The 227,712-nt window shown below is 49.5% G+C and carries 224 protein-coding genes, 4 tRNA genes and 3 pseudogenes (1 of these 231 only partly in view); 103 read left to right on the top strand and 128 right to left on the bottom strand.

What is annotated here, in order from left to right; genetic code table 11:
- The 25 genes from AACT35_RS05120 to rplC form a co-directional block, all read right to left on the bottom strand.
- A protein-coding gene (locus AACT35_RS05120; RefSeq protein ID WP_012306668.1) for a DNA-directed RNA polymerase subunit alpha crosses the window boundary here: on the bottom strand, positions 1–905 show its 5' portion. It extends 37 nt beyond the left edge of the window; 905 of the gene's 942 nt are visible here — the first part of the coding sequence; it begins with the start codon at positions 903–905; the stop codon falls past the left edge of the window.
- A 113-nt stretch (positions 906–1,018) separates the two neighbouring features.
- Positions 1,019–1,408: a 30S ribosomal protein S11 gene (rpsK, locus tag AACT35_RS05115; protein WP_012306669.1), complete on the bottom strand. Its 390-nt coding sequence runs from the start codon at positions 1,406–1,408 to the stop codon at positions 1,019–1,021.
- Between the two features lie 59 nt (positions 1,409–1,467).
- On the bottom strand, positions 1,468–1,845 hold the full coding sequence (gene rpsM, locus AACT35_RS05110) for a 30S ribosomal protein S13 (protein ID WP_099241095.1): 378 nt from the start codon (positions 1,843–1,845) through the stop codon (positions 1,468–1,470).
- A 74-nt stretch (positions 1,846–1,919) separates the two neighbouring features.
- On the bottom strand, positions 1,920–2,033 hold the full coding sequence (gene rpmJ / locus AACT35_RS05105) for a 50S ribosomal protein L36 (protein WP_071819462.1): 114 nt from the start codon (positions 2,031–2,033) through the stop codon (positions 1,920–1,922).
- A gap of 138 nt (positions 2,034–2,171) precedes the next feature.
- Complete coding sequence (infA, locus tag AACT35_RS05100) at positions 2,172–2,396, bottom strand: translation initiation factor IF-1 (RefSeq protein ID WP_006276978.1); 225 nt, start codon at positions 2,394–2,396, stop codon at positions 2,172–2,174.
- 55 nt (positions 2,397–2,451) lie between these two features.
- On the bottom strand, positions 2,452–3,015 hold the full coding sequence (locus AACT35_RS05095) for an adenylate kinase (RefSeq protein WP_099241094.1): 564 nt from the start codon (positions 3,013–3,015) through the stop codon (positions 2,452–2,454).
- 85 nt (positions 3,016–3,100) lie between these two features.
- A complete protein-coding gene (gene secY / locus AACT35_RS05090) occupies positions 3,101–4,420 on the bottom strand; it encodes a preprotein translocase subunit SecY (protein WP_012306672.1) in 1,320 nt (439 codons plus the stop codon).
- Positions 4,421–4,517: 97 nt separating this feature from the next.
- Positions 4,518–4,958, bottom strand: coding sequence for a 50S ribosomal protein L15 (rplO, locus tag AACT35_RS05085; protein WP_030006184.1), 441 nt, complete (start codon positions 4,956–4,958; stop codon positions 4,518–4,520).
- 51 nt (positions 4,959–5,009) lie between these two features.
- A complete protein-coding gene (gene rpsE / locus AACT35_RS05080; protein WP_012306674.1) occupies positions 5,010–5,531 on the bottom strand; it encodes a 30S ribosomal protein S5 in 522 nt (173 codons plus the stop codon).
- 30 nt (positions 5,532–5,561) lie between these two features.
- A complete protein-coding gene (gene rplR / locus AACT35_RS05075; RefSeq protein WP_012306675.1) occupies positions 5,562–5,924 on the bottom strand; it encodes a 50S ribosomal protein L18 in 363 nt (120 codons plus the stop codon).
- Positions 5,925–5,926: 2 nt separating this feature from the next.
- Positions 5,927–6,469, bottom strand: a complete 543-nt coding sequence (gene rplF / locus AACT35_RS05070) for a 50S ribosomal protein L6 (RefSeq protein ID WP_012306676.1) — start codon at positions 6,467–6,469, stop codon at positions 5,927–5,929.
- A 33-nt stretch (positions 6,470–6,502) separates the two neighbouring features.
- Positions 6,503–6,904, bottom strand: coding sequence for a 30S ribosomal protein S8 (gene rpsH / locus AACT35_RS05065; RefSeq protein ID WP_030006186.1), 402 nt, complete (start codon positions 6,902–6,904; stop codon positions 6,503–6,505).
- A 25-nt stretch (positions 6,905–6,929) separates the two neighbouring features.
- Complete coding sequence (gene rplE / locus AACT35_RS05060) at positions 6,930–7,475, bottom strand: 50S ribosomal protein L5 (protein ID WP_099241093.1); 546 nt, start codon at positions 7,473–7,475, stop codon at positions 6,930–6,932.
- A gap of 74 nt (positions 7,476–7,549) precedes the next feature.
- Entirely contained in the window at positions 7,550–7,900 is a 351-nt protein-coding gene (gene rplX, locus AACT35_RS05055; protein WP_099241092.1) for a 50S ribosomal protein L24, read from the bottom strand.
- Positions 7,901–7,902: 2 nt separating this feature from the next.
- On the bottom strand, positions 7,903–8,271 hold the full coding sequence (gene rplN, locus AACT35_RS05050) for a 50S ribosomal protein L14 (protein WP_012306680.1): 369 nt from the start codon (positions 8,269–8,271) through the stop codon (positions 7,903–7,905).
- A 52-nt stretch (positions 8,272–8,323) separates the two neighbouring features.
- Positions 8,324–8,563, bottom strand: coding sequence for a 30S ribosomal protein S17 (gene rpsQ, locus AACT35_RS05045; RefSeq protein WP_012306681.1), 240 nt, complete (start codon positions 8,561–8,563; stop codon positions 8,324–8,326).
- 21 nt (positions 8,564–8,584) lie between these two features.
- Positions 8,585–8,791 (bottom strand): 50S ribosomal protein L29, encoded by a 207-nt coding sequence (rpmC, locus tag AACT35_RS05040; RefSeq protein ID WP_030006188.1) that lies wholly within the window; start codon positions 8,789–8,791, stop codon positions 8,585–8,587.
- A gap of 3 nt (positions 8,792–8,794) precedes the next feature.
- Positions 8,795–9,214 (bottom strand): 50S ribosomal protein L16, encoded by a 420-nt coding sequence (gene rplP / locus AACT35_RS05035; RefSeq protein ID WP_012306683.1) that lies wholly within the window; start codon positions 9,212–9,214, stop codon positions 8,795–8,797.
- Positions 9,215–9,272: 58 nt separating this feature from the next.
- Positions 9,273–9,995 carry a 30S ribosomal protein S3 gene (gene rpsC / locus AACT35_RS05030; RefSeq protein WP_099241091.1) on the bottom strand — a complete coding sequence of 241 codons (723 nt, stop codon included), beginning with the start codon at positions 9,993–9,995 and terminating at the stop codon, positions 9,273–9,275.
- Between the two features lie 45 nt (positions 9,996–10,040).
- Positions 10,041–10,400, bottom strand: coding sequence for a 50S ribosomal protein L22 (rplV, locus tag AACT35_RS05025; RefSeq protein ID WP_030006189.1), 360 nt, complete (start codon positions 10,398–10,400; stop codon positions 10,041–10,043).
- Between the two features lie 15 nt (positions 10,401–10,415).
- Positions 10,416–10,694 carry a 30S ribosomal protein S19 gene (gene rpsS, locus AACT35_RS05020; protein WP_012306686.1) on the bottom strand — a complete coding sequence of 93 codons (279 nt, stop codon included), beginning with the start codon at positions 10,692–10,694 and terminating at the stop codon, positions 10,416–10,418.
- A gap of 36 nt (positions 10,695–10,730) precedes the next feature.
- Positions 10,731–11,558, bottom strand: coding sequence for a 50S ribosomal protein L2 (gene rplB, locus AACT35_RS05015; protein ID WP_030006190.1), 828 nt, complete (start codon positions 11,556–11,558; stop codon positions 10,731–10,733).
- 22 nt (positions 11,559–11,580) lie between these two features.
- Entirely contained in the window at positions 11,581–11,892 is a 312-nt protein-coding gene (locus AACT35_RS05010) for a 50S ribosomal protein L23 (RefSeq protein ID WP_030006191.1), read from the bottom strand.
- Positions 11,893–11,896: 4 nt separating this feature from the next.
- The gene (rplD, locus tag AACT35_RS05005) at positions 11,897–12,529 is read right to left on the bottom strand and encodes a 50S ribosomal protein L4 (protein WP_012306689.1); all 633 of its coding nucleotides are present in this window, start codon (positions 12,527–12,529) and stop codon (positions 11,897–11,899) included.
- A 100-nt stretch (positions 12,530–12,629) separates the two neighbouring features.
- A complete protein-coding gene (gene rplC, locus AACT35_RS05000) occupies positions 12,630–13,271 on the bottom strand; it encodes a 50S ribosomal protein L3 (protein ID WP_012306690.1) in 642 nt (213 codons plus the stop codon).
- A 592-nt stretch (positions 13,272–13,863) separates the two neighbouring features.
- Between rplC and AACT35_RS04995 the strand changes: the two genes are divergently transcribed.
- The 6 genes from AACT35_RS04995 to pruA all read left to right on the top strand — a co-directional run bounded on the left by AACT35_RS04995 (position 13,864) and on the right by pruA (position 24,818).
- Entirely contained in the window at positions 13,864–16,008 is a 2,145-nt protein-coding gene (locus AACT35_RS04995; RefSeq protein WP_062433293.1) for a polyribonucleotide nucleotidyltransferase, read from the top strand.
- A 285-nt stretch (positions 16,009–16,293) separates the two neighbouring features.
- Positions 16,294–16,608, top strand: coding sequence for a potassium channel family protein (locus tag AACT35_RS04990; RefSeq protein WP_254048090.1), 315 nt, complete (start codon positions 16,294–16,296; stop codon positions 16,606–16,608).
- Positions 16,598–18,397 carry a hypothetical protein gene (locus AACT35_RS04985; RefSeq protein ID WP_254048089.1) on the top strand — a complete coding sequence of 600 codons (1,800 nt, stop codon included), beginning with the start codon at positions 16,598–16,600 and terminating at the stop codon, positions 18,395–18,397. The genes AACT35_RS04990 and AACT35_RS04985 overlap by 11 nt, the downstream gene beginning before the upstream one ends.
- Before the next feature lie 431 nt (positions 18,398–18,828).
- On the top strand, positions 18,829–19,893 hold the full coding sequence (locus AACT35_RS04980) for a potassium channel family protein (protein ID WP_099241090.1): 1,065 nt from the start codon (positions 18,829–18,831) through the stop codon (positions 19,891–19,893).
- Between the two features lie 68 nt (positions 19,894–19,961).
- Positions 19,962–21,692, top strand: coding sequence for an ammonium transporter (locus tag AACT35_RS04975; protein ID WP_099241089.1), 1,731 nt, complete (start codon positions 19,962–19,964; stop codon positions 21,690–21,692).
- A 105-nt stretch (positions 21,693–21,797) separates the two neighbouring features.
- On the top strand, positions 21,798–24,818 hold the full coding sequence (gene pruA, locus AACT35_RS04970; protein WP_099241148.1) for an L-glutamate gamma-semialdehyde dehydrogenase: 3,021 nt from the start codon (positions 21,798–21,800) through the stop codon (positions 24,816–24,818).
- A 62-nt stretch (positions 24,819–24,880) separates the two neighbouring features.
- Here pruA and AACT35_RS04965 read toward each other — a convergent pair whose 3' ends face one another.
- The gene (locus tag AACT35_RS04965) at positions 24,881–25,300 is read right to left on the bottom strand and encodes an HNH endonuclease (RefSeq protein WP_099241087.1); all 420 of its coding nucleotides are present in this window, start codon (positions 25,298–25,300) and stop codon (positions 24,881–24,883) included.
- Positions 25,297–25,686, bottom strand: a complete 390-nt coding sequence (locus AACT35_RS04960; RefSeq protein WP_099241085.1) for a hypothetical protein — start codon at positions 25,684–25,686, stop codon at positions 25,297–25,299. The genes AACT35_RS04965 and AACT35_RS04960 overlap by 4 nt, the downstream gene beginning before the upstream one ends.
- A gap of 272 nt (positions 25,687–25,958) precedes the next feature.
- Here AACT35_RS04960 and AACT35_RS04955 point away from each other — a divergent pair.
- Positions 25,959–26,207: pseudogene (locus tag AACT35_RS04955) on the top strand (BrnT family toxin); the annotation flags it as partial.
- A gap of 297 nt (positions 26,208–26,504) precedes the next feature.
- Positions 26,505–27,839, top strand: a complete 1,335-nt coding sequence (locus AACT35_RS04950; protein ID WP_099241083.1) for an AAA family ATPase — start codon at positions 26,505–26,507, stop codon at positions 27,837–27,839.
- A 147-nt stretch (positions 27,840–27,986) separates the two neighbouring features.
- On the opposite strand, the gene AACT35_RS04945 is transcribed toward AACT35_RS04950, so the two are convergent.
- Together AACT35_RS04945 and AACT35_RS04940 are read right to left on the bottom strand one after the other, a co-directional pair.
- Positions 27,987–28,394: a PIN domain-containing protein gene (locus tag AACT35_RS04945; protein WP_099241081.1), complete on the bottom strand. Its 408-nt coding sequence runs from the start codon at positions 28,392–28,394 to the stop codon at positions 27,987–27,989.
- Positions 28,381–28,623, bottom strand: a complete 243-nt coding sequence (locus tag AACT35_RS04940; RefSeq protein WP_099241079.1) for an antitoxin family protein — start codon at positions 28,621–28,623, stop codon at positions 28,381–28,383. The genes AACT35_RS04945 and AACT35_RS04940 overlap by 14 nt, the downstream gene beginning before the upstream one ends.
- A gap of 118 nt (positions 28,624–28,741) precedes the next feature.
- On the opposite strand from AACT35_RS04940, the gene AACT35_RS04935 reads away from it, so the two are divergent.
- From AACT35_RS04935 to AACT35_RS04920, 4 genes are all read left to right on the top strand, one after another.
- Complete coding sequence (locus tag AACT35_RS04935; RefSeq protein WP_099241077.1) at positions 28,742–28,984, top strand: hypothetical protein; 243 nt, start codon at positions 28,742–28,744, stop codon at positions 28,982–28,984.
- Between the two features lie 678 nt (positions 28,985–29,662).
- The gene (locus AACT35_RS04930) at positions 29,663–30,253 is read left to right on the top strand and encodes a DUF3038 domain-containing protein (protein WP_012306700.1); all 591 of its coding nucleotides are present in this window, start codon (positions 29,663–29,665) and stop codon (positions 30,251–30,253) included.
- An 84-nt stretch (positions 30,254–30,337) separates the two neighbouring features.
- Complete coding sequence (locus AACT35_RS04925; RefSeq protein ID WP_158227983.1) at positions 30,338–31,627, top strand: DUF4335 domain-containing protein; 1,290 nt, start codon at positions 30,338–30,340, stop codon at positions 31,625–31,627.
- Between the two features lie 147 nt (positions 31,628–31,774).
- The gene (locus AACT35_RS04920; RefSeq protein ID WP_099241071.1) at positions 31,775–32,149 is read left to right on the top strand and encodes a Crp/Fnr family transcriptional regulator; all 375 of its coding nucleotides are present in this window, start codon (positions 31,775–31,777) and stop codon (positions 32,147–32,149) included.
- Positions 32,150–32,221: 72 nt separating this feature from the next.
- Here the strand turns inward: AACT35_RS04920 and AACT35_RS04915 are convergent, their stop codons facing one another.
- Positions 32,222–33,922: a glycosyltransferase family 39 protein gene (locus tag AACT35_RS04915; protein ID WP_099241070.1), complete on the bottom strand. Its 1,701-nt coding sequence runs from the start codon at positions 33,920–33,922 to the stop codon at positions 32,222–32,224.
- Between the two features lie 253 nt (positions 33,923–34,175).
- On the opposite strand from AACT35_RS04915, the gene AACT35_RS04910 reads away from it, so the two are divergent.
- Positions 34,176–34,718, top strand: a complete 543-nt coding sequence (locus AACT35_RS04910; RefSeq protein WP_062433333.1) for an NYN domain-containing protein — start codon at positions 34,176–34,178, stop codon at positions 34,716–34,718.
- 4 nt (positions 34,719–34,722) lie between these two features.
- Here the strand turns inward: AACT35_RS04910 and AACT35_RS04905 are convergent, their stop codons facing one another.
- Genes AACT35_RS04905 through AACT35_RS04895 form a run of 3 tightly spaced genes read right to left on the bottom strand, consistent with a single transcriptional unit; the run spans position 34,723 to position 35,992 of the window.
- On the bottom strand, positions 34,723–35,394 hold the full coding sequence (locus AACT35_RS04905; protein ID WP_099241068.1) for a serine/threonine protein kinase: 672 nt from the start codon (positions 35,392–35,394) through the stop codon (positions 34,723–34,725).
- 7 nt (positions 35,395–35,401) lie between these two features.
- Positions 35,402–35,818: a GNAT family N-acetyltransferase gene (locus AACT35_RS04900; protein WP_234991421.1), complete on the bottom strand. Its 417-nt coding sequence runs from the start codon at positions 35,816–35,818 to the stop codon at positions 35,402–35,404.
- A 39-nt stretch (positions 35,819–35,857) separates the two neighbouring features.
- A complete protein-coding gene (locus AACT35_RS04895; RefSeq protein WP_255447843.1) occupies positions 35,858–35,992 on the bottom strand; it encodes a hypothetical protein in 135 nt (44 codons plus the stop codon).
- Between the two features lie 91 nt (positions 35,993–36,083).
- Here AACT35_RS04895 and ygfZ point away from each other — a divergent pair, with 91 nt between their 5' ends.
- On the top strand, positions 36,084–37,142 hold the full coding sequence (ygfZ, locus tag AACT35_RS04890) for a CAF17-like 4Fe-4S cluster assembly/insertion protein YgfZ (protein WP_099241066.1): 1,059 nt from the start codon (positions 36,084–36,086) through the stop codon (positions 37,140–37,142).
- Between the two features lie 19 nt (positions 37,143–37,161).
- Here ygfZ and AACT35_RS04885 read toward each other — a convergent pair whose 3' ends face one another.
- The 3 genes from AACT35_RS04885 to crtE are packed head-to-tail and all read right to left on the bottom strand — an operon-like array spanning position 37,162 to position 39,401.
- Positions 37,162–37,962, bottom strand: coding sequence for an LCCL domain-containing protein (locus AACT35_RS04885; RefSeq protein ID WP_099241064.1), 801 nt, complete (start codon positions 37,960–37,962; stop codon positions 37,162–37,164).
- A gap of 53 nt (positions 37,963–38,015) precedes the next feature.
- Complete coding sequence (locus AACT35_RS04880; RefSeq protein WP_030006209.1) at positions 38,016–38,471, bottom strand: divergent PAP2 family protein; 456 nt, start codon at positions 38,469–38,471, stop codon at positions 38,016–38,018.
- 21 nt (positions 38,472–38,492) lie between these two features.
- A complete protein-coding gene (gene crtE, locus AACT35_RS04875; protein ID WP_099241062.1) occupies positions 38,493–39,401 on the bottom strand; it encodes a geranylgeranyl pyrophosphate/diphosphate synthase/geranyltranstransferaseCrtE in 909 nt (302 codons plus the stop codon).
- A 231-nt stretch (positions 39,402–39,632) separates the two neighbouring features.
- Between crtE and AACT35_RS04870 the strand changes: the two genes are divergently transcribed.
- Both AACT35_RS04870 and AACT35_RS04865 read left to right on the top strand, forming a co-directional pair.
- The gene (locus AACT35_RS04870) at positions 39,633–41,366 is read left to right on the top strand and encodes a potassium channel family protein (protein ID WP_099241060.1); all 1,734 of its coding nucleotides are present in this window, start codon (positions 39,633–39,635) and stop codon (positions 41,364–41,366) included.
- 130 nt (positions 41,367–41,496) lie between these two features.
- Entirely contained in the window at positions 41,497–42,675 is a 1,179-nt protein-coding gene (locus AACT35_RS04865; RefSeq protein WP_445267901.1) for a DUF445 domain-containing protein, read from the top strand.
- Here the strand turns inward: AACT35_RS04865 and AACT35_RS04860 are convergent.
- The 7 genes from AACT35_RS04860 to AACT35_RS04830 form a co-directional block, all read right to left on the bottom strand.
- Positions 42,661–44,049: a cytochrome c biogenesis protein gene (locus tag AACT35_RS04860; RefSeq protein ID WP_099241058.1), complete on the bottom strand. Its 1,389-nt coding sequence runs from the start codon at positions 44,047–44,049 to the stop codon at positions 42,661–42,663. The genes AACT35_RS04865 and AACT35_RS04860 overlap by 15 nt on opposite strands.
- A gap of 62 nt (positions 44,050–44,111) precedes the next feature.
- The gene (locus tag AACT35_RS04855; RefSeq protein ID WP_099241056.1) at positions 44,112–44,852 is read right to left on the bottom strand and encodes a cytochrome c biogenesis protein CcdA; all 741 of its coding nucleotides are present in this window, start codon (positions 44,850–44,852) and stop codon (positions 44,112–44,114) included.
- Between the two features lie 70 nt (positions 44,853–44,922).
- Positions 44,923–45,876, bottom strand: a complete 954-nt coding sequence (locus tag AACT35_RS04850) for an asparaginase (RefSeq protein ID WP_012306715.1) — start codon at positions 45,874–45,876, stop codon at positions 44,923–44,925.
- 83 nt (positions 45,877–45,959) lie between these two features.
- Positions 45,960–46,460, bottom strand: a complete 501-nt coding sequence (locus AACT35_RS04845) for a CGLD27 family protein (RefSeq protein WP_012306716.1) — start codon at positions 46,458–46,460, stop codon at positions 45,960–45,962.
- Between the two features lie 181 nt (positions 46,461–46,641).
- On the bottom strand, positions 46,642–47,412 hold the full coding sequence (locus tag AACT35_RS04840; RefSeq protein ID WP_099241054.1) for a peptidylprolyl isomerase: 771 nt from the start codon (positions 47,410–47,412) through the stop codon (positions 46,642–46,644).
- A 106-nt stretch (positions 47,413–47,518) separates the two neighbouring features.
- Complete coding sequence (locus AACT35_RS04835; RefSeq protein WP_012306718.1) at positions 47,519–48,085, bottom strand: photosystem I assembly protein Ycf4; 567 nt, start codon at positions 48,083–48,085, stop codon at positions 47,519–47,521.
- A 39-nt stretch (positions 48,086–48,124) separates the two neighbouring features.
- The gene (locus tag AACT35_RS04830; RefSeq protein WP_254048088.1) at positions 48,125–49,144 is read right to left on the bottom strand and encodes a succinate dehydrogenase/fumarate reductase iron-sulfur subunit; all 1,020 of its coding nucleotides are present in this window, start codon (positions 49,142–49,144) and stop codon (positions 48,125–48,127) included.
- A gap of 250 nt (positions 49,145–49,394) precedes the next feature.
- On the opposite strand from AACT35_RS04830, the gene AACT35_RS04825 reads away from it, so the two are divergent.
- Both AACT35_RS04825 and AACT35_RS04820 read left to right on the top strand, forming a co-directional pair.
- Positions 49,395–49,763 (top strand): AbrB family transcriptional regulator, encoded by a 369-nt coding sequence (locus tag AACT35_RS04825; protein WP_012306720.1) that lies wholly within the window; start codon positions 49,395–49,397, stop codon positions 49,761–49,763.
- A 242-nt stretch (positions 49,764–50,005) separates the two neighbouring features.
- A complete protein-coding gene (locus AACT35_RS04820) occupies positions 50,006–50,854 on the top strand; it encodes a carbonic anhydrase (protein ID WP_158227982.1) in 849 nt (282 codons plus the stop codon).
- Here AACT35_RS04820 and AACT35_RS04815 read toward each other — a convergent pair.
- From AACT35_RS04815 to AACT35_RS04800, 4 genes are all read right to left on the bottom strand, one after another.
- Positions 50,851–51,318, bottom strand: a complete 468-nt coding sequence (locus AACT35_RS04815; RefSeq protein WP_099241050.1) for a QcrA and Rieske domain-containing protein — start codon at positions 51,316–51,318, stop codon at positions 50,851–50,853. The genes AACT35_RS04820 and AACT35_RS04815 overlap by 4 nt on opposite strands.
- A 9-nt stretch (positions 51,319–51,327) precedes the next feature.
- On the bottom strand, positions 51,328–51,462 hold the full coding sequence (locus tag AACT35_RS04810) for a hypothetical protein (RefSeq protein ID WP_339374590.1): 135 nt from the start codon (positions 51,460–51,462) through the stop codon (positions 51,328–51,330).
- Complete coding sequence (locus AACT35_RS04805; protein ID WP_099241048.1) at positions 51,456–52,814, bottom strand: anthranilate synthase component I; 1,359 nt, start codon at positions 52,812–52,814, stop codon at positions 51,456–51,458. Before AACT35_RS04805 ends, AACT35_RS04810 begins: the two co-directional genes overlap by 7 nt.
- Positions 52,815–52,915: 101 nt before the next feature.
- Entirely contained in the window at positions 52,916–53,389 is a 474-nt protein-coding gene (locus AACT35_RS04800) for a hypothetical protein (RefSeq protein ID WP_254048087.1), read from the bottom strand.
- Between the two features lie 127 nt (positions 53,390–53,516).
- On the opposite strand from AACT35_RS04800, the gene ubiE reads away from it, so the two are divergent.
- From ubiE to AACT35_RS04775, 5 genes are all read left to right on the top strand, one after another.
- Positions 53,517–54,221, top strand: a complete 705-nt coding sequence (gene ubiE, locus AACT35_RS04795) for a bifunctional demethylmenaquinone methyltransferase/2-methoxy-6-polyprenyl-1,4-benzoquinol methylase UbiE (RefSeq protein WP_030006221.1) — start codon at positions 53,517–53,519, stop codon at positions 54,219–54,221.
- Between the two features lie 16 nt (positions 54,222–54,237).
- A complete protein-coding gene (locus AACT35_RS04790; RefSeq protein ID WP_012306726.1) occupies positions 54,238–54,957 on the top strand; it encodes a metallophosphoesterase family protein in 720 nt (239 codons plus the stop codon).
- An 87-nt stretch (positions 54,958–55,044) separates the two neighbouring features.
- A tRNA-Ser gene (locus AACT35_RS04785) sits at positions 55,045–55,131 on the top strand.
- Positions 55,132–55,295: 164 nt separating this feature from the next.
- On the top strand, positions 55,296–56,486 hold the full coding sequence (locus AACT35_RS04780) for a 1-acyl-sn-glycerol-3-phosphate acyltransferase (protein WP_099241046.1): 1,191 nt from the start codon (positions 55,296–55,298) through the stop codon (positions 56,484–56,486).
- A gap of 142 nt (positions 56,487–56,628) precedes the next feature.
- On the top strand, positions 56,629–57,561 hold the full coding sequence (locus tag AACT35_RS04775; RefSeq protein WP_099241044.1) for an Hpt domain-containing protein: 933 nt from the start codon (positions 56,629–56,631) through the stop codon (positions 57,559–57,561).
- 194 nt (positions 57,562–57,755) lie between these two features.
- On the opposite strand, the gene murA is transcribed toward AACT35_RS04775, so the two are convergent.
- On the bottom strand, positions 57,756–59,087 hold the full coding sequence (gene murA, locus AACT35_RS04770) for a UDP-N-acetylglucosamine 1-carboxyvinyltransferase (protein ID WP_216820580.1): 1,332 nt from the start codon (positions 59,085–59,087) through the stop codon (positions 57,756–57,758).
- A gap of 202 nt (positions 59,088–59,289) precedes the next feature.
- On the opposite strand from murA, the gene AACT35_RS04765 reads away from it, so the two are divergent.
- Positions 59,290–59,375: transfer RNA gene (locus AACT35_RS04765), tRNA-Leu, on the top strand.
- A 71-nt stretch (positions 59,376–59,446) separates the two neighbouring features.
- Positions 59,447–60,235 (top strand): TrmH family RNA methyltransferase, encoded by a 789-nt coding sequence (locus AACT35_RS04760; RefSeq protein WP_099241042.1) that lies wholly within the window; start codon positions 59,447–59,449, stop codon positions 60,233–60,235.
- Here the strand turns inward: AACT35_RS04760 and bcp are convergent.
- The 4 genes from bcp to AACT35_RS04740 all read right to left on the bottom strand — a co-directional run bounded on the left by bcp (position 60,232) and on the right by AACT35_RS04740 (position 65,096).
- Positions 60,232–60,711, bottom strand: a complete 480-nt coding sequence (gene bcp / locus AACT35_RS04755) for a thioredoxin-dependent thiol peroxidase (RefSeq protein ID WP_099241040.1) — start codon at positions 60,709–60,711, stop codon at positions 60,232–60,234. The genes AACT35_RS04760 and bcp overlap by 4 nt on opposite strands.
- A gap of 132 nt (positions 60,712–60,843) precedes the next feature.
- The gene (gene speB / locus AACT35_RS04750; RefSeq protein WP_099241038.1) at positions 60,844–61,737 is read right to left on the bottom strand and encodes an agmatinase; all 894 of its coding nucleotides are present in this window, start codon (positions 61,735–61,737) and stop codon (positions 60,844–60,846) included.
- Positions 61,738–61,796: 59 nt separating this feature from the next.
- Positions 61,797–62,315 (bottom strand): response regulator, encoded by a 519-nt coding sequence (locus tag AACT35_RS04745; protein WP_099241036.1) that lies wholly within the window; start codon positions 62,313–62,315, stop codon positions 61,797–61,799.
- A gap of 183 nt (positions 62,316–62,498) precedes the next feature.
- Complete coding sequence (locus AACT35_RS04740) at positions 62,499–65,096, bottom strand: ATP-binding protein (RefSeq protein ID WP_099241034.1); 2,598 nt, start codon at positions 65,094–65,096, stop codon at positions 62,499–62,501.
- Positions 65,097–65,185: 89 nt separating this feature from the next.
- Here AACT35_RS04740 and AACT35_RS04735 point away from each other — a divergent pair, with 89 nt between their 5' ends.
- The gene (locus AACT35_RS04735) at positions 65,186–65,545 is read left to right on the top strand and encodes a (2Fe-2S) ferredoxin domain-containing protein (RefSeq protein ID WP_143596824.1); all 360 of its coding nucleotides are present in this window, start codon (positions 65,186–65,188) and stop codon (positions 65,543–65,545) included.
- Here the strand turns inward: AACT35_RS04735 and mnmG are convergent.
- Positions 65,542–67,461, bottom strand: a complete 1,920-nt coding sequence (gene mnmG, locus AACT35_RS04730; protein WP_062433388.1) for a tRNA uridine-5-carboxymethylaminomethyl(34) synthesis enzyme MnmG — start codon at positions 67,459–67,461, stop codon at positions 65,542–65,544. The two genes, AACT35_RS04735 and mnmG, sit on opposite strands and share 4 nt — an antisense overlap.
- Before the next feature lie 139 nt (positions 67,462–67,600).
- On the bottom strand, positions 67,601–69,106 hold the full coding sequence (locus AACT35_RS04725) for a UbiD family decarboxylase (RefSeq protein ID WP_099241032.1): 1,506 nt from the start codon (positions 69,104–69,106) through the stop codon (positions 67,601–67,603).
- Between the two features lie 169 nt (positions 69,107–69,275).
- Here AACT35_RS04725 and AACT35_RS04720 point away from each other — a divergent pair, with 169 nt between their 5' ends.
- Entirely contained in the window at positions 69,276–69,791 is a 516-nt protein-coding gene (locus AACT35_RS04720; RefSeq protein ID WP_099241030.1) for a hypothetical protein, read from the top strand.
- A 111-nt stretch (positions 69,792–69,902) separates the two neighbouring features.
- Here AACT35_RS04720 and AACT35_RS04715 read toward each other — a convergent pair whose 3' ends face one another.
- Complete coding sequence (locus AACT35_RS04715; RefSeq protein WP_099241028.1) at positions 69,903–70,628, bottom strand: WecB/TagA/CpsF family glycosyltransferase; 726 nt, start codon at positions 70,626–70,628, stop codon at positions 69,903–69,905.
- 197 nt (positions 70,629–70,825) lie between these two features.
- Between AACT35_RS04715 and smc the strand changes: the two genes are divergently transcribed.
- Positions 70,826–74,455 (top strand): chromosome segregation protein SMC, encoded by a 3,630-nt coding sequence (smc, locus tag AACT35_RS04710; RefSeq protein WP_099241026.1) that lies wholly within the window; start codon positions 70,826–70,828, stop codon positions 74,453–74,455.
- A gap of 414 nt (positions 74,456–74,869) precedes the next feature.
- On the opposite strand, the gene AACT35_RS04705 is transcribed toward smc, so the two are convergent.
- From AACT35_RS04705 to AACT35_RS04695, 3 genes are all read right to left on the bottom strand, one after another.
- Positions 74,870–75,433 (bottom strand): YqeG family HAD IIIA-type phosphatase, encoded by a 564-nt coding sequence (locus AACT35_RS04705; RefSeq protein WP_012306742.1) that lies wholly within the window; start codon positions 75,431–75,433, stop codon positions 74,870–74,872.
- Positions 75,434–75,464: 31 nt separating this feature from the next.
- A complete protein-coding gene (locus AACT35_RS04700; protein WP_099241024.1) occupies positions 75,465–76,109 on the bottom strand; it encodes a class I SAM-dependent methyltransferase in 645 nt (214 codons plus the stop codon).
- Between the two features lie 82 nt (positions 76,110–76,191).
- Positions 76,192–76,629, bottom strand: coding sequence for a BLUF domain-containing protein (locus AACT35_RS04695; RefSeq protein WP_012306744.1), 438 nt, complete (start codon positions 76,627–76,629; stop codon positions 76,192–76,194).
- A 200-nt stretch (positions 76,630–76,829) separates the two neighbouring features.
- On the opposite strand from AACT35_RS04695, the gene AACT35_RS04690 reads away from it, so the two are divergent.
- The gene (locus AACT35_RS04690) at positions 76,830–77,687 is read left to right on the top strand and encodes a Tab2/Atab2 family RNA-binding protein (RefSeq protein WP_030006234.1); all 858 of its coding nucleotides are present in this window, start codon (positions 76,830–76,832) and stop codon (positions 77,685–77,687) included.
- A 49-nt stretch (positions 77,688–77,736) separates the two neighbouring features.
- Here AACT35_RS04690 and hslO read toward each other — a convergent pair whose 3' ends face one another.
- The 4 genes from hslO to lpdA all read right to left on the bottom strand — a co-directional run bounded on the left by hslO (position 77,737) and on the right by lpdA (position 81,941).
- A complete protein-coding gene (gene hslO / locus AACT35_RS04685) occupies positions 77,737–78,633 on the bottom strand; it encodes an Hsp33 family molecular chaperone HslO (RefSeq protein WP_099241022.1) in 897 nt (298 codons plus the stop codon).
- Positions 78,634–78,734: 101 nt separating this feature from the next.
- Entirely contained in the window at positions 78,735–80,051 is a 1,317-nt protein-coding gene (locus AACT35_RS04680; protein WP_099241020.1) for a PrsW family glutamic-type intramembrane protease, read from the bottom strand.
- Between the two features lie 120 nt (positions 80,052–80,171).
- On the bottom strand, positions 80,172–80,378 hold the full coding sequence (locus AACT35_RS04675; protein ID WP_445267900.1) for a hypothetical protein: 207 nt from the start codon (positions 80,376–80,378) through the stop codon (positions 80,172–80,174).
- Between the two features lie 126 nt (positions 80,379–80,504).
- Positions 80,505–81,941, bottom strand: coding sequence for a dihydrolipoyl dehydrogenase (gene lpdA, locus AACT35_RS04670; protein ID WP_099241018.1), 1,437 nt, complete (start codon positions 81,939–81,941; stop codon positions 80,505–80,507).
- Between the two features lie 166 nt (positions 81,942–82,107).
- On the opposite strand from lpdA, the gene AACT35_RS04665 reads away from it, so the two are divergent.
- Entirely contained in the window at positions 82,108–82,578 is a 471-nt protein-coding gene (locus AACT35_RS04665; RefSeq protein WP_099241016.1) for a hypothetical protein, read from the top strand.
- Positions 82,579–82,700: 122 nt separating this feature from the next.
- On the opposite strand, the gene AACT35_RS04660 is transcribed toward AACT35_RS04665, so the two are convergent.
- Complete coding sequence (locus tag AACT35_RS04660) at positions 82,701–83,228, bottom strand: GIY-YIG nuclease family protein (RefSeq protein ID WP_062436547.1); 528 nt, start codon at positions 83,226–83,228, stop codon at positions 82,701–82,703.
- Between the two features lie 105 nt (positions 83,229–83,333).
- On the opposite strand from AACT35_RS04660, the gene AACT35_RS04655 reads away from it, so the two are divergent.
- Both AACT35_RS04655 and argJ read left to right on the top strand, forming a co-directional pair.
- Positions 83,334–84,500 carry a DUF58 domain-containing protein gene (locus AACT35_RS04655; protein ID WP_099241014.1) on the top strand — a complete coding sequence of 389 codons (1,167 nt, stop codon included), beginning with the start codon at positions 83,334–83,336 and terminating at the stop codon, positions 84,498–84,500.
- 111 nt (positions 84,501–84,611) lie between these two features.
- Complete coding sequence (argJ, locus tag AACT35_RS04650; protein WP_099241012.1) at positions 84,612–85,856, top strand: bifunctional ornithine acetyltransferase/N-acetylglutamate synthase; 1,245 nt, start codon at positions 84,612–84,614, stop codon at positions 85,854–85,856.
- Here the strand turns inward: argJ and sppA are convergent.
- Both sppA and fni read right to left on the bottom strand, forming a co-directional pair.
- Positions 85,853–87,637: a signal peptide peptidase SppA gene (sppA, locus tag AACT35_RS04645; protein WP_099241010.1), complete on the bottom strand. Its 1,785-nt coding sequence runs from the start codon at positions 87,635–87,637 to the stop codon at positions 85,853–85,855. The genes argJ and sppA overlap by 4 nt on opposite strands.
- Positions 87,638–87,674: 37 nt before the next feature.
- Entirely contained in the window at positions 87,675–88,703 is a 1,029-nt protein-coding gene (fni, locus tag AACT35_RS04640; RefSeq protein ID WP_099241008.1) for a type 2 isopentenyl-diphosphate Delta-isomerase, read from the bottom strand.
- Between the two features lie 210 nt (positions 88,704–88,913).
- On the opposite strand from fni, the gene AACT35_RS04635 reads away from it, so the two are divergent.
- The 3 genes from AACT35_RS04635 to AACT35_RS04625 all read left to right on the top strand — a co-directional run bounded on the left by AACT35_RS04635 (position 88,914) and on the right by AACT35_RS04625 (position 92,079).
- Complete coding sequence (locus AACT35_RS04635) at positions 88,914–89,813, top strand: bile acid:sodium symporter family protein (RefSeq protein ID WP_099241006.1); 900 nt, start codon at positions 88,914–88,916, stop codon at positions 89,811–89,813.
- Between the two features lie 113 nt (positions 89,814–89,926).
- Positions 89,927–91,468: a sodium:solute symporter gene (locus AACT35_RS04630; protein WP_099241004.1), complete on the top strand. Its 1,542-nt coding sequence runs from the start codon at positions 89,927–89,929 to the stop codon at positions 91,466–91,468.
- Between the two features lie 137 nt (positions 91,469–91,605).
- Entirely contained in the window at positions 91,606–92,079 is a 474-nt protein-coding gene (locus AACT35_RS04625; protein ID WP_012306766.1) for an NAD(P)H-quinone oxidoreductase subunit N, read from the top strand.
- On the opposite strand, the gene AACT35_RS04620 is transcribed toward AACT35_RS04625, so the two are convergent.
- The gene (locus AACT35_RS04620; RefSeq protein WP_099241002.1) at positions 92,080–93,264 is read right to left on the bottom strand and encodes an MFS transporter; all 1,185 of its coding nucleotides are present in this window, start codon (positions 93,262–93,264) and stop codon (positions 92,080–92,082) included.
- Between the two features lie 300 nt (positions 93,265–93,564).
- Here AACT35_RS04620 and AACT35_RS04615 point away from each other — a divergent pair, with 300 nt between their 5' ends.
- On the top strand, positions 93,565–94,134 hold the full coding sequence (locus AACT35_RS04615) for a DUF4333 domain-containing protein (RefSeq protein WP_099241000.1): 570 nt from the start codon (positions 93,565–93,567) through the stop codon (positions 94,132–94,134).
- 102 nt (positions 94,135–94,236) lie between these two features.
- Positions 94,237–95,334, top strand: a complete 1,098-nt coding sequence (aroB, locus tag AACT35_RS04610; protein ID WP_099240998.1) for a 3-dehydroquinate synthase — start codon at positions 94,237–94,239, stop codon at positions 95,332–95,334.
- A 4-nt stretch (positions 95,335–95,338) separates the two neighbouring features.
- Here aroB and gshB read toward each other — a convergent pair whose 3' ends face one another.
- Positions 95,339–96,307: a glutathione synthase gene (gene gshB / locus AACT35_RS04605; RefSeq protein ID WP_099241144.1), complete on the bottom strand. Its 969-nt coding sequence runs from the start codon at positions 96,305–96,307 to the stop codon at positions 95,339–95,341.
- A 75-nt stretch (positions 96,308–96,382) separates the two neighbouring features.
- Positions 96,383–97,405 carry a hypothetical protein gene (locus AACT35_RS04600; protein WP_099240996.1) on the bottom strand — a complete coding sequence of 341 codons (1,023 nt, stop codon included), beginning with the start codon at positions 97,403–97,405 and terminating at the stop codon, positions 96,383–96,385.
- Positions 97,406–97,542: 137 nt separating this feature from the next.
- Between AACT35_RS04600 and AACT35_RS04595 the strand changes: the two genes are divergently transcribed.
- On the top strand, positions 97,543–97,833 hold the full coding sequence (locus AACT35_RS04595) for a YiaA/YiaB family inner membrane protein (RefSeq protein ID WP_012306772.1): 291 nt from the start codon (positions 97,543–97,545) through the stop codon (positions 97,831–97,833).
- A gap of 82 nt (positions 97,834–97,915) precedes the next feature.
- Here AACT35_RS04595 and glmS read toward each other — a convergent pair whose 3' ends face one another.
- Complete coding sequence (gene glmS / locus AACT35_RS04590; protein WP_099240994.1) at positions 97,916–99,787, bottom strand: glutamine--fructose-6-phosphate transaminase (isomerizing); 1,872 nt, start codon at positions 99,785–99,787, stop codon at positions 97,916–97,918.
- Positions 99,788–99,864: 77 nt separating this feature from the next.
- Positions 99,865–100,422 carry a DUF3172 domain-containing protein gene (locus AACT35_RS04585; RefSeq protein WP_099240992.1) on the bottom strand — a complete coding sequence of 186 codons (558 nt, stop codon included), beginning with the start codon at positions 100,420–100,422 and terminating at the stop codon, positions 99,865–99,867.
- 118 nt (positions 100,423–100,540) lie between these two features.
- Between AACT35_RS04585 and AACT35_RS04580 the strand changes: the two genes are divergently transcribed.
- From AACT35_RS04580 to AACT35_RS04570, 3 genes are all read left to right on the top strand, one after another.
- The gene (locus tag AACT35_RS04580; protein WP_012306775.1) at positions 100,541–100,888 is read left to right on the top strand and encodes a HepT-like ribonuclease domain-containing protein; all 348 of its coding nucleotides are present in this window, start codon (positions 100,541–100,543) and stop codon (positions 100,886–100,888) included.
- Positions 100,889–100,890: 2 nt separating this feature from the next.
- On the top strand, positions 100,891–101,556 hold the full coding sequence (locus AACT35_RS04575; protein ID WP_099240990.1) for a histidine phosphatase family protein: 666 nt from the start codon (positions 100,891–100,893) through the stop codon (positions 101,554–101,556).
- Positions 101,557–101,636: 80 nt separating this feature from the next.
- Complete coding sequence (locus AACT35_RS04570) at positions 101,637–102,356, top strand: LOG family protein (RefSeq protein ID WP_041443431.1); 720 nt, start codon at positions 101,637–101,639, stop codon at positions 102,354–102,356.
- Here AACT35_RS04570 and AACT35_RS04565 read toward each other — a convergent pair.
- On the bottom strand, positions 102,353–102,757 hold the full coding sequence (locus AACT35_RS04565; RefSeq protein ID WP_012306778.1) for a DUF4359 domain-containing protein: 405 nt from the start codon (positions 102,755–102,757) through the stop codon (positions 102,353–102,355). The genes AACT35_RS04570 and AACT35_RS04565 overlap by 4 nt on opposite strands.
- A gap of 54 nt (positions 102,758–102,811) precedes the next feature.
- Here AACT35_RS04565 and AACT35_RS04560 point away from each other — a divergent pair.
- Positions 102,812–102,884: transfer RNA gene (locus tag AACT35_RS04560), tRNA-His, on the top strand.
- Positions 102,885–103,121: 237 nt separating this feature from the next.
- Here AACT35_RS04560 and AACT35_RS04555 read toward each other — a convergent pair.
- Complete coding sequence (locus tag AACT35_RS04555; RefSeq protein ID WP_041443433.1) at positions 103,122–103,346, bottom strand: hypothetical protein; 225 nt, start codon at positions 103,344–103,346, stop codon at positions 103,122–103,124.
- A gap of 135 nt (positions 103,347–103,481) precedes the next feature.
- Between AACT35_RS04555 and AACT35_RS04550 the strand changes: the two genes are divergently transcribed.
- Positions 103,482–104,312 (top strand): Cof-type HAD-IIB family hydrolase, encoded by an 831-nt coding sequence (locus AACT35_RS04550; RefSeq protein WP_232321509.1) that lies wholly within the window; start codon positions 103,482–103,484, stop codon positions 104,310–104,312.
- Position 104,313: 1 nt separating this feature from the next.
- Here AACT35_RS04550 and AACT35_RS04545 read toward each other — a convergent pair whose 3' ends face one another.
- From AACT35_RS04545 to AACT35_RS04535, 3 genes are read right to left on the bottom strand one after another with little or no spacing between them, the layout of a single operon-like run.
- Positions 104,314–105,759: an aminotransferase class I/II-fold pyridoxal phosphate-dependent enzyme gene (locus AACT35_RS04545; protein ID WP_099240988.1), complete on the bottom strand. Its 1,446-nt coding sequence runs from the start codon at positions 105,757–105,759 to the stop codon at positions 104,314–104,316.
- A 4-nt stretch (positions 105,760–105,763) separates the two neighbouring features.
- Positions 105,764–106,717, bottom strand: coding sequence for a heme o synthase (locus AACT35_RS04540; protein WP_030006259.1), 954 nt, complete (start codon positions 106,715–106,717; stop codon positions 105,764–105,766).
- Positions 106,718–106,771: 54 nt separating this feature from the next.
- The gene (locus AACT35_RS04535; RefSeq protein WP_099240986.1) at positions 106,772–107,686 is read right to left on the bottom strand and encodes a COX15/CtaA family protein; all 915 of its coding nucleotides are present in this window, start codon (positions 107,684–107,686) and stop codon (positions 106,772–106,774) included.
- 386 nt (positions 107,687–108,072) lie between these two features.
- Here AACT35_RS04535 and AACT35_RS04530 point away from each other — a divergent pair, with 386 nt between their 5' ends.
- From AACT35_RS04530 to AACT35_RS04520, 3 genes are all read left to right on the top strand, one after another.
- Positions 108,073–109,068, top strand: a complete 996-nt coding sequence (locus AACT35_RS04530; protein WP_099241143.1) for a cytochrome c oxidase subunit II — start codon at positions 108,073–108,075, stop codon at positions 109,066–109,068.
- A gap of 84 nt (positions 109,069–109,152) precedes the next feature.
- On the top strand, positions 109,153–110,799 hold the full coding sequence (gene ctaD / locus AACT35_RS04525) for a cytochrome c oxidase subunit I (protein WP_012306785.1): 1,647 nt from the start codon (positions 109,153–109,155) through the stop codon (positions 110,797–110,799).
- 13 nt (positions 110,800–110,812) lie between these two features.
- Entirely contained in the window at positions 110,813–111,412 is a 600-nt protein-coding gene (locus AACT35_RS04520; protein ID WP_099240984.1) for a cytochrome c oxidase subunit 3, read from the top strand.
- A gap of 77 nt (positions 111,413–111,489) precedes the next feature.
- Here the strand turns inward: AACT35_RS04520 and AACT35_RS04515 are convergent, their stop codons facing one another.
- The 3 genes from AACT35_RS04515 to ispF are packed head-to-tail and all read right to left on the bottom strand — an operon-like array spanning position 111,490 to position 112,387.
- On the bottom strand, positions 111,490–111,705 hold the full coding sequence (locus tag AACT35_RS04515) for a type II toxin-antitoxin system HicB family antitoxin (RefSeq protein ID WP_223209862.1): 216 nt from the start codon (positions 111,703–111,705) through the stop codon (positions 111,490–111,492).
- Between the two features lie 10 nt (positions 111,706–111,715).
- Positions 111,716–111,856 (bottom strand): type II toxin-antitoxin system HicA family toxin, encoded by a 141-nt coding sequence (locus AACT35_RS04510; protein ID WP_254048095.1) that lies wholly within the window; start codon positions 111,854–111,856, stop codon positions 111,716–111,718.
- 51 nt (positions 111,857–111,907) lie between these two features.
- Positions 111,908–112,387 carry a 2-C-methyl-D-erythritol 2,4-cyclodiphosphate synthase gene (gene ispF, locus AACT35_RS04505; RefSeq protein ID WP_030006263.1) on the bottom strand — a complete coding sequence of 160 codons (480 nt, stop codon included), beginning with the start codon at positions 112,385–112,387 and terminating at the stop codon, positions 111,908–111,910.
- A 191-nt stretch (positions 112,388–112,578) separates the two neighbouring features.
- Here ispF and AACT35_RS04500 point away from each other — a divergent pair, with 191 nt between their 5' ends.
- The 4 genes from AACT35_RS04500 to mnmE all read left to right on the top strand — a co-directional run bounded on the left by AACT35_RS04500 (position 112,579) and on the right by mnmE (position 116,777).
- A complete protein-coding gene (locus AACT35_RS04500; protein ID WP_099240982.1) occupies positions 112,579–114,162 on the top strand; it encodes a hypothetical protein in 1,584 nt (527 codons plus the stop codon).
- A 163-nt stretch (positions 114,163–114,325) separates the two neighbouring features.
- Positions 114,326–114,859: a hypothetical protein gene (locus AACT35_RS04495; protein WP_012306790.1), complete on the top strand. Its 534-nt coding sequence runs from the start codon at positions 114,326–114,328 to the stop codon at positions 114,857–114,859.
- Between the two features lie 67 nt (positions 114,860–114,926).
- The gene (locus AACT35_RS04490) at positions 114,927–115,391 is read left to right on the top strand and encodes a single-stranded DNA-binding protein (protein ID WP_030006266.1); all 465 of its coding nucleotides are present in this window, start codon (positions 114,927–114,929) and stop codon (positions 115,389–115,391) included.
- A 3-nt stretch (positions 115,392–115,394) separates the two neighbouring features.
- Complete coding sequence (gene mnmE, locus AACT35_RS04485; protein ID WP_099240980.1) at positions 115,395–116,777, top strand: tRNA uridine-5-carboxymethylaminomethyl(34) synthesis GTPase MnmE; 1,383 nt, start codon at positions 115,395–115,397, stop codon at positions 116,775–116,777.
- A gap of 2 nt (positions 116,778–116,779) precedes the next feature.
- Here mnmE and AACT35_RS04480 read toward each other — a convergent pair whose 3' ends face one another.
- The 6 genes from AACT35_RS04480 to ftsH form a co-directional block, all read right to left on the bottom strand.
- A complete protein-coding gene (locus AACT35_RS04480; RefSeq protein ID WP_143596823.1) occupies positions 116,780–118,111 on the bottom strand; it encodes an ABC transporter substrate-binding protein in 1,332 nt (443 codons plus the stop codon).
- 140 nt (positions 118,112–118,251) lie between these two features.
- Positions 118,252–120,168 (bottom strand): 1-deoxy-D-xylulose-5-phosphate synthase, encoded by a 1,917-nt coding sequence (gene dxs / locus AACT35_RS04475; protein WP_099240976.1) that lies wholly within the window; start codon positions 120,166–120,168, stop codon positions 118,252–118,254.
- Positions 120,169–120,355: 187 nt separating this feature from the next.
- Positions 120,356–128,521, bottom strand: a complete 8,166-nt coding sequence (gene ols / locus AACT35_RS04470; RefSeq protein ID WP_099240974.1) for a fatty-acyl-[ACP] elongase/decarboxylase Ols — start codon at positions 128,519–128,521, stop codon at positions 120,356–120,358.
- A gap of 196 nt (positions 128,522–128,717) precedes the next feature.
- On the bottom strand, positions 128,718–129,617 hold the full coding sequence (locus AACT35_RS04465) for an alpha/beta fold hydrolase (protein WP_099240972.1): 900 nt from the start codon (positions 129,615–129,617) through the stop codon (positions 128,718–128,720).
- 39 nt (positions 129,618–129,656) lie between these two features.
- Positions 129,657–129,899, bottom strand: coding sequence for a membrane protein insertion efficiency factor YidD (gene yidD / locus AACT35_RS04460; protein WP_099240970.1), 243 nt, complete (start codon positions 129,897–129,899; stop codon positions 129,657–129,659).
- Between the two features lie 5 nt (positions 129,900–129,904).
- Positions 129,905–131,752 (bottom strand): ATP-dependent zinc metalloprotease FtsH, encoded by a 1,848-nt coding sequence (gene ftsH / locus AACT35_RS04455; RefSeq protein ID WP_254048086.1) that lies wholly within the window; start codon positions 131,750–131,752, stop codon positions 129,905–129,907.
- A gap of 555 nt (positions 131,753–132,307) precedes the next feature.
- Here ftsH and AACT35_RS04450 point away from each other — a divergent pair.
- Together AACT35_RS04450 and AACT35_RS04445 are read left to right on the top strand one after the other, a co-directional pair.
- A complete protein-coding gene (locus tag AACT35_RS04450) occupies positions 132,308–133,945 on the top strand; it encodes a mechanosensitive ion channel family protein (RefSeq protein WP_099240966.1) in 1,638 nt (545 codons plus the stop codon).
- 83 nt (positions 133,946–134,028) lie between these two features.
- Positions 134,029–135,330 (top strand): DUF3747 domain-containing protein, encoded by a 1,302-nt coding sequence (locus AACT35_RS04445; protein WP_099240964.1) that lies wholly within the window; start codon positions 134,029–134,031, stop codon positions 135,328–135,330.
- A 103-nt stretch (positions 135,331–135,433) separates the two neighbouring features.
- On the opposite strand, the gene AACT35_RS04440 is transcribed toward AACT35_RS04445, so the two are convergent.
- The 4 genes from AACT35_RS04440 to AACT35_RS04425 all read right to left on the bottom strand — a co-directional run bounded on the left by AACT35_RS04440 (position 135,434) and on the right by AACT35_RS04425 (position 138,748).
- Positions 135,434–136,072, bottom strand: a complete 639-nt coding sequence (locus tag AACT35_RS04440; RefSeq protein ID WP_012306801.1) for a hypothetical protein — start codon at positions 136,070–136,072, stop codon at positions 135,434–135,436.
- 255 nt (positions 136,073–136,327) lie between these two features.
- A complete protein-coding gene (locus tag AACT35_RS04435) occupies positions 136,328–136,681 on the bottom strand; it encodes a DUF1257 domain-containing protein (RefSeq protein WP_012306802.1) in 354 nt (117 codons plus the stop codon).
- 125 nt (positions 136,682–136,806) lie between these two features.
- Complete coding sequence (gene ycf46, locus AACT35_RS04430) at positions 136,807–138,306, bottom strand: stress-responsive protein Ycf46 (protein ID WP_030006275.1); 1,500 nt, start codon at positions 138,304–138,306, stop codon at positions 136,807–136,809.
- A gap of 103 nt (positions 138,307–138,409) precedes the next feature.
- Positions 138,410–138,748, bottom strand: coding sequence for a hypothetical protein (locus AACT35_RS04425; RefSeq protein ID WP_030006276.1), 339 nt, complete (start codon positions 138,746–138,748; stop codon positions 138,410–138,412).
- A gap of 248 nt (positions 138,749–138,996) precedes the next feature.
- On the opposite strand from AACT35_RS04425, the gene AACT35_RS04420 reads away from it, so the two are divergent.
- A complete protein-coding gene (locus AACT35_RS04420) occupies positions 138,997–140,295 on the top strand; it encodes an FIST signal transduction protein (protein ID WP_099240962.1) in 1,299 nt (432 codons plus the stop codon).
- Positions 140,296–140,307: 12 nt separating this feature from the next.
- On the opposite strand, the gene AACT35_RS04415 is transcribed toward AACT35_RS04420, so the two are convergent.
- Positions 140,308–141,498, bottom strand: coding sequence for a class I SAM-dependent rRNA methyltransferase (locus AACT35_RS04415; protein WP_099240960.1), 1,191 nt, complete (start codon positions 141,496–141,498; stop codon positions 140,308–140,310).
- 140 nt (positions 141,499–141,638) lie between these two features.
- Here AACT35_RS04415 and AACT35_RS04410 point away from each other — a divergent pair, with 140 nt between their 5' ends.
- The 3 genes from AACT35_RS04410 (at position 141,639) to AACT35_RS04400 (ending at position 143,981) form a co-directional block, all read left to right on the top strand.
- Positions 141,639–141,899, top strand: coding sequence for an AbrB/MazE/SpoVT family DNA-binding domain-containing protein (locus AACT35_RS04410; RefSeq protein ID WP_030006279.1), 261 nt, complete (start codon positions 141,639–141,641; stop codon positions 141,897–141,899).
- Positions 141,887–142,216, top strand: coding sequence for a type II toxin-antitoxin system PemK/MazF family toxin (locus AACT35_RS04405; protein ID WP_030006280.1), 330 nt, complete (start codon positions 141,887–141,889; stop codon positions 142,214–142,216). Before AACT35_RS04410 ends, AACT35_RS04405 begins: the two co-directional genes overlap by 13 nt.
- Before the next feature lie 322 nt (positions 142,217–142,538).
- Positions 142,539–143,981, top strand: a complete 1,443-nt coding sequence (locus AACT35_RS04400; protein WP_099240958.1) for a sodium/glutamate symporter — start codon at positions 142,539–142,541, stop codon at positions 143,979–143,981.
- An 11-nt stretch (positions 143,982–143,992) separates the two neighbouring features.
- Here the strand turns inward: AACT35_RS04400 and AACT35_RS04395 are convergent, their stop codons facing one another.
- A complete protein-coding gene (locus AACT35_RS04395) occupies positions 143,993–144,568 on the bottom strand; it encodes a hypothetical protein (RefSeq protein ID WP_143596822.1) in 576 nt (191 codons plus the stop codon).
- A gap of 331 nt (positions 144,569–144,899) precedes the next feature.
- Here AACT35_RS04395 and AACT35_RS04390 point away from each other — a divergent pair, with 331 nt between their 5' ends.
- From AACT35_RS04390 to AACT35_RS04375, 4 genes are all read left to right on the top strand, one after another.
- Positions 144,900–145,145 carry a DUF433 domain-containing protein gene (locus AACT35_RS04390; protein WP_099240954.1) on the top strand — a complete coding sequence of 82 codons (246 nt, stop codon included), beginning with the start codon at positions 144,900–144,902 and terminating at the stop codon, positions 145,143–145,145.
- Complete coding sequence (locus AACT35_RS04385; protein ID WP_099240952.1) at positions 145,142–145,495, top strand: DUF5615 family PIN-like protein; 354 nt, start codon at positions 145,142–145,144, stop codon at positions 145,493–145,495. Before AACT35_RS04390 ends, AACT35_RS04385 begins: the two co-directional genes overlap by 4 nt.
- 115 nt (positions 145,496–145,610) lie before the next feature.
- Positions 145,611–148,112 carry a U32 family peptidase gene (locus AACT35_RS04380; protein WP_099240950.1) on the top strand — a complete coding sequence of 834 codons (2,502 nt, stop codon included), beginning with the start codon at positions 145,611–145,613 and terminating at the stop codon, positions 148,110–148,112.
- Between the two features lie 170 nt (positions 148,113–148,282).
- Positions 148,283–149,350 (top strand): hypothetical protein, encoded by a 1,068-nt coding sequence (locus AACT35_RS04375; RefSeq protein WP_030006286.1) that lies wholly within the window; start codon positions 148,283–148,285, stop codon positions 149,348–149,350.
- Between the two features lies 1 nt (position 149,351).
- On the opposite strand, the gene AACT35_RS04370 is transcribed toward AACT35_RS04375, so the two are convergent.
- Both AACT35_RS04370 and cobA read right to left on the bottom strand, forming a co-directional pair.
- Positions 149,352–150,134 (bottom strand): uroporphyrinogen-III synthase, encoded by a 783-nt coding sequence (locus AACT35_RS04370; protein WP_339374592.1) that lies wholly within the window; start codon positions 150,132–150,134, stop codon positions 149,352–149,354.
- Positions 150,135–150,146: 12 nt separating this feature from the next.
- A pseudogene (gene cobA, locus AACT35_RS04365) lies at positions 150,147–150,842 on the bottom strand (uroporphyrinogen-III C-methyltransferase); the annotation flags it as partial.
- A gap of 118 nt (positions 150,843–150,960) precedes the next feature.
- On the opposite strand from cobA, the gene AACT35_RS04360 reads away from it, so the two are divergent.
- Both AACT35_RS04360 and AACT35_RS04355 read left to right on the top strand, forming a co-directional pair.
- Positions 150,961–151,647 (top strand): ATP-dependent Clp protease proteolytic subunit, encoded by a 687-nt coding sequence (locus AACT35_RS04360; RefSeq protein WP_065710495.1) that lies wholly within the window; start codon positions 150,961–150,963, stop codon positions 151,645–151,647.
- A gap of 64 nt (positions 151,648–151,711) precedes the next feature.
- The gene (locus AACT35_RS04355; RefSeq protein ID WP_012306816.1) at positions 151,712–152,311 is read left to right on the top strand and encodes an ATP-dependent Clp protease proteolytic subunit; all 600 of its coding nucleotides are present in this window, start codon (positions 151,712–151,714) and stop codon (positions 152,309–152,311) included.
- Between the two features lie 87 nt (positions 152,312–152,398).
- On the opposite strand, the gene miaA is transcribed toward AACT35_RS04355, so the two are convergent.
- The 3 genes from miaA to AACT35_RS04340 all read right to left on the bottom strand — a co-directional run bounded on the left by miaA (position 152,399) and on the right by AACT35_RS04340 (position 154,444).
- Positions 152,399–153,295 (bottom strand): tRNA (adenosine(37)-N6)-dimethylallyltransferase MiaA, encoded by an 897-nt coding sequence (gene miaA / locus AACT35_RS04350; protein WP_099240946.1) that lies wholly within the window; start codon positions 153,293–153,295, stop codon positions 152,399–152,401.
- 7 nt (positions 153,296–153,302) lie between these two features.
- Positions 153,303–153,638, bottom strand: a complete 336-nt coding sequence (locus tag AACT35_RS04345; RefSeq protein WP_012306818.1) for a thioredoxin family protein — start codon at positions 153,636–153,638, stop codon at positions 153,303–153,305.
- 89 nt (positions 153,639–153,727) lie between these two features.
- Positions 153,728–154,444 (bottom strand): NnrU family protein, encoded by a 717-nt coding sequence (locus tag AACT35_RS04340; RefSeq protein WP_030006290.1) that lies wholly within the window; start codon positions 154,442–154,444, stop codon positions 153,728–153,730.
- Between the two features lie 142 nt (positions 154,445–154,586).
- On the opposite strand from AACT35_RS04340, the gene AACT35_RS04335 reads away from it, so the two are divergent.
- Positions 154,587–155,567, top strand: coding sequence for a LysR family transcriptional regulator (locus tag AACT35_RS04335; protein WP_012306820.1), 981 nt, complete (start codon positions 154,587–154,589; stop codon positions 155,565–155,567).
- A 14-nt stretch (positions 155,568–155,581) separates the two neighbouring features.
- Here the strand turns inward: AACT35_RS04335 and AACT35_RS04330 are convergent, their stop codons facing one another.
- On the bottom strand, positions 155,582–156,118 hold the full coding sequence (locus AACT35_RS04330) for a TIGR02652 family protein (protein WP_099240944.1): 537 nt from the start codon (positions 156,116–156,118) through the stop codon (positions 155,582–155,584).
- 98 nt (positions 156,119–156,216) lie between these two features.
- On the opposite strand from AACT35_RS04330, the gene queA reads away from it, so the two are divergent.
- Positions 156,217–157,293, top strand: a complete 1,077-nt coding sequence (gene queA / locus AACT35_RS04325) for a tRNA preQ1(34) S-adenosylmethionine ribosyltransferase-isomerase QueA (protein ID WP_099240942.1) — start codon at positions 156,217–156,219, stop codon at positions 157,291–157,293.
- Between the two features lie 76 nt (positions 157,294–157,369).
- A complete protein-coding gene (locus tag AACT35_RS04320) occupies positions 157,370–158,653 on the top strand; it encodes a TldD/PmbA family protein (protein ID WP_099240940.1) in 1,284 nt (427 codons plus the stop codon).
- A gap of 249 nt (positions 158,654–158,902) precedes the next feature.
- Here AACT35_RS04320 and AACT35_RS04315 read toward each other — a convergent pair whose 3' ends face one another.
- The gene (locus tag AACT35_RS04315; RefSeq protein WP_012306824.1) at positions 158,903–159,889 is read right to left on the bottom strand and encodes an RNA polymerase sigma factor, RpoD/SigA family; all 987 of its coding nucleotides are present in this window, start codon (positions 159,887–159,889) and stop codon (positions 158,903–158,905) included.
- A 1,038-nt stretch (positions 159,890–160,927) separates the two neighbouring features.
- On the opposite strand from AACT35_RS04315, the gene AACT35_RS04310 reads away from it, so the two are divergent.
- The gene (locus AACT35_RS04310) at positions 160,928–162,160 is read left to right on the top strand and encodes an LL-diaminopimelate aminotransferase (RefSeq protein WP_030006294.1); all 1,233 of its coding nucleotides are present in this window, start codon (positions 160,928–160,930) and stop codon (positions 162,158–162,160) included.
- 85 nt (positions 162,161–162,245) lie between these two features.
- On the opposite strand, the gene AACT35_RS04305 is transcribed toward AACT35_RS04310, so the two are convergent.
- The 3 genes from AACT35_RS04305 to pyrE form a co-directional block, all read right to left on the bottom strand.
- Positions 162,246–162,872, bottom strand: coding sequence for an esterase/lipase family protein (locus tag AACT35_RS04305; RefSeq protein WP_099240938.1), 627 nt, complete (start codon positions 162,870–162,872; stop codon positions 162,246–162,248).
- Between the two features lie 39 nt (positions 162,873–162,911).
- Positions 162,912–163,280, bottom strand: coding sequence for a hypothetical protein (locus tag AACT35_RS04300; protein WP_339374589.1), 369 nt, complete (start codon positions 163,278–163,280; stop codon positions 162,912–162,914).
- Between the two features lie 211 nt (positions 163,281–163,491).
- On the bottom strand, positions 163,492–164,088 hold the full coding sequence (gene pyrE, locus AACT35_RS04295; protein ID WP_012306828.1) for an orotate phosphoribosyltransferase: 597 nt from the start codon (positions 164,086–164,088) through the stop codon (positions 163,492–163,494).
- Positions 164,089–164,181: 93 nt separating this feature from the next.
- Here pyrE and AACT35_RS04290 point away from each other — a divergent pair, with 93 nt between their 5' ends.
- A complete protein-coding gene (locus AACT35_RS04290) occupies positions 164,182–164,598 on the top strand; it encodes a hypothetical protein (RefSeq protein ID WP_052349607.1) in 417 nt (138 codons plus the stop codon).
- A 116-nt stretch (positions 164,599–164,714) separates the two neighbouring features.
- Here the strand turns inward: AACT35_RS04290 and AACT35_RS04285 are convergent.
- Positions 164,715–164,787 (bottom strand) — tRNA-Ile (locus tag AACT35_RS04285).
- An 82-nt stretch (positions 164,788–164,869) separates the two neighbouring features.
- On the opposite strand from AACT35_RS04285, the gene AACT35_RS04280 reads away from it, so the two are divergent.
- Together AACT35_RS04280 and AACT35_RS04275 are read left to right on the top strand one after the other, a co-directional pair.
- Positions 164,870–165,562: a hypothetical protein gene (locus AACT35_RS04280; protein WP_099240934.1), complete on the top strand. Its 693-nt coding sequence runs from the start codon at positions 164,870–164,872 to the stop codon at positions 165,560–165,562.
- 39 nt (positions 165,563–165,601) lie between these two features.
- On the top strand, positions 165,602–167,041 hold the full coding sequence (locus AACT35_RS04275) for a hemolysin family protein (RefSeq protein WP_099240932.1): 1,440 nt from the start codon (positions 165,602–165,604) through the stop codon (positions 167,039–167,041).
- On the opposite strand, the gene psb35 is transcribed toward AACT35_RS04275, so the two are convergent.
- Together psb35 and AACT35_RS04265 are read right to left on the bottom strand one after the other, a co-directional pair.
- On the bottom strand, positions 167,038–167,247 hold the full coding sequence (gene psb35 / locus AACT35_RS04270) for a photosystem II assembly protein Psb35 (RefSeq protein WP_012306832.1): 210 nt from the start codon (positions 167,245–167,247) through the stop codon (positions 167,038–167,040). The two genes, AACT35_RS04275 and psb35, sit on opposite strands and share 4 nt — an antisense overlap.
- 53 nt (positions 167,248–167,300) lie before the next feature.
- Positions 167,301–168,530: a type IV pilus twitching motility protein PilT gene (locus AACT35_RS04265; protein WP_445267903.1), complete on the bottom strand. Its 1,230-nt coding sequence runs from the start codon at positions 168,528–168,530 to the stop codon at positions 167,301–167,303.
- An 802-nt stretch (positions 168,531–169,332) separates the two neighbouring features.
- Between AACT35_RS04265 and AACT35_RS04260 the strand changes: the two genes are divergently transcribed.
- Together AACT35_RS04260 and wecB are read left to right on the top strand one after the other, a co-directional pair.
- On the top strand, positions 169,333–169,704 hold the full coding sequence (locus AACT35_RS04260) for a hypothetical protein (RefSeq protein ID WP_012306834.1): 372 nt from the start codon (positions 169,333–169,335) through the stop codon (positions 169,702–169,704).
- A 153-nt stretch (positions 169,705–169,857) separates the two neighbouring features.
- Positions 169,858–170,970 carry a non-hydrolyzing UDP-N-acetylglucosamine 2-epimerase gene (wecB, locus tag AACT35_RS04255; protein WP_099240930.1) on the top strand — a complete coding sequence of 371 codons (1,113 nt, stop codon included), beginning with the start codon at positions 169,858–169,860 and terminating at the stop codon, positions 170,968–170,970.
- Here the strand turns inward: wecB and AACT35_RS04250 are convergent.
- Positions 170,957–171,565, bottom strand: a complete 609-nt coding sequence (locus AACT35_RS04250) for a hypothetical protein (protein WP_099240928.1) — start codon at positions 171,563–171,565, stop codon at positions 170,957–170,959. The genes wecB and AACT35_RS04250 overlap by 14 nt on opposite strands.
- Before the next feature lie 206 nt (positions 171,566–171,771).
- Here AACT35_RS04250 and AACT35_RS04245 point away from each other — a divergent pair, with 206 nt between their 5' ends.
- Together AACT35_RS04245 and AACT35_RS04240 are read left to right on the top strand one after the other, a co-directional pair.
- Entirely contained in the window at positions 171,772–174,510 is a 2,739-nt protein-coding gene (locus AACT35_RS04245) for a valine--tRNA ligase (protein WP_099241140.1), read from the top strand.
- Between the two features lie 19 nt (positions 174,511–174,529).
- Entirely contained in the window at positions 174,530–174,943 is a 414-nt protein-coding gene (locus AACT35_RS04240; protein WP_065710511.1) for a hypothetical protein, read from the top strand.
- Between the two features lie 23 nt (positions 174,944–174,966).
- Here AACT35_RS04240 and AACT35_RS04235 read toward each other — a convergent pair whose 3' ends face one another.
- The 6 genes from AACT35_RS04235 to AACT35_RS04210 all read right to left on the bottom strand — a co-directional run bounded on the left by AACT35_RS04235 (position 174,967) and on the right by AACT35_RS04210 (position 181,311).
- Positions 174,967–176,160, bottom strand: coding sequence for an FtsW/RodA/SpoVE family cell cycle protein (locus AACT35_RS04235; RefSeq protein WP_445267899.1), 1,194 nt, complete (start codon positions 176,158–176,160; stop codon positions 174,967–174,969).
- 166 nt (positions 176,161–176,326) lie between these two features.
- Positions 176,327–176,662 (bottom strand): hypothetical protein, encoded by a 336-nt coding sequence (locus AACT35_RS04230; RefSeq protein ID WP_223209864.1) that lies wholly within the window; start codon positions 176,660–176,662, stop codon positions 176,327–176,329.
- Between the two features lie 561 nt (positions 176,663–177,223).
- Positions 177,224–178,216 carry a pentapeptide repeat-containing protein gene (locus AACT35_RS04225; RefSeq protein ID WP_012306841.1) on the bottom strand — a complete coding sequence of 331 codons (993 nt, stop codon included), beginning with the start codon at positions 178,214–178,216 and terminating at the stop codon, positions 177,224–177,226.
- Positions 178,213–179,487: a hypothetical protein gene (locus tag AACT35_RS04220; protein WP_099240924.1), complete on the bottom strand. Its 1,275-nt coding sequence runs from the start codon at positions 179,485–179,487 to the stop codon at positions 178,213–178,215. Before AACT35_RS04220 ends, AACT35_RS04225 begins: the two co-directional genes overlap by 4 nt.
- A 148-nt stretch (positions 179,488–179,635) precedes the next feature.
- On the bottom strand, positions 179,636–180,715 hold the full coding sequence (locus AACT35_RS04215) for a CIA30 family protein (protein WP_099240922.1): 1,080 nt from the start codon (positions 180,713–180,715) through the stop codon (positions 179,636–179,638).
- Positions 180,716–180,810: 95 nt separating this feature from the next.
- Positions 180,811–181,311, bottom strand: a complete 501-nt coding sequence (locus tag AACT35_RS04210) for a cupin domain-containing protein (protein ID WP_012306844.1) — start codon at positions 181,309–181,311, stop codon at positions 180,811–180,813.
- A 532-nt stretch (positions 181,312–181,843) separates the two neighbouring features.
- Between AACT35_RS04210 and AACT35_RS04205 the strand changes: the two genes are divergently transcribed.
- Positions 181,844–182,212, top strand: coding sequence for a response regulator (locus tag AACT35_RS04205; RefSeq protein WP_012306845.1), 369 nt, complete (start codon positions 181,844–181,846; stop codon positions 182,210–182,212).
- Here the strand turns inward: AACT35_RS04205 and tatC are convergent.
- A complete protein-coding gene (gene tatC / locus AACT35_RS04200) occupies positions 182,201–182,962 on the bottom strand; it encodes a twin-arginine translocase subunit TatC (RefSeq protein WP_012306846.1) in 762 nt (253 codons plus the stop codon). The genes AACT35_RS04205 and tatC overlap by 12 nt on opposite strands.
- Before the next feature lie 63 nt (positions 182,963–183,025).
- On the bottom strand, positions 183,026–183,457 hold the full coding sequence (locus tag AACT35_RS04195; protein WP_099241139.1) for an EVE domain-containing protein: 432 nt from the start codon (positions 183,455–183,457) through the stop codon (positions 183,026–183,028).
- Positions 183,458–183,603: 146 nt separating this feature from the next.
- Here AACT35_RS04195 and AACT35_RS04190 point away from each other — a divergent pair, with 146 nt between their 5' ends.
- The 3 genes from AACT35_RS04190 to AACT35_RS04180 all read left to right on the top strand — a co-directional run bounded on the left by AACT35_RS04190 (position 183,604) and on the right by AACT35_RS04180 (position 185,909).
- Positions 183,604–184,959, top strand: a complete 1,356-nt coding sequence (locus tag AACT35_RS04190) for an ATP-binding protein (protein WP_099240920.1) — start codon at positions 183,604–183,606, stop codon at positions 184,957–184,959.
- A 140-nt stretch (positions 184,960–185,099) separates the two neighbouring features.
- Positions 185,100–185,279 (top strand): hypothetical protein, encoded by a 180-nt coding sequence (locus tag AACT35_RS04185; RefSeq protein ID WP_030006310.1) that lies wholly within the window; start codon positions 185,100–185,102, stop codon positions 185,277–185,279.
- A gap of 120 nt (positions 185,280–185,399) precedes the next feature.
- Positions 185,400–185,909: an inorganic diphosphatase gene (locus AACT35_RS04180; protein ID WP_030006311.1), complete on the top strand. Its 510-nt coding sequence runs from the start codon at positions 185,400–185,402 to the stop codon at positions 185,907–185,909.
- Between the two features lie 68 nt (positions 185,910–185,977).
- On the opposite strand, the gene AACT35_RS04175 is transcribed toward AACT35_RS04180, so the two are convergent.
- The gene (locus AACT35_RS04175) at positions 185,978–186,610 is read right to left on the bottom strand and encodes a TetR family transcriptional regulator (protein WP_030006312.1); all 633 of its coding nucleotides are present in this window, start codon (positions 186,608–186,610) and stop codon (positions 185,978–185,980) included.
- Between the two features lie 154 nt (positions 186,611–186,764).
- Between AACT35_RS04175 and AACT35_RS04170 the strand changes: the two genes are divergently transcribed.
- Together AACT35_RS04170 and AACT35_RS04165 are read left to right on the top strand one after the other, a co-directional pair.
- The gene (locus AACT35_RS04170) at positions 186,765–186,953 is read left to right on the top strand and encodes a CPXCG motif-containing cysteine-rich protein (protein WP_012306851.1); all 189 of its coding nucleotides are present in this window, start codon (positions 186,765–186,767) and stop codon (positions 186,951–186,953) included.
- Positions 186,954–187,177: 224 nt separating this feature from the next.
- Positions 187,178–188,263, top strand: coding sequence for a hypothetical protein (locus AACT35_RS04165; RefSeq protein ID WP_099240918.1), 1,086 nt, complete (start codon positions 187,178–187,180; stop codon positions 188,261–188,263).
- Positions 188,264–188,272: 9 nt separating this feature from the next.
- Here AACT35_RS04165 and AACT35_RS04160 read toward each other — a convergent pair whose 3' ends face one another.
- Positions 188,273–188,869 carry a Crp/Fnr family transcriptional regulator gene (locus AACT35_RS04160; RefSeq protein ID WP_062433592.1) on the bottom strand — a complete coding sequence of 199 codons (597 nt, stop codon included), beginning with the start codon at positions 188,867–188,869 and terminating at the stop codon, positions 188,273–188,275.
- Positions 188,870–189,709: 840 nt separating this feature from the next.
- Between AACT35_RS04160 and AACT35_RS04155 the strand changes: the two genes are divergently transcribed.
- Complete coding sequence (locus tag AACT35_RS04155; RefSeq protein WP_030006316.1) at positions 189,710–189,949, top strand: hypothetical protein; 240 nt, start codon at positions 189,710–189,712, stop codon at positions 189,947–189,949.
- Positions 189,950–190,054: 105 nt separating this feature from the next.
- On the opposite strand, the gene AACT35_RS04150 is transcribed toward AACT35_RS04155, so the two are convergent.
- Entirely contained in the window at positions 190,055–190,390 is a 336-nt protein-coding gene (locus tag AACT35_RS04150) for a YnfA family protein (RefSeq protein ID WP_030006317.1), read from the bottom strand.
- Positions 190,387–190,959 carry a 5-formyltetrahydrofolate cyclo-ligase gene (locus AACT35_RS04145; RefSeq protein WP_339374588.1) on the bottom strand — a complete coding sequence of 191 codons (573 nt, stop codon included), beginning with the start codon at positions 190,957–190,959 and terminating at the stop codon, positions 190,387–190,389. The genes AACT35_RS04150 and AACT35_RS04145 overlap by 4 nt, the downstream gene beginning before the upstream one ends.
- A 124-nt stretch (positions 190,960–191,083) precedes the next feature.
- On the opposite strand from AACT35_RS04145, the gene AACT35_RS04140 reads away from it, so the two are divergent.
- The 3 genes from AACT35_RS04140 to mnmH all read left to right on the top strand — a co-directional run bounded on the left by AACT35_RS04140 (position 191,084) and on the right by mnmH (position 194,119).
- Positions 191,084–192,604 (top strand): helicase C-terminal domain-containing protein, encoded by a 1,521-nt coding sequence (locus tag AACT35_RS04140; RefSeq protein WP_254048084.1) that lies wholly within the window; start codon positions 191,084–191,086, stop codon positions 192,602–192,604.
- Between the two features lie 103 nt (positions 192,605–192,707).
- The gene (locus AACT35_RS04135; RefSeq protein WP_012306858.1) at positions 192,708–192,956 is read left to right on the top strand and encodes a hypothetical protein; all 249 of its coding nucleotides are present in this window, start codon (positions 192,708–192,710) and stop codon (positions 192,954–192,956) included.
- A gap of 101 nt (positions 192,957–193,057) precedes the next feature.
- Complete coding sequence (gene mnmH, locus AACT35_RS04130) at positions 193,058–194,119, top strand: tRNA 2-selenouridine(34) synthase MnmH (protein ID WP_099240916.1); 1,062 nt, start codon at positions 193,058–193,060, stop codon at positions 194,117–194,119.
- Positions 194,120–194,201: 82 nt separating this feature from the next.
- Here the strand turns inward: mnmH and AACT35_RS04125 are convergent, their stop codons facing one another.
- Entirely contained in the window at positions 194,202–194,426 is a 225-nt protein-coding gene (locus tag AACT35_RS04125) for an indolepyruvate ferredoxin oxidoreductase subunit alpha (protein ID WP_012306860.1), read from the bottom strand.
- A 204-nt stretch (positions 194,427–194,630) separates the two neighbouring features.
- Here AACT35_RS04125 and AACT35_RS04120 point away from each other — a divergent pair, with 204 nt between their 5' ends.
- Positions 194,631–195,014: a phasin family protein gene (locus tag AACT35_RS04120; RefSeq protein WP_099240914.1), complete on the top strand. Its 384-nt coding sequence runs from the start codon at positions 194,631–194,633 to the stop codon at positions 195,012–195,014.
- A 22-nt stretch (positions 195,015–195,036) separates the two neighbouring features.
- Here the strand turns inward: AACT35_RS04120 and AACT35_RS04115 are convergent, their stop codons facing one another.
- A complete protein-coding gene (locus AACT35_RS04115) occupies positions 195,037–195,411 on the bottom strand; it encodes a hypothetical protein (protein WP_099240912.1) in 375 nt (124 codons plus the stop codon).
- Positions 195,412–195,664: 253 nt separating this feature from the next.
- Here AACT35_RS04115 and AACT35_RS04110 point away from each other — a divergent pair, with 253 nt between their 5' ends.
- The gene (locus tag AACT35_RS04110; protein ID WP_143596820.1) at positions 195,665–196,120 is read left to right on the top strand and encodes a hypothetical protein; all 456 of its coding nucleotides are present in this window, start codon (positions 195,665–195,667) and stop codon (positions 196,118–196,120) included.
- Between the two features lie 147 nt (positions 196,121–196,267).
- A complete protein-coding gene (locus tag AACT35_RS04105) occupies positions 196,268–196,594 on the top strand; it encodes a hypothetical protein (protein ID WP_216820578.1) in 327 nt (108 codons plus the stop codon).
- Positions 196,595–196,639: 45 nt separating this feature from the next.
- Here AACT35_RS04105 and AACT35_RS04100 read toward each other — a convergent pair.
- The 3 genes and pseudogenes from AACT35_RS04100 to AACT35_RS04090 all read right to left on the bottom strand — a co-directional run.
- Positions 196,640–198,157: pseudogene (locus tag AACT35_RS04100) on the bottom strand (serine/threonine protein kinase); the annotation flags it as partial.
- A 12-nt stretch (positions 198,158–198,169) separates the two neighbouring features.
- The gene (locus AACT35_RS04095; protein ID WP_099240908.1) at positions 198,170–198,454 is read right to left on the bottom strand and encodes a hypothetical protein; all 285 of its coding nucleotides are present in this window, start codon (positions 198,452–198,454) and stop codon (positions 198,170–198,172) included.
- Positions 198,455–198,932: 478 nt separating this feature from the next.
- Positions 198,933–200,294, bottom strand: coding sequence for a WG repeat-containing protein (locus AACT35_RS04090; protein WP_143596819.1), 1,362 nt, complete (start codon positions 200,292–200,294; stop codon positions 198,933–198,935).
- 370 nt (positions 200,295–200,664) lie between these two features.
- On the opposite strand from AACT35_RS04090, the gene AACT35_RS04085 reads away from it, so the two are divergent.
- The gene (locus tag AACT35_RS04085) at positions 200,665–201,138 is read left to right on the top strand and encodes a hypothetical protein (protein ID WP_143596818.1); all 474 of its coding nucleotides are present in this window, start codon (positions 200,665–200,667) and stop codon (positions 201,136–201,138) included.
- A 77-nt stretch (positions 201,139–201,215) separates the two neighbouring features.
- Here the strand turns inward: AACT35_RS04085 and AACT35_RS04080 are convergent, their stop codons facing one another.
- Positions 201,216–201,575 (bottom strand): hypothetical protein, encoded by a 360-nt coding sequence (locus tag AACT35_RS04080; protein WP_099240902.1) that lies wholly within the window; start codon positions 201,573–201,575, stop codon positions 201,216–201,218.
- Between the two features lie 123 nt (positions 201,576–201,698).
- Here AACT35_RS04080 and AACT35_RS04075 point away from each other — a divergent pair, with 123 nt between their 5' ends.
- Positions 201,699–202,352, top strand: coding sequence for a DUF2301 domain-containing membrane protein (locus tag AACT35_RS04075; RefSeq protein WP_099240901.1), 654 nt, complete (start codon positions 201,699–201,701; stop codon positions 202,350–202,352).
- A 3-nt stretch (positions 202,353–202,355) separates the two neighbouring features.
- Positions 202,356–202,949: an L-threonylcarbamoyladenylate synthase gene (locus AACT35_RS04070; RefSeq protein WP_099240899.1), complete on the top strand. Its 594-nt coding sequence runs from the start codon at positions 202,356–202,358 to the stop codon at positions 202,947–202,949.
- A 22-nt stretch (positions 202,950–202,971) separates the two neighbouring features.
- Here the strand turns inward: AACT35_RS04070 and AACT35_RS04065 are convergent, their stop codons facing one another.
- Together AACT35_RS04065 and AACT35_RS04060 are read right to left on the bottom strand one after the other, a co-directional pair.
- Positions 202,972–203,445, bottom strand: a complete 474-nt coding sequence (locus AACT35_RS04065) for a hypothetical protein (protein ID WP_099240897.1) — start codon at positions 203,443–203,445, stop codon at positions 202,972–202,974.
- Positions 203,446–203,596: 151 nt separating this feature from the next.
- Positions 203,597–204,154 carry a thioredoxin family protein gene (locus tag AACT35_RS04060; RefSeq protein WP_099240895.1) on the bottom strand — a complete coding sequence of 186 codons (558 nt, stop codon included), beginning with the start codon at positions 204,152–204,154 and terminating at the stop codon, positions 203,597–203,599.
- A 139-nt stretch (positions 204,155–204,293) separates the two neighbouring features.
- Between AACT35_RS04060 and rimM the strand changes: the two genes are divergently transcribed.
- From rimM to AACT35_RS04040, 4 genes are all read left to right on the top strand, one after another.
- Positions 204,294–204,821 (top strand): ribosome maturation factor RimM, encoded by a 528-nt coding sequence (gene rimM, locus AACT35_RS04055; RefSeq protein WP_012306866.1) that lies wholly within the window; start codon positions 204,294–204,296, stop codon positions 204,819–204,821.
- 219 nt (positions 204,822–205,040) lie between these two features.
- Positions 205,041–206,618, top strand: coding sequence for a phosphoglycerate dehydrogenase (serA, locus tag AACT35_RS04050; RefSeq protein WP_012306867.1), 1,578 nt, complete (start codon positions 205,041–205,043; stop codon positions 206,616–206,618).
- Between the two features lie 62 nt (positions 206,619–206,680).
- Complete coding sequence (prmA, locus tag AACT35_RS04045) at positions 206,681–207,571, top strand: 50S ribosomal protein L11 methyltransferase (RefSeq protein ID WP_062433597.1); 891 nt, start codon at positions 206,681–206,683, stop codon at positions 207,569–207,571.
- A 101-nt stretch (positions 207,572–207,672) separates the two neighbouring features.
- On the top strand, positions 207,673–209,610 hold the full coding sequence (locus AACT35_RS04040; RefSeq protein ID WP_099240893.1) for an FAD-dependent oxidoreductase: 1,938 nt from the start codon (positions 207,673–207,675) through the stop codon (positions 209,608–209,610).
- A gap of 2 nt (positions 209,611–209,612) precedes the next feature.
- Here AACT35_RS04040 and AACT35_RS04035 read toward each other — a convergent pair whose 3' ends face one another.
- A complete protein-coding gene (locus AACT35_RS04035; protein ID WP_099240891.1) occupies positions 209,613–209,912 on the bottom strand; it encodes a DUF3593 domain-containing protein in 300 nt (99 codons plus the stop codon).
- 67 nt (positions 209,913–209,979) lie between these two features.
- Here AACT35_RS04035 and AACT35_RS04030 point away from each other — a divergent pair, with 67 nt between their 5' ends.
- The 3 genes from AACT35_RS04030 (at position 209,980) to AACT35_RS04020 (ending at position 215,107) form a co-directional block, all read left to right on the top strand.
- Complete coding sequence (locus AACT35_RS04030) at positions 209,980–211,137, top strand: 2-succinylbenzoate--CoA ligase (RefSeq protein WP_099240889.1); 1,158 nt, start codon at positions 209,980–209,982, stop codon at positions 211,135–211,137.
- 64 nt (positions 211,138–211,201) lie between these two features.
- Positions 211,202–211,936, top strand: a complete 735-nt coding sequence (locus tag AACT35_RS04025; protein WP_099240887.1) for a GDSL-type esterase/lipase family protein — start codon at positions 211,202–211,204, stop codon at positions 211,934–211,936.
- 33 nt (positions 211,937–211,969) lie between these two features.
- Positions 211,970–215,107, top strand: a complete 3,138-nt coding sequence (locus tag AACT35_RS04020) for an alpha-mannosidase (RefSeq protein WP_099240885.1) — start codon at positions 211,970–211,972, stop codon at positions 215,105–215,107.
- 1 nt (position 215,108) lies between these two features.
- Here the strand turns inward: AACT35_RS04020 and AACT35_RS04015 are convergent, their stop codons facing one another.
- Positions 215,109–215,681 carry a hypothetical protein gene (locus tag AACT35_RS04015; RefSeq protein ID WP_030006477.1) on the bottom strand — a complete coding sequence of 191 codons (573 nt, stop codon included), beginning with the start codon at positions 215,679–215,681 and terminating at the stop codon, positions 215,109–215,111.
- A 110-nt stretch (positions 215,682–215,791) separates the two neighbouring features.
- Between AACT35_RS04015 and thiL the strand changes: the two genes are divergently transcribed.
- On the top strand, positions 215,792–216,775 hold the full coding sequence (gene thiL / locus AACT35_RS04010; protein WP_445267902.1) for a thiamine-phosphate kinase: 984 nt from the start codon (positions 215,792–215,794) through the stop codon (positions 216,773–216,775).
- Between the two features lie 69 nt (positions 216,776–216,844).
- Complete coding sequence (locus AACT35_RS04005) at positions 216,845–217,666, top strand: carbohydrate ABC transporter permease (RefSeq protein ID WP_099240881.1); 822 nt, start codon at positions 216,845–216,847, stop codon at positions 217,664–217,666.
- Here AACT35_RS04005 and AACT35_RS04000 read toward each other — a convergent pair.
- Positions 217,656–218,609, bottom strand: coding sequence for a DNA polymerase III subunit delta' (locus AACT35_RS04000; protein ID WP_099240879.1), 954 nt, complete (start codon positions 218,607–218,609; stop codon positions 217,656–217,658). The genes AACT35_RS04005 and AACT35_RS04000 overlap by 11 nt on opposite strands.
- A gap of 67 nt (positions 218,610–218,676) precedes the next feature.
- On the opposite strand from AACT35_RS04000, the gene AACT35_RS03995 reads away from it, so the two are divergent.
- The 4 genes from AACT35_RS03995 to AACT35_RS03980 all read left to right on the top strand — a co-directional run bounded on the left by AACT35_RS03995 (position 218,677) and on the right by AACT35_RS03980 (position 223,044).
- A complete protein-coding gene (locus AACT35_RS03995; protein WP_012306878.1) occupies positions 218,677–219,024 on the top strand; it encodes a hypothetical protein in 348 nt (115 codons plus the stop codon).
- Between the two features lie 122 nt (positions 219,025–219,146).
- Positions 219,147–219,482 (top strand): photosystem II reaction center protein Psb28, encoded by a 336-nt coding sequence (gene psb28 / locus AACT35_RS03990; protein WP_012306879.1) that lies wholly within the window; start codon positions 219,147–219,149, stop codon positions 219,480–219,482.
- 345 nt (positions 219,483–219,827) lie between these two features.
- Entirely contained in the window at positions 219,828–222,644 is a 2,817-nt protein-coding gene (gene secA / locus AACT35_RS03985; protein WP_012306880.1) for a preprotein translocase subunit SecA, read from the top strand.
- Between the two features lie 88 nt (positions 222,645–222,732).
- Positions 222,733–223,044, top strand: a complete 312-nt coding sequence (locus AACT35_RS03980) for a hypothetical protein (protein WP_030006482.1) — start codon at positions 222,733–222,735, stop codon at positions 223,042–223,044.
- Positions 223,045–223,064: 20 nt separating this feature from the next.
- Here AACT35_RS03980 and AACT35_RS03975 read toward each other — a convergent pair whose 3' ends face one another.
- The gene (locus AACT35_RS03975) at positions 223,065–226,757 is read right to left on the bottom strand and encodes a response regulator (protein ID WP_099240877.1); all 3,693 of its coding nucleotides are present in this window, start codon (positions 226,755–226,757) and stop codon (positions 223,065–223,067) included.
- 550 nt (positions 226,758–227,307) lie between these two features.
- Here AACT35_RS03975 and AACT35_RS03970 point away from each other — a divergent pair.
- Positions 227,308–227,712, top strand: a 405-nt coding sequence (locus tag AACT35_RS03970; protein ID WP_445267898.1) for a hypothetical protein, incomplete at its 3' end; no start/stop codon positions are given.

Below are 227,712 nucleotides of genomic sequence, written 5' to 3'. Positions count from 1 at the left end.
AAACGGGTTTTGAGGGCATCGATCACTTCTTCGGCTGATTTTTGACCAAAGTTTTTGATTTCTAGCAAATCTTCTTGGCTATAGTCTAAAAGATCAGCGACAGAGTTGATTTGCGCCCGCTTGAGACAGTTGTAAGCCCGTACCGATAGCTGTAATTCTTCGATGGGAATTTGGCTAGTGGGATCTTCGTCCTCTTGCAACTCATCTTGGATGGCTTCGAGGGTGAGATCCTTGAGGGGATTAAACAGTTCAACGGCGATCGCCGCTGCCTGGGATAATGCTTCCTCTGGCTTAATACTACCGTTTGTCCAAATTTCAAGAGTTAGGCGATCGCGAACCGCGTCTCCCTCACTATGGATACTATCGACGCTATAGTTCACCTTAGTGACTGGCATGAACACCGCATCAATCTGTAGAAAATCTAAAGCAGTGGCCTCGTCCCGATTCCGCTGAACGGCGCGATAGCTTTTCCCCTTCTCGATCCGAAACTCCATTTCCAGCTTTGCACCATCAGCGAGGGTCGCAATATACTGGGTCGGATCTACGACCTCCACCTCAGAAGGCAGATCAAACTGAGCCGCTGTCACTTGACCAGGGCCAGTGGCTGTTAAGCGGCCAATCTGGGGCTGATGGGTGTAGCTCTTAAGAATGATTTCCTTCATATTGAGGATAATCTCAAGGGCATCTTCCCGCACACCAGGGATCGTCGCAAACTCATGGTTCACGCCACCAATCCGCAGCGCTGTTACGGCGGTTCCTTCTAAGTTAGACAGTAGAATTCGTCTGAGGGAATTGCCGAGGGTTGTTCCTTGACCCCGCTCTAGGGGTTCAAAGACAAACTTGCTATATTGACTTTGATTTTTGTGTGTTTTGCTTTCTACACACTCGATTTGAAACTGTGTCACGCTTTTTCTGATCTCCCGTTTTTCGCGATCTGAGCCAGGCACCAAGCCTTCAGACAAGATGGATATTTACTTGGACTGATTTTCCTGTTGTCAAGAATTCAGTCGCAGAGGATTTATACCCGTCTACGCTTGGGCGGACGACAACCATTGTGGGGAATGGGGGTGACATCGCGAATTAACGTAATCTCCAAACCAGCGGCTTGCAGAGCACGAATTGCCGTTTCACGACCCGCACCGGGGCCACTCACCATCACTTCGATTTGGCGCATGCCTTGTTCCATTGCGCGGCGAGCTGCGTTATCAGCGGCAGTTTGGGCAGCAAAGGGAGTCCCTTTTTTTGCTCCTTTAAAACCACTTGCACCGGCAGAAGACCAGGACACGGCATCGCCTTTGGTATCGGAGATGGTGACGATTGTGTTGTTAAAGGTGGATTGAATGTGGGCAACACCGTTGGGGATATTCTTTTTAACCTTCTTAGGGCTGCCTTTCTTTTGTCGTGCCATAATTTTGATTTGTAGAAGATAGGATAAATGCGTAGCTTTGTGAGGTAAAACTCAAGGGATTAACGCGGTGCTTTCTTCTTACCGGCAACAGTGACGCGACGACCACGGCGGGTGCGGGCATTGGTCCGGGTTCTTTGACCACGTACGGGCAAACCTTGGCGATGACGACGGCCCCGGTAGGTGCCGATGTCCACCAGACGCTTGATGTTCATGGACTCTAGACGTCTGAGATCCCCTTCAACTTGGTAGTTGTCGGTAACGTAAGACCGGAGCTTAAGAGCATCTTCGTCAGATAGCTCCCTTACTCTGGTGTCGGGGTTTACCCCAGTGTTTGCGATGATCTCCTGGGCTCTTGATAAACCAATGCCATACACATAGGTCAGGGCAATTTCAATGCGTTTATCGCGGGGAAGATCAACACCTGCAATTCGTGCCACGATTTTTTCTCCCTAAATGAACAATTTCAATAATTTATAAGTTACGGAATAAATGCCTCAGCGACTTCTACGGTTTACCCTTGACGTTGCTTGTGCTTGGGATTGGCGCAGATCACCATGACACGACCGCGACGGCGTATCACGCGACATTTATCACACATTTTTTTGACGGATGCTCGAACTTTCATAGGTTTTCAGGTTAGATTTAGCAATTTTCTATATATTGATTCTGCTATGAACCGATTGGCGATTAGCACAAAACTCCGCAAGCTTATCATCATAGCAAGTTTTTTTGCTATTGAATATAAGAAACGGATAGGATTGGCTTATTTTTTTCGGAGTCGGTAGGTGATCCGCCCTTTGGTTAAGTCGTAGGGGGTCAGTTCTACTTTGACGCGATCGCCCGGTAAAATTTTGATGTAATTCCGGCGAATTTTGCCAGAGATGTGGGCAAGCACATTAAAGCCATTGTCCAAGTCAACCCGGAACATAGCGTTGGGAAGGGACTCGGTGACGGTACCTTCCATTTCAATTAGATCTTGTTTAGACAAAACAAATAGATCTCCTAATAAATTTCATCAATCGGCATCGAGTTCTAACCAGGAGTTATGAAGCGATCGCCTGCTCTAGGGCGGCGGTAACTTCTTCGAGGGAGCGATCGCCATCGACGGATTTCAGAGAACCCTGTTTTTGGTAGAAGTCAATAACTGGGGCTGTTTGCTCCCGGTAAACTTCTAAACGACGCCGAATGGTCTCCTGGTTGTCATCTTTTCTGCCACGACTTAGTAAGCGTTCTACCAATGTGGCATCGGGAACTTCCAAGTTAAGGGCAACGTCACATTGCTGCTTCAGCTCAGTGAGTAAGGTGTTGAGGAACTTGGCTTGGCTCACATTGCGCGGAAAACCATCCAAAATCCAGCCTTGCTGGGCATCTTGCTCCTGTAGTCTTTCGCGAATTAAATTCAGAATCAGACTATCGGGCACTAATTCACCACGATCCACAAATCCCTGGGCCTGTTGGCCAAGTTCTGTTTGATTGGCGATCGCCGCCCGGAGAATTTCGCCAGTAGAAATGTGGGGGATTCCACAAGACTCTGCCAAAACCTGAGCTTGAGTGCCCTTTCCAGCCCCTGGGGGCCCCAAAAAAATTAACCTTACTCCCTGAGCCATAACGTCTCTATTCCCATCCAAATTGCTTACTAAATCAACAAAGAGTTTAGATATTCCAGCTAATATCTAAACCCTGCTAAAAACACTATTGTTTAACCATGCCTTCATAACGCTGGGAAATAACATAGGTTTGAATTTGCTTGGCTGTGTCAATCGCAACCCCCACCAAGATGAGTAGGGAAGTGGCCCCAAAACCCCGTAGAGTTGTGACCCCCGTTGCCCCTTCCACAAAAGTAGGAACCGTTGCGACTAAGCCAAGGAAAATTGCCCCCAATAGGGTCAAACGATTGATCACTTTTTCGAGGTATTCACTCGTGGCCCGACCAGGACGAATGCCAGGAATACTAGACCCCATCTTTTTCAAGTTCTGGGCCATATCTACCGGATTCACGATCAAAGACGCGTAGAAATAGCTGAAAAAGAGAATCAAAGCGAGATAGACCAACACATAGGGAATTCTGCCCGGTTGTAGCAGTGTCGAAATTGTGGCGATCGCTTGACCAAAGAACCCTTCCCCTGAGCCAGCCAGACCCGCCAAAGAAGAAGGCAGCACCAGAACAGCCGAGGCAAAAATAATCGGCATTACTCCACCCTGATTGAGTCGTAGGGGCAAGTAGCTTGTGCGTTCCCGATAGAGCTTACGACCCACCTGACGACGGGCAGAAACAATCGGAATCCGGCGTGTCCCTTCCTGCACAAACACAATCCCGACAATCATGATCAGAAAAACGACCAGCAGCAAAATGACTTTAGCAATCACTGCTCGACCACCAGTCTGAGCAAATTCAATAGTATTGCCTAAAGTTCTTGGTAATACGGCCACAATGTTGACGAAAATCAACAGAGAAGCCCCATTGCCTAAACCTTTTTCGGTAATCAGCTCAGAAATCCACATCACAAAGACAGATCCCGCCGTCAGTGCTAATGTGGTTTCCAACACGAAAGTAAAACCAGGATCTAAAGCATAGGGGCGCAGAATTTGCAGCGTGATCCCAAAACTTTGTAAAGCCGCCCAGCCCACCGTCACATAACGGATAATCTGGGAAATTTTACGACGCCCAGCCTCGCCATCATTCTTTTGCATATCCTCAAGGGCAGGAATAGCCGCCGTCATGAGCTGCATAATAATTGAGGCATTGATGTAGGGAAGGATCCCTAGGGCAAAAATGCCGACAGCGGAAAGACCACCACCGGCAAATACATCTAGAAAGCCCAAGAGAGGAGAATTTTGGATCCCCTCACTTAGGGCCACCCGGTCAATGCCGGGAATTGGAATAAAAACGCCAAACCGAACAAGAACCAAAAGACCAAGGGTGACAAGCAGACGACCCCGAAGGCCAGCGGCTTGTGCCATTTGCATAAAGGTTTCCTGGGCGGTTGGTGTTTTTTCGCGACTGACAACCATAGTGATGTTCTCTTCGGGAGTTTACGTAATGAACAGTTCTAAGAAGTATTAAGCAACCTTGATAAATTCTAACTTAGTGCTTTGTTCCCGAATTTTTCTAGGCTTCACAACTGCCGCCAGCCGCCTCGATTTTTGCTTTAGCGCCGTTAGAAAACGCCGCCGCAGTTACTTTGAGAGCAACGGACAATTCACCATCACCAAGAACCTTGAGGGGGCCATCGTTAGTGGTGACAATGCCTGCTGCCATTAAGCTTTCAAGGGTAACTTCTGTGTTGGCTGGCAGATCAGCTAATTGGCCAACATTCACAATGGTGAAGTTTTTCGGATTCACGATGGTGAAGTGCTTTAGCTTCGGTACACGGCGGTAAAGGGGCATTTGTCCCCCTTCAAATCCAGCTTTTGTACCAGTACCAGAACGGGATTTTTGACCCCGCATGCCGAAGCCACAGCTTGCGCCTTGGCCAGCAGCAATGCCACGGCCGACACGACGACGACGCTTCTTTGACCCCGCTTTGGGGGATAGATTGGATAACTTCATGGTTTTTTTGAGTAAACGTTTTACTAATGTCCTTAGCCCGCCAAATTAGGGTTAGGCATAGATCCGTTCGATAGAAACGCCACGCTCTTGGGCAACGGAAGAGAAACTCCGGAGGTTACCCAATGCATCAACGGTCGCCCGAGCATTGTTCAGGGGGCTACTAGAACCCAATTGTTTGGCGAGAATGTTTTTCACACCAGCGAGTTCGAGCACAGTCCGCACAGCACCACCGGCAATTACACCGGTACCGGGAGCAGCGGGACGCATCATTACTTTTGCGCCACCAGCAACGCCATTGATCCGGTGGGTAATGGTGTTGGTTTTTGTTAAAGGAACATCGACAACGTGTTTTTTCGCATCGGAGACACCTTTGCGAACAGCACCAATGACATCTCCTGCTTTACCGACGCCAACGCCGACCTTTCCGGTCTCATTGCCAATGACAACAATGGCGCGAAAACTGAGTTTCTTACCACCCTTGACAACTTTGCTGACGCGACGGATTTGGATCACACGCTCTTGCCAGTTTGTTTCTTTTTCTTTGTTCTTTGATGATTTACGACGCTTTGCCATAATTATTTTCCTAATGATTTCATCAACAGCTTAAAAGTCCAGACCGGCTTCTCTAGCGGCATCTGCTAAGGCTTTGACACGACCATGATAAAGGTTACCGCCGCGATCAAAGACGACTTTGGTAATGCCTTTTTCGAGGGCGCGCTTGGCAATGAGATTACCGACTGCAGTGGAAGCTGAGATGTTACCACCGGATGCGAGTTCGCCCTTGAGATCTTTGTCTAGGGTAGAAGCAGCCACTAGGGTATGTTGCTTCTCATCGTCAATCACCTGGGCATAGATATGCTTGTGGGAGCGGAATACTGCTAAACGAGGGCGATCGCCAGTCCCTTCGACACGACGGCGAATACGGAAATGACGACGCTGCGTGAGTTGTTTGCGAGTTGCTTTCATCTCTACTTCTTACCTGCCTTACCAGCTTTACGTCTGATGTATTCACCTTGGTAACGGATCCCTTTACCTTTGTAGGGTTCAGGAGGTCTGACAGCACGAACTTTAGCAGCCGTGTTACCCACAACCTCTTTATCAATACCAGAGATGATCACTTGAGTATTTTTTTCACCCATAGCCGCAGTCACGCCTTCAGGCATTTGCATTTCTACAGGCTTACTGTAGCCCACATTAAGGGTGAGCTTATTTCCCTGTACCTGGGCCCGATAACCAACACCGATAATTTCGAGTTGTTTAGAGTAACCCTGGGAAACGCCTTCAATCATGTTAGCCACAAGGGTGCGGCACAAGCCATGACGTTCGCGGGCCGTCCGAGAGTTATCCACGGGGGAGACAACAATGGTGTTGTCTTCTTGGGTGACAGTTACTTTTTCGGGTAATGTCCGCTCAAGGGAACCTTTCGGGCCCTTAACCGCAACATTGGCACCATTGAGGGTAACGGTCACTTTGTCGGGGATGGGAATTGGTTTTTTACCAATACGAGACATTCGTTTTTCTCCTGATATCAACTTCAGCCACGATTACCAGACGTAGCAAAGAATTTCACCACCAATACCTTCTTTACGGGCTTGGCGATCTGTCATCACGCCTTTGGAAGTTGAAATAATCGCAATTCCAATCCCACCGAGCACGCGAGGCAAGTCTTTGTGGTTACTGTATACCCGAAGCCCCGGCTTACTTACCCGTTGAAGTTTTTGGATAATCGGTTGACGATTACGACCTTTGTACTTCAGGGAAATAACAAGGTGTTTTTCAATCCCTTCACCTGCTTCGGTGTAGTTGTCAATGAAACCTTCGTCCTTCAGCACTTCAGCAATGCTCCGGGTCATGCGAGTCATCGGGACTTTTGTGTTGTCATGCTGCACCATGCACGCATTACGGATGCGGGTGAGCATATCGGAAATGGTATCGTTAGCCGCCATTATTACCTTTAATCTCTCCTAAGATTTAGCTTTCACGGAAGGGCATACCCATTTCTCTCAGCAGCGCACGACCTTCTTCATCGGTTCTCGCGGTGGTGATGATGGAAATGTCCATTCCTCGGATTTGATCAATGGAATCGTAGTCAATTTCAGGGAAAATCAGTTGCTCACGAATCCCTAAGCTGTAGTTGCCACGTCCATCGAAACTTCTAGGGCTGATGCCACGGAAGTCACGGATGCGGGGCAGGGCTAAGCTGATGAGACGATCCAAAAAGGAATACATTTTTTCGGAGCGCAGCGTCACCATCACGCCGACGGGCATCCCTTCACGAATCTTGAAGCCGGCGATCGCCTTTTTCGCACGGGTGATTACGGGGCGTTGACCAGTGATGGTTGACAGTTCCTTAATAGAAGACTCCATTGCCTTGGCATTAGAAGAAGCTTCCCCGAGACCCCGGTTCACTGAAATTTTGACAAGCTTGGGCACTTCATGGACATTGCTGTACCCAAACTGCTCCGTTAATTTAGGAACAATATTGTCTTGATAAAGGGTTTTGAGTCTTTGAGACATAGATTTTACGTTTAACCTCCCTGGGCTTGGTCAGGGAAAAACTAAATGTAGATAAAAATTTCAAGAAAAGCCGATTAGTCGATCACTTCACCGGTTTTCTTTAATACACGCACTTTACGGCCATCTTCAGTCAGCTGGTAGCCAATGCGACTAGCGACTTTTTCCTTCTCGGAATAGTGCATCACATTGGAGCTGTGGATCGGTGCTTCAAAGGTTTGAATCTGACCCGACTCACCTTCCTGTTGAGGCTTGACATGCTTGGTGCGGATATTGACATCCTTGACTACGACTTTGCTGGATTTGGGCAGGGTCTTAATGACTTCGCCTACTTTGCCTTTGTCGCGACCAGAAATGACTTGAACCGTATCACCCGTTTTCACATGCATTTTGTGACGTGTGTGGGTGGAACTTTTGCGTCCTGCCATGGTTAGATGACCTCCGGTGCAAGGGAAACAATTTTGGTGAAGTTTTTATCCCGTAACTCACGGGCGACGGGACCAAAAACACGGGTGCCTTTCGGATTGCCTTCTGCATTGATAATGACAGCGGCATTGTCATCGAAACGAATACTCATACCGCTAGCACGGCGGAGTGGTTGACGCGTCCGCACGATAACGGCTCGAACGACATCAGATTTTTTGACACCCATGTTGGGAATTGCTTCTTTAACAACAGCGATGATTTGATCACCGATGCCACCATAACGACAATTCCCTGTACTCAGAACCCGTAAGCACATCAGTTTACGAGCACCGCTATTATCGGCAACATTAAGATAGGTTTGTTGTTGAATCACGGCTTTACGGTAAGGGTAAAGAAAATAGATTAGGGTCAACAGTTAGTAAAAACTATTGGTTGAGGATTTCGGCAATAGTCCAGCGCTTGGTTTTGCTGGTGGGAGGGGTTTCGCGAATACGAACGCGATCGCCAACTTTGCACTTATTTTCCTCGTCGTGGGCTTTAAAACGCTTGGTCTTAACCACGATTTTTTTGTATTTCGGGTGGGGAGAGCGGTTTTCCACAGCCACAATCACGGTTTTATCCATCTTGTCGCTGACGACCATTCCCACTCTTTCTTTCGTAGCCATACGAGATTCTGTCTCCTACTTTTACTGAGCTTGGAGTTGTCTTTGGCGCTCAACCGTCATCAACTGGGCGAGACGGTGACGAGCATGCTTGATCTCATGGGTTTTCTCCAGGCGACCAGTACCTTGTTGGAGACGGAGGTCAAACAATTGTTTCTTGACGGCAACGATTTCGTCAGCAAGCTCTTGGTCATTGAGTTTGCGAGCATCTTCAATCTTGGGTAAAGGCATGATTTAGATATACTCCTCGTTGCGGGTGATGAACTTGGTTTTAATCGGCAGCTTTTGGGCCGCAAGGCGCATGGCTTCACGGGCGATCGGCTCAGCGACACCATTCATCTCAAACATGATCCGGCCGGGCTTAACCACAGCAACCCAGAATTCAGGGTTACCTTTACCAGAACCCATACGGGTTTCCGCCGGACGCATGGTGATGGGCTTATCGGGGAAAATTCGGATCCAAATCTTACCACCCCGCTTGATGTAACGGGTCATCGCACGACGGGCGGCTTCAATTTGACGGGCGGTAATCCAACTGGGTTCCACGGCTTGGAGCGCGTAGTCACCAAATTGAATGTTGTTGCCGCGATACGCCATTCCCCGCATGCGACCGCGATGCTGCTTCCGGAATTTTGTACGTTTTGGACTTAGCATTGTTTCCTAAAGGGTAAACAGTGAGGGTAGAAAATTAAATTGCCAGTAGTTGGGCAATTTATTGTTCGCTACGGTCTTCAAACTGCTGACGTCGGGATTTACGACGGGGCAGAGGGGCAGCATTAGCGGCAGAAGTTTCTTCTTGACCCGGAATAATTTCGCCTTTGAAGATCCAAACTTTAATCCCAAGAATTCCGTAAATGGTTTGGGCAGTTTTGTAAGAGTAGTCGATATCAGCGCGGAGTGTGTGTAGGGGAACACGTCCTTCACGTACCCACTCTGTCCGGGCAATTTCTGCACCGTTTAAGCGACCACTTACTTGGATTTTGATCCCTTGAACTTCCGCTCTTTGGGCCCGTTGAACGGCTTGGCGAACAACCCGACGGAAAGACACCCGTCGCTCAAGTTGCTGAACGATATATTCAGCGATGAGGGCAGCGTCGGCGTCAACGCGGTTAACTTCGACAACGTTGATGCGGATTTGGCGCTGATCGCCAAGGACATCCTGGAGACCTGTTCTGAGGGCTTCGATGCCAGAACCACCACGGCCAACGACAACACCGGGCCGGGCAGTGTGAATCTCTAGGTCAACTTGATCGGCTTTACGCTCGATCAAAACTTTGGAGATACCAGCGTTATTGAGGCTTGCATCAATGTGCTGGCGGATTTTGTAGTCCTCCTGCACGAGGGCAGGGTATTGTTTGGGGTCGGCGTACCACCGGGAGAGGTGCTCTTTTGTAATCCCCAAACGGAAACCAACTGGATGAATTTTCTGTCCCACGGTTTGTTCCTTTTGATGTTTACGATCTACGACAGGTTAGGAGTACTATTCGGCAGCACCAGGGGCCACAGCAACGGTGATGTGACAGGTGGGCTTACGAATTTGATAAGCACGTCCTTGGGCCCGGGGGCGGAACCGCTTCAACACGGGGCCAGCATCAGCAAAGGCTGCACTAACAACGAGATCGGCGGGGTCTAACCCTTCGTTATGTTCCGCATTGGCAACGGCAGATCGTAAAACCTTCAGTACAGGTTCACAAGCGCGATAGGGCATAAATTCGAGAATGATCAAGGCTTCGCGGTAGCTACGGCCACGAATCTGATCGAGGACTCGTCTGACCTTGATCGGAGACATCCGAATATAGCGGGCGATCGCCTTGACTTCAGTTTGAGTATCGATAGTCATTGTTTTCTTTAACCCTTATCGACGTGCTTTCTTATCACTCTTGGCATGGCCCTTGAAGGTCCGTGTGGGGGCAAATTCTCCCAGCTTGTGACCTACCATTTGCTCAGACACAAAAACAGGCACATGTTGGCGACCGTTGTGAACGGCGATCGTGTGACCCACCATCTGAGGCAAAATTGTCGATGCCCGTGACCAAGTTTTAATCACTTGTTTATCACCGGAAGCATTGAGCTTCTCGATTTTTTTTAGGAGGCTGTCCGCGATGAACGGACCCTTTTTCAGTGAACGACCCATAGTTTCTTACAGCGTGTAATGAACAAAAATAGATAATTAACGGCGACGGCGCACAATCAAAGAGCTACTTTGCTTCTTCTTCTTGCGAGTCTTCTTACCGAGGGCAGGTTTACCCCAAGGCGTCACAGGACCACTGCGACCAATGGGTGCTCTACCCTCACCACCACCATGGGGGTGATCTACCGGGTTCATAACACTACCGCGGACTTGGGGCCGACGTCCCAGGTGACGGGTTCTCCCCGCTTTCCCAAGCTTCAGGTTCCGAGCTTCAGCGTTGCCCACTTTGCCAATGGTGGCGTAGCACTCTTTGCGAACCATCCGGACTTCCTTAGAGGGCAGCTTGATGGTGACATAATCACCTTCTTTAGCGACCAATTGGGCAAAAGCACCCGCAGAACGAACCATTTGGCCACCACGACCGGCATAAAGCTCGATATTGTGGATTTCAGTACCAAGGGGGATTTTGTAGAGCGGTAAAGCATTGCCGATTTCGTAGGGAGCTTCTTCCCCAGCGATAATCGTGTCACCGACGCCAAGGCCAGCTGGTTGCAGGATATAGCGTTTTTCGCCATCTTCGTACTGCACCAGGGCGATGCGAGCATTCCGGTTTGGATCGTACTCAATCGCAATCACCTGGGCGGTCATATCCCGCTTGTCGCGGCGAAAATCGATCAGACGATAAAGACGCTTATGGCCACCACCCCGGTGACGACAAGTGATCACACCACGGTTGTTACGGCCTTTTTTGCGGTGTTTGTATTTAGTAAGAGATTTTTCCGGTTTGGATTTGGTAATCTCCGAAAAGTCAGAGACCGTAGCCTGACGAGTTCCCGGAGTATATGGTCTAAATGAACGAATACCCATGATTTATTCAAGTGAATGACGACTATACTTCTGGGAACAATGTGATTGTATCCCCTTCTGCCAAGGTGATGACTGCCCGCTTGTACTGGGGTTTGAAGCCCATAAAGCGACCAACGCGCTTTTTCTTGCGGGGTGGCCGACTGGTGTTGACCTTAACAACTTTGACTTCAAACAGAGTTTCAATGGCTGCTTTGATGTCGGTTTTTGTTGCTTTGAGGGCAACATCAAACACATATTTGTTGTCTTCAAGCAGAATTGTCGCCTTTTCACTAACAATGGGCTTGAGAATTAGATCAGCGAGGTCACGGGTTGGAACCCGGCTCGCGGTAGGCATTCTACTAGTCATTGTAAACCTCCTGGATTTTAGCCAGTGCTTCGGAGGTGACTACGATTTTGCCAGCGTTGAGAATATCAAAAATATTCAAACCATCGGCAGGAACCATTTTCACAGAAGCAATGTTGCGGGCAGAGAGATATACGTTGTCAGTCATCTCAGCAAGTACAAGGAGTACTTTTTCCCCGGATGCGACGCCCCAGCGGGTCATGGCATTGACCAACTCTTTGGTTTTGGGAGCGGCAAATTGCTCGGCAAAGTTTTCAACGACGATGAGATCTTCGTTCCGGCTGTGGAAAGCGGTACGAAGTGCTAAACGACGCTCTTTGCGGTTCATTTTGAGGTTGTACTCTTTGGGTTTGGGGCCAAAGATGACACCGCCACCTTTCCATAATGGGGAACGGATTGAACCAGCTCTTGCCCGGCCAGTTCCTTTTTGACGCCAAGGTTTGCGTCCACCCCCACGGACTTCTGCACGGGTTTTCGTGGAAGAAGTTCCCTGACGTGCGTTATTTAGCTGACGTACAAGGGCGCGGTGGACAATATGTGCGGCATTTTCTTCTTTGGCGACTTTGAAGTCGAGGTTGGCCTGGCCAACTTCTTCTCCTTGCCAATTTTTTACTGCGCAGTTAACCATAGTGATGAAGTATCGGATTATCGGTTATCAGCTAATGAAATAAATAAAGCTGTGGTTTTTCGTAAAGGGGTTGCAAATGGCGATCGCCACGCAAGCCCAATTACTTTTGGCCCACAATATTGCTCGGAGCAATACTTAATAAATTGCCGGCTTTGCCAGGAATTGCACCTTTGATCAGCAATAAATTCTTTTCTTCGTCAACGCGAACGACTTCGAGTTTACGGACGGTGATCTTGGTTCCACCATAACGACCCGCCATGCGCTTACCGGGATAAACACGACCGGGAGTCGTCCCTGCACCGGTAGAACCGGGGAGACGGTGGTTCTTAGAACCGTGGGTCATGTTGCCTCGCTTAAAGTTATGGCGTTTTTGATAACCAGCGAAACCACGACCAATGGTATTTCCAGAAACATCGACAACTTGGCCGGCCTCAAAAATATTCGCGGTGATCGCTTGGCCAAGTTCATAGCCAGAAACGTCGTCGAGGCGATATTCCTTGAGGTGGCGGAGGGGGGCAGCATCTGCTTTTTTGAGATGCCCCAGTTGAGGCTTCGTTAAGTTCTTTTCCTTAACGTCTCCGTAGCCGATTTGCACGGAGGTGTAGCCATCTGTTTCGGAGGTTTTGATTTGGGTGACGGTACAGGGCCCTGCTTGGACAACGGTAACAGGAATCGCAGTTCCAGTTTCGTTATCAAAGATTTGGGTCATACCGAGTTTAGTACCGAGGATACCGAGTGACACGGAACAGAGACCTCTATCTACTAATAGACAACATTAAAAGGTGAGTAGAAATAATATGAACCGCTCCCGAAGGAGTTGTGGTTCTTGTCTTCTACTCTTGGATATTCAGAGTGTTTTATGGCTCTGAAAGGTTTTTGCCTACAGGTAGGTGTGCTACGTTTTACCCAAGACTTAAAGCGCTTGCTTCAGTATCTTGCTGTAACTGTAGGAGGGGGGCTGTCGCTTGGGGCGATCGCCTAAAAATTGTGACCGGAAAATGCAGCCTGAGGGAAGCCTGTTTCTGGGTTGAACCGATGCGACGAACAAGGGGGCAGGGGTTCTATGCTTCGTCAGGAAACTTCGTATAACTGGTTACATTTAGCCACAAGCGAGCATTATAAGCGGAGAAACTGAGCCTTGGCAAGGGGCGTATCAGAAAAACATGACAGTTCTTAATTCTTGAGACAGAGATTGACGCTTTGAAGGAGATTTTTGGGAGTTCAAGGAACCAGGGGTGATCGCCAATGCTGTCTAGGATCGGGGCCAGCATAAAGTGTTACGATTGCCACAGAACGAAGAAAAGTGATCATAAACAAAAGGACAACACGCAATAATGCAAGAACATATTCAGTCGATTTCTTTCGATGGGCGAGAAATTCGACTAAAAACAGGTTTGTTTGCGCCTCAGGCCGGCGGGTCAGTTTTAATTGAATCAGGAGATACAGCGGTTTTAGTCAGTGCAACGACAGCCCCTGGCAGACAAGGAATTGACTTTCTACCTTTGCTGGTAGATTACGAAGAACGATTATACGCAGCAGGACGAATTCCCGGTGGTTATTTAAGAAGAGAAGGCCGCCCCCCAGAACGGGCAACGCTCATTTCGCGCCTCATTGACCGACCGATGCGCCCGCTATTTCCCCAGTGGTTGCGGGACGATATTCAGATTGTCGCCACAACGCTCTCCCTCGATGAAGAGGTGCCGCCGGATGTCCTCGCTGTGACGGGGGCTTCTGTGGCTACATTGCTCGCGGGTTTACCTTTCTACGGGCCGATGGCCGCCGTCCGAGTTGGTCTGGTGGGGGATGATTTTATCCTCAATCCCACCTACCGAGAAATGATGAATGGGGATTTAGACCTCGTAGTTGCTGGCACCCCCGACGGTGTGATCATGGTTGAGGCCGGAGCCAATCAGTTGCCAGAAGCGGACATGATCGAGGCGATTGATTTCGCCTACGAGGCGATCCAAGAGTTGATCGAAGCCCAACGCGCGTTGATGAAGGAACTTGGCGTTGAGATGGTCAGCGCTGAGCCACCCGCTAAGGATGAGGAACTCGAAAAATTCATTGGCGATCGCGCCACGGACAAGATCAAAAAAGTCTTGAGTCAATTTGATCTCGATAAAAATGGTCGCGATGCCGCCCTCGATGAAATCAAAGCAACAGAAATCATTGAGGCCATCGAAGCTCTGCCGGAAGATGCACCACTGCGGCTGAAAACCACAGAAGAACCCAAGCTCATTGATAACACCTTCAAAGCGCTGACGAAAAAGCTGATGCGGAGCCAAATCGTCGAAGATGGGGTTCGGGTTGATGGTCGTAAATTGGATCAAGTGCGCCCCATTTCCTGTCGCACTGCTGTATTACCGAGAGCCGTCCATGGTAGCGGTTTATTTAACCGAGGTCTGACCCAAGTTTTATCCATTGCTACCCTTGGAACGCCCGGTGATGCCCAAGAGATGGACGATTTACATCCCTCCGACGAAAAGCGCTACTTGCACCATTACAATTTCCCCCCCTACTCCGTGGGTGAAACTCGCCCAATGCGATCGCCTGGCCGCCGGGAGATTGGCCACGGTGCCTTGGCCGAACGCGCCCTTTTACCCGTATTGCCGCCGAAGGATGAATTTCCCTATGTCATTCGGGTCGTTTCTGAAGTCTTATCTTCCAACGGATCCACCTCCATGGGTTCTGTTTGTGGCTCTACCCTCGCATTGATGGATGCTGGGGTGCCCATTGCAAAGCCCGTGAGTGGTGCCGCGATGGGGCTGATCAAAGAAGGAAAAGAAGTCCGTATCCTCACCGATATCCAAGGGATTGAAGACTTCCTCGGTGACATGGACTTTAAGGTTGCCGGGACAGCGGACGGGATTACGGCCCTCCAGATGGACATGAAGATCACTGGCCTGGCCGTTGAGGTGGTCGCAGAAGCGATTAAGCAAGCTTTGCCCGCTCGCCTCCATATCCTTGAAAAGATGACCGATGTCATTGCCGAGCCGAAGGAATTGTCCCCAGCCGCTCCCCGTCTGCTCACCATTAAGATTGATCCTGATTTAATTGGGATGGTCATTGGCCCTGGTGGCAAAACCATTAAAGGGATTACCGAGCAAACCCGTGCCAAGGTGGATATTGCCGATGACGGTACCGTAACGATCGCCTCCTCTGAATCGGAAAATGCCGAGAAAGCCAAGCGCCTAATCGTAAACATGACTCGCAAGCTCAACGAAGGGGATGTGTATTTCGGTAAAGTCACCCGCATTATTCAAATTGGTGCCTTTGTGGAAATTATGCCTGGGAAAGAGGGCATGATCCACATTTCGCAACTGGCAGAAGGTCGCGTGGGCAAAGTCGAAGATGAAGTTGCTGTCGGTGATGAAGTGGTGGTTAAAGTGCGCGAAATTGATAACAAAGGACGCATTAATCTCACCCGCCTAGGGATCCATCCTGATGAAGCAGCCGCTGCTCGGGTTGCTGCTCAATAAAAATATAAAACATCACTATTTTTCGGTGTTGTAATTTAATGTAATTTCCCTCAAGTGACTTGGGGGATTTTTTTTGTTTGGCACCAGAATTTATCGTTGTCAAATGGTCGGAAGAATAGACTAACCAATCAAATTGTTTCAAGGTAAGAAATTTTCAACAAAAGGTTAAGATTAGACTTTAAGAAAGTGTAATTTTCAGGGAAGCTAAATTAGATACAAGCTAGATTGAGGGAAACTGCCATACTCTAGGGTAACCATCGCGATCGCTTTAAAGTTATTCAGGGTGTGGATCGTCCCCACGCTGCACCTCAATTTTCCCAAACCCCTTTTCAACGGGTGACAACTGGGTCAATCTTTTTTCTAATCACTATAGTGATTGCGATTTGTGGCTATATGTTGTTTGGCTGGACTACCCTAGAATCCTTTTATATGGTGGTAATCACGGTGTTTGGGGTGGGATATGGAGAAGTCAAACCCCTGGAGACAACACCAGAGAAGCTCTTTACAATTTTTGTTATCTTAGCGGGGACATCAGCGGCCATCATTGACTTCAAAAAAAGATCTGGATATGATTTAAGGCGTTATCATTGTGTGGATTAATCAATTAGCTGTTGCCATGAATGTAAAAAAACTAAGCCTATATCTTTTCTCTATCAATTTAGTGACTAGTTTTTTTGCTGTGGCTGCAGCAGATGAAGTCAACGAATCTCTGATAGGAAATTCTACAGATGCCAATGCTTTCGACTTAGAAAATAGTGCTCAGATACTGATTTCAGATATTGTTGAGCAGGAAGATGCCGATACTCAAGAAGCAATAGTCACAGGGAATCGAGTCATTGAATATTCGACCAGTCCTTTCGAGGCTAATTTTTTAGAGCCTGCAACTATAGAATCAGCAACTACATTGCCTTCAGGCGTTCTTGATCTTAGTTCTGGATTTATTGTCTATCCTACTAATTCAGAATCCACTGGTGTGGGGTTACAAGTATATTATGGTTCTATTGAATATGGTGTTACGGACAGATTACAAATAGGTGCAGACATCTCATTTTTTGATGATGTTTTAGGTGATAGATTTAATGGAGAAAGAACTAATCTAACTTTTTCATCTGTAGCACCAAATGTTAAATACAAACTGATCGAAGAACCTTCCTATAGTCTTGGGATTGTTGGTTCACTTGAATGGATACAAGTCCGTTCCGAAAATGGTTTATTCAGTGAACAAGGTACTTCTGCCCGCCAAAAAGATAATGTTCTGGCTGGTACCATTCAATTACCAGTGACATATAATATTTCCGAAAATGCTCAGTGGCATGCAGTGGCTGGAGCGACGATTTTCCCTGAGACCGTTAATGGGGGAGATTTCTACGGTACTTTCTTTAATGTTGGTACAGGGATAACTTTTCAATTAAGCGAAAGATTTGGTTTGCTAGCGGACATTAATTTTCCGATTGGCTCTTCTGGCGGCAATAGCGTCAATACAGACGGTAGTATTAGCGAAAAAGTGGTTTGGAATGCTGGTTTTAGTTATTTGCATAGTCCGAACCTCGCCTTGGATTTTTCAGTGACCAACCGGCTAGGCACTACGCCAGCAACTAAGTTACTAACTTTTCTGCCCAATGGTGATGAAGTAGGAGCTTTATTTAAGCTTAGATATACACCTGATCTTGCTCAAACCTATCGGGGGAATTTTGGAGATAACCCTTTTCCTCCTATGACGTATCGAGAGAAGCAATTACTATTTGATGGCATTCTCCTTAGTAGTCCCACCACTGTTCGTAAAGGAATGATTCTTTTGGATGGTGGAATTACTACTGATGGAGACAGTGGTAGCGCACAGCTTAGTTTTGGTCTCAGTGATACTGCTCAAATAGAATTTCTAGCTTCGCAATTAGCAGATAATGATCAACCATTACAAAATAATTTTAAAGCTGGTGTTGCGACTAAACTTAATTTTTTGAATCAGGCCCAAGGTGATCCCTTTTCCTTAGGTTCGAGAATTGCACTTGTATTTCAAGATGGTACCGATTCCTTTTTAGGAGATTTATCTTTTGCTTATTCTCCCAATGATACGATTAGTTTTACGTTAAATCCGAAAGTAGCGTTATTTTCTGACGAGAGCATTGTTGGTGCAGGTTTAGGTGTTAATTTACAGCTGTCTCCCGGACTACAGTTAATTGGGGAAGTAACTCCTATGCTTAGTGATGATCCCTTTGTTTGGGCAGCTGGTGCGCGTTATTTATTCCCCAAATCCAATTTTGGTTTAGGAGTTTATGGTACCAACACCTCAGGCAAAGGAAATATTGGTAGCCTAATTCGTCAATCTGATGATGATGTGAGCGTTGGTTTTAATTTAATGTGGTTATTAGGTGGTGGTAGAAGTGATTAAACAGGTCTGATGAAATCGTCTCTATACTTCTAAAAAAATGACTGATGTCATTCATTTTGAGTTAAAGGAATTGTTTCTGGCAGCCTCGTCTACTCACCATCAAGATTAATGCTAATTTTCTACATTTTATCCCCTCAGTTTAGCTTCAGAATTTAGGAGTAACATCGTTATTTTTCAGGGTTTTTACTTAACATAAAATCCTCAAGCGGCCTGGGGACTTTTTTTATTTAATACCATTATCTATCCCTGTAAAATCACCAGAAGAATAAATTAATCAATTTTCTCCGGAGTAAGAAATTTCAAGCAAAAGGTTAAGGCTAAATTCCAGAAAACTACGATTTTCAGGGAAGCTAAATTAGATACAAGCTACATTGAGGGAAACTGTCATACTCTAGGGTAACCATCGCGATCGCTTTAAAGTTATTCAGAGTATGGATCGTCCCCACGCTGCACCTCAATTTTCCCAAACCCCTTTTCAACGGGTAACAACTGGGTCGATCTTTTTTTTAATCACTATTGTGATTGCGATCTGCGGCTACATGCTGTTTGGTTGGACGGCCCTAGAATCGTTTTATATGGTCGTGATCACGGTGTTTGGGGTGGGATATGGAGAAGTCAAACCCCTGGAGACGACGCCGGAAAAACTGTTTACGATTTTTGTCATCTTAGCGGGGACATCAGCAGCCATCTACGGGGTAGGAGGATTTGTGCAAATGGTGACGGAGGGAGAGATTAATCGGGCATTTGAGGCAGAAAGACAACGTAAAAGCATTTCCAATTTAGAAAATCACATTGTTATTTGTGGCTTTGGCTATATTGGCCAAATTTTAGCCCAAAAACTCGAAGATTCGGGACAAGCTTTTGTGGTGCTCAGCATTGATCCAGAACAATTGGCGATCGCTGAACAGCGAAGTTATCTAACCAAGGAGGGAGATCCGGCAGATGAGCTGATTCTGCAGGGGTTAGGCATTCGGCGGGCCAAGGCTTTAGCGACGGTGCTTGATAGCGATGCCAGCAATGTGTTTATTACTTTGACTGCCCGGGAATTGAACCCAGACTTAATGATTTTGGCGCGGGGGGAAGTGCCCAGTACCGAAAAAAAGCTCCGGTTAGCAGGGGCAAACCACGTCATTTTACCTGCCAGTGTCAGCGGGGCGCGGATGGCTAATTTGATTACGACACCTCCCGCGACGGATTTTTTTAGTCAGTCTTCTCAACAGGAACAACTGAATGATCTTTTGCAACAAATTAATGTGCAGATGATCGAGTTGGCGATCGCCCCCCAATCATCCCTCGTGGGGAAAACAGTCCGGGAGCTAGAAATTCGCGGCAAAGGGGCTTTTATTGTGGTGGCTTTACGGCGATTTCAAGGCGATTTTATCACCCATCCAAGTCCAACTTTAATGTTGACTTCTGGGGATATTTTAGTGGTTTTGGGTCACGAAGAAGACATTCCTAAATTTGCCCGGTTTTATCAATTATTCCAACCTAAATAGGCTTTTTTCTTCAGCAAAATTAATTTAATCCCGATGAATTATCCGTTCCTAAGGAAACCCATTACTTTATGATTGATCAACTGTGGTTGCTAATTTGTGCTGGTTTGGTGCTGTTGATGCAAGCTGGCTTTATGTGCCTCGAATCTGGCCTGACCCGCACAAAAAATAACATTAATGTGGCTGTTAAAAACCTCTCCGATTTTGGTTTGTCGGTGATGTTGTTCTGGGGAATTGGCTATGGTTTGATGTTTGGGCTATCCCAGTGGGGAGGCATCGGTGGGAGCAATTTCTTTTTGGGCACGACTGGGAACCCCGAAGAGGCCGCTTTTTTCCTGTTCCAGGCAATGTTTTGCGGTACGGCCACAACGATTATTTCGGGGGCGATCGCCGAACGGCTAAAGTTCGAAGCCTACATCATCATTGTGGTCCTGGTGTCGGGGTTTATTTACCCGGTTTTCGGGCATTGGGCCTGGAACGAAGCGGGTTGGCTGCTGCAACTGGGATTTCTCGACTTTGCGGGGAGTACGGTGGTTCACAGTATGGGGGCTTGGGTGAGCCTGGGCACCTTGCTTTTAGTCGGAGCCAGGGAAGGGCGATTTACCCCCACAGGAACCCAAAAAATCCAAGGATCGAACTTGCCCTTTGCCGTTTTGGGGGCGTTGCTGTTGTGGGTGGGCTGGCTGGGATTTAACGGGGGAAGTACCTTCGTTTTTAATGACCAGGTGCCCCAAATTATTACCAATACAGTGCTGGCAGGAACTGCGGGGATGGTGACGGCGATGCTCCTCAGCCAATGGTATCTCAAGCGCTCAGAGGTCGAGGAAATTATTAACGGTTCCCTGGCGGGACTGGTGGCGATTACGGCTTGTTGCGATCTGGTGTCGAGTCCCTTAGCGGTGGTGGTGGGGATAACGGCGGCGGGGGTGGCCCGATGGGTGTCGAGTCTTTTAAAGCGCTACAAAATTGATGATGCGGTGGATGCGATCGCCGTCCATGGGGGCGCGGGACTGTGGGGAACCCTCTGTGTCGGGTTATTTGGTAATGTCGAAGCCCGCCATAGTCAACTGCTAGTACAACTCTTGGGGGTGGCGATCGCCCTTGCTTGGGGGACGGGGCTGACTTGGCTAATTTTGCAACTGTTGCAGCGGTGGTATCCTTTGCGGGTTTCCCCGGAAGCCGAAGCCCTGGGTTTGAATATTTCTGAACATGGGGCCAAAACCGATGCCTACGAACTGTTTCAGGTGATGGATCACCAGGCCGCGACCCAAGACTTGACCCTGCGGGTGCCCGTGGAACCCTTTACGGAAATTGGCCACATTGCCACCCGTTATAACCAAGTGATCGACGCCCTCGAACAAAATCACCGGGAAAATGCCGAATCCCTAGAGGAACTTTATACAATCACCGCGATGGCCGTGGCCGCCATTGAGCACCAAAATTTTGATCCAGATTTGTTTGCCAGTTTTGGCGATCGCCCCGATGAATTGGGCATTTTAGGCCGCTCCCTCCAACAGTTGCTCCAGACCATTAACCAGCAAACAGCGGCCCTCGAACAACTACAACAGCAACAACAAACGACCCTGAAGGCGGTACTTGGAGAAATTTTCCAGCAGCGGTTTGGGGAACCGAGTCTCACCTATCAAGGACAATTACCCGATTTGCCCCCGGCACTGACCATGGCCGAAATCACCCACATGGCGATCGCCGCCACCAGCTTTGGGGAATTTTTAACACAAGTGCAGGCTACCAACATTGCCCCCAGTGAAAATCAGCCAGTTGCCGCAGATTGGAACGATTGAAAATATAAATTCACCAAGTCCTGAAACACTGACAAAGCCTCTACCCCTGGGCCTGCCTTTTTCCGGGAAAATTAAACCATAGGTCTTTTCGGAGAATTGTTAGCCGTGGTCATCGATGCTCAGGATCGTTACGAAGCGCGTACCCAACAAATTGCTAGGGAGTTAATCGCTGCCACCAGGGAAAAACGGTCATTTTTCTCGAAAATCCAAGACCAGATGCGCCTAGACGATAAATTGCTGGGCTGGGCCATGGAAAATCCCCATTTGCGGGTGCAACTGTTTCGCTTCATTGATGTGTTGCCAGCCCTCAAGGACAATACGGCGATCGCCCAGCATCTCCAACAGTATCTAGGGGATGAGTCGGTGGAGTTACCCGGAGCTTTAAAAAAAATCCTCAATTTCACCGAACCCCATTCTCCTCCGGCACAGATTGCGGCCGCAACCATTAGTAAATCCGTGGAAACCCTCGCGTTTAAATATATTTCGGGGGAAAACGTCAAGCAAGTGCTAAAAACCGTTGAACGTCTGCGTCGAGACAAAATGGCGTTCACCATTGATCTCTTGGGCGAGGCAGTGATCACCGAATCAGAAGCCCAAAAATATCAGCAAACTTACCTCGATTTAATGGCGGATTTGGCGACAGCGGCAAAACATTGGTCTAAGGTCGATGCCATTGATGCGGCGGACGGGGAGGATCTCGCCAAGGTGCAAGTATCTGTAAAATTGACAGCGTTTTATTCCCAGTTTGACCCCCTCGATCCGGCGGGCAGCAAGGAGAATGTGGCGGAACGGGTGCGGCTATTGTTACGCCATGCCCAGGAATTGGGGGTTGCGGTGCACTTTGACATGGAGCATTACGAATATAAAACCCTCACCCTCCAGATTTTGAAAGATGTGTTGCTAGAAGCGGAGTTTCGGCACCGCCGTGATATTGGGGTGACATTGCAGGGCTATTTGCGGGATTCTTACGCCGATTTAGAAAGTTTGATTGAGTGGGCTAAGGAACGGGGTACCCCTGTCACTGTCCGTTTAGTGAAAGGCGCTTACTGGGATCAAGAAACGATTACGGCTCTGCAAAACCACTGGGAACAGCCAGTTTTCAACGAAAAGGGCGCGACGGATATTAATTACGAACGCATGATCCGGCTGCTATTGGAAAACCATCAGTATCTCTACGGGGCGATCGCCAGCCATAATGTGCGTTCCCAGGCGGTGGCCTGTGCGATTGCAAAAGAACTCAATATTCCCCGGCGTAATTTTGAATGTCAAGTGCTGTACGGCATGGGCGACCAAATTGCGAAGGCGTTGGTAAAAGAAGGTTATCGGGTGCGGGTGTATTGTCCCTACGGCAGAATTTTGCCGGGCATGGCCTACCTAATCCGGCGTTTGTTGGAGAATACCGCCAATAGTTCTTTCCTCCGCCAGAACCTAGAAGAGCGTCCCGTTGAAGAATTAATCGCGCCCCCCACTGGTGATCTCAAGGCAACGATTCACGACCTTGATAGTAGTCATCTGCAATTTGCCGGGGCTGCCAACGTTGATTATGCCGAGCCAGAACTGCGGGATAAGTCCCAATTTGCAATCGCCGAGGTGAAAAAACAGCTTGGCAAACGTTATCTGCCCTACATCAACGGTGAATATGTACAAACCGAAAATTTTGTGGACTCGGTGAATCCCTCCCGTTCCACAGAACTCATTGGTAAAGTTGGTCAAATTTCCCTAGAGCAAGCAACGGAGGCGATCGCCGCCGCCAAAGCCGCTTTTCCCGCCTGGAAGAAAACCCCCGTCTCGGAACGGGCCAACATTCTCCGCAAAGCCGCCGACATCATGGAAGCCCGTCGCCACGAGTTGAATGCGTGGATTTGTCTAGAAACAGGCAAAATCCTTAAGGAAGCGGATCCAGAAGTCTCCGAAGCCATTGATTTTTGTCGCTACTACGCCGACGAAATGGAGCGTTTGCACCAGGGTTATACCGTTAAACCCGATGATTTATCCCAAGTGCAGGGTTTCAAAAAATACGATGTTTGCGGCGAAACCAACCGTTACCATTACCAACCGCGCGGCCTTGCGGTGGTGATTTCTCCGTGGAATTTCCCCTTTGCGATCGCCACGGGGATGACCGTTGCAGCCTTGGTGACAGGCAACTGTACCCTCCTAAAACCCGCCGAAACCTCCAGCGTGATCGGTGCAAAAATCGCGGAAATCCTCATTGAAGCGGGGATCCCCAAGGGTGTCTTTCAGTTTGTGCCAGGACGTGGATCCACCGTAGGCGCAGCGATGGTTAAACATCCCGATGTGCATCTGATTGCGTTTACGGGTTCCCGTGAAGTGGGTTGTAATATCTATGCCAATGCGGCGATCGTCCAACCGGGCCAAAAACACTTGAAGCGGGTCATTGCCGAGATGGGCGGCAAGAATGCGATTATCGTCGATGATAGTGCCGACCTCGACCAAGCGGTGGCGGGTGTACTCCATTCGGCCTTTGGCTATAGCGGTCAGAAATGTTCGGCTTGTTCGCGCGTGATTGTGATGGAAGCGATCCACGATATTTTTGTGGAACGTTTGGTGGAGGCGGTGAAATCAATCCAGGTCGGCGAAACGGATAATCCGAGCGTCAAGATGGGGCCGGTGATTGACGGGGCAGCCCAAGCGAAGATCAAGGACTACATCCTGAAGGGCAAGGAACAATCGAAAGTCGCCTTTGAAACGGCAGTTCCCAACAATGGTTATTATGTGTCCCCAACTATTTTCACTGATGTGCAAGCGGATCAGGCGATCGCCCAGGAGGAGATTTTTGGGCCAGTATTAGCGGTGATTAAAGTCAGTTCTTTCGATGAAGCCTTAGCAGTTGCCAACGGTACGGACTACGCATTGACCGGAGGCCTTTATTCCCGGACACCGCAACACATCGAGCGAGCAACGGAGGAATTTGAAGTGGGCAATCTCTATATCAACCGGGGGATTACGGGGGCGATCGTGGCCCGTCAACCGTTTGGCGGCTTTAAGATGTCTGGTGTGGGTTCTAAGGCGGGCGGCCCTGATTATCTCCTGCAATTCCTAGAGCCACGCCATGTAACTGAAAACGTTCAGCGTCAAGGGTTTGCACCCATCGAAGGGGTTGATTAATTGATGAAATAGTGGCGATCGCCTTTCTGTAGAAATACGGGAGGGCGATCAACTCAATTACTTTAATCGGGTGGGTGCCATCCTGCCAAAATCCAAGCTTGTCGTACCATGACTGCATAGGGATTATTCAGTTGAAGAGCAAGCACTGTCGCACGACCACAAGCAGTTAAACCACGAATCAAAGCACCTTCTCTTTCCCAGATGAAATGCTCTGACCACTTTTGAGTACGGGGATTAAACAAAGTAACGGTGGTATTCGTCACTGGATCGATGCCATGGGTTTTCGTGCCTTTGTAGGAATTACAGAGACGGCAAGCTAGCCACAAATTATCTTCTTCGTCTGAGCCGCCCGCTGCTTTTGGGATAATGTGATCGATTTCTAAGATGCCTAAAACATATTTCTGAAGGCTTTTGCAGTAACCACATTGATTATTGGCGGTTTCTCTCACCTGTTGGCGCAGCTCTTCTGAGATGTAGCTCATTCGCTGAGAGGTTGAATTAATCGACGTTTCACAGCTTCGTTTAATGCTGTCGCTTTACGCAGAAGTCCTTCTTGATAAACTTGCATCAGAGTCTGAAGTTCGGAGGAATCGGGATTGGACAGTTGCCCTGCTTGTTGTAAATCCAGTAGCTGGCTAAGGCGGGCATCTTGTTCTGGCTCCATCTGTAGCTCGGTTAGACCTAAAATCTCTTCATCATCTAAAGCTGTAATCGCAGGAGTTGCTGTGCTATTGGGATGGGAAGCAGGAATGAGAAGCTGAATACTCTCCGCCACAACACTGGACAAGTCACGATTGGCGAGATGGGCAAATTGCTCAACTCTCTGGTAAACGTCATCTGGTAACTCAATCGTAATGCGAGTGCTCATAAATTTTGACTACTTAATGAGTTGAACTCTGGCTAAAATTATATCGTGAGGTTTTAGTGTTCAAGCTGTCTGGTGTCGAGTCTAAGGCGGGTGGCCCTGATTATCTCCTGCAATTCCTAGAGCCGCGTCATATAACTAAGAATGTCTAGCGTCAAGGGTTTGCACCCATCGAAGGCGTTGATTAATCGATGAAGTAGTGGCGATCGCCTTGTTATGTTTGTAATGACCTCTGACGGATTTAGCCCATGTTGTTTGACTAGGATGATAATAAAGCAAGAATCAACCTAGACAAGCATGGAGTTCCGTTTGACGAAGCCAAGTCCGTCTTTGAAGATCCGCTGTTTTTGACCTTTGCGGACATCGACCACTCAATCAATGAGAGACGCTTTATCATAATGGGAGAGTCAACAAAAGACAGGTTACTGGTCGTTGCTTACACAGAACGTGGAGATTTTACCCGTCTCATCAGTGCTCGTCTCGCAACCCCTAAAGAACGTAAGGCTTATGAATCCGAACTCTGAAATGGATGATGATTTGCGTCCTGAATATGATTTCACGCAGATGACTGTGGTAGCGCGTGGACAAGGACGACGACAAAAAGCAACTGTGACAGTCGATATAGACCCCAGATGTCGCCAAACTGTTTCCGGACTCCAATGCCGTAAATGAAGGGCTACGCTTACTAATGCGTTTGATGAAACAAAATGCTTCGCAGTTAAATGAAGAAGTATTAGATACTTAGCACAATCTATGGTTCGAAAGACTTGCCATAATTTAGATTTCTATTTTTAAAAATTTTCATATAATAAAAATAACTAATGTCTAAGAAGTATCAAGTTACGGAAGTATTTGGAGTTAGTACTAAGTTAATTAAATCATATATCGAACGTCCTAAAGTCGATGATATGTTTAAGTCGGCTCTACATGAACAAAAGCAAATTGTTGTTTATGGAGCGTCCAAGCAAGGGAAGACTTCCTTAATATTAAAGCATCTCAAAAAAGAAGATTACGTCAAAGTCGAGTGCTCTCCTTCAACTCAAGCAATTGATATTTATAGATCGATTTTAAGACAATTAAATATCCGTTTTTTAGAGACATATACTAAAGAAAACAAGACTGAAGGAAGTCTTGGAGGGAAAGCAAACGTAACAATTAAGGTTCCCTTTGTATCTGAGGCAGAAGTTGAAGGAGATATTCAAGGAAATGCCTCACATTCACGTGGGACGACAGAAACTTTTATCGATTATAATCTTGCCTTAGCTCAAGATGTTTCCGAGCTACTCAATAAAAACAGTTTCAATAAAGTTATCATCTTAGAAAACTTTCACTATTTATCGCAAGAAACTCAAGAGACATTAGCGTACGATCTCCGCATTTTTCAAGATTATGAAATTGTATTTGTTATTTTAGGAATTTGGCGCGAAGCAAATCGCCTAGTTCAATACAATGGGGATTTATTAGATCGTGTGATTGAAATACCAGTTGAACCTTGGAGTAAAGACGATTTTCGTAGAGTCATTGATAAAGGCTCAAAATTACTAAATGTTGATTTTTCTCAAATCCAAGAAAATTTAATTGAACGTTCTTTTGATAGTATCGGCGTCGTTCAAGAACTGTGTAAAAAGTGTTGTTCTACTCAAGGTCTTTCTCAAACTAATGAAAATCGGATTAGTATATCTTTTGAGTCTTTAGCAACTTCAATACAGGGGAAAACCCAAGATTATGCAGCTCGCCATATAAGAAACTTTGAATCATTTTCAGATGTTTTACGGAAAACTAGCACTCAAAGTGGAAAATTATCATTGGGATTTCCTTATTATTTTATTAAGTTGTTATTGATAATAGACTTTTCCATTCTCCAAAAAGGATTGCCTAAATCTTTCATTTTAGAAGAAATCAGAAGAATACATCATAGGAGCGAGGATGTTCGATCCAGCGACTTAAGTAAATTTTTGCACAACATTACTCAACATCAAATCAACAAAAGTATTCGACCACCTTTTGTTGATTATGATCGAGGTGGGAAAATAATTAAAATAATTGATTCGTCATTATATTTCTTCTTATATAATTCTGACCGAAATGAAATACTGAATGATTTGTCTGATCCTTTAGAATGTGGAGAAGATGACTCTCAGATGAGTTTATTCTAAAAAAAGGCTACATATTTTATCTGGCAGATTACTGATCTTATTGTTCTGTTTAATACATGATGATGCGCTAGCACATTCTACTTTTGAGGAAAAAATACAGGCGATCGCCATTCAGTTGTGTGGAGAGAAAAGGGGCGATCGCCTTAGTTAGGTATTTTGAAAGGGGTTGTCAATTTTCAAGCCATCAATAGCTGAGTAACCAAAGTCTTCGGTGTACAGGATTTCAATATTTGCCTCTAAACAAGCCGCAACAATCATCGAATCCCAATGGGATAGGCTAAAGCGATTCATTAAATCTTCAGCACGATCAATCACATTCCAATTTGGCAAAGCCGTGTACCAAACTTGCTGCAAGTCACGAATATATTGATATGCTTGCGCTTTGTCATAGCCTAATGGTTCTAGCTTACGACTGGCAGCTAAATACTCACAAGCAACCTGCCAAATCAAAACACCGTCTGTTAATGAACATATTAGAGATGCAGCGATCACCTGTTTTTGCGGGTCACGAGGATCGTTAACGTAAATAAGAATGTTCGTATCAACCGCGTTCATGCAACATCTCCCGCGTAAACCGAGGAGCATCAGAAGGGATAGGAGTTTGTTGCATCCGTTCTACAAGTTGCATTAGAAAGTTTTGTCGAGCGGCAAGATCAGTAATTTTAGGAGGAATAACTTGAGAGGATTGCACCAAAAGCTCCACTTCAACGCCTTCAGGCAAGTCACAATCTGTCTGAAGGATAAACGTACCACTTCGATAAACGGCTTTTATGGCTTGGGACATGGGGAAACTCCTTCTGTAAGGCAGGCAACCTTGCGAATAACGACTCAAACTACTGACATAACATTATTTTAATCCAGATACTAATATAGATTTACTGAAACTGCTCATCATAAAATACATGCCTCAAAATTCGGAAATAAATGACGACTTGCGTCCTGAATATGACTTCACACAGATACCGATTGTGGCACGTGGACAACGGCGACAAAAACAAACTGAGACAGTCGATTTAGTACAGAAATTAGAGAATTTAGAAAAAGAAGTCAGTGCCTTCGAACTTGCTGGAGATATTGTTGGCTGCGTTGAGGCTCCAGAAGACTTAGCAACCAACAAGGATTACTTTGCAGATTTTGGTAAATAAACGGAAGTTCAGTCATGTGAAGAGAGAGAAGGGGGCGATCGTGGCCCGTCAACCGTTTGGAGGTTTCAATATGTCCGGTGTAGATTCTAAGGCGGGTGGCCCTGACTATCTCCTGCAATTCCTAGAGCCGCGTCATGTGACGGAAAATGTTCAGCGTCAAGGCTTTGCTCCCATTGAAGGCGTTGATTAATGACCGGAAGAATGGAGCTAAAACCCCGTCTTAACTTCAGTAAGTTCAGTCCCCTTTTAGGACAGCTTTCTGGTAAAGAGCATCGGGAGACCCTAAGCGGACATGGAGAGATGGCAAGGCTAATTGTGTTGCAACCCAGCTAAGTATCAAGAAATCTTCGACCGTTTACGGCGGGAAAGTATGTCAACTTTTTACTGGAATGTTCAATGGACGGTCATCCATATCGGCAACATTTGAACGTTGTTTTCCCTTGTGAATATGACCATTTTTGACCGTGTGGGAAAATGCACCGTTAAGACCGACAGGCATGGGGTTTGGCAACCAAAAAACTCCACTTTTCCACCATTACATCTTGAGCACGACCGAGTCGTGTCCTAGGGGTGGGGCATAATATTGGGGATATGTTGCCCATCACGGGGTTGCCACAAGGGAGTTGCAAAATCTGTAACCCAACGCTGGTCTCTATTTTTCTCACCTAAGCTGTAACTATGCGCCCTAGTCTCCAAGCCGTTCCTACCCCTGCGTCTTTTGCGGATTTGCCCCTGGCCCAGCCCCCCGATGGTCAGCAGCTAGAGAATATTAAAAGTCATCTGGACTTGGTCTTATTGGCGTTGGAGTCCTTAGCGGGCCTGAGTTCAGAGGCGATGTTACAGGCGGCCAAAGAGCTAAATTTAGAGGCGGTCATCGGCGATCGCGTTACCTTATGGCGACTGCGACAGTCTAACCCTCTCCGGAAAAGTAGTGGGGGCCGCAAAAAATTAGACGTCGAAGAAGCCCGCTCTTTGGTGTTGATCATCTGCCATTTAGCCCGCCAGCAGCAGGATGACATTCGCCGCGCCTGCGCTCTCCTGGAACAGATGACCGAACAAGGCCAGGAACCCCACCGAGCCGCTCTTTTAGGGGATTACCTCGATAACTTTAGCAATACCTACCAAGAACGCATGGAGGAAGGGGAGGCGATCGCCTCAGCCTCCTTAGTGGGACTCGCCCTGAAATTACTGATTGATTTGCTGTTCTATGGGGCCAAAAATGGACATCGACGCCTCTGGTTAGCATTAATCGATCAAGGCAAAACCTAGAGACTTGACCTAAACTCCACCCTTGATTTTTTCTCTTTTTTACTCAATTCCCCCGTAGTTTGTTTTCGTTCTTAGATGGTTCCTATGCTCTCTCCCACCCTCACCCGTCGCTATACTCCCCCCACCTGTAGCCTGGAAGTGGCAGCGAAAACCTCGGCCCTCTCCCAGTGGACAGGGAAGCCGCTGATTAAAGAATTGAATTTTGAGTTGAGTTTTGATGATCCGCGCCTTGGCCCCGATCAGCGCATCGTCATCAAAGGCGATCGCCCCCAATTGGATGCCCTCGCCACCGCCGTCAATGAGTATGTCCAAGGGTTTCTCCAAGACCTCAGTCCCGACTTAGAATGGCTGCCCCAAGCCACCTCTGTCTATGGCTACCACAACACCCCTGGTCAGACCGTCGCCACCCTGCCCCAACCCCAGCTTGTCACCCAGGGACTTTTGTCCCATACCCTCCACCTGGGTCGCCTAGCAACCAAGGAATCTGGCCCGGCCCTCCAACTCAACGCTACCCAACTCCATGACCTGGCGGAGGCCCTCGAAACCTACCAGACGGACATGGTGGCTTTACCCAGCCTCACTGCTAGCCAACAACGCCGGACTGTCACTCGCTGGGGGGCGATCGCCGCGTCTTTTCTCCTCGTGGTGGGGATTAGTAACGCCGTTTGGCAACAGCAACAAATCCCGGAAACCAGTAGTGCCCTAAACCTCGAAGCTACGGATGAAGCGGGCAACCAAGTGGAGCTTATCCCTCCAGATCCCCACGCCTCCTATACCTTCTCGCCAGTGCCATCCGCAGCCGATGCGCCCCTAGATGACCCACGGGTTGCTCCCCAAACCGTTGATCTGACTCAACCGACGCCAGGGGAAACCACGACTGCGAATCCGGCTCCCCCAACCGCATCCCCCCCCAGTCCCCCTAGTAATGATCCGGCCCCGATCACGGCTACTGCCCCCAGGGAGAACACCAGCCTGAGCGTCGCCCCCAGCTTTGGGGGACAAATGGCCAGAACCACCGCTGCCGATCAAGCAGAACAATTTGCTGATGCGCCCCAGCAAGAGGCGATCGCCCTGTCTCCCGCCAATGCCCCAAGGCTAAACCCCGAACAGCGAGTTGAACGTCATTTTCAAACCCAGTGGCAGAGTCCCGCCGACCTCGGTGAAGTCCTAGAATATCGCTTAAAGCTCAGTGAACAAGGGGCCATTGAAACAGTCTTTCCCATTGGTAAAGCCGCCGAACTGTATCAACCCCAACTTTCTTTTCTCTCTGTGGGTCGCAATGTTGGCGCTTCTTTTCCTGCTGAAAGTCGGACATTTCGCCTAGTGTTAAATCCCGATGGTCGTGTCCAGGCTTTTACCGAAGCACCCCGCTAAAAACAGCCTTGGTAAAGGGGAAGTTAAATTCGCGATAAGCCCAAAGAAATACGCAAAAAAGCGGCCTTAGCTCCACTATGATCGTGAATAGGCGGGCATTGGCTCGTTTTTAGAAATTTATTTCGAGAGTTCAGAAGGAACTAAATCATGATGGCGCATTTTGACTTATTTAGACATGACCACGACACCCAGGATTTCGCGGCGGGCACTGTAATTTTTAGCGCAGGCACCCCGGGCAATCTGCTCTACATTATCCAAACCGGGGAAGTGGAAATTCAGTTTCAAGGGCAACCCTTGAGTATCCTCGGTGAAGGGGAAGCTCTAGGAGAAATGGCCGTCATTGAGCCGGGTTCCCCCCGCAGTGCAACGGCGATCGCCAAAACGGATTGTCGCCTCGTGGTGATTGACCAAAAGCGATTTACCTTCCTCATCCAGCAAAATCCCTACTTTGCCATCGAAATCATGAAAACCTTAGCCGAGCGTTTAAGTCGCACGAACCAAAAGCTAGAGGCCCAGGGTTAGGGACGGTTGTTAACAAAAGTGCCTTGCGGTTGAATCCCGCTGAGAAGATTCACTGAGAAAAGCCGCTTAAATTTATCCCCTGGGAAATGGCAGATCAGGGGTACATTGGTAAACATCGCTGTAGTAGCCAGAAACCCAAACTTGTTCAGAAGCGCGGCAGTTTGACAGAGGAATCGGTTCAAAGATGTTGATCGACCATAATTCAAAGGGCGTTTGGGAAAATTGAGCGCTGATTCTGTCTAGATCGTCAGTGTAAGCTGCTGGCGCATCTTGTTTCGGTACAAAAGCAAAAAATACAGGGCGTTCTAGGGTGCGTCGTTGCTGTTCCCAGGCGATCCCCATCATTTCGCCAATTTGCACGGTGCTTTCCCGGGGGAGCACCATCAGTACAGGTTGGGTTGCTGTTGCGAGTCGGTCAACGATTTTGTCGGGGTGGTAGTACTTTTGGTAGCCCCAATCATGGACGACAGTTAAGGCACTACAAAAACTAATCAACACCATAAAGGCGATCGCCTTTGTCCCAGATTTCACCTGGGGAAACCGAGTCCCCATCGTTTCAACCCCTAGACAGCGAATCTGATCCCGCTGCCAAAAATAGCTCAGGCCAACGGCTCCCAAGAGAATTACCGCCGGAAAATACACAAAACTGTAGCGAGCCCCACGGGTAATATCGATGCCGAGGCCAAAACTGAGCACCCCAAAGAGTCCCCAGGCAGCCCCCACAAAACGACAGAGAAAAAATAACTCATCCTGAAACTGAGGCACTGTGCTTTGGGCCTTGATGCCTTGTCGCCACAGGGTCAAAAAACGAATACCCACCACGATCATCACCGCACCACAGACAATTACCGTCGGCAAAAAATCCACCTCGATGGGCAAAAGCATCACCATCGTGACAACGGTGGCCAACAACTGAAAGACCGGACTGAGCCATGCCAGCCAATCACTGCGATCAAGGCGAATCCAGCTAGTCATACTCATGCCATAGCTGTCGGGGAGTACTTGGGTTTTCCAGATCAGCCCCAAAAGCCCCACTGTCAGAATGATCGTTCCTAAACGCCACCATTGCTTCGGAATCGGATATTTGCGGTAGGTCACCATCCACCACCCCAGGGCGATCGCCTCGGCCAGAAGCGTCAGAACAAAAAAGTAATGCACTAACAGCCCCGCCCCACAGAGGACAATCCCCACAAAAACTTGCCCCCAGGACAGCGCCTGCCGGGTCTTAATTTGGCGCAGCACTAGGAAACTAAATCCCAAGGAAGCGATCACAAACAGACCAATTAATGTATAGTGACGAGCTTCCTGGGCCAGGTAAATATCAAAGGGCGAAAAAGCCATCAAAGCCGCCGTAAGTTGGGCAATTTTTTCCGACTGAAAGAGCCACTTTGCCAAACCATAAAGCGATCCAATGCCTAACAAACTAAGCAGCACCGAGAGGAGACGCACCCCATCAATGGAAATGTACCCCCCCATCTCTAGGGGAAATAGGCGCTGCCAGAGGTTAACCACCATGAAATACAACGGCGGGTGGTTATCGTAATGGATCAAAAAATGGGCCGCTTCAGTGACCCCTTGGTCTGGATAGCCGAGCAGGGGCGCTAAAAGCTCTTTCCCCGTGAGAATTTCGTCGTAGGGCAGTTGATTATAATTTTCGGCGCGACTGTAGAGGAGGGTCGCAAATTCATCGGTCCAAGAGGGTTTTGCACCAAGGTTTGTCAGGCGAATAATCCCGCCTAAAATTACCCAAAACCATAATAAAAAAACGGGCAACGTTTTGCTTGAAATAATATTTTTTGGGGAGGTATTTAAAAAGAATTGCAACTTAAAAATAAAGCCTTAACTAAAATGAACGGCAAGGGGATGCAACCCCAAGGAAGTCTTTGTCTTCTCGCAATGGTGAACGATATTAGCAGACCGCAGCGATAATTTCGACGATGGCAGAAGCGTGACAAAACTTGTTAGGATGTGGTTTTTATCCATTAAAATCCTTTTGTTTTTTCACCATGGAGGTTACGAGTGAGTCATGAAGTCCCAATCCCCCGAAGCGCTACTATTAGTGGATGGTTATAACGTCATTGGTGCTTGGCAGGAGCTTAAGGCAACCCGCGATCGCCACGGCCTTGAGATGGCACGGGACGAATTGATTGAAGTTTTAATTAACTACGCCTCCCACAACTGCTACCGGACAAAAGTCGTTTTTGACGCCCATTACCAGCAGACCCCTAGCCAAGAAGAAGAACATACGCAATTTGTTTCCGCTTACTACACCGCTTTCTCGGAAACTGCCGATACTTACATCGAAAAAGCCTGCGCCGCTTTTCGGCACGACTATAATACGCCCCGACGGGTAATTGTGGTGACCTCCGACCAGGCCCAACGGCATACGGTGGTGGGTTATGGGGCGGAATGGATGTCTTCTTTAAAGTTGCAATCGGATGTGGCCGCCGCCAATCGACGTTCCCGGGATCATCGCAAACGCCAACGCCAGCAGCGACGGGGGCAACTCTTAAATAGTCTTGATCCGAAAACCCAACAGATTTTACGTCAGTTACGCCACGGCCTCTAGGGTTTCAAGGTTTCAAAAAAAGGCGATCGCCAAGCCGACGATAAACGCGATAGACCGTGCGTACTTGGTCTAAAAAAGCATAGGGAATTTTTAATTTGAGACCAGCAATCAGGGGTCGATAAAGGCAATAATAGGCCCGTTTAAGATCTTTCCAGGCATAACAGGGCTCTGGTTTGAGGAAGTCGGAAATATCTACCACAAGTCCCCGACCATCGACCCCCAGCATCACATTTTTCCCGTGGACATCGTGGGGATTGAGGCCCTGGGCATAGACATAATCCAAGGCTTGATCAATATCTTCAATGACTTTTCTCGGAATTGGAATCCCCCGGTGGGCACAGTCGTAGAGGGTCGTGCCATGCAAACGCCGCAACACTAAAATGCCATCCTTGGCGTAATAACATTCCGAAAACGCAGCGTGGGTCCCTAGGCGACGATAAACTTCCACTTCTGCGGCAAATCCCTCCCGGTGGGGGGCATAGACCTTTACTACCCACGCCGGAAAGTCAGGGTGGGCGACAACCGCAGCATAGTTCCCGGTGCCCACACAATACCAAGGGTTGGGGCAATGGCGTACGATCACAGGATGGTGGGGATGCTCGCTAGTGAGATCGAGGTGGGGCCGGAGTTCCTGTTCGAGGCGATCACAAAAAACTTGGAGTCGAGATTGAGCCATAGATCCTTTAGGGGAGGATTTTTCGCATCAAGATTGCATGGGGCTGGTAAGTGAGGCTTTGGTAAAAGCTCTGGGCCGTCTGATTATTCGTAAAAACCTGGAGGGTAATTTGGCGATCGCCTTTGGTTTTCGCGTACCGTTCCGCTGTGGCCATAAGCGCCGAACCCAACCCCCGACGGCGATACTCCGGCATCACATACAACAGAAAAATATGACTGTGGCGATCGCCGCTAATCTGATCAACACTATTGCCCAGCCAGAGACAACCCACCACTTGCTCCGTTTCTGTCCGTACCCACCAGAGGGGCGTATCCACTGTGAAGTAATGGTTCAAGGTTGTACGGAGGTGATCGAAGCCCGTTTCCGGATAAAGTTCCTGGTAACTGCGGTGCAAAAACTTTAACAATAACGGTCGGTCGATCATCGCACCCCGTCTCAGAGAAAAGCCCGCTGGTAGCATGACCTAGCCCAAAAAACTAATGGGTGCTGGGGCGAGCATATCGGTGGGGAGAAAAATCCGGGCGCTGACAATCCCTAAAGCCAAGAGGAAGACCAGCAAAATTAAAAACGGCAGAATCTGTTGACGAAATAAGTCCATAGGTGGCGATCCCAAACAACACATAGAAAATATCTCTGTCAGTGTAACCTCTCCCCTTGGCATAATGGAATCTGTGCCAAATTGAGTATCCATGACCATTGCCATGACCCCCCTTTTGCAATACCACCAGCACCAAGGCTTTCCTTTAACAGCTTCCGGTGAGGCCGTTGTAACCTTTGGGAACGACGCCGACATTTCCCAAGATTTCAGCAATGGCTGTCTGCTCTATGACCAAAGCCATTGGGGTCTCCTCAACTTTACGGGCGCTGACCGTCAACGCTACCTCCACAACCAAAGCACCAATCAAATCCAGCAGCTTCAATCGGGCCAAAGCTGTGACACTGTCCTCGTTAATTCCACGGCCCGCACCATCGATCTCGCCACGGTGCATATTCTGGATGATGCCCTCTGGGTGCAGGTCTCGCCCCAGAAAAAAACCTTTCTCCTGGAATGGTTTGATCGGTTTCTCTTTCCAATGGACAAAGTAGAAATTAGTGATCTTTCTGGGCAGTTTAATATTCTGTCTTTGATGGGTGTTCAGGCCAAAGAAATTCTCGAAAAACTCACTGGTGTAACCTTAGCTGACTTTCCGGCTGGTGGTCATCAATTTCTAGAAATCCAGGGACAAAACATTCTCTGTGCGACGGGGAACAGTTTGAAATTACCGGGCTATACCCTGTATATTCCCGCCGAGGCTGGTGTCGAAATTTGGCAAGCTCTGATGAATTTAGGAATGATCCCCTGTGGCGAAGCAGCCTGGGAAAAATTGCGCATTCACCAAGGCAGACCCGCCCCCGACCAAGAACTCACCGAAGATTATAATCCCCTGGAAGCAGGGCTTTGGGATTGTATTTCCTTTGATAAAGGCTGCTACATTGGCCAGGAAACCATTGCCCGCCTCAATACCTACAAAGGCGTTAAACAGCGCCTCTTTGGGATTCAACTTTCTGCCCCCGTAGCAGTCCCTTGCAAAATTTTTGTGGGTGAAGAACGGGCCGGCGTCATCACCAGTATTGACCCGGATAACACCTTTGCCCTTGGTTATGTCCGTACGAAAGTGGGTGGAGAAGGGTTAGAAGTGGCAGCAGGAGAAGTGACTGGAAAAGTTGTCGCGGTTCCCTATGTGACCCATGCTTACCCCGAACCCTAGGGAACTGTCTTTGGTTGCTTTATTCGTCTAAAAAGATGAAGCTGCCGCCCCAAGAGCCATAGTCAGCAGTAACTACGCCATTGCGATCGCCGCCGGTGTAGCTGTCCTGACCGGGGGCAATTTCGATGGTGATCGGGCCGCCCGTAGCTAGGTCAATTTCTCCGGCATGCACCGCTGCCACACAGATTGCGGAATCGTTGGTGTAAATATCCGTCCCCCAGACCGAGGCCCCTAGTTCACCGTTGGGTGGGCAATTGAAACTGTAGCGATCGCCAACATTTTCGGCAATCCCGAAGGAGCCTGGGGTCGAATCCCACTGGATATTTGGCGTTGTTGCAGCGTTACCACTGGCCTCCGGAAAACGGAAGCTCCCACCCCAAGCGCCGTAGTCACGACTGGTCACTGCATTTTGTTGACTACCGGTGTAGAGGTCTTGGCCCGCGAGGATTTCTAAGGTTAAATTTCCCCCGGTCTCTGCGGCGAATAGACCTGCATGGACGGCGGCAGCACAAATGGAAGAATCGCTGGTGTAAACACCCGTACCCCAAATCCTTTGGCTGGGATCCCCCGGCGGACAGGAAAACTCGAAGGTCTGTCCCACCTGGTCTTGGATTTCAAGGCTAACGGGACTGGCTTCCCATTCCAGGGTAGTGAATTGGAGGGTTGGGGGCGACGCTGGGGTTTCCGGTGCTGCTTCTGGGGTCGCAACAGTTCCGCCTCCAGTGGCGTTAGATTCTGGGGTGGTGCTGTTTTGGGTACAGGCACCCAGGGAAAAAGCCAGGGCGATCGCCCCGAAAAAATAAGTCGTAGATTGCATCATGAAGCTTAGAAATAAGAAGAAATTCGTTTAGGGATGAAGGTCAGGATCTGGGTCTAGGCCAGTTGGCTATTGGCAAAAAAGGCGATCGCAATGCCCAAGGAAAGCCCCACAAATACCTGTACTGGTGTGTGACCGAGTAATTCCTTGAGCCGTTCTTCGCTAAATTCTTTTTCCTGGAACATATCATCAATGATCTGGTTGAGAATACGCGCTTGCTTACCCGCAGCTTGGCGTACTCCGGCGGCATCGTACATTACAATCACCGCAAACAAACAGGCGATCGCAAACTCAGAACTATCCCATCCTTTCGCCTGACCAACCCCTGTCGCTAAAGCCCCCACCAGAGCAGAGTGGGCACTGGGCATCCCCCCAGCACTGAAGAGGGAACGGAGGCTGGTTTTTTGATAACGAATCAAATCAATGGGAATTTTGAGCAACTGTGCCGTAATGCAGGCCACTAATGCCACAATCAGGATGTGATTTTGGAAAACTGCGCTGAAATTATCCATGGTGCTTGGCCGTGACGCGGGTTAGTTTTTACGGTTAACGATGTATTCCGCCAGGGCTTTAAGGGGATTGGCCTTTTCACCATAGGGTTCGAGGGAGGCGATCGCCTCTGCCACCAGCTTGCGGGCCTCAGCCTGGGATTTTTCAATACCCCATAGGCTCGGATAAGTCACTTTCTGGGCTTCGAGGTCTTTGCCCGCCGTTTTACCTAGTTCCTCCGCTGTGGCGGTGATATCGAGAATATCATCGACAATCTGAAAAGCCAGACCAATATTTTGGGCATAACGGGAGAGTAATTGCACTTCTTCCGGTTTCGCCCCGGCTAAAATTGCCCCCGCCGTAACGCACACTTCCAGCAATGCCCCTGTTTTATGGGTGTGGATAAAGTTCAAGGTTTCTACGGCAACATCGGTTTTCCCTTCCGATTCGAGATCCACCACTTGGCCACCGACGAGGCCTTCAGCCCCCACTGCTTGACCGAGGCGTACGATCACCTGCAACAGACGTTCTGCCGGAACATCCGGGGTGCGGGCCACATATTCAAAGGCGTAGGAAAGCAAGGCATCCCCCGCCAAAATGGCAATATCTTCCCCGTAAACTTTATGATTCGTGGGTTTGCCTCGACGGAGATCGTCATTGTCCATGGCGGGCAGATCATCATGGATTAAAGACATGGTGTGGATCATCTCCAGGGCGCAGGCCGTATTCATCGCCATGGCAGCGGTGCCCCCCAACATTTCACAGGCGGCAAGACAAAGAATCGGGCGTAACCGTTTCCCCCCAGCCAGGAGGGAATAGCGCATGGCTTCGTAGATGGTGACAGGCTCAGTGATAACTAAGGATTGGTCAAGGGCGGTTTCGACGATGGTCTTTTGTTCTTGGAGATATTGCGCGAGGGAAAAGCCCTGGGTGTGAGCGTCTGCAACTACCATAGCTACGTTTGGAAAACTGTTGATTTTTTCAAGAATATTCTACAGGGCTTTGGGGGCAAGTCTGGGGGAATCATCCTGGGTTGCTTACAGAGGGGTGCTAATTCTGGCCTCTAAATGTGAAGTTGTTTTGCTCTGTGTGGTTCATTACACTCGCCGGGAACGTTTGGGTTTAAAACAGGAAGGGTAATTGATCTGTTGAGATAAGTCCTGATCAACCCAGGCCCAGTTTCCATGCAACCAAAAATTATTGTCTGTGGTTTAGGACGAACGGGATATAAGATTTTTCGTCTACTGCAAAATCAAGGGGCTGAGGTGATCGGCATTAGCGATCGCCCCAGTCATCAGCGGGCAGCGGGCATTATTGTGGGAGACCCCAGGCAGGGACAACTCCTCGTGCGGGCGGGCATTCATGCGGCCCAAACCCTCGTCCTCGCCAGTAATGATGATGCTCTCAATCTTGCGGTGCTGACCCAAGCGCGGGTGCTAAATCCAAATATTCGCATTGTCAATCGTATCTATAACCAAGCCCTGGGCGATCGCCTCGATCAAACCCTGCCGGATCATGTGACCATGAGTGTTTCGGCCCTGGCCGCTCCCATTTTTGCCTTTGCCGCCCTGGGCAATAAAGCCATCGGCCAACTGCGTCTCTACGAAAAAACCTGGCCGATCTATGAAGAAGTGATCACTACGGATCATCCCTGGTTAGGCCAACCCCTCAGTGAGCTTTGGGAAAATCCGGAGCGGATGTTTATCCACTACCTACCAGCCCAGGGGGAAATGGATTTGGTGTCGGCGGTGGTGGCCGACCAAACCCTCCAGGTGGGGGATCACTTAATCTTAGGGACGCCGCCCCAGGTTAAAAGTCAACGTTATTCCCTCTGGCAAAAATTTCGGAAGGCGATCGCCAATCTACGGCAGTACCAACATCACGTGCGGCCAATGACCCTAGTGACGGTGGCGTTGTTGGTGACCATCTGCATTGCCACTTTTACCTATGTTTGTGTGAATTTTAATTTGTCCCTGGTGGATGCCCTTTATTTTTCAGTGGGGATGATCACTGGGGCCGGGGGAAAAGAAGAAGTCGCGGAACTCGCCCCCGATTGGGTCAAGGTTTTCACGGCGGTGATGATGGTGGTCGGCGCTGGAGTCGTGGGGATCTGTTATGCGTTGATCAATGATTTCATTTTGGGAAGTCGAATTCGTCAGTTTTGGGATGCGACAAAAATTCCCCACCAAAACCATTACGTGATCTGTGGCTTGGGAGGGATGGGCATGGCGATCGCCCGCCAACTGCACCACCAGGGCTATGACGTTGTTGTTCTCGAAACTGACCACAACAACCGCTTTTTACGCACCGCCAGAACCTTGGGGATTCCGGTCATTCTTGCCGATGCCAGTGTGACCAGCAGTTTACGGGATGCACGGATTGCCAAAGCAACGGCCCTCATTGCCGCCACCAGCCAGGACATGACCAACGTCGAAATTGCCCTGAGTGCCAAGGCGATCGCCCCCAAGGTCAATGTGATTGTCCGTATTCAAGATACGAATTTTGCCCAGTCGGCCCAGGAAGTCTTTTCCTTTGATCTGGTGCTTTCCCCGACGGAACTCGCAACCCATTCTTTTGCTGCCGCCGCCCTAGGGGGACGTATCCTTGGCAACGGCATGACCGACGATCTGCTGTGGATTGCCCTGGCAACCTTGATTACCCCAAACCATCCTTTCTGTGGACAGCGGGTTCAAGATGCGGCGATCGCCCAAAATTTTGTCCCCCTCTACCTCGAATCCCAGGGGGAAGCGGTGCACGGTTGGCCCCTCCTGCAACGGCAACTGCAACCCCAGGATGTCCTGTATATCACCATCGCCGCCAATGGTCTCCAAAAGCTGTGGCGTAAGGAACCCAGCAATTCAGAAGTGACCTTTAACCCCTTTCCGTCAGTCCAAGGAAGCGAAGCCTTTGTGCCCTAGCAATCAATAAAGTTACATCTCAATCCAGGCGATCGCCCAACTAAAAGCCCTAAAATCAGAGATGTTGAGTACAAAATGACCCACAGCTTTGAATTTTTGGACGTTACTGTTACCCCCTGTTGCTGGCACTGTGATTGGGTATTTCACCAATGACATTGCGATCAATATGCTGTTTCGTCCCTACAAGGCCATCTACCTTGGCGATCGCCGTTTACCCTTCACCCCAGGCCTGATCCCCGCCAACCAAGACCGCCTCGCCCGCAACATTTCCCGGATTATTATGGGGTCGCTGCTCACCCCCGAAGAAATCCAAAAGCTCGCCCAAAAACTGCTCCAAACCGAACGCATCGAAGCCGCGATCCGGTGGCTGCTGCAATTGGCCTTTGCACAAATCCAGGGCGAACAAGAACAAAAAACCGCTGGGATTCTGGCGGCCATTCTACGAGACTTAGCCAGCGAATCTTTGCCCCGCCTCATTAAAGTTTGGTCTCGGGAAGATACCTTCTTAGAAGCCCAGGTTTACCAACTGTTTGATCAACTGCTGCTGGACTTTAAACTTACGGAGGCCCAAGCCCGCCAGCTTACCGATTGGCTGTTGCGTACCGTTCTAACCCCCGATATTCTCCGTCAGGCGACCATTGATTTTCTTACCGACAAAAATATTGAAATTATCGACACCAGCCTCCGGGAAAAAACCAGCGGTACCTATTGGGTCGTTGCGAACCTATTTGGCGTTAAAAATAGCCTGACCCGCCTCCGGGCCTTCTGTTTAGAAGAACGAGAAATTGCCAACGCCCGCCTCCAAGAGTTAATTCTCACCCTCGAAATTCGCCTTAAATTGCGCCTCTGGCTCCAGGGTTTGTCCCTCCAAAATTTGCCTGTGTCTACGGTGCGGCAACTCCGTAAAAGTTTTCACCAAACAATCCGCCAGTATTTCCAGGATAAAGGGGCGGGCTTGATGGAATATATTGGTGAGTCGGTGGATTGGGATAATTTGTCGGTGGTGATTTTACGGCGGCTCCAAGCGTCTCAAGTCTTAGATAGTTCCCTGGGTGTCGTTAGCCAAGAATTATCTTTGCTTTTGGATCGCTATTTAGAAAAAGACCTCGAAAAAATTATCAGTCAAGTGATCCCGATCCTCGCCATTGATCAAGTAATCATTGAGCGGGTGAACAATACCAGCCCCAGGGAACTAGAACGCGCCATTCAGGGCATTGTTAAAAATGAACTCCAAGCCATCGTTAATTTGGGGGGAGTACTGGGCTTCCTCGTTGGTGTAGCCCAATCGGTTATTTTATTGCTCAATTGATGTCAAGGTATTTTCTGGGGTTGCTTGGGCAGATGATGTTTCGAGGGTGTTAATAATTTCCAGGAGTTCCCGCTCAAAGGCCACCTGAGCGCGATTGGTTTTTCCTCCCAGATAAAAGCGATCGCCAGCGGCCAGGGCCCACACTTGGGAATAGGAAACATAGCTCATCACGACACCAAGCATCACCAACAAAAAGCCTGCATATACCACAGGAACACCGGGATCAGCCTTAATCTGGAGACCAGTGCTACCAACAAGATCAACCAATTTCAAGCTAATGTCCCCCACATCTAGGCGATCGCCAACCCGTACCGCTCCGACCAATTCTCCCTGCTCGTTATAGACAATGGCACTGCCCTGGAGATCCTGCATCAAGATCGAGACCCCAGCACTCATATCTGGCCTAATGGGGACCCAACTGCCCCAGAGTTTCGCTCCATTCTCCGTGGGGATTTGGGCGGCGGGTAATTGAAAAATCGGGCTATTATTCAGTTGAACTTGGACACCACCAATAGACCAACTGGTTTGATAAAAGGTGATGCCATCGTAGCGGAGGGGGTGGTTTACCGAAATCGTTTTGCGCTCAAGCTCCTGGCCCTGTTCATCGACCACCGATAGATCTGAATAGAATTGATCAATGTCACCCGTGGGGGTGTAGTCGATCCAAAAACGATTCACGTTCACTGACCAAGGGCGATCGCTCTCGGAAAAAATCCCCGCCTTAAACACATTATTGACCTTAAAATTCACGCCGCTGGGAATCATCTCCTGGGCCATGAACCCCCCAAAGGCTCCCCAAATAGAACCCACCAAGGTGACGATCATGCCGATGTGGACAATAATCGGCCCAATACGCCCCACAATCCCTTTCCGGGCATAGAGCTTTTCGCCGTCCTGAAAAATTTTGTAGCGCTTTTTTTCGAGTTGGGGTTTTAGGCTCTGGAGCGAACCATGATCCAATTCCGTACTGAGGGCTAATTTATTAAATTGCCGGGCTTGGCTGTAGTAATTCCAATTTTGGGCTGTTTTCAGGGCAGGCAGTTGCCGCCGAAAGGTACAGGCGATCAAACTCACTCCGAAGGCGAGGAGTAAAACCAAGTACCACCAAGTTGTATAAACATGATCCAGTCCCAACCCTAATAGAACTTTCCAAGACAAAAACCCCAACAACGCCGGATCTTCAGGGTAGTTCTCTTGGTAAAACTGGATGGTACTGCCCTGTTCGATGACGGTTCCTAGAATGCTAAATACCGCAATGAGCAACAGCAGGGCGATCGCCACCCGGAGATCCGCAATCCACTTTAAACCCGTGCGCCAGACCTTGCGGGGAAAACTGTGCCACGGAGAATTAGGAGAAGAATCAGAAACTGTCATGGTTTAGGGGATGAGAAAAGACAAATTAACAAGAAAAAAGCCCGTTCAGGGTTAGGGAAAATCTAGGCGAGGCCAATGGGCAGGTGAATGAGGAGCGAAAACAGCCCAAATCCCAGGAGCAAAGCACCACTCACGGGGTTAATCCAGCCCGACCACTGCCGCAGGGACAGCAAGCGTTTGAGGGAAGCGGTAAAAATTCCGGCAATCAAGACAGGCACCACATAACCAAGGGTATAAGCAAGGAGCAATACCGCCCCCAACGCGAGGTTTTGGGTGGTACTAACCCAGGCTAAAAGGGTCGCCAGCACCGGGGTACTACAGGGGGAAGCCACCAAACCAAAGGTTAAGCCCACGAGATAGGCCCGCAGGGCTTTGGGGAAATCCGGCTTAATCCAGTCGGTCGCCCCCAGGGAAGGAAAACGCAGGGGGACAATTTCGAGCAAATTTAAACCCATCAAAATGGCGATCGCACTGACGATGATTGGTAAGCCAACGCCAATTTGACCGTAGATCTGGCCAAAGCCCGCCGCCACGATCCCCAGGCCCGCCAGGGTCGTCGCGAGCCCAAAACAAAACCACAGGGATTGGAAAAAGGCTTGGAGGCGATCGTTATCCTGGGTGCCGCCGATGTAACCAATGGTGATGGGCAACATGGAGAGGGTGCAGGGGGTCAAGCTGGTGAGGAGGCCCGCCCCAAACACCAAAAAGATACTCAACAAACTCCAATGGCTCAGCTGCTCATTGACCAGGCTGTCACTAAATTGCTGGAGGTGATACAGTTGCAGACTGAAATTTTCCCACATGGTGCCGTGCCCAAAGACTGTTTGCTATTGTATCGGGTTTCCTGGGGGCAACGGCAAAGGTATCTTCCGCCTAAACCAGGGATAATTCACCCACCACATCTAAACGCTTATAGGGACTAAGGGATAAAAATTGTTCCGCCAAAGTATCGGAGACCGCCGGGGTAATCCAGCCCAAACGGGTCAAAAGATAGAGGGCGACGGCATATTTAGCCCGTTTTGCGCCGTCTTTGACCTTGATTGCCAAACCTAACCCTTCACCGACGCGACCAATGCATTGAATTCCCTCGGCACCCGATTTACTGACGATTTCTCCCTCGGAGAGGCGCATTAATTCTGTGTCGAAGCCGCCCCGGCCAGACACCATGGTGGGGTGGTAGGTCATCGCCCGCACAACCCGCTCAACATCTAGGCGATCGCCAGACGCGAGGTGGGCATAGAGAGTGGCCATCTGGCTAAGCTGCATCAAATAGGTGGGGACACCGCAATCATCCCGTGCGCCGATAAATTCCTGGGCGGGCATCTGGAGTAATTCGGCAATTTTATTGAGGATCAGAGCCTGGACGGGGTGGGACTTTTCCATATAGCTACCGAGGCCCCAGTTGCAATGCTTACAGGTCAACAGCATCCCTGCGTGTTTTCCGGAACAATTGTGCTCGAGGGCGCTGTCTTTGCCGTGGGGAATCGGACATTGCAAAACGTCAGATTCTAGATCCGCCTGCCAGAGGATGCGAAACACCTGACGGGCGTGTTCCTTGGTGCCTTGGTGGGAACTACAAATGACGGCTAAATCTTTATCGGAAAGTTTGTAATGATCTAGGGCCCCGGTGCCAATCACAGCAAGGGCTTGGAAGGGTTTAAGGGCTGACCGGATAAAGGCAGAGCTTTCGGCATCCCCAGCCATGGACAGGACACGGCCTTTGGTGTCACACACTACGGCTTCGGCAATGTGGGTGGATTCTTTGAGACCTTCCCGGAGGAGGTTAATTTCAAGGGGGGGAGCTTGGACGCGTTTGCCTCTGGACATAACGATTGGGGATAAAAGTTCAGCAGTAAAAGGATAGGGGAAAAGTATGGGAGGGGCGGGAATGATTGTGAAGATTTAAGGGTTTATAGCAGCCACAGACCGCTGATCAAACCGATGGCGATCGCCACGACAATCAAGCTGGTTTGTTGGATACGGGCGAGGATCGGCGCAATTTGGTAGGACACAATCAGGCGATCGCGTTGGAGGACGGCTTCGGGTTTACGCCAAATTTGGCCATCGTACCAGCCGGATTCTTCGTAGGTGAGTTTCTCGGTTTGGAGGCGATCGCGGATGTAGCGCCACCCCAAGTAAAGGCGCAGTAAAACCAAACTCAATAAAAACATCCCGCCGAGATTGGCACTCAAGACCAATTTAATTGGATAGCGGTCGAAGGGAAAACTCGCCCAAGCAATAGGGGTAAAGATGAGGGTCGCCCAAAACCAGACCCAGGCTACCTTGCGGATGTAGCAGACCATTTCCATGTTGCCCCAACTAAAAAACCAGGATTCCTTGAGTTGGTCATATTCGTTGAGGGGCTGTTGCTCTTCCGGGACGGGACAAAAGGTAGTGGGAGAATTGTTCATGGATGGCGACGGGACAGAGAAAACCTATGTCCAACAGTGTATCGTTTTTTTCTGGGGGGGCGCAGGAGGCGATCGCCTTTGTATTTGCCAACAAAAAAGTGACCCAGATAGATTTGGATCACTGGCAATATTTTGAACTGTTGCGGGACGTGGTAATGCTCAAACGCGACCTAGTCCTTTTTTATTTCACGAGGAGATCTTCTCCTTCAATCACCCGCGCCGATTGAATGCGATCGCCCATTTCAATTTTGTCGATCACCGCAAGACCCTCGGTAATTTGGCCAAACACTGCATAGTTCCCATTGAGGAAATCATTCGGCCCCAAGGAAAAATAAAACTGAGACGAGGCGGAGTTCGGCAGTTGGGAACGAGCCATGGCGATCGCCCCTTTGTCATGCTTAAGCACCACCTGATTTGGATCAAGTTCTGCCTTGCCATAAACGGGCTGTTCCTCACCCTGGAGCTTGATTTCTAGGGGGACATCCCGACGAATGCCCGTCTCCGGATCCGTAAAACCACCCCGGCCCAGGGCATTGAGGGGCACTTGGCTGTCCTTACTGAGGGGATCACCCCCTTGGACAACAAAGGGTTCCGGCGTCCGAATTACCCGGTGGAAAGCGGTGCCATCATAGACGCCACGGCTGACTAAATCCACAAAATTCCCCGCCGTCACTGGCGCATCTGCACCATTGAGTTCAATGCGGATCGTTTGGCCATCCACTGCTTCAGATTGGCTCTGGAGTACCATTTCGACCACCGCTGTACAGCTATCTTCTGGGGTGGCCTCAGTAGAAGCTGGATTCGGGCAATTTAAACGGGGCTTATAATTTTCGGCACTGGGTGGGGTGGCCGTTGGATTATTGGAAGATGTTTCCGTTGTCGGCGCACAGCCACTCAAGCTGAGGCTGCCCACCAAGAGTGCGAGACATAATAGCTGCCAAGGTCGTTCCATAGAAATTTAGTCGTACTTTTGTTTTAGATAAAACCTGGAAAAATTATAGGAAGCAGCGAAGGCGATCGCCCACTGTCTTTTTTTCGTCTCAGGTACTTAGAAAGATCTAGAGACCTTCCAGGGGAATGGTTAAAAAGCGGGCCAACTCAGCCCCTTGATTCTCCAGTTCCGCGAGGGGAATCGGCTCTCCGACTCGGTTGAGGGGAATATCACCCCGATTTTTTACCCGGAGATAGAGCACTCGCCGGGGGTTTAAGCCCTCTTTGATCTCTGCTCGAATCGACAAAATATCCTTGAGGGGATACTGGAAATTAATAATCCGGTTTTTGCCCACAAAGCCATTCCGGAAAATAGTCACCTTGCCCGTTTCTTTATTAAATTCGTTGTAACCACCGCCCACATCAAGAAAAAACACAAACCAGAGGTAGGCAGACAATAGCGTTCCGGCAACGCCATAGAACGTTAAGGCAGCCCCTTGGGGAATGAATTGGATATTACTGGGGTCACTCACCCCCAGCAGATTTTTGTGAAAATAACTCGAAAGACCAGCTAACAGAAAACCAATGCCACCAATGGCAGAAACACTGGCCCAAAGCATATTACTAAAACGACGGGAGCCGAGGATCGGCTGCCGCAAAACTTTATCCGTTGAAGTTGTCACCTGTGCTGCCATAAACGTTTTTTGTAGAAAATTTATTTAATTTAAGCCCCCTCATTTTACTGGATAATCTTGACTTCCCTGCTTGGAAGCCATCACCTGGGCCATCAGATCCGCCACGGCGCTGGTGCCTTCTGAAGCTTCGAAGGTCACGGGAAATTTGCCATGCCACAACATCCGCCAACCCAACGGAAAAATCTCACCAACGCTTTGGAGGCCAATCACCATCAAAGCAAAGCGCCGTTCATCGATCCACCCCCCAGCTTGCACCAGGTGAAGGAGGGTTTTCCGGTGGCGTACCGCACGACTTTCAGCGGGATCTTTTTGCTGGAGGAGGGTGCTTTTGATTTGGGTAATGCGGTCGAGGGGGTCAACCTCTTGGGGACAGACATAGTTGCATTGATAACAGCGGGTACAGGCCCAGACGCCGACTGCTGGTTGGTGGTAGTGATCCAGCCTAGTGGTGGTTGTATCATCCCGGGAATCCTTGAGCAGTCGTTCCCCCTTGGCGAGGGCGTGGGGGCCTAAAAATTCGGGGTTGACAGTGACGGCATTGCATTCGCCATAGCAAGCGCCACACAAAATACAGTTGCCTGCTTGGTTGAGGGCTTCGCGCTCCTGGGGAGACTGACGAAATTCTGTTTCGGGAACCTGGGGCGATCGCCTTTGGACATAGGGAACTACCGCTTCTAGCTGTTGCCAAAAGGCGGTCATATCTACCACTAAATCCTTAATCACCGGAAAATTATTCAGGGGAGTAATCGTAATTTTGGGAATGGCTCCAGGATCAGAATCGGTGCCTTGTAGACGGGTAATTTCTTGGCGCACATTTTCTTTACAGGCCAAGGCCGCCCGGCCATTAATCCCCATGGCACAACTCCCACAGATGGTATTGCGACAATTTTTGCGAAAAGCTAAACTGCCATCCTGCTGCCATTTGATCTGATTTAGACAATCTAAAATTGTTGTACTTTCTGGCACAGAAAGCTGATAAGTGAAAAATTCTGGTGCGACGTTTCGTTGCCGTTGGCGCAAAATATTGAAGGCGATGTCCATATTGAAGGCGATGTCCATGGCCAACCTCTTTTTGCCACAAATTTCTTCCCTTCCTAGTCTATCGGGATGAATTCGGCAGTTAAAATCATTGTCGATAAAGTTAACAAATAATCAGCGCCACTCCGAAAACTTTAAAAAATTCCAGGGCCTCTTTTAAAAAACTTTTTAAAAAAACTGCGCAAAACAGAATTTTTGCAGTTATATTTACAAATGTGGTAAGTTTATTGCCGACAAAAATTTAGACTCAAAAAACAAGCGTTTTAGAAATATGAGTGACATCCCGACAACTCCTTTGAAAGGAAAGGCTCTGCTGAGTAAAGTAAAGGAATTATCCCATTTGCCCCGGCGAGAAACAGCAAAGCTTTGTGGATATAGCAGTACGAAAAATGGCTCGACTCGTGTCAATTTGACGGGTTTTTATGATGCTGTCCTTGAAGCAAAAGGACTCCCCCTAGACCCCGGTGGCAGTCAAGATGGCCGTGGGAGAGAGCCGACCTATCGGGTGAGTGTTCACAAAAATGGCCAAATTGTCATTGGTTCAACTTACACGAATCAAATGAACCTGAAACCAGGGGATGAATTTGAAATTAAAATTGGCTACAAGCACATTCACCTAAAACAGATCAACGAAGGCTAAAAAGGCAACAATAGTCAAGCCTTTCGGCAAGTTTTTAGCGTCCCTCCTTGACACGCCTGATTTCATTCCTGGGGTTTGCTAAATCTACGGGTTGATATTTAGAAGAAATCAACTGCCTTAAATGGATTCTCTCCGACAAAATTCTACGGTTGATGCACAAATCACAGGTAGAGATTCCGGGTAATCTGTTGCTTAATTTTTAAAGCTATTTTTGGCTAGTTTCGATGGGAGCTGTGGTCACCATGGCTCTTTTTTATTGTTTAGAGGTTTCAGGGAAAGGATTTGGAATCATGTTAAGGCGAGTGATTTTGGCGATCGCCATTGCCTTATGGTGGGGCTCATGGGTTGTTTGGGCGGCACCTCAATCGCAGTTTTTGACAATCGCAAAAACCGTCGCAACCCCTTGGAATTACGCAGATCTTGGCCCCCAGCGGTGGGGCGAGTTGCAACCAGAGTTCCAGACCTGTGCCGTTGGCGAAACCCAATCACCCTTGGCGCTTTTTCCTGAATCGTCTACTCCAGTTTCGGGGGCGTCGCTGCCTTGGCAGTATCAACCAAGTCTCGGGCTTATCCAGGCGACCAGTACCACTTTACAAATCCAAGTGACGGGGAATAATACCCTACAGCTCGGCGCTGACCGCTACAAGCTTGAGCAAATTCATTTTCATTATCCCAGTGAGCACCATGTCCAGGGAAAACAATATGCCATGGAAGTTCACTTTGTCCATCGGCGCGCTCCCCAAGAAGTCGCGGTTTTGGCGGTGCTGGTTGAGTCCGGAACAATGAATCCGACGTTTGCCCACATTTTGCAACGGTGGCCAACCCAGACCCATCCTAGTCAGGTGATTCATTTCGACCCGGCAGCATTACTCCCCCAAGGCGATCGCCCTTATTTTCGCTATGTTGGCTCCTTGACGACTCCCCCTTGCACGGAAGGGATTTCTTGGTTGGTTGTGGCACAACCTATTTTCCTGGGGGCAGCGCAAATCAAACATTACCAAGCTCTGTATGCACCGAACGCCCGCCCCCTCCAAACAATGACAACCCATCAAGTGCAGTATTATGTGCCGGGTCAGAAAATGGAAATTTAGGCCACTTTCACGAAAATATTCTCGCCTTCTTCGCGGACTTCGTAGCGGGGTAATCCGGCGGTGGCTGGCCCCTGGAGCAGTTCTCCATCTAAGGCAAACCGCGAACCATGGCAATCGCAAACCAGATCAGCATCGGCGAGTTTTACGGGACAGCCCCGATGGTTACAGGTGGGGTCAACGGCCACAAGGCTCTGGTCACTGGGATTACGGAAAACATAGACTTTTTGCCCATTGACCTCTGTGGAAAGTTCACCATTGGCATCGAGACTCCCCACGGCGGTGAAATCAGCCACAAGGCTCGCGGCATCTTCTGCTTCGGCGATCGCCCCATCATTGGCCGCAGCTTCTTCTGCCTCGTTGACTGCCGTTGATTCCGAGCCACCAGAACAGGCGGCTAAAATCGTCGGAAAAGAACTCGCAAGTAAACCTAAACCGAATAAACCTACAAATTGACGGCGTTCCATAATTGTTTCTCAAGGGATGTCGAAAATGATGTCTTGACTGTTATAACGAATTTGAACGGCGTTTTTCGGATTAATGGAGATTTCGTGAAAATGGCGGAGATTGGGATTGCGGTAGGCGATCGCCCCGGAAAAACCACTTAGCAATTGAGGGCTTGGCGTTGGGCTTTCGCTTTCTGTAACGACTCGGCCCATTCTTGCTCTGGATCACTGTCCGCAACAATACCGGCCCCCACCTGCCCGTAAACGGTGGCTGGCCCCTGGGCATTCGGCACATAAAGTAAGGTGCGAATCAAAATATTGAGATCTAAATTTCCCCGTTGATCTAGGTAGCCACAGGAACCATAAAATAAACTGCGCCGCACCGGTTCTAGGGCTTCGATAATCTCCATACAACGAACCTTCGGACAACCGGTGATCGTGCCTCCCGGAAACATTCCCCGAATTAGATCCACTGCATCCTTGTCGGCGGCCAGTTCCCCCACCACATTACTAACGAGGTGAATGACATGGCTATAGCGTTCTAGGACAAATTGCTCATCCACCACGACGCTGCCCCAGGTACAGGCCCGACCAAGATCATTCCGCTCTAAGTCCACCAACATGGTGTGTTCGGCCCGTTCCTTGGTGTTCCGCAACAGTTCTTCGCCGAGGGCTTGGTCTTCGCTGGGGGTTTGTCCCCTGGGTCTGGTGCCGCCGATGGGACGGGTCTGGGCAAAGCGTCCCTGTTTTTGGATCAGACGTTCTGGGGAGCAACTGATCATCTCCCCCCAGGGCGATCGCCAATAGCTAGCAAAGGGGGAGGGATTGATCTGCTGGAGGTGCTGATAAATGGCCCAACTGCTATGGGACGTTTGGGTACGGAAGCGCAGGGAAAGATTAGTCTGAAAAATGTCCCCCGCTTGGATGTACTGTTTCGCTTGGCGTACAGCATCGGTGTAGGCTTGGCGATCGCTGAGGAATTCAAGGGAAGGAGCTTCAGAGCCGACTTGGGATTGATCAAGGTCGGAGGATTCACTCGGTTGACTGAGTTGAGTTGTTAAACGATCAAGATCCACAATGGTGGCCGCCGCCAGCCAAAGCACCTGTTGATGGTGGTCAAGCACGGCAAAGGAATCAGGCTGGTACCAATAGGCCACAGGAAAGGGCAGGGGATCTGGATTTTCGTAGGGGAGCGTTTCAATTTCCCAGGCAAAGTCATAGCCGAGCCAGCCTAGATATCCCCCCGTAAAGGGCAAATGGGCGATCGCCGCCGGGGGATCTATTTTTGTGGCGAGGAGCTGCTTTAAACAAGCAGTAATTTCCCCTAGGGCGGGCGTAAATAGCTGTTTGGCCCTCGGTGCCCCGGCACAGATGGAGTAGCGGGAAAGCTGGGGATAGTCCTTGGGGGTAGGGTAGGGGCTTTCGAGGAGGGTGGCAATCTTGGCTTGGCCGTATAGTCGCGTGAAAATTTCTGCACCAGTGCGTTGTGCTAACGGTTGCGATCGCCAATGCCACATACATTCAACCCCAAGGAAAACTCCCTAGGATTTTGACATACTTTTTTGGCGCGATGATATTGTCGTCAACACCGCAAAAGCGGATTAATTTTTTGAGCCAGCTATCCTTGGGTGGCCGTACCCCAATCCAGACTACGCAGAAAATCTTGCACCAGTTTGCGACCAACCACATTGTCGCCATAGTCCCCGGAGTCATCATAGAGCACTGACCAGCAATCGAGAATTTCAGTATCCAAGGCGGCACGAATTTTTGGGGCGGCAATAATGATATCGGCGCTGCGGTGGAGGGGGGTCGGGGCCTCGGCGGTTGCGCTCAACAAACACAGCGGCCGTAGCCAATAGCTAGCCTGGGCTTCAATAAATTGAATAACAGCACCATATAAGCGGCGATCGCCAGCGGCTAAGCAAACAATCTGCTGGGGTTTAAAAGGTTCTGTCGTGGTTTGGGACATTGGCAGTTCCAGGGGCAAGTTCAATGATTGAATAATCAGGGTGGAAAAAATTGACAATCTAGTTCCCCAGTTTAAGGCGATCGCCTCATTTTTTTCGCAAATCCCAGCGCTAGAACAAGACATCTCTACCCGTATTTCTTTACAATGGCTGAATGTCTTTAACGCCTGCTAAATTAGCTTAAAAATTTTCAACTGAATCCCCTGAACATCCCCCATTGTTGCTCCCAGGGAGAGCCATCGCCCCCAAACCATGTCCAAACCGAACGCTGCCACTGAAATCCAAGGAATTTTTAATCGCATTGCGCCCCAGTATGACGCGCTCAATGAATGGATTAGCCTCGGTCAGCATCGCATTTGGAAAAAAATGGCGGTGAAATGGAGTGGTGTTACCGGAGGCGATCTTGCCCTGGATGTGTGTTGCGGCAGTGGCGATTTAACTTTACTGCTAGCGAAAACCGTCGGCGTTTACGGTAAAACCGTTGGCATTGATTTTGCGAGCCAACAATTGGCGATCGCCGCCCAAAAACAAAACCGTCTCTGTCCTCACCTCGATATCCAGTGGCAGGAAGGAGATGCTCTGGCTTTACCCTACCCCGACAATCATTTTGATGGGGCGACTATGGGCTATGGGCTACGGAACGTTACCGATATTCCCCAGGCACTGCGGGAATTACAGCGAGTGTTAAAACCAGGTAAAAAAGTGGCTATTTTAGATTTTCACCGTCCGGATAATCCTGGGAAACAAGTGTTTCAACAATGGTATCTGGATCGCTTTGTGGTGCCCCTCGCAGAACGATTTCAGCTCACCCCCGAATACGCCTACATTCAACCCAGTATCGAACGGTTTCCCACCGGAAAAACCCAAGAAAAACTGGCTAAAGAAGCGGGCTTTCGGAACGCAATTCACTACGGCATCGTCGGCGATATGATGGGTGTACTAGTGGCTACCAAGTGACGGGGATAGGGGACACATGGGTCAGCGACGAATCTGTATAGGAGATGTGCATGGTCATTACGATACGTTGATGGCCCTGCTGGAGCTGGTTGCGCCCGGAACAGAAGATGCGGTTTACTTCCTCGGTGATTTGATTGACCGAGGCCCCAAAAGTGCGGACATTATTGAGTTTGTGCGCCGTAGTTCCTATCAGTCTCTCCTCGGCAACCATGAAATGATGATGCTAGAGGCGATCGCCAACGATGGCAGCGTCCAGCAAGAAACCTTTATCGCCTGGTACCATAGCGGCGGTGCCAATACCCTCCAGAGTTATAACCACCGCATCCCGGCCGAACATTTGCAATGGTTGCGACAGCGGCCCACCCACCTCGATCTAGGGGATGTTTGGTTAGTCCATGCGGGCCTTTCCCCCCACCTACCCATCGAGCAACAGGGGGCGGAACAATTCTGTTGGGTGCGCAGTGAGTTCCATTCCATGACCCAGCCCTACTTTGCCAATAAGCTGATTATTGTCGGCCATACGATCACCTTCACCTTTCCGGGGGTACAACCGGGACAGGTGGTGCAGGGGCCGGGCTGGTTGGACATTGACACCGGGGTCTACCACACCAAAAGTGGCTGGTTAACGGCCTTTGATATTGATCAGCGCCAAATTTATCAAGTGAATAGCCACACCGCCGAAAAACGCCAACTCCCCCTAGATGCGATCGCCGTTACACCCTTTTTATCGTTCTAGTCGCCAGCCTTGGCCGCACAGGTTTTCTTAGAATTTTTCCGATCAGCAGTCGAGATTCACGCTATGATATTTCTGCTCATCACTTTTGGAGAGGTGGCAGAGCGGTTGAATGCGCCTGACTTGAAATCAGGTTTCGGGGCAACTCGGACGGGGGTTCGAATCCCCCCCTCTCCGTACAGATTTTTTAATTCATTTTTTCAAATAGCGGACTGTCGTCGCCCCAATTGCCGGTTCCTCTATTTGTGAATAAATAAAATTTTTGGGATATTTTCCTGCGCCGGGGCGATGGATTTAGGCAAAATAATGGGAAGCGCTTGCCTGAAAATAATTCTGTCTCTATGTCTAAACCTGATTTTTTCCCGACCCAAACTGAGCCGATGCTCGTGCGTTTAGTGCAAAGTATTGCCTATTGGGTGGGGCGTTTTAAATATCAACTGAAATTGCGGGTGAGCGAGGCAGATCTCGGTAAGATTCGGGATTTGGGAGATGCGCGCGTGATTTTTATGCCCAATCACCCCACCTTTGACGATGGTTTGGTGCTATTTTTGCTCTCGGCCCAGTTGGGAGAAATCTTCCATTACCTGGTGGCCTACGAAAATTTTACGGCGCAACTCGCTGGGTTTTTGCAAAAGATGGGCTGTTATTCCATTCGTCGGGGCCTTGGCGATCGCCGCAGTATTGCCCACACGTTAGATCTGTTAAAACAGGAACGCTCCCGGATGGTAATTTTTCCGGAGGGGGGCTGTTCCTTTCAAAATGATGCAATCATGCCCTTTCGCACCGGGGCGATTCAGTTGCCTATGCAAGCGATGTTGGCGATCGCCAAACAAGAGGGTCAATTTCCCCCCTGTTACCTGGTGCCCATTAGCATCAAATATCGCTACCTCAAGGCCCCTGAACTGATTATTCAGCAGAGCCTCAAAACCCTAGAGCAGAAACTAGAAATTACCCCCAGTGACCCCGAACCCTATGGCCGTCTGCGGGGGGTCGCCCAGGTGGTGATGCAGCAACTAGAAGCAGAATATAACCTCACTCCGGCGGCCGATGATGATTGGAATGACCGGATTGAGCGCATTCGGAACCGAGCCCTCAGTCTCTGTGAAACGGAATTGGGCCTAAATTTTCCAGAGGATTTCCCGCTCCGGGAACGGGTTTATAAAATGCAGGCGCTCCTCATTGAAAAAGCCGATGGAGAGATGGCCCTCGACCTCGATACCTATGAAGCCCTCTACCAAACAACGGTGCGTTTGCTGAACTTTGATGCGATCTACGATGGCTATGTGGGGGATCATCCAAGCCCCGAACGGTTTATCGATACCCTCACTCGCCTAGAACGGGAAGTGTTTCGGGTGGAAATTCCCGCGCCCAAGGGACTCCACGAAGGCTGGCTCCGGGTAGGCACGCCGATTAATCTCCAGGATTATGTGGCCCAATATAAAGGCGATCGCCAGGGCACCCTGCAGCAACTCACAGACGCAATGCAGTACGAAGTGCAGAACAACCTCCTCGATATGATTTATCATCCTTAGAATATTGGCAAAAATAAAAATTCCCCCAAACCAACCATCGATCTAAGCTGAAATCACCGTTCCTTGATAACGTTAAAACAGGGTGATTAAGACGCCTCTCAATCCCTTCTACCCCAGCCCTAAAGTGTGAGGAGAATCTACTGTGGATGCCGCCAGTCAACAAAAAATTCTCGGCTATTTCATTGAAGAAGCCAAAGAACACCTTGAAACCTTAGAACAGGGCATCCTGGAGCTGTCGGAGGTGGTGGATGATACCGAACGGGTCAATGAACTTTTCCGGGCCGCCCACTCAGTAAAAGGGGGGGCAGCGATGTTGGGCTACACGAGCATCCAAAAAACGGCCCACCGCCTCGAAGATGCGTTCAAGGTCTTTAAGGACAATACGATTACCGTCGATGAAACCCTCAAGTCTCTTTTTCTCAATGCCTACGATGTGCTCCAAGAGCTCCTCGAAAAGCTACAAAGTCCCTTTGGCCTCCAGGAAGAAGAAATTGAGAAAATCATGGCGGAGGCTGACCCTCAATTCAGCGAATTACAAAAGTATTTGGATCGTCTCGCCGTCAGCGATAACCGTAATCCTGTCGTTTCTCCAGAGGTTGCGCCGCCGCCGCTAACGCCTGCCCCTATGGAATCACCAACGGCGACGGGGTTTTCTTTTGGGCCGCAAGTTCGTGGCTTATTACAGCAAATGTTGGGACTATTTCGCCAGGATGCCACCCCAGAATGCCGCCAGCAACTCCAAAAGCTCTGTATTGAACTGGCTAAACTGAATAAAAAAGCGAAACCTTGGCAAAAATTACTCAAGGCAAGTCATAAGGCGATCGCCAATCCCGCCCATCGTTTTTCGACCCTCGCCCCCATTGTGCTTAAAAGCATCAAAGAAGCTGCTGACCATTTAGAACGCAACGAACCGGAGCGCATTAGCCTGCCAACGGATTTAAAAAATTTGGCGATCGCCCAACTCCCCTACATTCTGATTCCCACAGAACCCAAGGAGGCCGCCCAAATCTTGAACAGTGCCTTTAGCGAAGCCCAACTGGCCCAATTGGTGCAGGCCCTGAAGCATCGCGCTTAGTATTCTGCCAAGTTTCCGAACTGCACCCGAATCACGAAAATCACTATGGCGATCGCCCCCTGGGTAGTGAATGGTCAGTCTCTTAATGCTTGAAATGCCTATATCAATGTTGGTAGATAATCACAACAAAAGAGGCCCAACCCTGGGGCTGAACCTCCTTGCTTTTTTAAACTGAGTAGAAATTGAAAGATTGGTTAGAGGGTCGCGGTCAGACGCTCAATCCTTGCCCCTAGAGCCTTAAACTTCCCTTCAAGGTCATCATAGCCCCGATCCATGTGGTGTACCTCGCGCATGATCGTTGTGCCCTCAGCCGCTAAACCGACCAGAACTAAGGCCGCCGAAGCCCGGAGATCCGTCGCCATTACCGGAGCCCCAGACAAGAAAGGTACCCCTTTAATGATGGCGTTATTGCCCTTAACTTTGACATCCGCCCCCATGCGCTTAAATTCTGCGACGTGGTGCATCCGGTTTTCAAAAACCGTTTCCGTGACGACACTGCTCCCTTCACAGAGGGTGAGCAACGCCATGAACTGGGCTTGCATATCCGTGGGGAAACCAGGATAGGGCAGAGTTTCGATATCCGTCGCCCGGAGAATCCCTTGGGGTTTGATCCGCAGACGGTTCGGCCCTTCGGCAATCACCTTTGTCCCCGTTGCTTCGAGTTTGGCAATCACCGGTAAAAGGTGGTCTGGGACGACGGGAAAGACGCTAAATTCTGACTGGGTAATGGCCCCGGCCACGAGAAAAGTCCCGGCTTCAATGCGGTCGGGAATAATCGGGTAGTTGGTAGCGTGGAGGCGATCGCACCCTTGAATCACAATTTTGTTGCTGCCATCTCCGCTAATGTATGCCCCCATAGACCGACAGAAGTTTGCCAGATCAACAATCTCTGGCTCCTGGGCGGCATTTTCAATGATTGTTTCCCCTTCAGCGAGGGTTGCCGCCATCATCAGGGTTTCGGTCGCCCCAACGCTCGGATAATCTAAGTAGATTTTGGCCCCCTGGAGCCGTCGTCGATTTCCCTTGACTGTCGCTTGGACAACCCCATGTTCAATAATTACCTCGGCCCCCATCGCCTGGAGACCTCGCACATGGAGATCTACGGGCCTAGCACCAATGGCACAGCCCCCCGGCATCGGCACTTTTGCTTCCCCAAGGCGGGCCAGGAGTGGGCCAATGACAAAAAAGCTCGCCCGCAGCTTGGAAACCAATTCGTAGGGCGCTTCTGCTGTCCTAAGGTGGCGAGCATCGAAATCAAGACTGCCAGGGGTAGCGACGATTTGTACCCCAAGGGCGGCAATGACTTCGGCCATCCGTTTAATGTCCGCTAAATCCGGGATATTTGTCAGACGGCATTGATCGCTACAGAGTAGGGTTCCCGCCATGATCGCCAGGGCAGAATTTTTCGCGCCACTGATTTTAACCTCGCCACTGAGGGGATGTCGCCCTTCAATTTTGAGGATGGTTTCAGCTGTCGCACGGGTGGGGGTGAGGGGGGCAGAAGTTTTAATGGGTCGATCCTCCACAAATGGAAAGAAGATGGGGGAAATTTTGTCAAATTTTCGTCTTGATTCTACCGGAAAGTCTTGGCCTATGTTGCTCAGAATTACACTTTTTTGTTCACGGTTTAGAATAGGTTCCTTGGTAATAGATAATCTTTTGGCAATTGGCTTGACGCTTTTCGTTCTTCAAGTAATAATTGTTGATTGTGTAATTACATATTTACCTGCGGAACTGGCGGAATTGGTAGACGCGCTAGATTCAGGTTCTAGTGGGAGTTTTATCCCTTGCGAGTTCAAGTCTCGCGTTCCGCATCTACCCGGCAAAAATTATTTGCCTTGCCTGAAGCCTTTTGACGACAACGGTAAGGTCGATGGGGGCAAAGATGCTCACAAGTTTACAAAATCCACTGGTCAAGGAGATTCGCAAGCTGCACCAAGGGCGGGAGCGGCAAAAACAAGGTCGTTTGTTACTGGAGGGAACCAATCTAATCGAGGCGGCGATCGCCAAGGGATTTTCTTTCCAGACGGTACTGTTTACGGCAGCTTGGCAGACAAAATATCCAGCACTGGCTAGTCAACTCAAAGGCGATCGCCAAACCCTGGTTTCAGAAGAGGTGCTGCAAAAGGTGGCAACCACGGTGAATCCTGATGGCATTGTGGCCACCCTCGACCAGGCACTCATTTCCCAGACCCCACCCCAAACCCTCCAATTGGGGGTAGCCGTGGAGCGACTCCAGGATCCGGGCAACCTGGGGACAATCATTCGCACGGCGACGGCGACGGCGGTCGATGGCCTGTTGCTGAGTCATGACAGCGTCAATCCCAGTAACCCGAAGGTGCTGCGGGCCTCGGTGGGGGCTTGGTTCCAGACGACGCCCGTGGTTATATCCACCTTTGCTGAACAACTACAACGGTATCGCGCCCAGGGGGTACAGATTGTGGCAACGCTCCCCCAGGCAACTAAAACCTACTGGGATGTGGATTGGCGGCAACCGAGTTTGATTTTATTAGGCAATGAAGGGGCGGGTTTGTCCCCAGCGATCGCCGGCCTCGCCAACGAAACGGTACAGATTCCCATGGGGCCGGGGGTAGAATCGCTCAATGTGGCGATCGCCTGTGCCTTAATGCTTTACGAAGCCCGTCGCCAGCGGGATCATCAAACTCTTCCCTAATTTCCCGACAGTTGGGTTTGAAGCGTCTCCAGTACCGCTTGAGCGTGGCCTTTAACCTTCACCTTTGACCAGATTGCCGCCACTTGACCTTGGGGATCGATTAAAAACGTACTGCGAACAATCCCCATATATTCTTTGCCCATAAATTTTTTCAGTTGCCAGACCCCATAGGCCTCGGCGGTTTGATGGTCGGGATCGCTCAACAGTTCGATGGCTAACTCTTTTTTTTCAATGAAGCGGCCATGGGATTTTTCCGAATCGGGACTCACGCCCACGATCACGGCATTCAAGGCGGTAAATTCGGGGACAAGGGCCGTAAAGTCTAGGGCTTCGGTGGTGCAACCGGGAGTATTGTCCTTGGGGTAAAAATAAAAAACGAGCCATTTGCCACTGTAGGCCGCCAGGGTACGGGCTTCACCTTGGGCATTGGTGAGGGCAAAATCAGGGGCTGCTTGGCCAATCGTCAGGGTCGTCATGGAATTAGGCATTCACTTGAAAATTCATAACTGTATTATTCCTTAGGCCAAAGCAGATCTCTAGAGTGAGCTTTGAGCGAAGCCCTACATTGCCCCAAGATTTTTCCAGACGACCCAATCCTTGGGAAAAGTCTAGCGATTTTCGTACCAGTAGCCGATGAGTTTATACACCAGCTTGGCGGCGGTGTACTCAGAAACCACAGAGTCATCTAAGGGGGCTAGTTCCATGATGTCGCAGCCGATCACTTGTTTTTCCCGAAACAGGCGACGCAAAAAGCGCAGGGTGCTGTACCAATCCATGCCACCGGGTTCAGGGGTGCCGACGCCAGCGATGAGGGTCGGGTCAATGCCATCTAGATCAATGGTGAGGAAAACTTTTTCCGTTTTAATATTGGCGATCGCCGTTTCGATCCAGTTAGGGTCATTTTGCATCTCCCACGCCCAAATCACCGGAATTTCCTTCGCCGCCAATAAATCCGCTTCTTCCCGACAGAGGCTCCGGATCGCCACAGGCAAACTCGGCAACCCCAAATCCATTACCCGTCGCATAATGCAAGCATGGTTATGTTCAGAACCTTCGTAGCTCTGGCGCAGATCCGCATGGGCATCAATTTGTACCACCGTAAAGGATTCTTGGTAAAACTCCAGATGACCTTTCACGACCCCTGTAGTAATGGCGTGTTCTCCCCCCAGGGCAATCACAAATTTGCCATCTTGCAAGAGATTTTGGGTTGTTTCGCTGGTGACCGCTAACATTTCCTCGGCGGACAGTCCAGGATTCTGGCGCGTATCGGCGATCGCCCCATGGGTAAAAATTCCCACATCAAAACAAGTTTCCCGGCGCAACTCATCGTCATAACATTCCAACTGGTGGGACGCTTCTAAGAGTGCATCCGGCCCCCATTCACAACCTTTGCGATAGGTGGTTGTCGCTTCGTAGGGAATGGGCAAAATCACCACCGGAGATTCTGCATAGCTCCGTTCCACTTCAGAACCAATGAAATCTTGTAAGACAAATTGAGACATAGATATTCCCTAACCGCGATAACCGAAAAATAGACCTAAAACTATACGTCAAAACGGTCTCAAGGGATCTCTTGCGGGGGAAAATGGGGTAAAGTCACCAAATTCAACCAAAAAGCAATGATTTGCTGCACCACGGTAAAAAAATCATCCACATTACTAGGTTTGGTGATAAAGCAATTGGCCTGGGCCTGGTAGCAACGGAGGATATCTTGTTCGGCCTGGGAGGTGCTAAAAATAATCACCGGGATCGCCTGGAGGTAGGGATCTTGTTTGATGCGATGGAGGAGATCCACGCCGGATATTTTGGGTAAATTTAAGTCTGAAATGATTAGGGAGGGATAAATCCAATGGCTCTGGCTCTCGGCTGCCGACGGCGCGAGGGCTTGTCCTTGATTGAGAAACTGCCAGGCCTGTTCACCATTGGGGGCTGTTTGGAGGTGCAATTCTGGAAAGTATTCTTCGACGACTTCTGCCATCAACTCCAGATAGCCAGGTTGATCATCCACCATCAGAATGGAGCGTTGGATGGCGGTCAAGGAACAAGCAGAATAAATGGGGGCGTTGGGCGTTTGGGTCAAGGGCGTTGGGGTTAGAAGCCAAAGAAAGGGTCTAGGCTACGATGACTCTAAATTTTTCAAAATATACTACCGATCTCAATGGTATCGAACCTACCTAGGGGCATGACCCTGCGGATGCCTTAAATTTTTCTGTTATTTTGCGGCTAAAGGCGATCGCCCCTCAACTTGCTGTTAATTAATCACTCAATGGTGATAAATGGGCAGCGTGAAGTAAAAAGTTGCCCCTGCCTGGGGTTGGGAGGTGACCCAAATATCACCCCCATGGATTTTGACAATGCGGTGACAAATGGCGAGACCAATTCCAGTGCCGGGATATTCTTCCTGGGTGTGGAGCCGCTGAAAAATTTGAAAAATGCGCTGCTGATGTTTGGGATCGATCCCAATGCCGTTATCTGCGACCATAAACTGCCAGTGGTGTTCGGTCTCGGTGACGTTGATCGTGATTTTGGGTTGGCGATCGCCCCGGTATTTAATCGCATTACTGAGGAGATTTTGCCAAAGGCTCTGGAGTTGACTCCCATCACCCAGGACTTCTGGGAGGGTTTTGGGACAGTGGAGTTGGGTGTGGGTGCGCTTGAGTTTGAGCTTGAGGTTGGCGATCGCCCGTTGGAGACAATCCTCCATGGACACCAGTTCCGGTTTACTTTGACGGGTATTCAGGCGGGAATAACGCAGCAAGTCTTGAATTTGCGTTTGCATCGTGCGGGTGCCTGCAGTGATGTGCTGGAGATAACGTTGAGAACGCTCATCCAGGCGATCGCCATTGCGACGGGCTAGCAGTTGGGCATAATTGGCCACCAGTTGCAACGGTTCCTGGAGGTCATGGGACGCCACATAGGCAAACTGTTCGAGTTCTTGGTTAGAACGGGCCAGTTCATTGGTGTAATGGCGTTGGCGTTGCAGTAGTTCCGCTTGGTTGAGGGCAATGCAAATTTGATTGATGAGCTGGCGCAGGAGATGCAATTCATCGGCATTCCAAATTTGAGGAAAATGGCACTGCTGGACACAAATCAAACCCTTTAGCCGTGGTTCTCCTTCGGGATCATCCATGGCGCTTACGAGGACGGGTAAAACAGCGTAGGCGACAACGCCATATTCCCGGAGCATAGCATCGTGGGCCGGGGGAAACTTCGCGGCTTCTACGTCGATGCAGGTCTGGAGTTCTCCCTGGCGAAATAGGTCAAAATCACCCCGGTTAAAGGCCGCCAGGGGAAACCGATGGTGGAGCATCGAGCGGACATTGGGGTGAGTCGCCTCCGCCGTCACTTTACCTTCAGTTTCATTTAAGATCTCCCAAAAAATCACCCGGTCGGCTTGGAGGGTTTTGCGGAGTTCCTGCACCGTCGTGGTTAACATTTTGTCCATGTCCCAGGAGCGCAAAATTTTAACCGTCAAGGAAGCCAACATATGTTGATGGCGACTGTAGCGCATTTTGGTCAGTTCCAGTTGACGTTCTTCGGTGACGTCCCGGGCGCTGCCTTGGATCTGTTGGATGGTGCCCTGGCGATCACGAATCGGGATCAGACAAGTCCGCCAAATTTGGGTGCAGTCGGGGAGTTCGATCACTTCTTCAAACAGCAGCGTTTCACCAATTTCGAGGCAACCCTGGAAAGAATCACATAGTTGTTGCGCCAGCTTTTCGGGAAAGACGGTTTGGGGCGATTTCCCAATGATTTGCCGGGGATAAACCCCCATTTTTTCGCAGTAGGTGGGGTTGACCATTTCAAAGGTAAACTCAGTCACCAATTCGGTCAGGTCAACGGGAGCCGCAGCAGTAATAGCGATCGCCCGGTGGACACGGATCAAAAAAATGGCCTCCGCAGAATGGGTCACAATCCCGGCGTAGAGTGCTTCGGAGGCTTCTAGTTCCCGTTGGGTAGCGGTACGGATCAAATTGTGGTGGAGCAGTTCCGCCGCCATCTTTAGGGCTTGAATCTCTAGGGCTGACCAGGGATGGGCGCGGGCTACTTCGCTGGTAAAGATTAAATGACCCCAGTGGTGGCCTTGGTGGTCAAAAATCGGTAGTCCCAAAAATGCCTTGACATCTAAGAACTCCAACAGGGGGACTAATTTGGGGTCTTGGTGCTGGTGGGCGATCGCCACGACATCACCAAGCTCTAGGAGTTGTTGCCACCAGTGGAGGGGAAATTCTGCGACCTTTTTTTGGCAAGGAGGAGAACCGTCATAGGACCATTGTTCAACAATGTTGGGGGGCGAATTAATCTGACCTGCCCCATCCCAATGCCATTGAAAAATAGTGATCCGCTCCATCTGGAGGTGGCGTCCCAGGATTCCCAAGGCCTTATCTAGGGTGGCTTCAGGACGGAAAAGAGCCTGGGAAAATTTGACCAGAATGGTGGTGAGCTGGAGATGGGTTTCTAGGGGACGGGGGGCTGGCTGAAGCACCAAGTCAGAGGCTTTTTCCTGGAGCACAGCCCGAAAACCGAGTTCTAGGGTCAACGGCGATAGTTCTCCGGGGGGAATTGCGATCAAGCCAGGTTGCTTGGGGAGCGGAGCTGCGGTAACGACCACCACCGGGAGTGCCAGGGCCAAGCTTTGATCAAGCCATATTTCGGTTAGTGCCTCAGGACAAAAGAGAATGATCAAATCGGCGGGTTCTAGGGGGGTCACAAAGGGTTGCGATCGCCAACTCAGATCCCACCGAGAAATTTGCTCTAGGCAATCCTCCAGGGGCGATCGCCCTAAATCTTCCCCTACAATCAAAATATGGAGTAATGACTTTGTCAGGGTTGATGCTTGTGCCAGCGGAAGATAGGTCATTGGCCCGGTTGCGATAGATCAGTGCTCATCCCCATTGTCGCGCCTAATTTAAAAATTGCCCGCTGCCCCCTGCTGTGTCCTGTTTCGCCATGTCCCAAACAAGTTTGACCATTATTCCACCCGGTCAGCCCGGCGATCGCCATCTGTTGATCTGCCAGCACCGGAGTTGTCGTGAGCGGGGAAGTGCGTTAATTCTTCAGGCTTTTCAGCGATCATCCCTACCGCCACGGGTCTTGGCGATCGCCAGTCCCTGCCAAGGCCAATGCCACTTGGGTGTGACCGTGCGCCTGGTACCCACAGAGGTGTGGTATTGCCAGGTAACTCCTGCCGATGTGCCCCATATTTGTGCCGCACTCCACCAAGGCGATCCCCTAGGGCATCGAAATATCGCTAACCCCGTGCGAGCAAAACTTAACCCCAGAATTCATCCCCCAGGGTCGTTGATTTAAGAGGTAACGGCTTCCTGGGCGTTTTTTTGACGATGTTGCACCTCCAAATAAACCAGCAACGCATTAATATCTGCCGGGTTGACGCCACCGATGCGTGTGGCCTGACCAATGGTGAGGGGGCGCACCTTATTTAATTTTTCCCGGGCTTCCATCGACAGGGTTTCCACCGTCAAGTAATCCAAACCTTCCGGCAACTTCCGATTCGCATGGCGGCTAATTTGGTCAATTTGGTTTTGTTGCCGCTTGATATAGCCAGAATATTTAATATCAATTTCTGCCCCTGCTTGCTCTGCCTGGGTGAGCGCCTCATTCCCCAAGCCATAACTGGCGAGATCGGCATAGTGAAACTTGGGTCGCCGCAATAAATCCGCTAAGGTCACAGAACTTTTGATTTTCTGGCCCGTATCCGCCGCAATTTTCTGACCCAAGGGATCCAATTCTTTGACCCGCTCCGTGTGGAGTCGTTCTTTTTCGGCAGCAATATTTTCCTGCTTCGTTTGGTACAAAGCCCAACGGCGATCGCCAATTAAACCAATCTCTCGGCCCAGGGGCGTTAACCGCTGATCAGCATTATCGGAACGGAGAATCAAGCGATATTCCGAACGGGAAGTCAGCATCCGGTAGGGTTCCCGCAAATCCTTTGTACACAGATCATCAATCAAAGTGCCTAGATAGCTTTGTTCCCGGGGGAAAACAACCATGTCCTGACCCTGGGCAAATTTCGCCGCGTTGATGCCTGCCACGATCCCTTGGGCTGCTGCTTCTTCGTAGCCCGTGGTGCCATTAATTTGTCCCGCTGAAAATAAACCTTCGACGCGCTTGGTCATCAGGGTGGGGTAACACTGGGTTGCGGGTAAGTAGTCATATTCCACCGCATAGGCTGGGCGGAGCATCACACAATCTTCCATCCCCGGCAGACTTTGGAGCATCTGTAACTGGAGACTTTCGGGCAGTCCCGTCGAAAAACCTTGGATATAAAGCTCTGGAATCGTGCGCCCTTCCGGTTCAATAAAAATTTGGTGGGAGTCTTTATCGGCAAACCGGACAATTTTGTCTTCAATGCTCGGACAATAACGGGGGCCTTTGGAATCAATAAAGCCACCATAGATGGGAGACAGGTGCAGATTATCTTTAATCAATTGATGGGTCTTTGGGGTTGTTCGAGTCAGGTAACAGGGCATTTGTTCACGCTCTACCCAGGCTTCAGGATCAAAGCTGAACCACCGTACCTCTTCGTCCGCCGGTTGAATTTCCATTTTGCTGTAATCGACCGAACGGCGATCCACCCGGGCGGGGGTGCCTGTTTTTAAGCGCCCCGTCTCAAACCCTAACTCGTTCAAGGTTTCCGTCATGCCCACTGCGGCAAATTCTCCGGCCCGGCCCGCAGGCATCGATTTGTTCCCAATCCAGATCGTGCCCCCAAGGAAAGTCCCCGTTGTTAGGACAACAGCCTTGGCCCCAAAACAAGTCCCAAAATAGGTTTGAATCCCACAAATTTCATCGTTGTCGCCTAACACAAGATCCGTCGCCATCCCCTCGCGAATCACAAGATTATCTTGGTTTTCAACGATATTTTTCATCACTGCAGCGTACTCGCGTTTATCGGTTTGGGCGCGCAAGGCCCAGACGGCTGGCCCCCGGGACGCATTGAGCACCCGCTTTTGGAGATAGGTGCGGTCTGCCATCTTGCCAATTTCTCCCCCAAGGGCATCCACTTCGTGGGTTAGCTGGGATTTTGCGGGGCCGCCCACGGCAGGGTTACAGGGTTGCCAGGCGATTTTGTCGAGGTTGAGAGTCAACATCAGCGTGCGGCAGCCTAAACGGGCCGAGGCCAAGGCCGCTTCACAACCGGAATGGCCAGCACCAATGACAATGACATCAAACTCATCTTGAAAATCAACGGGGGTTCGCAGCATTGTTTTGTTTTGGGGAATGATTGGGTTAGGACTAGGGATTCAATATTCTATCAAGGCGAGGCAGATTGTTCGCTGGGCAAAATGTGAGTTTAGCCCCTGAAATTTTGAGGATATTTTTGGGTTTGATCGGGATTGTTTTCTACATTTCGTAGCCAAATTTGTTGGGATCAACGGCGGTTAAATCGATATCAGCGAGGCCATATTCTGCCCAACGGCGATCGCATCTTTCGGCAATCTTAGGATCGGACTCAAGGACTTCACCCCACTCGTGGTCAGTTTCGGGGGGAATTTTTGTCGTTGCGTCAATGCCCATGCGGCCGCCCATGCCAATTTTTTCGCTGGCAAAATCGAGGGTATCAAAGGGGGTATCCGGCAAAATAAACACATCCCGCACGGGATCAACTTTAGAACTGATCGCCCAGACAACTTGACGGGGATCGCGGATATTTACATCTTTATCCACCACAATCACAAATTTCGTATAGGTAAATTGGGGCAGGGCACTCCAGAAAGCGAGGGCCGCCCGTCTAGCTTGGCCAGGATAGGCTTTGTCGATGGAAATAATCGCGGCCTTGTAACTGAGGGCCTCCATCGGCAGGAAAAAATCGACAATCTCGGAAACCTGTTGCCGCAGGATCGGCGTATAAATCCGGTTCAAGGCGATCGCCATCATCGCTTCTTCTTTGGGAGGGCGACCGCTAAAGGTAGCCAGATAAATCGGATCTTTGCGGTGGGTCAGACAATGGAAGCGCACCAGGGGGGAATCCTCCACACCGCCGTAGTAACCCATGTGATCGCCAAATGGCCCATCGGGGAGCATTTCCCCAGGGGTAATCGTCCCTTCGAGGATAAATTCCGCATCGGCAGGGACTTCGAGATCGACGGTTTTACATTTGGTCAATGCCACCCCAGAACCACCATATAGCCCTGCAAACAGCCACTCTGACAAGTCCACCGGAATCGGGGTTGCCGCTGCCATAATCAGAATCGGATCAATACCAACGGCGATCGCCACCTCTAATTTTTTGCCATTTTCTGCCGCCTTCCGCAGGTGACGCGCCCCCCCCCGCACCGAGAGCCAATGCACCGTCATCGTATTTTTCGATTGCAATTGCAGACGATAAACCCCCACATTAGGCACACCCGTTTCACAATCTTTCGTAATCACCAAGCCGAGGGTAATATTTTTTCCTGCGTCCTTCGGGTAGGGACGCAACATCGGGATCAAACCCAGATCTAGTTCTTCCTGCTCAATCACCACCTGTTGACAAGGAGGGAAAAAACTCCCACCGGGTTTCGCCTTCAGCACATCAAACAGCACCTTGCCAAAATCAATCGCCTGGGAAATCTTTTTCGGTGGCTTCGGCTGCTGGAGCATCGCCAATTTTCGGCCTAGATCTTCTAATTCTTCGGGCTTTTCCATTTTCATCGCCCAACAGATGCGCTCCACTGTCCCCAGCAGATTTACCACTACCGGAACGGAAGTTCCCCGCACATTCTCAAATAACAACGCCGGGCCACCCACCTGGAGCATCCGGTTTGCAATCTCGGCAATCTCTAGATCCGCATCCACCAGAGCCTTAATGCGGCGCAGTTGCCCCCGTTCTTCTACCAGTTTGATAAATGCGCGTAAATCCCGTGCCATGTCTGCCGTCTGAAAATGAGTACGTAATATAGCTTAACGGGTTTGTTCCGCGAAAAGCTATCAAAATAAGAAGGGATGAAAATTATCTATAATGGAAACAGATTAAACTGATTCACCGAAAAAAATATTCGCAATTATTTGTCATTTTTTCGATATTAAATCAACTAACATGATCGACAAAGAAAGGCAAAATGAAATACTGTATTATCTAGAACAGAGATACCCTCATTATTGTGATGGAACAGAATTAATTCGAGATGATCATGAAGATCTTGATTTCGCAATTTTGTTCTACTTGCAAGAACACGGCTTGATTGAAGCTCCAAGATTAGGGAGAACTGCTGTTGGGTCTTTTATAATTTCCAGAGTCATTATCACCTCAAAAGGTCTGGATTATTTGTCGGATGATGGAGGCTTATCCACTGATTTACAGTTGAAATTCAATAATGTGACTGTTCAAATAAATGGAGATAGTCGAGAATTTTTATTGGAATTATTAGAGTCACCTGAAATTCCACAAGAACAAAAAAACAAATTTAAAGGAATAATTGATCTAATGACAGAAGAAGGATTAAAAACTATTTCCAGATCAATTATCACCGATGCAATATCTAATATTCCTGAGCATATTGCGAAAACACCGTTTTATTTAGAAAACATCATTCAATCACTTCTAAGCTCTTGATTGATGATTGCCTAATACTTGTTGATTAGATTTAATGCATTTCTTCAATATTTTTCTTGTGCGTTATGCTGCATCAACACTCTTTACAAGATGAAGAAATCACCTTTTTCCCTAAGACCACAAAGCACGCCAAACAAATTGTGGTAACGCCAACATCCGTCGCCAGCGCCAAGGTTCCTGATAAAGACGATAGAGCCACTCTAAATGGAGTTTTTGCCAAAGTTTTGGTGCCCGCTGTTTTACCCCAGCCCACACATCAAAACTTCCCCCCAGACCAATCCAAGTGCTGTGGGGACAAAGATGGCGATGCTCTTCGATCCAAAATTCCTGTTTCGGGACGCCGAGACAAGTGAAAATGAGTTGGGGTTGTAACTGTTTAAGTTGACTTTGCCAGTCTGCTGCCATTTCTGGGGTGAGATAACCGTGCTGGGTCGTGATATCTAAATCAGGATAGTGTTTGAGCCAATTTTCTTTTGCTTGGTCGGCAATCCCAGGGGAGCCACCAAAAAAGACGACGCGCCAATCATGGGCTGCGGCCTGGGCCAACAGTTGTTCTGCGAGTTCGATGCCGGGTACCCGGTGCTGTTTTTTGCCCTTGAGCTTGAGGTAGAGGACGATCCCTGCGCCGTCGGGAATAATCAAATCTGCCTGCTTGATCACCTTGGCGATCGCCTTACTTTTTTCCGTCATCATCGCAATTTCGGCGTTGAGGGTGACCACGTGCGTTCCCTGATGGTGCTGGATCCGCTCAGTCAGCCATTGGCAATAGTTGGGGTGTAGATGTACCAACACCTGAAATACAGGGACACTCGGCAGAAAAGATTCAGCAGTCAACATAGACGAACGTCAACACCTTAGTGAAATAGACAAAAAATTAGGCGTCAAGATATAGCATCCACTCTAGCAGGCTATTGATCGCGCTTGTCTAAAGTTCTTAGGAAGATTTGGCGATCGCCACCGATAAAACACTTTGCCTGGGCAGTTAGACGCTAAAATTCTAACTCAACCTCTGTTTTGTCCCCCGTCCGGCGCTGATGGTACACATCAAGCAAATCGAGCTTTCCCACTTCAAATCCTTCGGTGGTACCGTCGCCGTGCCCCTACGTCCTGGTTTTACGGTGGTTTCTGGGCCAAATGGTTCGGGAAAATCGAATATCCTCGACGGCATTTTGTTTTGCTTGGGCCTCGCCAGTTCTAAGGGAATGCGAGCCGAACGATTACCAGACTTAATCAATCATAAACACAGCCAAGGGAAAGGTGCTGCGGAAACGGTGGTGTCGGTCACCTTTGATCTCAGCGATCTCGCCCAGCAATATCAAACGGAAGCCACAGAAGCCTCGGAATTAAAGGAATTTTTAGCGCAATTCCAGAGCCACGATTGGACGGTGACGCGCAAACTCCGGGTTACCAAAAGCGGCAGTTATGCCTCGACCTATTACATTAATGACCAGCCCTGCACTGCTGCGGAACTCCACGAACAACTGAATCGCCTGCGTATTTACCCCGAAGGCTATAACGTCGTGCTCCAGGGGGATGTGACGCGGATTATTACGATGAACGGGCGGGAGCGGCGGGAAATCATCGATGAACTGGCGGGCGTGGCAGAATTTGACCGCAAAATTACCCAGACCAGAGAAACCCTCAATGCGGTGAAGGAACGGGAAGAAAAGTGCCACATCATTCGCCAGGAGCTAGAACGCAATTTAGAAAAACTGGCCGACGATCGCCTCAAGGCCGAACAATACCAACGGCTTAAAATTGACCTGGCCCGCCAGCAGCAGGAAGAAGTTCTTTTAACCTGGCGATCGCTCCAACTCCAGGAAGAAAAACTGCAACGGGATCTCGCCAGCAGTGCCCAGGAACGCACCCAGTTAACTCAAAATTTGAACGCTTTGGATGGGGAAATTTTTCAGACTGGTCAAACCCTAGAAAGTTTAAATGCGAAAGTAAAAGCCCTGGGGGAAGATGAACAACTTTCGGTTGCGTCCAAACTCGCCACCCAAAAGGCAAAACGGCACCAATGGAGCCAACGGCAAACGGAATTAGAGGAAGACCAACGGCGATCGCTCCAGCTCCACCGCCAACTTTTAGCAACGGTGCAAGTCAACCAACAACAACTGCTGCGCCTCGAAGAAGAAAAACTCACCCTCCAGGAGGAAACCCTCCCTCAACACCAGGCCGCCCAAGCCGCCGCCGCAAAGATCCTCCAGGACAGTCGCCACCGGGCCGATGAGTTAGCCAGTTCTTCGGAAGCTTGGGTACAGGAACAGGCGGCGATCGCCAAGGAAATTCAAGGCATCCAGGATCAACTCAATCCCCAACGCACCGAACAGGCCCTCCTGCAAGAACGCCTTAGCCAGCTTCAGCAAACAATTACCAGCCAAACTGAGCAAATTACCCAACTCAGCGCCGATATCAGCCAACAGGAAACGGAATTAGCCACGGCTCAAACGGAAATTACCCGTCAGCAGGAAACCATCCAAATCCTTGCGACACAATTCACCCAACTGGAAGAAAGTCGCAAACTCGACCAGGAAACCGGCGATCGCCTCCAACGGGAACAGCGGGACAAACAACGGCAACTCGATCAACTCGAAGCCCGTTCCCAGGCCCAACAGGAAGCCCAGGGCACCTACGCGACGAAGGTGATTTTGAACGCCAATTTACCCGGTGTCCATGGTTTAGTGGCTCAATTGGGCCAAGTGGAAAAAAATTACCAACGGGCCTTAGAAATTGCCGCTGGGGGTCGCCTCGGTTATCTCGTCGTTGAAGATGACGAAACGGCGGCGACGGGGATCAAACTTCTGAAAAATCAACGGGCAGGCCGGGCCACCTTTTTACCTTTGAATAAAATCCGCGCCCCGAAATTGCCCACGAACACCATTCCCCGCTACGCCCAGGGCTTTGTTGATTTTGCCGTTAACCTGATCCAATGCGATCGCCGTTATCTAGATATTTTTCGCTACGTCTTCGGCAGCACCGCCGTCTTTGAAAGCCTCGATCTCGCCCGGAATTTCATGGGGCAAACCCGCATTGTCACCCTTGATGGCGAACTCCTCGAAACCACGGGGGCGATGACCGGGGGCAGCTTCTCCCAAAAATCGACCCTCCATTTCGGTAGCATGGCCACGGGGGATTCGGCGGAAATTATTGCTTTACGGGAACGACTCGAAGAAATTGAGCACCTGTTGCGCTACACCGAAAATGCCCTCCTCGACAAAGGCGATCGCCTCCAGGATCTCAGCCAACAACTGACCCAAGCCCGCCAACGGGAACGGGAAGCCCAACTGCATCAGGCGCAACTCACGAAATCCCTCGAAAAATTGCGCCCCCAACTTGCCCAAACCCAACAACAGCAACAGCAGTGTCAAAACGAATTGGCGATCGCCGAAACTCACCTCAAAGATCTCACCCAGACAATTCCGCAACTCGAACAACAATTAGCGGCTCAACAACAACATCTAGCCCGACTCGAAGCCCAGCAAACCCACCGGGAGTGGCAAGAAATCCAACAGGAAATCAAAGCCCAGGAAGTCACCCTCCAAGCGGCTGCCCAGACCCTCAACAGCACCCAACAAACGATCCAAGACCGCGACGCCCAGCTAATTCGTCTCAGTGAAAAATTAACCAATGACGAACAACGACTCCAGGAAACCCAAACCCAACTAGAAGATCTCCAAGGCCAAATCGCTGTTATCCAAACCCAACTCGATCAAATTGATACCGAAATCCAAACCACTGAAACCCTGCTGGCGGAACTCTCTGCCCAGATGGGCGATGTAAAAAAACAACGGGATCAGGCGGAAATTCAGCTCAAAAATCTCCAAAAACAGCACCAAGACAGTCAATGGCGTCTGGAAAAACTTCAAACCCAGCAACAGGAACGGGCGCAACAGCTCGAAAAACTACAACAGCACCTCCAAGCCCAAGAAGCCGAACTGCCGCCGGATCTTGATCTCGCCCATCTGATCCTGGAGGTAGTACCCGAAAAACTCGACCAAGCGCTCCAGGAGATCACAGAACAGATTGAGAAATTGCAGCGGGCCAGCCGTCGCACCCAAAAGAAAATCGAAGATCTCGAACCCGTGAATATGCTCGCCCTCAAGGAATATGAACAAACCCAAATTCGCCTGGGGGAGCTATCTGAAAAATTATCCACCCTCGAACAGGAACGCCTCGAAGTCTTGGCCCGCATTGAACGCTTTACCACGCGCCGTTTCCAGGAATTTAAAAAAGCCTTTGACGCCGTTAACGAAAATTTCCAAAAAATCTTTGCCACTCTTTCCGACGGTGATGGCTACTTACAACTTGATGACCCAACGGATCCCTTTGCGGGGGGCTTGAACTTGGTGGCTCACCCCAAAGGCAAACCAGTACAGCGACTCAGTTCCATGTCTGGGGGCGAAAAATCCCTCACGGCCCTATCGTTTATTTTTTCGCTTCAACGTTATCGTCCCTCTCCCTTCTATGCCTTCGATGAGGTGGATATGTTTTTAGACGGGGCGAATGTGGAGCGTCTTTCCAAGATGATTAAGCAGCAGGCGGCCCAGGCGCAATTTTTGGTGGTCAGTCTACGGCGGCCAATGATCGAAGCTTCCCAGCGCACCATTGGTGTCACCCAGGCCCGGGGTGCCTATACCCAGGTTTTAGGGATTCAATTGTGATGCTTTTTGGGAACTTTGTCAGGGATATTTTTAGGGCTCATTTAATAGACAATCACCCATCGCTAGAAGGTAAAAATCAAGAAATCTGGATTGCGGAATAGGTATTTAAACTTAGTTGGTGAAATAAGTCTATCTTTAGCTAGTTGCGCTTTTTGGAATATTGATAAATGTTTTCTTTGGTTTCGGTCTGTAACGATTTTCGCTGAAAACCAGAAGAAACGCTGTTATTTTACCCAAAACAGACAAAAAATCGATCCCCTGAGGAATCGACCCGAACGAAACAAGTTGAAAAGAATTTTAGTAGTTTATTATGTTGGGATCTATATATATCAGGTGATCCCTTGTTATATTTTCTGTAAAAGATTATGCCTGATGATTGCCAATCTCAACAGATTCGTAACATTTTTTTTATATTTATCGAGGTTTACTTTTGTGGCCTTTTGTAAAGGTTTGTTTCATGTCATCAAAGGAGGCCCCAAGGAATTTTGAAATCCAGACTTCGATATTCCGCACTGGGTTTTGGCGTGTCGCCACGAGGGGATCAATCATCGGCTCCACCAAAATCGTAAATAAACCCAAGCGATTGCCAGCGAGGACATCTGTAAACAGGCGATCGCCAACCATCGCCACTTCTTGGGGGCGCAGATCCATGGCATCCATCGCTTTACGGAGCTTTTTCCGAGATGGTTTTTTCGCCCCGAACAAATAAGGTAACTCCAGGGACTCGGCAATCCGCCCAATCCGTTTTTGGCTGAGGTTATTGCTCACGAGCCAAATATCCGCCACTCGTCTGACTTGGGTCACCCACTCCAGCACATCATCTGAGGCATAACTCTGGCGCATCGAGACCAACGTGTCATCCACATCGAGGATCAAACCCTTTAAACGGTGATGACGGATAATCTCTGGACTGAGATGCAAAATGGTTTTCCCTAAAATTAAGTTTGGCTCCAGTAAATTGGAATTAAATAGCGCCATAACACCTCAGTTGCTGTTGATTTCCAAGCTTTTATTTTAGCGGCTCACTTCCCGGTTTTCGGCTCTGGATCATCTGCAAACTTCCGCCCGCATACTGTTCCTGTTTATGGATTTCAAAGCCTGTGGCGGTGAGTTTTTCGGCTAAATCAGTTTTGATCAGCTGCCAGGCGGTCTCGGTCTCAAAGAGAAACATGAACGTATAGAGACTGGGAACGAAAAAAGGATTGGTCGGCTGGTGCAAATCGATAAAGGTAAAGATACCGCCGGGCTTAAGGACACGGTACACTTCCTGGAAAATTTGGCTCAGTTGCGTCGGGGTCATTTCATGGAGGGCGGCACTGGTATGAACCAAGTCAAAGTGTTGATCCGGCAGGGGCATTTTTTCGGCGGGGGCAACGACATAATTCGCTTGGGGGACATTTTTTTTTGCCCGTTCAATGGCGAGGGGGGAAATATCAAGCCCGGTGACGTCGTCGCTATATTGGGTGAGAAATTGGGTGGTTTGGCCAGCACCGCAACATAAATCGAGGATTTTTAGGGTTTTGTCTCCGGTTAAGCCCTGGAGAGCAAGGTTCCGAAAACGGGTCTCACCACCGACAGTTAGGGCCGCGAGGCGGGAAATGGTGTCGTAAAGCCATTGATAACGGTAGCTGAGAGTCCGGAGAAAGGTAGCCATGGCGATCGCCTCGGAAAAATATCGTCAAAAAATGCACAGAGTCCAGAACATAAGCTAACAAAGAATCCCCGACGCTGCCGCGCTATTGCTGGATGCCTCCCTGGTGATAGAGGGCTGTGATTTCTCGCAAAAAATTAAGGCTCTGGGGGCCGGTCATCGAAACGGGCGAAAAGGTCTCTGAATGGGAATATTTCAGGATAATCTGCCGCACTTCGTCCTGATTATTCAGTTGCAACACCTTCATCGACCAGATCCCAAAGTCGCGCTGGTCAATTTCTGAAAACTCGATTAATTCGGCGTTGGTGTGGCGCGAATCTAGCAAAATGCGATTGTAAGTTTCACTAATGGCCCGCCGACTCCCTTCCAAAATTTGTAAAAACATCAAATCGCCAAAGGCCAACATCCCCGTAATTCCAGCTCGACGATTGTTAAACTCCGATTTTTGCAAAATTTCGATGAGATCGCGGTACTCTAGCTCGGCGATCGCCTGGCTAACGTAGATAAGTCGATAAAGCGCCATGGTTTTGTGTTTCCACCCCGAAATAACGTGTATAAGACTACCAAAAAAAATTCATCTCCGGCGGTGATCAAGAAGGCGATCGCCTTAGTGCCTTCAGGCTCAAGGACGGCTCTTGGGGAAAATGCAACCCCTGGAATTGAATAAAGCAAGGTCGATGGGGCAAAATCAGTAATGGTTTAGTTGTGTAGTTGAGATTTACCGTGACTATTTGGGAACTTGATTTTTATTCGCGCCCGCTTTTGGATGACAACGACAAAAAACTGTGGGAAATCCTCATCTGCGAAACCCCCACCCGCATCCAGCAGGATCCGACGACCCTTTTCCGTTACAGTGAATTTTGCAGCAACACCGATGTGAATTCGATCACCCTCAAGACGGCCATCGAAAAGGCGATCGCCACCTCCGGCCAAAGCCCCACCAAGATCCGCTTCTTTCGCCGCCAGATGAATAACATGATCACCAAAGGTTGCGAAGATGCAGGCATTCCCGCCGCCCCCTCCCGTCGCACCTATACCCTAATGACCTGGATCACCCAGCGGGAACAGGAAGTCTATCCCCAGGAAGCCAACTACGACGAGAAATCCGCCAAATCTAGCTCCGTCCAATATCCCGCCCTTAATGCGATCGCCCTCCCCGATGCCGTCCGGGGGGATAAAGGAGACAAATGGGCGATCGTTTCCCTCGAAGCTAGTGCCTTCAGTGATTTTGACGAATGGGACATTGCCTTTGGCGAACCCTTTCCCCTGACCCACCTCGACCCCACGACAAAGATCCCCGGCCTTTTGATTTTTTCTCCTCGGGCTGTCCCCCTCGCTGGCTGGATGTCTGGCCTCGAACTCGGATTTCTCCATCTCCAAAAAAATCCCCGCAGTAGCCTCGTCCTCGAAACAGGGGTGAGCGACAGTTGGATCGTCGCTGATCTACCCAACGCCCAAACCCTCAAGGAAGCAGAATCATTTGAAGCCGCCAAAAAAGCCGCAGCAGGAATTCATTTCCTTGCTATCCAAAAAAGCCCCGACGAAGAACAATTTGCCGGGTTTTGGATGCTCCAGGCATAATCCTTAAAATTCTTCCTTAGAAAAACAAACTTTCCCTAGAAAGCGTTCTCTAATGGGCATCAGCCTTTAATTCCTCAACCAAGCGACTCAGGTGATCCACATCCGCGTGGTACACCTCGTTGCAGAAATTGCAGGTGGCCTCTGCCCCACCATCTTTTTCGATCATATCCAGCAACTCATCCTGGCCCAACATCTTCAGGGCACCCATCATCCGCTCAAAGGTACAGCCGCAGTCAAAGCGCACCATTTGTGTCTCTGGGAAAATGTTGAGATCTTCATCGCCGAGGAGATCCTGGAAAATATCATGGAGAGACTTGCCCTGCTGCAATAGCGGCGTAAAGCCCGATAATTGTCCCAGCCGACTTTCTAGTTTGGCCACTAAGCTCTCGTCACGGGCCGCTTTCGGTAAGATCTGTAGCAAAATTCCCCCAGCGGCGGTTACCCCCTCTGCACCGACAAAGACTCCCACTAACAACGCCGAAGGGGTTTGTTCCGAGGTTGCTAAATAATGGGTAACATCATCGCCAATCTCCCCAGAAACCAACTCTACCGTACTGGAGTAAGGGTAGCCCCGACCAAAATCTTTCACCGCATAAAGAAACCCTTTGCCCACAGCGCCGCCCACGTCTAACTTTCCCTTCGCGTTCGGAGGCAACTCCACGCCTGGATTTTGTACATAGCCCCGCACGGTGCCATCTGGGCCAGCATCCACCAATAATCCCCCCAGGGGGCCATCGCCTTTGATGCGCAGATTGAGGCGGGCTTCATGTTTTTTCATACTTGAAGAAATCAACAGGGCCGAAGCCATGGTGCGACCTAGGGCAGCCGTCGCCACATAGGATAATTTATGGCGTTGTCGGGCTTCCTCAGTGAGGTTCGTGGAAATAACGCCCACTACCCGAATGCCATTGTCTGCTGCGGTACCGCGAATGAGTTGATCTGCCATAGGTCTAGGAAAAGTGAATTTTTGTAAATTCTATTATGGCAACTCCTCCGTCACAAAATCGTGGTGGGGGTCGGAGATTCTCGTTTTAGATTTAGGCCAGATTATTTCGCAATGCGGGTGGCAAAATTTTCTGCGCGGGTCGGAGAAAGGGCACGGGCCTTGAGGATTGCCGCAGCAAGGAAAGCATAGGAGAAAACCCCCACCACCGCCAATAGGATACTACTGAAGGAACCGACGGTATTCCAAAGGGCATGGAGTAACGAGGAGGTAAGGCAACCAATAATTAAGATCTGTACAGACTTTGAAGGTTTGAGGACACTGAGACCGATGAAATAACCGAAATAACCGCTGTAGGCCATGTGCCCAGCAACGGAACCGAGGATTCTGGGAATGAGCAGTTGTAAACCGAGTAATTCCCCTGTGCCGGGATCGACTTGAAGGGAAACTTCGTTAATGATGTTGGGGACGTACTGACCGAGGGTTTCAATTAAAGTGAAGCCTACGGCGGAGGCCGCTCCGAGCAAAATGCCATCAAGGGGTTCGGTGACGCCAATTTTTTCGCGACGTTTCGGGCCAAACAGGTTGCCAATGCCCATGGCGACGAAAATAGGAATTGCCTTCAAAATTTCTTCCATCAGGCCAGCACCAAAAAACATGCCGACGAAGAGCCGACCCACGCCATCAGCATCACTGATATTGCCCGGCAGAATGACTCGAAATACAAAAATGAATAAATCAACAACCGGGGTAACTAACATGAGGGCTGTAAGGAAGCCGGAACCAAGTATAACGATCCAAGCTTTACGCTTACCACAGAGTTGATAAATGTAGTAGAAAGCAGCCCCAGCAATATAGGTTCCCAGTAAAAAATTAAAGAGTCCAGGTGCGCCAATGGTGGCGAACATGAGGACGACAAAAATAACGGTGAGGATCCCCGGCACGAGATAGGCTTTGCTGGAGAGGTCTTTCCCGGTGGCGGCGATGGGAAAAAGTTGGGTCAGGGTGAGGTTGGAGTTGGGACTGACAATGGGGCCGGGGACAGGGATGTGGGAACCGGGATCGACGGGAGGCTGGGGATTGTGGCCTTGGCTCTGGAGCTCGAAACTAAAGCTGGGGCCATTGTCTCCGAGGGTGAGGCGATCGCCTGCTTGCAGGATTCGTGAACCCTGTAACCGTTGACCATTGATAAAGGTGCCATTCGCACTGCCGAGATCAACGGCTTCCCAACCTTGACCCTGGGGGCGAATCAGAACGTGGCGACGGGAGACAACGGTGTAAAGATTGGGGTTGAGGGCAATCTGGCAACTGGGTTCGCGGCCAATGAGAATTTCTTGACGATGATCAAGGGAAAAATCGGGCAGCAGTGGGGCTTGAACACCGCCAGTGGAAATTTGGCGCAAAATACCAGAAGCTTGCATCGTAATAATTTTTTTCTAAAACGCAAAAGACGGAGGAGTGCCCCGCCTCAACTTTAGTTATAACGATAGATTGCCGGATCTTAAAGATATTTTTGTAAATTGATACGGGCTGTTGAACGCTTAGTCTTGGTTGGCACGGGTATCTTGGACGGCCCACAAAAAAGAGGCAATGGTCAGGGGAATACTGAGGGCCAGGATAATGGTGGTATTGGTCGCACCGAGATCGGGTTCGCCGGAGCTGAGTTCAAACACACAACCCACAGCGGCGATCGCAAAGACGCAGCATAGTAATAATAGAACACCACTTTTGGGGGTCATCGAAACCATGGTTTTATGCCTCAAAGATTTGGTTTAGGGGATTATAAAAAAGAGTGAGATAAGGGCAAAACAGAGGTTTTCCTTTGAATCTATTCAGCGAACAACCCCTGTTTTGATGCCAAATTCTAACGTAATTTACGCGGTGACTTTCGCTCGCTTATAGGCTTCGTCGAGAACTTCCGAGAGGGTCGGGTGGGCATGGACGTTAAACGCCAATTCTTGGACGGGTTTTTTCTCGGCGATCGCATTGGCGGCCTCTTGGATCAGATCCGAAGCGTGGATCCCCATAATATGAACGCCCAATAATTCCCCGGTATCTTTACGGTAGATAATCTTGGCGATGCCATCGGTTTCTTTTTCAGCGAGGGCTTTAGAATTTCCCTTGAAATAGGTTTTAGCCGTGGCAATTTCAAAACCACCAGCAGCGGCGGCTTCCTTCGCTTGGGGTTCGCTCATCCCCACATAGCTAATTTCTGGGTGGGTAAAGGCTGCTGCCGGAATCGCGGCATAGTCTACGGTCATGGCATTGCCGATCATATTTTCCACAGCCACAACCCCCTGACCAGAGGCAGCATGGGCCAGCATCATTTTTCCGGTGGCATCGCCCACAGCCCAGAGGTGGGGTACAGGTTGACTGTCTTTGGTCACCTGCATTTTGTCATTTACCTCAATGAAGCCCCGGCGGTCTGTTTCGACGCCAACGGCATCTAAGCCGAGGTTTTTTGTGGCGGGGACGCGCCCGGTGGCGACCAGACAAGCATCTACTTCGAGATTTTCGACGACTTCTTTAGTTTTTGCGTCGGTGAGTTCGATCTTAACCGGAGAGCCAGGAATAACTTTCGTGGCAAAGACGCCAGTATAGGTTTCGATGTCACGGCTATCAATTAAGGCGCGTTTCGCTAGTTTCGCAATCTCTGGGTCAAAGCCAGGCATCAGATCATCGAGGGCTTCGATCATCGTAATTTCGCAACCGAGAGCGGTGTAAACGTCGGAAAATTCGAGGCCGATGTAACCGCTTCCAATAATCGCCACCCACTGGGGCAGGGTTTCTAAACGGACTGCATCATCGCTAGTAAAAACGGTTTTGCCATCGACTTGGATGCCGGGGGGGACAAAGGGTTTCGAGCCAGTGCAAATCATAATTTCTTTGGCGGTGATGTTTTTCACACCGTCTTCGCCAATGACACAGACCTTCTGGACGCCGTCAATTTTTCCCCAACCGCGAATAATATCGACATTCAAACGCTTGAGGCTATTGGTGAGATCGCTTTGGATTTTGTTCACCAAATCGGTGGCATGGGCGGCGATCGCCTCACGACTAAAATCAACCGCACCAACATTAATGCCCATCTCGCTGAGGTGCTTCTGGTCGCGCATTTCCCGGACTTTTCCGGAGGCAGCCAACAGCGCTTTAGACGGAATGCAACCACGATTGACGCAAGTCCCGCCCATGTCTGCGGCTTCAACGATGGCCGTTTTTAGACCACATTTCACGGCATGGAGCGCGGCACCGTGGCCACCGACCCCCGCGCCGATAATCACCAAATCATAATCAAACTGTGTTTCACTCATGAAGTTTTAATGCTCTCACTCAGCCAATTTCCTTTTGTTAGCTTATCCTAATTGCCGTCCCCCACAGTCATCTCCCCCGCAAAACCGCAATGGGCGATCGCCTGTTGTATTTGTCGATCTCTAAGGGAAAAAAGCAGTGGGGTTATTCGGTCAATCAGGTTGAACCATGATGTTGCATTTCACACCCCAGAAGTTACTGGCCCTCAGCGTGGCCCTACTGCTGTTTACTTCACCGATGTCAGCGGCGATCGCCACACCCCTTGATCCTTGCCTGCTGCGGGAAGAAAGTTTTGGCTTCACCATCGATGACTATGCCATTGAGCACCAAGATTGGGCAATTCTCAATATTGCTGTCGATTTTCGCTACGTTGACCAACCCACAGCCCAGCGGTTAAACTACATTAATTTTGTGCCCCTCGCCGCTGAAATTGAGCGTTTTCTGCGGGAATACCCCAACGAAACAGATTACTGGGAAATTATGAACCGGAATTTAGCCGAATCTATTTTTGCAGATCATCCCCAGATGAGTGCCCTAAAAGTCAAGTTAGACATTGCCAAAAGTTCTGGAGAAGAACCCTATTCTCGCCATAGTGTTGTTTCCCTCACCCGTGATCAGGGTTGTCCCTTGACGCAATAAATCCAAAAGTGAGTATTTAACTTGTGGGATCTATTGCTTCCGGTGTGATGTCAATATTGAATACTTAAACAGCACTATCCACAACCCTTGATCGCTATATTCTTCCGCAGTTGTAGCCGTCATTATTTCAGGTCTAGGAGCCCCTGTTCCTTGAGCTTGGGCTGAAAGCGGAGGTCAATTTTGAGGCCCCGCCCGATTAGGTATTCTTTGATAGTTGCTTCCCGCTGGCGAGCATAGTTTTTCAGGTGTTTGACCATTTCTAATTCGGTGCTCTGCTGGAGGGCTTCCCGTGCTGCTGGGGGCAAATCTTCTTTAATGTCGATGGGTTGCGTCCAGAGGGATTCTGCCTCGCCGTTGCCGGGGGGGACAGTGCCATTTTCTGTTAACCAAGCAGCCCGCATTTCCTCTAGGAGAGTCCGGCTGGGGCGATCGCATTGAAAAATTTTCACCCAATGGCATTGTTCCGGACAACGAATAAGGTGCTGCTGCAAGCTTTTGGACACATCACGAGAATAACCGACATAGCAGAGGGTCTGGCTCCCATCGAAGATTCCATAGAGGCCAATCTTGCCCCCCAGGGTCGGGGCGATCGCCCCATCAGCATCGATATAGGGCAGAAAGTCTAACTCAGCGAGTTTGGGCAAAGACATAGACAATTGGGAACAATGGAAAGGGGCATTACTATTGATCCTAGGTAAGGCCGTCCCCCGGCGAGGGGCGATCGTAAACATCCTTAATGGTTTTCTCTTCAACCTATGGCACAACCGCAGCATAATTTTTACCTCAGCCTCGAACGACGTTGGGTCGCTCCCGCCTATGGGGGTGGCATTTTATTTGTCATTGCCCTCTGTTTTTTTGGGGCCGCCACAAATACGATGGCGGGCTGGCTATATGTCCTCAGCGGTACGATCCTCGCCATTTTATGTTTAGGGGCAATCCTGCCAGTGCGAGCCTTGAGGCAACTTGAAATTCGGCGATCGCCCACGGCCCCGGTTAGCGTTGGGGAAGTTTTAAGCCTCCATCTAACCCTGACCAATGACAGTAAAAACGCCAAAACCCTCATTGCTGTCACAGATCAAATTTCGTCTGGCTTGGGGGCACCCCGGCGGACAGTCCTAGAAACCCTCGCACCCCAGGAAAGTTTAGATTGGGTCTACGAGCTTGACGCCCAAAAACGTGGTGTATTTCAGTGGGAGGGAGTCGAGTTGCGCACCGCAAACCCCTTGGGCTTGTTTTGGTGTCGGCGGCGGCGTTCAGTACCGGGCCGCGTTGTGGTTTATCCGCAAATTTTCCCCCTGAGTAGTTGCCCGATCATTGACCACATCGGCAGCGAAGATAGCACCAAATTTCAGAGTGAAAATCTCTATCAAAACGCCACCGAAGGGATGACGAAGGCAATTCGGAACTACCGGATGGGCGACCCAATGCGGTTGATCCACTGGCGCAGCAGTGCCCGCTTTGGGGAATTTAAGGTACGGGAGCTAGAAATTACCACGGGCGGCGAAGAACTGATTATTTGCCTGGATCATCATTTTGTTTGGGAGGCCGATAGTTTTGAACAGGCGGCCAGTGCAGCGGCGTCTCTCTATTTTTATGCCCGGCGATCGCAATTGAATGTGAAATTTTGGACAGCCCAAAGTGGTCTGCTCAACAGCCGCGCGACGATCCTCGAAGCCCTGGCCCGGATTAATCCTGAGCCATTGGGAGAAAATACGTCTCTATCCCGCCCGGAAGGTTCATTATTGTGGTTAACCCAAAACCCCCAAACGCTCCTGGAGTTAAACCCCGGCAACCGCTGGCTCTTTTTCCAAGGAGCGCCTGAACAGACGGTGACCGGGGGCCATTGTCCAGGTCTCATCATTAATCCCATCGATCCCCTGCCCCAGCAGCTACAACGGCAAAGCGATCGCCTTTTGTCCTAGGGCAATCCCAAGCAAACCAGGGCAGCGTGAGCAATTCTCCACAATTGCCACGAAAAATCCCGGAGGCCCCCTGTATAATGGCTTGCAACCCATCTAGCGTTGACGAAAACCATGGCAAATTGGCACAAAATTTCTGGCAGTGTGACGGCTCCCAAGGGCTTCCGGGCCGCAGGGATCACCGCCGGACTCAAACCTTCGGGGGCACCAGACCTGGCGCTGATTGTTTCTGACACCGAAGCGATTACCGCCGGGGTGTTTACCCAGTCAGAAGTGCGCGCCGCCTGTGTCGATTATTGCCGTCAACGCCTCCAGGAAAAACCCAGCAGTCGGGCGATTTTGTGTAACTCTGGTCAAGCCAATGCCGCCACTGGAGAAGCCGGTTGGCAAGATGCGCTCCAGTCGGCCCAGTGGTTAGGCAAAGCCCTCAATGTCCCTCCAGAAAGTATTTTGCTGGCCTCCACAGGGGTGATCGGCCAACGGATCAAAATGGCTGCCCTAGAAACGGGAATCCCCCAGGTGGTATTTGCCCTTTCCCCAGAGGGAGGCGATGCAGCGGCCCAGGCGATTATGACCACGGATCTTGTGTCAAAGGCGATCGCCCTGGAAACAGAAATTGAAGGGCGGCCTGTGCGGATCGGCGGCATTTGTAAAGGCTCCGGGATGATCCACCCCGACATGGCGACAATGCTGGGTTTTATCACCTGTGATGCGGCGGTTTCGACACCACTGTGGCAAGGGATGTTGAGCCGGGCCGTGGCCAAAAGTTTTAATCAAATCACCGTCGATGGCGACACCAGCACCAACGATTGCGTCATTGCCCTGGCCAATGGTCAGTCCCGCACCACGGCAATCACCGATCCCCAGTCCAAAAGTGCCCAACAACTAGAGGCGATGCTCACGGAAGTGTGCCAGTATCTCGCCAAGTGCATCGCCAGGGATGGGGAAGGGGCCACCTGTTTAATGGAAATTCAAGTGTCTGGCACCGTAGATGATCAAGCGGCCCGGAAAATTGCCCGTACCATTGCCGGATCGTCTTTGGTGAAATCAGCGATTTTTGGGCGAGATCCTAACTGGGGGCGCATCGCCGCCGCCGCTGGCCGGGCTGGGGTGACCTTTAACCAAGCAGATCTGCAAATTTCCCTGGGGGATTTTCAACTCATGGATCAAGGACAACCTCTTTCTTTTGATCGGGCAGCAGCCAGTCAATACTTGGTGGATCGCGCTGCCGGAGCCTATCTCACAGACGATACGGTGTTGATTGCTGTTTGTGTGGGCAATGGTTCTGGTAAAGGTACGGCCTGGGGCTGTGACCTCAGTTATGACTATGTGCGCATTAACGCCGAATATACGACCTAATCGATCTGGGGTTGCCAGGGCATGAGGGCATAGACCTGCTTGGGATCATTAAGCGATCGCCACAGTTTGATGCTGGCCTGGAGCCGGAGCCATTCTTGGGAGAGGGGATCGCTCGCTTCGATCTGAGCCCCAAATAGATTACTAAAAATTTCTTCTTCCCAAGTTTGGGGTCGGGGATATTCCTTAACGGTAAAATCTTCCCCTAATTCTGCGGTGTCCACGGCATAGGCAATCGCCGCCGATAGCCCCCCCAATTCATCCACGAGCCGAATCGCCTGGGCATCTTCCCCAGACCAGACCCGTCCCTGGGCAATTTGGCGCACCTCAGCTTCCGTAAGACCCCGCGCCGCACTGACCCGGTCTAAAAATTTGCCGTAAATATCATTGACAAAATTTTGAAAAATCGCCATTTCCGCTTCGGTTTTCGGGCGAGACGCAGTGCCTAAATTCGCCAATTCCCCCGTTTGGACGCTATCCCAGGTGAGGCCATTATTATTACCAATGGTTTGGATATTGGGCAAAATGCCAAACACCCCAATCGAGCCAGTAATGGTATTGGGCTGGGCAAAAATGCGATCGCTTTCGGTGGCAATCCAATAGCCCCCAGAGGCCGCCAGATCCCCCATGGAAACAATCACAGGCTTGTCCGCCTCGCGGATCAGTTTCAACTCCCGCAGGATAATTTCTGAGGCGATCGCACTACCCCCAGGACTATTGATGCGCAGCACGACGGCTTTGACCTCAGGGTCCTGGCGCAACTCCCGCAGTTGTCGCGAGAGGGAATCCCCGCCAATGGTGTCCGGCGTCCCTTCCCCACCGACGATATTACCCTCGGCATAGACCACCGCCACGGTATTTTCCGAGGTAACCCCGATCTGGGCTAAATCCTGTTCCAGACTGTAATCGGCCAGATCCACCTGGGGTAAATCTTCGTCAAGTTCTGTGCCCGTAAAGGTTTTGAGCTCCGCCAGGATTTCATCGAAATAGGCCAGGCGCGTCACCAATTGCTCCTGTTGGGCCACCTCTGGCAGAAGAATCCCCTGGGTGTCGGCCAGGCTCTGGGGTAGGGTCGCGGCAAAGGGGCGATCGCCAGCCACCGTATCTTTAAAATCTGTCCAGAAATCACTGAGCAGGGCCTCGGTTTGTTGACGATTTTCTGGACTGAATTCCTCTTGGGTAAAGGGTTCTACGGCACTTTTATAATCACCGACCCGCACCACCTGCACCCCGATCCCATATTGATCCAGGGCTCCCTTAAAGAAAAGCTGCTCACTACCTAAACCGTTCATTTCCACAACCCCCAGGGGATTGAGCCAAATTTCATCGGCCAAGGAACTCAGGTAATATTCCCGCTCCGTCATTTCCACGTCATAGGCATAGATTTTCTTCCCGGCGGCTTTAAAGTCCTGGAGGGCTTGGCGCACTTCCCGCAGCGTGGCATAACCGTTCAAGCTATTTTGGCGACCATCGAGAAAGAGGCCCGTAATTTTGTCATCCTCGGCGGCGGCGCGGATACTTTCAGTGACATCCCGCAGACTGAGGGTTTCGGGAAAATCTCCGGCAATGACATTACCAATGGAACTAGAGGGATCCCGGTCTTGGATGATCGTGCCCATATTGAAGATCAAAATACTGTTTTCCTTAGGTTTGCCGCCGCCTTCTTGGGCAGAGAAGAGGGCAATCAGGGCAATAAACGCCGATAAAGAGAGGGTCGATAGAAGGCTGAGGGCGATCAGAGTACCGAGGCAACTGCTAAAAACCTGTTTAAAAAAATCTTTCATGGTTGAGGCATTCGGGAGAGAGGTCTTAGTTTTTACCTTAGAACTTGTGCAGGCAATTCGCCCGTTGCAGTTGCTGAAAATTAGCATTGCCCGTACAAAACAGCACTGTCCGCAATTCCAGTAGCAGCAGTTCGACCCACTCGGCCAAAGCCTCTGGGGATTCACTCGCCGCCTTGAGAAAGGGTTGGGCATAGCCCACGAGGTCAGCCCCCAAGGCGATCGCCTTGGCCCCATCTAAACCATTCCGCAGGCCCCCAGAAGCAATGAGGGGAATTTCGGGATCATAATGGGCGATCGCCGCCAGACAGTCCGCCGTGGGAATCCCCCAATCCCCGAAGGTTTGCCCCAGATTGCGCAAGAGTTGGTTTGGCGATCGCGCCGCTTCTACCTTGGCCCAGGAAGTGCCGCCCGCCCCAGCCACATCAATCACCTGCACCCCCACGTCCCGGAGACGCTGCACCATTTTGACGGAAATGCCATTGCCCACCTCCTTCGCGATTACAGGTACGGGCAGTTGGTGACAGACCTGTTCAATTTTGCCCAATAGCCCCTTAAAATTTGTGTCTCCCTGGGGTTGAATGCATTCCTGGAGGGGATTGAGATGGAGAATTAGCGCATCAGCTTCGAGCAAATCAACAACTTTGCGGCATTCTTCTACGCCATACCCATAATTGAGCTGCACTGCCCCGATATTCGCAAACAGGAGGGCATCTGGGGCTTTTTGACGGACTGCAAAAGTAGCCGCCACCTCTGGTTTTTCGAGGGCGACCCGTTGGGAACCAACCCCCATGGCGAGGCGATGGGTTTGGGCAACTTCTGCCAAGCGAAAGTTAATCTGTTGGGCCTGGGCTGTGCCGCCGGTCATCGAAGAAATCAGAATCGGTGCACCAAGGCTTTTCCCGAAAAAAGAGGTACTCAAGTCAATATCGGCGCAGTCCAATTCAGGCAGACAGCAGTGCTCAAAACGGTACCGTTCAAAACCGGCGCGATTGTGGTGAAATTGGACATCTTCTTCGAGACAAATGCGGATGTGGTCGGCTTTACGAACTTGAGTGCTGTCAGTCATGGGTTAGGTAAGGTTTAAGCTCCCCAAATTGTACAGAATCCCCTCTGGGTTCTCGGCGTTAGGCAATGGATTGCAATATTTTTAAGCTGCCAGGGCGATGGGTCTGGCTTCACTTATGCGTCAAAGACTCCAGATTTATCTCCTAGAACAGGGGTAAGATCAGCCTAAAATTTCGAGTATTCCTTCGCCAAAGACCAATAACGATTCCAGATGAATGCCAATTTTCTGACTGCGGTGCTGCTCCCCCTAGCTCTTTTCGTGATTATGCTGGGCATGGGTCTGGGTTTGACCCCCACTGATTTTAAACGGGTCTTGGTTGAACCTAGGGGGGTGATTGTCGGGGCGATCGCCCAATTGTTACTGCTGCCCTTGGTGGGCTTTGGCCTCGCAAATTTGTTTCCCCTCACTCCGGAATTGGCTGTGGGGGTAATGGTAATAGCGGCCTGTCCTGGAGGATCAACTTCTAATCTAATTACCTATCTCGTGCGGGGGAATGTGGCCCTTTCAATTACCCTCACGGCGGTCAGCAGCTTGATCACAGTTTTTACCATTCCCCTGGTGATTAATGGGGCAATGCAATATTTTCTGGGGGCCAGCGCCACCCTCCAATTGCCATTCCTCAAAACGGTGATCCAAATTGCGGTGATTACCCTGATTCCCATTGGGATTGGCATGGTGCTCCATCGTTACGCCCCGAAATTTGCGGCCACGGTCGAAGGCTATGTGAAGTGGTTATCGCTCTTTTTCCTGGGTTTGGTCATTGCGGGTTTGCTGTTGGCAGAACGAGCCAATGTGTTGAGTTTCTTCCTCCAGGTGGGCTGGGTAATGTTGGCGCTCAATGTGATTATGATGTTTTTGGGTTATGCGATCGCCCTCGGCACGAAGCTGGATGGCCCCAGTGCGAAGTCTATTAGTGTAGAAGTGGGGATTCAAAATGGCACCTTGGCGATCGCCATTGCCAGTACACCGACCCTTTTAAATGCGCCAACAATGGCGATCCCGGCCGCGATTTATTCTTTGCTGATGTTTATTACCAGTGCGGCCTTTGGTTGGTTTATTCATTCCCAAACCCGGTCGCCAAGGCCAACGGAGAAGGATTCTCGTCCCTAAAAAATATTTTGTTACAAGAACATAGAGCCAAGGCAACCAATCAATACAATGGTTCAAGTCTGCTTGGCTCCTCCGTCATGGGGCTGACTAACGAATTGTGAGGTGTAACAACAATGCGTGTAATTGACTGGGCGATTGTGGCGATCTATGGCTTGATTGTCATTGCCATCGGCGTCATCGCCAGCCGCAAACAAACCAACACGGACGAGTATTTTCGGGGCGCCCGGCAAATCCCCTGGTGGGCGATCGCCTTTTCGATCATCGCCACCTCCTTTTCTGCCGCCTCACTCTTGGGAGGGCCAGGGGAAGGCTATACCAATGGCTTTCTATACCTCCAACTCCAACTAGGCGATCTTCTTGGCTATGGCCTCGTGATTGCCCTACTCCTCCCATTTTTTGTGCGGCTGAACCTCACTACCGCCTACGAGTACCTCGAAAAACGCTTCGATGCCAAAACCCGTTCTCTCGGCTCCCTCTGCTTCCTGCTGTTTGTCATTGCCCGGCTAGGGGGATTACTCTATGCCGCTTCCCTCGTGGTCGCCACGGTGACAGGGATGCCCACCGGCATCGCCATTCTTTTGGTGGGACTCGTCTCAATTGCCTACACCGTCGCTGGGGGCATTACCGCCGTCGTTTGGACAGATGTGTTGCAGTTTGCGATGATTTTTGTCGGGATTGGTGCAGGGATCTGGACGGCCGTGACCGGGGTTCCCGGCGGCTTTGGGGAGCTATGGCAAGTGGCGGCGGCCAATGATAAGCTTGCAGTCTTTAATTTTTCCTGGGATCCAGGCTCCATCCGGTCTTTACCGACAGCTCTCTTTGCCTACGGGATTCTTGCCTTTGCCGTAGCTGGCACCAATCAGCAATCTGTACAGCGTTATGTTTCCTGCGCCGACGAAACTTCAGCCCGCAAAGCGATTTTACTCGGTTGGTTTTCCGGTCTTGTGGGAGTAGCGGCGACGCTTTTACTAGGGGTGCTGCTATTTGGGTTTTACAGCATTAATGGGGGTTTACCCGCCGAAGTGCCCGCCGACGGTATTTTGTCCCACTTCATTATCAATCAAGTACCCCCAGGGGCTTCTGGCTTTTTGGTAGCGGCCATTTTTGCAGCAGCGATGTCTTCCATTGACTCGGCCCTCCATTCCCTCGCGACTTGCATTACTGTCGATTTCTATGACCGCTACCGTCAACCTAAAGCCAGCGAAAAACAATCTCTACGCATTGCACAGATCCTGATCGTGATTTGGGGCCTAGTGGGCATTGGGGCGGCATTTTATGTGGCCTCAACGGGGAAAGATTTACTGGAATTTCTGGTGAGCTATACCACCATGTTCCTGGGGCCATTGCTCGGTATTTTCTTGATGGGGGTTTTGTGTCCTCGGGTCAACGGTACGGGCGCTTTTTATGGGACGGTGGCCGCAGTCATTTTGGTGATTATTGGCTCGAATGCGGGGTGGCTGACTTTTCCTGGTATTTGGCGGTCGGCGATCACAGCTCCCCTGGGGATTGTGCTGGGCTATGGGATCTCCCTGTTGGGTCAAATTCCGCCCCGGCGATCGCTACAGGGGCTCACCCTCTGGAGCCAAACCCAAGGGACTAAACCCCTAGGAAGACCGGGCCTAGAGGAAGATGTTTCTCGCTATGAGGATTATTAGGCATTTGTATCAATAGGCCGAGAGTAAGGTCAAATGGCACGTTGCACCACGGCTTCGCCCAAAAGTTTAACGACAGGGGCTAGGGGAATCCGATATAATTTTTTGGCAAGTTCAATCCATCTCAAGATCGTAAAACCATGGCACTTCTGACCACCGGCAAAAGCTTCATTCGCACCGTAGAAAAGTCTGGCGCAGTTGCAGTCTATGCTCCCCTTGAGGGTGGTTTTGAAGGCCGCTATGTGCGTCGTTTACGTTGCTCTGGTTATTCAGTGGTCAATTTGACGGCGCGGGGTTTGGGAGATGTGGCGGCTTATCTAACGCAATACCACGGGATTCGCCCCCCCCACCTGGGTAAAAAGGATATTGCTGGCAGTGGCGCGGCGGTGGGCCTCCGGTATTATGTGCCGGGAATTGCGAGCTACCAATTGGAAAATCTTCCCCAAAAGAGCAAAGGGATTATTCTCTGGATCATTGAAGGGTTTGTGCTTTCTCGCCAGGAACAGGAATACCTCGTGAGCCTGACCCAAGACAATCCTCAGATTAAAGTGGTTGTAGAAATGGGTGGCGATCGCCAATTTTCCTTTAAGCCCCTGGCTGACCTCTTGGTTTAATTAGAGAGCCGGGCGTAATTTTAAATAACCGTACAAAGCAGTTACGCCCACCACAATGCCGACGACCATTAAGCTGCCGTTAAGCCCCCACAGCCACATTGCGCCATTGGCGATCGCCGCCAGCCCGATAAACAGCAACCGAAACGCAAAGCTATTCAGGGAAATCAGGGTCGCCCGTAGGTTCGAGGGAATTCGTTCATTGAGATAGCTCAAGACCAACGGAGTGTTGCAGCCCCGCACAAGATAAATAACGACAATTAATAAAATCCCCCAGAGGTTTTCAATCAGGCCCATCGCAATGTAGGCGATCGCCATGCAGCCCGGCAGGAGCGCAAATAGACGTCGATAGGAAAACCAACGGACAAGGGTGTGAATGCGCCAAGAAATAAGCGCCATTGCCCCGTGAAACAGTAGCCAAGCCAAGCCCAGTTGGGTCACATCCAGACCCCGTTCTACGAGATAGTCCTGGGAAACCCACACCACCAAAAAAGAACCACAACTCAAGGACGCCGAAAAGAGCAGGAGCCACCGGAGCGATCGCCTTTCCTGAAAAATTGCCCGAATCTGCGGCAACAAAGTACGCCAGCCCGGTGTTTTCTCAGAGTGCTGTTGGGGCGGTTCTCGGAGTGTCAATGCCAAGGCTAGATAAGCGCCAATGCAGAGGGTTTGCAAATAGAACGGATAGCGTAGATCCCACTGGGCGACCCAAGCACCACCGAGACCACAGATCGCTTCTGTGATGCCCATGATTGCTACCCCTTTTCCTTCCCAGGCGGCATATTTTTCGGTGCGACCGAGGGACAGCAAACTATCGTAGGCGATCGCACTATCGGCCCCAGAGATTAAACTGCCACCAAGCCCCGCTAAAATTTCGGCCCAGGCAAACCAACTAAAACTGCCCTGGGTACAATAAATCAGCCAACCTACCAACCACAAACTCGCCCCCAGTACCAAACTATTTTTGCGGCCAAATTGATCGGCAAAATAACCCGAAGGAATTTCCCCCACAAAAATCGCCGCCGACAAAATCGCCTTAAGGAGCATCGCCTGGGTAATGGATAATCCTTGGGATTCGTAAAACAGCACAATTACCGGAATGGGAAACCAGGCAGATTCAAGGCCCTTGAGCAGCCAGAGGGTTGTTAAATTTTTAGCGGTTAGTTCTGCTGGTCTTAAATACGCCATGTTTTGTCAAATACACCACTGGTTTTACCGGGTGTTGCGAAACGCTGATTTTCATTGCTCGCCTGAATCGCCCAGCCCTTGTATCCACTGGCGATTAAGAAACAATAAGCAACGACTGTCAAGCATAAATCGTCACTACAATGACAAATATTTCAAGGTGCTGCAAAAGACCTCAAAAAATTCAAATCTTACCCTAAGCAAACGTTTTTCGATCGGTTGAGACCGCCCCAAAAAGGCAGTTTATTTGAGGTTGCTTTAAGATTCGCCCTTCTTTATTGTCGATTTTTTAACTGATTGATCATGGTTCGTTTCACAAATTCTTTTTTACAACCGATGCTACGGGCCGTTGCTCCCCTCACGGTGCTGACCCTCGCTGGCTGTTCTTTTTCCGTCGAAGGCTTATCCTTTGGTTTCGGCAACAGAACCCTCGATGCTGAAAAACTCGAAACAGAAATCTCCCAAGGACTTACCACCCAAACGGGATTGGCGACGACAGCAGTGACTTGCCCTGAAGATCAAGCCACCGAAGCGGGCAATGTGTTTAGCTGTGAGGCCGCTTTGGAAGGAGGCCAAACCCTCGCCATTCAAGTCACCCAAAATGATGACGAGGGTAATGTTAACTGGAGTGCCGATGAGGGCCTCGCAAATCTTCGGGGATTAATCTCCAGTGAGACTTTAGAAACACAAATCGCCCAAGGTATCGCTGAACAGTTGAACATCGAGGCGACCATCGATTGCGGTGCTCCCTACCGTATCCTGCTCACCGGCGAAAGTTTTAACTGCACAGCCACGGATAATTCTGGTAATTCGGCTTCTGTGGCAGTAACCGCTGAGGATGATGCGGGCAATGTGGTGTGGCGACTGCAATAAATTAGGCTTCGGGATTCCCGGAGTGCCCCAAAAGGCGATCGCCACCTTGTAAAATACCCACTTAACCACTGAGTTTTTCAACAGCAAGCACCTCAAAGCATTATGGACGCAACAACGCGGGTAGAACTGGGAGAAAATAGCTACGATATTGCGATCGCCAAAGGAAGCCTCCAACAAATCGGGACTTTTCTCCGTCCCCTCGACTTGGGTCAGAAGGTCTTAATCATCTCCAACCCGGAAATTTACGGCCACTACGGCGAAACGGTGGTGAATTCTCTCCAGGCCGCTGGCTTTAGCGTTGATACCCACCTAATCCCTGCTGGAGAACAGTATAAAAATCTGGCCTCCATCGAAAAAATTTACGACACAGCCTTTAAAAATCGCCTTGAACGCTCCTCGACGCTGCTCGCCCTTGGGGGTGGTGTGATCGGTGACATGACCGGATTTGCGGCGGCCACCTGGCTCCGGGGCATTAACTTTGTGCAGGTGCCCACAACTCTATTGGCAATGGTCGATGCGTCCGTCGGCGGTAAAACAGGGGTCAATCATCCCCAAGGCAAGAATTTAATCGGTGCATTCTACCAGCCGAAATTTGTCCTCATCGACCCGACGGTACTCAAGACTTTGCTGGTGCGGGAATTCCGGGCGGGCATGGCGGAAGTGATTAAATACGGTGTGATTTGGGACGCCGATCTATTTACGAAACTCGAAGCCGCTGAGCAGATTGATAGCTACGAAACCATTGACCCCGATTTGCTGGATCTGATTCTGGAGCGTTCTTGCCGGGCAAAGGCGGAAGTCGTCAGTCAAGATGAGCGGGAATCGGGTTTGCGAGCCATTTTGAACTACGGCCACACCCTCGGTCATGCCGTCGAAAGTTTGACCCACTACGAAACCTTTGTCCACGGGGAAGGGGTTGCCATTGGGATGGCTCTGGCAGGGGCGATCGCCACCCGGATGAACCTCTGGACGACGACTGAAACCCAACGCCAAGATGCCTTGATTAAAAAAGCAGGTCTTCCCACCGAATGCCCCAATAATTTAGTGATTGAAGCCATTCTGGAAACCCTCCAGAGCGATAAAAAAGTGAAGTCGGGGAAAGTCCGGTTTGTCCTCCCGACCAAAATTGGGGAAGTTTTGATCACCGATCAAGTCAGCGCCGACCTCATCACCGACGTTTTAGCACCCGCCCTTTGCTAGAAATTTAGGGGGATGTCTGCTCTGCCACCCATTCGATCACCTGTTTACCGATGGAGACCCCATCGAGGCGATCGGCTTCCCGGACACCTGTGGGACTGGTGACATTCACCTCCGTCACATAGCCACCGATAATATCGAGGCCGACAAAATATAACCCATCGGCCCTGAGTTGGGGAGCTAAGGTTGCGGCAATTTCTCGGTCGCGCTCCGTAATATCCACCTGGGCGATGCGACCACCAACGGCCATATTGCCCCGGAAATCGTCCCCTGTCGGAATCCGGTTTACGGCTCCAATCGGGTCTCCATCCAAGACGATCAGACGCTTATCCCCTTCCTGGGCAGCGGGCAAAAATTCCTGCACCATCACCGGCTCTTTACCCTGTTTGGTGCTGATTTCTACGAGGGAATTAAAATTGCGATCGCCTTTTTCGATTAACAAAATCCCTTCCCCTGCTTTCCCACCGAGGGGCTTTAAAACGGCTTTTCCTTTGGCTTCGATAAATTGTCGTGCCACTGCTTTTTCTGTGGTGATAATGCTGGCGGGAATCACCGTGGGAAACCGGAGGGCATAGAGTTTTTCGTTGGCGGCGCGGATCCCCTGGGGATTATTCAACACCAGGGTTTTGGTGGGGATGAGCAAATCCAAAATGTAGGTGGCATAGAGATAGGCCGAAGTCACAGGCGGATCGGTGCGCATAAAAACCGCATTCATCTCCGTGAGGGGCAATAATTTCCGTTCTCCGAGGCGAAACCAATGTTCCTCAGCAACCCAGAGACCATTTTCCAAACGCACTGGCTCTAATTGCACTGCCTGCAGCGTTGCCCAGGCCTGGTGGTCGACCACACTCAACTGCTCCATGGTCGTAATCCAAACCTCATGGCCGAGGAGTTGGGCCGCTTCCATAAAAGCCACCGTCGTATCATGGCAGGGGTCAAGGTTGGCAATGGGATCGAGGATAAAAGCCAGTTTCACAGGGGGTTGCTTCCTAAACACAATGGAACCCACTGATCATAATCAATCGCTAATTGAAAAGGCAAAGGATTAGTTTTACCCAAGGGAGGCGATCGCCGTGGCAATATCCAAAACTAAAAACCGATCCAGGGCTTGGTACATCCAGTGGATCGAACCTAAATCCCCTTGCTGGGTCGGCTGAAAACCCAGGGCTGTGGCGAGTTGAGCATAGCTCGGATGGATGATTAGAGTATGCAGATCACAAAGATTGGGAAAATCCCCTTGCATTTTTCGTAAGGTTTGCTGGGCATCCACCAGGAAGGTCAGTCGATAAGCCGTTAAATATGTCGGGTCGATCACCCAACTACGAATAAACACCGATACACAGGTTTCGTCGCCCACAGTGGCCAGGGTAAATGGATCGACGGCGGCCATCGTACTGAGGTGCAATGCCTTTTTTGCGGGCCGAAAAAAATTCACATCGGAGCGGGTAGCCGTCGGATAGAGCAGATAAAAGCCCACCGGATTTTGATTATCCACACGCCTTAACACGCGCATTCCCCTGGGATATTGTTGTCCCCACTGGCGCAATAGTCTGGCAATCCGGTGGGGCACGGCATCGTTATTTTTGTTCATCCAGTTGTAATTGACTGCGAGCAAATTCGCTACGGGAATCGCATCACAGCGGGGATTAAACTCCCCCAAGGTTAGGGAAACAACATCGTCGGTTTCAGCACTCAAAACCTGTTGCGGTAACGGCAAAATTTCAATGCAGGTGGTGTTGCCGTCGAAATATTTGCGAATTAACCCTAAGGCTGCCAGCTTATCTAACATCATGCCTGCGGCGCGATCGCCGCCTTTTTCCTGATCACCATAGAACAATTCTGCCGCCTCCCGATGGGTACAAATAATCGCTCCAAATTGAGTTTGCAGTTCCGTTAAGGGGGGCCGTAGTTGAGGCTGTTGCGTTAGTCTCGCCTTCACCAGGAGATAGATCCAAAGACGCAAAAAATATTCAGCCCGCACCCGCGTGAGGCCCACCACCTGCTTTAACTGGGTCAGCAAGGCCTGTTTTTGGGTAGTAGGGAACCAGTGCTCAAGCTCCTGGAGGGTAATCATGGCTTTCTCTGGAAGTCTAATTACTTCATCCTACTTCACCTTACTTCTACGGGCTTGGGTTTGCTCATTGCGACTACAGAAAATCTTTCCCGACAATGAAAGTAAGCAACGACAAGTCTTCATTGAGGTTCCAGATCATGGCCACTCCTAAATTTGATGCCCCAGCCACCCACACCAACGCTTGGATTTTTCAAACCTGGTTAGCGTTTATTCTGTCCCTCAGTGCCATGGGGATCGGCATTTATCTGTTGCCCCTCAACGGTTGGATGAAAAGCTACCTGGGCATGGGGTTTGTGTTTTCGATTAGCTCTACCATTAGCCTGGCGAAGACGACTAGGGACTTAGAAGAATCAAAACGAATCTTTAATCGGGTTGACGAGGCTAAACTCGAAAAACTATTGGCAGAATATGATCCGTTTAATAAATAGGTCTTGGTTCCCAAAAAATTGGGGAGAGCAATAATGTTCTCCCCGGACTGAAGATATGGGGCGATCGCCTTTATTTTTTCCTTTATTCCACCGTGACAGATTTGGCGAGGTTACGCGGTTGATCCACATCTAAGCCCCGTCGTGCGGCGATGTGATAGGAAAGGAGCTGGAGAGGAATCACCGCCAATAGGGGTGACAAAATTTCGTCCACCGCCGCTACAGGCAACACTTCATCAAAGGTTTGGGTCGCTTCCGTATCATCCAGGGCCGTCACACCAATTAAAAGGGCATCCCGTGCCTTCGCTTCCTGGGCATTGGAAATCACCTTTTCGTAAATGTCCCCTGGCATGGCGATCGCCACCACAGGCACCTTCGCGTCCAGGAGGGCAATGGGGCCATGTTTCATCTCCCCGGCAGGATAACCCTCGGCGTGGATGTAGCTGATTTCCTTGAGTTTGAGGGCACCTTCTAGGGCAATGGGAAAATTAATCCCCCGACCAATAAAGATGAAGTCCTGGGTATCAGTAAAATTGTGGGCCAATTCTTCGATGCTCTTTTCTTGATCCGCCAGGATCGACTCAATTTGGGTCGGAATCTGCTGTAATCCGGTGACAATGTGCTGGAGTTTTTCAGGGGCGAGGGTTTGATGTCGGGCCGCCAACTCCAGGGCCAGGCAATAAAAGCTCATCAGTTGCGCCGTAAAAGTTTTGGTGGCCGCAACGCCGATTTCAATGCCGGCATGGGTATAGAGCACTTGGTCAACGATGTGGGTGATCGTGCTTTCCGAACGATTGGTAATGCCTAAAAGTCGGGCCTTGAGGTGGTCGTTGTGGTGGAGGCGACGCTCTTTTTCCATTTCCAGGGCGGCGATCGTATCGGCGGTCTCACCGGACTGGGTCACGCCAATGGTCAGGGTATTGGGCATGATCGGTGAAGGAGAATAGCGAAACTCCGAGGCATAGTGCACAAAGGTGGGAATGCCGGCGAGTTGTTCGAGTAGATATTTCCCCACGAGGCTGGCGTGCCAACTGGTACCGCAGGCCACGATTTGGATATGGTCGATATTGTCGAGAAATGTGGGGTCATTAATACCGAGGTTGATCGGCTGGGCTGCTTCCGGATTGAGATAAACTTCGAGGTTGGTGCGCACCACCGCCGGCTGCTCATAGATTTCCTTGAGCATATAGTGCCGGAAGCCTTGTTTTTCCACTTGGCCGGGGTTCCAGTCGAGGGTGCGGGGGGCTTTTTTGAGGCGATCGCCCGCAAAATTATAAATTTCCATCCCCAGGGGCGTCATCCGGGCCATTTCGCCATTTTCGAGGGTTAGAACTGCCCGGGTGTGGGGAATTAATGCCGTAATATCCGAGGCACAGAAAAATTCTCCCTGGCCAAACCCCAGGGTCAAGGGCGCTTGTTGCCGGGCAACGATCAATTCATCAGGATAGTCCACACAAATAACGGCGATCGCAAAGGCTCCTTCTAACCGTTGCACAGCCTTTTGTACCGCAGCGAGGAGGGGTTCCGGTTCAGATTTCGTCGTTTGGAGCAGATCCGCAATCAGATGTGGGATGACTTCCGTATCTGTTTCCGACAGGAAAGTATAGCCTTTGCCCTGGAGTTCTTCCCGTAGCTCCCGGTAATTTTCCACGATGCCATTTTGAACCACGGCCACCCGTTGCGCCATGTCCAAATGGGGATGGGCATTGTGTTCCTCTGGTTTCCCATGGGTCGCCCAGCGGGTGTGACCAATGCCAATGGTGGCGGGGGTACTGTTCCCTTCTAATTTTTCCCGGAGACGATATAGTTTGCCCTTGGCCCGTACCGAGTGGAGTTTTTCTTGCCAGATCGTCGCAATGCCCGCCGAATCATAACCCCGGTACTCTAGCCGTTCTAAGCCTGAGACCAGAATATCTGTTGCCGCTTGCGTGCCTAAATATCCCACAATGCCACACATAAAATCAGGTCTCCCTACACGAAAAATGAGCCGTTACTATCCTATAGTCTTTAACCTTGAATTTTTGTTTTTGTTCCCTAGAAGCGGTCAGATTCTGGGACAGTGGTCGTTCCGGGTTGATTGAGGAAGAGATTCCCTGCCGCATCATTTTGATAGATACAGTTAATACTCGGTGATCCTTGCAGACTACCGGTATAGCCAAAGGTATTCATGCGCCGTTTGCAGTCGTTGACCTGTTCTGAGGTGACCAGGTTTTGGCGTTCGAGAATCGCCCAGTTATTTTGCCGAATTACACAGCCTGGTTCCATCTGCGGCTGAGTGACAAAGACGTTGAAGGGGTTGAGGGTCACAAAGATTTTCATGTCCGTCACAATGGCACTCGCACCAAATTGTTGGCAAAGTTCAGCATCCGGAGCCTGACGGTCAATTTCCAGGCGAGAATCAATGCTTGTCGGGTTAAGATTGGTACTGGAGCTAAAGCCGATGCCCACCGTCACCCCTAGGACAAAAATTCCCCCAAACAGTGCCAGGGTTGCATAGTTGAAGTTAAAGAGGGACTTTTTGGGTTCCCGTTCGGGATACCTCGGACGGTCGTAGGGAGGGCGATCGTAACGTGAACGAGTTTGACGTTTCATCAGCGGATATCTATGGGGAACAGCGGCTCCATCAAGTCGATACGATACTTTGTTAAGTGATCATTCTATCCACTATAGCGATTTACTACTCCACCCGGAGCTTATCTCGAGGTTTTCCATGGCGGATCGGCACACATTAGTTTTATTGGATATTCTCATTTCGGCGCGGCTCGCGATTAATTATCTAGCGGATCTGAGTTGGACGGAATTCCTCGGCAATATTGTGGTTCAGGATGCGGTGATTCGGCGGATCGAAATTATGGGTCTGGCGGCGCGAAATATTCCCAAGGTGATGCACCCAGAACTCCCCCAAGTGCCTTGGTTTGAACTAGAGGCGATCGCCAAAACCATGAGTGAAGATTACGAGGCGGTCAATATTGCCTTTGTCTGGGATCTGGTGCGTAATGATCTCCCGGTTTGGGCAGAGGCATTGGAAGTGATCTTGCCAGAAAATCTCCACGTCTAGGGATGCTGTTTAAGCCTGTTTCCCATAGCGCCTGGGGCCGACAGTTGTGGTTTGTGCGTCACGGAAATCGCTTAGATTTCGTGCAACCGGCTTGGTTTACCACGGCCCTCTATCCCTATGATCCGCCCCTTTGTCCCGCTGGCCACCACCAAGCTCAGGAGTTAGGCGATCGCCTCGCCCCAGAAACAATCCACCATATTTTCACTTCTCCTTTCCTGCGCACGATCCAAACGGGTCACTATTGCGCCCAACGTTTAAACCTCCCTCTGAAGCTAGAGCCGGGCCTGGGAGAATGGCAAAATCCCCATTGGATGACTCGCCCGCCGCTGACCCACCCCAAAGCTTTTTTACGCCAAAACTTTATCCATATCGACTGGCGCTACCAGGAAAAATGTTTCCCCGACTACCCCGAAAATGCCGCCCAGGTGCAGCGACGGACGCTTCAGACCCTCAAGCAGTTACTAAAATCCTATTCCGGCAACTTGCTTTTGATTGGCCACAAAATTCCCCTGGGCATTTGTCTGAATTATCTACTGGGAACAAACCAAACCATTAGCCCCGATGTGTGTGCCCTCAATCAACTGGTTAACCTTGGCGATCGCTGGCTCTGGCAACGGCAAAATGAGACTGATTTTTTGACAGACCCAGGCATCAAGGTGGCCCCTTAAACCATCAATCCGCCCAGTCGCCATCGAGGAAATTCCCGGAAATATTGTAAGATTGCTCCCATTACCGGGCAAAAATCACCATGAAAAACGAAGCGAACGGCCAACCTTCCCCTTGCTTTCCTGTTAGCCTCAGCGAACAGACCATGAGCTATGACATTGTGCAAGAAGCCGTGTTATCCCTCTGGCAAGTGGTCAATGGCCTGAGTAGTATTCAGCCGCCCCGCCGCGATCGCTATCGCGTGACAATTTTTGGTTCGGCCCGGATTACCCGTGACTCGCCCCTCTACCAAGACGTGCGCCGCTTAGCCAGTGAGTTGACGACCCTCGGCTGTGACATTGTGACGGGGGGTGGCCCTGGTTTGATGGAAGCAGCGAACGAAGGCAGTGTTTTAGCAGATCCCCATGACCGGACAAAATCCATTGGTATTCGCGTGGATTTGGGGTTTGAACAGGAGGTTAATCCCTTTGTCGAAGAGGTGTTTCAGCACCAGACTTTTTTCTCACGCCTGCACCATTTCGTTTTGGTTTCCGATGCGTTTGTGGTGATGCCGGGGGGAATTGGGACAACCCTCGAAGCGTTGATGATTTGGCAATTGCTCCAGGTGCGTTCGATCCATAATATGCCGTTTATTTTGGTGGGCGACATGTGGACAGAATTAGTCCAGTGGGCCGAACAAACCATGGTGCCCCAGATGGCCGATGCAGTGGATTTTGAAATTCCTGTGTGTGTTGGGTCGGTGGATGAGGCGATCGCCCGTTTGAAACTCTCCCATCAGGCCTGGGCGCAATGCTCCCCCTAGCTTTTTTCTGCCCGGTAGGTGTAGAACTGCTGGAAGATGCCCACCGTCTCAAAGGAGTACCGTGGAAAGGGCTCCGGCAAAACGATATCCGTTTGGTAGATGCTAAAGAAAAAATAATTATTGACGCTGGTTTGCCGACTGACGATTTCGCCCAATTGGGCCTGGCTCGCGTCCACTAGGGTTTTGCAGTAGTTGCGCAGCAAATCGCTTTGGAGATTGCCTAAACCGAGGGGCAGATCATCACCCGAATTTTGGCAGACATTATCCTTGAGATAGATGGCAATCTGTTCGCCCGCATAATTGCGATACTGGCTCAGGGGAGGATTGGTTAAGTAGGCGATCGCCCCAAGGGCAACAACGCCGAAGCCGCTGACCACACCGCTAATTTGAGAAAATTTCATAAAAAACCTGGACAAAATAAAATCAATTCGATAACATTATTAATCGTGATTATGGCGAGCGTAGCCAAGTGGTTAAGGCAGCGGATTGTGGTTCCGCCATTCGGGGGTTCGAGTCCCCTCGTTCGCCCTCTCAAATCTAAACAATTTTATAACCGAAGTCAGGGTTCCCTCACAGCCTGTCCCAGGGGATATTTTTTCAGTCAGTACCGAATTTTTATCCTCTCGTAGACCAAGCACAGGGTCATTCAGATAGTGATTTAAGCTTGCAAAAAGTAGACCTTCGTTGAGAGCCTTGGCATAAAAAACCTTAGCAACAACTTACACCCACATTAAATCCAGGGAAAACGACCAGAAAATTAATTCCCTAGAGCCGATATTGTCTTACTGCGGACGATTCCCCACCCGACTGTACCGGACGTTGCTGGAGTTGTTGGTTGAACCAAAGGGCGATCGCCAAACTCGAAAAGAACAGCAGAATCGGTAACCAACGGGACGCTTGGGTTGAACGCTGGGTTTTGCGTTGGGGCGCTTGGCCACGAACCCGTCTAATTTTTTCGGGCCATTCGGCAAATTCCCGCTCGGTGGTCATGGTGAAATTCTCTAAAACTTGAATGCAGCAATAATTTGTACTTGTGTTTTTTATTATACAAAGTGGCAATCCGGCCTTGGGGTTTGGGTCGTTGCTGGGATAGGGGAACTCTTCTATGCTTTAGGGACAACCATTTTGACCGAAACAATGCAGGACATTCGCCTACTGGTGTTGGATATTGACGGCACGATTTCCGGGAAAATAAACCAAGTGAGTCCCCAGGTTTTAGAGGCGATCCAAGCGGCCCAACGGAAAGGGATCAAAGTGGCGATCGCCACCGGGCGTATGTTTTGTTCGGCCAAGCGATTTTACGAAGCCATTGCCTCCGATGTTCCTTTGATTGCCTATAACGGCGCTTGGATTCAAGACCCGCTACAAACTCTCCCCCATCAGCAGCTTTCAGTGCCAGCCGATATTGCCCTTGATATTCTCGATTTTCTTAGCACTAAGAATTGGCGATCGCAGCTCCATTTGCACGTCTATCACAACGACGAATTATATGTCGATGACTTCAATGAGCGGACTGCGGCTTACCAAGAGAGAACGGGTTGCAAGGCAAATTTGCTCACCGATTTGCGGGATATTGTGGCCCAGGCTCCCACAAAAATTCTTGCGGTTTGCCACACAGAAACGGTACCGAAAACCCTCTTGCCCCTCGTGCAAAAACGCTACACCCAGCAGCAAATTTACTGTACCCAGTCCACGGCTGTATATGTAGAATTCACCTCACCGACGGCGACGAAAGGCCAAGCGGTAAAATTTCTCACTGAAGAAATTCTGGGGTTGCAGGCTGCTAACGTGATGGCCATTGGCGACAATTTTAACGACCGAGAAATGCTCGAATATGCAGGGCTTGGCGTAGCCATGGGGGATGCTCCTACTGCCCTCAAAGCCGTTGCGGATGCGGTGACAACCTCCGTCGAAGAGGATGGAGTCGCCGAGGCGATCGCCAAATTTTTGCTTTAAGTTAATCAATCACACGAATCGTTTTTAAGCTGGGATCACTAGCCCCGGTGATCACCCCTCCCAGTTGTAATGTCTGGCGCAAGCTGGCGAGGGTGGCTGCCGTAATTTTTTCGCCGGGCATGATCGCCGGAATCCCAGGGGGATAAGGACAAATCAACTCCGCGCAAATTTGATTGAGACTGGCTTCAAGGGAAACGGCTCTACTGGTGGCAAAGAAAGCTTGGCGCGGCGAGAGTTGTGGCAGCCCATAGCAGGTTTCAGGCTGATCGGTTGAAATGTTTGGCTTGTTTAAAGGCTGTTGTGCTTGATTGTTTTGACTAAGAGTCTGAAACGCATCGATTAACCGCTGAATGTCCTGGTTTGTATTGCCAAAGGTGAGGATAAAAGTGAGCGATCGCCCCAGGGGGAGTTCTGCAATCACCCCCAAAGTTTCCGTCAAAATTTCATCTGCTGCATAACCCGTTAACCCTAAACTCGAAACATCAACTGTGAGGCGGGTGGGATCAAAATATTCGATGCCTACCTGGGGTTGGGGATCAAAAATTTTTAATCCTGGAATCGAAGTCAAGGCTTGCCGTGCTTGTTGCGCCAAAGTGAGTGTTTCTGACCAAAGGGTTTCGCCCTGTGTTGCCATTTGGGCGCGGGCCGCATCCAGGGAAGCCAGAAGTAAATAGCTGGGACTGGTGGATTCGACGAGTTGTAAAGCGCGGTTGATTTTCTGGGGATCAACCCTGACTTCTTGTCGATGGAGCATCGAAGCTTGGGTCATCGCTCCCAGGGTTTTGTGGGTCGATTGGATCACCAGATCAGCACCGAGTTCGAGGGCAGTGGGTGGGAAATTAGGATGAAATTTAAAGTGGCTACCGTGGGCTTCGTCAACGATGAGCGGAATATTGTGGCGCTGGGTAATGGCGGCGATCGCCTTTAAATCTGGACAAACTCCTTGATAGGTGGGAGAAAGAACAAAAACCGTTTTAATATCGGGATGAATTTGCAAGGCTTGCTCAACAGATTCTGGCGTTAAACCATAACTCAAATCCCATTGGGGATCGTAGGGCGGATTCACAAAAACTGGCATCGCCCCAGACAAAATCAAGCCGGAAATGGCCGATTGATGGACATTGCGGGGTAAGAGAATTTTTTCCCCTTCCCCCACCGTCGCTAAAATGGCGGCGATAATCCCACAGGTGGAACCATTGACCAAAAACCAGGTTTGATCGGCCCCAAAGGTTTCGGCAGCTAGGGTTTGAGCCTCTAAAATCACCCCTTCTGGCGCAAATAAATTATCGAGACCGGGGAGCTCCGGTAAATCCGCCCGAAAAATTTCCTTCCCCCAGGCTTGTGCCAACCCAGAAAAAATCCCCTGACCACCTTTGTGACCGGGGGCATAGAAGGCTGCATGGTTATCGTGGGCGAGGGCGAGCAGGCGCGAAAACAGGGGCGTCATTAATTTAAGTCAGGGAGGCTAAGGTTGTGGTCACCAGGGCAGTGACATCATGCACCGCAGGTAAACTATCCACCACCATCGCTGTACAAAGCAACATCATGTAAAGGATCGAATATTTAAACATTGACTTTGCTAGGGGCTGATCAAAGGGATTTTGCTTCAATTCCCAGGCTTTTTGGATAAAAATGGCTCCCAGCACTAAGGCGGCGATCGCATAAAACAGCCCAGATGCGTGGAACGGAAAAACCAGCAACAGACTAAAGGGCACAACGATTAATGTATAAATCCAAATTTGATCGACGGTTATTTTCTCTCCCTTGACCACGGGCAGCATCGGCACCTCAACTTCTGCATAATCTTCTTTGATCATCAAGGCCAAGGCCCAGAAATGGGGCGGCGTCCAGAGGAAAATCAGCGCAAACAAAATCCAGGCCGACCAATCCAACTGACCCGTAACCGCTGCCCAACCCACCAGGGGCGGAATCGAACCTGCGGCCCCACCGATCACAATATTTTGTACGTGGTGCCGTTTCAGCCAGTGGGTATAAACCAGCATATAAAATACAATGCCCGATAACGCTAAACAGGCGCTGAGCAAGTTCACAAATACCGTTAACAGGGAAAAGGACAAACTCCCCAAAATCAGCGCAAAAATTAAGGCATGGCGTGGCTGGACGCGACCAGAAGGAATGGGCCGCTTACGGGTGCGCTGCATCGAAAAATCGATGTCCTGGTCATAGATGCAGTTGAGGGTTTGGGCAGAGGCTGCAGCGAGGGTCCCCCCCAATAACGTAATCAGCAACTTTACCGGGTCAATGTGACCATGGGAGGCAATCCACATCGAAGCAGCGGTGGTAATCAGCAGCAGAGGAATAATGCGGGGTTTGGTGAGTTGGTAATAGCTTTTGATAACCGCCCAAAAGTTTTCATGGTGCGGAGAAAGGCTGGTGCCGAGCATAAAAATACCTGAATTTAATTAAAGACGCAGAGGAATGGAGAGATAGGGTTTGACTTAACTGGTGTGGGGCTGGCGATCGCGGAACGCAAAAACAGAAAACATCGCCAAAGTTCCAAGGAGGCTCGCCCCAACGGCCTGGTGGGTCACGGTGAGAGGCTCCACTTGCAGATGTAGTTTAAAGGTGGCTACCCCAATGAGAATTTGTAAGCACACCAGTAACATTGCGACATTGGCCAGGCTGCGGAGAGCAGGGTGGAGCGCTGGTGTCCGCCAAGCCATAATCACAGTGACGAGCGTTGCAAGGGTAGCAGGGACAACACCGACAATGTGACTGTCCATCACCACACACATATCCCCTTGGAAAAAGCACTGGTGCAAGGCCCACTGGGAGGCGACTAAACCTCCGGACAGGCTTTGGAGATAAATAAAAATGGCTGCCGTCAAACCAAACCAAGGTAATTTTCCGGCGGTGCCGTTGCCGCGATAGTCACTCAAACAACTGCCAATGGTGAGCAGGGTAACAAAGAAAAAGAGAGCCGTCCCCAGGTGGGCTGTGACGATATCAAAGCGTAGCAGTTCGGTGACGGTTAATCCTCCTAGGATCCCTTGGAACACAATCAAAAACAGGGCAAAGCTCGCAGCCCATGGCAGCCAACGGGGTAGTGCCGTCCGGAACCAGAGGGTGAGTCCCACCAAGGCGATCGCCGAGAGACCGATCAACATCGCGTCTAAACGGTGGAACCACTCCAAGAAAACCTGTAAATTCATCTGTTGGGTCGGCACCAGTTGCCCGTAGCACAGGGGCCAATCCGGACAAGCCAGTCCCGCATTCATCACCCGTGTTGCACTGCCAATCGCCATTAACAACAAGGTGGCGATCGCCATTTTCCAAACCAAGCGACGAACCCATGTTTTCACCTGATCACTCGCTGTCGAAAAAGAATTTGGAGATGAAATGGAATGAGCCATGAAGCCTCCTCACAAAACGCTTAACAATCTACGGAGTCAGAACTGCCACAGATGTAAATAGCTACACAAATTAGATTTTAGGCTAAGAAAAATAGCTAAATCTCGTTAATTAACACTGTAGTGAACCCATTTAGACGCTGCTGTTCAGCGACCTATCCTGTACAAATTCTTTACATTTAAGCAACGAATAACCGAGAAAATCTAAATATAATCTTAAGTTTTTGGCCAGATAGATTACATAATTGAGTTTTAAATAACCTTGATACAAAATCATCAAGATTTGTCATCAGTCAACCATGAAGATTGTGACAAACCAAAGGCATTTCCAAACAGTTTGTTTTAACGTGGTAACCAGCAGTTATTCCAAAAAAGCTCCAACATTTCCCGTGAATATTCCCAATAGCATCACGACCTTGATCGCTGGAATTGCCATTACCCTCATCAGTCTCTGGTACGGTCAAAACCATGGTTTACTACCCGTTGCCGCCTCCGCCGACGCCAATGATGTCGATGAATTGTTTAATCTGATGATGACCATTGCCACTGGTCTTTTTATCTTGATTGAAGGGGTTTTGGTGATTTGTCTAATTCGATTTCGCCGCAAACAGGGGGATTTAACCGATGGCCCGGCGATCGAAGGCAATGTTCCCCTAGAGATTGTCTGGACAGCGATCCCCACCGTCATCGTCTTTATTTTGGCGATCTATAGCTTTGAAATCTATAACAAAATGGGCGGCCTCGACCCGATGGTTTCTGGGGGCGGTATGACCATGGCCCACCATCATCAACATAACCCCAATACCATGGACAACATGGTGGCAATGGAACCAGATTCTAAAATTGCCATTGGCATTGGTAAATCCATGTCGGCCAATGAGGAAGATCCTTTAGTGGTTGACGTGAATGGCCTGCAATATGCCTGGATTTTCACCTACCCCGATACGGGGATTGTCTCCGGGGATCTCCATGTGCCTGTGGATCGTCCAATTCAACTCAACATGAAAGCAGCAGACGTGATCCATGCTTTCTGGCTTCCGGAATTTCGCATTAAACAAGATGTGATGCCCGGCCAGGTTTCACAACTGAGCTTTGTGGCCAACCGAGAAGGCACCTACCCAGTTATTTGTGCAGAATTGTGCGGCTCTTACCATGGCGGCATGAAAACTACGATGACCGTTGAAACGGCAGAGAGTTATGACCAATGGGTGCAGTCGCGCACAGTGGCGCTGCAAGATGGCGAGGGTCAACTGCTACCCGTCGATTCTACGGCCTTAACCGATGCAGAATTTCTCCAGGCCTACGCCGAGGAGATGGGGATTATTGAAAATACCCTAGAGCAGATTCCCCATCATCCTTTGGGAATGATGTCGATGGCCCAGTAAGGTCAGGCTTTTTCCAACAATTAAACCAACTAAACCTGTAACTAATTTTTTAGTAAACGCACGATAACTAATCAACGATCAACCATGAGTGACGCGACAATACACCATGCGGGCGATCGCAAATGGACGGACTACTTCACCTTTTGTACTGACCACAAAGTAATCGGGATTCAATATCTTGTTACGGCCTTCTTGTTTTACTTCATTGGTGGTGCATTAGCAGAGATTGTCCGCACAGAACTTGCGACCCCAGACCCAGACTTTGTTTCCCCCGAAGTCTATAACCAAATGTTTACGATGCACGGCACGATCATGATCTTCTTGTGGATTGTGCCCGCCGGAGCCGCCTTTGCCAATTACTTGATCCCGCTGATGATCGGTGCGGATGATATGGCTTTCCCCCGGTTAAATGCCGTGGCCTTTTGGATGCAGCCCGTCGGCGGTATTCTCCTGATTCTGAGCTTCTTTGTAGGTGCACCCCAGGCGGGTTGGACGTCCTATCCGCCCTTGAGTTTGATCTCTGGGAAGTGGGGCGAAGAACTCTGGATTTTATGTCTGCTGATTTTGGGGACGGCTTCAATTTTGGGGGCGATTAATTTTGTCACCACAATTTTTAAGATGCGCGCCCCGGACATGGACATCCACAGTATGCCGCTGTTTTGTTGGGCGATGTTGGCGACTTCGGCGTTAATTTTGCTCTCAACTCCGGTCTTGGCTGCAGCTTTGATTTTGCTGTCCTTTGACCTGATGGCGGGTACGGCCTTTTTTAATCCCACGGGCGGTGGCGATCCGATTGTGTATCAGCACCTCTTTTGGTTCTATTCCCACCCGGCGGTGTACATTATGGTGCTGCCGTTCTTTGGGGTCATTTCAGAAATTCTCCCAGTCCATTCCCGTAAACCGATCTTTGGCTATCGGGCGATCGCCTACTCCGGTTTAGCAATTAGCTTTCTCGGTTTAATCGTCTGGGCGCACCACATGTTTACCAGTGGCACCCCTGGCTGGCTGCGGATGTTCTTTATGGCAACCACCATGCTCGTAGCCGTACCGACGGGGATCAAGATCTTTAGCTGGTGTGCGACCCTCTGGGGTGGCAAATTACAACTCAACTCCGCGTTACTCTTCGCCATTGGCTTTCTTTCGTCCTTCCTGATTGGCGGTTTAACAGGGGTGATGTTGGCAGCAGCTCCCTTTGATATCCATGTCCATGACACCTATTTCGTGGTGGGTCACTTCCACTATGTCCTCTTCGGTGGCTCTGTCTTTGCCCTCTTTGGGGCGGTATACCATTGGTTCCCGAAAATGACGGGCAAAATGTACAACGAAACCTGGGGCAAAATTCACTTTGCGATGACCTTTATCGGCTTTAACATGACCTTTTTGCCGATGCACTATCTGGGTCTCCAGGGGATGAACCGCCGCATTGCCCTTTATGATCCCCAGTTCCAGCCCCTAAACCAAGTTTGTACCCTAGGGTCTTACATTTTGGCCTTATCAACGTTGCCCTTCTTGGTGTCAATCGTCTTGGGGTTAGTCAATGGGAAAGCAGCCGGACGGAATCCGTGGCGTGCTCTCACCCTGGAATGGCAAACCACCTCTCCGCCGAGTATCGAAAACTTTGATGAACCGCCCGTCCTTTGGGCTGGCCCCTATGAGTATGGCATTGATGGAGAACCCAGAGATGAGGATTCCATTGAAGAGATGCTCGCTGAAGTGGCAGAAATGAGTTAGAGGAGTCATAAAAATGCAAAGTTCAACCACCAATACGGCGATCGCCACCGATTATCAAGCGCCCCCGACGGAACACCATGGTCATCCTGACTACCGGATGTTTGGCCTCGTGATGTTTCTAGTCGCAGAAAGTATGATTTTCCTGGGGCTGTTCGCCGCTTTTTTGATTTATAAGGCGACGATGCCTGGTTTCACAAAGGAATTAGAATTGCTCGTGCCCACGGTGAATACGATCATCCTGGTCAGCAGTAGCTTTGTGATGCACAAGGGCCAAAGCGCGATCAAAAACGACGATGTTAAAGGTCTCCAGCTATGGTTCGGGATTACGGCACTGATGGGGGCGGTCTTCCTCGGCGGCCAGGTCTATGAATATGCCCACATGGAGTTTGGCCTCACGGAACATCTGTTTGGCAGTTGTTTCTATGTGCTGACGGGGTTCCACGGTCTCCACGTGACGGCAGGGCTGTTATTTACCTTGGCAGTGTTGTGGCGATCGCGCGAAGCCGGTCATTACAGTGGCCAAGCCCATTTTGGTGTCGAAGCAGCGGAACTCTACTGGCACTTTGTGGATGTGGTCTGGATTATCCTGTTCGGCCTTGTCTATCTGCTGTAATAGCTTCATTTCTTAAATCAATCCTTAAAAAGAGGAGGCCAATAATGTCTCCTCTTTTTTGTTGCTGCATTTATTTTTCACGCTGCAATTTCAACATAGGCAGAAGAAACAGAAGGCTGTGGAATTTCTAAGCCTTCTAATTGCAATCCTTCAAGGTGAAAGGCGATCGCCTCTTGCATATTTTGCGTCACTTCAACTTCTGTTGCCCCTGTTGCGACACAACCAGATAAATCTGGAGAATAAGCTGAATAACCCGTATCGGTTTTTTCGATGACGATTAGATAGCGCATCATTTCTACTTTGTTACTTTAAACCAGCTTGTTTGAGAATACTATTTTGGGTTCCAGGAGCTAGTTCATCACTGAATTTTCCTGCAACTGTTACTAATCCTAGTTTAGTTGGATGCCTGTACTGACGGTGACTTCCGCGAGTTCTAGTGAGAATCCAACCATCTTGTTCTATGAGTTTGATAATTTAACTTTCATTATCCATGACTCATACTTGCACTAACAGGGCGACAGCATGGACACAAATTCCCTTTTCCTCACCCATGGCATCTAGTTTTTCATTGGTTGTGGCCTTAACACCCACCTGATCCGGATCAACTCCCAGGGCTTCAGCAAGACATTGAGTCATGGCTTGGATGTGCGGTTTCAGTTTTGGGCGTTCGGCAACAATTACAGAGTCAATATTGCCAATTTGCCAGCCCCGTTCTTGGATAAGTCGATGTACCTGCTTGAGCAATTCAATGCTGTCAGCCCCTTTCCACTGGGGATCCGTAGGCGGAAAATAATGGCCAATATCCCCCAAACTAAGGGCACCCAACATCGCATCCATAATCGCATGGGTCAAAACATCTGCGTCGCTATGGCCATCTAAGCCGAGGTGGTGTTCTAGCTGAATGCCTCCCAAAATAAGGGGACGACCAGGCACGAGACGGTGGACATCGTAACCGTTACCAATGCGGATTTTCATAGGAGTTAGGGGCGGGCATAAAGTCACTGGTTAGGGTAGCATATCTCTTTTTATTTTCTGGGTGTGACGGCGATGAATTTCTGGGGCTAAGCTAATTTCTGGGGGAAAGCTGCCTTAGAATCACCTTAAGTAAGTTCACACATTCTGAGCACAATTTTTTTTGTTCAAGAATCCTATCGCAGGAAAAGAGTATGGCAATGAGGCAAGGCTGGCACAGTTTAATCCTGGGAAGTTTACTGCTGGGCACAGACGGATCGGCACTGCTCTCACCTGCCCTAATTCCAACCTTTGCCCAAGAAGCCACATCCACTACCCAAGGGCGTTCATTCCTTGCGGAGTTGTGGTTATTGAACCAAGGTTTTGTTGGTCTCCGGCCTGACCTAGAAGAATTCCCTGACAATTTGGCGGCGCTCAACACTGGGACAGCGGCCTTCGATGCAGAAATTTTTCGGAATGATCGGGCTGGCCTGCAACAACTCCAGGAACAGATCCGGTTGCTGGAAGGGCAACTGGCAACGATTCAAAACCCAGCCCAACGGGAAGCTTTAACAACGGCGATCGCCAACCTTGATCAGCAGCTCAATAATCTCACCAACCTGATTGAACCCTTTACGGATGGCTTTAATCCAGAAACGATCCGGCGGCTCCAGGAATTTTTAGACTTTTTTGAACGGCGCAACCTCAGTGAAGCAGACTATGGTTTCTACGGTAGCGTCACCCAAACAGAGCTCGAAGAATATCTTGCACAACAGTTAAGTGACCTCAGCGAAACCCTCAAAACCCTGAATGAAACCGCAGCCCAAGGGGCGATCGCCCCGGATCTAGCCACCTCGATTGATTATCTCTACACGAGCCTAAGTCTGGAAAATACCGTTGTGGATGATGGCACGACTTTTTCGGCAATGATCCAAACCCTCCAGCGGGATAATCAGCGCCTGCGACAACGCCTGCGTACCACCAATTTTCTCCTGGGGCTGCTCCTTCTGTTAGGCACCGCGACCCTTGCCCTGTTTTATCTACGGAAACCGACCCCAGCAGCTTCGCCTGTAAATCGCTATTTCCCGGATGCGGAACCGGATTCCTTTGATCTCGATCGGCTAGAAGCAAAGCTTATCAAGCGACTCCAAAACACCTACGATCTTTCGCCCAAGGAAAATTTTGCGGCGATCGCCCCGTCGCCAGTAACAACCCAACCCACCACTATTCCCTTCAGCGAAACACCGCATTCACAACCGCTGGCCACGAATATCCCAGGCGACCTAGAGGCATTCAATCCAGCTTCACAAACGCTCGATTACCTAGAGCCGAATCCTGTGGAAACAGAAATCGATACAGACACAGACGCTGATTTTCCGGTGCAATTTCTCAATGTCTACGATGCCCTAGTGGAAACCTATAACGCCGATGCCATGGGCCTGGCCCCAGAGGCGATCGCCTTGGCTGTCCAACCGCCTGTGACCCAAGACCCCGAAACTGACGGAGAAACTGAAAATTTCCTGAGCGGGTTATTATTCCAAACCGATGACCAAGGGGACTATTGGGCCATCGAAGTGCAAAATCAGTATTACCTTGTGCCCCGCGCCCAGCTTAAAATCACCCCCGATAATTATGCTTTTTTCCAGCAAACTTTTATCTGCTACGGTAACCAAAAGCCAGATTTACAGACAATTAAATTACTCAAACCTGCTCGCATTGCCACCACAGATCAAGACAATCTTTGGGAATTGGTTCAACCGGGCATTGTTGTTTTAGAAAACGTTGAATCTCTAGCCTAAATTTTGGACGAAATCATTTGGACAAATAATATTTACTCAACCTAGTAACGGCCCTTAATAAGTCCTTTGCGCCCCCGAAACTCTGTGGTAGAAAGCTAAAATTTACCTTAAAATAGCAGCAATTCTGGACAATTTCCGTCCCCTGGTTTTGAGGAGTATAAACATGAGCCTTGCTTGCATCGGCCGACAGCATTTAAGTCACTTGGCGATCGCCACGACTTTACTAACAGGACTCACTGGCGCGATTTACCAATCCACAGCCCAGGCCCAGGCCGCCTATGGTAGCTATGTGGGTGCTGGAGCGAGCGTTGGCGTTTCCTCTGACTGGAACGGCGAAGGTCAACAACTCAGTGCTGTTTTGGCGGCCCGTTATAAGTTTCTAAAATTACCTATTTCCCTCCGGACCCAAGCCTTTATCGGTTCTGGCAGTACCGCCATTGTGCCGACTATCTCCTATGATGTACCCTTAACCTGGCAACTCGATGCCTATGTGGGCGCTGGCTATTCCTTCGCAACCGGAAACAACCCTTCCCCCGTCGGTGATCGAAACACCTTGGTGATTCAACCGGGACTTGATTATGCACTGCCCAATGGCAACACGGTGCTCTTTACCAATGCAGTATTTGCCTTTGATGCCTATGAAGGTAAAAATGAAAAAGCCGTTGCGCTCCAAGGAGGGTTAGGTCTCCGCTTCTAAACGGCAACCCGTGGCTTTAAAAAAGTACAATTGAACCGTATGTTAGGCGATCGCCAACCGAGACGAAATGAATAGTTGTGTATTAATGGCGCGCATCCTAGGGGAACCAGAACTGCGCTATACCCCCGACAATACCCCCCTGGCTCAGATCACCATCGAATTTCCGGCGCTCCGGGAGGGAGACCCTGCCTGTCGACTCAAGGCCGTGGGGTGGGGCGATAATCTCAGCCAAGACATTCAGCAAAATTACCACGACGGTGATCAAGTGATCCTGACGGGACGACTGACGATGAACACCATCGAACGCCCCGAAGGCTTTAAAGAAAAGAAAGCAGAGTTAGTGATTTCGCAAATTCAAGCTATTGGTGCTGGTCTAGGCCCCACCTCTCCTGGAACGACCATGGCCCCTTCTGCTTCGACTTCACCCGTTACCCCCAGTAATGTGGTGCCCATCAACCCCATGGCTCCCGCTCCTAGTCCTGCACCGGCTCCCAGCGAACCGGAACCGAACCTCGATGACATCCCGTTTTAGACTGTGAACCTAGGCGATACCATTGTGGCGATCGCCAGTGCCGTCGTCCCAAATCAAGGCAGCATTGGCATTGTCCGTCTATCTGGTGCAGCGGCTCTCCCCATTGCCCGTCAACTCTTTCAAGCCCCTGGCCAGCAGACCTGGGAGAGTCACCGCATTCTGTACGGCTACGTCCGTCATCCCCAAACCCAAGCCATCGTCGATGAAGCGCTGCTCCTGCTGATGCTGGCCCCCCGTTCCTTCACCGCTGAAGATGTGGTGGAGTTCCACTGCCATGGGGGCATTATTCCCGTGCAGCAGGTGCTACAGCTTTGTTTAGGGGCTGGGGCGCGGTTGGCGACGCCAGGAGAATTTACCCTGCGCGCCTTTTTAAATGGTCGCATTGATCTCACCCAGGCTGAGAGTGTCGCGGAATTGGTGGGGGCAAAATCACCCCAATCGGCCCAAGTGGCCCTAGCAGGCATCCAGGGAAAGCTGGCCCAACCGATCCAGCAACTCCGGGGTCAATGTTTAGATATTTTGGCGGAAGTGGAAGCCCGCATTGATTTTGAAGACGATTTACCTCCCCTGGATGAGCCGCAAATTCAGCGGGATCTGACCCAAGTGCTCGAAAAAGTGGCACAAATTCTCCAGACCTCTGACCGGGGCGAACTATTGCGCACGGGGTTAAAGGTAGCGATTGTGGGCCGTCCCAATGTGGGGAAATCGAGTCTGTTAAATGCCTGGAGCCGCAGCGATCGCGCCATTGTCACAGATTTGCCAGGGACAACGCGGGATGTGGTAGAGTCCCAGCTTGTGGTGCAGGGTATCCCGGTACAGGTATTGGATACGGCGGGCATCCGGGATACAGAGGATGCCGTCGAAAAAATTGGTGTGGCCCGTTCCCTTGCCGCTTCCCAGCAGGCGGATTTGATTTTGTTTACCATCGATGCGGCGGTGGGGTGGACAGCAGCGGATCAAGAAATTTTTCAGCGAATTGTGGCGGCAAAAGCCAATCAACCTTTAATTTTGATCCTTAATAAAATTGACATCGGCCAACCGGAAGCTATTGAAATTCCGCCCCAAGTGCAAGGGGTCGTCAAAACAGCGGCAGCCCAGCACCAGGGTGTGGATGAATTGGAAACGGCGATCGCCAATTTGGTGCAAGCGGGGAAAGTGGGAGCCGCCGATCTCGATTTTGCAATTAATCAACGGCAAGCCGCGGCTTTGACCCAGGCCCAACAAGCTCTCCTTCAAGTGCAAAGCACCATTGCCCAAGGGTTGCCCCTGGACTTTTGGACAATCGATCTGCGTAGTGCGATCCAAGCCCTGGGTGAAATCACCGGCGAAGGGGTGACTGAATCGGTTTTGGATCGGATCTTTAGCCGTTTTTGTATCGGGAAATAGGGTCAGGTGCGGATTTTAAACTGGTTAAGATAGCTGGCCACTTGGTTCGGTAAAAAAGCCCGTTGGTCAATGAAGTGAATCTCTGACTTAAAAGACTCAGGCGGTAAACGCAACCCAAATCCCTGGGCGATCGCCCCGTAGGGTTCCGAGGGATAGGCTGCTGCCACCAATTCACGGGCATTTTGAGGATATTGCCGCAGCTCAAAATGTCGCCAGCGAACCATCTGGGTGAGGAGCCACAGGCCATGGGATTGCCAGCAATAATTAGCCTGGTCGGGGGCCGTAATCCGTCGCCCTTGATCGAACCAAATGGGACTATCCCGCCGGGCAATGGGGCGATCGCCGTCTCCCCCGTAGAAATATTGGCCACTGAAGAGGGCGGTGAGGGCGGCGGGATCAAGGTCAAGGTTACTGGCCAAGAGCGGGCCAATGGTAGCCGCGTTGGTGGGATCTTGGCAATATTGGCAACCCTGGAGGGTGGCGGCAATGAGAGCCTTAGCTGTATTTGGGTTTTCTTCTAGCCAGCCTGCACTGGTGGTAATCACCGGCCCCGGATGGCCCTGCCAAATATCCCCTGAGAGATATTGGATAAAACCAGAATCGGTGGCGATCGCCTCTTGTCCCCAAGGTTCTTGGCTGCAGTAACCTTGGATCAACCCTGCCTGCAATTTATGACGCAACTCCGTGGGCGCAAAAGTCACCAATTCTAAATCTCGATCTGGATGGAAACCCAGGGCCGCCCACCAATAGCGATAAAGATAAGCCGTTGTGCTGTAGTCGTGGTCTACCCCAAAGGTTTTTTCCGGTAAAGCCCGCACATAGTCCCGGTAGGCCGCCGCAAATTCTGCAAAATTCGCATAGTCGATGCCAGAACGAATATTATCAGCCCAGGTCTGTTGGCGGCCACAAAAAACACCGCCGTGGCGATGAATCTGCATCAACGCGACCAGATCAACCCTAGGACTTTTGAGCTGATAAATCAGTGGTGTCGAAAAAGAGGTAATCGCCGCATCAAAACGCGATTCTAGTAGCCCCTGCTCCACGGCCTGTTGATCCACCTGGGGATACAGCTCAACTTCCAGGCCATACTGCTCAAAAAAGCCTTGGGTGAGGGCCATCAGCCAGGGGGCGATCGCCAAGTCCGGCACATAACCCAGGGTGAGGGTTTGCTTTTCCGGGGCACTCAGATCTAATACCGGCGGAGTTGATTCTAAGTTGGCTTGCTTCGCAGATCTTCCTGGCAGACGAACGGTATCAGGGAGTCGATTGCAAGCAGTGAGACCATAACCCCAGGCAGCAAAGGTTCCGTATTTGAGCAGGTGGCGGCGTTTCATAGGCAAAAATACAGGGAGGCTCCCAAATTTTACGGGTTCGGTTTGGCGATCGCAATTTTCTGTGACGGTTCCACCATCAAAAAATCCCCAGGGCAGCGAGGGGGCACTGGGAATCAAAATCAAAGCACAGTCAATTTTGCTTAAACGGTGGTGGTTGTCTTGGCGGCGTCTTTCTGGAAAAATGCCGCCCGAATGGATTCAGCCATCTGGGCTGGGGTCAACCCGTGGGCCGCTTTTGATTCCGCTGGAGTTGCATGATCCACGAGTACATCTCCAATGCCAAAGCGTTTTACGGGAACCAGTACATCATGATCCTGGAGCGCTTCACAGACCGCAGACCCAAAACCACCCATTAAGCAACCCTCTTCAAAGGTGGCCACTTTACCAATTTGCTTGGCGAGGGGCGCAATGAGTTCAGAGTCCAGGGGTTTCACAAAACGGGCGTTGATCACCGTGGCGCTAATGCCGTGTTCACTGAGAATTTCGGCCACCTGGAGGGTCGAGTGCACCATGGCACCATAGCCGATCAGGAGGATGTCATCACCATTGCGCAGGATTTCTCCTTTACCGATGGGCAGGGGTTCCCAGCCGTCTTCCATTAACGGTGCGCCGACGCCATTCCCCCTGGGATACCGCATGGCGATCGCCCCGTCCGTGTATTCAATCCCCGTGACGAGCATCCGTTGCAGTTCAGCTTCATCCTTGGGTGCCATCACCACAATATTGGGAATCAGGCGGAGATAGGCAATGTCATACATCCCCTGGTGGGTCGGCCCGTCAGCACCGACGATACCCGCCCGGTCAAGGCAGAAAAAGACTGGTAACTTTTGAATACAAACATCATGGATGATTTGGTCGTAGGCCCGCTGCAGGAAGGTCGAATAAATCGCCACCACTGGCCGCATCCCTTCACAGGCGAGGCCTGCTGCTAGGGTAACGGCGTGTTGTTCGGCAATGCCGACGTCGATGTACTGTTTTGGTAATTTCTGTTGGAGCTTATCTAACCCTGTGCCAGTGGCCATCGCCGCTGTAATCCCGACAATTTTGGGGTTGTTTTCTGCGAGGGTGGTCAGGGCATGGGCAAAGACCTTGGAATAGCTCGGTGGGGTTGGTTTCTTCGAAGGGAAAGCCTTGCCTGTGGCCAAGTCAAAGGGTTTCTGGGCATGGTAGCCTACTTGATCTTTTTCGGCGATCGCATAACCTTTGCCTTTAACTGTGGCGACGTGGACGAGGGTCGGGCCTTTAGCCTTGTGGGCCTGTTTAAAGGTGCGGATCAGCTCTTCGAGGTTGTGGCCATCCACGGGGCCAAAATATTTAAAGCCTAATTCTTCGATGACGGCGCCAACCTTCGAGACCGCCAAGCGTTTCATGCTGTCCTTGAGCCGTTCCATCTCTGGGGTGAGGGAGTCCCCAAGGAACGGGAGGTGCTTGACCTGTTCTTCGAGGTTATCGGTCAAAAACTGGACGGGATCACTGAGGCGAACTTTATTGAGGTACCGCGAGATGGCTCCTACATTCGGGGAAATAGACATTTCATTGTCATTGAGAACCACCATCAAGTTGGTGTCGGGTAAATGACCTGCATGGTTGATGGCTTCGAGGGCCATGCCACCTGTCAAGGCACCATCACCAATGACTGCCACACATTTAAAATCTTCTCCCTTGGCATCCCGTGCCAATGCCATCCCTAGCGCTGCGGAAATACTGGTCGAGGCGTGGCCAGCACCAAAATGATCAAACACATTTTCACTGCGCTTAAGGTAACCAGCTACCCCATCCTTTTGCCGGAGGGTGTGGAATTCGTTGTAGCGTCCGGTAATCAATTTATGGGGATAAGCCTGATGACCGACATCCCACACCACCTTGTCGCGATCGAGATCAAGGGTTTGGTAGAGGGCGAGGGTTAGTTCAACCACCCCTAAACCAGGGCCGAGGTGGCCACCACTTGCGGCAATCGTCTGGAGGTGTTTTTCGCGAATTTGCCGGGCAATCTCTTCCAACTGACGGACGGTCAAGCCGTGGAGTTGGTTCGGATGGGTAATTTCACTCAGGTGCATGGGTGTTTCTAGAGAGCGATCTTATAAAGGGGTCTAGTTCTCAGGATATCAGGTCTAACAATTTTAATCAGAAGATCCCGGTTAGTCCGGATGATCCCGTGGGGTTGTGTGGGAATCTTGGTCAAGGTTCCACAGATGTTTAGGATCTAATATTTACGGGTTTTCGGACTGCACTTTGCAATATTTTTTATTGTGTTTTGGGTACAGGGGCCTGGAGTTGTTGATAAACAATTTGGGCGATCGCCTGGGGATTTTCAAAGTGGAGATTATGGCCGCCGGCAACCGTCAAACGTTGGGCCTGGGGGAGAGCCGCTTGGATCGCCTGGAGATCAGCGGGGCGGTTAAATTCACTCTGATCGCCATAGATGAGGGTGATCGGCGCTTGGATATCTTTGAGCAGGGCCAGGTAACGTCGCCGGCTAATACCATTGAATTCAATGCCCGCCCGGGTACGGAGGAAAGCGTCCCAACGCCATTGGACGCCTTTTTCGACGGGTTTGGTGCTGCGCTGGGTGAGGAACGCCGAGAGGTCTTTGGGCAGTTGGGGCGTGGCTTGGCGGAGGCGGCGGGCGGCCACTTCTAGGCTGGGGAAGGTCGGGTGCTGGGGGGGCGCGGCAAGGTAATCGAGATGGGTCGTCAGGTGATTACCGGTTTCAGCGTCGTCAATGTCGTTGGGCACAATGGTTTCAACGAGGATCAACTTTTCTACCTGGGTTTGGCGAATGCCTGCATACATGGCACCGATGATGGAACCCATGGAGTGGCCCACCAAGGTAAAGGGGCGATCGCCTAGTTGTTTGGCAAGGGCATCTACGTCAGCCAAAAAATCAAGCATGCTGTAGGACTGGGCATGGGCGGATTTGCCGTGACCGCGTAGGTCTGGGGCCACAACCCAATAGCCCTGGGCAGCCAACTGGGGCGCGATGAGTTGCCAGGAGGCCCCTTGTTCGAGGATGCCGTGGAGAAGTAGCACCAATGGTTGGTGGCGATCGCCCCACTCACAGAGACAGGTTTCTAAACCGCGTACGGTCACGAATCGCTCAGCCATGGGGGGCAGGGATTGGCTCTGGGTCGTTAGCTGGGGTTCCTGGGGGAGATCGTAAGCAAACGTTTCGGCCAACTGGATCGTATCCGGCTGGAGAGCAGCGGGTAGAGTAATCGAGCGCCATTTGTCGGCAAGGGCCGGATCAATGGTTTTGTGCTGGAGGAAATTGGGATCCCCGACGCCCATGGATTGTTGGTGGAGGCCATCGGTGAGGCGATCGCCGCTGTAGGGATTAAGGAGCGCTTCGTCAAAGTCCACCCCCAGGAAATCACAAATATCTGTCAAAACTTTGCGGGGGTCACGAACGAGATCCTCGTAAATCACCTGGAGATATCGATCCGCAGCGACCATGTGACCTAGGTCTAGAATATTGCGGTTGCTGGTGCGCCAAATGGACTCCGCGAGGGCGTAGGGATTTTGCTGCTCGGCCCCCAGCAGTTTATCCATCCGCAATCGGGTAAAGGATTCAATCACCGCGTAGGGATGGCGTACCAGATGGATATATTTGGCCTGGTCAAAGAGGATTTCGCTGTGGTCTAGGATGTGGCGATCGCTGCCGTAGCTGGGAGATTTGTCAATGAGTAAACGTTGTCCCGCTCGCCGTTGGAGATAGGCATAGATTTCGGCAATGGGTGTATTCGCTTCGACCCACTGGTTGACCTTCGCCTGGCTTGCCTCTGGGGTGAGATTTTCTAGATCCATTAAGGCCCGTTGTAACCCTTCGCCGAGGTGGGATAGACCCAATTCCTGGTGGCGATCGCCCATAGTCTCAAAGGGGAGCAAATGCAGCTCTGGGGGCGAATATAGCCCCGGATGTCCGGCCAACATCACCCGCAGCAACGTCGAACCCGACCGGGGGCTAGAGAGGATAAAGGCAATGGGATTTGGGTTTTTGTGGTCAGGTTTTTGCCACTGTTTTTTTGTTTTGACTGAAAGGCTTTGGGAGGGAGTCGCTGCTGCCGCCGTTGCTGCTTCAGAATCATGGGCCTTGGTGAATTCCGCCGCTAGATAGGCCGTCAACACATCGAGTCTGGGCCGTTCGTAGATTTCCCTGGGGTACAACATCAGTTGCAAATCCTGCTTGAGGCTGGCGATCGCCTCCATGATCATCAGCGAATCCATACCCAGATCCAACAAACTATCGTGGCGGTGAATTTGCCCAATCTCTAACTTGAGGATTTGCGCCACAGACCGCCGTAGATAATCCAGCAGATAGTCAGCCCGCTGAGAAGCTTCTAGGTTGATTAATTTGTCAAAAATCGAAGCCGTTGGGGGCACAGCCTCAGCAGAGGGAATAACAGCGGCAAAGTAATGGGTTTTGGCAAATTCGGGGAACTGTTTGGCCAGGTTTTGCCAGTCCGGTTTAAAGACCCCCATTTCCCCCTGGGCGCCTAAGACCTTTTCGAGGATTGTTAGTCCCTGGGGCGGCGGCAGCCACGCTAAATTTTGGTTACTGAGGGAGTTTGCCATCCCCCCTTCGGCCCAAGGCCCCCAATGGATCGCCAGGGCGGGTAAACCTTGGGCCTGTCGATATTGGGCGATCGCCGTCATGCCCCGGTTTGCGGCAGCATAATTCCCTTGTCCCGGTGAACCGAGCACCCCTGCCACAGAGGAAAACAACACAAAAAAATCCAGATCGAGCTTTTGACTATGGCGGTGCAAATGCCATGTCCCTTTCATTTTGGCGGCGGCGACGGTCTGGAACTTTTGCCAAGTTTGTTGTTGCAGTAAACCATCGGCTAAGGTACCCGCCGCATGGAAAATTCCTTTGATGTGGGGATAGGTTTGAAACAGCTTTGTCACCTGGGCTGCGTCGGCTAAATCGCAAGGATAAACCACCGCATTGGTCGGTAACGTCTGCTGATCCGCTGCCGGAGCGCGCCGGCTGACGAGAATTACTTTTTCTGCTCCTGCTGCGGCTAGCCATTGGGTAATTTTGCGGCCAATGGCCCCCAGTCCCCCTGTCACTAAATAGGTCTGTTGGGGTTGGATCTGGAGATTTTTCTGGGGCAGTGGCAGTTGCTTTTTAAGTTGTGCCCCGTAGAGTTTTTGCTGCCGCACAGCCAACTGCTGCACCTGTCTTTGTTGGCAAATCTGGGCAAAATTTGGCAGGCTGTCATCGACATCAATAATTCCGCCCCACAACTCTGGATGTTCGAGGGCGATCGCCTGGGCGAGGCCCCATAATCCCCCTTGGGCAAATCCGGCGACAGCATCGGTTTCAAGCACCCGTTGGCTCTGGTGGGTCACAAACCAGCAGGGAACCGCGATCTTTTGTTGATACAGGGTTTGGATCAGTTGGAGGGCGAAGCCACTGGTTTGCTTTTGAATTTCATCTAGGTCTTCTGGGTCTTCCTCTGGGGGACACAGGTAAAGAATGCCCGCTAGATTTTGGGAGCCGACATGGGTAAATAAATTATCCAAGGCAGCGGCAGATACTTCCCAGGGAGCAGCCGTCGGAAAATGATTGCTTTGGCCGAGATACACCCGCTGGGCGTTTTTAAATTGGGCTTCAATGGGCTGGTGAGAATGATGGTGATCGCCCAGGATTAACCACAGCTTAGCCGACGGTTCAGGGGCCGGGGGCAAAGTGTCCAGGGGCGTCCAGGCCACCTGATACAACCAATCATTGAGATCGTCAGGGGTTGGGTTCACAGATTCGGTCTCAACAGTTTGCCAAGAGCCTTGATTAAACCAATACCGCTGCCGTTGGAAGGGATAGGTGGGCAGAATCAGTTTCCGGCGGCGATCGCCAGCTTCCACGGTCTGCCAGTCAATGTTTAGCCCTTGCTCATACAGTTTGCCGAGACTGGTTAAGATTTCCGGCCAAGGCTCACTATGGGGACGTAAACTGGGCAACCAAACCGCTTCTTGTTCAGCTAAGCAATGGCGTCCCATACTCAGGAGCACTGGTTTCACACCGACTTCGAGATAAACATTGACACCCGCTTGGGCCAGGGTTTGGATGCTCTGGACAAATTTGACGGGTTGCGAAACGTGCTTAACCCAATAGTCGGCCTGGGCAATTTCCGCTTCAATCTGGCCGCCCGTGACATTGGAAATGAGCGGGATACGCGGCGGGTGGAAAGTAATTTGTTCAGCAATTTCCCGAAACTCTGCCAGCATGGGGGCCATCAAAGGGGAGTGGAAAGCATGGGAAACCTTGAGGGGTTTGGTTTTGATCCCTTGGCTTTGGAGTTTGTGAATACTGGCTTCGAGGCAGGGGGTCTTTCCTGATAGCACCAAATGGGAACCGTTTTCGGCTCCGACGGTTAAATGCTCCGATAGGTAGGGTTTAATGACCGTTTTATCGGCAAAGACCGCCGCCATACTGCCATTGCTGGGGAGGGCGTGCATCAGTTTGCCCCGGGCCGTAATTAATTTCATGCCGTCTGCCAGGGAAAATACCCCCGCCAGACAGGCCGCGACATATTCACCGACGCTATGGCCCATGCAAAAGTCTGGCGTCACGCCCCAGCTTAACCATAGTTGGGCGATCGCATATTCAACAGCAAAGAGGAGGGGCTGGGTATAGACAGTTTCGTGGACGAGGTCAGGGTTATGGTTACCGTACAGCAGGTCGGTGAGGGCAGGGGCTTCGGGGGAATAGGTCTGCCAGAGGCGATCGCACTCATCCAGCACTTGCCGAAAGCGTGGACTGGTTTGGTACAGTTGTTGCCCCATGCCGTAGTATTGGGAACCTTGCCCCGTAAACAAAAAGGCAATTTTTGCGGGGGAACTGAGGCGTGGTTGGGCCAGAAAATCTTGATTGAGAGTTTGTTGTAAATCGGCGACTTGTTTAAAGACAAAAAAACGACGTTCTTTGAGGGGCGATCGCCCGGTATTGGCAGACAAACAGAGATCGCGTGGGTCAACGCTGGGATGTTGGCCCAGATAGTCTCCATAGCTTTTTTGCAGGGCATTTAAGGCCTGGGAATTTTTTGCAGACAGGGTCAGCAAGTGCCAAGGGCGGTCTTGGGTAGCCGGAGGAGCAAGGGGAGATTTTTGTTGAGCATAGTCCCCGACAATCACGTGGGCATTGGTACCGCCAAACCCAAAGGAACTTACCCCAGCAAACCGTTTTTGTGACCCGCTTGACCAAGGCTGATCTTTGCTCGCAATGGCCACTAAACCGTCTAGATCAATGCGGGGATTGAGCTGCTTAAAATGCAAATGTTGGGGAATCATCCCATGCTCTAGGGACAAAATCACCTTGATTAAGCCCGCGATGCCCGCTGCTGCCTCGAGGTGACCAATGTTTGTTTTCACGGAACCCACCACACAGGGCTGTTCCCGCTGCGCCGTTTGTAAAACCGCCTTCAGGGAATTGATCTCAATGGGATCACCCAGGGGCGTGCCGGTGCCGTGGGCCTCTAGGTAAGCTAAATCGGCGGCGGTAATACTGGCTTGGGCCAGGGCTTGGCGAATAACGGCCTGTTGCGATCGCCCGTTGGGAGCCGTCAAACCGTTACTGCGTCCATCTTGATTCACCGCCGAACCGTGGATCACCGCGAGAATATTATCCCCGTCCCGTTCTGCCTGGGCCAGGGGTTTGAGGAGGACGACCCCACAACCTTCGCCCCGCACATAGCCATCAGCCTCGGCATCAAAAGTTTGACAGCGGCCCGTTGCACTCATCATGCCCGCCTGGGTAAAAGTCTGGGTCACATCGGGGGTCAAAATCAAATTCACCCCGGCGGCGATCGCCAACTCCGATTCGCCATTGATTAAACTTTGACAGGCCAAATGAACCGCCACCAGAGAAGAGGAACAGGCTGTATCGATGCTCAGAGAAACGCCCCGGAGATCGAGGAAATAAGACAGACGATTCGCAGCAATACTGTGGGCGTTGCCCGTCCCCATGTAGGGATTGATCGGATTGTTTTCCCGCACCTGCAACTGGGCATAATCACTATTACTAATGCCGACAAAAACCCCCGTTTGGGAATGGCGTAAACTTTCTGCCGGAATATTTGCCCGTTCCAAGGCTTCCCAGGTTACTTCTAACAGTAAGCGTTGCTGGGGATCCATTTGTTCCGCTTCCCGGGGGGAAATGCCAAAAAATTGCGGCTCAAACTGGTCAATATCTTCTAAAAAACCACCCCATTCTCCCGTGGCCCAGCGAGTTTTAAGGGGGCGAACTCCATCTTTACCTTGACGTAATAATTCCCAAAAAGCTTCGGGGTTGTCGGCTTGGGGAAAACGACAACTGAGACCCACCACGGCAATTTCTTTGCCCTGAATTTTCGGCACCTGTGGTATTTTCTCTAGCGCTTGATTACCCTGGACCAAAAACTGAGCCAGGGTGCGAATGGTCGGATAATCGTAGGCCAGAGTGGGGTCTAATTTTCGATCTAGCCAATCCTCTAAGTCGGCTGTGACCTGTACTGCTTGTACTGAATCCAGCCCATAACTTGCAAAGGGTTCCGTTTCGTCTAATTGTTGGGGCGTAATGCCGAGGCGATGGGCAATATTATCCTTAAGCCAGGCTTCAATTTGCTGTTGGTGCTGGTCAGGCAGGGGAAAATTCGTTGATGTTGTCGTAGAAGGAGTAACGGCTTGTGTCCCAATTCCTTTTCTTTTTTTTTGGTGGCTGGGTTGCCACTCCCCGACCACTGCCAAGCTTCCGTCTAGAAAACCAGCTTTGCAGGCATGGCGACGGATCTTCCCGCTCGATGTCTTGGGAATGCTACCGGGTTTAATAAAACAAATGGCCTGGGGTTGCAGTTGATGTTCGGCGGCGATCGCCCCACGAATAGCTTGGGCCACTGCCGCGACATTTAATTTGCGGGCATATTTGCGCTCTACTTCCTGGACAATGACTAGCTGTTCTTCCCCGTTAACGTCTACTGATACAGCGGCTCCGGCTCCCTGTCGTAAAGCGGGATGGGCTACTTCGACGGTTAATTCAATGTCCTGGGGATAGTGGTTGCGCCCCCGGATAATCAGGAGATCCTTTAAACGGCCCGTAATATACAGTTCGCCACCTTGCAAAAAACCCAGATCGCCCGTGCGTAAAAAGCCCGTTTCTGCACCAACGTTTCCCTGGAATTGTTGCTGGGTGAGGTCTGGTTTTTGCCAATAGCCCTGGGCAACACTTTCGCCCTTAACCCATACTTCGCCAATTTCACCGACGGCACATTCCGTTAAAGTCTGGGGGTCAACAATTTTGACAATTTGTTCGCCAATCACCTCACCACTGCCGACCAAGGTCACCGTCGTTTCTGTCCCCTGGGCAGGGCGGACTTGGTTAGCTTCAATGCCCTGTTTGCTGACGGTAATTTCCTGGGGAAGCTGGGCACGACCATTACCACCGGAAACAATCAGGGTGGTTTCAGCCATACCATAGCAGGGATAAAATGCTGATTTTTGAAAGCCTGCTGTAGCGAAGGTTTTCGCAAAATTTTCGAGGGTCACAGCGCGGATCGGTTCGGCCCCGGAAAAAGCCAACCGCCAACAACTCAAATCGAGTTCTCTGATTTGTTCCGGGGTAATTTGGCTAGCACAGAGATCATAGGCAAAATTTGGCGCACCGCTGGTGGAAACCCGATAATCGTTGATCGCCTTTAGCCATCGAAAAGGTCGCTGCAAAAAGGCCACGGGAGGCATTAAAATCTGCGTTGCCCCCACATAGATGGGCTGTAAAATACCGCCGATCAAGCCCATATCATGGTAGGGCGGCAACCAGGAAACGCCCATACTCGCCTCTGTATCCTGGAATCCTTGGTTAATCAAGCCGGAGTTGTGGATCAAATTGTGGTGGGAAACCATCACTCCTTTAGGATCGCCCGTGGAGCCACTGGTATATTGCAAAAAAGCGAGATCTGTGCCGGAAATGTTCGGTTTTTGCCAGTTTTTTCCTGAACTTAATTCAACTTGATCTGTAGCCAAACAATGAAAGTCTGTGCCTTCTAAAGCTTCGAGGCGATCGGCAATTTTATCTTTAAGTTCTGTTGTGGTGAGGGCAAATTTTGCCTGGGCATCTTGGATAATGCTATGGAGGCGGTCAAAGGATTTATTCGGCCGTGGTGGGTAAGCTGGCACCGCAACAACACCAGCATACAAACATCCCAAAAAGGCACCGATAAACTCTAAACCCGGTGGATAAAGTAATAATGCCCGTTGCCCTTGGGCCTGGTTAGCTTGCAAAAAAGCGGCGATCGCCTGGGCTTTTTGGTCTAATTCTCCGTAGGTCAGGGCCGCAGATTCCGTTTCGCCATCAGCCAGAAAACTAAACACGGTTTTCCGCGCCTGGAGTTTAGCTCTGTACTGGAGCAGATCGACGAAATTTGCAAATTGACCAACCATGTATGCCTTAGCAACTCCTGTGAATGGAAATTCTGGACTCCGTATCCTAGCAATTTTTACGAATACCCACGGGCCATAGCCTAGTTAACCATATTAAACCGTGAGTTCCCTCCCCACGGTAAATCCTCCCAAAATCCGCCGTTCCTTCGATTATGGAGGGCCTGGTTTCAACTGATTTGAGTGTAAAAGCCCTAGGCTACGCTGACTGTTGTCGCCCTAACCAATCGAGTAAATAGCCGTTGACTAATTCCGGGGCTTCATCCTGGGGACAATGGCCGACATTATCGAGGGGAATAAACTCAATCTGAGGATATTGGGCGACAAGGGCACGGCCCAGATCAACCGGTTCCCATGGATCGGCTGTTCCCCATAAAACTGCCGTGGGACAATGCAACTGGGGCAGCAGGTCGTCCGGGAGTGGCCCCTGGGAATAACTCGTAAAGGCCAGGAAAACCGCCGCAGCCCCTGGGTCCTGGGCGGGGGTCAGGATCAGCTCCACCAACTCATCGGTAATCGCTGTTTTGTCCCGGTAGGCCTGGGCTAAAATTTTGCGGATTGTTTTCGGCTGGGCCAATTGCTTAAAGAACAAGGAACCGAGGGGGGTTTGGGTCAAGAGTTTTTGGAAGAGGGGAACGCCCCAGCGTTGATAAAAAGGTGCTTTTAAAAGATTGCGCTCATGGAACAGCCGCAGGGAAAAATTGAGTGCCACGACCCCCCGCACCCAGTGGGGATAGGACACAGCCGCCTGCATGACAACGACACAACCAATGGAATTACCAACTAGAAAAGCCGGTTCACCAATGATTTCAGCACAGAACGCCTTAATCTGGGTGGCCCAAGTTTCAAAAGTGTAGTCCGCTTCAACCTCCGGTTGGGGTTTTGCCGATTTCCCAAAGCCCAGTAAGTCGATGGCATAGCAGCGGTAATGTTCCCCTAAAACCGGAAGATTTTTGCGCCAATGACCGGCCGAGGCTCCAAATCCATGGACGAAAAGAACGGGCGGCCCCTGGGTGCCCCACTGACGATAGTTAATATTGAAGCCGTGCCATTGCCAGCTGTAATCGGTATGGGGATGAGCGGGGGAAGTAATGGTCATGGTGAGCGATGGATAAAACCGAAATGAGGAACAAATGTCCTAGGGCGTGTTGTCTAAATCGTGATGGCAAAGATGGGGCACCGGATCATAACCCCCAGGGTGAAACGGGTGACAGCGGCCAAGGCGCTTCAGGGCGAGCCAACTGCCCCGGAGTACACCAAAGCGTTCCACGGCTTCGAGGGCATATTGGGAACAGGTGGGCTGAAAGCGACAACTGGGGGGGAATAGGGGGGAAATCCAGTGACGGTAGCCTTTGATGCTCCAGAGGATTAAGCTTTTCATGGCATTTAGGCAACGGAAGCGGTTTTTTGGAGGTCGATGGTTTGACCAAGGGCTTCGTTGACGAGACGACTAAAGTCTTCGCCTTCGATGGTTTCTTCTTCGATGAGACGATCCACCAGACGATCGACAAGTTGACGATTGTCCCGAATAATTTGCTTGGCAGTTTCGTAGCACTCGTTGATAATTTCGCGCACCTTGAGGTCAATGCGCTGGGCGATCGCCTCGGAATATTCAGGCCGCTCCCCAAACCAATCATTTCTGAGAAAAACTTCACCCCGATTAGTTTCTAGGGCAAAGTGACCCAGTTCTGACATCCCAAACTTTGTCACCATTTGACGGGCAATGTTCGTGAGCATTTGGATATCCTGGGAGGCTCCAGAGGTGATTTCATCGTAGCCAAAGACAATATCCTCGGCGGCGCGTCCCCCCAGGGCCACGGCGATTTGGGCGCGGAATTGGGCTTTGGTGGTCAGACCCTGTTCTTCGTTGGGAGTAAACCAGGTTAGGCCTTGGGCGCGGCCCCGGGGAATAATGGTGACTTTCTGGAGGGGATCGTGGTCTTTGAGGATGGTGCCAACAATGGCATGGCCCACTTCGTGGTAGGCAATGAGACGTTTACTTTTGCCATCGGTGAGGGCTGTTCCCTCCATCCCTGCTACGACCCGATCAATGGCGTCATTGATTTCGCTACTGGTAATCGCTTCCTTACGACGGCGGGCGGTGAAAATGGCGGCTTCGTTGAGTAAGTTTGCTAGATCTGCTCCCGAAAAACCAGGGGTACGCCGGGCGATCGCCTCTAGATCAACATCCTCAGCGACTTTTTTATCTTGGGCATGGACTTCGAGGATTGCTAAACGCCCCAAACGGTCTGGATAATCTACAGTCACCTGGCGATCAAAGCGACCGGGGCGCAGGAGGGCTTGATCTAAGACATCAGGGCGGTTGGTGGCGGCGATCACAATAATTCCAGAATTTCCTTCAAAACCGTCCATTTCTGTGAGTAATTGATTTAGGGTCTGCTCCCGCTCATCGTTCCCTCCACCAATGCCTGCACCCCGTTGGCGACCGACCGCATCAATTTCATCGATAAACACAAGACAGGGGGCATTTTCCTGGGCCTTACGGAAAAGATCCCGCACCCGTGACGCGCCGACCCCCACGAACATTTCCACAAATTCAGAGCCAGAAATACTAAAAAATGGCACCCCAGCTTCCCCGGCGATCGCCTTTGCTAGGAGCGTTTTACCCGTCCCCGGTGGGCCAATGAGGAGCATTCCTCTAGGGATCTTCGCACCAATTGCCGTAAATTTATTCGGTTCTTTTAAGAAGGTGACCACTTCGGCGAGTTCTTCCTTGGCTTCCTCGACCCCAGCCACATCCTTAAACATGATCCCTGTTTCCGCTTCCATCTGAAAGCGCGCTTTAGAACGACCAAAGTTCATGGCGTTATTCTGCATACTGGCCGAGCGGCGGATAATCAGCACTAGTCCCCCGATCAGAATCCCAAAAAGCAGGAGATTGGTAAAAATGGCGATCGCCACCGAATGATCCTGGGAAGGCACCACCTCAAAGTCAACATTATTTTCCCGGAGAGCGGCGAGGAGTTCTTGATTATTGTTGAGGAGCTGGATAGTCTGGGCTTCTTCCTCAGTTTGCCCCCGGAGTGTGACCTGGGCCGTATTGGTTTCTGGGTCAAGGACGAAGCGATCCACCTGGTTTTGCCGGATATCCTGGAGCAGCTCTCCGTAGTTCAAGGTCTCTGTTGACTCCGTTGGTGCTGTCGATTCTGTCTGGGCGATCGCCGCCGCTCCCCCTCCCCACAGTAAGGCTTGGCTCAAAAGAAAATTAGCCATCCCAGCCCGCCACTTAAAACGAGGTTTGGCCTGATGCTTCTGCTTGCTCGGAAGGAGGTGACGATAGTGCTTCATATTTCGGAGGGACAACGACAGAGAAACTGTTCTTATTCTAGAGTTTTCCTTTCCTAATCGGGGTGCTTCCCTTGGTTTTACGCCAAAATCTCCCTCTGTTTCCCGCAAATTTCCTCACCCAAAAGCCGTTAACAATAGCCACTTAATCACCATGCAAGGAGTAAATTGAATCTTGATCACAGAAAAAACTCCGACTCTATCCACAGTGATTTTTTGGCTGAACTTTCACCACCCCAAAAAAGTTTAGATCGTGACTCGAATTGCGATCCCAGGCGATGGTTTAGCTTGATCTTTGGAGAGTTAAGGACAAAAACGATGGTTGCTGCCCGTTGGTAAATACAGTAGGTTAATTTTTTTTGTAATTTATTTTTGGGCTGCGGTATGGGATGGTGTTTTTGCTAAGTTGAAGCCGAGATTGTTGCAAAAAAGAACTAACCGCAATCTCGAATTTCAGTCAAAAACGGTGCAAAGACAGAAAACATGAATGGGATCCTCCTCGATCTCGGTGTGGTGATCGCCGAGATTATTCTCTTTTTAATCGCGATCACTGTGGGGCAATTTTTAATTATTTTGACCCTGAAACGTCTAGCCCAATGGGTGCCAGAAAAACAAGGACAAAACCCCCTAAATTTAACCCAAAAAATCCTTAATAAATCCCTCTTCGTTATTAAGATCGCCGGGGCCATAATCATTGCTGCCTTAAATGGTTATTTATTTTTTCAACAAAAATCCCCTTACCTTTATCTCCTTGATTTAATTAACGGCATCTCTCCGGAACAGTGGCAAAGGCTCGCCCTCGGTTTATTAAAAAGTGTTTTACTTCTGTTGCTCGTGAGTTTAATGATCGCTTCTCTGCGGCCACGCTTGAAACGGGCTGGTGATCGCCTCAAAGCTTGGAAAAATATCGAAGGCAATAACCACAGCTTAGATACCCTCTTTAAGGCCATTGATTTGGCGATCGCCAATGGTCTTTGGATTTTGGCCCTGGTGGTGTGCCTCAATTTTTTGTTTGTCCCCCCGAGCATTACCCAATATTTTTATCTCGCGATCAAAGTTTATTTTTTGCTTTGTTTTGGGATCATTGCTGTGCGGGCATCGTTTTCTTTGCTGGATACTTTAGATGGTTTATCAACGGAATTTATTGCCAAACATCCCCGGTCTCCCCTGCGTTTTTATCCTCGGTTTCATTATTTATTGGGCCTCACAAAACGTTGTTTAGAAACGGGCATTTATCTGGCGATCGCCGGGGTGATTTGTGCCCAATTTCCCCTCCTCGATCAACTTGCCCCCTATGCGATCCCGGCGAATCAAATTATCCTGATTATTTTTATCGCGGCCCTGGTGATCGAACTAAGCAATATTATTGTCGAAAAATTATTGTTGCGATCGCCAAACCTCAGTCCTGTTCAACAACGCCGTCGCTTAACCTTTATTCCCCTGGTGCAAAACACCGTACGCTACTGCATTTATTTTGTGAGTGGCGTTTCAATTCTCTATGTCTTTGACATTGACCCGACACCGATCCTTGCCGGGGCCGGGATCTTGGGTTTAGCAGTGGGGCTTGGGGCGCAAAATTTAATCAATGACCTCGTCAATGGCTTTTCCATTTTGTTGCAAAATTACTACCTTGTCGGTGATTTTGTCGAAACGGATAATGCCACAGGCCTTGTCGAAGAAATGGATCTGCGGGTCACACGCATCCGCGATACAGGGGGACGGCTACATATCATCCGCAATGGCGACATCAAGACCATTGTGAATTACTCCAAAGATTATGTGTATGCGGTAGTTTATGTTGGGGTCGCTTACGATTCAGATTTAGACCATGTGTATCAGGTTCTAGGGGATGTGGGCCACCAAATTCAAGGCTTACACCCTGATGTACTCGAACCGACCCGCATTGATGGCCTCGATAACTTTGCCGAATCTGAACTCACCATCCGCACGGTTACCAAGGTGAAACCAGGAAAACATCTACCGGTGCAGCGCCTCCTGCGGAAGTTAATTAAAGAAGCCTTCGACCGCGAACAGATCGAAATTCCCTTTGCCCGCCGTGTACTCATCTTCAAAAATGAAGCCCCTGACCTCGATTCACTTCGAGATTTGGAAAATATGTAAGACTTTTGTAATAGCTGGGCTCAAAATAGGCGAAATTCAGTCTAATGGGAGCAGTAGTTGTCTAAAATCCAAGATTATTTGTCATGTCTAAAGCTGCCTTATCCGGAAAAATGTTGGCGATCGCCCTTGCAACCCTTAGTAGTGTTGTACCCTTGGGACGCGCCCAAGCCCAAACTGTTTTTGGAGAAGCAGAGATCAACCCCGAATCCATGGCGGCGATCGCCGTCCCCCTCAGTAACGGTGGCTATAACCTCCTCGTGGTCGAACAGCTCGAACGGGAAGACCGCAAAGAATGTTGGGCCGAAAGCGGCGCAAATCCAACCAGCATTGATCCCCTGCTGCTGAACTTTGACTTTACTGGCTATTGTCGCCGCAGCACCGATAGTAATGGCTACTCCATGCGGATCAATGGGCAAGATTTTGGCCAGAGCCACCTATTGCGCATCACTCGCTTCGAAAATGAAATTTTGTTGGTCGCCACTCCCAAAGATAACGATCAAGAAGAAATTGTCATTGGCCGTAGTAATGGTCTCACCGAAGGCTTCCTTAAGTTCAACCTCCTCCCCGGTTGGGAATTTACCCGCCGTACCTTTGAAGAGCGACCCCTGGGCCACTTTTACTTTTCTAACGAGGGCCGCCAGTTCGCCGTCCTTAAAAAACCCACTATTGATGACTTAGTTGCGGGCATTACGCAGAGTTCAATTGTGACGGTCGATAGTCTCCCCGGTCTGGCAATCTCCCCACCAGAAATTACAAATCCCTCTGAAACGCCTGATCCCGGCAGTACGGTGGCCCAATTTACTGATATCAGTGGTGATATTTACCGTAACGAAATTGCCCAAGCGGTGAATGTCGGTTTTATTGCTGGTTTTAACGACAATACCTTCCGCCCCACCGATGTCCTGACCCGCGAACAGTTGGTTTCCATGGCCATTGAAGGTCTCCAAGCCCTTCCCAATGCTTCCCTGGCTGTGCCCACCCAAGTTGCGAATGCCCCCTATCCTGATGTGGCCGCCGACCGTTGGAGTGCGGCAAAAATCACCTGGGCCCAGGCGAACAATATTGTCAGTGGCTATCCCGATGGGACTTTCCAACCCACTCAACCCGTCACCCGGGCCGAACTATTAGCTGTTCTCCGTCGCACCGCAGAATATGCCAAGGCCGCCCAAGGTCAACCGATGACCCTCGTGGCCACCAATGGCCCCATTGCTTTTAGTGATACGGCGGGTCACTGGGCCAATGATTTGGCTGCCCAGATGTCTACTTACTGTCGCGTCGCTTCTCCTTTGAATGAAAGTGGCGATCGCTTTTTCCCTGATACCGCTTCCCAACGGAACTACGCCGCCGCTGCCACTTTCCGGACACTCCAATGTAGCGTGCGATAAATTTTCCCTTTAAATCTTGGCCATAAAAAGGCCATAAAAAAATAGCCCTGGTGTTGATTCATCGGGGCTATTGCTATATCAGGCTTTTTACCAACCGAAAAGTTTAGATAGGCGTAATATTGACAGAATCAAAAAATGCGTTGGCTTCTGGACTGTCCACGCGATCGCCTTCCGTCACCATCAAAATCTGGTGGAGGGTGGGGCCGTTGGGATCGATGTAAATTTCAGCGCGGGTGGTATAAACTTCGCCATTATCCTGGGCGGCGTTCATCACTAGTTTTTTCCCCGGAATCCCAAACTTATCACTTGGCTCATCGGAAACAATCGTTGAACCTGAGTTGCTGGCCGCCCCTTCCTTGGCCGCTTCAAGTCCCTGGGCCGCATCATACTGATCAGGAGAAACCGGATACGTAACACTACTCACCATAAAAAATTGTGTGTTGGCGTCGTCCGCATAGGAAGTCATTGTGAACTGTAGTTCACCCAGATCAGAGGGAGTTGTTTGACTTTCCGTTTGGGGCGTGCCTGGAAATTTAACTGCGAGTTTGCCATTTTCCGTTTGGAAATCAACCCAATCTGCCGTGACGTTGGTGGACTCATTCGTCGCGGTTGATTCACTGGTTGTTTCTTCTGTACCTGAAGTATTTTGCTCACCGGACGTATTATTGCCAACGAGTCCGCAGCCGAATAGAGCAGCCTGAAGCGTTGCGACACTCAAAAAAAGTAAAAATTTAGATTTCATAAAATTTTAGACCAACATTTTAAATTGAGCCCGTGACCTCCTCCATGCCAAAAATAACGAGGCACAAAACGATGGGCCGCTTTCTGCAATCCTAAACATTTAGACTAAGGAGATGCACTTCTTTTAATGTTACTTAATTGAGTCTCGCTGCTGAAATATTGATCTACCCTCAGACCCCAGCCCAAGACCCAATGAAAAAGGGCCGATCTCTGCGATGAGACCAACCCTAGCTCTTCGTGGGAACGCATTTAGTCGTTACTTTTGCAATACCAGTTTGACGTTCGCATTGTTGAGACCACGTTGCTTAACTTCAGCGAGGGTCTTGTTGATGGCGTACTTCTGGTTGATGGAATTGATCAGTTCAGTTTGGTTGTGCTTCTTCGCGACACCCCATAGGTCAGCGATGAGGTCAAAGCTGCCGTCGGCATTGCGAGTCCAGCCGAGGTCATAATCGCCTTCGAGAGTAGCCACGATGTCTGCTTGAATCTGTTGGCCGTTGTAGCCACGAACTGCAGCATCGGTATTCACGGAAATTCCGAGGTCTTGCAGGGAAGTCTTGAGAACTGCGGCATCGGTGATTTTAGTGCGGAGAGTGCTAAAGTGGGACATTGGAATAATTCTCCAAAAACAACAACATTTGAGTTTTTTTGTGTAAAGACCACTAATAAAGTGGTTTTTTAAATGCCAACAAGCTGGGAATCTTGTTGACCTTAATCCGGGACAGATTAAGCCTGTTAGAACTCCAATCGCTGGTATTCGGCGACGGAGGCTGAAGCAGGTCGGGCGCGCTGTCTGGCCCAATCGCGGAGACTATTGACCTGTTCAGTCATGGTGCGGGAAAGGGGCAAGGTTGCCTTGATCGCGGCGATAATGTCGAGTTGGGTAAACTCGCGATCTTGGGCAAAGGCCTCGTACATGGCGGCAATGATCGCCTGTTCGATTTCCGCACCGGAAAAACCTTCTGAAATCTTTGCCAGTTGTTCTGTGTCGAAGCGATCGCCGACTGGCCGACGTTTGTGGAGATGGATATTAAAGATCGCTTCTCGTTCGCTGGGGTTGGGGAGATCCACGAAAAAGATTTCGTCGAATCGTCCTTTTCGGAGAAATTCCCCTGGTAGCCGATCCACTCGGTTCGCGGTGGCCATTACAAAAACGGGGGATTCTTTTTCTTGCATCCAGGTGAGAAACGAGCCAAAGATACGGCTGGAAGTGCCCCCATCGGAATCCGCAGATCCAGAAGAACCAGCAAAAGCCTTGTCTAATTCGTCAATGAAGAGAATCGCTGGAGAAATAGACTCGGCGGTTTTAAGGGCACTGCGGAGGTTTGCTTCGGATTTACCCACGGTGGAGCCATCATATACTCTCCCCATATCGAGACGCAGGAGCGGTAAACCCCATAACCGAGAAGTTGTTTTAGCCAGGAGTGATTTACCACAACCCGGTACACCAAGAATCAACATTCCCTTGGGTTGGGGTAGGCCATATTCCCGCGCGGCTTCGGTAAAGGCATTGGAGCGTTGTTTAAGCCAGCGCTTGAGCTCCTCTAAACCGCCGATGGCGTCAATGGTTTCGTCTTCTTCGATAAATTCGAGAATACCGTTACGGCGAATCAGTTGTTTTTTCTCGGAGAGGACAATTTCTACTTCCGAGGCGGTGAGTTTCTTCGCCTTAACCTGGGCCTTACGATAGACTTTCTCGGCTTCGTCCTTGGTCAACCCCAGGGCTGCCTTGAGGAGTTTTTCTCGCACGACAGGGGAAATGGGATGCCGGGGATTAAGGTATTGGGCGAGCACTTGATCGAGTTCGTCAAGGGTGGGGAAAGGAAAATCGAGGACAACAATGTCTTTTTCGAGTTCGAGGGGCACCTTTTGGTAGGGGGACATCAAAATGATGTGCTTTTGCTGGCCTTTGAAACTGGCGATCGCATCCCGTAACCAACGGACGGTGCTGGGATCGTCTAAAAATGGATGCAGATCTTTAAAGATAAAAATGCCAGAGTCGTTGTGGTGAATGACTTCACGAATGGCCGCTTCTGCTGAGAGAGTGCGAGTTTGGGGCTTTCGGTCAGAACCATATTCCACCAAGCCATGGGTCATCGTCCAGACGAAAACATTCTGGTATTCGCATAGTTGCGCAATGTGGGCGATCGCCGCCTCGGCCCGTTCCTCCTCGGGGGTGATGAGGTAGATCAGGGGGTATTGAGCTTGAATGAGGGTATTGAGCTCTTCTTTCATGGGTTTAGTCCTGACGTTCTAAAAGGGGGAATTAGGCGGCACCACATCGACCAGAGTGGAGGTAAATCGGGAGAAAAATAAACGGCGGTCGCCAATCGGACAGCTAGCAAGTGACTAGTTCTGCCCCATCCGCAGCACCCTTTGCACTTTGTAGATCCTGTGCAATCTCTTCATCAAGGAGTACCGTTGGCTGCCTCTTGAGGGAAACCAGTTGTCCATCCCGGAGTACCACCGCCCCTTCGCAATCGGGACAAATGTGGACACGGTGGGTCTGGCCATAGGTTTCTTGTACTTCTTCTACCACTTCAGGGTGTTGTAGATAGAAGGCCACGGCTTTTTCCACTAAAGCAGACATGGAATCTGCATCGAGGGCTGCCTTGATTTTGAGCTGACGATGGATCGCCGCAGGCAGATAGAGGGTGACTTTTTGCTTATCTTGCATACAACTAATGGAAGCTTTACCCGATGGGGTATACCGCCCTACTGTACCCAGCCCACCGGAGACCGTCAAGCTGCTATAGCGTTATGCCGTTTTTTTTGTAATATTCCGTTACATAATGCAGGCGATCGCCACTGTGAGGAAATTGCCATCTGTCTGGGGGTAGACCCTGGTTTTCTCTGGCCTTTTCCCTGTAAGCTAAAGACTTTGGGAGAATCTCAAAAACCGCAACCGATTCAAGATGTGTCAGTATGCTTAAGGCATTGTGGAAAAAATTAGGAATCACTGGGGCACAACCCGCAGTCGACACCCATCCCTTTCAGTGGCTAAATGCCCTCTCGACCCAAGCGTCCCTAGAAGGAGCCATTGATGAAGCCGTTGCCCAAATCCAAGAAAATCTCTCTGGTAGTGCAGATCTGGCCATTCTCTTCATTTCAGCCGCGTTTGCCAGCGAATATGCCCGGATCTTGCCGCTATTGACTGAAAAATTAGCCTGCAAAGTGGTGATTGGTTGTGGTGGCGTGAGTATTATTGGCACCGACGCAACCGGAGAAACCCAAGAATGTGAAGGACAACCCGCCCTTAGTTTAACGGTGGCCCATTTGCCAGATGTGGAAGTCGTGCCTTTCCATGTCACCGAGAAAGATTTACCCGATTTAGATAGCGCCCCAGACCCTTGGATCGACATTTTTGGGGTTAGCCCCGAGGCGGAACCGAATTTTATTTTGCTGGCGGATCCCTTTTCGTCGAGTATTACGGATCTGTTAGCGGGCCTTGATTTTGCCTATCCAAATGCGGCAAAGGTGGGGGGACTAACAAGCTCCGGCGGCAGAACAGCCAGCGGTTTGTTTTACTACGAAGCAGACCAAGAACTAACCCTGTTGCGGTCTGGCACAGTGGGGGTGGCTTTGGCTGGAAATATCCAGATGGAGACCGTTGTCGCCCAGGGATGTCGGCCCATCGGTGAGGTGTATCAAATTACCCAATGCGATCGCAATATCATCACGGAATTGTCGGTGGCCGAGGGTGAACAGCTCCGCCATGGCTCTCCCCTACGATTTTTGCAGGAGTTGATCGCCGAGTTGGATGAAGAAGATCAAGCCCTCGCCCAGGATTCTCTCTTTATTGGCATTGCGATGGATGCCTTTAAACAAAAGCTTATCCACGGGGACTTTCTCATTCGCAATTTACTAGGGGTAGACCCTAGGGCTGGGGCGATCGCCGTGGGCGATCGCATTCGGGCGGGCCAAAGGGTACAGTTTCACCTGCGGGATGCAGAGACTTCAGCGGAAGATCTCTCGGTGCTGTTACAACAGTTCCAAGCAAATGATCCACTGGAACCTCCTTTTGGAGCCTTGATGTTTGCCTGTCTCGGTCGCGGTAAGGGACTCTATGGGGAGCCAAATTTTGATTCGACCCTCTTTTCTACGGCCTTGCCAACACCCAATTTAGGGGGATTTTTCTGCAATGGGGAAATTGGCCCCGTCGGCGATCGCACCTTTTTGCATGGCTACACCTCCGTGTTTGGGATTTTGCACCCAAAGGCATGAGTTAAATAATCGCTAAATAATGGGGCTGACCTTCGCAACAACAAATTTTAAATAGCGTCCTTCTGGAAAAGCGGCTGGCACCGGATGATCGCAGGGTTGTCCGGCCTCGTGGATAATTTGCAGGTAATAATTGGCGGCAGCGGCGGCACTGGCAAGCATCTCTCGGAAGGCTTCGGGGCTGACTTGGCTGGTGCAACTGGCAGAAACCAATAATCCATTAGGGGCTACGCATTGGAGGGCGAGGGCATTGAGTTTGGTATAGGCACGGATGGCGGCAAACCGATTTTTTTTGCTTTTAGCGAAACTGGGTGGATCGAGAATTACAAGATCGAAGGTTTGTTTTGCTTGGGCATAGCGGTTGAGAACATCAAAGCAGTCGGCGGTGACAAAGGTGTGTTTACCTGGGTCAAAATGATTGAGGCGTACATTGGTATTGGCGACTTCCGCTAATTGCTTGCCCACATCGACATTGGTCACTTGGCTGGCACCACCGCGCAGGGCGTAGAGAGAGAAGGCTCCGGTGTAAGAAAAACAGTTGAGAACGGTTTTATCGCGGCTAATTTCGCCAATAAATTTACGATTTTCCCGATGGTCGAGAAACAAGCCTGTTTTTTGGCCCGTTTGCAGATTCACCTGGAAAACCAGACCATGTTCGGTCACGGCAATATCGCCCTTGGGTTCCTTGCCCCAGAGCACTTGGGTTTTGCTGTCTGTATCGCGATCTTCTAAATTTTCTAAATGTTTGGTGCGCCATAAAATTCCCTGTAGTGGGGCGACTTCCCGCAGCGATCGCACGAGCCAATCGAGCAGTACATTGGCCGCTTCCATGTAGGTTTGCACGACGGCGTATTCCCCATACAGATCCACCGTAATTCCCGGCAGGCGATCGCCCTCCCCAAAGAGCCAACGGTAGGCGGTGCAATTACTTTGGCGCAGGGGTTCCCGTAAATCCCAGGCCGTTTGTACCTGCTGTTGTAACCAGCGACGGTCAGGCAGATGCCGTTGGGAAAAAATTCGGACAGCAATGGGACTTTTGTTATCCCAGAGACCAAACCCCGTCCAGTTGCCACATTTAACTCGCAACCATTCCCCCGTTTCAAAGCGGAGACTCTTCGGCAATTTATCGCGATAGATCCAAGGATGGCCTTGCACGAGATGCTTTTTCAGTTGGGGGAAAATGGTGATTTCGCGGAGTTTTGCCATGGGAATCGTAGAATGGGCAGCCTTCTATTATTGATCGTTCCCGTTGGCGATCGCCCACCACTGATTAACTGTCTTAAAATTCATTAGATAGTTTTTGTGGCTACAATGTAATTACGTTTTGTCGCTAAAATCAGTCAGTCATGGGCGCAGTCATTCGAACCCGCATCGTAAAAATTGGGAATTCCCAAGGCATTCGTATTCCCAAGCTACTTTTAGAACAAAGTGGCATTGACACAGAAGTTGAAATTGAAGTGCAAGGCGACCATCTAACCATTCGCACGGCCCCCCGCTCACGCCGAGGCTGGGATGAAGCTTTTTCGGCAATGGCTCAGCGACAGGATGATATTTTGTTGGACGAAGTTAATGCTACCGATTGGGATCAAACAGAATGGGAATGGTAGCCAAACGTTTTGATGTTTTTTTGGTGAATCTCGATCCCACCGTCGGTAGTGAAATCCAAAAGACACGACCCTGTGTGATCATTTCGCCAGATGAGATGAACTGCCATATCGCGACGGTAATTGTTGCGCCAATGACAACGAAAGGAAGAGCCTATCCGACTCGTGTTACGTGTCAGTTTCAGGGTAAAAGTGGGCAAATTGTTCTGGATCAAATCCGTACAATTGATAAGTCTCGACTCGTCAAAAAGCTGGGTCAAATTAATCAAGATGAACAAAGAACAATGCTTGAAACTTTGGCGGAGATGTTTGCCGAGTGAATTGTCATGAATTTTAGATTGTTAGCTCCGGCGGGCAATTGGGTCAGGGCGATCGCCTTCTGCAAAAAGCGAGATCGTGCATGAAGTGCTGTACATCAGACAAACGCTTCTGTGGAGTTCTGTAACTCTAATTACTCCGTAATCCCCAACTTTCCCTCCCTATGATGCAAGTCAACCTACTCAGGTCAGTGAAACAGTAAGCTAGCGAACAACTCATCCATAAAATCAAGAGAAAACAGGATGAATTTTGTTGCACTCACGCTTGTCGCACAGTCTGTCACTTTCCTGGCCAGGATATTTATTTAGTGGACAAAGCGGAGTCATGTTTACGCTCAGAGATGTTTTTTTTGCCTTTATCCTAATTGCATTACTGGTTTTAGCGGGGCGGTATGTTAAGCAAAAAGTGCGCTGGATCCAGAGGCTTTATTTACCTGAATCCATTGTGGCTGGTGTATTAGCACTGCTGCTGGGGCCTCAAGTTTTGGGGGCGATCACCACTGCTATTTCTGGGGGAACCTCGATCCTGTCAGATGGGCTTTTTTCAGAACCAATTCGCGCCGTTTGGTCACAATCGCCAGGGATCTTTATCAATATCGTTTTTGCGGCCTTGTTCCTTGGAGAAGCTATTCCACGACCAAAAGACATTTGGACAAAAACAGCCCCTCAAGTCGTCTTTGGTCAAACATTGGCCTGGGGTCAATACGTAGTGGGAATCTTGGTAACCTTGCTGATCTTGATGCCGCTATTTGGCGTAAATCCCATTGCTGCTTGCTTGATCGAAATTGGCTTTGAAGGAGGGCATGGCACCGCTGGCGGGATGGCTGAGACATTTGCAGAGCTGGGCTTTGAGGCAGGTGCAGATCTGGCCTTGGGCATTGCCACGGTGGGCATTGTTGGCGGAATTGTTGCAGGTACAGCCCTCGCGGATTGGGGCCGGCGTAAAGGCCATGTGACATCTTTTCAGAAAGCTGTAGAAGATTTAGACGGTGTGCCAGAACTGACGGAAACAGAATCCCCTGAGGTGCGCCGTCGTCGTGCCCAACTCATGCGTAATCTACTGATTGATCCTCTGTCAATCAATTTTGGCATTGTCGGCGCAGCGATTGTGATTGGTTGGCTTATTTTAGAAGCACTGGTTTGGGTGGAGTCGGTCACCTGGGGACAAACGGGGTTTGAGGTAATCTCTTATGTGCCCCTATTCCCGATGGCTCTGATTGGCGGCATCATTGTGCAGTTGGTGATGGAACGTCTGGGGTTAGCGCCTTTGATTATTCGCTCGCTGATGAGTAACATTGCGGGTTTAGCCTTGGATGTGGTGGTGGTGACAGCATTGGCATCCATTTCCCTGAGTGTAATTGGTTCCAACTTGGGTGTATTTACCATTTTGAGTGTCGTAGGCATCACTTGGAATGTGGTGATGTTTCTTTATTTCGCCCCACGCATTTTTCCGAGTCATTGGTTTGAAAAAGGAATCGGCGATATGGGTCAGTCGATGGGAGTGACGGCCACGGGAATTTTATTATTGAGAATGGTCGATCCGGAGAACCGCACCGGTGCGTTTGAGAGTTTTGCTTATAAACAATTGTTCTTTGAACCGATTGTCGGGGGTGGATTATTCACAGCGGCAGCTCCGGCGCTTGTTGTTCGATTTGGCCTGGTGCCGGTGCTATTACTCACGGGCGGGCTGTTGATTTTCTGGCTAGCGATGGGATTGTTGATTATTCGCCAGAACCAGCAACAAAGACGGCGATCGCCTTCCCTTTGAGACTAGGTTTTTTATCCAGGCGATCGCCCTTTCCACCATTTCACTAAGGCTTCATAAAGAGCACGATCGGCGCGGTCATCGGTATGTCCATGGTTGGAATACCCCAGATCTACGATGCGACCTTCTAGGGTGAGCCAGTGCTTTTTCCCTTTGGCGGAAACATAGCAAATGCGCGTTCGATTCACCCAGTAGGATCGTTTCGCTCCCTCTTCGCGCGTTCGGTGCCAAGCAATATCGGCGATCGCCTGGCGCGGTAACCACAGACAATTATGTCGCCCTAGGTTATCAATCAAGCGGCCCACCAGCCCATGGGACAAGAGCACAATCCCGTAGCCTTCTTCTTTCTGTTTGCGTAATCGGGAGCAGTGCCAGGTGCGGTAGAACGATTGAGCCAGATCCCAAGCCATATAGGTGCAATAGCCGATCAAAACCGCCAAAACTAGAAACAATAGGAGCGTAAACCCCAGTTCCGGTAAGCTCTGTTGGGTCAGGGTTTGCCAAAGTCGCCCGTAGCTGTTGGGCTGATAGATGGCCTGGGAAATTAAAGCTGGCACCAGTCCCAGAATGGGCAATGCATACATAACCATGAAGGGCAGTAAGCAGATTTGGACAAACCAATCTGTCTGTGCGCGTAAAAATCGTCCTGGTAGATAGTGGGCGCTTCCCTGGCGAAAGGCAGTCTGATAGGGTTCTGGCAGTGCGGTCAGGGGATATAGCCCTGCCGGGGGAAATGAATTGGATGAAGACCTTAGTTGCTGCACAAGTCAGGCTCTGTCGCTATGGTTAGAGGAGCAGATAGCATTGAGTGTACTGTACCGGAATAGCTTACCTACCGTTATCCTATCCGCAATATCCATAAAAGGCGATCGCCTACCTTTAGAGAGACTTGATACACTTAAGAAAATCTACTGTATTCCGATGGATAACCACTCAGTTTCACTACTCCAACGAATTTCCATTGACCCAAATATTTGTCATGGTCAGCCTTGCATTCGTGGCTTACGTTATCCCGTAACCTTCGTTTTAGAGCTACTGAGTTCAGGTATGACCCCTGCAGAAATTCTAGAAGATTATCAAGATTTAGAAGAACCAGATATTTTTGCGGTTCTTCTCTATGCTGCTCAACTGAGCCAAGTTAAAACCATCACTCGTCTGGCTTCATGAAGTTCCTTGTCGATGCCCAACTTCCCAAGCGACTTGCGAATTTTTTAAATCAAGCAGGGTACGATGCGAAACATACGAGTGATCTGCCCGCCCAAAACGCAACACCTGATTCTTTCATCAATGATCTGTCCCTCCAAGAAGAAAGGATTGTCATTACGAAAGATGCGGATTTTGTCGAATCTTTTTTTCTCCAAAATAAGCCCTATAAACTACTTTTAATCTCGACAGGCCATATCAAAAATAAAGATTTAGAAGATATTATTTCCCAAAATATTCAACAAATTAGCCAACTTTTTGTACAACATCGCTACATTGAACTAAACCGTACACAAATTATCGTTCATCAGTAACTGTGGATTGACTTTGGCCGTCACTGCTTGATTATCACCCCAATTATTCCCCATCCTTCCTAGGTGGGATGCCACTATACTACTGGAGCGATCGCCTCTCTATTTTGATACTCCTATGTCTACTCCTCCTGTTATATCCGTAGAATCTACCGCCCGACTACACACCCCTGAATTGTTAGCTCCGGCGGGAAATTGGGACTGTGCGATCGCCGCCGTGGAGAATGGAGCTGATGCGATTTATTTTGGGCTGGATAAATTTAATGCCCGGATGCGATCACAAAACTTTGTCGAGTCAGATTTGCCGGAGTTGATGGCATACTTACATCGGCGCGGCGTGAAGGGCTATGTGACGTTAAATACGCTGATTTTCACCTCGGAATTGGCGGCAGTCGAACAATATTTGCGGTCGATTATTGCGGCGGGAGTCGATGCGGCGATCGTCCAGGATGTGGGGCTGTGCCAATTAATTTGGCAATTGTCGCCCGATTTTCCGATCCATGGTTCGACGCAAATGACCGTCACCAGCGCCGCAGGGGTCGAGTTCGCGCAAAACTTGGGTTGTGATTTGGTGGTATTGGCGCGGGAATGTTCGATCAAGGAAATCAATAAAATCCAGCAGGAATTGGGTCAACAAAAGATCTCAATGCCGCTAGAAGTGTTTGTCCACGGGGCGTTGTGCGTCGCCTATTCTGGGCAATGTTTAACCAGTGAATCCCTCGGCGGACGGTCGGCCAATCGCGGAGAATGCGCCCAAGCCTGCCGGATGCCCTACGAAATGATTGTCGATGGTAGGCCATTTGATCTGGGCGACAGACGTTACCTACTAAGCCCCCAAGATTTGGCGGGATTACCTGTTTTGCCGGACTTAATTAAAGCGGGCGTCGTGTCGCTAAAAATCGAAGGACGCTTAAAACAACCGGAATATGTGGCCAGTGTCACCCAAGTGTATCGCCAGGCCATTGATCGGGCGGTGCAGGGCATTGAGCAGGACATTTCAGACCAGGAACAATATCAATTGGAAATGGCCTTTTCGCGTGGGTTGTACACGGGTTGGCTCGACGGCATCGATAATCAAAGCCTTGTTCATGGTCGCTTTGGCAAGAAAAGAGGCGTATTTCTTGGTGAAATCAAGCAAATTCGTGATGGTCGCGACAAACAAGTTATTTTGCACTTAGAAGCGCCCCTAAAGGCTGGGGATGGGGTGGTCTTTGATCAGGGGAAACCCGCAGATCGTGAACAAGGGGGGCGAGTTTACGCCGTTGAAACCCAGGGAAAAGATACGATTGTTACTTTTGGGCGGCGGGATGTGGACTTGCGCAGGGTGCGGGTTGGCGATCGCCTCTGGAAAACCAGCGATCCAGAACTGGATAAAAAATTACGTCAAACCTTTACCAGTGAAAAAATTCAGTTTCAGCGGCCAATTACGATAGAAATTCACGGAGAAATTGGTGAAAAATTGACGGCGATCGCCCGTGATGGACAAGGCAATATTGTCCAAGTCGCATCAGAAATTCTTCTCGACACGGCGATCAAGAAACCCCTAACGACAGAACGTTTAACGGAACAATTTGGCCGCTTAGGAAATACCCCTTTTTATCTCCAGGATTTAGAGAATAATCTGCTTGGTGATGCCATTCTTCCCGTGAGCGAACTAAATCGAATGCGGCGGGAAATAGTCAGTCAATTAGAAACTTTACGCGCTCAACCGAAGCGTTGGCAATTGAATAGCAATGTATCCTATCAAAGTTTATTGCCGACTGTCAAAAAAATAGCACCACAGGCAGCACAAATTATTGTCTTGGTGCGTAATTTAGCGCAATTAAAAGCTGTTTTAAAGGCTAATATCCAAACTATTTATTGTGAGTTTGAAAATCCGATTAACTACCGTGAAGCTGTTAAATTAGTAAAAGAAACTGAGCAGCAAGCGGAAATTTGGGTGGCACCGCCCCGAATCACCAAACCTAAGGAACAGTACATTCTCAAGCAAGTGCTGTCTAGTCAAGCAGATGGCTATTTGATTCGGAACTATGACCAGCTCAAATTCTTTAAAAATGAACGGATTACCGCTGATTTTTCGTTAAATATTTCCAACCCAATCAGTGCCAATTATTTTAAACAAACTTTTCCCCTAGAACGTCTCACGGCCTCCTATGACCTCAATATTCACCAGTTAGAATCGCTCCTTAAAAAAGCTCCCCCCAATTGGTTTGAAATCACGATCCACCAACATATGCCGATGTTTCACATGGAACATTGTGTTTTCTGCGCGTTTCTCTCCGATGGAACCGATTTCACTAATTGTGGTCGCCCCTGCGAAAGTCATGAAGTGAAATTAGGCGATCGCACGGGTATTGAGCATGTTTTAGTTGCTGATGCGGGCTGTCGGAATACGGTGTTTAATGGCACCGCCCAGACTGGCGCAGAATATATGCAGCATTTTATGGATTTGGGAGTGCAGCACTTCCGCGTTGAATTTGTGGATGAATCTCCCGCAGAGATTACCAAAACCATTGATCTTTACCAAAAATTACTCACAGGAAAAATTTCTGGGGCACAGCTTTGGCAAACCCTCAAGCTCCAAAATCAATTGGGGGTGACCCGTGGTTCGCTAGAATAAAAAGGCGATCGCCCTGCTTCCTCCAAATCCAAGCAAAACTGTCACAGATCATCGTCAGCAATGGGCCGCACCACAATTATGGGTCGTTAAACAGACTGACCATAGTCACCTCCCCCAATGCGCCACAACTGTTCTGCTTAAAATCACATCAACGTTCCAGATAAAATTTTATGACTCTACCCTTTAATGCGGCCCCTACCGAAGCACGGGTCAAGCAATTTTGGCAACTCGCCGCCAGTTTCGGGATGGAGCGTAATGCCTACCATAATTACCTGAACGAAATCGTCAGCGATCGCTATGCTCTGATCAGCGGCCTCCAGATTTTGCGGGATGAATTGCAATTTGTTGCCTCCGATTCAACGGATATTAAAGCTTGTGGGGCCGATATGAGTTTGCCCAGTGTGGTGACGACCCTCGCCTACACCAACTGCGGCGATCGCATTCACCAGGGGGAAGCCACAAAGCGTTATCGAGATGTCGTTGCTTCCCGTTTTGCCACCCTCTCGGAAATTGGCGAATTAAAATTAGAGGCGTTTTTCCCGGCGGGTGGGGGCACCGATGACGGCGAAACCTTAGCTCATGTGACCGTAGCCCACGAGCTAGATGAATCTTTAAAGCGGCGCGTTTACGCAGGCAATCCCCAGTCCATTTCCCTCGTGGCCATTGATCTCAAAACCCATGTGGGCCGGTTGCGTCAGGATGGCAAGCAAGTCTACGGCAAAACCCGTGAATCGCCGTGGCGCGAACCCCGCAACGCCTGTGGTGCAATTGTCGGTACCTTGAAAAATTACAACGCCCATAATCCGATCCATCGACGCATTCGCAATGATTTAGGGGAAGAAAATTTTCATTTTTTAGCCCACAATGCCGTCCTGACGGATACCAAAAAAATTGACATTACGATGGCGGTGGCGGCCAATATTGTGGCGATTCGCGGCATTCGCAATACAGCGGTGGCGATCGCCCAAGAATTAGACGAACGGGGTTTAGCCCACCTCACTGCCAGTACCACGGTCAATCGCCCTTCCCGCGACGATTTGGTGATTTATCTCGCCCGGGCCACGGTCTTTAACGGCAGCATCAAAATCCAAAGCCTCGGCACCGATGCCCGTTTATATGGCGGCAAAATCGTTGAATATGCTGGCGAAAAACGCCTCCAATTGCATTACGCCGACTGGAATTTAGACAATCTCCCCATTGAAGAAATCCCCTATCAAGTCCGCTCTTCGGGATTGTGAACTATACGCAATTGTCCAGAATGGCATCCCGTAAGCCTTCTAGGGTGTAGACCTCGGCTTCAAGATCAACCCGCTGGAAAAGGTCTAAACAAGTCTGGGAGGTTTGGGGGCCAATGGAGGCAATTTTCAGCGGTTTTAACAACTCTAAATCCCCCCCCTGCTGCTGAATTAGCTGCCAAAAGTTGCGCACTGTTTTAGAGCTCGCAAAGGTTACTAGCTCAATGGTTTGTGCTTCGAGAGCTTGCCAGACCGCCGCCGGAATTTGTCGCGGACAGCCCGATTCATAGGCGGGCACTTCAACCACTTGGGCACCCTGTTGGGCGAGCTCTTGCACCAGGATTTTTCGGCCTCCCGTTTCGACCCGGGGAAAAAGAATTTTTTGATTTTGCAGCGGATCTGGGAAATTTTCCACCAAAGAATCCGCAATGAAATCAGGGGGAATATAGTCTGCTTTTAGGCCGTGTTGGCGCAAGAATTTTTCTGTTTTTTTACCGACGACGGCAATTTTGAGCTTGCCTAGGGCCCGCACATCTTTGCCCAGGGTTGCGAGTCGCTGGAAAAAATATTCAACGCCGTTGGCCGAGGTGAGAATCAGCCAGTCAAAGGTTTCTAGGGTGGCGATCACCTGGTCGAGGGGTTCCCAGGTGGAGGGCTCACGAATCTCTAAAGCGGGCATTTCCAAGACCTTTGCGCCAGTTTCCGCCAAAAGTTTGGTAAATTCGCTCGATTGCGACGCAGCGCGGGTAATCAGAATTGTTTTGCCACCCAATGGAGCCCGATCCATGTAATCCTCCCGGAGACTAACCACCTGACCCACAATGATCACACAGGGCGAAAGTTTTTGAACCGTCGCCGTTTGCTTCGTAATGGTCTGTAATGTTCCCGTCCAGACCTGCTGCTCTGGCAATCCCGCCGCCCGCACAATGGCCACTGGTAAATGAGGCGATCGCCCCGCTGCCATCAAGCGCCGACAAATGTCCTCTAAATTGCGCCCCCCCATCAAAAAAACCAAAGTTTCCAAGCGGGCTAGGGCTGTCCAATCAAAGGCCTTTAGATCATGGGCTGTCCCCACAAAAAAGCCGCGACCCAAATCCTTATGAGTCAAGGGAATACCTGCTAGTAATGGTGCCGCTAACGCCGATGAAATGCCAGGGATCACCTCAAAATCACAGCCCGCCCCTTGGAGTGCCAAAATCTCCGGGTGCGATCGCCCAAAAATATACGGATCTCCCCCCTTCAGGCGCACCACCCGTTTTGGCGATTGTCCATGCTCAACCAAAAGACGATTAATTTCTTCTTGGGGCGTACTCTTTTGGCCGCCTCGCTTACCGACGAATAACCGTAAACAGTCCTGGGGCAGCAGATCCAACAGTTCTTGGGAACCCAGGGCATCGTAAATCACCACTTCTGCCCGTTGAAGGATCTCCCAACCCCGCACCGTTAAATAGTCCTTTGTCCCTAAACCCGCTCCCAGCAAAAATACTTTTCCCATGTGCGATCGCCCTAAACCACCGTCAAACCTTGCGTTAAAATTAGATGCTAAGACAAAATCAGACAAAAACACCCCGCAACCGTAACGCCAACACGTTACCCAACGCATTAAAAGATCTATGAACTCACCGATTCAGGCTGTACAAGCACCCTACAGAGGTGGCGGCTCCACCTACAGGACACCACCGCCAGATCTCCCTTCCCTACTGCTAAAAGAACGCATCGTTTATCTCGGCCTTCCCCTGGTCTCTCCCGATGAGTATAAAGATCAAATTGGCGTCGATGTGACCGAACTGATCATCGCCCAACTGTTATTTTTACAGTTTGATGATCCCGATAAACCGATTTATATGTACATCAACTCCACCGGGACTTCTTGGTACGGTGGTGATTCCATTGGGTTTGAAACAGAAGCCTTTGCCATCTGCGATACCCTCAACTACATCACGCCGCCAGTGCACACCATTTGCCTCGGTCAAGCGATGGGAACAGCGGCCATGATCCTTGCTGCTGGCACGAAAGGCTGCCGTGCGAGCCTACCCCACTCGACGATTATTCTTCACCAAGCGCGCCAAGGAGCCCAGGGCCAAGCTTCCGATATTCAAATTCGGGCGAAGGAAGTGATCGAAAACAAACGGACAATCCTGCAAATGATGTCTAAATATACTGGTCAACCCCTCGAAAAACTCGAAAAGGACACTGACCGGATGTTTTACATGACACCCCAGCAGGCCCTCGAATACGGCATTATCGATAAAGTGCTCGAAAGTTCGAAGGATTTGCCGTCCCCCGTACCGGCTATGTAGCCTTCGTGATTGCTTAAAATCACCCCATTTTTTCCCGTTGTTCAGATCAAGGTAAACAAAATCCATGCCCATCGGTGTACCCAAAGTTCCCTATCAAATGCCCGGTCAGCCCTATTCTGACTGGATCAATATCTATGACCGTTTGTACCGTGAACGGATTATTTTCCTCGGTCGGGGTGTCAATGATGCTTTGGCAAACCAGATTATTGCCATCATGCTTTACCTCGATTCTGAAGATCCCAGCAAGCCGATCTATCTCTACATCAACTCCCCCGGTGGCTCGGTGACGGCGGGTCTGGCGATTTACGACACGATGAAACACATCAAGTCGGAAGTAGTCACCATTTGTGTGGGCTTAGCGGCTTCTATGGGGGCTTTTTTGTTGTCTGCGGGCACGAAAGGGAAGCGTCTGGCCCTGCCCCACTCCCGGATTATGATCCACCAGCCCCTCGGTGGGATTCAAGGCCGTCGTCAAGCGACAGATATTGACATTGAAGCCAAGGAAATTATCCGCATTAAGCATCAACTTAATGAATTGATGGCGGCCCACACGGGTCAATCCATCGAAAAAATTGAGAAGGATACGGATCGGGATTACTTTATGTCAGCCCAGGAAGCGTTGGAATATGGCCTGATCGATAAGGTAATTGAAGAACGTCCTTAATGTTTGTCTGATTTTTCAACCTTAAATTCGTTGAAGCATTCTTTCTCGCGAAAGGGTGCTTTTTTATGTGGAAAATCTTTCAAATCTCTATTGTTGAGTAATGAGATTGAGGGCTTGCTCAAGGAGATCTGGGGCGGTGTTATCGAGCCAGTGAATATCTGGGTTGGCGCGGAACCAAGTGCGTTGGCGTTTGGCAAATTGGCGGGTGTGGAGGACGGTGTTGGCGATCGCCTCTTCTAATGTCCCTTGACCGCGTACATAATCCCGAAATTCCGCATAACCGAGGGTGTTCAGGAGGGGCAGATCCCAACCGTATTTTTTACCCAAGCGTTCAACCTCAGCAACAAAGCCTTGGTCAACCATCTGCTGGGTGCGTTGACGGATCCGTTGATCGAGGTGGTCGGGAGCGCAATCAAGACCAATTTCGAGGATCGAATAAGTCGGCGGATTTTCTCCCTGTTGGTCGCTAATCGGTTCCCCCGTGGCATAAAACACCTCTAGGGCACGGAGGGTGCGCACCTGGTCATTGGGGTGAATTTTCTGACAAGCTTCTGGGTCAACCTGCCGGAGCAGTTGGTAGCTATAGGCTTGGCCCAGGTCGGTGAACTGTTGACGCAGATCCGGTTGAGGCGCAACCCGGGGAATTTTTAAACCCTTGGTAATCGCTTTAATGTAAAGGCCAGTGCCGCCGACGAGTAAAACGGGCTTCTGTTCGGCATGAAATTGAGCGATCAGTGCTTGGGCCTGGGCTTGGTATTCCGCCAAGGTAAGCGTTTCTGTCGGTTCACAAATATCGATCAGGTAATGGGGAATTTTCTGCTGCTCTTCAGGGGTTGGTTTCGCTGTACCGATGTCGAATTCTTTGTAAATTTGGCGCGAATCGGCGCTAAGAATTACTGTGTCCAGTTTTTCGGTAAGTTTTAGGGCCAAACCGGATTTACCCGTCGCGGTGGCACCACAGATGACGATGAGGGGGGCAGTCATAGAAAATTTAGGGGATCACCACGCCCTGGAGGAGTTGTTCGAGCTGGGCATTAAGGCGATCGCGGTTTTGGAACTTATCGATGCGCTCAACGATCGTGCCATCGTTGAACAAAATCAAAGTCGGGAGGGTTTTGAGGCGATAGGTATTGGCGAGCTTTAGGTTATCGTCGGCATTAACATCGACCAAAAGAAATTGTCCTTCCCATTCCTTTTGCAACTTCACCAAAAAGGGATGGAGCAAATGACACAAACCACACCAGGGTGCCCAAAAGTTCACCAAAACAGGTTGATTGGCTTCTAAAACAGTCTGGGTAAAATCCGCTTCGGTGATTGATAGAACCATAATTGCCTGTTCTTTTCGCTCACATACTCAATATTATCTGTGGTCTCTTATCTTACCTGTATCGGTCCTGGGGATCATCTTTTTTTCCGTTACCAGGGCACTTTAGCCGTCATCACCATCAACCAGGGGTGTCCCCACCAGAGCAGGGCAATAAAGGCTGTAACACCGACATAGGCAGGCTTGAGGAATTCTTCTAGTTTAAGCTGTTGACGTCCCTGGAGAATCGCCAGAAAGGGAATGATCGAGGTGCGTTCTTTCACCGCCAGAAACGTCTGCCCATAACGGGATCTCAGACGGCGATCGCCATGCCAAACCGCAAAAATATGGTGGGCCATCAAACCAATGGAAGTGAGCAATGTAAAAGAACTGCCGATCCAGAGGGTGTGAGCCACGCACCAAATCAACTGACCGACCATCTGGGGGTGACGGGTGATGCGAATAATCCCTTTTTCGTAGAGATGCACCTGGGGCTGCTTGACCGCTGCAATTTCGAGCAAGTTAAATGTCGAAGGATACAAGAAGAAAAACGAAATCGCCGACAGCCACCACACCGTCGGTTTCACCCAAGCGTCCCCCTGGATTTGCCACAACACTAGGCCATCGTAGCGGTGGTTAAAGAAGTAAATAATCAAACCAGTGGCGAAGGGAATACTCACCAAAGCAAAGAGCACCCGGTATAGGCGAGAACCGATTCTTTGTTCGCCCCAGGGACGCAACGCCGCCAAACCACTATGGGCGATCGCAAAACCAAGCAAAAGACCCGCCATAATCCAGTGACTTGTCGAAAACCAGCTCAAATCCGTCATAATTCCGTCGATCGAAGTATTTTGCTTAAAATTAGTACAGGCTATATTATCCATGAAAAGAGATACGATCCCCTTATTATGGTACTGTCAATCATAAAACCAGCCGTGATCCCTCTTTGTCGTCCCTTTTTGCCGAGGCTATATGTCTGACATTCCATTTACCCTGGATCAACTCCGTATCCTCAAAGCCATCTCCACCGAAGGAAGCTTTAAACGGGCAGCAGATAGTCTCTACGTCTCCCAACCTGCCGTCAGCCTCCAGGTACAAAACCTTGAAAAACAGCTCAATGTCCCCCTCTTCGACCGGGGTGGACGGCGCGCCCAACTCACCGAAGCCGGCTATCTTCTCCTCGATTACGGCGAAAAAATTATTACCCTCTGCCAAGAAACTTGTCGGGCCATCGAAGATTTACAAAATCTCCAAGGAGGCACCCTGATTGTTGGCGCCTCCCAAACCACGGGTACCTACCTCATTCCCCGGATGATTGGCTGCTTTCGGCAGAAATACCCCGATGTGGCAGTCCAGTTACAAGTACATTCGACGCGACGCACTTCCTGGGGAGTGGCTAACGGTCAAGTGGATCTCGCAATCATTGGCGGCGAAGTTCCTTCGGAGTTGCAAGATACGTTGAAAATTGTTCCCTATGCCGAGGATGAACTGTCCCTGATTTTGCCCGTGAGTCACCCCCTCGCCAAGGCAGAAACCATTTATCGAGATGATTTGTACAAACTAAAATTCATTGCCCTCGATTCTCAATCGACGATCCGCAAGGTCATTGATCAAGTCTTAACTCGCTGCGACATCGATACCAAACGGCTCAAGATTGAAATGGAACTTAATTCCATCGAGGCAATTAAAAATGCTGTGCAGTCGGGTCTAGGGGCTTCCTTTGTCTCAGTGACGGCCATTGAGAAAGAACTACGGATGGGGGTGCTGCACCGGGCGCGCATTGAAGATGTGGAAGTGCGGCGTATTTTAAGCGTGATCGTTAATCCAAACCGTTACCGTTCCAAGGCGGCAGAGGCTTTTTGTCTCGAAATTTTGCCCCAATTTGCCAATCAGTTGAAAAAGTTTGATTTGAGTGAGCTGATGCCCCAGGGTCTAGAATCCGGTCAAAAATAAGGGTTTGATGGGGATTATTCTCGGCTCAGGTAATGGTAGGGATAACGCCGGGGGGAGCCGGGTTCGGTTTCAAGCTCGAAGTTGACAATCTGCCAGCGGTCTTGGCGATCGCCAGCATCATGAAAAAACACAGGTAGACCGTATAGGTGGGGCACTGAAGGGGGAGCAGCATAGTCTTTTGGGGTTATGTCTCCCCGTCCAGGGGCCGATTTAAAATCGAGGGTGCGCCGCATTAAGGTTTGGTAGCGTTGGGCGATGGTAATTTTTGTGGCTCGTAACCCCTGGGTGTAAAGGCGATCGAGGGCTTCATGGATCTCAAAGCGAATGCCGTCAGGATGGGTATGTTGACGGTACCATTTTTCTTCCCAGCGTTTCCATTGGCGACTGGACTGGAGATGGACTAAGGTTTCTGTTTCTGGATCTGCTTCAAAAGCACCATGGCGATCGCAGAGATAACTATCCGTCAAAGTTAACGCTGGAATCATTTGACGACAATGGGGACAGGGAATTTCAGCACCAAAAATAGGGTAATGTAAGCTAGATTCAACCATTGCACTTGTGTCGGTATAGTTGGAATAAAAAAATTTTGCTGTGCCGTCCTCAAAGTTGTGTTCATTATATCGGAGATTTTTATTCGCTTCAGTGAGCTATGAACCCAGACCAAAGCCTCTCAAGTTATGACTACGACCTGCCGCCGGAACGCATTGCCCAAACCCCTGTCACTCCCCGTGATCGTTCCCGTCTGTTAGTGCTTGATTCTGTCGATAGCATCCAGCATCAGCATTTTTACCACCTGGTTGATTGGCTACAGCCCAATGACTTGTTGGTGATGAACAATACAAAGGTCATCCCGGCGCGGCTCCATGGTCGTAAGACAACAGGCGCTCCGGTAGAAGTCCTCCTCTTGGAAGAACGTTCAGCGGATACTTGGCTGGCTTTAGTGAAACCGGGGAAACGTTTTACCCTAGGATCAGAAATTTTATTCACCGCGCCCCATGATTTGAGCCAAACCCTGAAAGCAACGGTGGTTGATCGAGACCCAGAGACAGGGGGGCGCTTACTTGAATTTCAGTTGCGGCCAAACCAAACCCTTTGGTCTGTGTTAGACGATTTTGGAGAAATACCTTTTCCTCCCTATGTGACGGACTCTGAGGCGAAACCCGACCAGTATCAAACGATCTATGCAGAGACTCCTGGGGCTGTGGCGGCACCGACGGCGGGGCTACATTTTACGCCGGAGGTATTTGCAGCACTAGAAGCAAAAGGCATTGAAAAAACCTTTGTGACCCTCCATGTGGGGGTTGGCACATTCCGCCCGGTGGAAGTAGAAGATATCACCGCCCATGATATGCACTATGAGTGGATTGACGTGCCGGAGGAAACAGTGAAAAAAATCCGGGAAACGAAAGCAAAGGGTGGTCGGGTCATTGCGGTCGGGACAACGGTTGTGCGATCGCTAGAGGGAATGGCCGCCGCTTCTCCTAGGGAATTACAGTCTTTCCAGGGACAAACCAATTTATTTATCTATCCGGGTTACGAATGGCAGGTGGTGGATGGGCTGATCACGAATTTCCATTTACCAAAATCGAGCTTGCTGATGCTAGTTAGTGCGTTGATCGGGCGCGAAAGATTGCTCGACGTTTACCAGGCGGCGATCGCCCAGGAATATCGTTTCTATTCCTTTGGGGATGCGATGCTCATTTTGCCTGAGGCGAAAGTCTTTTAGGGACATTAGGATTGAATCGAAAGTTTCCGCTAAGTGGCGTTATTTACAGTTTGTAGGGTATCGGTAGGAAAATTTTATGAGCGATTTTGCCCAGCAGCTCCTGGATCTAGCACATCAGGGGGGAGCCGAGTTTGCGGAAGTTTACCAGGGAAGTTCCGTTTCCCACCCCGTCACCTTTGAGGCGAATCGTCTCAAACAATTAGAAACGGCTGAATCCATCGGTACGGCACTGCGGCTTTGGTACCAAGGGCGGCCTGGGCTCGCGGTGGCCTATGGCCATGTCGCACCACAACTATTAGTAGAAAAGGCGATCGCCTTGAGCCAACTCCAGGAGCCGACGCCCCTAGATGTCTGTGAGCCGCGCCGTGATATTAATCCTCCCATTGGCACTGCCATGGCCGTGGAAACTTTAGTTGAGAAAGGCAAAGCAGCGATCGCCCAACTGCGTGATCACTATCCCGATATTCTCTGTAGCGGTGTGTTCGACTGCGAATCGAGCCATACACTCCTGGTCAATTCCGAAGGTCTCTATTGCACTGCCGCCGATATTTCCCTCAGCTATGGCCTAGAGGTGGAGTGGGTGCGGGGGGATGACTTTTTGGGCATTTATGATGGGGATATTACCCAGGATTCCCTCGATCCAGAGGCAACGGTACACAGGATTCTGGAGCGTCTCCACTGGGCGAAGCAAAATAGTCCGGCCACCACAGGCAAAATACCAGTAATTTTCACCAGTAATGCTGCGCCCCTGCTATGGTCAACGGTTGCCGCCGCCCTCAATGGGAAAAATATCCTCGAAAAGTCTTCTCCTTGGAGCCAAGCCCTTGGCCAACGGGTCGTCTCATCCCAGATCAGCCTCTACCAAGACCCCACCGCCAAACCCTACATTTGCCACTTTGATGACGAAGGCACCCTGACCCGCTCTTTGTCCCTGGTGCGGGAAGGTTCTGCCCAAGACATCTACGGCGATCGCCAAACAAGTCGAAGCCTTGGGATTCGACCGACGGGCAACGGATTTCGGGCCAGCCTCGGGCGCTATCCAACCCCAGAGCTCGTTAATTTGATTGTTGCCCCTGGTGTAGGCAGTCTTAACACCATTATTTCGCAATTAGATACAGCAATTGTCGTCGATCAAATCCTGGGAGGAGACGCAGACCTTTCGGGAGACTTTTCCGTCAATATTGACCTGGGCTACCAGGTACGACAAGGGCAAATCACCGGACGGATTAAGGATACGATGGTCACTGGCAACGTTTATGAGGCCCTCAAACAAGTTATTCAAGTGGGAGGCGATCGCCGCTGGCAGGGTTCTTGTTATACCCCCTGCATTGCCCTCGAATCTTTGTCTATTGTTGCCTAGAAAATTATCCATTGTCTTTGCAAGCGTGCCTACCAGTGCTGTGTGCTGGCATTTTTGGCAATAAAAAAGGTGGGACCACCCACCCTGTACATCCTTGAGAGAAAAACACCATCTTTAGAATACCCTTAGTTGATAAATTAAGTCAACAACATTAAAAATCTTTTTTATTAGCCGTCCAGATGGACAAAAAAAAGATGGGGAGAATGCCCCATCTCAGAATGCCTAAGTCATGGTGAAAAGTTGAAAAATTTAGCTGGCAACCAGATATTCACGAATTTGCGATCGCCGGCGCCGCAGATGATTCAAGGCTTGGCGTTCTAGCTGGCGTACCCGTTCCCGGCTGAGGTTCATGCGTTTGCCAATTTTTGCCAGGGATAGTTCTTTGCCATCGTTCAGGCCAAAGCGCAGAATAATCACTTCCTGTTGCTGGGGGGTCAAATCCGCGATTAGGTCGCGCAAATCCTGTTTGAGCAACTCATAGGTGACGTTGTTGTCGGGGGATTCACCGCTGTCTTCGAGTAAGTCCATTAACTCGGTATCTTGGTTGTCACCAACCCGGACATCGAGGGAGATTGGGTGCCGGGAAACGCGGAAATATTCACGGATTTGGGCCGGCTCTAGTTCGAGGGCTTCGGCGATTTCAGCGATGGTGGCCGCCCGGCCTAGATCTTGGGCCAGTTGCCGCTGGGTTTTCTTAATTTTGTTGAGCTTTTCGGTAATGTGGATCGGTAGTCGAATCGTGCGACCCTGTTGGGCGATCGCCCGGGTAATCGCCTGACGAATCCACCAGTAGGCATAGGTGGAGAACTTATAGCCTTTTGTGGGGTCAAACTTCTCAACACCCCGTTCTAAACCAAGGCTGCCTTCTTGGATCAAATCTAAGAATTCTAGGTTGCGCTTTTGATATTTCTTGGCGATCGCCACCACAAGCCGGAGATTTGCCTCAATCATCTTGCGCTTTGCCCGTTCCCCGATTTGAAGATCCCGTTGGAGTTGCTTCGGCGTCAGTTGAGCAGCCTCAGCCCATTCCTCACGGGTTGCCTCCCGATCGAGGGATTCTTCTAGGGTTTGGCGTTTTTCCTGGAGGGCCATCAGGCGCTGGACCTGTTTCCCATAGACAATTTCTTCTTCGTGGGTTAACAAGGGCACCCGGCCGATTTCCCGGAGATAGGTACGCACCATATCCGCAGAACTTTTGCCGTTATTGGGGGCTTGTTGAAGATTTACTTTAGGCATTTACGCTTTAACTCCTTAAATCTAAAGAACGAAGAACTATATGGTGCGGCCCAGGGGGGCAGATACTTTACAAAACAATCATCATGTAGGTCACAATCTAGAACACAAAGAATTTTTCTAAAAAATAAACGACATACCCTTTAACTTTCTTACGCTTTATAACTTTTAATTGAGCGCTCACTACTTTAGACGGGCAACAATCGAAAAAGGTTCAACGATTCATTAAAATCTCAGGGATGGGGAATTCATCGGCGTTCTATACTTAATTCTCCTTGATTGACCAAGAGCTTGAAAAGGGGAAAAGATGCGGGATTACCGAACTTGGAATATCGACAGACTCAATTGGAAATATAGTGTCGTTGCAATGTGTTATTCAATGCGATAAGGGTGGCCCTTGCGGGGAAAACACCTCTCAAAAATAAGACCTCTATTGCAGTAGAGGTACAGGGAGACGCCCATAAATTAAGGCTTTTACTTCTTATAGTGTATCTTCTCGCGCGAATAAGATCAAGTTCGGTGGGGTTAACTCCACCCAGGGATAGACTTTTTTGCCCATGGTGGCAGTATCCCTTGTGATGATCACTACCGTTTAAAAAATTGAAAAAAAATATTTTTTTGACCAATAAGTCAAGCTTATTCAAAAAAAGGCGCTTTGTATACCTTTAGGAAAAAGATAATCTCGGCAAAACTAAGGGCATTTAGGCCAGAAACGAAGAACGTAGAAGTATTTTGGCAAGCCAGGGATTTCACCTAAAAATCAGCGGTTGATAATCCTTCTCAAAAATAACAGAATGTCCTTGTTAGTCCAGGAAACCGAGGTGGCGATCGCCTTTGGATCGAGATCTATCCCTAGGGTTGCAGAATTTGTGCCGTGATGGGATGGCGTTTCGATTTTTGTAACCCAGTGCGATGGATTGGTCAGGTGAGTAGCGATGGATAATTTTTCCGGCCTCTTCACCCCAAAAAGATCTAGCGGCTTCCCTGGGGCATGGGATGATAGGTTAAGCTGTCTTACGGTCTTTTGCCCCTGATTTTTCTATGGTTAGAATTAACGAAAATTACCTCAAACTTAAAGCAGGTTATCTCTTTCCCGAAATTGCCCGGCGAGTGAATGGGTTTCTAGCAGAAAACCCCAATGCGCCCATTATCAAACTAGGGATTGGTGATGTCACCGAACCATTACCCGCTGCCTGTCGAGAAGCGATGGCAAAGGCCATTGACGACATGGGCGATCGCGCCAACTTTAAAGGGTATGGCCCAGAACAAGGCTATGCTTGGCTCCGGGAAAAAATCGCGGCCCACGACTTCCAGGCCCGCGGTTGTGACATTGACGCCTCTGAAATTTTTGTGTCTGATGGTGCCAAATGCGATACCGGGAACATCCTTGATATCTTTGGCAAAGACAATACCATCGCCGTCACTGACCCCGTTTACCCCGTTTACGTTGATACTAACGTGATGGCAGGACACACCGGAGAAGCCGACGAGTCCGGTAAATATGGTGGCCTGACCTACATCCCCATCACCGCTGACAATGACTTTGTGGCCCAAATCCCCACAGAAAAAGTCGATCTGATCTATCTCTGTTTTCCCAATAATCCCACCGGGGCAACAGCGACGAAAGAGCAGCTCCAAGCTTGGGTGGATTATGCCAAGGCCAATGGTTCAATTATTTTCTTTGACGCTGCCTATGAAGCGTTCATTACCGACGAAAGCCTACCCCACTCGATCTACGAACTAGAAGGAGCGAAGGATTGCGCCATCGAATTCCGTTCTTTCTCTAAAAATGCAGGCTTTACGGGGACTCGGTGTGCCTTTACCGTTGTGCCGAAAAATCTGACCGTTACCGCGAGCAATGGCCAAGCCGTGCAACTCTGGAGCCTCTGGAACCGCCGTCAGTCCACCAAATTTAACGGCGTTTCTTACATCGTCCAACGGGGAGCAGAGGCCGTTTATTCCGAAGCGGGTCAAGCCCAAATCAAAACACTGATCGATTTTTACTTGGAAAATGCGGCCATTATTCGTCGGGAACTCCAAGCGGTTGGTTTTGATGTCTATGGCGGCGTGAATGCGCCCTATGTCTGGGTCAAAACCCCTGCTGGTTTATCGAGTTGGGACTTTTTTGACAAGCTCTTGATCAACTGCAATGTGGTCGGTACTCCAGGATCTGGTTTTGGGGCCGCTGGGGAAGGCTATTTCCGGATCTCTGCTTTCAATAGTCGCGAAAATGTGCTCGAAGCGATGAAACGGATCACGACAGCATTCCAATAATGATTCAGTCATTTCTAAACATTGGGTTTAAAAATTGACTGTTAATCTTCTGAGGCGCACCGGAGTGCGTCTTTTTTTGTGACCTTTACCAGGACATGGGAGAGTGTGGGCGCAAAATATCGCGGACTGTCCGCTGGAGAGGCAGGTGATTCATCATAAAAGTGTGTAATACAGGCAATTGGATCACTGCATCTGCTGGAGAAAGGCGTGTTTCTTCTAGGGCAACAATGCCATCATTAAATTCTTCGCCAAAGGGACTTAAGCTCCCCCTGGGGCCACCGACGCCAGCAATCACCGTGTAGGGTGCATCTAAATTGGGGAGAGCTTTGTAAAAAGCCGGATCTGTTAAATTAAACCCACATTGGCCTGTCCACCAGCGAAAAGGAGGCAATTGCCAAGCCCAAGCCGCTAAACGAGGTGGTTGGTTCGGGGTGCCTAACATCACCACATGTTCTGGGTCTGGGGTTTTCGGGCAAGTGAGGGCAGCCCGCGTCAGGACTCCTCCCAAAGAATGGGCCACGATACTGTATTTTTCGGTTTTGGCGATCGCCTGAATTTTTTGGCGGAGCCGCACGACAATCTGCTCAAAACTTTCCGTAGCCGCAAAATAGCCAAACTGCTCCGTTGCCCAACCATGGCCCTCCAAATATTGAGCTAACCCCAGGAGAGAAAAGGGCGTCCGGCTGAGGCCGTGAATACATAAAATTTTCATTGATTACACTGCACAATTGCCGCTCACAACACAAAAACCCTAGGCGGCAGGAATTGTTTTTCTGATCCGATGGTAACGTTTTTGGAGCCACTGGTACGACACCAAATTCAATAAAAGACCAATCCCCAGGAGTAACGTCATCAACACAAGCTGATACCAGGGAGCTTGCACCACAATGTCTGCGATCAAATGGCCCACATTTAGCACTGAATATAATACAGTCACCAAAAAATGTAGTCGCCGAAACCCTTTACTGTTGGTGAAAGTCGTCAGAATAATCAACACCATGGGGATGGTGAAGAAAAAAAGCATAAACCCGAAAACGAGATCTAGGTTGCCTCCAGCATGGGAATGCTCCACCGCCTGGTCATGGAACAGAGGCATCAATCCCAAGTCCGTATGAAACAAGGTTCCCAAAAGAAAAGCTATCCAAAGGGCGTTGATCTGTGTCGGGTAGCGATTCGCCATTATCTTAAGCTCCACCATGGCCACTTGCCTCAGTCATAGCACTGCCGCACCAACCTAGCCAAGGGAGCATTTACCAAACATTACGCAGGGGCCAATTCCCAAAGTCCCCACCAGATTGAGTGAGGACTTTGATTAGATTCAATGTCTGGGACTAAGCATTTAAAGCGCGGTAGGCGGCTTGTACTTCGGTGATCGTAAACAAGCTAGAAAATTTGAGATTTTGGCTAGCGTAAAATTCGGCCCCTCCCTGCTGACGGTCAACAAGGGCAATAATTTCTTCTACTTGGTAACCGGCATCCCGGAGACGTTCAACGGCTTGGGCGGCGGACTGTCCAGTGGTCACAACATCTTCAAGGACAACCACTTTCGCGCCTGGGGTAAGGGATGGCCCTTCGATATAGGCTTGGGTGCCGTGGCCCTTTGCTTTTTTGCGAATAATCAGAGCCGGAATGGGACAATTTTCATAGGCTGACACAACACTGACGGCGCTAACAATCGGGTCAGCCCCTAGGGTTAAACCAGCGACAGCAGCAACGTCTTGATCGAGCTGGGCAAGGATCAGACGACCGATGAGGAGCGCTCCCATTGGGGTGAGGGTGACCAATTTACCGTTGATATAGTAGGTGCTTTTTTGTCCGGAAGAGAGGGTGAAGTCGCCTTCTTTATACGCATCTGTGGCGATTTGATTGAGGAGTGTTTGTCTGAGGGTGGCTTGATCAGCGGTCAGGAGGTCAGAAAGGGCAGGCATGGTTGTATATGAAGTTCAGTACAGAGAAAACTTGACCAATTGGGTTTTGTGAGCAAAGATGCTGGTAAAGATTTGACTTATGGATGTAATGCCATGAAAAAATGGTTTCATCATTTAACCACAGTTTTTGTGGTAGGTGCGGCGGTACAGGGAATTGGCCAAGGGGCGATCGCCCAAACGTATCTAGAGGGAAGATACCCCACTTACCCAGAACATACAAATGATGTATTTACCCGCGCCCTCTACTACGAATTGCAGGATACCTTTGCGAGCTTTAGCACGGGCCAAGTACTCAATGATTATTTTGGTGTTTCCCCCTTTGGCTTGAATGGGGCAGGCTATCCCGAACAACGGGCAAAACGAGATATCAAGAAAATCGATATTCTTTACCGGGATATTTTGTTGCAACAGGTAGACAGTGACCCGGTGCTGCGTACCCAGGATTTGCCGAATCCGTTTAACTCTTCCCTGCAAACGGAAGCTGCCTTCGACTACAACATGGGTTATTAGGGCGCAATAACATTCACCCAAGCGGCAATGCTCCCAAACGAAAGGCGATCGCCTTTGGGGCGTTTTTTTCGCAGCCTTAAATTTGCAAATTTGAAGCTTGAAAACTTATCTGAAAGTCCAGGGTGCAGGAGTTGAACCTGCCTGGGACGAATTATGAGTTCGTTGCCTAAACCGCTCGGCCAACCCTGGCAAATTTGTTGGGGCGATTTTGCCCACAGGCTATCATAGTACAATTTCTTCTTTTCCTTAACTGTTCCCTCGGCGATCGCCCATGAAGTTTCAAACGACCCTGGCTTTTACTTTCCTGCTCCTACTGGCGATGTTTGGTGCTGGAACCGTGAGTGCCCTCTATGGCTTTACCGTCGGTTACGAAGCCCTAAAAGGTGTCAAGCAGCCCGAAGGAAATCCGAGTCAGCAACTGATTCGTAGCCGTCAGCCAGACAATAGCGAAGCAGATCCCGCCGAAAATTTAGAATTTGTGTCCGAGCGATCAATTATTGTGTCTGTTTATGATCAGATCCAGGCCCAAGAAAAGGAACTCCAAAAGGCCACCCCGGCAGCAACACCGCAAAAGGACGCCTTTATTGAGGAACAACCTGCAGATCCCGCCGACCAAAAAACCTTTCCCCTCAGCACCAGTGCAGACGATGTCACTTTAGAAATTGTAAGCGGCCAACTTTCTGGCAACGATTGGCTCATGGAAGTAAATCTGCAAAATAATGGCCAGGAAGCGGTGAATTTTTTGTATAACTTCCTTGAAATTAAAACCGAAACGGGACGGTTGCTAAGTACCCAAATGAACGGTCTCCCCAACGAAATCCCTGCAAATCGGCAAAAGTATGCTGGCACTATTCGGATTCCGGCGGTGATCCTGGATGAAACGCAAACTCTATCGCTCCAACTTCAGGACTATCCAGACCGGGAAATTTCCCTAGAACTTTCTCAGATTCCAGTGATACGTTAGGTAGAAACAGTACGCCTGCAAGGGTTATAGCGCAATTCCATGTTATCGAGCGGTGAAATTTTAGTCCGATTATTGTCTGTGTTGTTGCTGATCGCAATTAATGCTTTTTTTGTGACCGCAGAATTTTCGATTGTCTCGGTGCGGCGATCGCGCATTAGTCAACTAATTGCGGAGGGGGATCTCCAGGCCAAGATGGTGCAAGCCCTCCAGTCCCGTTTGGAACGCCTCCTCTCGACGACCCAGTTGGGGATTACCCTCTCTAGTTTGGCCCTGGGCTGGATTGGGGAAGATACCATGGCGACAATTATTGCTCAATTTTTGGTGGGATTGCCTCTCCCCGACGACTGGATTCAACCCTTTGCTGTTTCCATTTCGATCCCTTTTGCTTTTTTCTTAATTGCTTATTTGCAGATTGTCTTGGGGGAACTCTGTCCTAAATCCTTGGCCCTCTCCCATGCCGAAGAAATGGCCCGCTGGTTGGCCCCTCCCAGTTTGGCGATCGCCCGAATTTTTAAACCGTTTATTTGGATCTTGAATCAATCTAACCGTCTCCTGTTGCGCCTTGGGGGCATTGCACCGATTCAGCAGGGGCTTTGGTATGACCGACTGACACCAGAGGAACTCCAACTGATTATCACCACCGAACAAGAATCCATGGGCCTAGAGGCGGAGGAACGGGAGCTTTTAAGTAATGTTATTGAATTTGGTGATGTGGTTGCCGAAGAAATTATGACGCCCCGCACCAAAATCCATGCGATCGCCAACGGCGCGACCCTCGGCAAACTGTTGCAAAAAGTCAGCCAGACCAATCACTCCGCCTATCCCGTCTACGGAGAATCCATCGATGACATTGTCGGTTTTGTGCGCTTCCGGGATTTTGCCAAACCCTTAGCCGCCGGGGGGATGAATCTCAATACAGCCATTAATCGTTGGGTGAAACCCATTCCCTTCGTCGCCGAGGGTACCCCGATCGCCGACCTCTTACCGAAAATGCAGCGCACCAAACAACCGATGGTCATGGTAGTAGACGAATTTGGGGGTACCGCCGGGCTTGTCACCCTCAAAGATATTATTAATGAAATTATTGGCGATGAACTCGACAGTCATCCCAATGCACCACTCCATTTCAAAGCTTTAGATCGACAGACTTTCCTGGTCGATGCCCAAATTGATCTCGAAGAACTCAATGATTTGCTAAATGTTGAATTGCCCTACACCGACGATTATCAAACCCTCAGCGGCTTTTTGCTCTACCAATGGCAAAAAATCCCAGAAACGGGTGAAGTCTTTCACTTTGAAGACCTGAAATTTCAAGTGATGGGTATTGATGGCCCCCGCCTCCAACAGGTCAAGATCACCCGCGACCCCTCTGATATTGAGGCGATCGCCGAATTTGATTTTCCTCCAGAGCCAGAGGACCATCCAGGCATGGAAGAAATCCTTGGCCCCGACTTTAAACCCAGCGGCGGAACCGACTAAGACTGATCCTGGGACTCTTTTTTCTGCAAATCTGGAATCAGATCCGGGCGTTTGGCATCTTCCCAACCCGAAGGCCGCTTGGAATTAAAAAAGGCGATCAGACCAATGGATACCGCCGCCACGAAGCCCACCACGTAAACGAGGGTAAAGTACAAAGGAAAGGGTTGGCCAGCAACCGCCAAAAAGAGGGAATGAGAATCGGACATAACTTCTTGATCGTTACAATTCGTTACAAGCTTACCAAGAAACGGGTCTCTGCCTAGATCCGTCCCCGGAGCATCATCGCCATTTCGTTGGGCGTCGGCGATTTTTCTAGGGCGATTTCCTCTGTAATCCGACCTTCTTGGTAGAGGTTAAACAACGACTGATTCATGGTGACCATGCCATCAAATTCGCCATTTTGCATCAGTTCAAGCATTTTGTCGTACTGACCGCTGACGATGTAATCTTTCATGGTTTCGGTATTCACCAAAATGTCATGGTAAGCAGCCCGCTTTCCATCGGTGGTACGGCATAGGCCTTGGGCGATGACAGAAACCAAGGATTCGGCGATCGCCACCTTCATCGCATTCTGCTCATCTGCACTGTAGAGATTAAGAATCCGTTCAATGGTTTTAATCGCACTGTTGGTATGGAGCGTTCCCATGACAAGGTGCCCCGTTTGCGCTGCTTTGAGGGCCGTATTAACCGTTTCTTTATCCCGCATTTCCCCAACCAGGATAATGTCTGGATCTTCCCGGAGGGCCGCTTTGAGCGCATTATCAAACTTTAGGGTGTGCATCCCCACTTCTCGGTGCTTGATTAGAGATTTCCGACTTTGGTGAACAAATTCAATCGGATCTTCAATGGTGATGATGTTCTTTGGGTGGGTTTTATTGATGTAATCTACCATTGCCGCCATGGTTGTGGATTTACCCGAACCCGTTGGCCCTGTAACCAGAACGAGGCCTTTTTCTGCGTCAGAAATATTCTTAAAGATGGGTGGTAGGCGCAACTGTTCCATGGTCAAGATTTTGAGCGGAATCAAACGCAAGACCAAAGAGGGGCCATTTAGAGAGTCAAAAATATTGATCCGCACCCGCGCGAATTCGTATTGGGTTGCACCGTCAAAATCAAGGGTGTCCTTAAAGCGTTGAATTTCCTGTGGCTTAAGCACTTCATGCAGCCAAGCATAGAACGTATCTTGGTCAGTCACCGGATATTCAGTGATCACCATTTCCCCCCGATCACGATACCGAGGCACTTCCCCGACCCCAAGGTGCACATCAGAAAATCCTTCTTTGTGAGCCCTGGTAACCAGTTCCTTTAAACTCGGTTGCCCTGGCCCCCGTTGGGGAATTCGTTCGGCATTGGCCCCTAAATATTGTCGAGGTGGCGTAGGTAAAGGCGGTGGGGGCGGCATCCGTTGCAGCGGCGGTGGCGGAGGCGGAGAGGCCGGGCGACGTTGTTGGGGTTGGGCCGTGGGCTGGGGACGCCGCTGTTGGGGCATCACAATTTGTGTTTCATCCGCCGAAACAGCAGGTTGGGGCCGTGCAGAGATAATTTGGGTTGCCTCGCTGGTAGGGGGAACGGGAGGACGGGAGCCCGCAGAACGGTTCGGAGGCATGGAATCACTCATAGGTATCTTTCCGCAATGGAGGGGACTGAAAATGAGGGGACACCCTGGTGTTGTGTGGGTTTAACCGGGGAATTTTGCCTAAATTTATTGGCTGACTTTCCCTATGGTAACTTGAAATCTTCGCTCTGCTAAAGGGGAAATGCTGCAGGCGATCGCCTTTATCCTGACCCAAAAATCAAAGATCGCGCCCTTCATCTTTAACGATTTGCTACCAACATAATCTCCAGCTCTATCTAGGGATCTTTTGCCACAACATTTCTAATGTTTTCTGGGGCAGTCCCCAAGAGACAAACAATCTCTTTTAAACCGAGCATAAATACCCATGACTTGATGTAAATTAATGTAACAGAATCTCAGGTACCAGGGCAAAGTTTTGACGACGAAAAAGCGTTTAATAGCAGTCCAGAAACGGCTTTTTATCACCTGAGTATAAATAACTATTTCTAATGACCTAGAGGGAGCAAAAGACTTGAATAATCAGTGGTTTCGATATTTTTTCTTGAATTTCTACCATAAAAAAAAGCTTTAGAAATTAATTTATGTAAAGGGATTCTCATTTTCATCTAATTCCTGTTTATACTATTTACTATCGAAGGGCATCAACACCCAGAAATATTGATGCTTCCATTTAAGTTTTTTGACAACTAAACATATCCCTGGGAGGGGACAGATTATGGACTACTCATCGACGCGCAGTTGGGATTCAGCTTACCTATCTGTACTATTAAAAAGCTTTTTGATCTGGAGTTTTACGCTACTGGTTTGCCTTTTGGTTGTCGGTTTTCCAATTGTTGTTTTAATGATGACCATTGGTTCGCTCATGGCCATTGTGCTCCAGTCTATTTTGCCAGTTAGTGCAGTGCTCGTTGTTGCCGGAACGATTATTGGCGGCACCTTGATGGGCATTTTGGTCGCAGCGGCAATGCTAACCGCCAAGGGCGTTCACCCCCAAGAGGTGACTTGGTTAACTTGGCTCCATGGAAATGCAGAGGTCGCATCGGATTCTATTTTTGCAGCCTGCCCTTTAACCTGTGAAGTTAGTTAGAGGCACACCTGTACACTGCCTCGTTGATTAGAGTTTTCCAAAGTTCATAGTGATCTAAAAAAAGATGCTTGTATCTGCCCGGTAATTTGCCGGGTTTTTTCGTGACCGGCAAGGGAATCTGTAGAATGGATAAGATCTTTTGGTGAGTGTTTTATGCCCTCAGTTTGTATCACTCTTGGTACCCGCCCGGAAGCGATTAAGCTCGCGCCTGTGATCCGGCAATTTCGCCAGCAGTCTGATTTTAAAACCCATGTGATTTTGACGGGGCAACACCGGGAAATGGTTGATCAGGTGATGCAGTGGTTTGATCTACGGGCCGATGATGATCTCGAAATTATGCAACCGGGACAAACCTTATCGGACATTACCTGCCGGAGCTTGGCGGGTTTACAGGCAATTTACCAAAAGTTATCCCCGGATATGGTGCTGGTGCAAGGGGACACAACGACGGCGTTTGCGGCAGCTTTAGCGGCGTTTTATCAGCAGATTCCGGTGGGCCATGTGGAAGCGGGCTTACGGACGGATAATTTAATGAATCCTTTCCCAGAGGAAGCCAACCGACGCCTAATTTCTCAGATTGCTCAGTTGCATTTTGCACCGACTCCCCAGGCGATCGCCAACCTGAAAAAAGCAGACATTTTAGGGGGCACCTATTGCACGGGGAATACGGTGATTGATGCCCTTTTAGCCGTCGCAGCAGCAAATCCCCCCTGTGACATTCCCGGTTTAGATTGGGAGCGGCAACGGGTGATTCTTTCGACGGTGCACCGCCGGGAAAATTGGGGTGAACCGCTCCAGGACATTTTGCAGGGGTTACACAAGATTGTCACGGCGTTTCCAGATGTGGCGATTTTATTACCGATGCACCGCAATCCCACGGTTCGGGAGCCGATTCAACAGATCCTAGGCCAACATCCCCAAATTTTTCTCACCGAACCCCTAGATTACCCGCAGTTAGTCGGGGCGATGCAACGGAGTTATCTGGTACTCACGGATTCTGGGGGGCTCCAGGAGGAAGCACCGAGCTTGGGTAAGCCTGTGTTAGTTTTGCGAGAAAATACCGAACGGCCAGAGGCGATCGCCGCCGGCACAGCCCAATTGATTGGCACTGCCCAGGACAATATTTTCCAAGCCACCCAATTACTGCTCACAAACCAAGAAAAGTATGAGCAAATGGCCAATGCGGTAAATCCCTTTGGAGATGGCACCAGTTCCGCGCAAATCTTGCAAATTGTGCGTGATTTTCTGCAGGCTAGGGCAGCTTAAGATCCCGGGCCGGAGCGGAGTTCACAAAATCCCGGAGATTGACAGAGCTTGGGGCTTGGATGGTGTCTTGGCCCTGAAAATCGGTATTCTTCTGCGCAGACGTTGCCGGGTCAGGACGAAAAGAGTCTGGGGGCGTTTGTGAGTCGAAGGTCGGTACGCTAGCAACATTATCGGGGGGGCGATCGCCTACGATTTGTTCACTAGGTTGATCCACACTGGGATTAGGGCTGAGGGGCTGACTGGTAAAGTTAGGAATTCTGATATTCGCCCAATAGTTGGGATAAGGCGGTACAGAAGGCTGGTTGGCGGCGTACTGGGGAATCGCCGTCGGAATGTTGCGGAGTGCTTCGGGGGAGGTTGTTTCGTAATCTTTGAGGATTTGTTCGCGGCTGTCGTTTTCGGCAAAGGTGGCAGTAGTTGGTTCGTTGACCATGAAACTTGGGTCTGAGGCACCATTTTCAAAGATCTCATTAGCGGCTGTTTCGGTTGTTTCAGCGGGGCGATCGCCTTTACCAAACAAACCAACTGCCGCTGGTGTCAACACTGCCCCAGCCAGAAACAAACCACCATATAAAAAATACTCTTTCTTTACCATCTTGCTCAGATATAGTGGGAACTCATCTTCCTTCTAGCACATTGTTTTGCGTTTCGGTGTCGCGCAAAATTTGCCGATTAATATCCTAGGCGATCGCCGTCTTCAAACAAATTTGGGGAGAACTAACCCAGCATGGCACAATCTAGGGCGAAGATCGATTTACAATGAAGCATCTCTCAAGTTTTTTATTTCTCCAAGACGGCCCAATGACTACCGATATCCCCAATCTTCCCAGTCAGTACGATCCCCACAATACCGAGAATAAGTGGCAACAGACTTGGTTTGAACGGTCAGTGTTTCGGGCCGATCCCCAACAAAAAGGCGATCCCTTCTGTATTGTGATTCCGCCCCCCAACGTCACGGGGAAACTGCACATGGGCCACGCCTTCAATACCTCTCTCATCGATACCATTGTCCGTTATCACCGCATGAAAGGGGACAATGTCCTCTGTCTTCCCGGCACTGACCACGCCAGCATTGCGGTGCAAACCCTCGTCGAAAAACGAATTAAAGCCGAAGGCAAAACCCGTTATGATCTCGGTCGCGAAAAATTCCTCGAAAAAGCTTGGGAATGGAAAGCTGAATCCGGTGGGGCGATCGTCAACCAACTTAAACGCCTGGGACTCTCCGCCGACTGGACCAGGGAACGGTTTACCCTCGACGAAAACCTCTGTGAAGCCGTTAAAAAAGCTTTTATTACCCTCTACGAAGAAGGTTTAATTTATCGCGGCAATTATTTAGTCAACTGGTGTCCCGAATCTCAATCCGCCGTCTCCGATCTAGAAGTAGAAAACAAAGAAGTAGACGGACATCTGTGGCATTTCCGTTATCCTTTGAGCGATCGCAGTGGTTATGTAGAAGTGGCCACGACCCGACCAGAAACAATGCTTGGTGATACGGGCGTGGCGGTGAACCCCAATGATGAACGCTACAAGGATTTAATTGGGAAGACGTTAACGCTGCCGATTGTCGGGCGAGAAATTCTCGTCTTTGCCGATGAGCATGTAGACCCTGAATTTGGGACGGGTTGTGTGAAGGTCACGCCTGCCCATGATCCGAACGATTTTGACATGGGGAAACGCCACAACCTCGAATTTATTAACATCATGAACCGCGATGGCACGTTAAATGAAAATGCGGGGATGTTTGCAGGACAGGATCGCTTTGAGGCGCGGAAAAATCTCGTTGCCAAATTAAAAGAGGATGGTGTACTGGTCAAAACAGAAGACTATCGCCACAGCGTCCCCCACAGCGATCGCGGGAAGGTTCCGGTAGAGCCACTCCTGTCCACCCAGTGGTTTGTCAAAATTGACCCACTGGCGCAGAAAACCCTCGCCTTTTTGGATGAGGACAATCAACCGAACTATGTGCCGGAACGGTGGCGCAAGGTGTATCGGGATTGGTTAGTGAAGCTGAATGATTGGTGTATTTCGCGGCAGTTGTGGTGGGGACATCAGATTCCGGCGTGGTATGTGGTTAGTGAAACCAATGGCGAAATTCAGGATCACACACCCTTTATCGTTGCCCATGATGAAACCGAAGCGAAACAAAAGGCGATCGCCACCTACGGCGAAGATTGTCAGCTAGAACAGGATCCCGATGTATTGGATACGTGGTTTTCCTCTGGCTTGTGGCCCTTCTCGACCTTGGGTTGGCCCGACAATAGCGAAGATTTCCAGAAATATTTCCCCAATAGCGTGCTGGTGACGGGGTTTGACATTATCTTTTTCTGGGTCGCGCGGATGACGATGATGTCCAGCCATTTCACAGGCAAAATTCCCTTTAAGGATGTCTACATTCACGGGCTGGTGCGGGATGAAAACGGCAAAAAAATGTCGAAATCTGCCAATAACGGCATCGATCCCCTGCTGATGTGCGATCGCTATGGGACGGATGCGTTGCGTTATACCCTGATCCGTGAGGTTGCCGGAGCAGGTCAGGATATCAGTTTGCAGTATGACCGCAAAACCGATGAATCCCAGTCTGTAGAAGCGTCTCGAAATTTCGCCAATAAGCTTTGGAATGCGGCGCGGTTTGTGATGATGAACCTCGATGGGAAAACCCCCACCGATTTGGGTCGTCCTGAAATGCAGGATCTCGAATTAGGCGATCGCTGGATTCTCTCCCGTCTGCACCAAGTGATTGCCGACACCCACAAAAACCTCGAAGGGTATGGCTTAGGGGAAGCCGCCAAAGCCCTCTACGAATTTATCTGGGGCGATTTCTGCGACTGGTATATCGAACTGGTCAAACCCCGTCTCTATGCCAAGGAAGCGCAAGATCAAGCTTCCCGCACCGTTGCCCAACAGATTTTGGCGTGGGTCTTAGAGGACATTCTGAAATTACTCCATCCCTTTATGCCCCACATCACCGAGGAAATTTGGCAGACCCTCACCCAAGCGGACGGCCAAACATTCCTTGCGACGCAGCTTTTCCCCGCCGAAAATGACCAATTAGTTGATCCCTCCCTAGAGGATGAATTTGCCCTGCTCATCGAAGCCATCCGCACGATCCGCAATCTCCGTGCCGAAGCAGGGATTAAACCAGGAGCAACAGTCACCGTGATCCTCCAAAGCGAAACGGAAACGGAACTCAACACCTTGGCGAAAGGGGAAGCCTATATTCTTAAATTAGCTAAGGTGGAAACTTTAAAATTGACCAATACCGTCGATAATTCCCTCAAACAGGCGATCGCCGGGGTAGTGGGGACAATTCAGATCTTAATTCCCCTCGAAGGCCTTGTCGATATTCCTGCACTGCGGTCAAAATTAGAGAAGAATCTCGTAAAAGTGAATAAGGAAATTCAATCCCTCAGTGGACGTTTGAATAACCCTGGCTTTGTCAATAAAGCTCCAGCAGAAGTGATCGAAGGTGCCCGGTCTGCCCTTACCGAAGCTGAAGCACAACAATCTATTTTGACGGAACGTTTACAACGACTTCAGTAATGCGTTTCCTTTACCTGTGATGCGTCACCTTGCTCAAATTCAACGTCATCCCCAATCGACTCAGCTTCAACTTGTGTTTGTGGCGCAAGAGCAGCCTGACGGGAGTTGGCTCATCCATGACCAAGGCGATCGCCCCTCCATGGTTTATTCCCAAACGGAATTTGCTGTGGGGGCACTGGTTTTAATTCAACTTGATAAACAACGACAATTGGCCAGCATCCAAGACGCAACAGACTGGCTCTTGAATGTGGTGCACCATTATTTTGTTCCGGGAAAAATCACCCCGGAGTTTGTCCAGCAAGAACAAAAAAAAATAGAAACTTGGCGGCAAGAAATGACGGCCCAAAGCCAAGACTTTACCCGTCGTCAACTCGAACTAGAGGTACGCCGAGAGCAGCTAGAAGCCCTGGAACAGAAACTGTCTGACCCCTAATTGGTTCGTTCAATGTTGAGCGTTTATGTTGGATTTTCTTGTCGCTGCTGCCGTCGTTCTGCGAGGGAAATGACTGTTGCTTCGCCGTTTTCCCTGGCGATCCGTACCAAAAGTCCCGTCAGCATCAAACTAGAAATAATTGAACTGCCACCATAGCTAAAGAGGGGCAAGGGTAAACCCGTTGTTGGTAAAGCCCCCGTTGCTACGCCAATGTTGAGCAAAGATTGACCAATGAGAATAAAGGTGGCCCCAATGGCAATCAGTCGGTGACGGAGCACAGGCGATCGCCAAGCCACATAACTCCCCAAAGAGGCATAGGCGAAGAGTAACCCCAATAGCCCCAAGGAGCCAATTAAACCAAATTCCTCTGCAAAAATCGCGAAAATAAAATCCGTGTGTTGAATCGGCAGAAAGAATAACTTTTGCTGGGATTCGCCAAAGCCTAAGCCCCAACCACCACCGGAGGAAACCGCCAGCAAACTTTGTACCAACTGATAACCTTCATCCCGTGCAGCGCGGAAAGGGTCAAGGAAAAACGTCAATCGCTCCCGTTGATAACTATTAACACTAATACTCGCTAAGGCCGCCAATCCCCCGACACCAGCGGCTCCCCCCAGCAGTAGCCAAGGAATACCTGCGGCCAAGGCAATAAACCAGATCGTCATACCACAAAGGGCGGTGGTACTTAGGTTGGGTTGCTTCAAAATTGCCAATAAAATCCCAGCAAATAAGCTCAACCAAACAGCTCGGTGCCAAATTTTTAACTGACGCCAACGACTAAAGACATTAGCGGCTTCTAAGACCAAAAAAGGCTTTGCAAACTCCGAGGGTTGTAGGGCAAATCCGGCAATCCCAATCCAACGGGAAGCGCCCCATTCTTCACTGCCCCGACCAAAACCGACAATCGTCAGCAGGATCAATCCAAAGGAAATGATCAGGCCGCCAAACGAAATCAGGCGAATTTTTTTCAGGGGGACGCGGGCGATCGCCCCAGCACAGATCAAACCGGCGATCGCCCAAACGATTTGCCGCTTGACATAGTACCAACCATCACCATTTTCGACGGCTGCCACCGGATAAGAAGCGGAAAAGAGGGTGACTAATCCAAGCCCAAGCCACAACAAAGTCAACCATCGCAACAACCTTGCCTCCAAGGCCCAATGCTTGACCTCAGTAAAATACGTCAAAAAATGGTGGAGGAGATCTTTGTTAGCCAACACGTTTTAAGGGTAAAAAATGCTTCCCTATTATCGCAAAGGATGCTCGATCCTAGGGTTGCTTCTCCTGGACTTTTTTGCAAACTTATTGATGAATTTTTGATATTGCTTACCGTAGGCTATTGGGTGACAAATACCGATTCAAGAGAAATGACTCTTTTTCCTCCTAAGCCGTTGCCGGAATTTCAACCTCCAAACGTGCCGCTGTGACAGCACTAAAGGCAAAGGCCATCACCAACGGTAAAGGGCAATGCCAATAATAAGTAAAAATACCTGAAACTAAGGTCACCCCAGCGGCCAAAGCCAGCCAACGTTTTTCATCTTGGGTAAAACCTTTTTCCGATTTAATGAGGCGGAGAATTTCTCCAGGAATGGGTTCGGGCATCACGCCATTTGGCGGAAAAGCCCAATAAAAATTGGTACTGACTAACGTTGGATCTGTCCAGCCATTGCCATCACACCACTCTTGAATCCACTCGTCGCAATAATGCCTCATACTCATTTGTTCCTGCTGATTAATTCTGTAATGTCTATTGATCTGGCAAACAATAAACAATTATTTAAGATTTGATGTTGTTTTATCTGTTCATTCCCAAAGACAATTCCAAACACAGAACGCCTTGAAGAATGGAATTTTATCCTATCAACTGAAAAACCAAAGGCGATCGCCAAAGAAAGAAAAGTTTAGATAAAATAGCTGGGTATAATTACTTATTCTTCAGGGCTTAAATATCTGTTCTCACATCAAAAATACAACCACTCATCTTTAAGAGAATCGATTTTTCCGTGATTAATCTTGCTGGCGATCGCCAAATCTGAAATCAAGGCCTGAACAAAAAATCACGCCATCTGTAAAGAAATGTTGCGAAGTTCGACGGTGCTTGTTACAATTTTTAACAAAGCTCACTCCAAGATTTTACAGGTTTCCATTCCAGTGGATCTGTCGGCAAAGTACCATGCGCCGTCTTGACATTGAGTTTCTCCTCTCATACAGCAAGCTCAAACTGACCAGCCCTGAAGCTTAGGCTGGTTTTTTTATGTGTTGGCGTAATTGGTTGTTAGCCTAGCGGTGTTCAGAGCCATCGGGCATCATCGCCCCAGTCAGAATGACCCCAGCAAGATTTGTACTGCTAATTTCAGCACGGATCAAGTTCGCCCGGGTTAAATCTGCTCCCATCAGATTGGCGCGGGCAAGGTAAGTATCAATCATTTCAGCATCGATTAATTTGGCCTGGGAGAGGTTGGTGCGACTGAGATCCGCCCGGTTGAGACGGGCATTGGTCAAATTGGCTTTATTGAGTTTGGCGCGATTGAGGCGGGCACCAGGAAGATTAGCCCAGGTAAGATTGGCTAGGCGAAGATCAGCATCCTCCATTAACGCCCGCTCAAATTTCGCATTTTTGAGATTAGCTTTAACGAGGTTGGCCCCAATCAAATTCGCTTCGGTCAAAATCGCGTTTTCTAAGTTGGCCCCACTGAGATCGGCTTCATGGAGATCGGCCCGTCGGAAATTAACACCTTTGAGGTTGGCACCACTTAATTCGCCCCGGGCGAGGTCGGCACCTTGGAGGTTCGCCCCCTGTAGATCGGCTTTCCGGAGGATGGTGCCCCGCAGACTGGAATTATAAACTCGCTTTTCTTCCCGAAGATTGGCTTCCCGCAAACAGACCCCAGAAAGATTCGCTCCGCTTAGGTCTGCCCCCCGGAGATCTGCTCCCATCAGGTTGGCATCGAGTAAATTTGCCAGGGTCAGGTCGGCGTTGGTTAAGTTAGCACCAATTAAAACAGCACCATGGAGATCAGCGTTATGAAGTTCTGCCAAGGTTAAATTGGCTTGGTTGAGGTTAGCGCCGCTGAGGTTGGCATTAATGAAATTGGCTTGTTTTAGATTGGCCCGGCTGAGATAGGCAAAAATCAAAATTGCGTTGTGGAGGTCAGCATCCTGGAGATTAATGCCGATGAGATCTGCCCCCCAAAAGTTCGCGCCATCGAGTTGGGCTTCTGGGAAATGGGTTTCTCCAAGCGCATATTTAGCAATGAGTTCTTGGGGGGTCATAGGTCATGGACGGGGGGATTGGTGAAAGTCGTCACGGCTTGAACAATGGCTCCGGCGGCTTGGAGATGTTCGTTGGCGTCAAAGAGTGACCGGGCGATCGCCGAAAGTTTAATTTCCAGAGCCTTAAGACTAGAGGCATCCCGCAGCACTTCGGATAATAACTCATCAAAATCACAGGTACGCAACATTGACCAGTCTTTGCCACTGAGGTCAAAGGGATGATGGACGACGGAAAACAGCAAAATTTTCGTGCGGAGGGGATTCGCATATTTCATCACCTCCAGCTTAAGTTCGTAGATGTTGAGAGCCGCCGCAAAATGCTTTTTTTTCGGTACCGGAGCAGGCGCAGGGGCCGGCATTGGTCGAGGGGGGCCGGTGTTGAGCAACATCGTCTGGGTCGTCTGGGTCTCTGGATCTAGCGCCAGGGTTTGATTTTCGCTGAAATCAAGATCCATCGACTTGGCAGGCTTGGGAATGGGGAGCTCGTCAATATTAAAAGCCATGGTCTGCTTATAGTTCACAGACTCTGGTGCTGGACTTGGGGCAGGGGGAGGGGGCGGCACCACTGGGGTGGGAACTGGCGCTGGAGGGTCAGCGGTGGGTTGGGTTAAACCCGTGGCAGAATCACCAGATTTGTATAGGGGGGCGATCGCCCCAAGAATTACATCAGCCAATTGGCCATAGATTTGTTGGCGGTTAAGCAGAGAAACTAATTTGCGCAGGATCGTCTCAAATTGGTTGCGGGTGGGGTAGTTAACGACGACTTGGCGTAACAGGTTCGCCAAACTGTATTCTTCTAAAACCTGAAAACTATTTTCCCAACGCTTAAAACAAAGGGCATAGAGCAATTTTTTGATGCGAATATTCTCGCGGTGTTCTTCGAGGGTTTGCACCGCAACTTCTAGGTGAATTTCTGTAATGCTTTGGTGGCTATTCTGGCCAGCAGCAACAATACCCGTCGAAGGATCTTGATCTTCGTTTTCGTAAAGGGGACTCAACTGGGTCAAGATGTCGTTGGCAAGGCGACCATAGGTAGCAGGCCGACTGAGGGTACTGACAGAGGTACTAAAGGCCCGCTGGAGTTCTTTGAAACTCAAGAACTGGTCAAGATTTTTTTTGACAATGCGCTCCAGGGAGAGACGTTGGAGTAACTGGGGATTACTTTCCCACCGATTGACAGCAGTATAAATTAACAACTTTTTGATGCGTTGGGCATCTGGGTGTTGTTCTAACTCTCGAATGATGGCTTGGAGAGAGACAGGGGGAGTCATAGGTTGAGAAACAATTCCCACGGGAAACCAGCGTTTAAGGGGACAGGATTAAGGCAGCCAAAGTATTTATGCTTTCGATCTTACTTGTTTATGCTAAATATCTAACCGGATCCCCCGCAATTCTTTGCCACGGGTGGCCAGTTGTTGGTTACTGTGACGCTGCACAGGTAATAATTTGGTTAACGGCTTGGCGATCGCCAATGACATTGATCACAGTTTGCAAATTTTCTGCGGTAAAACCCTGGGGACAATGGATTAGACAATAGGAGAGCCCCGTTTCCTGGAGCGCTTCCTGGGGGGCGGTGGTTTGACTCAGGGCAATAATTTGGGGGAAAGGTTCACCACCATAAACGGCGATCGCCTCGATGGCCAATTGGAATAACCCCGGCTTAAAGCTGGGATTCAGTTGCCCATCATATTCAAACTTACTGAGCATCAACTGCAACGCATAGACCCGGTCAGCTTGAAATTGCCCCATTTGCGGTACGGATTTGGCCCGAAAAACAGGCACAAGCTCGCTAAACGGAATATCCACGCTCAGCCACTGGTCTGCGGTGGTTTCAAAGGAATAGCTGTAGCCAATGCCATCCCAACGGTTTTCGCAGCGGGCAATAAATTTGTAGCGTTGGCCATCGCCTTTTACCCGGAGCCGGAACCCCGCATATTTAGATAGATCCCAGGGATTTGCCAAACTTTTGGTGCGTACCGACGCAAAACCGCCATTGTTATCGGTGGAGACATTACCTGTAAATAGCGCCCCAGCCGGGGTTAACCGCAATTGACTTTGGCTAACACCTCCCATCACCACGTCGTCCACGGCTCCCCACAGTTGGGCGAGGGCAGGGGTTGCTTGGCGAAAATTAAACAGTTCCCACTGGGGCGATCGCCATTGGGGATCTTGGCTCACCTGGGCGAGGAGTGAGTCTCTGGTTGTGGTGGCGAGATCAGCACAAAGAATAAGCATGGCCGCTCCATCGCAAGATTCAACAGAATCTTTCGCCCAATGGGTTTGATAGCCGCGAGCCGAAAGGGCCTGCACAAGGGTTTGATTTTCTGGGCGATCGCCACCCACCACTAAAATTTTTCCCATCTGGGCGCTGCCTCCAAATGTTTCATTATCTGCTGCCACGTTTTCTTGACCCAACCAAGGCTTAATCAGTTGACTCCCCGGCATAACATCGAACTGAATGAGGGTCTGCATAAAGCGACCGAAATCCCAAATTGCCATTGTGTTTCCCTCGGTTGCCGATCCGTTAGCCAAAGTGTAACGGGTTTCCCTGGGCGATCGCCAAAACGAGGCGATGATTTCCTTTCATTAATGGCTTAATGGCTCGGATGAATATAATCCTTGAGTTGCGGCCAATGCTCCGGATACAGTTCTTGGAGCACTGACCCCTGGGCAACTTCCAAATCTTGGTAATCAAACCCTGGGGCCACCGCTTCCCCCAAAAGACCAAATTCGCCCGCTTCTAAAATGGCCGTTTTCCAGTAACCCCCTGGTACCAGGAGTTGGGGCACTTCTCCCGCCGCTAAGTCAAAGCCGAGCTTTGTGGTCTGCCACTGGCCTTCCGGAGAAAGGGTATGGTAGGTGATCGCCGCACCGCCGTGGAAATAATGCATGATCGGCGATTGGTTGCGGTGCAGATAGTCCATGGGCCGCGATTGACTGAGCAGATAGTAAATCGAGGTTAACAATTGGCGATCGCCTCCCGGTCTTTCGGTGGCCATAGAGAGTGTTGAGCGGTAAGTTTCCCGAAAATAGCCCCCTTCCAGATGGGGTTCTAGGCCCAAATATTCAATTACGGCTGCCGCTGTCAAAGTCATAAATTAAAAATCCTCTAATGAAAACGAACGTGAAAATTAGCTCGAATTTTGTTTGACTTCAAGATAGCGCCCGATCACAGAGATCAAACAAGCTAAAAATATTTTTAATTGATCATTTCAGGCAGTAAGACAAAATACCTAAAAATAAACTCTGATTTCGATGCAACTCTCAGCAAATCGCAATATTTTTTTAGAAAATCAGTTACAAAACAACAGGCAAGTTAAAAAAAGCAAAATTCATTAAGTTTGCTTCCGGGAAACCTTAAATGTTCATTAGGGTTTATTTTTTCTAGGCAAGGTCGCCTCTATGATCAGTAGCGTAAGCAAGTTAGGTCAATGCTGCAAAATCACTTTTTCTGCCGTAGCTGTTTCTGCCAAATTTCTCTTGAGCAATCGTATTTTTTCTCAGCCAGACCGACCTATTACAACTTTTATTGACTATTGAGATCCGTCGTATTTTTTCCTAATTTTGGCTCACTAAAGAGTCTTAAATTTTCTCCTCAAAAATCATTGTTTCCCTTGGTGACACATCATGATTCCGAAAATTTTAGTGATCGAAGATGAATCTGATCTGCGAGGTAGCTTGGTGATTTCTTTAATCGTTGAAGGCTATGCAGTGACGGGCGTAGGAAATGGTGCCCTGGGGGTTAGTTTAGCGCGGCGACTAACACCAGACGTGATTATTTGCGATTTTCGCTTGCCCTGTCTCGATGGCCAAGAAATTTTTGGTCAATTGCGCCATGATCAATCTACTGAAAAAATTCCGTTTATTTTGATCAGTGCCGATGCCTTACCAGAATATTCTGTGCCACAGCCCGATTCTTTTCTCCGTAAACCCTTTGGTCGCCCCGAATTAATGGCTGCTGTACTGCAGGCGATCGCCAAGCCCCTAGCGTCCTGAAAGTTTCACAATGCCAATGCCGCCAAAATATAAGCCCAGGACGGCCCCAGCCAAGAGTGATTGGGTCATCGGATCTGTCGAGGGTGTAATCACCGCGCCGAGCACCACTGCCCCTAGAACGACAAAGCGCCAACCCTTGAGCATCAGGCTCGAAGAAACAATCCCCAGCCAAGACAAGATCATTTGCACCACAGGCACCTGAAACGCTAGTCCCGTAAAAAACATCAGACCCAGCACCAACTCAAAATACCGTTCAATAGACCAGGCCGCCTCTACGACATCAGCACCATAGGTAATGAAAAAATTCAAAGCCGCTGGAATCAAAGCAACGTAGGCAAAGGCCAAGCCCGCAAAAAATAACACTCCAGACCCCAAGACAACGGGAGCGAGGAGACGCCGTTCTCCCCTGGTTAGCCCCGGCAAAACAAACTGAATAATTTGGTACAGGATAAAAGGGCTTGCCAGTAAAGCGCCGGTGTAACCCGCCACCTTAAACGAGAGAAAGAAAAATTCGCCGGGGGCCACCTGGATGAATTTCACCCCAGCAGCCGGCGCTTCTAAGATCTGGACGATGGGTTTGACAAAAAAGAAACAACCGACCCAACCGACAACAACGGAAATCAGCGAATAAAAAATTCGCCAGCGGAGTTCTTCGAGGTGATCGAAAAAGGACATTTCTGCTTCATCGGGAATCTCCCGCATGGGATCTGGGGACTCGGTTGGGGGCATTTTACTTTGGGTCGAGGTCATGGTGAAGAAAGGTGCACAGCAGAGTTTTATTTTAACGGAGGTTTTTGGGGAAGTTAGGGGAAATCAGCCCTTCAGTTGATGCACCCGCAGCCATTGTTCGGGGGTGATTTTGAAATTGGTACTGCTGGGCGTGTGGATAACATCGAGATCCCGTAGGATGCCATCAAATCGCAATTCTATCTTGCGTAGGGGTTGACCGAGGAGTTTGCGAATAAAGCGGATTTGGCTGCGGGGTTTATCGGCCCGGAGTCGCTTGGGATCCGTCCAATAGTCGCGGTCTTGAATATTTTTGGACGAAATAACTGTGGGGAGACTAATGATTTCGGCGATCGCATAAATGCCGGCAGCTTCACCGGCCATCCAAATTAAAACGCCATCACCGACTTGAATTTTATTTTTGTAGCGGGTCACAAGCCAGGGCATTTCCGTTTGTTCACGGATGGCATCAAGTACACGATGATAGCGGGGGTTCCCTTGAAAAAGCCAATATGCCATCTGATCCAGATTGAGAAAATGTAAAGGATGCTGAGGAATACAATACCGCCATTTCCCCAATGCGGTAAATTCTTAGCAGAATAGTATCGCACCAGTAATACGGTTCATCTGGATTTTTTAAGCCCATTACATCGGCAGATATTTTTATGGTTGCTCCCGCTTCAAACACAATTTCCACCAGGCTACTTTATCCGCAAATTGCATCTTTACTGATTTTTCAGGGGGTGTTTGCGGATCCAGTTGGTCAGACCTTTTTGGCGTTGTTAGAAAGCTTATATTCAGATCAAGCAGCCCAATCCTCCGGGTCAACGGCCAGTATTCAGTGTTTGCGACGCTATGGGCGCTGGTTTCAAGCTTTGGCGATCGCCGATGTGAGTTGGCAAGATTGGCTTGTGGGGCGCATTCTCCAGGATGATAATCCCTTTAGTCGCCAGGCCCAGGTGAAATCCCTAGGGGAAATGAGCCGTTCCCTCCAGGAAGCGGTACGCCATGACCTGACAATTTTGCACCAAGTGTATTCGTGCGAACCCGAAACCGTCCGCTATTGGGTCACCGTTGCGACCCAAGTCGCCACAACCCTCACCCCTTGGCGGCGATCGCCCATCAAAGATTCTGCTTTTCTCCATTCCCACGACGCTTGGCCCGACTCCCTAGAGCAGTTGGCTGGTTATTACCATCGCCATGGCGCAGGCCAGTTTAGCCAATATGGTGCGTTCCGCTGGGCTGAAGGAAGTTTGCAACCTGTCCTTGATCCCGAATGGCTCCCCCTCGCCGATATTGTGGGCTACCCTGAGCCAAAAACTGCCTTGATCCGTAATACCGAAGCTTTACTTCAAGGTTTACCGGCGTTGAATGTGCTTTTGTACGGGAGTCGCGGCTCTGGTAAATCTTCCCTGGTAAAAGCTTTGTTAGGGGCCTACTATGACCAGGGCCTCAGACTAATTGAAGTGGACAAAACAGGTCTGGGAGATTTACCGCAAATTGTGGAGATCCTCCGGCAACAACCCCAAAAATTCATTATTTTCGTTGATGATCTGTCCTTTGAAGAGGATGATGAAGTGTTTAAGTCCCTCAAGGTGGTGCTCGAAGGCAGTATCCGGGCCAAGGCGAGTAATGTTGTGGTTTATGCCACTTCCAATCGCCGTCACCTGGTGCGGGAATTCTTTGAGGAGCGGCCCCGACCCAGCCAAGCAGAAGAAATTCACCACTGGGATACGGTTCAAGAGAAATTATCCTTTAGCGATCGCTTTGGGTTGACCCTGACCTTTGCCCCGGCTAATCAGGCCACCTATTTAGAAATCGTCCACCATTTAGCCCAAAGAGCTGACTTAAACTTGGCTCCGGCTGAGTTGGATTTTCAAGCGAAGCAATGGGCTACCCGCCACAATGGTCGTTCCGGCCGAACCGCTCGCCAATTTGTTGATTTTTTGGTGGCAGAACAAGCCTTGAATTCGTCCCAAGAGCCTGTGATGAAAAGACCCCAACGATTAAAGAAATCTTAAGGGTAGCGAAAATCGTCAAACCCAACACAGTTCTGGGCCAATTCTTAGTTAGAATAACAGCACCTTCTTTAACCACTTAATTTTTTAGTTTTTTAAAAACATTGGCTTCCTAACAATTGTGTTAGCAGGCCCTGACACCTATGGACTCCAGTGGCTCTCCCGGCAAACCTGCCGACCCTTCCCCCCGATGGTCTGATCTGCTTGGTACAGCGATCGCCCTTTTGACCTTGACCATTCCCCTACTGATTATTGGGTATTACTCCGACCGACCTGTCCAGAACCTCGCACCGGATCTCACCTCCTCTGTGTTATTGGAATAATCCTGCGGGCAAAGGAACCGCTTCTGTGTAGAATGCTTGAGGGCGATCGCCTCGCACTTTTTTAGAGTGTTTTAGGGCCGCCTCAACCCTTTGTTCTGGATATATTTGGAGAAATTACCCGTGGATTTATCTCGGATTCCTGCCCAACCGAAAGCTGGTTTGATTAATGTTTTGATCGAAATCCCCGGCGGCAGCAAAAACAAGTATGAGTTCGATAAGGATATGAATGCCTTTGCCCTCGACCGGGTGCTCTTTTCTTCGGTGAAATATCCCTACGACTATGGCTTTGTGCCCAATACCCTCGCCGATGATGGCGATCCCCTCGATGGGATGGTGATTATGGACGAGCCGACCTTCCCCGGTTGTGTCATCGCTGCCCGCCCCATTGGGATGTTGGAAATGATCGACGGTGGCGATCGTGACGAAAAAATTCTCTGTGTTCCCGCTGAAGATCCCCGTTACAACGACATTAAATCCATCAAACAGATCTCCCAGCACCGCCTAGATGAAATTGCCGAATTCTTTGCCTCCTACAAGAATCTGGAGAAAAAAGAAGTAGAAATTTTGGGCTGGAAAGACATCGATGCCGTTGCGCCCCTCGTGGAAGAGTGCGTCAAAGCTTACAAATAGAGTGCTGTAAATTGACAATGTTTAAGGGTGGGCGTGTTCTTATTGGGATGCGCCCCTTGCTTTGGGTTCTAGGCCAAAACACCATGGAGAAAAATGTCGGCGATGCCTTCTGCCATTTCCCGGAGTGACTCTGGGGTGGCGTGGGGGTCAGCGATAGTCACGTCAGAAAAGCCGGCGATCGCAAACATCCCCAAAAAGACCTGGGCGACAATGTGGGGGTTCATTTTTCGGTAAATGCCCTTTTCCATGGCCGACTCGAAAAACGCCTCTGCAATCCCAGTCATTTTATCGATCACTTCTGCCTGGATTTTTTCCTGGAGTTCTGGGTGGGCTTGGGTTTCAATAAAACAAACCTTGAGCAGATTTTTGTTTTTGTGCATATTCAGCATCCGGTGGCGCATCACCTGGGCGATCGCCTTGTAGCTGCCCATCTCACTCATTTCCGTTAAAAAATCCGTGAGGAGATCCATCCAGCCGAGGGTCGCTACTTCCACGAGGATGGTTTTTTTGTTGCTAAAGTGACGGAACAAAGTTCCCTCTGCCACCTGGGCCTTGGCGGCTAATTCCTTCGTTGTGGTTTTTTCGTATCCCTTTTGGGCGAATAACTGTAGTGCCGCCTTTAAAATTCGGTCCCGAGGCTGGTCTGCCGCGCAGTTCTCTGCTAATCCTGTCTTTGGCGATCGCTGCTGAAACATGACCATCTTTCCTACGTCCCATATACAGTATCTAACTACTTTTATTGTGTCTTAGGAGACGAAATCCCCTCCCTTAGCCTTCATAAAACTTGAGGTGCTCCCCCAGAAAATATTGAGAAACATTTAGTGACAGAAAAACAAACTAAGCGGGCAATTCATTATGGAAAATACAGCGAACTATTTTTGTGCCTATTGCGGCGAAGAAAGCATTACTTTTGTAGATCTCAGTGGTGGTTTTTCCCAAAGTTATATCGAAGATTGCCAAGTCTGTTGTCAGCCGAACCGCCTATTTATTACGGTCGATGAAGAGACCCTAGAAGTAACCATTGAAACTGACATTACCTATTGATCCCCCGCATTTCCAAGCAAATCGACGGCCAATTAAGTATTAAATTTCCAGTTCTTAGCGATTAATACTGTTTAATTGAAATTTGTCTCCTTTGGCCACAAAAAATATTTCAACAACAGCAAAAATACCGCTAACTATTACTATTGTTATTTTCCGAGTTTTGGCGGATGGTAGTGGCGAATTATTTCACTATACTGAAGTAGTGTGCCCGTCTTATTGCCACCATGGATGTCCCAACCAAAAACCAAAGTTTGATACCATCATCTGTCAAGATCTGCCTCAGCAGTGCCTTATTTCTGAGCCTTCCCCTCGCCATTTCCGTGCAAGCCGAAGTTTATCAAGGGATTGATTTTCCCCAGGGGGCCAGCTCCTTTGCAGATCGAGTCGTGAGCTTGGAATACAACGGGGCCACCAATGTCAGTGGTGAATATCGTGACGGCTCCCGCGTCCTAGGCATTCCAGATGGTAACCACGTCTCCCTCGGTAATGCCTCAGATGAAATGAATTCTTCTGCGTTGATTGTGGAGTTTGTCAATAATCGCCTGGTGGACGTGCCAGGGCCAGATCTTTACATTTTTGAAGTGGGGCCAGCGGTAGAGGCCACCAACGTGGCGGTTTCTACAGATGGACAGCAATGGTACGAGTTGGGGCGTATTCAAGGCGCTACCCGTTCTGTGGATTTAGCGAGGTTTAATGATTTGCCGACTGGTGCCCAATATCGCTTCGTGCGCTTACGTGATTATCCCGACTGGCGAACAAGTGGTAGTCCCTACGGTGGCCCAGATATTGATGCCATTGGTGCCATTGGATCTGTGGCGGCATCACCGGAACCGGTGCGTGTACCTCCTGGTAATCGGCCTGATTTGTTTAACCCTGAGCCTGGGGATACGCTTCAACTGGGTAACAATGCCCAAGCTTGTCGCAACGGCAATGTGACCTTTCAAGCCATTGGCAATCCCCAAGTGTCATTGCGCTTTGAGCCAGCCCAAGGCTTTGTGACTGTTCCCTACATTGGCGTTATTAACCATCAGCAGCGGGGAGAGGTGGCCCGATTTGAATATTCGATTTCGGTGGGCTATCCCAGAGCTAATCTCATTTTGCAAAACAGTACAACGCCGACAGATCCCCCTAGCTTTCCTATTTATTTTTTTGATGCTCGTTTAATGCCGACCTATGGGGATGTGAAATCAGAGTATGCGGTAATCTCAGGGTTTGGCTCCTATGATCATTACTTTAATGTGGAGGGTGGTTCCCGCACGGGAGGCGGAGAAATTGGCGATGTGATGTGGCGTCAACAATGTTCAGGTTAGAGTAAGTCGCTAGAGTCGAGGCAGGGGGAGACGATCGCCTTGGGGATTATCTAATAACAAAATGTGGCGATCGCCATCAATTTTTAGCCAGCCTTGCTGTTGAAATTCTTTAAAAAGTCGGGTGACAGTGACGCGGGTCGTCCCAATGGTATCGGCAAGGTGCTGGTGCGTGAAACGATAACGGAGTCGAGTGATGGTTGCCTCTGATTTGCCCATTTCGTCCTTGAGGAGCAGCAGCAAAGAAATTAAGCGGTCTTCAATGCGTTTGAGACCGGCGATCGCCAAAAGATATTCGGCTTGACGGAGGCGCTGGAGGGTTTGTTGGAGTAATTCCTGCTGGAGGTTGGGGGACTGTTTCACGGCTTTGGCGGAGTGGCGCACCAGACGACTGTCCACAAGGGCGATCGCCTCAATCCCCTCCAGTTTGGTCATAAATGATCCCCAAAAACTGCCCTTTTGCAGCCAACCCAATACCGTCACCGTTCCTTCGGGGGTATGGCTCCGGAGCTGCAACACGCCCCGTTCCACCTGCCAAATATCCTGGGAATAGCGGGGAATCACCTGACCCCGGAGGAAAGAATGGCAAATTTTTTCCGCAGCGTCCATGGGCTTACACAAGTCAAAGGTTGGGCCAATAATAATTGCTGAAAAAGATAATTTTGGTTAAGAAATTATTGAAACTTTGCCCAGGATAAAGGAGGTAGTTAAATAAAATGTAATCGTGAGTTTAAGGTTAATCTTCTGCAAAGCACCAAACCACGAAGAGAACCCCGACCCAAAATATTACTTGTTGACTAAATTGAACGAGGGAGTTGAACCCCCAGTAGCCATAAATCACAGCAAATTGAGTTGTGACATAGGTTGTAACCAAAAAGAAAGCACTTAGTCCCAATAATAATCCAATCATTTTTCTCGAATTTCTATTTTAAGAAAACCATGGTCATTATTTAGAATGTAGCATTACCTTAGTGAAAATAGGCGCATTGGAACACCCATTATTCCCCTTAAATTCACGATCAAAATATTGGTAATATCAGAGACAATTTGAGAGACTCGCATCATTTTACCCAGAGCCATTAACATTTTTTGCAAAACCCTAAACAGCACTGGCTCTTGATCTTAATTTCTGGGCTTCGGGGCTGGTGGGAATAAGTAGTTTTACTTATCAATAATTGTTGTTGAGAATCAATGGCAAAAGAATTGGATTCGGTTCACTAAAACGTTTGTTAAAGCTTTAGCTTAGGTTAGCTCAAAAGATCATGATCCTTTAGGCGGAAAAAACCAGAAAAGCAATAGTGTTTTGATTAGCCTTTCTGATGATCAGCTTTATTTTTGTTCAAACCTTTATGGTTCTTGACTTGACGGCTACTCAAGGGCAATTTTCCGTCGCTATAATTAGTAGCTGTTTTAACTTGGTCTTAATTTAGATTAAGGGGTATTTATATTATGTACATCAAACGTTTTCTCTTGGTGGCGATCGCCTCTGTTATGAGCCTTGGCTTCTTAGGTGCTTGCGGCCCTGAGACCACTGCACCCACCGATGAAACCACCACGGAAGAAGTTCCCGCTGAAGGTGAAGTTACCGAAGAAGCTCCCGTTGACGGTGAAGTAACTGAAGAAGAAGTTCCCGCTGAAGGTGAAGCGACTGAAGAAGCACCTGCTGAAGGCGAAGAAACCGCTAACTAATCATTTGGCGATCGCCTAGCACCTGGCTCCTCAATCCCTAGCTGGTTGGGGGGCTTTTTAATGGGTTTGCAAAAGTCAGGGGCGAAAAACTTTAACAGCGTTTATTTAACTGCGGGGAGCATACATCATGACCAAAACCCCGGCGATCGCCAAACCACAGCCCAGCCAATCGTAGTTATCGGGACGAACTTGGTCGATACGCCAGCCCCACAGCAACGACAAAACAATAAAAATACCGCTGTAAGCCGCATAGACCCGACCAAAGTGAGCCGGTTGCAGGGTCGGAATCACGCCGTAAACCATCAGCAGTAGCCAGCCCAAAAGGGCGACGGGTAAACTTTTTCCTTCCCTAAGCCAGAGCCAGACGAGATAACCGCCACCAATTTCAAACAGCCCCGCCAGCACAAAATACAGCAAAGATTTGAGGATGACGCTGGTCATTGGGAAAGCTCCTGGGCAATTTTAATCAGTCGTTTTTCTGTACAAACATAGTCTAAGGGCACGTCCCAGGGATCGTTGGGCAGGGTTGGCACAAAGCAACATTCAAACACAATGCCCACTGTGGTGACCGGTTGGGGTAGGGTGGCAAAAAATCGATCATAAAATCCAGCGCCGTAGCCGAGGCGATCGCCCGTTTGACTACAGGCAAGGGCTGGTACTAGCACTAGATCAATGGTTGTCAGATCAATTAAAGGAGCCGTGGCTTCCGGTTCGCGGATGCCAAATTTGCCCGGTATCAGGCGATCGCCCATTTGGTAATGGTGCCAAGCGAGATCGTCCCCGACACAACGGGGTAATCCCCAAGTTTTAGGAGCACTCAGTAAGGCTTGTAAACAGGGCTCTCGGTGGTGGGATAGGTAGCCCAAAACTGTTGTGGAATTTTGCCAGAGCAGGCTGTCCTGGAGTTGCTGACAGATGGCGACATTGGCCTGTTGCCAAGTTGATTCAAACAGCGATCGCCGCCGTTGTTTAAAGGTTTGTCGTAAGTGGGTTTTTTGATCCATATCCATGGATATACCAGACCCATCACTACCGCTGCAATAGGGTTCTGATAGGCTAGAAAGCGTTTTTGCGGGGGGATCGATTCTTGCTTAGGAAATTCTGGGTTGTTGTGTTAGCGGGAAAAGTGACGCCATGATGGAAGCACAGGTACACCAAATCCTGGTGGCGATCGCCCGTGAGCAAAATATTAGCCCCTGGCCCCACCATTTAACCCTGGCCCGGTTAGTGGCGCGGGGATTACGCTTAGGTCGCTCTGCTCTGATTCAAACCAGAACGGGTATCGAAGACTATGCCCTCAGCTATCTAACCCCTGCCCTCTTGAGTTCAGAGCCTGTCACCATCGTTGTTCCCCAGCTATTGTTAACTTGGCTCCAAGCAGAGGAAATCCCTCGCCTACAGCGTTTACTGGGAACCGAGCGCCCCATTGTCACCATTGAAACCGGAGACCAAACCCAGCCCAGCGCCATTACGCTTTTAACCCCTTCCCAATGGTTCGGAAGAATGACTGGCGATCGCCCCCCGGCCCCCGTGACAACGATTCTTAATCCCGTCGATGAGCTATGGCAGTGGGCCCAAGATTTTTACCGTTGCCAACTGCAACTTGCCGATTGGGAAATGCTCAAGCAACAAAACCCCGGCCAGCAGGATTTTATTCAGAGCCAGTACGACCAATTAAAGGCACAACTACTGCGGCGATCGCCGAATCCCTACCATTGCTATCCCCTCGACCCAGACAATCAACGCCGTTTGGCCACCTGTTTTCAACTCCCCCACCTCCCCGCAGCTTGGCGTACCTTTGCGGCTACCTGGCAACACCGTCACCAGTCACCTCTCTGCTGGGCGCACCTCCACCAACGGGACGGTCGATTTTCTCTCCAAGTAGCTCCTCAAACCCTTAACCAAAGCCTTGCCCCCCTCTGGCAACGGCAGCCGACTTTATTGATTGGGAGTTTCCTCGAACCCCAACGAGAAGCCCCAAGTTTTTGTACGCAAATTGGCCTCAACCCTGAACAGCTTACTTGCGTAGACTTTGCGCCCCCCCGTCAACAGGATCAAGTGCGCGTTTATCTGCCAGAACAGCGCCTTCCCTTACCCAATACCCCAGAATTCCAAGGGGAACTGTTGCACCAACTGCGTCACCTAATTCGCCGCCACCCTCACCAGAAGCGTCCCATTGTTTTATTGATTAACGACGTGCCCCTCCAGGCACAGATGGGGGCGGCCCTCGCCGCTGAGTTTGGGTCGCGGGTCAAGGTAGAAACAGCAAATCCCCAGGCCGACAGCATTTTGATCTGTGGTTGGGCCTTTTGGCGACGGCTTACGGATCCCTTGTTCTATGGTCAATCCGTGGGCTTCCCGTTACCTCAACTGATGGCGATCGCCACCCTCCCTCTCCCGTCCCTAGAAAATCCCCTAGTGGCAGCCCGCGTCGCCCAATACAAACAAAAACGCCAAGATTGGTTTCGCCTGTACCTACTCCCCACAGCCCTCCAGGAAATGCAACGGGCCACCTATCCCCTCCACCAAGAGCAAAGTGTGATCGCCATTCTCGACAACCGCATCAACCACCGCGCCTATGGTCAACAAATCCTCGATGCCCTCCAGCCCTGTTCTGTGTGTAATTACCTTGAACCCAACTGGTTGGGAAATTAATTTTTGAGTACTCAGGCAAAAGTCAATGCTTTTGTAACAATTTGCAATATTTCGTAAACTTATGTTAAGATTGTTAATGTAGACAAACAAAATAGGCAATTTTATGGTTACCAACTTTAATTACAAACCTGAAAATCTCTTCACCCCCGTTATTTTCCGTAAGGACTTCAGCAACGCCACCATTTCCGCGACCCAAGCTTGGTCTCTCTTCTTCTCGGCGGGTCAAGAAGAAAACCTCTTTGGCCAAGAGAAAGAAATTGGTTGGTTCTATAACAATGTGTTGTTAGCCGGTGGTGTCGCCTTTGCCCTCGCCGCAATCTTCTTTAGCGCTCCCCTATCTCCTCTGTTCTAGATCTCCCTAGACTTGTGCTAAAACCTAAACCCCCAAGGCAGCCCCGTGGCTGTCTTTTTGTTATGGTGAAGGCTTGATTCACAACGTAAAGTTAGGTGGCGATGGCTCCTCCGATTCACAGCACGACAAATCCTTGGGATCAGAATTTTCAACCCTACACAGACATTATTGATGTGCGATCGCCAGCGGAATTTGCCGAAGATCATATTCCCGGTGCCGTCAACTTTCCGGTATTAAATAACGAAGAGCGGGCCTTGGTGGGCACCATCTACACCCAGCGATCGCCCTTTGAAGCCCGTAAAATTGGGGCCGCCCTCGTGTCTAAAAATATTGGCCGTCACTTAGAAACGCATTTTTTAGAAAAACCCAAGGAATTTCACCCCCTTATTTACTGTTGGCGGGGCGGCCAGCGTTCCCACAGTTTCGCGACGGTACTGAGCCAAATCGGTTGGCAGACAACTCTCTTGACCGGGGGCTATAAAACCTATCGTCAGTATGTGCGCCAAGCCCTTGCCCATCTCGGAACGACCCTGTCTTTGCGGGTACTCTGCGGCTATACGGGCAGCGCCAAAACCAAATTACTCCAGGCATTACAGGCAGAACAGTTTCAGGTTTTAGATTTAGAAGCCCTCGCTGCCCACCGGGGATCTCTGTTGGGACAAATGTGGCAAGAAACGCCCCAGCAACAGCCTGCGCAAAAGTGGTTTGAGTCGCAACTGGTGGCCCAGCTCCAAGCCTTTGATCCCAGGCGACCGATTTGGGTGGAGTCAGAAAGTAAGACCATTGGCAAAATCCATGTACCGAAACCCCTCTGGGAAAATATGCGGCGATCGCCTGTGGTGGAAGTGGTTTTACCGATGGCCGAACGGGTTAAGTTACTCATCGCGGAATATCCCCATCTCATCGAACATCCAGCGACCCTGAAACAATTGCTCAGTCACCTCATACCCAAATATGGCAAGGGCAAAATCCAAGCCTGGTACAACTTAATCGATGCTCAACAATGGCCAGAATTTGTGGAGGCAATCCTCGAAGCGCATTATGACCCCACCTATCGGCGATCGCTACCCCGCCATTTTCGCCAACCCCAACAAACCATTCACCTCGATGGGTTAAACATCGCTGACATTCAAAGCTTCATCAAGACTCTTGGCTCAAGGTAATAGAGATTTGATGTAGCTAATAAAAATCCCCTGCTGCGGGGATTTGTTATGTCTCAAAACAATCTAGATCAAGTCCCAACAATTAGGGAGTACGCTGTAACGTGGCATTTTCTTCTGGGATAATCGCCCCTTCGACGGGACAAACCTGAATACAAATGCCGCAATCGATGCACACATCAAAGTCAATCCAGTACCAATCGGTACCTTTGGCATTTTTACCGGGGCCATCATGGATACAAGCCACAGGGCAAGCTTCGACACAATCCGCGATGCCTTCGCAAACGTCAGTCACAATGGAATGGGGCAAGGGTTTTTCCTCAAAGATGTACTGCTTGTTGTTACTGTTTGTAACCGATTCCTTGCAAGAAGATCAACGTTTCGCTATTTCTCCCCAAAGGATGCTCCGGAATATTGCTCTTCGCTATGGGGACAGGCGATCGCCCCCAGCCCAAGCCTCAAATTTATCGACTATGCTTAAAACAGCACGCTTGATGACACAGGACTTTAGACTATGGCAGGCTTCAGTGATTTAGTACAAAAAGCTTTTTACCTTGGGGTCGGGGCTGCCTCCCTCGCTGCCGAAAAAGCAGGGGCAACGATCCATGATTTGCGCGAACAAGCCCAGGTCATCGCCGATGAGATGGTACAAAAAGGGGAAATGAACGCCGAGGAGGCCAAAAAATTTGTCAATGAAATGGTCAAGCAGGCCCAACAGCGGGTACCCCAAAGCCCAGAAACGACAACAAGCTCCAACAGCGAGACCAAAGAGCCGCGCCGCATTGAAATTCTTGACGATGACGATGAGTCCGAAAACACCGACGCCATGGACGAAGCGGAACGGCTCCGGCGGGAAGTAGAATCTCTCCAAGCAGAACTGAATAATTTGAAACGGTAACTCACAGGAGGCAGTTCTGGGGTCATGGGAACGGCACGGGGGCCAAAGATGGGATGACTTTAAGGGTTTCGAGGCGGGCGATCGCTAATTCTAATCGCTGTTTTTCTAGCAGAAGGTAATCGCGTTCCTGGGGGCGATCGGCAATGACCTGATTAATTTCCACGGTGTCCCCTTCCTTTACCTTGAGGTCATCCAGTTCAGTGAGTTTGACCTTGAAGGTATAGCGGCTAGGGCTGTTGGCGATTTCTTCAACGGGTTCAACTTCTTTCTCTTCCTGCTGGGCAATGGAACCAAGGGGCAACAAAAAGGCACCGAAACTCATAAAAATTACCATCACCGAAAACAGGTAGCGGACGGGTTCACTGGGATTGAGTTTTTGTGCGATAAAATTCAGCATCATTTTTTGGTGTAAGACAAAAATTCCTTTGGGGGAATGCCTTCAGGTTTTTTGTCGGCTATCAATACACAGATACGCTTTTATTTATTTTGCTCTGGTGTCGGCCATAAATTCAACAGTTAACCACCTGAAATCAACTCACGAAACGGAATAATGGCAATCTCAGTAATTTTTGACGGGATTGTTAGGTGCTTTGAAAACTTAGTGTTAAAGTAGATTGACTCTATCTCCATAAGCTTCTTAATAGTTACTAATGCTTAAACAACTCATTCTTTCAGGTTTTATTTCTGCGTCAACCCTACTTATTTGGGCATCGTCTGTTCAGGCCCAAAGATGTCAAGATAATGTTTATTTACCCTATGGATCTGGGCTTTATGTAAGTAATTGTAATTTTCCTCAACGTGGTGGGGTTTTTCAAAATACTCAGTGGGAAGTTGCTATCTATCCTTGGGAAGAGACTTATTTTTACAAAGGAAGAAATAGGCAAACAGGAGACTCTTTATTTCTAGGCAACGTCGACGTTTCTGGAACGAAGCAAAGAATGCATTTTACCTTCCGCAATGGAAATTATAGATACATAGTTACAATCAGACCGTCAGATCCTAATGTAATTCGTTTAGAAGTATATCAAGGCTCTAGAGCTTTGCTGAACCAGCTTCTATATAAAGTTGGAGATAGTCAAGCAGCCTATAGACGAATGCAACAATAGTTATGTTCAAATAACTCTAGGAAACCTCGATTAATTGCTTTTTTGACGATTTTTTGAGTCTGAAACAACGAGGATAGGTTGCTGATCTAGCGAAATTTTGAATTTTTCGAGGTTCCCTCTATTAACTTTAATATTGCAGATTTATATATGTTTTTTGATTTTTCAAATACCGATGTTCAAAAAGAAATTATTTCGGGATTCTTTTCCATCCTTAATACTTTGATTGCTGCAATAGCAGCAGGTGGCATAGGTAGATTAATTGCAAGACAGGGAAAATTGAAAGATCAATTAAGAATGGCTGTCCAAGATATTAGTTTTCTTCTCAAAGTAGAAGAAATTCACTGTGAAAATAACAAAATTGAATTTAAGGAATCTCGCAAAAATAAAGTTCGTAAAGAAGCAAGAATAGAGGGATATAATTTTTCTGGAGAATTTACTCCCGGAAGAATACGTAGTCAGGACATTTTTAGATAGTTAACCTAATCAAAAAAAAGACCAGTTCAAATCTACACTATAAAATCACTGTAGCTCGAAATTCGGCTGATTGCTACTGATACGACCATAGATGCCATCTACGTATACTGCTCCCCCAAAACCACAAACACCAGGTTCTCCATCTTGAGTTACAACAACTTTAGTGTCAACAAATTTCATTGCAATATTACATACTCCGCCAAAGTTGCTTATCGAATGTACTGCTATCCTGCTATTAACTGGAACTGATTCTATGGTTCTAATTGATACTAATCCAGAAGCTCTTCCTTCATTGTAAGAAGGAGCACCACGTATACAGAATAAGTCGAATATAATCGATTCTTCTTTACTTTGCTCAAGAACTTTTAATGTGCAATATGCCCCATTATTATATCTAACTTCATAGATCCCAGTGACATCTTTCTGGCTTGAAGATGAATTGTAGGAATTAATAGCTGTTAAATCTTCCCTTTTCTGAATCCAAAACTCAGAGCCAGTTTCTTGCGTTAGTTTATTGATGAATATTTGAGCATTTTCCCTAGAAGCAAAACTGGCTACCTGAGCAGTATTGTCTTCTCGAAGAAAAGCATCACCACAATAATTGCTTTTAATCCTTTCTAAAACTGTAGCATTACTAATTACTCGGTACCATACACTTTTGCCAGATAATGAATCACCACAACTATCCTTGTATCCTAACAATGGTTCTGTTTCTGGAGGTTCTGGTGGAATATCTTGTGGTGTTTGGTCTACCTCTACTGTTTGGGTATTTTCTATCGTATCAGCAGTAGATTGTTCATTGGATTGAAAGAGACTTGTTAAAAATTCTTGTTGCGATAATAGGGCTCCTGTGATGAATACAGCACAACCACTACCAATCAACCAGCTTAAATAAGTCAGTTTATTTTTTGACTTATGCATTGGTTGCCCTGGCATTCCCTGTGACTTGGCCTGAGATATGACAAAGGTATCCGCATTGGTATTGGTAGAAGCTGCATAATTATTTCTCTGTCTCGGCGTCAGTAAAGGTGCTTCGACGTTATTTAACGCAACAAACATTGCTTCAGCATTAGCAAAACGATCTCGTGGATGGGAAGCAATGGCCTGAGTCAGAATGTTTTTGAGTGACGAATCGATCATGGGTGCATCATTTTCCCAATTCAGTTCACCATTTGCCGGGTTAACGATGAAGTCATTGGGCAGCTTCCCTGTTAAGAGATATATGCCTACCAATCCCAAACTATACAAATCACTACTAAAACTCGGTCTCCCTATTCCTTGCTCAGGGGACATAAAACCAGGCGTACCAATGATAATTGAGCTTTTTAGACTACCTTTGGTCGTTACTTGAGTATTGAGAATCTCCTTAATTGCCCCGAAATCAATCAAAACAGCCGATTGATCTCCTTTGCGTAGCAGTATATTATCTGGCTTAATATCCCGATGAATAATGCCTTGATCATGCACATATTTAAGGATCTTTAGTACCTGCTGCAGAATTTTGGTGGTAAGCACTGCTGACTGCGGACCGTCTCGTAGGACAATTTCTGTTAATGTTTTCCCTTCAACGTACTCTTATACTAAATAAAATAACCCTTCCTCTTCAAAATAGGCATATAGTGATGGGATATGAGAATAATTTTCCCCTAGTGACTCAAGGATCAAAGCTTCTCGATTAAAACGTTCTTTTACCAACTCATAGGAGCTCGGATCATCATCAATCCGTCGTAACTGTTTAATTACACATCGTTTCTGGGACGGAGAGTATAGATCCTGGGCAAGGAAGGTATCGCCAAAGCCACCGCTACCTAATCGCTTGGTAACTTGATAACGCTGAGCAATCAGCTTAGATTGTGTCATGGTCGCTAGAAGGATGAAGTGGAGTCTGCATCGCAGACCAGGTAACAATATTCTATGGTTGAGATTCAGGTGAGAGCAAGGGAAAGGATGAATATAGATTTCAAAGGGTATATGCTGAATTACCTATAAATTTTATGACTTATGCTCTTCACTCTGTCTAACGAGGTGGCCTTGAGAAATTAGGGAAAAATATGACTCGGCTAGCTTCTTAAGGATAATAATCATGCACATTGTGCATAGTTGTGAGGTATGTAATCTGATTGACTGACAAAACTTGTGTAGTGCCCATTGAGGACAGCTCAAACCCATCCTTTATATTCTCAGCAGATTTGCCTTTAAATCCATGCCATGTATGCTTTTAGGAGTTATTGCTTATGTTGATCTCCCGGAGCAACTAGAGTGAAATTTCAGACAACTCTAAGTTAAACACTACAACCTTTTCATATTAAGGGTTTCCCACGTATGACTAGATCTTTTGTCAGTCAACTAGTTCTAAAAGTTTTCCTTGCCTATTAATAAAGCCAATTTCATCATTAATATACACTACCCCTAGTCCATTTAAGAAATTTCCGTCAACATAATCATAAATAGCGGGAACAACCAATTCTCCCTGTGCATTAATAAAACCATATTTACCATTGATTTCAACTCGTACCAATCCTTCTGAGAATGACTCAGCATTATCATAAATAGTGGGAATAATTAATTCTCCTTGCTTATCGACAAAACCATATTTATTATTGATTTCAACTGGTGCTAGTCCGTTTGAAAACCACCAAGCATTATCATAAACAGCAGGAACGACTAATTCTCCTTGTGTATTAATAAAACCCCATTTACCATCGATTTCAACTCTTTCGAATCCTTCTGAAATTTCTCCAATATAATTATATATAGCAGGAACGACTAATTCTCCTTGTGTACTAATAAAACCATATTTATCATTGATTTCAACTCGTGCCAATCCTTCTGTAAACGGCCCAGCATCATCATAAATAGTGGGAATAACTAATTCTCCTTGCTTATCGATAAAACCATATTTACCATTGACTTCAACTTGTGCTAATCCTTCTGTAAACGGCCCAGCAGAAGCATAAATAGGAAGAATAACTAAATTTCCCTGTGTATTAATAAAACCCCACTTGCTATTGATTTCAACTCGTGCCAATCCTTCTGTAAACGGCCCAGCGTCATCATAAATAGTGGGAATAACTAATTCTCCTTGCTTATCGATAAAACCATATTTATCATTGATAGTAACTACTATGAGTCCTTCTGTAAACCAGAAAAGATAATCATAAATAGTGGGAATAACTAATTCTCCTTGCTTATTAATAATATTCTGTTTGTCATTAATTGTAACTGGTGCTAGTCCATCTGAAAAATCAAAAGCACTGTCATAAATAGCAGGAATAACTAATTTTCCTTGTCTATCGATATAGCCATACTTACCATTGATTTCAACTAGTGCTAGTCCATCTGAAAAATTATCCCCATAATCATAAATAGTAGAAATGACTAGTTTTCCTTGCCTATCGATATAACCATACTTACCATTGATCCGAACTCGTGCTAATTTTTCTAAAAATTTATCTCCATAATCATAAATAGCAGGAATAGCTAAATTTCCTTGGGTATCAATAAAACCCCACTTGCTATTAATTACAACTGGAGCCAATCCTTCTGAGAACGACGCAGCATAGTCATAAATAGCAGGAATAACTAATTCTTCCTGTGTATCAGTAAAGCCGTATTTGCCATTTTTTAAAGCTGGAGTCAGTTGATTATCTTGAGCAACAAGTAGCTCATGGTCTGCCTGTTGCGGGTTTGCTATAACCACTGACGGAGTTGTAGTAAATAAGAATAGGCTAGATACAAGAAGAGATTTCCACACAGTAATACTTTAATTTATATGATGTTTATCTCTCCATTATTACCTATATATAGGGATTAGCCAAGATGATATACAAACATTTAGTATCTTTATCGTCAACCTTAACGAAAGGCTAGTACTAATTAAAATCAACAGTAAACAAGATTTTTATAAAATGCTGTATACTAACTTCCATCAAACCCTTTACCTCTATACTTTTTGGGTTTTAGCTTATACTAAAATGCTTAAATCGTAATAATAATTAATATGCAAATAAACTAAGCATAGCTAAAACTAAGTATAGGTATTTTATCGGAGTACTACTGGATTTTTGCCAATGCTAAAAAAAATATTGTATGCAAGTCTTATCGTGGTTATATCTTTGCCAGTTTTTGCAAAACCTAGTCAGGCAAGTAGCTGCCAACTCTTTGACAATGGATATAGTTTATTTACAAATTGTGAGTTTCCTACCAATAGAGGAGGCGTTTTTAGGAATGGGGAATGGCAAGTATCGATTGCACGCTGGAATCAAGGTGAAGCTTTTGATTATATGTATAAAGGCGAAAATCTAAGAACAGGGGACTCTTTATCTCTCAACAATGTTGATCTTTCTGGAACAACAACAAGATCAAAATATATTTTTCGCAACGGTAATTATCGCTACATTGTTACCGTTCGTCCATCAGACCCTAACACCATTCGACTAGAAGTTTACCAGGGGGGGCAAGTACTTTTAAATCAACTGCTCTATCGCGTAGGTAGTGTAGACGATGCTTATCGTGAATTTTATGGACCTAGTTACGGAAGATAGCGGCATATACAGTGACCAGGTAAATTTTGCTGGGAGACTAGACAATAAAATCGTTACCCTAAAAACGCCGTAGTACTCTAATTCTTCCCTAATTCCTTCCATCTGGGTGCTGGGCTAAAAGTCTTAAAGTCGAGCTGCCCGATCGCCCACTGGTCTTGGAGAATCGAGAGCGCCTGATTCAAGTCAGCATAGGCCAGGGTAATTCTGGTGCCATAGACCTGAACTTCTGGCGGTAAGGAACTGGGCAGTTCATCAGGGAAATCAATGATGACGCTACCAGAAACCAGGATAAGGCTGTTGGGATAACGCTGGGCGATCGCCCCTAACCCTTCCCCCAATGGCTCATCATTAAAGCCCTGGGTAAAGGTTTTGGTCGTTTGCTCATCACGAATATCAAGACGAACGAGAGTGGGAATAATATCGCCATTCTCAACCACCTCATAAACGCTCTGGCCATCAGTGACTAGGTAGCCATTGTCCTCTAGCCACGATAAAAAATGTTTGATTGACTGGTTTACGATAAACGTAGCTGTTTTGGAAATGGATGACTGGAAATAACGATGTCTGATGCTTCTTTATCACCCCAAACCCCGGAAGTTTACGCCGGTTACTACGGCGAATTTACGATCACCGCTGCCGATCGCCAGGAAGTTTTTCTTTATCGTCTGGGGTTGGCGATCGCCGCTTGTGCCTTTAGCTTTGGTACTGCTTTAGCTATTGCTTTAGGCGATCAGGGTTGGACGCAGGGATTAATTTCTGGACTATTCGTCGCCTTTTGTGGTGGTCTGGGTCTCAGTTTGGCCAAGATTCATATTTATCTCATTCCTCTACACCGACTGCTCCAGGGCTTTTGGCTTGTGGGCTGTGGTGCGGCGATCGCCTTCGGTCTCATTTTTCCAGAACCGCTATTCGTCACGGTTTTAGAAAAACCCCAAACCCTCTGGGGCATTGGCTTTCTTTTTGCCGCCTTGACGGGAATTTTCTTTAAAGAGGGCTTTTGTTTTCGACGTTTGGAAACAATGCTTTTGACGCCCCTGGTGCCCCTGCTGCTTTTGGGTCACTTGACTCAGCTTTTACCGTTAGCAGTTGCCCAAATTGGGTTCAGTCTGTGGAGCGTTTTATTCATCATTTTTGCGGCTCGGAAATTTACACAAAAGCCCGCCGATGATATTGGTGATAAAAGTGTATTTGACCATCTCAAACAAACCCAATAATTAATGCCCCTCGTTACTGCTGCTGCCCTAGTTGACCAGGCAAACAATGGCCAAGTGGTGAGCTTCCCCACGGATACCGTGCCTGCCCTCGCGGCGAAACCCGACGCTGCCCCCCTGATCTATCAATTGAAACGGCGATCGCCCGATAAACCGCTGATCCTGATGACGGCTTCCTTGCCGGAGATTTGGGACTATGTGGTGGGTAGTGAGATAGAAAAAGCGCAATGGCAGGCGATCGCCCAGCAATATTGGCCAGGGGCATTGACCCTTGTCCTACCCGCTTCTGAAAAGGTTTCAGCGGCAATGAATCCGACTAATTCCGGTACCATTGGCGTGCGTGTCCCCGATTTGGCCTTGGCCCAAGGGATTTTACGCAAAACAGGCCCCCTCGCCACCACCAGCGCCAACCGTTCCGGTAGCGACCCCCTCGAATGGATGACGGCGATTGCCAAAGAATTTCCCGAAATCCCGGTGCTCGATTGCACAACCCAGGAACGAACAAGCAAGATTGGCAGTGGACAGCCCTCGACGGTGGCCCAGTGGACAGGCTCCGGCTGGCGCATTCTCCGTCAAGGGGCAGTGAGCCTTAATTTGTAAATTTGTAAAAAATAATTTGTGTTTAAGCGCGGTCTTGGTTTTGGCGCATCCCAAAGACGAGGCCCAAGCCGACGATCCCCGCTAGGAACGAATAGGCAAAGTAATCATGGCTGTGTTCTGGTTGGGGCAGTTCGCTAATGGCGTTGACGTCGATCCCCTCTGCTTGGACGGGCACAATCAGGCGATCCCAGTGGCTATCGTCGGCGGAACCAATTTCTACGGCCCAGTCCCCGGCCTTGGTGGTGTCGGCTTTGAAGCTAAATTTCCCGTTTTCATCGGTGCGACCAATCATAATCGGTTGGTCAGGATTTTCTGGAGAGTAAACCGTCACGGGGGCATTGGGGAAAACTTCGCCATCGCCAAAGGTGCTTTGGAGCTCGAAATTGTCGAAGCGCACTTGGAAATTCGTTTCAATGGCGTGGGCAAGGGCTGCTTTGGGGGCAAGACAACCGACTGACAAGCAAGTGATGGTGGTGAGGAGAGACTTCATATTCATAGGTACTTTACTGAAACAGGGCGTAACCTGAAACCTAGGGTATTTTAAAAAATCTGAGGCACCAGCACAAACGGGCCAGGGCCTTAAAATTGGCTTCAATTATAGCCAACCTTTCTGGGAAAATTTGTGAGGCAAGTTTTTCGCCCAAAACCTAGGACTTAACCTGGGCGCCGTGGCTACGGGGATCACTCTGGCGGGGTTGTTGATTGGGGCGATCGAGTTTAGAAACTTGGCCTTGGTCATAGGTGTAGGGTAAGTCGTTGTGGGCGAGGAGGGCATTGAGGTCGGCCTCTAAAATACTGCGCGGTTGTTCGCCAATGGTTTCGGCGATCGCCTCACCAGTTTCATCGAGGAAAACAAAGTGGGGAATGCCATCAACGCGGTATTTCAGCACTTCCGGGAGCCATTTGCCGTTATCGACATTAAGCATCACAAAATTAAGGCGATCGCCGTAGGTTTGTTTAATTTGCCGAAGATCCGGGGCCATGGCCTGACAACTGGTACACCAATCCGCATAAAATTCCATCAAAGTCGGGCGACCATTATCCAGGGCGACGGTGAGGGGGACGGCTTCGGCGGCCTGGGCTTCGAGGGTAGCGGTGGGGGGTTGGAATTTGATCCCCAGGGCGAGGGATACCGCCAGGGCGATCGCCACCAAACCAATTACGAGACCTTTGAGTTTATTTTGTCCAGAATTTGTGTCAGTCATAGCTAAGGGCCAGATTCCAAGTAAAACTTATAAGTATTGTAAAGGGCGCGTTCCGTCAGAAAAATCCGATAAAGTAAGAAGCCTGAGTTTTTAACCCACATTTTTCACATTGCTCTAAAAAAAGGCATCGAGGCGCAACATGGCAGAACAGGATTGGATCATCATTGGCCAGGTGGTGGCCGCCCAGGGTCTCAAAGGAGAAGTGCGGATTAATCCCAGCACTGATTTTCCCGAACGCTTCGAAGTGCCCGGTCAACGGTGGTTACAACTGCCCAACCAAGACCCCCAATCGGTAGAACTCGAACGGGGCCGACAAATCCCTGGCAAAAATTTATTTGTCGTGAAATTTGAACATATCCAAGACCGCACCCAAGCAGAAAATATCCGGGGTGCCAAAGTCCTGGTGCGGGCAGGCGATCGCCCCGAACTCGAAGCCGACGAATACCATGTCAGTGACTTGATTGGCCTTGAGGTATTTGATTACAACACCCAAGCAAAACTAGGGATTGTCAGCGATCTCTACACGGCGGCCCAGGACGTCCTCGAAGTCACCGATGCCAACCAGAAAAAGCACCTTGTCCCCTTCGTGAAAGCCATTGTCCCCGTCGTTGATCTGGTAGAAAATCGCCTGGAAGTGGATGCCCCTCCCGGACTTTTCGAGATTTAAGTACCAAAACTCCGCCTGTAAATCTAGAAAAAAGGCGATCGCCCCCAGGGAAAAATCCGTCCAGGGTGAGCAGTCAGGATAGAATAATCCTTTGTTCTATACAAAAACTTAAGGATCTGTAGCCCTCGTGCCCACGGGAACTTCCCCCAAACCCCGCCCCCGGCGACACGACCCGCAGTATCCGACCCAAACGAAACATTTATATTTAATCGAATTGTTATGGCTAAAGTTCTTGTTTCCGACTCTATCGACCAAGCCGGAATCGATATCCTCTCCCAGGTCGCCCAAGTAGACGTTAAAGTCGGATTACCCCTCGAAGAACTCATCAGCATTATTCCCGAATACGATGCCCTGATGATTCGCTCCGGGACCAAAGTCACCAAAGAAGTGATCGAAGCCGGTAAAAACCTCAAAATCATTGGCCGTGCCGGAGTCGGTGTTGATAATGTCGATATTCCCGCCGCCACCCGCCAAGGGATCATCGTCGTCAACTCCCCCGAAGGAAACACCATTGCCGCCGCTGAACATGCCCTCGCGATGATGTTGTCCCTCTCTCGCCACATCCCCGATGCCAACCAGTCCGTCAAAGCCAAAGAATGGAACCGGAAAAAATTCATCGGCGCAGAAGTGTATAAAAAGACCCTCGGCGTTGTCGGTCTCGGCAAAATTGGTGCCCACGTAGCTAGCGTCGGTAAAGCCCTAGGCATGAAGCTCCTCGCCTACGATCCATTTATCTCCGAAGAACGAGCCGGACAATTGGGTTGTCGCCTCGTCGATCTCGATTACCTGTTCCGGGAAGCTGACTACATTACCCTCCACGTCCCCAAAACCCCCGAAACTACTCACTTGATTGGCGAAGAGTCCATCGCCAAAATGAAGCCCACCACCCGCATTGTTAACTGTGCTCGCGGTGGCGTTGTTGACGAAGCTGCCGTTGCTAAAGCGATCCAAGAAGGTCGCCTTGGTGGGGCCGCTTTGGATGTTTTTGAAGAAGAGCCCCTGGGTGAATCCGAACTCCGGGCCTTGGATAACGTCGTCCTTACGCCCCACTTGGGTGCTTCTACCGCTGAAGCCCAGGTAAATGTTGCCGTTGATGTTGCCGAGCAAATTCGGGATGTCATTTTAGGGTTGCCAGCACGCTCTGCGGTGAATATTCCTGGCCTCAATGCCAACGTCATGGAAAAACTGCGTCCCTATCTCCAATTGGCGGAGACCCTAGGGAACATGGTCGGTCAGTTGGCCGGGGGCCGCATCGAAAAATTAAATGTGACCCTCCAAGGGGATTTAGCCGAAAAAGAAGCCAAGCCCTTGGTTGTGGCTGCTCTCAAAGGCTTACTTTCTCCAGCATTGCGGGAACGAGTCAACTATGTAAACGCAGAAATTGAAGCAAAGGAACGGGGCATCCGGATCATTGAAACCCGTGATGAATCGGTACGTGATTACACCGGGGCTATTCACCTAGAAGCCACTGGGGCCGATGGGGAGCACTCCGTCAATGGGGCGCTGTTGAGTGATGGGGATATCCGCATTACCAGTATCAATGGTTTCCCAATCAATGTGCCGCCGACGGGCTATATGCTCTTTACGCTCCACCGGGATGTGCCGGGGATTATCGGGAAGATCGGTTCTCTGCTGGGCAGCTTTAATGTGAACATTGCCAGTATGCAGGTGGGCCGCAAGATTGTCCGGGGTGATGCCGTGATGGTACTGAGCTTGGATGATCCGCTGCCAGAAGGCGTTCTGAGTGAGATTACGAAGGTAACCGGCATCCGGGATGCCTATACGGTTAAGCTGTAAGGTTAAGCTACGGGGGAAAGGTCTCTGGATACTTTCCCCTGGCCAACGACAAGGGGAAAAAGATGACAACAACTTGGTGGGAATTACAGATCCTCTGCGACCCGAGTTTAGAAGAGACGATTTTCTGGCGCTTAGATGATTTTGGCTGTCGGGGAATGGCGGGGGAGCAGAAGGGGCAATCCTACCTGATTCGTGCCTATAGTCCCCAGGCGGAGTTTGATCATTTGGATCTTGCGGCCTTAGCGCTGCTACTGAAACAGGATGCTTTACTTGCCCGTTTGCCTAAACCCGCGGTTAAGTGGCATCTTATCGATGAGGAAGATTGGTCAAGTAGCTGGAAGAGCCATTGGCAACCCCAGGAAATTGGCGATCGCCTGTTGATTTACCCAGCCTGGTTAGAAGTGCCCACCCATTCAGAACGCCTCCTATTGCGCCTCGATCCGGGTTCTGCCTTTGGGACTGGCGCTCACCAGACCACCCAACTGTGCCTCGAAGCCCTAGAAATGCGTTTAGGGCAGCAACCAGAAACCCAGGTAATCGCGGATATTGGCTGTGGTTCGGGGATTCTTTCCATCGGGTCTCTCCTTTTGGGGGCGAAGCAAACCTTTGGGGTGGATACGGATATTTTGGCGGTGACTGCCTCCAACAGTAATCGGGCGCTCAATAACATCGAACCAGAGCGCATGGTCGTCGCCCAGGGCAGCATCGATACCCTTCCCCAAATGTACCCAGAGCCCTTTGATGGGATTGTTTGTAATATCTTGGCGGAAATTATTATTGAGCTGATCCCCAAGATGTCGGCGATCGCCAAACCGGACACCTGGGGAATCCTCAGCGGCATTCTGATCGAACAGATTCAACCCATCGCCGATACCCTCGAGCAAAATGGCTGGGCGATCGCCGCCCTCTGGAAGAAAGACGAATGGTGTTGCTTCAATATCCGCCGAAACTAAGTCTTTTTGCGCAAATGTGACAAAGTGCCGAAAAAAACAACCCACCCCCAGCAAATCAGTTCATAATAATTGACACTAGATGTGCAATTAAACTGAATGGCATGAGTGACAACACTTCCCTTCCCCCCATTTCCCGCCGTAGCGCCCTCAAACTCCTTGGGGTGGGAGCCGCCGGATCGATGGTCGGGTACACCCGCTTCGCCAAACCCCACCCGACGATCCACCAGCAAGAATCCTTGGATTTACCCCACTATCACAGCCAAGGAAAAAAAGTCGTTGTCATTGGGGGCGGTTTAGCAGGGCTGGCCGCTGCCTACGAATTAAGCCAACGGGGTTTTCAGGTCACGCTGTTAGAAAAAGCTCCCCAACTCGGTGGCAAGGTCGCCAGTTGGAAAATTAATGTCGGTGAAGACGAGTTCATGATGGAACATGGCTTCCACGGCTTTTTCCCCCAGTATTACAACCTCAAGAGCTTGGTCAGTGAACTGAGCATCAACGACAATTTTCAATCCTTAGATTTTTATTCCCTCGTTTTCAAAGACCCAGACCGCTATCGCCCAGAGGTATTTCGTCCCAGTAATACCGCCTTTCCTTGGAATATCGTGGATCTCGCCATTTCTTCGCCGAACCGACTCCGTTGGGGCATTAACCTCACAAAAATTAAGCATTTGGAAGTTTTCCACGCGATCACGGGCTTTAAAATCCCCCGCACCTACGACACCTACGACACCATCACCGTGGCGGATTGGGTCCGGGGTGAATTTCCCCAGGGCCTTTATGACCTCTACTTTTTGCCCTTTGCCAAATCTAGCCTAAATGCCCCCGATACCTTGAGCACAGGGGAATTGCTGCAATTTTTCCACTTCTACTTTTTTGGGAACCCAGAGGGCCTAGCGTTTAACGGCACCGTGGATGACATGGGCACGAGCCTCGTCCAACCCATTGCCGATGCTATTCGCGCCAAAGGAGGTCAAATTCTGACCGATGTGTCCGTCAGTGAAATTCAATGTCAGGACAACAAAATCCAGGCGATCGCCTACCAACAGGGAGATGAGCAAACGGATGTACCTTTCTGGACGAAACAGAATGAATTGATTACCGATGACAGTCTGGAATACTACGGCGCTGGGGATGCAATGTATGCGGTCAATCCGGCAACGGAGGAAGGCTTGTCCTTAACCTGTACCCACCAGGGTTGTACCGTCGGTCGGCAAGCGGATGGCTCCTTCCTCTGTCCCTGCCATGGCGCTCGCTATGATGCCAACGGTAAACGCTTGAGTGGCCCCGCCCAACGGGATTTAGCTCCTTTTAAAGTCCAAGCCCGTGAAGCTGATCAAGTACAGTTGGTGGCTGAAAATCCCAGTGATGAACTCCAGCGGGGCACCCTCGCCGCCGATTATGTGGTGCTGGCGACGGACGTACCTGGAACTCGCCATTTGTTTACCCGCTTAGTGGGCGACCGGGATCCAGAGGCGGAACGTAAAGTTGATCAATTGGTGGTGTCTGATCCCTTTGCGGTGGGACGGTTCTGGTTGGATCGAGATTTCCCCTGGGAGCACAGTAAGTTTGCATCATTGTCGGGCTATGCCTTGACCGATAGCATTACCCTATATCACCAAATCCAGACCCAGTTTAAGGACTGGGCCGCCCGCACCGGGGGCAGTGTGGTGGAGCTCCATGCTTACTGTTATAAGGAAAAAGAATTTCCCACCCAAGAGGCGCTATTGGCCACCTTTGAGCAGGAACTATACGAAATTGTACCGGAACTCAAGGGAGCGACGGTGCTCCATCGGCAACTGGTGAACCAAAAGAATTTCTCTGGCTATCCCCCCAATAGCTATGGCGATCGCCCCACCACCGAAAGCGAAATTAGCAACCTGATGTATGCGGGGGATTGGGTGAAAATGCCGTTCCCCTGTGGCTTGATGGAACGGGCCATCAGTAGCGGTTTACTCGCCGCCAATAGCATTCTCCAGCGGGAAGGGGTACAGCGGCGGCCGATTCTCTCGGTGAATCCGGAGGGGGTTTTTAAAATCTAAATTTATTCAGATTTGGTCTGTTTGAGTTTGGCGATCGCCCCGACAAAACCCAAGACCACCAGCACGTTAGAGAGGGTCAAAAAAGATTCAGCGCTGCCATGGAGCCAGTCCACATTGGCCAACTCTTCGCCGTATTGCACCTGGGCGTAAATGCCGGCGGGAATGGAGATCACCACAAAAACGAGGAGGACATAAAAGCCGATCAGGGCCAGTTTTGGCGTTTTCCCGGATTTGGTCAGGAACCATAAAAAACCGAGGTAGGGAAACAGGGACAGGGCAAAAAAAGTTTCTTTGGAGAACATTATGGAATAATCAGCAACCAAGGGGCGTTTGTCTCCGTATTTTAAAGGATTCTGCTTATTTGCTTCGATGTCGTCGCTCCAAATTATTGATCAAAAAAATCCAGCCTTCTTTGTTGAAGCGTTTCAAAAGGCGATCGCCCGTCACGAATCCGTGTTGCTAGTCAATTCTACTTGGCAAACTTCAGAACGGACACAAATTAAATCACTCTTAGGGCAAGATCAAAGGCCAGAACTTCTAACAAAAAAATCCCACATTTTAATTCCCACCGGCGGCACATCAGGACAACTAAAGTTAGCAATTCATACCCCTGAAACCTTGTCTGCTTCGGCCCAGGCTTTCCAACGTTTCTTCGCTTTAGAACGGGTAAATTGTTTTTGTATTTTGCCCTTCTACCATGTCAGCGGCTTGATGCAATGGTGGCGATCGCATTTGAGTGGGGGTGACTTTAAACTCGGCGATTATCCAGCGTTAAAACGTGGCATTTTACCGGAGGGGGATATGAGTAATTTTTGTCTATCCCTAGTACCAACTCAATTACAAGTATTGCTCCAAGTTTGCCCCCAATGGTTAGCCCAGTTCCGCTTAATATTACTCGGTGGCGCACCACCTTGGCGATCGCTCCTTGAGCAAGCCCGGCAATTGCAGCTCCGGATTGCTCTGACCTATGGCATGACGGAAACCGCTTCCCAGGTGGTAGCCCTAAAACCCGCAGACTTTTTAGACGGCAAAGATTGTGCGGGCCAAGTTTTGCCCCATGCCAATTTATCTTTATCAGAAACAGGCTTGATTTCCATTGCGGCCCAATCGTTATTTCTCGGTTACTACCCCAAGTTTGATCATCCTAAAACTCTAAAAACAGATGATGTTGGTGCCTTTGATCAAGCGGGCTATTTACATTTATTGGGACGCCAAAGCCAGAAGATTATTAGTGGTGGTGAAAATATTTATCCAGCGGAAATTGAAGCGGTAATTCTGGGGACAAAATTCGTTAAGGATGCGGCGGTTTTAGGTTTGCCAGATCCTTACTGGGGAGAAGTTGTCATTGCTGTGCTGAGTTTGAAAAATCCGAGTGGTTTAGACAAAATTAAAAAGGCGATCGCCAAGCAATTAAGCCCTTATAAACAGCCAAAACATTGGTTGCTGGTTGAACAATTGCCGCGCAATGCCCAGGGAAAGTTAAACCGAATCAAACTCCGTCAAATGATTGAAAATCGCTATCAGTAAAGGAGGAAGTCGCATTTTTGATGTAGATTTATGAAGCAAACTTAATTTTGCCAATACATCTGCCATGACCGCCCTTAGTCCTACCCACATCAACCCCAGCTACGCCCAACGTCATCCGCTGCGGGTCGTCGCTTTCGGGGACAGTCTGGTGTATGGGTTTGGCGATCCAGTCCGGGGTGGTTGGGTTGAGCAATTACGGCTGCACTGGATGGGCAATCCCCAAGGCCATGTGCTCTATAACCTCGGTGTACGGGGTGATACGGTGAAATTGGTGGGCGATCGCCTTGGAGCCGAGTACCAACAACGGGGTGAATTGCGTAATAAACAGCCGGATTTAATTTTGTTGTCCGTCGGGGTCAATGACTCGCCGCGCCTGGGGCGTCCCGATGGAAAAAGTTTTACGGATTTCGACCTTTTCCAAAGCCAGTTAGACAGTTTACTAGAACAGGCGCAACAATTTTGTCCGGTAATTTTTATCGGTCAAGTGCCCGTTAATGAAGCCAAAATGCCTTTTCTTGACTGCCTATATTACAGTCACAGCGAACAATATCGTTACAAAGAATTGACGAAAAAGCTGTGCGGCGATCGCCAAATTCCGTACCTGGATATTTTTGATTTGTGGCTCAGTCGCGGCACCCACTGGGTCAATGAGCACCTCAGCGCCGACGGTCTCCACCCCAACAGCGGAGGCTATGCGATGCTCTTTCAAGATGTGATCAACTGGCAGGCGATCGCCCAACTCGATTCTGGTAACACTTGCTCAATTTCATCGAAAACGCCAGTATCCCTTGGGGTTTAAGATAAAAGTCAGTTCTCTGGCTGAAAATCTCCCATGGCATCCCCTGTTATCCAAGCGACCATCGAGCGCCTAAAAAGTTTTGTTACATTGCCGACCCAAACGAAGTGGCAATTTTATCAAACCGAGACCGCTGTCTCGAAAACATTCCGGCCAAATTTAGCAACTTTTCAACTTGCTCAACTCGCAGCAATTCAACCAAATAATAATGGTTATCTCGTTTTTGAAAAGGGCTTAAGGCTCGCTTGGTTTTTCCAAAAAATCACCCTCCCCGAAAGCATCAATAATTATAATATTTCCGGATTAAATGCCCGCTTAAATCTTACTTGGTGGGCCGAAATTGCCGCAATTTTTGTCAACGGTAAATTAGTTTGTGAAGGCGATTTATTTGATTCTTCAACACGGCTACTATTAACGGATCAGGCCCAAGCTGATCAGACTTTTGAGGTGGCGATCGCCCTCGTTAGTCCAGGCCATGACATTGGCGCATTAATGAAGTCGAGTTTGATCTTTGAATCCCCGACCTTAGATATTTTAGAAGCGGGGAGTTTTGCCACAGAATTACAAATTTTGACCGACTATTTAGCGCGTCATGACCCGGAAAAAATAAATTTTGTAGAAGCGCACTTAAGTTGTATCCCTTGGACGCAAGTCGCAGATACACAAGCGTTTAATCAAGCTTTAGCAGAAATTCGGACAGCACTAATACCAGTTGCCAGTTGCCTTAAAACACGAAAATTTCATATTTTGGGTCACGCCCACTTAGATATGGCTTGGCTCTGGACAACTGCTGAAACCTGGGAAGTGGGACAACGCACATTTCAATCGGTTTTAAATCTCCAAGGGGAATTTCCTGAATTGATTTTTGGCCATAGCACCCCAGCCCTCTATGATTGGATTGAAAAAAATCGTCCTGATCTGTGGGAGAAAATTCAACAGGCAGTTAATCATAATTGTTGGGAATTATTGGGCGGAATGTGGGTCGAGCCCGATGTAAATTTGGTTTCTGGGGAATCCATTATCCGCCAATTTCTTTATGGTCAACAATACTTTTTTGAAAAATTTGGCCGACGTTCAACCATTGCTTGGTTGCCAGATTCTTTTGGGTTTCCCAATCAATTTCCCCAACTGGCCCAGCATTGCGGTATTAAAGCATTTGGCACCGGAAAGCTCCACTGGAATGATACGGCTCCTTTTCCCCATGGTTTATTTTGGTGGCGATCGCCCGATGGCACCGACCTGTTAACCTTCATGACGCCTCCCAATGTCACCGGAATCATGGATACCAATCCGCTGACGATGGCCAGTTATGCCCAAAAATGGGAAGCACAAACCCATTTAAAAGATATTTTTTGGTTGCCGGGCGTGGGTGATCATGGTGGTGGCCCCACAAAGGATATGTTGCAGGTGGCCCGCAAGTGGCAACAGTCGCCATTTTTTCCTAAATTAGAATTTTCTACCGCAGAAAGTTACCTCAACCACGTTAAAGAAACTCCCAATTTACCAGTTTGGCAGGATGAACTTTATTTAGAATTGCATCGTGGGTACTATAGCGTGCACCGGGATCAAAAAATCTTTAATAATCGCTGTGAAACCTTACTACGTCAAGTTGAAATTTGGTCGGCGATCGCCAACAATTTATCCAACAAGGATTCCTCTAGCTTAAAGATATCTCAAAACCAATTAAAAGACCTCTGGAAAAAAGTTTTATTTAACCAATTTCACGATATTTTGCCCGGTACTTCGATTCCTGAAGTCTTTATAGAAGCTAACCAACAATGGCAGGAAGTGATTAATACTGGGGAAGCGATATTATCCCAAAGCTTTAAGGCGATCGCCTCGCAAATTACCTATGATTGCCCCTTAGCAAAGGCGGCTAAACCACTACTTTTATTTAATGACCTCAACTGGGGGCGTACAGAGGTTGTTAGTTTAAGTATTCCAGATTTAGTGACGGTTTACGACTGGAACGGCAACAAAGTCGAGCCACAAATCATTGTTGAAGATTTACAGGCAGATCACAACGACAAAAAATATTTATCTTTTCTTGCAACAGTGCCATCCGTCGGTTATTCCCTCTACTGGTTGTGTCCCGATCCGCAAGCACCAACCCAAAGAGAAGGCGATTTACATAATGAACCAGACTTTATTTTAGAGAATGATTTTCTCCGTATTGAAATTGACCCGAAAACGGGAAATATAGCTCAATATTTTGACAAAATAAATGGCAAAAATATCTTTTCTGATGCGGGCAATCAACTGCAAGCCTTTGAAGATAAAGGCCAATACTGGGACGCCTGGGATATTGCCCCTGATTATGAAACCAAACCTCTCCATTCCCCTGAAGTAGTTTCAATTCACTGGCGAGAAAAAAATGCTGTGCGTTCAATTATCCGTGTGAAAAAGCAATTAAATCAATCCACTTTTAGCCAGAATTATCAACTCGATTGCCAGGGAAAAATGCTAAAGATTTACAGCACCGTAAATTGGCAGGAAGATCAAGTTGTCTTAAAAGTGGCATTTCCCTTAGCCATTGACGGGGCTACTTGTACCTATGAAACTCCCTGCGGTGCCATTGAACGAAAACCGGAAATTGATTCCGCAAAATGGGAAGTGCCAGCCTTACGCTGGGCTGACTTTCATAATGAGAAGTATGGCGTTAGTATTCTCACCAAAAATCACCATGGCTACGATGCAAAATCCGGTCAATTGCGCCTAACGTTACTCAAAAGTCCCCTTTGGCCTGACCCTCAAGCAGATCGAGGAACGCATTATCTAGCCTATGCTCTATATCCCCATAGTGGCCCATGGCAAAGGGCGAGAACCGTTAATTTAGCACGGGATTTCAATTCACCTTTACGGGCAGTAGTTCCTGACATTATTGCCAACCAGAACTGTTTGTTGCCCCACCATTCTTTTTTGACATTAGGCTCAGATAATTTGGTTTTATTGGCATTGAAACAGGCGGAATCAAATCAAGATTATATTCTCCGTTTCTATGAAGCTTGTGGCCAAACAACCAAATTGAATTATCGTAATACTTTGGGGTTAACCATCACAGAGCAAGTGAATGGTTTAGAAGATACGATTTCACAAATAATTGACATCCCGATTCAACCTTGGAAAGTCCAAAGTTATCGCTTAGAAAAACATCAAAACGCGAAAGACACTTAGTTCAAAGCTCGATCGTTTCATACATTTTGCTATTTTCTTCGACGCCACGGTATTGCCAGGCGACAGATTCGGGATCTTTGGCCTTCGACCACTGGGCAAAATGTTGGCCCCCTTTTTGATTGTGGCGACTGAGGGTCGAGGGATTGGAACGGAGGCGGCGGGCGAGATCAGCTTGTTTCAGGACAAGAGGACTTTTTTTTTCGGGGCTGGGCTGGGTTTCGGTGGTTTGGGCCGGGCTGTTTAATTCGGACTTGAGCTGGGCGATCGCCTGTTGAATTTCCGTTTGTACCCATTCCTGGGTTGGTACATTACTGGGGAGGGTTTTAGAGACAATGGCCTGGAGTTCATCTTTGTCTAAAACAGGGGTAGAGCTATTGCCATTGAGGTCAGCACTAAAAAAGATCCGCAGCACTTCGATAATGCCTGTGCCCAGAGCGGGCTTCTCTTTGCCGCTTTTTTTGCCTTGGCGGGACAGACCATTTTCCAAACAAAAAGCGGTCAGACGTGCTTCAATTTCCTCGGGGAGATAGGCGGTGACGGCTTTATTTTTGGTACCCATGTTGTCATAGTCCATTACTCTTTCCTCGATTTTACAGAACAAGTAATGGATTTAGTCAATTACTATACTTTTTCGAGGGGTAAACGGTTCATGATGGAGGGCTTGGCTAAAGAACCATGGCAGAAATGAAATGTCTCAAGGATTTTGGGGAAGCGGAGATTCTCCAGCGGCTGCAGCGGTTTTGTCCGGCAGAAATTATCGGCGATGATGGAGCGGTTTTAGGGTTTCCCCCTGGTCAGAATTTGGTCGTGACGACGGATGTGCTAGTGGATGGGGTGCATTTTGGCGATCGCACGATGCCTCCAGAGAAAGTGGGCTGGCGCGCAGTGGCGGCAAATTTATCGGATCTAGCGGCGATGGGAGCAACGCCAATCGGCATTACTGTGGGTTTATCTCTGCCCCCAGAAACACCGATTCTTTGGCTCGACCAGCTTTATCAAGGGTTGGCTGCTTGTTTGGGGCGCTACAGTACGCCTCTAGTCGGTGGAGATTTGACGCGATCGCCAGTAAAAACCATCGGCATTACGGCCTTTGGGGTCGTGTCACCGCACCGCGCGATTCAACGCAGTACCGCAAAAGTGGGCGACGTGATTCTCGTCACGGGTTGCCACGGGGATTCCCATGCGGGTCTGGAATTGCTGCTCCATGGTGATTCTCACGCCCAAACTCTATCTATAGGCGATCGCCAAGCCTTGATCCGCGCCCACCAAACACCTCAACCCCGCCTGGATGTGCTGGCGTATTTAAACCCCTCAGATTCGCCCCCAGCAGGGATGGATAGTAGCGATGGCTTAGCCGATGCCGTGCTGCAAATTTGTCAACGCAGTGGTGTCGGTGCCGTAGTGGAAGCGGAGAAAATCCCCTTGTCCCCGGCCCTCCGGCGTTATCAAAATCCAGAAACGGCTTTGCGGTGGGCTTTGTATGGTGGCGAGGATTTTGAACTGGTGCTTTGTCTCCCCCCGACGGCGGCGGAACAGCTCCTGGTCAAGCTTTCAGGTCAAGGGGCGATTATCGGCCAGATTACCGCCGAGCAAACGGTGGCGCTCGCCAATGCAGCAGGCCAAACCATGCCCTTAAGCCAAACCCAAACCTTTCAACACTTTGCCTAACGTTTTCCTTGCCGAGATCCCCAGCCGAATGTGACAAAATAAGGCTGCAATCTTCTCTGTCGGCCCTCCATGAATCGCCTGAAAACCGCTGCCACTTATCTCCTTCTGGGGGCGATCGCCCTAGTGATGCTTTTTCCCCTGCTCTGGTTGTTGAGCACCGCCCTCAAATCCCCCACCGAAAACGTCTTTAGCTTTCCACCCCAACTCATTCCCCAAGCGCCGACCCTGAATAATTTCGTCACCGTCTGGCAACAACATCCCTTTGGCCGCTACCTCTTCAATAGCACCCTCGTTGCGGTTCTTACCGTGGGCTTCAATCTTCTGTTTTGTGCCTTGGCCGCCTATCCCCTAGCACGTCTGGACTTCCGGGGCCGGGATGCTATTTTTGCCACCATCGTCTCGACAATCATGATCCCCTTTCAGATCGTGATGATTCCCCTGTATGTCCTGACGGTACAGCTTGGTCTGCGTAATACTTACTTGGGGATTATTTTTCCCAGTCTGGCCTCTGCCTTTGGAATTTTCTTGCTACGACAGGCGTTTCAAGGGGTGCCCAAGGAATTAGAAGAAGCGGGCCGCATGGATGGCTGTTCGGAACTGGGTATTTGGTGGCACATTATGGTGCCTGCCGTGCGTCCGGCTTTGATTACCCTGGCAATTTTTGTCTTTATCGGTGCCTGGAGCGATTTTCTCTGGCCGCTGATCGTCATTGATCGTCCGGAATTTTATACTTTGCCCCTGGGAGTAGCGACCTTGGCGGGCCAATTTTCCCTCGATTGGCGCTTGATCGCGGCGGGTTCGATTATCTCCATCTTGCCAGTGATGATCCTGTTTGTTTTCCTACAGCGCTACATCATCCCCAGTGACAGCAGCAGTGGTGTTAAGGGCTAGTTTGGCAAAATTCTAAGAAAAAAGTTTCCCACACGAGACGGGGCTGAACATAATTACGGAGGTATTTTCGGGTGGTTTCGAGGCGCTGGATCAGTTGATCATTGCGAAACCGTTGCCAGTACTGATATTGGAGGTAGTCAATGAGTTGCAATTGCACTTCTATGTCAAGGGCATTGTGAATTTCCTTCGCGAGGCTAAAAGCGCTAAGAGGGTTTTGGGGGAGTTGCTGGAGGCTTTGTAATAAATCCTGGGGGACATTACTTAGTAGCTCGTAAATCTGGATCGCGGCACCAGGACTCCCCTGGGCGATCGCCAAAATCGTTTCATCGGCCAAAATGTGTTGATAACCTTGGGCCGTTAAAATTTGCGCCACATCGTCCTGGGAAAGGCGATAAAAGGGGATCTTTTGGCAGCGGGAAACGAGGGTCGGCAACAAACTATCGCCACTGGGGGCCAGTAAAATTAACGTCGCGTTGCCGGGTTCCTCTAGGGTTTTTAAAAGAGCATTGGCCGGAGCCTCTGCCATGGTCTGGGCCGCCTCGATCACCACCACACAACGAGGAGCTTCCAGGGCCGGACGACTGAGAAATTCCCCCAATTGGCGGATCTGTTCAATGCGAATCTGGGGCGGTGCCTTCCGTTTTAAGCCAGCTTCCTGGGCCTGGGCTGGGGTGTAGAGTTTGCCTTGGTGCTGGTAGGTGGGTTCTACCCACAGCAAATCGGGGTGATTATTCTTTAGGAGCTTATAACGAATCAGACGTTGGGCTGCTTCTGGTACTTCCTGGGTCATAAGGGCCGTCGTAAAACCCCTGGCTGTCAAACTGCGACCAATGCCCTCTGGCCCCGCAAATAGGTAGGCAGGAGCCAGACGATCCTGGGCGATCGCCTGACGCAAGAGTGAGACGGCTTGGGGTTGACCAAGAACCTGATCGAGAGAAATCATTCGGTTAGGGGCCTCCCGTTCGGTAAGATAAAAAAGAATGCTTCAGCATGGTTGAAAGATATTTTTTATGGCGCGTTATACTTGCTCCTACTTCGTTGGACTCTCCGAACCAGAGATGCTCGCTTCCCTCAGGGATATCATCCAGGAATGCGACCTCAACCTCACCTATGAGACGGGAGGTTACATCATGGCCAAAGAAAAACCCGGCAATGTCTCTTTCACCAAACTTGTGGAGCTTGAAGTCTTATTTGACCGCAACAAAGTTCAAGATGGCAAACTGCAAGTGGATTTTGTGGCGAAAAACCAAGAACTCCCCCTCCATACCGATAACCATTGTCGGTCGATCTTTGAACAGATTTTGAAAACCGTGAACGCCCAACAGCCCTGGGAATTAGAAACAAATAACCTCGATTAATCCCTGATTTTCCCCCAGGCTTTTGTCAAAAAAGTCCCGCTTTTCCCGATCCAGGCCATCAACAAACCGATGGGAGTATGAGAAGATAGGGGCACAAATATATGAAGAAAAATTAAATTATTATGGCCGTTATTCAGTTTTCCCAAGGCGTTAATGAACCTGAAGTTCCCGGTATCCGCTTAACCCGTTCCCCCGATGGTAGTACCGGCACCGCTGTATTTTCCTTTGAAGATCCCGCCGCCCTCGCCCAAGAAAGTACCGATGAAATTACGGGTATGTACCTCATCGACGAAGAAGGCGAAATTGTCACCCGCGAAGTCAAAGCAAAATTTTATGATGGGAAACCACGCATTATTGAAGCGCGCTTGGTGATGCGCTCGACCGCTGAATGGGATCGTTTTATGCGGTTTATGGAACGTTATGCGGCGGAAAACGGCCTCGAATTTACTAAAGCCTAGACCCGGCCAAACGTCTCTCCGTCCTTGGTATTCGGTTGCCTGCTCCAGGAATATTGCCTGTCACGGTTGCGCAAATTATGATGCGTCAGATTGTGGCTTGCTTTGGTATTCACGAGCCAAATGCCAGGGGCGATCACCTTTTAATCGCCGATAGAATTCTATGGCCTGGCGTATTTTCCCCACTCTCTCACCGAAAACGGGAGTGATACCATAATTAAAAAAAGTTATTGAATTAATATTTGCGATCGCCCAACGCCAGACCCAAAATTGGAGAAATGGCGTTTAGTCAGTGCCAGCGCAATGAGTATATTTTTCCCCTAATCCTCCGTTTGTAATCAAAATCCTATGTTTAAGAAGCTATTCGGTGACCCCAACGCCCGCAAACTCAAAAGGTTTCAGCCCCTCGTCGCTGAAATCAACCTGCTCGCAGAGGATTTTGCCAACCTTACAGACGAAGCCCTAGCCCAAAAAACCGTAGAATTTCGTGCCAAGCTCGACAAAGCCAATAGCGACGAAGAAACCGAAGAAATTTTAGACGAAATCCTCCCCGAAGCCTTTGCCGTCGTTCGCGAAGCCGCTTGGCGAGTGCTCCAGATGCGCCACTACGATGTCCAGCTTTTGGGGGGGATCGTCCTCCATAAAGGGCAAATCGCCGAGATGAGAACCGGGGAAGGGAAAACCCTCGTTGCCACCCTGCCCGCCTATCTCAACGGTCTCACGGGGAAAGGGGTTCATGTGGTCACCGTGAACGATTACCTTGCCCGCCGGGACGCCGAATGGATGGGGCAGGTACACCGTTTCTTGGGCCTTACTGTGGGGCTAATCCAGTCCAGCATGGGGCCAGCCGAAAAGATTGAAAACTACCGCTGCGATATTACCTACACCACCAACTCTGAACTAGGGTTTGATTATTTGCGGGACAATATGGCCACCACGATCCAAGAAGTAGTGCAGCGTCCCTTTAACTACTGCATCATTGACGAAGTCGATTCGATCCTTGTTGATGAAGCCAGAACACCTCTGATTATTTCTGGGCAGATCGAACGCCCCACCGAAAAATATCTCCAAGCGGCGGAAATTGCGAAACAGTTGGTTCCCCAAGTCGAGGAAGACGGCCCCGGCGACTATGAAGTAGATGAAAAAGCCCGCAACGTTTTGATGACGGATGAAGGGTTTGCTAAAGCAGAACAATTACTGGGGGTTACGGATTTATACGATGAGCAAAATCCTTGGGCCCACTACATTTTCAATGCCGTCAAAGCCAAGGAACTGTTTAAAAAAGATGTGAACTACATCGTACGCGGCGATGAAGTGGTGATCGTCGATGAATTTACGGGCCGGATTATGCCAGGACGACGCTGGAGCGATGGTCTTCACCAGGCGATCGAAGCCCAAGAGGGGGTCACAATCCAAAAAGAAACCCAGACCCTCGCCAATATTACCTACCAAAACTTTTTCTTGCTCTATCCCAAACTTTCTGGGATGACGGGGACAGCCAAAACCGAAGAAACAGAATTTGAAAAGGTCTATAATCTTGAGGTGACGATCATCCCCACCAATCGCCCCACCAAGCGGCAAGATCTGGCGGATGTGGTCTACAAAAACGAAAAAGCGAAGTGGCGCGCCGTTGCCGAAGAATGTGCCCAGATGCACGAAACAGGGCGGCCGGTACTAGTCGGTACCACCAGCGTAGAAAAGTCAGAGATTATTTCGGCCTATCTCCATGAGTTGGGTATTCCCCATAATCTCTTGAATGCGCGACCGGAAAATGTCGAGAAGGAATCGGAAATTGTCGCCCAGGCGGGTCGTAAAGGGGCTGTAACGATCGCCACAAATATGGCGGGTCGTGGTACAGATATTATCCTCGGCGGGAACTCGGAATATATGGCTCGCCTGAAGATGCGTGAATATTTTATGCCCCAGATCGTTAAACCAGAGGATGAGGGCAATTTTGCGATCGCCGGTAGTGGTAAAAACAGCGGCGGCCAGGGTTTTGACACCAACAATAAACAGAAGAAAAAAACCTGGAAAACCACCCTCGACATTTATCCAACGGAACTGCCCACAGACCTAGAACAGCAGCTTAAGGAAGCGGTAAAATTCGCGGTTGATCAATATGGCAACCAAAGTTTGACGGAACTAGAGGCCGAAGAGAAATTGGCGATCGCCTCGGAAAATGCCCCCACCGCCGATCCTGTGGTGCAAAAATTGCGGACGGTATACCATGCCATCGAAAAAACCTACCATGACCTCACCAGCGTGGAGCATGACGAGGTGATTCAAAACGGCGGTCTTCACGTCATTGGGACAGAACGCCACGAATCCCGCCGGATCGATAACCAACTGCGGGGCCGGGCCGGTCGTCAAGGGGACCCTGGTTCGACACGATTTTTCCTCAGTCTCGAAGATAATCTCCTGCGCATTTTCGGGGGCGATCGCGTGGCTGGTTTGATGAATGCCTTCCGGGTCGAAGAAGACATGCCCATCGAATCAAAAATGCTCACCAACTCCCTCGAAGGTGCCCAGAAGAAAGTCGAAACCTTCTACTACGACGCCCGGAAACAGGTATTTGAGTACGACGAAGTAATGAACAATCAACGGCGGGCCATTTACGCTGAACGCCGTCGGGTCTTAGAAGGGCAAGATCTCAAAGAGCAGGTTATCCAATACGCCGAAAAGACCATGAGCGAAATTGTTGAGGCCTACGTTAACCCGGAACTGCCCCCCGAAGAGTGGAAACTCGATAAGCTCCTCGATAAAGCGAAGGAATTTATCTACCTCCTCGAAGATCTAGAACCCAAAGATATTGAGGATATGACCGTCCCCGAAATCAAAACCTTCCTCCATGAAGAAGTGCGCAAAGCCTACGACCTCAAGGAAGCCCAGGTGGAGAAAAGTCAACCCGGTTTGATGCGCCAGGCAGAACGATTCTTTATCCTCCAGCAGATCGATACCCTCTGGCGGGAACACCTCCAGGCCATTGATGCCCTACGGGAATCTGTCGGCTTACGGGGCTATGGTCAAAAAGATCCTTTGATCGAATACAAACAAGAGGGTTACGAAATGTTCCTGGAGATGATGATCGACATCCGCCGGAACGTGGTTTACTCCCTGTTCCAATTCCAGCCCCAACGGCAACCCCAACAACCCCAAGCGGTATAGATATCTCTTTAAATACCGAATGGCTCCCCCTCCTTGGGGGATTTTTTGTTTTATGTTTTTCCTTGGATCAATTTAAGTATGGGCAGCGATGTTGGAGTTTTCACAATTTGAGGCGGGCTATATTATTTCCCAAAAAGACCTGGAGCAGGCAGTGGGCTATCGGCAACGGGATCAGCCAGAGGCCTTTGACTATTTTTTAGCGGATGTCTATGGCCTTGTGTTGCAAGCCCTGGAGGAATGTTTACCCCATTTAAAGGTTTATCCGGCGTTAAATTTCCATGGGTTGATTATCCTGGATCCGACCCAGATGACCCCAGAGGAAACGAAGCTCTACCATAGCCGCCGCGATCGCCTTTTGAGAAAGCAAGCCGAGCAAGATATTCGCCGCTCAGAACTCTGAGATCAAGGGTTGTTCGGCCATCAGTCGGGGGATTCGAGGTAGGTCTGGATAAACTGGTGGGCTGCCTGGAAATGGGTTTCGATCTGCTGGGAAAGCGTCTGGATCGTGGCGTAGTTTTCGGTGGCGAGGGCGAATTCGATGGCAATGCACCAGTCTGGAATTTTACGAACACTCACGCTACTGGCGGCTCCCTTGAGGCGATGGGCTTCGTAGGAAATTTTTGCGGCATCCCGATTGGCGATCGCCCCTTGGAGTGCTTGTAGATAACCGGGCGCAAATTCGAGGAATTGTACGAACACTTCCCGGTGGAAATTGGGATTATTGCCATAAAAATGCACCAATTGTGTTAGATCTACAGGCGTGTCAGGATCTGTTGCCATTTCTGGATTTTCCTGGATCGTTGGCGCGGCGATCGCCCCTACGGATCGACTTTTTTCGGACTTTTGTAAACACTTATCGATGACCTGACGGAGGGTCTTAATACTGGTGGGTTTGGCAATGTAGCCATCCATCCCCGCCGCTAGACATTTTTCGCGATCGCCTTTCATCGCATTGGCCGTCATCGCGATAATCAATTGGTGGGTATCCTCCTGTTCTTGTTGACGGATCATTTCCGTGGTCGTATAGCCATCTAGTTCCGGCATCAGACAATCCATCAAAATCAGGTCATAGGTCCGCTGTTGGAGCCGAGTGAGGGCTTCGCGGCCATTACTCACACAATCGATGCTGCGAAAACCAATAATTTCAAGCTGATTGAGAATAACCGTTTGGTTAATGGGCGTATCTTCGACCACGAGGATTTGAATATCTGGCGATCGCTCCCCCTGATCACCCAAAATTTCTGCTAAAGTCCAATCAAAATCTGGGTCATCTGCCATTGTCTGATCCAGCCTTTTTTCCGCTTGGAGGCAACGTAGTAGCGCTTCCTGTTGGAGGGGGCGGAGAAGATAACGGAGTCCTTGGGGCTGCAGCCAATTTTTTAAGCGAGGATAATCCACCGCCGATAGCAGCAGCACTAAATTTTCCCGGGGGAGGAGCGTTTTTACTTTATCTAAAACCGTTTCGATGCCTGCCTGATTACCAATAATGGGTAAAGCCAAGAGCATCAGATCAAAACTATCCTGTTGTTCGAGGGCGAGGATTCCCCCCATAAAATCCCCATAGGCCGTGACACTGACCCCGTAGTGACTGAGCTGCCGACGCGTCGCTTCTAAAGACAAGGGCTGGGAGTCAATGAGGAGAACCCGGCAAGGGGCCAGTTGGGGCAGGGGAGAGGGCATTTCTAATCGTTGGAAACGGGCCGTAAACCAAAAGGTTGAACCTTGGCCAGGACTACTTTCTAAACCAATATCTCCGGCCATGAGACTGACCAAATGTTTGGCGATCGCCAAACCGAGACCTGTTCCCCCATATTCCCTTGTCGTAGACGGATCCACCTGGGAAAAAGACCGGAATAATTTTGCTTGATCTGCTTTGTCAATGCCAATCCCAGTGTCAATGACCTCAAACTTCACCAAAACAGAAGCCTCATCTTCGGCCATGGGTAGAGCGCGGATCACCACAGAACCCCGATGGGTAAACTTAATCGCGTTACCAACTAAATTCGTCAATATCTGCCGCAACCGCATCGAATCTCCCGTAACTGTCCCTCCCAGTTGCGGATCAATGGTGGTGATCAATTCCACTTGTTTCGTTTGGGCCTGGATCGCCAGCAACTCCGCCACCGACTCCACACAGTCAATAATCTGTAAAGGCACGGATTCGAGGTGCATTTCCCCGGCTTCTAACTTAGAAAAGTCCAGAATATCGTTGATCACATAAAGTAAATGGTTCGCGCTTTGGCTGAGGGTTTTTATAAAATCCTGTTGCTGGGGATTCAGTTGAGTCGTTTGTAAAAGCTCCGCAATGCCGAGAATGCCGTTCATGGGAGTGCGAATTTCGTGGCTCATATTCGCCAAAAAGCTCGATTTAAGGCGGGATGCAGCGAGGGCAGCCTCACGACCTTCGACAAGATCATTAATATTTTGGGTGACAATCACTACCCCACCCACTTGATTTTCCCTGTGATACCAGGGTTGGACTGTCCATTTGAGATACTGTTTTTTGCCATCATGCTGGACGTAGCAATCTTCTTCGCAGGTAATTACCTGACCGCTTAGGGCTGTTTGGAGGTGCTGTTGGTAGTCTTCCTGGAAATTGCCAAAAACTTCACGGTGCGATCGCCCCACGAGGGTTTCTTCCCCAAGCTGGTAGTCAACAAGCCACTGATGACTATGGGCCACGTAACATAGCTTTTTGTCTAACATCGCCATCGCCACGGGCATATTTTGGATCAGTTGCCGCAGTTGCCGCCGCTCTTGATCGAGGGCTTGGCTAGCCAGTTTGCGGTCAGTGACTTCAATAATTACTCCTTCTAGACAAATCAATTTGCCTGTTTCATCAAAAATCCCCCGTCCCTGTTCAAAGACCCAACAAATGTTTTGGTCAACGCGCACAAGACGGTATTCATCGGTATAGGTGGGATTATCGGGGGTGAGTGTGCCCAAAGAAGCAAGAACCCGTGGGTAATCTTCGGGGTGGATAATGTCTCCGAAGGCACGAATTTGATTATGTAAAAAATCCGTTGCCGGGTAGCCGGTCATTGGTTCAATGCCATTGGAAAGAAACTCCATTGTCCATTGTTCATCAGGGAGACAACGGTACACAGCGCCGGGGATATTGAGCACTAAACTGCGGTAACGGGCTTCACTGCTCCGGAGCGTTTCGTTCACTGTTTTGAGCGCTTGGGTGCGGGCGGCGACCTTTTCTTCGAGTTGGTTATTAATGGTTTCGAGTTGATTATTGGCCCAGGCAAGTTCGTCTAGGGCGCGTTTCCGCTCAATTTCTGCGGCGGCCCGGGCGGCAAAAATACGGGTTAATTTTGTGGCTAGCTCTTGGTCAATGGTGGGTTGATAGTGCTGCACATGGAGGGTGCCGATGGTGCGAGAATTGCGGTCTTGGATCGGGAACTGGAGCGTTTGACTGGTGTTGGATTCCGTAGCAGGGGAGGCGATCGCCACTGCTGGGATCGAGGGAAATTTAGGGTTTTTCCAGGTGGCAAGGATTTGTGGCGAATGAGTGTCGTTGTCGAGGATTTCACGAATGGCGACATAACAAACATCAAGGGCGATCGCCAAATTTTCCGCTAGGGCCGAGAAAAAATCACGTCCTGTGACCGCAGCCGTCCCCGCCACAATACGACTCAAAATGCTTTCTGCTTTCTGGCGTTCCTGCACTTCGAGTTGTAATTTTTGGTTGATAATTGCCAACTCTTCCGGGCTTTTGAGCGCTAAAAATTTTGGTAAAAGAGTATACAGTTCTATGGCGGTATAGCAGGAAATCAAAGCCGTAAAACTGCCTTCGATCCCATCAATCCAATAAATGGGAAACCAGAGGGTCAACATATCTAAAAAGTGACCAATTCCACAGGCAGTAATGAAAGTACTAAATAGGATAAACACCCGTGAAAAAGGCATATCCTGCCGCTTTTTGACAAAATAAACCAGCATAATCGGGATCGAAAAATAGGCGATCGCCGTAAGCAAATTCGCCATCAGATGTAGACCGACTAGAGGGGTTTGCCATAGATAGCAGCTTCCGTGGGGCATATACATCCGCCCCGTCAAAAAGCCCCGCAGACTTTCCCAGGTCAAAGCACCAGAAAAACTCACCATACACAACACCCCGAATTATTTTTGTAGCATTGTTGTCAGTTATTTTGGAGGGGAGAATTACCTTAATTATTTCCCCTAAATTGGCTTGAGTATTTAAGCAAATTTTAACAGTCCTTTTACTGACCCAAAGTGAAATTCAGCATAAAGCGATCATTTTTTAACCTGGATTTTTAAGCATGAAAGCTATTTTTTTCGCAAAAAGGCGATCGCCAAATTACTAAATCAATTTAGATTCTCCCCAAAGCTCAAAAATTTATCCTGATTGAAAAATAGGATACAAATTTAATTTAAATCGCCTTGTCCAAGACGCAACACCACGATCTGTTCCTGCTTTTGGCTCAATGGCGTTACAGAGGCTGGCCATGATTCTCTAAATTTTCCCTTGGGCTGCAGCGAGCTGACAAAATTTTGAGAAAGGGGAAGCGATCGCCAAAGTCTTCAGGCATAATGAAAAAAATCTATTTCAGTTACCCCAAAGTCAAGGTAGGAGTCGTCAGTGGTTGGTAAGTCCCGTCGTTCTAAACGCAGAAAATCCCCAGCGCCACGATCATTGAATGCTGCGACCAATACTAAGGTGATCGCCTTTGAAGCCCGTCATCGGCAAGGGAATTCCCCCCAGGCGATCGCGCTCCAGGCCCCTCCCAACTCTCCAAGGACAAATCGCCGTTCCCGCCGCCCAGTCCGCCAAGCACGCCTCAAATTACCCCGGCCCCTCCTATATCCTCTCCGTTTACTCATCGTGGGTGTCGGCGTTAGTGCTTGTATTGGCACCATTCTTAGCGCGGCGAACCTACGCTCCGTCCCCACGGTTACTCCCCCCGACAACGTAACGAGCCAACAGCTCCTCTCTGAACAGGTTTCTCCTCCCCCAGCCCCGGCGCCACTCCCCCTAAAAACGCCCCTCACCCAACTGGCAGAAACCACCCAAGCGGCGATCGCCGCTGACTCGAGATCT

Source organism: Synechococcus sp. BDU 130192 (assembly GCF_963876085.1).
GTDB lineage: Bacteria > Cyanobacteriota > Cyanobacteriia > Cyanobacteriales > MRBY01 > MRBY01.
Note: the sequence above shows the minus strand (reverse complement) of the source record. Positions and strands in the feature narration are given on the sequence as shown.

Excerpts from the sequence above, each read along its gene's own strand:
- rpsK (WP_012306669.1), bottom strand. The coding sequence starts at position 1,408 with ATGGCACGACAAAAGAAAGGCAGCCCTAAGAAGGTTAAAAAGAATATC.
- rpmJ (WP_071819462.1), bottom strand. The coding sequence starts at position 2,033 with ATGAAAGTTCGAGCATCCGTCAAAAAAATGTGTGATAAATGTCGCGTG.
- AACT35_RS05095 (WP_099241094.1), bottom strand. The coding sequence starts at position 3,015 with ATGGCTCAGGGAGTAAGGTTAATTTTTTTGGGGCCCCCAGGGGCTGGA.
- secY (WP_012306672.1), bottom strand. The coding sequence starts at position 4,420 with ATGGTTGTCAGTCGCGAAAAAACACCAACCGCCCAGGAAACCTTTATG.
- rplO (WP_030006184.1), bottom strand. The coding sequence starts at position 4,958 with ATGAAGTTATCCAATCTATCCCCCAAAGCGGGGTCAAAGAAGCGTCGT.
- rpsE (WP_012306674.1), bottom strand. The coding sequence starts at position 5,531 with ATGGCAAAGCGTCGTAAATCATCAAAGAACAAAGAAAAAGAAACAAAC.
- rplR (WP_012306675.1), bottom strand. The coding sequence starts at position 5,924 with ATGAAAGCAACTCGCAAACAACTCACGCAGCGTCGTCATTTCCGTATT.
- rplF (WP_012306676.1), bottom strand. The coding sequence starts at position 6,469 with ATGTCTCGTATTGGTAAAAAACCAATTCCCATCCCCGACAAAGTGACC.
- rpsH (WP_030006186.1), bottom strand. The coding sequence starts at position 6,904 with ATGGCGGCTAACGATACCATTTCCGATATGCTCACCCGCATCCGTAAT.
- rplE (WP_099241093.1), bottom strand. The coding sequence starts at position 7,475 with ATGTCTCAAAGACTCAAAACCCTTTATCAAGACAATATTGTTCCTAAA.
- rplX (WP_099241092.1), bottom strand. The coding sequence starts at position 7,900 with ATGGCAGGACGCAAAAGTTCCACCCACACACGTCACAAAATGCATGTG.
- rpsQ (WP_012306681.1), bottom strand. The coding sequence starts at position 8,563 with ATGGCTACGAAAGAAAGAGTGGGAATGGTCGTCAGCGACAAGATGGAT.
- rpmC (WP_030006188.1), bottom strand. The coding sequence starts at position 8,791 with ATGCCTTTACCCAAGATTGAAGATGCTCGCAAACTCAATGACCAAGAG.
- rplP (WP_012306683.1), bottom strand. The coding sequence starts at position 9,214 with ATGCTAAGTCCAAAACGTACAAAATTCCGGAAGCAGCATCGCGGTCGC.
- rplV (WP_030006189.1), bottom strand. The coding sequence starts at position 10,400 with ATGACTATCGATACTCAAACTGAAGTCAAGGCGATCGCCCGCTATATT.
- rpsS (WP_012306686.1), bottom strand. The coding sequence starts at position 10,694 with ATGGGTCGTTCACTGAAAAAGGGTCCGTTCATCGCGGACAGCCTCCTA.
- rplB (WP_030006190.1), bottom strand. The coding sequence starts at position 11,558 with ATGGGTATTCGTTCATTTAGACCATATACTCCGGGAACTCGTCAGGCT.
- AACT35_RS05010 (WP_030006191.1), bottom strand. The coding sequence starts at position 11,892 with ATGCCTACCGCGAGCCGGGTTCCAACCCGTGACCTCGCTGATCTAATT.
- rplD (WP_012306689.1), bottom strand. The coding sequence starts at position 12,529 with ATGGTTAACTGCGCAGTAAAAAATTGGCAAGGAGAAGAAGTTGGCCAG.
- AACT35_RS04995 (WP_062433293.1), top strand. The coding sequence starts at position 13,864 with ATGCAAGAACATATTCAGTCGATTTCTTTCGATGGGCGAGAAATTCGA.
- AACT35_RS04980 (WP_099241090.1), top strand. The coding sequence starts at position 18,829 with ATGGATCGTCCCCACGCTGCACCTCAATTTTCCCAAACCCCTTTTCAA.
- AACT35_RS04975 (WP_099241089.1), top strand. The coding sequence starts at position 19,962 with ATGATTGATCAACTGTGGTTGCTAATTTGTGCTGGTTTGGTGCTGTTG.
- AACT35_RS04965 (WP_099241087.1), bottom strand. The coding sequence starts at position 25,300 with ATGAGCTACATCTCAGAAGAGCTGCGCCAACAGGTGAGAGAAACCGCC.
- AACT35_RS04960 (WP_099241085.1), bottom strand. The coding sequence starts at position 25,686 with ATGAGCACTCGCATTACGATTGAGTTACCAGATGACGTTTACCAGAGA.
- AACT35_RS04950 (WP_099241083.1), top strand. The coding sequence starts at position 26,505 with ATGTCTAAGAAGTATCAAGTTACGGAAGTATTTGGAGTTAGTACTAAG.
- AACT35_RS04945 (WP_099241081.1), bottom strand. The coding sequence starts at position 28,394 with ATGAACGCGGTTGATACGAACATTCTTATTTACGTTAACGATCCTCGT.
- AACT35_RS04940 (WP_099241079.1), bottom strand. The coding sequence starts at position 28,623 with ATGTCCCAAGCCATAAAAGCCGTTTATCGAAGTGGTACGTTTATCCTT.
- AACT35_RS04935 (WP_099241077.1), top strand. The coding sequence starts at position 28,742 with ATGCCTCAAAATTCGGAAATAAATGACGACTTGCGTCCTGAATATGAC.
- AACT35_RS04930 (WP_012306700.1), top strand. The coding sequence starts at position 29,663 with ATGCGCCCTAGTCTCCAAGCCGTTCCTACCCCTGCGTCTTTTGCGGAT.
- AACT35_RS04925 (WP_158227983.1), top strand. The coding sequence starts at position 30,338 with ATGCTCTCTCCCACCCTCACCCGTCGCTATACTCCCCCCACCTGTAGC.
- AACT35_RS04920 (WP_099241071.1), top strand. The coding sequence starts at position 31,775 with ATGATGGCGCATTTTGACTTATTTAGACATGACCACGACACCCAGGAT.
- AACT35_RS04910 (WP_062433333.1), top strand. The coding sequence starts at position 34,176 with ATGAAGTCCCAATCCCCCGAAGCGCTACTATTAGTGGATGGTTATAAC.
- AACT35_RS04905 (WP_099241068.1), bottom strand. The coding sequence starts at position 35,394 with ATGGCTCAATCTCGACTCCAAGTTTTTTGTGATCGCCTCGAACAGGAA.
- AACT35_RS04900 (WP_234991421.1), bottom strand. The coding sequence starts at position 35,818 with ATGATCGACCGACCGTTATTGTTAAAGTTTTTGCACCGCAGTTACCAG.
- AACT35_RS04895 (WP_255447843.1), bottom strand. The coding sequence starts at position 35,992 with ATGGACTTATTTCGTCAACAGATTCTGCCGTTTTTAATTTTGCTGGTC.
- ygfZ (WP_099241066.1), top strand. The coding sequence starts at position 36,084 with ATGACCATTGCCATGACCCCCCTTTTGCAATACCACCAGCACCAAGGC.
- AACT35_RS04885 (WP_099241064.1), bottom strand. The coding sequence starts at position 37,962 with ATGATGCAATCTACGACTTATTTTTTCGGGGCGATCGCCCTGGCTTTT.
- AACT35_RS04880 (WP_030006209.1), bottom strand. The coding sequence starts at position 38,471 with ATGGATAATTTCAGCGCAGTTTTCCAAAATCACATCCTGATTGTGGCA.
- crtE (WP_099241062.1), bottom strand. The coding sequence starts at position 39,401 with ATGGTAGTTGCAGACGCTCACACCCAGGGCTTTTCCCTCGCGCAATAT.
- AACT35_RS04870 (WP_099241060.1), top strand. The coding sequence starts at position 39,633 with ATGCAACCAAAAATTATTGTCTGTGGTTTAGGACGAACGGGATATAAG.
- AACT35_RS04860 (WP_099241058.1), bottom strand. The coding sequence starts at position 44,049 with ATGACAGTTTCTGATTCTTCTCCTAATTCTCCGTGGCACAGTTTTCCC.
- AACT35_RS04855 (WP_099241056.1), bottom strand. The coding sequence starts at position 44,852 with ATGTGGGAAAATTTCAGTCTGCAACTGTATCACCTCCAGCAATTTAGT.
- AACT35_RS04850 (WP_012306715.1), bottom strand. The coding sequence starts at position 45,876 with ATGTCCAGAGGCAAACGCGTCCAAGCTCCCCCCCTTGAAATTAACCTC.
- AACT35_RS04845 (WP_012306716.1), bottom strand. The coding sequence starts at position 46,460 with ATGAACAATTCTCCCACTACCTTTTGTCCCGTCCCGGAAGAGCAACAG.
- AACT35_RS04840 (WP_099241054.1), bottom strand. The coding sequence starts at position 47,412 with ATGGAACGACCTTGGCAGCTATTATGTCTCGCACTCTTGGTGGGCAGC.
- AACT35_RS04835 (WP_012306718.1), bottom strand. The coding sequence starts at position 48,085 with ATGGCAGCACAGGTGACAACTTCAACGGATAAAGTTTTGCGGCAGCCG.
- AACT35_RS04830 (WP_254048088.1), bottom strand. The coding sequence starts at position 49,144 with ATGGACATCGCCTTCAATATGGACATCGCCTTCAATATTTTGCGCCAA.
- AACT35_RS04825 (WP_012306720.1), top strand. The coding sequence starts at position 49,395 with ATGAGTGACATCCCGACAACTCCTTTGAAAGGAAAGGCTCTGCTGAGT.
- AACT35_RS04820 (WP_158227982.1), top strand. The coding sequence starts at position 50,006 with ATGGCTCTTTTTTATTGTTTAGAGGTTTCAGGGAAAGGATTTGGAATC.
- AACT35_RS04815 (WP_099241050.1), bottom strand. The coding sequence starts at position 51,318 with ATGGAACGCCGTCAATTTGTAGGTTTATTCGGTTTAGGTTTACTTGCG.
- AACT35_RS04805 (WP_099241048.1), bottom strand. The coding sequence starts at position 52,814 with ATGTGGCATTGGCGATCGCAACCGTTAGCACAACGCACTGGTGCAGAA.
- AACT35_RS04800 (WP_254048087.1), bottom strand. The coding sequence starts at position 53,389 with ATGTCTTGTTCTAGCGCTGGGATTTGCGAAAAAAATGAGGCGATCGCC.
- ubiE (WP_030006221.1), top strand. The coding sequence starts at position 53,517 with ATGTCCAAACCGAACGCTGCCACTGAAATCCAAGGAATTTTTAATCGC.
- AACT35_RS04790 (WP_012306726.1), top strand. The coding sequence starts at position 54,238 with ATGGGTCAGCGACGAATCTGTATAGGAGATGTGCATGGTCATTACGAT.
- AACT35_RS04780 (WP_099241046.1), top strand. The coding sequence starts at position 55,296 with ATGTCTAAACCTGATTTTTTCCCGACCCAAACTGAGCCGATGCTCGTG.
- AACT35_RS04760 (WP_099241042.1), top strand. The coding sequence starts at position 59,447 with ATGCTCACAAGTTTACAAAATCCACTGGTCAAGGAGATTCGCAAGCTG.
- bcp (WP_099241040.1), bottom strand. The coding sequence starts at position 60,711 with ATGACGACCCTGACGATTGGCCAAGCAGCCCCTGATTTTGCCCTCACC.
- speB (WP_099241038.1), bottom strand. The coding sequence starts at position 61,737 with ATGTCTCAATTTGTCTTACAAGATTTCATTGGTTCTGAAGTGGAACGG.
- AACT35_RS04740 (WP_099241034.1), bottom strand. The coding sequence starts at position 65,096 with ATGACCTATCTTCCGCTGGCACAAGCATCAACCCTGACAAAGTCATTA.
- AACT35_RS04735 (WP_143596824.1), top strand. The coding sequence starts at position 65,186 with ATGTCCCAAACAAGTTTGACCATTATTCCACCCGGTCAGCCCGGCGAT.
- mnmG (WP_062433388.1), bottom strand. The coding sequence starts at position 67,461 with ATGCTGCGAACCCCCGTTGATTTTCAAGATGAGTTTGATGTCATTGTC.
- AACT35_RS04725 (WP_099241032.1), bottom strand. The coding sequence starts at position 69,106 with ATGGCACGGGATTTACGCGCATTTATCAAACTGGTAGAAGAACGGGGG.
- AACT35_RS04720 (WP_099241030.1), top strand. The coding sequence starts at position 69,276 with ATGATCGACAAAGAAAGGCAAAATGAAATACTGTATTATCTAGAACAG.
- AACT35_RS04715 (WP_099241028.1), bottom strand. The coding sequence starts at position 70,628 with ATGTTGACTGCTGAATCTTTTCTGCCGAGTGTCCCTGTATTTCAGGTG.
- smc (WP_099241026.1), top strand. The coding sequence starts at position 70,826 with ATGGTACACATCAAGCAAATCGAGCTTTCCCACTTCAAATCCTTCGGT.
- AACT35_RS04705 (WP_012306742.1), bottom strand. The coding sequence starts at position 75,433 with ATGGCGCTATTTAATTCCAATTTACTGGAGCCAAACTTAATTTTAGGG.
- AACT35_RS04700 (WP_099241024.1), bottom strand. The coding sequence starts at position 76,109 with ATGGCTACCTTTCTCCGGACTCTCAGCTACCGTTATCAATGGCTTTAC.
- AACT35_RS04695 (WP_012306744.1), bottom strand. The coding sequence starts at position 76,629 with ATGGCGCTTTATCGACTTATCTACGTTAGCCAGGCGATCGCCGAGCTA.
- hslO (WP_099241022.1), bottom strand. The coding sequence starts at position 78,633 with ATGGCAGATCAACTCATTCGCGGTACCGCAGCAGACAATGGCATTCGG.
- AACT35_RS04680 (WP_099241020.1), bottom strand. The coding sequence starts at position 80,051 with ATGCAAGCTTCTGGTATTTTGCGCCAAATTTCCACTGGCGGTGTTCAA.
- AACT35_RS04675 (WP_445267900.1), bottom strand. The coding sequence starts at position 80,378 with ATGGTTTCGATGACCCCCAAAAGTGGTGTTCTATTATTACTATGCTGC.
- lpdA (WP_099241018.1), bottom strand. The coding sequence starts at position 81,941 with ATGAGTGAAACACAGTTTGATTATGATTTGGTGATTATCGGCGCGGGG.
- AACT35_RS04665 (WP_099241016.1), top strand. The coding sequence starts at position 82,108 with ATGATGTTGCATTTCACACCCCAGAAGTTACTGGCCCTCAGCGTGGCC.
- AACT35_RS04660 (WP_062436547.1), bottom strand. The coding sequence starts at position 83,228 with ATGTCTTTGCCCAAACTCGCTGAGTTAGACTTTCTGCCCTATATCGAT.
- AACT35_RS04655 (WP_099241014.1), top strand. The coding sequence starts at position 83,334 with ATGGCACAACCGCAGCATAATTTTTACCTCAGCCTCGAACGACGTTGG.
- argJ (WP_099241012.1), top strand. The coding sequence starts at position 84,612 with ATGGCAAATTGGCACAAAATTTCTGGCAGTGTGACGGCTCCCAAGGGC.
- sppA (WP_099241010.1), bottom strand. The coding sequence starts at position 87,637 with ATGAAAGATTTTTTTAAACAGGTTTTTAGCAGTTGCCTCGGTACTCTG.
- fni (WP_099241008.1), bottom strand. The coding sequence starts at position 88,703 with ATGACTGACAGCACTCAAGTTCGTAAAGCCGACCACATCCGCATTTGT.
- AACT35_RS04635 (WP_099241006.1), top strand. The coding sequence starts at position 88,914 with ATGAATGCCAATTTTCTGACTGCGGTGCTGCTCCCCCTAGCTCTTTTC.
- AACT35_RS04630 (WP_099241004.1), top strand. The coding sequence starts at position 89,927 with ATGCGTGTAATTGACTGGGCGATTGTGGCGATCTATGGCTTGATTGTC.
- AACT35_RS04625 (WP_012306766.1), top strand. The coding sequence starts at position 91,606 with ATGGCACTTCTGACCACCGGCAAAAGCTTCATTCGCACCGTAGAAAAG.
- AACT35_RS04620 (WP_099241002.1), bottom strand. The coding sequence starts at position 93,264 with ATGGCGTATTTAAGACCAGCAGAACTAACCGCTAAAAATTTAACAACC.
- AACT35_RS04615 (WP_099241000.1), top strand. The coding sequence starts at position 93,565 with ATGGTTCGTTTCACAAATTCTTTTTTACAACCGATGCTACGGGCCGTT.
- aroB (WP_099240998.1), top strand. The coding sequence starts at position 94,237 with ATGGACGCAACAACGCGGGTAGAACTGGGAGAAAATAGCTACGATATT.
- AACT35_RS04600 (WP_099240996.1), bottom strand. The coding sequence starts at position 97,405 with ATGATTACCCTCCAGGAGCTTGAGCACTGGTTCCCTACTACCCAAAAA.
- AACT35_RS04595 (WP_012306772.1), top strand. The coding sequence starts at position 97,543 with ATGGCCACTCCTAAATTTGATGCCCCAGCCACCCACACCAACGCTTGG.
- glmS (WP_099240994.1), bottom strand. The coding sequence starts at position 99,787 with ATGTGTGGCATTGTGGGATATTTAGGCACGCAAGCGGCAACAGATATT.
- AACT35_RS04585 (WP_099240992.1), bottom strand. The coding sequence starts at position 100,422 with ATGAAACGTCAAACTCGTTCACGTTACGATCGCCCTCCCTACGACCGT.
- AACT35_RS04580 (WP_012306775.1), top strand. The coding sequence starts at position 100,541 with ATGGCGGATCGGCACACATTAGTTTTATTGGATATTCTCATTTCGGCG.
- AACT35_RS04575 (WP_099240990.1), top strand. The coding sequence starts at position 100,891 with ATGCTGTTTAAGCCTGTTTCCCATAGCGCCTGGGGCCGACAGTTGTGG.
- AACT35_RS04570 (WP_041443431.1), top strand. The coding sequence starts at position 101,637 with ATGAAAAACGAAGCGAACGGCCAACCTTCCCCTTGCTTTCCTGTTAGC.
- AACT35_RS04565 (WP_012306778.1), bottom strand. The coding sequence starts at position 102,757 with ATGAAATTTTCTCAAATTAGCGGTGTGGTCAGCGGCTTCGGCGTTGTT.
- AACT35_RS04555 (WP_041443433.1), bottom strand. The coding sequence starts at position 103,346 with ATGACCACCGAGCGGGAATTTGCCGAATGGCCCGAAAAAATTAGACGG.
- AACT35_RS04545 (WP_099240988.1), bottom strand. The coding sequence starts at position 105,759 with ATGACGCCCCTGTTTTCGCGCCTGCTCGCCCTCGCCCACGATAACCAT.
- AACT35_RS04540 (WP_030006259.1), bottom strand. The coding sequence starts at position 106,717 with ATGCTCGGCACCAGCCTTTCTCCGCACCATGAAAACTTTTGGGCGGTT.
- AACT35_RS04535 (WP_099240986.1), bottom strand. The coding sequence starts at position 107,686 with ATGGCTCATTCCATTTCATCTCCAAATTCTTTTTCGACAGCGAGTGAT.
- ctaD (WP_012306785.1), top strand. The coding sequence starts at position 109,153 with ATGAGTGACGCGACAATACACCATGCGGGCGATCGCAAATGGACGGAC.
- AACT35_RS04520 (WP_099240984.1), top strand. The coding sequence starts at position 110,813 with ATGCAAAGTTCAACCACCAATACGGCGATCGCCACCGATTATCAAGCG.
- AACT35_RS04515 (WP_223209862.1), bottom strand. The coding sequence starts at position 111,705 with ATGATGCGCTATCTAATCGTCATCGAAAAAACCGATACGGGTTATTCA.
- ispF (WP_030006263.1), bottom strand. The coding sequence starts at position 112,387 with ATGAAAATCCGCATTGGTAACGGTTACGATGTCCACCGTCTCGTGCCT.
- AACT35_RS04500 (WP_099240982.1), top strand. The coding sequence starts at position 112,579 with ATGGCAATGAGGCAAGGCTGGCACAGTTTAATCCTGGGAAGTTTACTG.
- AACT35_RS04495 (WP_012306790.1), top strand. The coding sequence starts at position 114,326 with ATGAGCCTTGCTTGCATCGGCCGACAGCATTTAAGTCACTTGGCGATC.
- AACT35_RS04490 (WP_030006266.1), top strand. The coding sequence starts at position 114,927 with ATGAATAGTTGTGTATTAATGGCGCGCATCCTAGGGGAACCAGAACTG.
- AACT35_RS04480 (WP_143596823.1), bottom strand. The coding sequence starts at position 118,111 with ATGAAACGCCGCCACCTGCTCAAATACGGAACCTTTGCTGCCTGGGGT.
- dxs (WP_099240976.1), bottom strand. The coding sequence starts at position 120,168 with ATGCACCTGAGTGAAATTACCCATCCGAACCAACTCCACGGCTTGACC.
- ols (WP_099240974.1), bottom strand. The coding sequence starts at position 128,521 with ATGGTTGGTCAATTTGCAAATTTCGTCGATCTGCTCCAGTACAGAGCT.
- AACT35_RS04465 (WP_099240972.1), bottom strand. The coding sequence starts at position 129,617 with ATGACCATTACTTCCCCCGCTCATCCCCATACCGATTACAGCTGGCAA.
- yidD (WP_099240970.1), bottom strand. The coding sequence starts at position 129,899 with ATGAAAAGCTTAATCCTCTGGAGCATCAAAGGCTACCGTCACTGGATT.
- ftsH (WP_254048086.1), bottom strand. The coding sequence starts at position 131,752 with ATGGCTAATTTTCTTTTGAGCCAAGCCTTACTGTGGGGAGGGGGAGCG.
- AACT35_RS04450 (WP_099240966.1), top strand. The coding sequence starts at position 132,308 with ATGAATGGGATCCTCCTCGATCTCGGTGTGGTGATCGCCGAGATTATT.
- AACT35_RS04445 (WP_099240964.1), top strand. The coding sequence starts at position 134,029 with ATGTCTAAAGCTGCCTTATCCGGAAAAATGTTGGCGATCGCCCTTGCA.
- AACT35_RS04440 (WP_012306801.1), bottom strand. The coding sequence starts at position 136,072 with ATGAAATCTAAATTTTTACTTTTTTTGAGTGTCGCAACGCTTCAGGCT.
- AACT35_RS04435 (WP_012306802.1), bottom strand. The coding sequence starts at position 136,681 with ATGTCCCACTTTAGCACTCTCCGCACTAAAATCACCGATGCCGCAGTT.
- ycf46 (WP_030006275.1), bottom strand. The coding sequence starts at position 138,306 with ATGAAAGAAGAGCTCAATACCCTCATTCAAGCTCAATACCCCCTGATC.
- AACT35_RS04425 (WP_030006276.1), bottom strand. The coding sequence starts at position 138,748 with ATGCAAGATAAGCAAAAAGTCACCCTCTATCTGCCTGCGGCGATCCAT.
- AACT35_RS04420 (WP_099240962.1), top strand. The coding sequence starts at position 138,997 with ATGCTTAAGGCATTGTGGAAAAAATTAGGAATCACTGGGGCACAACCC.
- AACT35_RS04415 (WP_099240960.1), bottom strand. The coding sequence starts at position 141,498 with ATGGCAAAACTCCGCGAAATCACCATTTTCCCCCAACTGAAAAAGCAT.
- AACT35_RS04410 (WP_030006279.1), top strand. The coding sequence starts at position 141,639 with ATGGGCGCAGTCATTCGAACCCGCATCGTAAAAATTGGGAATTCCCAA.
- AACT35_RS04405 (WP_030006280.1), top strand. The coding sequence starts at position 141,887 with ATGGGAATGGTAGCCAAACGTTTTGATGTTTTTTTGGTGAATCTCGAT.
- AACT35_RS04400 (WP_099240958.1), top strand. The coding sequence starts at position 142,539 with ATGTTTACGCTCAGAGATGTTTTTTTTGCCTTTATCCTAATTGCATTA.
- AACT35_RS04395 (WP_143596822.1), bottom strand. The coding sequence starts at position 144,568 with ATGGTTATGTATGCATTGCCCATTCTGGGACTGGTGCCAGCTTTAATT.
- AACT35_RS04390 (WP_099240954.1), top strand. The coding sequence starts at position 144,900 with ATGGATAACCACTCAGTTTCACTACTCCAACGAATTTCCATTGACCCA.
- AACT35_RS04385 (WP_099240952.1), top strand. The coding sequence starts at position 145,142 with ATGAAGTTCCTTGTCGATGCCCAACTTCCCAAGCGACTTGCGAATTTT.
- AACT35_RS04380 (WP_099240950.1), top strand. The coding sequence starts at position 145,611 with ATGTCTACTCCTCCTGTTATATCCGTAGAATCTACCGCCCGACTACAC.
- AACT35_RS04375 (WP_030006286.1), top strand. The coding sequence starts at position 148,283 with ATGACTCTACCCTTTAATGCGGCCCCTACCGAAGCACGGGTCAAGCAA.
- AACT35_RS04370 (WP_339374592.1), bottom strand. The coding sequence starts at position 150,134 with ATGGATCGGGCTCCATTGGGTGGCAAAACAATTCTGATTACCCGCGCT.
- AACT35_RS04360 (WP_065710495.1), top strand. The coding sequence starts at position 150,961 with ATGAACTCACCGATTCAGGCTGTACAAGCACCCTACAGAGGTGGCGGC.
- AACT35_RS04355 (WP_012306816.1), top strand. The coding sequence starts at position 151,712 with ATGCCCATCGGTGTACCCAAAGTTCCCTATCAAATGCCCGGTCAGCCC.
- miaA (WP_099240946.1), bottom strand. The coding sequence starts at position 153,295 with ATGACTGCCCCCCTCATCGTCATCTGTGGTGCCACCGCGACGGGTAAA.
- AACT35_RS04345 (WP_012306818.1), bottom strand. The coding sequence starts at position 153,638 with ATGGTTCTATCAATCACCGAAGCGGATTTTACCCAGACTGTTTTAGAA.
- AACT35_RS04340 (WP_030006290.1), bottom strand. The coding sequence starts at position 154,444 with ATGACGGATTTGAGCTGGTTTTCGACAAGTCACTGGATTATGGCGGGT.
- AACT35_RS04335 (WP_012306820.1), top strand. The coding sequence starts at position 154,587 with ATGTCTGACATTCCATTTACCCTGGATCAACTCCGTATCCTCAAAGCC.
- AACT35_RS04330 (WP_099240944.1), bottom strand. The coding sequence starts at position 156,118 with ATGGTTGAATCTAGCTTACATTACCCTATTTTTGGTGCTGAAATTCCC.
- queA (WP_099240942.1), top strand. The coding sequence starts at position 156,217 with ATGAACCCAGACCAAAGCCTCTCAAGTTATGACTACGACCTGCCGCCG.
- AACT35_RS04320 (WP_099240940.1), top strand. The coding sequence starts at position 157,370 with ATGAGCGATTTTGCCCAGCAGCTCCTGGATCTAGCACATCAGGGGGGA.
- AACT35_RS04315 (WP_012306824.1), bottom strand. The coding sequence starts at position 159,889 with ATGCCTAAAGTAAATCTTCAACAAGCCCCCAATAACGGCAAAAGTTCT.
- AACT35_RS04310 (WP_030006294.1), top strand. The coding sequence starts at position 160,928 with ATGGTTAGAATTAACGAAAATTACCTCAAACTTAAAGCAGGTTATCTC.
- AACT35_RS04305 (WP_099240938.1), bottom strand. The coding sequence starts at position 162,872 with ATGAAAATTTTATGTATTCACGGCCTCAGCCGGACGCCCTTTTCTCTC.
- pyrE (WP_012306828.1), bottom strand. The coding sequence starts at position 164,088 with ATGCCTGCCCTTTCTGACCTCCTGACCGCTGATCAAGCCACCCTCAGA.
- AACT35_RS04290 (WP_052349607.1), top strand. The coding sequence starts at position 164,182 with ATGAAAAAATGGTTTCATCATTTAACCACAGTTTTTGTGGTAGGTGCG.
- AACT35_RS04280 (WP_099240934.1), top strand. The coding sequence starts at position 164,870 with ATGAAGTTTCAAACGACCCTGGCTTTTACTTTCCTGCTCCTACTGGCG.
- AACT35_RS04275 (WP_099240932.1), top strand. The coding sequence starts at position 165,602 with ATGTTATCGAGCGGTGAAATTTTAGTCCGATTATTGTCTGTGTTGTTG.
- psb35 (WP_012306832.1), bottom strand. The coding sequence starts at position 167,247 with ATGTCCGATTCTCATTCCCTCTTTTTGGCGGTTGCTGGCCAACCCTTT.
- AACT35_RS04265 (WP_445267903.1), bottom strand. The coding sequence starts at position 168,530 with ATGCCCCAACAGCGGCGTCCCCAGCCCACGGCCCAACCCCAACAACGT.
- AACT35_RS04260 (WP_012306834.1), top strand. The coding sequence starts at position 169,333 with ATGGACTACTCATCGACGCGCAGTTGGGATTCAGCTTACCTATCTGTA.
- wecB (WP_099240930.1), top strand. The coding sequence starts at position 169,858 with ATGCCCTCAGTTTGTATCACTCTTGGTACCCGCCCGGAAGCGATTAAG.
- AACT35_RS04250 (WP_099240928.1), bottom strand. The coding sequence starts at position 171,565 with ATGGTAAAGAAAGAGTATTTTTTATATGGTGGTTTGTTTCTGGCTGGG.
- AACT35_RS04245 (WP_099241140.1), top strand. The coding sequence starts at position 171,772 with ATGACTACCGATATCCCCAATCTTCCCAGTCAGTACGATCCCCACAAT.
- AACT35_RS04240 (WP_065710511.1), top strand. The coding sequence starts at position 174,530 with ATGCGTCACCTTGCTCAAATTCAACGTCATCCCCAATCGACTCAGCTT.
- AACT35_RS04230 (WP_223209864.1), bottom strand. The coding sequence starts at position 176,662 with ATGAGTATGAGGCATTATTGCGACGAGTGGATTCAAGAGTGGTGTGAT.
- AACT35_RS04225 (WP_012306841.1), bottom strand. The coding sequence starts at position 178,216 with ATGACCCCCCAAGAACTCATTGCTAAATATGCGCTTGGAGAAACCCAT.
- AACT35_RS04220 (WP_099240924.1), bottom strand. The coding sequence starts at position 179,487 with ATGACTCCCCCTGTCTCTCTCCAAGCCATCATTCGAGAGTTAGAACAA.
- AACT35_RS04215 (WP_099240922.1), bottom strand. The coding sequence starts at position 180,715 with ATGGCAATTTGGGATTTCGGTCGCTTTATGCAGACCCTCATTCAGTTC.
- AACT35_RS04210 (WP_012306844.1), bottom strand. The coding sequence starts at position 181,311 with ATGACTTTGACAGCGGCAGCCGTAATTGAATATTTGGGCCTAGAACCC.
- AACT35_RS04205 (WP_012306845.1), top strand. The coding sequence starts at position 181,844 with ATGATTCCGAAAATTTTAGTGATCGAAGATGAATCTGATCTGCGAGGT.
- tatC (WP_012306846.1), bottom strand. The coding sequence starts at position 182,962 with ATGACCTCGACCCAAAGTAAAATGCCCCCAACCGAGTCCCCAGATCCC.
- AACT35_RS04195 (WP_099241139.1), bottom strand. The coding sequence starts at position 183,457 with ATGGCATATTGGCTTTTTCAAGGGAACCCCCGCTATCATCGTGTACTT.
- AACT35_RS04190 (WP_099240920.1), top strand. The coding sequence starts at position 183,604 with ATGGTTGCTCCCGCTTCAAACACAATTTCCACCAGGCTACTTTATCCG.
- AACT35_RS04185 (WP_030006310.1), top strand. The coding sequence starts at position 185,100 with ATGGACTCCAGTGGCTCTCCCGGCAAACCTGCCGACCCTTCCCCCCGA.
- AACT35_RS04175 (WP_030006312.1), bottom strand. The coding sequence starts at position 186,610 with ATGGTCATGTTTCAGCAGCGATCGCCAAAGACAGGATTAGCAGAGAAC.
- AACT35_RS04170 (WP_012306851.1), top strand. The coding sequence starts at position 186,765 with ATGGAAAATACAGCGAACTATTTTTGTGCCTATTGCGGCGAAGAAAGC.
- AACT35_RS04165 (WP_099240918.1), top strand. The coding sequence starts at position 187,178 with ATGGATGTCCCAACCAAAAACCAAAGTTTGATACCATCATCTGTCAAG.
- AACT35_RS04160 (WP_062433592.1), bottom strand. The coding sequence starts at position 188,869 with ATGGACGCTGCGGAAAAAATTTGCCATTCTTTCCTCCGGGGTCAGGTG.
- AACT35_RS04155 (WP_030006316.1), top strand. The coding sequence starts at position 189,710 with ATGTACATCAAACGTTTTCTCTTGGTGGCGATCGCCTCTGTTATGAGC.
- AACT35_RS04150 (WP_030006317.1), bottom strand. The coding sequence starts at position 190,390 with ATGACCAGCGTCATCCTCAAATCTTTGCTGTATTTTGTGCTGGCGGGG.
- AACT35_RS04145 (WP_339374588.1), bottom strand. The coding sequence starts at position 190,959 with ATGGATATGGATCAAAAAACCCACTTACGACAAACCTTTAAACAACGG.
- AACT35_RS04140 (WP_254048084.1), top strand. The coding sequence starts at position 191,084 with ATGATGGAAGCACAGGTACACCAAATCCTGGTGGCGATCGCCCGTGAG.
- AACT35_RS04135 (WP_012306858.1), top strand. The coding sequence starts at position 192,708 with ATGGTTACCAACTTTAATTACAAACCTGAAAATCTCTTCACCCCCGTT.
- mnmH (WP_099240916.1), top strand. The coding sequence starts at position 193,058 with ATGGCTCCTCCGATTCACAGCACGACAAATCCTTGGGATCAGAATTTT.
- AACT35_RS04120 (WP_099240914.1), top strand. The coding sequence starts at position 194,631 with ATGGCAGGCTTCAGTGATTTAGTACAAAAAGCTTTTTACCTTGGGGTC.
- AACT35_RS04115 (WP_099240912.1), bottom strand. The coding sequence starts at position 195,411 with ATGCTGAATTTTATCGCACAAAAACTCAATCCCAGTGAACCCGTCCGC.
- AACT35_RS04110 (WP_143596820.1), top strand. The coding sequence starts at position 195,665 with ATGCTTAAACAACTCATTCTTTCAGGTTTTATTTCTGCGTCAACCCTA.
- AACT35_RS04105 (WP_216820578.1), top strand. The coding sequence starts at position 196,268 with ATGTTTTTTGATTTTTCAAATACCGATGTTCAAAAAGAAATTATTTCG.
- AACT35_RS04095 (WP_099240908.1), bottom strand. The coding sequence starts at position 198,454 with ATGACACAATCTAAGCTGATTGCTCAGCGTTATCAAGTTACCAAGCGA.
- AACT35_RS04085 (WP_143596818.1), top strand. The coding sequence starts at position 200,665 with ATGCTAAAAAAAATATTGTATGCAAGTCTTATCGTGGTTATATCTTTG.
- AACT35_RS04075 (WP_099240901.1), top strand. The coding sequence starts at position 201,699 with ATGTCTGATGCTTCTTTATCACCCCAAACCCCGGAAGTTTACGCCGGT.
- AACT35_RS04070 (WP_099240899.1), top strand. The coding sequence starts at position 202,356 with ATGCCCCTCGTTACTGCTGCTGCCCTAGTTGACCAGGCAAACAATGGC.
- AACT35_RS04065 (WP_099240897.1), bottom strand. The coding sequence starts at position 203,445 with ATGAATATGAAGTCTCTCCTCACCACCATCACTTGCTTGTCAGTCGGT.
- AACT35_RS04060 (WP_099240895.1), bottom strand. The coding sequence starts at position 204,154 with ATGACTGACACAAATTCTGGACAAAATAAACTCAAAGGTCTCGTAATT.
- rimM (WP_012306866.1), top strand. The coding sequence starts at position 204,294 with ATGGCAGAACAGGATTGGATCATCATTGGCCAGGTGGTGGCCGCCCAG.
- serA (WP_012306867.1), top strand. The coding sequence starts at position 205,041 with ATGGCTAAAGTTCTTGTTTCCGACTCTATCGACCAAGCCGGAATCGAT.
- prmA (WP_062433597.1), top strand. The coding sequence starts at position 206,681 with ATGACAACAACTTGGTGGGAATTACAGATCCTCTGCGACCCGAGTTTA.
- AACT35_RS04040 (WP_099240893.1), top strand. The coding sequence starts at position 207,673 with ATGAGTGACAACACTTCCCTTCCCCCCATTTCCCGCCGTAGCGCCCTC.
- AACT35_RS04035 (WP_099240891.1), bottom strand. The coding sequence starts at position 209,912 with ATGTTCTCCAAAGAAACTTTTTTTGCCCTGTCCCTGTTTCCCTACCTC.
- AACT35_RS04030 (WP_099240889.1), top strand. The coding sequence starts at position 209,980 with ATGTCGTCGCTCCAAATTATTGATCAAAAAAATCCAGCCTTCTTTGTT.
- AACT35_RS04025 (WP_099240887.1), top strand. The coding sequence starts at position 211,202 with ATGACCGCCCTTAGTCCTACCCACATCAACCCCAGCTACGCCCAACGT.
- AACT35_RS04020 (WP_099240885.1), top strand. The coding sequence starts at position 211,970 with ATGGCATCCCCTGTTATCCAAGCGACCATCGAGCGCCTAAAAAGTTTT.
- AACT35_RS04015 (WP_030006477.1), bottom strand. The coding sequence starts at position 215,681 with ATGGACTATGACAACATGGGTACCAAAAATAAAGCCGTCACCGCCTAT.
- thiL (WP_445267902.1), top strand. The coding sequence starts at position 215,792 with ATGAAATGTCTCAAGGATTTTGGGGAAGCGGAGATTCTCCAGCGGCTG.
- AACT35_RS04005 (WP_099240881.1), top strand. The coding sequence starts at position 216,845 with ATGAATCGCCTGAAAACCGCTGCCACTTATCTCCTTCTGGGGGCGATC.
- AACT35_RS04000 (WP_099240879.1), bottom strand. The coding sequence starts at position 218,609 with ATGATTTCTCTCGATCAGGTTCTTGGTCAACCCCAAGCCGTCTCACTC.
- AACT35_RS03995 (WP_012306878.1), top strand. The coding sequence starts at position 218,677 with ATGGCGCGTTATACTTGCTCCTACTTCGTTGGACTCTCCGAACCAGAG.
- psb28 (WP_012306879.1), top strand. The coding sequence starts at position 219,147 with ATGGCCGTTATTCAGTTTTCCCAAGGCGTTAATGAACCTGAAGTTCCC.
- secA (WP_012306880.1), top strand. The coding sequence starts at position 219,828 with ATGTTTAAGAAGCTATTCGGTGACCCCAACGCCCGCAAACTCAAAAGG.
- AACT35_RS03980 (WP_030006482.1), top strand. The coding sequence starts at position 222,733 with ATGTTGGAGTTTTCACAATTTGAGGCGGGCTATATTATTTCCCAAAAA.
- AACT35_RS03975 (WP_099240877.1), bottom strand. The coding sequence starts at position 226,757 with ATGGTGAGTTTTTCTGGTGCTTTGACCTGGGAAAGTCTGCGGGGCTTT.